The sequence below is a fragment of the Paenibacillus baekrokdamisoli genome (genome assembly GCF_003945345.1).
In the GTDB taxonomy this organism is placed as follows: Bacteria; Bacillota; Bacilli; order Paenibacillales; family Paenibacillaceae; genus Paenibacillus_Z; species Paenibacillus_Z baekrokdamisoli.
Window position 1 is genome coordinate 2,998,916 of record NZ_AP019308.1, and the last position, 230,686, is coordinate 3,229,601.

Genomic DNA, 230,686 nt, shown 5'->3' on the forward strand with positions numbered 1-230,686 from the left:
GCATAACATTTTGATAGATTTTGCCGTCTCCGCCATCAAAAATCGATTTGAGATCCTCTACGCCATCAATTTTCAGCGTACTTTTATCTGGTTGAGATACATTGACTTGGGCCGTTGTTAAGGTTTGTTTACCATAAAACCCGTGATTGGGGTCCCAACCCTGACGATCTGTATAGAATAAGCGAACTTTTCCATCCGATGTTAAGGTTGCGGAGCCTGACCATTCTTCTGCTTGAAATTTGAGAAAAGGATCATTAGGAACGAATTTATCGCTATCCTTAAATACTCTTCCAGCATTTTTCCAGCTATCAATGGAAGTATCGCCTACTTTTTGATAGAACAAGTAGACAAATGTGTCCCATCCTCTTTTAGGGTCTCCTGCTAAAGCAAAAACGATATTGTAGCCATTATAATTTGCTACTGTTCCATCAGCGTTTTGCAGCGGCCAGCTATCCCAAACATCGATATCTATCAGGTTGCCCTGCTCATCATAACCTTTTGCCGAAGGAATGTTTTTTATTGTTGATGCATCGAATTGAGGTGCTTGAAATTGTGCACTCTTTTGTTGTTCAGGTATTTTCAGCATATCAGAGCGTGTAATGTGGGAAAAACCATATTTTTCATTGTAATCCATATTGTTTTTTTCTTTCGCAAATGCTTGAGCTCCACCCCCTATTAGCATTACTGTAGTCAAGCTTACTGTTGTTGCTCGTTTAACAAATTTTTTGATGTTCATAACCTAACAACTCCTTGTCTACTTTTTGTTTTTTCTCTCCACAATTTGTAGTTTAAAGCAAAGCAAACGTTAAGAACATGTCGTATATTGATAGATTTACAGGCTTATATTGATTCAACTAGACGAGCTTATCGTCTCAAACTGGCCTTACTGGATCATTGAATTCCCAGCTTCTGGCGTTCGGGGACACTCCCTCCCAAACACAAAATAACCCTTACCGCCTTGATACTAAGCATCAGAGGCGAAAGGGTTATGAACAAAGTCAATTATTTCTGCTGAGCCTTTTTCCAGGACTTTTGGAGCTCCTGAAGCAATTGATCGCGGTTAAGCTGTTTGCCTACATAAGCTTGCATTGCATAGCCGAACTCTTCTCTTGCCCTCGAAGGAAATTTAAACCAGTTCCAGGACAACGTTTTCTTCATCTTTGTATAACGAATAATATCGTCCACGAGTGGTCCAGAACGGTCCGTCTCTATATTTTTAAACGCAGAAATAAAATGGAATTTGTCCTTCATAAACGTTTTGCCTTGTTCCGATGAAACCATCCAGTTTAAGAATTTCTTTGCTTCTTTCTTTTTCTCCGGCGAAGATTCTTTATTCACAACCCAGTTATTGGATACGCCCACCGATAAGGCATCGTTTCTGGCGTCATCATTAATCGGAATGGGCAAAAAACCGATATTCATATTCGGCGCTATTTGATCAATCTTAGATTGAGCCCAATTCCCTTGTTTAAGGATCGCCGCTTTGCCAGTTGCAAACAATGAGACTTCGGTATTATAGTCGGTCGTCAGAAAATCTTTATTGCCATATTGAACGGTCAAATCCAGCATTCGAGTCAGATCTTCGAACTTTTTGTTCCCTTCGATGGATTGCGTCCCGTCGTTCAAAGCTTGAATAAAAGCGTCCGGGTCGTCCTGCTGGGCAAAAGCAATATTCAACATGAGAATGAAAAACCAACTATCTGAATATCCGACTGCAAAAGGGGTAATACCAGCGGAATGCAGCTTTTCCGCCGCTGCCTTTAATTCGGAGAGCGTTATTGGCAGTGTATCGATACCAGCCTTTGCGAATAAATCCTTATTATAGATAAAGCCGTAGCCTTCGAAATTTACAGGCATCCCGTAAATTTTCCCGTCCATCTTCATCGGCTCAAGGGCCTCATCATACACATTTTTCACCCACGGCTGATCGGACAAATCCTCCAAATACCTTTTCCATGACTTCGCTTCTTCGTAACCGCCGTTAGGAAAGATATCGGGACCTTTATTTGCTGCAAATCTTGCTTTCAATTCGGCAAGGTAGTTTGCCCCTTCCGCCAAAGGTTAAAATATTCATCTTAACATTCGGATTTTCCTTCTCGTATTCCTTTACCATCTGCTCGAACTCCGTGGAAATTTCCACTTTGGGATTAAGCACCTCCAAAGTGATGTTCTGATCAGCACTCATTGTATCCATTTCCTTCACCGAACCATTGTCCGCCCCGCAAGAAGAAAGCGATAGGGTTAGAAACCCGGCTAAAATGCATTGAAAAACCTTGATTATCATGATTCCCCCAATTCCGTTATTTCCCGTTTTCCCTCCTCATCCCGATATTCAAGTGGCGTCATGCCAACAATTCGTTTAAACAATTTCGAAAAGTAAGTTTCATCCTGGTACCCGAGCTTTAATGCAATAGAGTACATTTTCTCGTCCGTTTGGCTTAACCACTGTTTGGCTTGTTTAATTCTTAATTGAATAACGTAGTTGGATAGGGTCATCCCTATTTCTTGCTTGAATCGTCGCGAGATATGTTCGCGGCTCAGGAAAAACCGGGTTGACAGTTTGTCCAGACTTAACTCTTGCATATAATGTTCACTTACAAAAGCAACAATGTCATGCATGCGCCTGGCATCATCCAAATCCGTTAAACGATGTATGGCTCTGAAGTTTTGCTCAGCCAATGCCCTTTGTGCAGATTGAAAAGATTGCGGGAGTTCTGTAAGCGACTTCACTGGATGGCCGCTAACCAAACGAACGGGAATATCAATGTGCTGGGTAATCCATTCCTCTATCGGGAAGAATTGGCCGTGAACAGAAAGTATCACACAGACATTAGGGTCGTTCTGAAGAGCATAGGCATTCCCCCATTCCCGAGTAACCAGCTCGTCCGTCAAATGCTGGAGGTAGGGATCCAAATGATGGGTTTGGTAAAAATAAATTAATGTAAGATCGTATGCGTCCGCTTGCGGAAGAGACAAGGCAATTTCGTCGGAATTAAAAAGTTCCCCATTACATGCTGAGGTAACCCCCCTGTTTAAGCGAAGCTTCTTAACCTCTTCATAGAAGCCCGGCTCTTTATTACAGCGTTCTTCCTCTTCTTTTTTCCAGGTTTCTACCGCTCCCGCAAGTGTTTCATTTAGCATTTCATTTTCGATAGGCTTCAACAAATAATCGAAGCTGCCGTGCTTAATCGCTTTACGCATGAAGGAATAGTCGTCAAACCCTGTAATCAAAATCACTTTTCCCGGATAGGAATTGGCATCCAACCACTCGATCAGCTCAATCCCGTTCTTTTTGGGCATTTTCACGTCTGTCATGATGATTTCTGGACTTTCCAGATCAATCAACGCTTTTGCCTCTTCACCATTTCTGGCTTCCAAAATATCGGTAATCCCATGTTTCTGCCACTGTCCCATAAAACGGATAATTTTCCGTACATTGATCTCATCATCGACGATAAGAGCTTTCATTACGTCATTCCTCCTTTAGGTAGAATGGAATCACCAGCTTCACGGAAAACCCATGTCCCTGCATCGTATCCAGTGCAATTCCCGCTGCCTTGTCATAATTAAGAACCAAGCGGTCATGAATGTTTTTCAAGCCGATATGCTCTAGCGAGTAGTTTCCTTCGTAAGCCGGCGTGTAGATTTTATCTTTTAATGCCGTCAGCTCATCATTCGTCATACTGCGGCCGTTATTTTCAACAACCAGATTCAAATATCCACCTCGTACTTCACCGTAAATACGCAAGTGGGCTTGTTCGAACCCCTCTTCATAACAGTGTTTAAAGAAGTTTTCAACGAGAGGCTGCAAAATCATACTCGGAACTGAAATACCAAGAATGTCCTTGGGTATGTCGATGGAATAGCTAAAATCGGTTTGAAAACGCTCCTCTTGAAGGTTCAAATACGCTCTTACATAATCCACTTCACTCCGAACTGTGGCCTGTTGATCCACACGAATGGAGTACCGCATCATTTTGGATAAGGAGACTACCAATTGGTATACTCGCGGAGATTCGCTAAATAGGGCAACCGCACCAATGGATTGGAGAGAGTTGTATAAAAAGTGAGGATTAATCTGGGACTTTAGCGCCCTGTGCTGGTTCTTCCTGTTCTCAATCTCCAGCTTGTACTCACGGTCGATGTGACGATTGATCCGGTTCATCATTTCCTTGATATGCCTTTCCAGATTGCCGATTTCATCTTCCCTCTTATCGTCAAACGGAGCATTCATGTTCCCTCCTTCAATGCTCAGCACTTTCCGGCTAAGCAGCTTGATCGGTCGAGTAATCTTGTATGATATTATGGCTATCATGATTAAGCCCAGAACTCCTACGATTACACCGACGATGATGTTCGTGTAGGCAGTTTTTCTCACATCATTAAATAAAAATTTGCTTGAGGTTATCTTAACAAAGTGCCATTGATTTAAAGGCTCCGACAACGTTTTGGAAAAGATAATATCGCCATTCGAAAACTGTGCGCCTGCAGCCGACTGATTGATTTTCTTTTGTAATTCTGCTGGAACGGCCTTGCCAATCATGGCTGCATCACTTGCATAGATGACATGACCGTCCGAATCGGAAAGTAATACGGATTCTTTATTTTTTTGAATAAAATGATTAGATATGCGAGCAAATTTGTCCAAATCAATGTCTATCGTGATGATACCGAGAAATTCTTTCGAAAGGGCGTCCAAGATTTTGTGATGAATCGTCAAAACCATCGTTTTGTCCGATTGGGGCATAATTGATGTATTGTTATAATTTTCAATCTGATGAGGCGGTTCGATTAAAAAGTTCGAATCAGAGTTTATTAGCTTCTGAATAGAAGCTTGTTTCAATAAATCCGGCTGCCGCTTACGGGAACTTATCATCGCGTTATAAACCGTAAACGAGTTTTTTCCTTCTTCGATGAATAACCGAACCTGCCTAATTTCGTTCCTCATAAGATAAAAGGTTGTCATGCCTTTATAGATTTCAAGCTGGTTGAAATAAAGGGACCTTTCGAAGCCTTTTTCGAAAATCATGAACAAGTCGGGATTTCGGTATAAAATATACGGAAGATTAACGATGTCATCAAAGTATTGCTCCAGGTCTTCGGACGCCTGCCCAATTTGCTCGCGGCTGTTCTCAAGCTCATGCCGTTCCACATTCTCTTTCGTTTGCCGATAAATCAACAGCATGGACAGAAAATACGGAAGGATAATAAAAACAAGCAGCATGATTAATAAACGGCTTTGAATGCTTTTCACAAAAAATACTCCTTTTATTAAAAATCACCTTGCTATTATTCTAACCTCTTAGCATTGTGATTTCTTTCGCCAATATCTGTAAAGGGATCCTCTAGTTGTTATAGTATTCGGTCTTTGATGAAAAAATCAGTCCGTAGAAATGTTCAAGCTATACCTGGCCTCTCACCGAATAATGCCGCCCCCTGATTTAGCTTTCGTATAAAATCCCAATAGAGCCCTTGTCTCTTCCCAAAAGGAAAAGAAAAGGGCTCCGCTTTATGGATGGCGAATAATAATTTAACCAAAACACACGGTCGATGACAGGTGGGCCGTAATGGCGCGGTTCATCGTGGTGAATTGGGCACGGCTGCCGACGGCGATCCCCCGGAAGTCCAAATAAATGAAGTATCTGATTTATTATCCTTACCGCTTCGCCTTATAAAACTCATGGTACAGCTTCATCAAAGCCCGCTTCTCAATCCGCGACACATACGAGCGGCTGATCCCCAGTTCCTTAGCAATCTCCCGCTGCGTCCGCTCTTCCCCGCCGGCTATCAAGCCAAATCGACCAACAACGACTTCCTTTTCACGATCATCTAATATATCAAGATTTTTATAAATCTTACTCTTCTCAATCTTAAGCTGCACGTGATCCGCAATATCGTCAGCTTCCGTACCTAAGATATCAATTAAGGTAATTTCGTTACCTTCTTTATCCGTACCAATGGGATCATGCAGCGATACATCTTTACGAGTTTTCTTCAAGGAGCGTAAATGCATAAGTATCTCGTTCTCAATACAACGAGCAGCGAAAGTAGCCAGCTTCGTGCCTTTGTTCGGCTGAAAGCTCTCAATCGCTTTAATAAGTCCGATTGTTCCTATGGAGATGAGATCCTCCAAGTCTTCACCGGTGTTGTCGAATTTCTTGACGATATGCGCTACCAAACGGAGGTTGTGCTCGATAAGCAAGTTACGCGAATGCTGGTTGCCTTCTGCCATTAGCTGCAGGTGCTTGACTTCTTCTTCCTCGTGAAGCGGCTGCGGGAAAGCGTTGTTCTTAACGTAAGAGACGAGAAGCGACAGTTGTTTAATGAATAATGCGATCGCCGTAAAAATTCCAGGCATCGTAAGGCCACCTCCATGCTGATTTGACGCAGTCGGGAAACACCTTCCCACCTTCGGCAATAAAGACTGTTCTACAGTGTATGTAGGCGGTGGCCTAGAAGTGCATGTACCCAAGAATTGTAACGGTGCTCGCTTCAATTTCCTTGTCTATATATAGCCGTTTGACTTCACGAACTCATTACTTCCGGATTATTCGTTTTTCTGCAGCTGCTTTGATCCACTGTGGAAATTCATTTAGAAGCTGATCGTAAAGTGATTCATCGGAAACGGCTGCAATATCATTCAAATGAATAAAGTTAGCGTTGTCCACGACCCTCCCTTCCATGGTATCCAGATGCTTCAGCACCTCAAAGTCAGACTCGCCAATACCAACGAACTGCCAGAATATCGGCTGAATGGAAGCTTCTATAATTACCTTTTTAATGGGTTTTACCACGCCGCCATCATTAATAAATATAATAAACACAGGTATCTCGGATTCCTCTTCGACCGTATACTTCCGTATGACATCTTCCATGACAGGCGGTTCGTTATTGCGGCCAAATTTATGGATGCTCTTATTATTCAGAATATGATTAGATACATATTGGTCGATATCACGCTCTGTCACAGCGGGTAATCGACTGAATTCATTATCATATACCCACACATCCAAAGACCCATTATCATCAAATTTACAAGCGACTGCCAATATACGCTCGACTACTTCCTGAACAGTCCCATTCTTATACAAGGTTTGCATGGACCCCGTTATATCGAGCACAATGCCTACCCTGGCTGCCACATGGTCCAACTTCTTCTTTGTCAATGTATATTGCACTATTTTCTTGCGCAAATCGATAGTGGATAGTACGACCTCTTCCACTGTCGCTGCAGCCTCAGATGCCGTTTCTTCAATTTCAAGCCCAAAGTTTGTGCATAAAGCAGCCAGCCCTCCGTCGAAACCACTGCCAATGGCATTAAACTTCCATTCCCCGTTGTGCCTATATAGCTCGCCTGCTACAATCGCCGTTTCCTTTGACAAGTCCAAGCCATATTCAAATCGATATAGCTCTTCCCCAGTCTCAGCATTTACGAGTCGCAAATACAAGTCAGCTGCATCCTTCATAGAAAACCCGTGCTTCTCCCCTTCATGAATGGTTACTGAAAAAGCTATCTTTGCAGCGCTCTCTGGCAACCTGGATAGAGAGATTTGGATGACCTCCTTATCTCCACTTTCTAATAGCGAGTGTGAGACTGCACCATTCCGATCATACGGATTTCCATAAAAAATAAAATCCTCATCACGCTCACATCGGTTCTGATCCGATAAAATAAACCCGGCAGCATCTATACTCATTGCCGCTGTCCTCGCAGTCCATCCGAAGTACAGACTAAGCTTTGCTAGATTTCTTCCTTTTGTAACCTCAACTTTCTGTCCTTTTAATAGATGCACGCGTTCATCTCCTCATTTATGACGATAGGATCTCAAATAAAAGCTAAACCTCCCCATTTCTAGGAAGGTTTTTCCGCTCAACGATATAAAATTAACTATTCCATCCGAAATACCGGCCCTTTTGGTACGAATGGCAGATGACGACCTTTAGGTAAAATATAAGCATGATCCCGTTTAACCATTACTTTGTCACAAAAGCCATCTGTAATAATTAATATAGGGCCATCTTTAGGGAAGTCCACTTCATTCTGTAGTAGATCAATTCCTGGCTGAAGCACCGTGCCGCCTCTGCCTCTTACTTTAACACTCTCTGCAATATCCTCAGGCTTCATATAACCTTGATCATAAGCAGCAGCGTCACAAAAAACCACCCTTGCTGAATGAACATCACGCGATAGGCTGTAACTAGCTATTGCACCTAATGCTTTAGCTAATAATTTCTTATCCATAGATCCGGAAGTATCCAGCACTACACCAAAGGTTCTTCCATCATCATCACCGCCTTGATACACCCATTTAGGCCTAGCAATATCCGGTGTTGATGATTGCCTTCTGCTCACTCTTGCATAAGTCCGGACCTTTTCCATAGGAGAGAAATAGCTATCGAACCATTTAGCAAGCTCAATGTCCCATTTTATCGCCGGTTGACCTAAAGCTCTAATCTCTTCAATAAGACCACTTGGGATAAACCCTCTTCCTGCATCTTCATGATAGATGAGCCCTTGCTTTAACGCATTTCTACAAAAATCATCGATCCCTGTCCCATCCCGCGGATCCCAATACCCTTGCCTACCTTTATCCAGCATATCGATACCGCCAATACCACGTAATGTTGCCAGTTTACGATAGGTTCGAATATCAGTCACGATACGATCGTAGATCGATTCTGCTGATAATCCCTTCATGGAGTCATCAAGTAAAATACCCACTTGGGGAAACTCACCAATATGCATCTCTACGAGCCAGTGATTAATCACATAATCACATGCTACATTCCACAGGTGATGATCCCTGCCTTGGCATCTTTCATGATGTCGAAGACCAGCATGAAGAAGCTCGTGCGCCATTACAAATTTGCATTCTTCCTCACTCAAACCTGCTGCCGGATTAATATAGACTTCCTTATCTTCAATATCAATTGCAGCAATAGCTATATCGTATCGATGACATACAGCTACATCTTCAATAATTTTAAACCCGGCAGCAAGAGCCCCAAGCAATGGATAATGATCAATAAACCAGTTTCGCGCTTTCTGAGCCGATGTAAGCTGATTTTCGTTTGACATAATCGTCGAGCTATATCCCGCAGCAACGCTTACCGCTTTAGCAACAGCCATAGAAAGCCCTGCGGCAAAACATCCTTCCCAATCGATCTTCCGATTCCCTCTATAATGATTATTTTCCTCTTGAAAAACCATATCCGATGCATGTTCGCCTGCAGTTCCATAATGCTTCTGTTCTTCTGGTATCCCACGCTCAAGATATTGTTCATACAACCGCTGCTCACTAGTTACAGGAACATCAACTCGATATCCGAATGACTCTGGTCTTTTGCCAAGCTTCATATCATAGAGAAATTTAGAAATATACACATCACATGCCGTATTCCAAAGTCTGGGGTTATCTTTTTTTTGAAAATGGCCAAAGCCAAGATGTAAGAGGCAGTGGGCGAGCACATATATCCATTCATCAACTTCCCCGCGCCGTGTGGGATGAACATGAATAGATCCATCTATGGTAATAACGGCCCATCCCTCTTCCGGACATAATTGATATCTATCTTTTTCCCTGCGAAACCAAGCATGGCTGGCTAGGGGAGAGAACATCGGGTGGGACTCAATATACTCTTCTGCTCGCGTATAATTTAGAGTAGCTGGATCAAGTGAGCTCTTTGATTTACCTCTCATCTTATTTATCCTTTGCTGCCAGGCGTGGTAAATCCCGAACAATCTCGACTGTGAACCAGTTCGGAAGTGTTTGACCCTCCCCATGGTCAGCTACTACAAGCTGAGCCATTTCAAGGCTGATCTCACTTAATTCTTTGAGAAGCGCTTTAACTCTATGAGCAAAACTTCTATGTTCCTCTTTTATGGATTCCTTATTCTCCGGCAGTGTCTTGATGATCTGAGCACGGAACGATAGCGACAAGAAATAAAGTAAATCTCGATTACTTGCTTCCGAAGGGAATCTGGCATCGCCATTAATAATTTTATTCAATTGATATTTACCATTTAAGTTTTTATGGAACGCTTTAAACTGCAAAGCATGATCTGGCGTGAGACAACCTCTAGCGAGAATTTCAACCTTTTCACTTGAAAGCTCTTCTTTGAATTCATTAAGAGCATCACTTAGCATATGCCACGAGCGTGGGGTTGAGAAAGGTTCTTCCGTTTTCGGTGGCTGTGTCCAGAGATGATCCGGACGCGCCTGCAGATATTCAATTACGTAAGGATGAATGCCACTGCTATAGGCCCAATCAAACCATTCCTTTGCCTGCACCTTCAACTGTACGTGAAACATCCGATTGATTAACGCAGAGGACATTGGCTTAACAATTGCACTATCCTGTGCACGATTGCCGGCACCGATAACAATTGAACCTTGGGGCAAGCGGTACTCACCAATACGTCGCTCGTGAATAAGACTATAAAACGCTTTTTGTACTTCTTGCGAACATGCATTTAATTCATCCAGAAATAAACAATAAGGTTCATTTCGGGCGATCATTTTCGGAGGACAAAATTCACTCACGCCATCTTTAATTTGTGGTACACCAATAATATCTTCAGGAGCCAATTGACTGCCAAGCAGCGATACACATGCTAATCCTAGTTCATCTGCAAACTGTTCGACAAGCGAAGATTTCCCGATACCGGGAGGACCCCAAATGAATATCGGCCTTACAACAGCCACATTCAAAAGAATATCCTTCAGTTCTTTTTGAGAAACAGAAATACCTATGTTCATTATTACAATTCTCCTTATGAATAAATAAGAACTTCATCATTTAATGATAATCATTCTACTCATAGGGTAACATAGTTTTGATAAGCTATAGGTTATTTTCATAAAAAACCTCCTGATAACTGAATATCAGAAGGATTTACTAATCATTTCATATGATCTACAGCTCAACCAACGCCTTGATCACTTTCGATTCTGGCATCAACCAACGATCGAACTCACTAATCATCATCTCAAAAGGAACCCGATGAGTTACATACTGCTCTACATCTATTTTACTGTTTTTCATCAACATGAGAACATTATCAAAGTCCTCTCTTGTTGCATTTCGACTGGCCATTAACGTCAATTCACGCTTGTGGAACTCAGGGTCATGAAACGAAATATCCGCCTTTACTAATCCAACGTACACAAGCACGCCGCCATGAGCTGCATATTGAAAAGCATCCATCATCGAACGAGCATTCCCAGTTGCATCGAACACGACTGTCGGCAATTCACCATCCTGTATAGCGGCAAGCTGTTCCTTTGGTCCATGGAGCGCATTGATTGTATGATCCACATTAGCCCATTGTCGGCAAAAGTCTAACCTCTCGTCCTTCATATCCATCACGATAACTTTAGCTCCACTTTGCTTCGCGAATGCCATAACGCCAAGGCCAATAGGCCCTGCTCCAATAACCAGCACGGTTTCTCCCTTTTGCAGACCTGATCGCCTAACGGCATGCGCACCAATACTTAGCGGTTCTAATACAGCCGTTTGATCGAGCGTGAGCCCATTTGTCAGGATCAAATGACTTGTTGGGACCGAGATCAGCTCCCTCATCCCGCCATCCACATGAACACCCAGAACCTTCATATCAGTACAGCAGTTTGTTTTTCCTCTAAGGCAAGCAATGCAGCTCCCACAATGCATATATGGGATGATACTAACCTGATCTCCTACCTGCAGACCAGCTTCATTCTCCCCTACCTGCTCAATAATACCGGCCAGCTCATGTCCTAGTACACGCGGATAAGTAAAAAAAGGTTGATTCCCTTTGTAAGCATGCAGATCTGTCCCACAAATACCGATTCGCTTGATACGTACAATAGCTTCTCCTTTAACGTAAGTGGGTTCCAACATTTCAATGTATTGAAATTGGTCGATTTGTTCACATACAATACCCTTCATCTCAACAAACCTCCCTTTTTCAGTCAGGAAACTCATCATATCCGTATTGCATCTCTACCGCCCCTCTCTTATAGAATCACATAATTACGCCATCTTTAAAGATAGCAATCTCGCGAAATCCATTCTTCTCGTTCTTCGTCTGCGATTCTCCCGATGCAATACTTAAGATTTGCGTCCAAATCTCATCTGTTAGCTCGTTCATGCTTTTATTCCCCAGCAATTGTCCCGCATTAAAATCAATCCAATTCTTTTTCCGCTCGGCTAATCCATTGTTCGTAGCAATCTTCACGGTTGGAACCGGCCCACCAAAAGGTGTGCCTCGGCCTGTCGTGAACAGAACAATATGTGCCCCGCTTGCGGAAAGCGCAGTAACCGAGACAAGATCATTACCTGGTGCTTCAAGCAGATTCAGGCCTGCCTTGGTTACTCGTTCCCCATAAGCAATGACATCCGTGACAATCGCTTGACCACCCTTCTGTGTGCAGCCAAGTGACTTCTCCTCCAGTGTGCTAATGCCCCCAGCTTTGTTGCCTGGGGATGGATTCTCATAAATCTCCTGATTATGCCTGATGAAGTACTGCTTAAAGTTATTAATTAATGCAACGATTCCATCAAAAACCTGTTCATCTGCAGCCCGGCTCATCAGTATCGTCTCAGCACCAAACAACTCTGGCACCTCAGTGAGAATGGCTGTCCCACCTGCTTCAATAAGCCGATCTGAGACGCTTCCCACAAGCGGATTTGCTGTAACGCCTGACAATCCATCAGAGCCTCCGCATTTCAGCCCGATCTTAAGCTTCGACACCGGTACTGGTTCTCTTACATGTTGCGCCGCATTTTCTACAAGCTCTTCAACCAGCTCTAACCCGATCTCAAGCTCATCTTCAACCTCTTGCGATTTCATAAACTTCACCCGACTAGGATCATAGGCACCGATGGCTTGCTTGAAAGAATCGATCTGGTTATTCTCACAGCCGAGACCAACAACGAGTACACCAGCTGCATTTGGATGATTGACTAGGGATGCTAGCAGCTTTTGAGTGTGCTTCAAGTCATCCCCCAATTGCGAGCATCCGAAAGGATGAGCGAAATGATATACGCCATCAATGCGGCTGCCATGCAGTGAATCTGCTCGCTTGGCAATTGTCTCACATGTTTTGTTAATACAGCCCACCGTGTTAATGATCCATATTTCGTTGCGTATACCGACATCTCCATTACGACGAACAAAGCCTTGAAACATCTGCTCCGATTGAGCATTGACCGAATGCTGCAGCGCTACCGATTCATAGGTGTATTCCAAAAAACCTTTCAATCCCGTTTCGAGATTATGCGTATGCACCCAGCTTCCAGCAATAAGATCTTCTTTGGCTATGCCAATAGAGTAGCCGAACTTCAACACATCCTCTCCTTTGCGGATAGGGCATGTCACTATTTTATGACCTTCGGGTACATCATCAACAACGATGAGCTCTTCATTCTTCTCAAGAAGAAGAGTCTCCCCTTTGGAAATCTCTTTCAAAGCAACAATGACATGGTCTTTCTCAGCGAGTCTGATCCAACTATTCATACGTTATCATTCTCCAATCCCATCAATTGGACATTAATCGATTCGGCCAGCTCAGGCCATAACGATAGATCATCACCCCATAGCTCGGTAAGTCCCAGCAAGAGCTTTACTGTATGAATCGTTTGATACTCCCCACGCTCAGCTTCCAACCAAATGGACGCCAACTGCTCCAATACCTTTACATCATCTCGCACCTTATAGGACGAACCACCGAATGTCATACCTTCATAGCCATCACCGTCAACGTTTTGCTTCACCTTGTAGTAGCGAAGGAGTCCAGCGAATCCATGAACAAGCCTTTCCGGCAGCGGTAAACTGTTATCCCGATAATAAGCCAAAGTAGGCAGCAGCCTAGCTTTGAATTTACTGATGCTGTTCATTGCAATGTCCGATAGACGATGCAAGATGAACGGATTCAGATACCGTTCGAACACGGTATTCGCATAATCCTTCATCTCCTCCACCCCGTATGGAAGCGTAGGAAGAATTTCGTTCTCCACTGCTTCCCGAATGAATATTCCTAAATCAGGATGCTCCATCAATTCCCGCACATAACTAACACCATGCAAGATTCCAAGCGGAGTCATCAAGGTATGGGCTCCATTCAAAATCCTTACCTTCCTCAACTGAAAAGGTTTCAAATCTTGGACCCAATGAACATTAAGGCCGGCTTGTTTCAATGGCAGCTTTTGCTCTAATTCTGACTCTCCCTCAATCGCCCATAGATGATAAAGCTCTGCTGTACTAAGCATTTTATCTGTATAACCCCATTTATCAAACCATTCACCGGCCTGCTCATCTCCCGGATATCCTGTAACAATACGATCCACGAGTGAGTTCATAAAACGATTATGCTCTACGATCCATGCCATAAATGCCGTCGGAAGTCCCCAATCTTCTGCAAAACGCAGCACGCAATCTCGAAGTCTATCTCCATTATTTTCTAATAACTCACAGGGTAGAAAAATCAATCCAAGGTCATCTGCACCTTCAAACGCTTTATACCGCTCGTATAATAATAGAGTCATTTTACCCGAAAAAGACAAAATGGGCTGCTTCTCAACGTACGCCTCAGGCTGATAGACCAATCCTGCTTCGGTCGTATTAGATACCACGAATTGCAAATCCCTACTAACTGCGAGAGCCAAAAAAGCATCCCAGTCTGAATAAGGATCAAAAATCTCCGCGAATACGTTTACAATTTCATCCCTCTCAACTGGTTCTCCGTCCTCCAAACCTCGAATAACCAATGTGAACAGACCATCCTGCTCCTTAAGCTTTGCTATATTCGCTGCTCCTGAGGGACGAGGCTGCATGACCGAGATACGTCCATCATATAAACCCTGTTTATGACATTCATTAATCATCCAGTCAAAAAATCCGCGAATGAAATTCCCTTCCCCAATTTGTAAAATCGTGATGGGACTAGCGTTGAAATCATCGTTTTCTTGCTGCCCTTGCTTATTCAGAACAGCTCGACTCAACAGGTTCAACATTTATAAAACGCCTTTGCATTTAAACCAAAGAGTCTCTCTTTATCTTGGTCCGTCCAGCTATCAGGTATCGCTGCAACTAACACATTCACAACCTCATCATAGCTTGCCGCAAGTAGACAGACAGGCCAATCACTGCCAAACATAACTCTATTCGGACCAAACGCTTCAAGCACAAGACGAATATAAGAAGTAAAGTCGCTCAGCTTCCACTCTTTATGGTCAGCCTCCGTCACCATACCCGATAGCTTGCAATACAAATTGGGATGCTTTGCAATCTCTTTCATTTGGCTGGCCCATGGCTCTATTACTGCATCAGCAATACGAGGCTTGGCAATATGATCAATGACCCCACGTAAGTCTGGTACTTCTTTTAATAACTCAACAAGAAACTCTAATTGATGGGATATAACCAATAAATCAATAGGTACCTCTCTCTGCGCAAACCATTTTAAAGCATCAACAAAATGCGGCTCTAAGATCGCACTCGCATTCGTCATTTCTTGAATCATTACACGGAATCCAAGAAACTTAGGATGAGCCTGGAAACGCTCATAATGCTGAGCATAATCTGGAGCATTCAAGTCAAGCCAACCAACAACACCTAAGATCGAATCCGTCGTTTCTGCTAATTTCAGCAAATAATCCGTTTCCTCTAGCGTCTGTGCAGCCTGAACTACAATCGTGCCATCCACCATTTGCTCCTTCAAATGTGGAAGCAGATCATGAGGCAAAAAGTCGCGATAAAGTTGTGGAAGCTCAGGGGTTAACCAATCATAATCACCTCGATCGATCTTCCAATAGTGTTGATGGGCATCAATTCGCATACTTGACGATCACTCCTTATTCACTGTCTATATGTATTATAACAATACAGAAAATATATAAAATATCTTATAATTGCTTAAATGTACTCTTTTTTGATATGTTATTCCTATAGAAGAAGATAGAGGTGAGAAAGTATAAATCCGTTTCGAAAACAATTCACCACCGATAAGCAATTTCCCTTTGATCTGGTATATAAGGATAGAAAAAGTCCACAGGATGAACTGCCCGATCATCTCCATGATTGGTACGAGATCGTTTATGTCTATAAAGGTAAGGGCATATTTTTCATTGATCAGACCTTCTACGATATGAAAGCCGGCGATGTATTCCTCATACCAGGAAATACAATTCATAGAGCCTTTCCAGAATCAATAGATCCCGTTACTTCCACTGCATTGTTTTTTATGCCCATAATGCTGCAGCATTTTGACCTCGGTGATGCCTACTCAAACCTTCGTTGCTTTGAGCATGCCAAGAAGATTAAGAGCTATAAGCTTGAAATTCAAGAGCAGGAGCGCATCCGAATTGAAAAGTTATTAGAGGTGATTAACGATGAGCAGAAACAACAATTTCTTGGTTATCGACAAGCGGTTATATATCATTTACAGCAACTATTACTTGTCCTAAATCGATTGATCATACCGGAGCCAACTCGAAATAAGGGCGATTCCAGTGTAGAACCAAGATGGATGCGAAAAATATTGAACTATATTGACCTGCACCTCGATGGTGAATTAAGCTTGTCAGCCCTTTCCCAAAATGTTTCTATCAGTCCTGCACACTTCTCTAGGGTCTTCAAGCAGCTAACAGCTATGAATGTTACAGACTACGTTACTGCCAAAAGGATTGTATTCGCGAAGGAACTTTTACTCCAGACCGATGATAATATTAGTTATATAGCAGAGAAAAGTGGATTTGAAAGTCTACCTCACTTCTACAGAATGTTTAAGAAAGCCACAGGGATTACACCGGCAAGATACAAGCAATTACAGAGGAATGACTAATGAGGAATGAGAATGAATCAAAGGAGGGGTAAATCAAAGGAGGGATAAATCAAAGAAACAACAAAAAACCGACTGCATGACTGCAGTCGGTTGATCGTGCTTGGCGACGTCCTACTCTCCCAGGACCCTGCGGTCCAAGTACCATCGGCGCTGAAGGGCTTAACGGTCGTGTTCGAGATGGGAACGCGTGGGTCCCCTTCGCCATCGCCACCAAACGTGATCTTGATTACTCAAGAATCGGTGTACAGAGCTTACGCCCTGAAAACTGGATACGAACATTTGCGAAATGTTGTCTTAGCCTATGTTACCTGTTACACGTAAGTCCCGAAGCCTTGCTCTCACCTGAGGTGAGAAGCGGTAGGATAAGCCCTCGACCGATTAGTATTCGTCAGCTGCATGCATTGCTGCACTTCCACCTCGAACCTATCAACCTAGTCGTCTTCTAGGGGTCTTACGAATTGGGAAATCTCATCTTGAGGGGGGCTTCACGCTTAGATGCTTTCAGCGCTTATCCCGTCCGCACGTAGCTACCCAGCTATGCTCCTGGCGGAACAACTGGTACACCAGCGGTGCGTCCATCCCGGTCCTCTCGTACTAAGGACAGCTCCTCTCAAATTTCCTGCGCCCACGACAGATAGGGACCGAACTGTCTCACGACGTTCTGAACCCAGCTCGCGTACCGCTTTAATGGGCGAACAGCCCAACCCTTGGGACCTACTTCAGCCCCAGGATGCGATGAGCCGACATCGAGGTGCCAAACCTCCCCGTCGATGTGGACTCTTGGGGGAGATAAGCCTGTTATCCCCAGGGTAGCTTTTATCCGTTGAGCGATGGCCCTTCCATGCGGTACCACCGGATCACTAAGCCCGACTTTCGTCCCTGCTCGACTTGTAGGTCTCGCAGTCAAGCTCCCTTATGCCTTTACACGCTACGAATGATTTCCAACCATTCTGAGGGAACCTTTGGGCGCCTCCGTTACTCTTTAGGAGGCGACCGCCCCAGTCAAACTGCCCACCTGACACGGTCCCTGTACCGGATTACGGTACCAGGTTAGAACTCCGATACGATCAGGGTGGTATCCCAACGGTGCCTCCACCGAAGCTGGCGCTCCGGTTTCTTAGGCTCCCACCTATCCTGTACAGATCGTACCAAAGTCCAATATCAAGCTGCAGTAAAGCTCCATGGGGTCTTTCCGTCTTGTCGCGGGTAACCTGCATCTTCACAGGTATTAAAATTTCACCGGATCTCTCGTTGAGACAGCGCCCAAGTCGTTACGCCATTCGTGCGGGTCAGAATTTACCTGACAAGGAATTTCGCTACCTTAGGACCGTTATAGTTACGGCCGCCGTTTACTGGGGCTTCAGTTCATAGCTTCGCCTTGCGGCTAACCACTCCCCTTAACCTTCCAGCACCGGGCAGGCGTCAGCCCGTATACTTCGCCTTACGGCTTCGCACAGACCTGTGTTTTTGCTAAACAGTCGCTTGGGCCTTTTCACTGCGGCCCCCTCGGGCTATTCACCCTACCGAGGCACCTCTTCTCCCGAAGTTACGAGGTCATTTTGCCGAGTTCCTTAACGAGAGTTCTTCCGAGCGCCTTAGCATACTCTGCTCGCCTACCTGTGTCGGTTTGCGGTACGGGCACCTTCACCTGGCTAGAGGCTTTTCTTGGCAGCGGGAACACATGACCTTCGGTACTATAATTTTCCCTCCCCATCACAGCTCAGCCTTGTAGTGTGCGGATTTGCCTACACACAAGCCTTACTGCTTGGACGAGCTATTCCATCAGCTCGCGTCACTATCCTTCTGCGTCACCCCATTGCTCATAACGGCTTACGGTGGTACAGGAATATCAACCTGTTGTCCTTCGACTACGCCTTTCGGCCTCGCCTTAGGTCCCGACTTACCCTGAGCGGACGAGCCTTCCTCAGGAACCCTTAGGCTTTCGGCGGACAAGATTCTCACTTGTCTTTTCGTTACTCATACCGGCATTCTCACTTGAATGCGCTCCACCAGTCCTTACGGTCTGACTTCAACGTACATTCAACGCTCCCCTACCACTGATACCAAAGGTATCAATCCATAGCTTCGGTGGTGTGTTTAGCCCCGTTACATTTTCGGCGCAGAGTCACTCGACCAGTGAGCTATTACGCACTCTTTAAATGGTGGCTGCTTCTAAGCCAACATCCTGGTTGTCTGTGCAACTCCACATCCTTTCCCACTTAACACACACTTGGGGACCTTAGCTGATGGTCTGGGCTGTTTCCCTCTTGACAATGGATCTTAGCACTCACTGTCTGACTCCCGGATATAAGTACATGGCATTCGGAGTTTGGCTGGACTTGGTAACCCTTGGCGGGCCCCGCACCCAATCAGTGCTCTACCTCCATGACTCTAAATTCCGAGGCTAGCCCTAAAGCTATTTCGGGGAGAACCAGCTATCTCCGAGTTCGATTGGAATTTCTCCGCTACCCCCACCTCATCCCCGCATTTTTCAACATGCGTGGGTTCGGGCCTCCAGTGCGTGTTACCGCACCTTCACCCTGGACAGGGGTAGATCACACGGTTTCGGGTCTACGTCCACATACTATGTCGCCCTATTCAGACTCGCTTTCGCTGCGGCTCCGGCTCTTCACCTTAACCTTGCATGGGAACGTAACTCGCCGGTTCATTCTACAAAAGGCACGCCATCACCCCTATAACGGGCTCTGACTTTTTGTAAGCGCACGGTTTCAGGTTCTTTTTCACTCCGCTTCCGCGGTGCTTTTCACCTTTCCCTCACGGTACTGCTTCACTATCGGTCGCTAGGGAGTATTTAGCCTTGGCAGATGGTCCTGCCGGATTCCCACGAGGTTTCACGTGTCTCGCGGTACTCGGGATCCGTCTCGGAGAGTGTCGACTTTCAACTACAGGGCTTTTACCTTCTTTGGCGGGCCTTTCCAGACCTCTTCGTTTAACCGGCACCTTTGTAACTCCACGTGAGACGTCCCACAACCCCAAGGAGCAAGCTCCTTGGTTTGGGCTAATCCGCGTTCGCTCGCCGCTACTGACGGAATCACTATTGTTTTCTCTTCCTCAGGGTACTTAGATGTTTCAGTTCCCCTGGTATGCCTCTGTATCACCTATGTATTCAGTGATAAGTAACTGTGCATTACCACAGCTGGGTTTCCCCATTCGGACATCCCCGGATCAAAGCCTGCTTACGGCTCCCCGAGGCATTTCGTTGTTCGCCACGTCCTTCATCGGCTCCTAGCGCCTAGGCATCCTCCGTGCGCTCTTATTAGCTTAACCAAATGCTCCGGTTTTGGCCTTTGTGCTCCCGTGGTACTGCGTACCAAAGTCGCTCAAACGCTCAAAACCTACGCTGCAATAAACATTGTTAGTTTGAATGTCACTCAAAACGAAGTTTTAAGTTCAAAACCAACTACAAGTACTTATTGCTAGTTAACTCAGCTAAGAGTTTATTTCGCAAATTTCATATCCAGTTTTCAAGGTGCAATCACCTGTAAAGATTACAATTGAGAATCCAATTGTGTCTGAACAAGAAGATAGATATAGTGCTTTCGCACCGCTTGGCGACGTCCTACTCTCCCAGGACCCTGCGGTCCAAGTACCATCGGCGCTGGAGGGCTTAACGGTCGTGTTCGAGATGGGAACGTGTGGTTCCCCTCCGCCATCGCCACCAAACGGATGTTTGCGGATGATTCCCTTCCTGAATCGCTTCAGCAAAGTGACATCTGTCAAACAACAGAAAGAGACTTGCTCTTTCAAAACTGAACATGAGCGATACCTGTCAAGTATCTAACCCTCTACGGGGCTAGGTAATTCCTTAGAAAGGAGGTGATCCAGCCGCACCTTCCGATACGGCTACCTTGTTACGACTTCACCCCAATCATCTACCCCACCTTCGGCGGCTGGCTCCCTTGCGGGTTACCCCACCGACTTCGGGTGTTGTAAACTCTCGTGGTGTGACGGGCGGTGTGTACAAGACCCGGGAACGTATTCACCGCGGCATGCTGATCCGCGATTACTAGCAATTCCGACTTCATGCAGGCGAGTTGCAGCCTGCAATCCGAACTGAGACCGGCTTTTAAGGATTCGCTCCACCTCGCGGTATCGCTGCCCGTTGTACCGGCCATTGTAGTACGTGTGTAGCCCAGCTCATAAGGGGCATGATGATTTGACGTCATCCCCACCTTCCTCCGGTTTGTCACCGGCAGTCACCTTAGAGTGCCCAGCTTAACCTGCTGGCAACTAAGATCAAGGGTTGCGCTCGTTGCGGGACTTAACCCAACATCTCACGACACGAGCTGACGACAACCATGCACCACCTGTCTCCGATGCTCCGAAGAGGGGCACTATCTCTAATGCTTACATCGGGATGTCAAGAGCTGGTAAGGTTCTTCGCGTTGCTTCGAATTAAACCACATACTCCACTGCTTGTGCGGGTCCCCGTCAATTCCTTTGAGTTTCACTCTTGCGAGCGTACTCCCCAGGCGGAATGCTTAATGTGTTAACTTCGGCACCAAGGGTATTGAAACCCCTAACACCTAGCATTCATCGTTTACGGCGTGGACTACCAGGGTATCTAATCCTGTTTGCTCCCCACGCTTTCGCGCCTCAGCGTCAGTTACAGCCCAGAAAGTCGCCTTCGCCACTGGTGTTCCTCCACATCTCTACGCATTTCACCGCTACACGTGGAATTCCACTTTCCTCTTCTGTACTCAAGCTTTGCAGTTTCCAGTGCGAATCGGAGTTGAGCTCCGAGATTAAACACTAGACTTACAAGGCCGCCTGCGCGCGCTTTACGCCCAATAATTCCGGACAACGCTTGCCCCCTACGTATTACCGCGGCTGCTGGCACGTAGTTAGCCGGGGCTTTCTTCTCAGGTACCGTCACACGAGGAGCAGTTACTCTCCTCGCTGTTCTTCCCTGGCAACAGAGCTTTACGATCCGAGAACCTTCATCACTCACGCGGCGTTGCTCCGTCAGACTTTCGTCCATTGCGGAAGATTCCCTACTGCTGCCTCCCGTAGGAGTCTGGGCCGTGTCTCAGTCCCAGTGTGGCCGATCACCCTCTCAGGTCGGCTACGCATCGTCGCCTTGGTGAGCCGTTACCTCACCAACTAGCTAATGCGCCGCAGGCCCATCTACAAGCGGCAGATTGCTCCGCCTTTCCCAATTCGGCCATGCAGCCAAATTGTGTATCCGGTATTAGCATTCGTTTCCGAATGTTATCCCGATCTTGTAGGCAGGTTGCCTACGTGTTACTCACCCGTCCGCCGCTAATTTAATCGGAAGCAAGCTTCCTCTTAAATCCGCTCGACTTGCATGTATTAGGCACGCCGCCAGCGTTCGTCCTGAGCCAGGATCAAACTCTCCATAATAGAAGTTCTTCGTCACCGAGGTGACTGAAACTCCAGTGCTTCCATCCCGAAGGATTTCAGCGTTACAGAAGCTTAATTGCTCAAGCTTTTGCTAGCTTTTAAAACCTTTATGACAGGTCGCTCATTGTTCAGTTTTCAAAGAACAAATACTTTGTCGGTTTCACAACCGGAATTACATTGTAGCATATTTCTAATACCAAATGCAAATTATTTTTTTGTGTGAATCTTAATATTCCGTCGCTGTTGTATCATATATTCGCTTGTTCTTGCGGCGGATTTACAATATATCATGTTGATTTTAATTATGCAACTGTTAAAATAATACATTACTGTTGGATCAACTCAAATACTTTCTCTGAATGGAATAGATAAATTGCTCATCATCGAGAGTTTCTTTATTCAATATGTAAATATCTTTCGAATCAGCACCTCGGATTCCAGAGGAATGTTTATGCTTATGCCAGTTGTCATTCAAGGTAATGTGCAACAGCTGTGTGTTAGGCCATTTGCAGGATTAAATATTGATCTTTAGAAGAGTACTATAATGTAGATAAGTTTTAAGTCACTATAAAGAATTAATAATTTGTTCAGCTTCACTCTGCTCACAATAAACAAGCACTGAAAATTTGCTTATAAATATTTGTTTCCCCCCGTTTCAATCCCCTTCTATTTGTGCTAGAATGAAAGCGCTAACAATTTCATCTTTATTGAGGGGGATCATTACATGATGAATGTTGCAACGGGAGAGGTTCGGAACTTGTACGAAAACTTTGAGGTGGAGAAGGATATTTTTTACTTTAAAGTCGGTGCATTAGGCCTGATAAGCTTTCACGGTAGGAACTATAATATTAAGAAAAGCTTATCTGACGAGCAGTTAAAGGCGTACATCAAGAGTGGTCAGTTTATCAAGGTAAGCGGAAGCTGTTATGTCAATGCAACAAAAATCATGTCCTTCGCTGACGGTAGAATTAGCTTTGATCAGCTCGGATCTGAAACCAAACAGGTACCTGTCTCCAAATGGAGACAGAACCAGATAAAAACCTTACTTTCCGCTCGCAAGCCGATTGCTATGTAATAAACCCAATGAAGCCCTGTCTTGGATGACGTCGTCATCTTAAGATAGGGCTTCATTTGTGCAGCAGCTTCAATCCTCAAAGATAGATGACTATAACTATCCTATGATAAATGAATGACTTGTCCTCAAAAAGTCAGAATGTTTTCTAACAGTGAACAATTCTGAATAAAATAGTTAATCTTTCTCTTTCACTGCATCCATATTGGAAATGACTTGATTGAAAAGTCTCGTTAATTCTCTTATATCATCAGACGATAGCCCAGTAAACATCATTTCCATGATGGCGGTTCTTTTCACTTTAAGACGCTCTACCAGCTTCTGCCCAATGTCAGTAAGAACCAAATAGACGACACGGCGGTCTTCGACATCCCGCTCACGCTCAAGATATTGTAAATCAATAAGCTTATCAGCAATCCCTGTTATAGCACCTGCTGTAATTTGTAGTTTCTCAGCAATTGCTGAGGCTTTTTGAGGGCCTTCCTCGAATAATCTAACCAGAATTCTTGCCTGCATGGCATTAATACCTATATCTTTCTCTCTTGCCCACTCCGCATCCATACGGCGTTTAACCTGTGCGAACGTATGCTCGAGTTGAGCGAAATCTTGTTGACGTTGTACATCCATAGCATGAAACCTCCTTGATTACTTTCTCTAAACCTAGCTTAATCGATAATGTTTTACTTGTAAAGTATTTAGGAATAAAACAAATCATGTGTTTATTAATGATTTCCTAATCAGCTTAAGCCGCTCTTATTCTAATAAGTAATCGTAAAACATTATGAAACCGGGGCGGGAGCTTTGAAGCTTATTTTTGAAACAGAACGACTAAAGAGCTGCGTCCATTTGCAAATGATGGTGCAGCATCTGTACAAATGTCGGCCAATGACCACACGGTAGCAAAAACTACTCTATCCCACCCCTCATCTTATACGGACGGTGCAGCTGAGGGGCTGGATCGACTTTCGACGAGATGCCGCGAACAAAGGTTATGGTTATACTTTCGCAATTATTAGTAAGAATAGCAAGCTTCTTCTCGGCTGTATAAGCTTAAATCTCTCTGAGCATCGAAGGGGCGAACTCACCTAATGGCTTGGTGTCCCCTACTGGGAGCAAGGGTATGCAAGCGAACCGGCACGGCGAGTGGATTAATTCGGGTTTGATGAGCTAAAACTCAATAATATATGGGCAGCTGCTATGACTAAAACCCTACATCATCAGCAATTATGGTGAAAATCGGGTTGAAGCCAGAGGGGGACAGTGCTGTTCGTTAAGTGAATTATCCCCTGTTAGATTTAATGACATAAATAATTGCATGTTATGCTTATTGACATAAACTAACACTAGCTATTAAACAGGTGATCCAGTTGATTAGCTGATAGGCAAAGTAAAGTCTTCTTCCTCTCATTCCCGAAGCTCCTATGGCCGTTTATACTAGTTTTTCAATGTCCGTTGTGATAGACTCAAAGGTATTGATCTTACTTTGGGAGGGACCTAAATGGCGTCAACTAAAATGCGTTCAGACATGATTAAAAAAGGATTCGACCGCGCGCCACACCGCAGCTTGCTGCGTGCCGCTGGAGTAAAAGAAGAAGATTTCAACAAACCATTTATTGCGGTTTGTAACTCGTATATTGATATTATTCCTGGTCATATGCATTTACAGGAATTTGGTAAACTAGTAAAAGAAGCAATCCGCGAAGCTGGCGGCGTGCCCTTTGAATTCAATACGATTGGTGTAGATGATGGTATTGCAATGGGTCATATCGGTATGCGCTATTCGCTAGCAAGCCGTGAGATTATTGCTGATTCCGTTGAAACGGTTGTTAATGCTCACTGGTTCGATGGAATGGTTTGTATTCCTAACTGTGACAAAATCACACCAGGAATGATTATGGGTGCTCTTCGTGTCAACATTCCAACAATGCTCGTAAGTGGCGGTCCTATGAAAGCCGGTAAAACAGCCGATGGTCGTCCGATCTCACTTTCCAGCGTTTTCGAAGGCGTTGGCGCTTTCCAAGCTGGTAAAATCGACGAAGCAAGCTTAACAGAGCTTGAACAGTATGGATGTCCGACCTGTGGTTCGTGCTCCGGTATGTTTACCGCGAACTCGATGAACTGCCTTGCTGAAGGTCTTGGCCTTGCACTTCCAGGTAACGGTACTATTCTTGCCGTTTCGCCTGAACGTAAAGAGTTCGTCAAGCAAGCTGCTCGTCAGCTAATGAAGCTGATTGAGCTTGATCTTAAGCCGCGTGATATCGTGACAAAAGATTCAATCGATAACGCGTTTGCCCTTGATATGGCAATGGGTGGTTCTACTAACACTGTATTGCATACACTTGCGATCGCACATGAAGCAGGTATTGAATACCCAATTTCACGTATCAATGAAATTGCTGCTCGCGTACCGCATCTTGCAAAAATCGCACCCGCTTCCGACTTCCATATCGAAGATGTGCATAATGCCGGCGGAGTTAGCGCAATTCTTAATGAATTATTCAAAAAAGAAGGTGCACTGCATGGCGAGGTGCTTACTGTTACGGGTAAAACCCTTCGTGAAAATGTAGCTGGACATGAAATCACTGATACCAATGTCCTGCACACAATTGATAATCCTCATAGCCAACGCGGTGGATTAGCCGTATTGTTCGGGAATCTTGCTCCTGAAGGCGCAATTATTAAAGTAGGAGCCGTTGATAAATCCGTTAATGGCTACCATAAAGGCCCAGCAATCTGCTTCGATTCACAAGATGAAGCATTAGCCGGTATCGCTAATGGCAAAGTTAAAGAAGGACATGTTGTTGTCATTCGTTATGAAGGACCTAAAGGCGGTCCTGGCATGCCTGAAATGCTTGCTCCAACCTCACAAATCGTCGGTATGGGACTTGGCGCTAAGGTTGGTCTCGTAACGGACGGCCGTTTCTCTGGCGCATCACGCGGTATCAGTATCGGTCACGTATCTCCGGAAGCTGCTGAAGGCGGACCGATCGCATTCGTGGAAGATGGCGATCTGGTTGAGCTTGACCTAGACAACCGTGAGATGAACCTGCTTATCAGTGATGAGGAATTTGCTGCACGTAAAGCAAACTGGAAGGGCTTTGAGCCTAAGATCAAAAAAGGCTATCTTGCTCGTTATTCCTATCTCGTTACAAATGCCAGTACGGGCGGCGTACTGAAATTTAATTAATTACACCGGCATTTATTTATTCCTGAATAAACTGCTGGACCACGACTCGCGGTCCAGCAGTTTTTGTGTGTCTACAACCAACAAGAGGGCAGAAAAGCAGCTATTCAGCGCTCTTCTGCCCTCTTCCATTCATTAAACCACCAAACAGCTAACCTCCAGCTTTCTTTCCCGTTTAGGACCCCGAACTACTTTCTCCACCAGCAGAAGGAGTAAGTTTAGCCGCTAATACAACATTTCCTCTAGTTGTCTATCCATGTGCATCAGTTTCTTGCGTAATCGCAATCGAATCAAATTCATCAGCTGAAAAGGTATAATAAAGCGCTCCTTTGCCGTCCTTTGTTACAAAGGTCCCTGAATTGACCGGTTGATCTCCTTTTAACAGCCATACTTGAAAGACTTCCTCGTTCTTTAATTCCGGCAACTTCTCCGCTTGGACGATAAAACACATTCCTTTACCGTCAATGACGATACTCGCAAGGCCTATGGCAATGATTCGAGCGCATATGCATCACGCAGTTCTTGTGATCCAAAATCTGCTAATCGACGTATCATCCAGACATTATTAAGTTTGGGTATTATACATAGAAAGGCGGGGACCCATAATGTGGACAAATGAAAACACCATTAAGCTTACGATAAACACAAATCTGATTGATAATCGCCTCTATGTATCACTTCGCCCGCTTGCTGAAGCGGTCGGCGCAAACGTAGTTTATAAAAAGGCTGATCATACGATCCATGTCATCACTCCAGATCAACATGCTATTTTCTGGCCAGGAAGCTCCATTATGTCCTTGAACGGAGAAAGAAAGGAAATAGGCAGCCCCATCGGTTCTCGTAATCAACAAACACAAGTACCTCTTCGCTTTATAACGGAATTACTTGGTTGGCATGTAGATTGGGAAGACAACATCCTTATATTGAGTCAAGTTGAAAAAAAACAATAGACCTCACAACTTAGAGAGCCCATTAAAAATGCCGCTAAGGAGTAAACTCCCTTGCGGCATTCTGATTTTCGTAGGCTGGTTGTGGCAAGGGAGTTCGGTTCGCTGAATTAAGTTTGCCATCAAATCCTTCGGTTTTACTCCATTGTCGATTCAATAAATGATTAGGACCATAACGATGCCAAAATTCCTCCATCGACATAGCAATAATCCGAGGTGATAACCTTGATCCTTGTTCCTTTACTCTTTGCTTCCCTGATGGATGCATCACTTGCAGCAGAAGCTTCAAATAAATACGAGTCATCTTATCAAACAAACCAGGCGGTAGATCCAGCACACTAAACCCAAATTGCTCTGCGCCTCTGTTGATCATCGAAATTCCATATAAACCACGCACATGCTCAAACTTCTTCTGTGAAGCCACAAGTGCCGCAAGCTTCGGCATTGCCCTTTCCACTTCTCGGATTAGCTTAATGGCAACATGCATCATGGAACGTGATTCGGACATCATTTTGAACAGCTTCTTGTTGTCGAGATGAAGTTCAATAATGTCATCCTTATCTTCAATCGTTCTTCCATCCAAAAGCTTGAGCGGCTTTCCCCTGTAAGGAACAACCCGCACATGAAAGATAGAATCTAATCCGCCAGGCTGTAACCGAAAGAGCCAATGAAAAATCCGCTCCCAGCCCATCCAGCAGGATATTACAATCCGTTTCATCCACCCAAGTGAGCGCCTTAATGTCTTGCTGCGATCCGTAATCTCAAGCATTTCTGAGATATGTACGAATTTAAAGCCTCTGCGCTTACCCTCAGCTAGAAAAGGCTCAAGAGCTCCAAGCATGTTAGCCGGTGCATCTCGGTCAGCTCCCAGTGTATCGCCACAATCATGAAGCAGCAGCACTTCTCCAGGACGAAGCTTCTTCATCATGCGCTTCTGCAGACGCTTTACACCTACACCTTTTCGCCAATCCCCAAATAAAGTTGACCATAGAATAATCTGTAAATACCCAAGGTTGGAAAAGTCGAACAAATTCACAATCCCCCAAGGAGGTCTGTAATACGCAGATCGAACGCCTGTCGCCTTCTTAATAATTTCTGAGGTGCGATGAATTTGGCGTTTTACAGTTCCCGGACGCATAAACCAGTTGGATTTATGCACGTAATTATGTATGCCGATGATGTGACCCTCAGCATGCATTCTTTGAAGCAATTCCGGATGCCGTTCCGCATGCATGCCAACAACAAAAAAAGTCGCTTTTGCATCGTATTGCTTCAATAAATCTAATAATAAAGGTGTGTAAATGGGATCGGGACCATCATCAAACGTCAATGCAATTTCACGTTCGGCAAGTCCACGCTTAAATACACGAAATCCAAAAGTACGGCTAATTAAACCAGGGAGAAAGGCGTAAAAGGTTAAAATATAAAAGCCCCAAAGCAAGAAATTCTCCATATTATGTTATCCACCACCCTAGTTTCGTTCCCCTCTATCCACAAACGGAAGGCGGAGCAGCTATGATGCCTCCCCTTATTGTAACATAACGTGCATGAAAACGGCTATGATTGTTGATGTATAAGAAAGGTTAGGAAACATGGAGATAATATAGTACAATCTGGTTAGTAGTAAGATACATACGAGCAAAGGAGAAAGAAAATGCTTTCCTTTTACCGAAAATATTGGCGTACCGCATTTGATATCGCTCTTATCGCACTGACGGTTTACTTGATTATGTTTACTTTCAGCTATTTGTACCGCATCGCAACTCCCATTTTTTTATCCTTTATTATTTTTATGTTTATTGAACCTCCAGCCAAATGGTTAAATCGTCTTGGCTTGAAGAAGTCTATTGCCGCAGGAATATCCGTCCTGATCTTCACACTTGTCATCGTTGGAGCTTTTGTTGGCGTAGGCTTTATTATGACTTCACAAATTACGGGTTTAGCCGGCAAGCTTCCTTACTATCAGCACTTATTTACCGAACAGTTTCAGAAAAACTCAACCATGATTCATGATAAATATTATGCTTTACCGCCAAGCGTTCTTGCTAAACTAAATGATGTCATCGGCTACATCACGGACTGGGGCCAAAAACTTGCCGCTTCCTTCCTATTATCGCTCGGCGGATATTTAAAATCCTTCTCGACCTTTATCTTTAACTTCTCCATCGGGATTATACTGGCTTACTTTCTCAGTCTGGAAATTACAGATTGGAAACAGACTGCAGCAAACAAAACACCGAAGACCTTCAAGAAGGCATTCTTCTTCCTGCGAGATAATGTATTCTCCGGCATTGGCGCTTATTTGAAGGCTCAGGGGAAACTGATCTCCATTACCTTTGGCGTAATCTTTATCTCATTATTACTTCTTGGTGTAGAGAATGCCTTTTCCATTTCATTACTATCTGCTGTCTTCGATGTACTTCCATTGCTTGGTGTAGGAACGGTCTTCGTCCCATGGATTATTTATTTATTTATCGTTGGCAAAGCGGGATTAGCCATTTGGCTCTCGGTGTTATTCTTGGCTGTCGTGCTTACAAGGCAAATTCTCGAACCAAAGATTACCGGCGACACACTGGGTGTATCGGCCTTTACAATGCTAGCATTCATGATCGTCTCTTTATCCATTTTTGGCATTGCTGGGGTTATCTTATCCCCTATTCTCATGATTCTTATAAAAGCACTTTACGATCAGCGTTACTTCCAACGCTGGATTCATTCGCCAAAGGGCGAATTCGAGCAGCAGGCCGAACCACCTGCTGAACCGTTACCATAAACACGGATCCGTATGTTCCATCGGATCGCAATTATGGGACTGTCTCAAAAGTCATTTCCGGAAAATTTAACCTTCATTTTTCACGTAATATTCAGGTAAGAAAGAACCTTCAGATCCACTTTCATAGTGGCTTGAAGGTTCTTTTGCGCATATTATGGGATTGTCTTACTCAGGTTTACCCTTTTAGGACAGCCCCATCTGTATGTTTGGCTAGTATATCCATTACACCGCGGAAAACCGCTGTAGCTTGATTGGAAGAATTGGTTGCACGATTCTCAGCTAAGACAGCAACGACATAGCGAGGTGATTGAATTGGTCCGTAACCAGTAAACCATTGGTTGTTGCGCTCAAGTCCATCTCTGAGCGTCTGGGCAGTACCTGATTTGCCTGCAACTGTCCATACCCCTTCACGGATCGGCCGTCCTGTTCCATCCGTTACAACGGCTTCCATGCCGCGCAAAAGCGTTTGCAATGTGGCCCGTGACACTCTGCCATATCGAGATGTTGCATATTGTCTCTGCAGCGCAATCATTCGCTGACCATTCGCAAAACGGATCTCACTGACAAGCCTTGGTTCAATAACCTGTCCTTCATGCAAAATAGTTAAAACGAGATTGGCAGCCTGCAGCGGCGAAATCCTGACATCACGCTGCCCGATACCCGTTTGGGCGAGCAGTCCCCCATCTCTATGCTTAGGCAGTACAGAGAACAACCGCCCTGCCTCCTCTGCCTTAAACAATCGTAGCGGTTGGCCCAGCGGCGCAATCGACTCTTCCGAGCTCCAACCAATTCTCCGTCCGATCCCAAGCTGATCGGCGGTTATCGTAAACTGCTCTGCCGTTAATCGCTCCGCTAATGTAGCAAACGCAACGTTGCAGGATTGGGCTAACGCTTCTCGTAAAGAAATTCTGCCATGCCCACCATCCTTCCAGCAATGCAGCCCGTAATGACCATAATCTCCATTACAGGTGAATATCTCTCGCTCGTCCGTTGCTTTTGCTTCCAATGCAGCTGCCTCTGTCACTAACTTAAACACAGAGCCAGGAATTGCAGAACGGATGGCATGATCAGCTAAGTCCGTCCCCCCTGACCCCCGTGTATGGGCCGCAAGCTGCGGTCTCGAGACCATCGATATAATATCGCCACTGCGAGCATCTAGCACGACAATCGCGCCTTCTTTAAGACCCTTGAGATCCATGTAATCTTCGACTTCATTCTGAATAGATAGATCGAGTGTGGTCATGATACGCAGCGGATAATAGGGGTTACTCGGACTTGTCAACCGCATGTTCAAGCCCTTCAGTGGTTTATCCGCCCCATCGGTAAAATACGATACCGACGTAGCTCCTGTTCCTCTCAACAACCGATCGAGTGACTGCTCTAGACCAGAACCGCCAATCATATCCGTTACGAGCATCTTGCCAGAAGAGAGCTCATGATGAAATTTACTGCGTAGAAGCTCTGGATGCTGACTCATGTAACCAATGATATGCTTCTCATCGAAAGAAGAAGGATAACGGTTCCGATAAGGGAGTACGCGTATCCCGTTAAGATGAAGCCCACTCATAATCTTTAGCTGTCTCTCGCTTAGCTTCTGGGGAACCATTTCACCTTTAGCCTGCCAAAATGCCGGCTCCTTCAACGCCCGCACCCACTTCTCCAGCATCTCCTTCTCAACACCAAGCTCTCTTGCAAGCTTAGCGAAGTCCGTTGAATCCATTTCACGCGAACTAGCCTGTAAAGGAAACACAGCGAGTGCCTTATAGGTCTCACCGGTTATCGCTAAACCATGTCGGTCGTAGAAATCCCCACGGCCAGAATCTAGAACTAGTCCACGTTCACGTTGAGCAACCGCTTCCCTCTTCCAGTTGAGACTGCGCGTTGAAGCAGGTGCTGCAGGCATGAGCTGCAGCCAAGCTAGTCTCATGATAAGGAGGAGCAAAATCATACTCATCCCCATTAGAACAACAAAAACACGCCGGTTCCTCCCCATCCGACGCTCATTTTTGTTCATTGGTACCTCCTAAGGAAATGTTGTGGAAGTCTGTAGCTTCCATTATCCCCCTCAGAGCTCGCATTCAACCATCATTCCTTATTACTTGAGTCCCTTATTGCTGAAGAAATCAAGCAAGAACGATTGAAACACCTTTGCTACCAGCGGCAGCTTCTCATTCGAACGATAAATAAGACCAATGGTGCGGGTCACTTTTGGCGAATGCACGCTCACCTTAACTGGCTGAAGCGGTCCTGATGCATAAAGTGCCATCTCAGGCAGCAGGCTTACACCCATTCCGGCAGCGACTAATCCTCGGATCGTATCGGTCTCTTCTCCCTCAAAACCAATATTTGGGGTAAAACCAGCTTCTTTGCAAGCTTCCCATACGATCGGTCTAAGTGAATATCCCTTACTAAACAAAACAAAGGTCTCATCCTTTAACTGTAGCAATTCAATGGTTTCTTCACCAGCAAGTCGATGATTAGGGGGTAGAATCGCGAATAATTCTTCCGTTAGTACGGTTTGTCCTGTTACATGCTCATGCTGTTCCGGACATGGGGATACGAAAGCCAGATCCACCTCACCTTTGACCACATCACCTATCAACGAAGGATACATTCCCTGCTTAAATCGAAACTTCACATTCGGATTTTGTTTACGAAAGGCAGATACGACCTCAGGTATGAGAGAAAATCCTAGACTATGAGGAAATCCAAGTCGAATCTCCCCTTTCTCGGGATCAAGAAATTCCTGAACCTCTAGAACAGAACGTTCCAAATCGGCCAGAATAACTTCTGCGCGCTTCAAAAAAAGCATCCCCACTGGCGTAAGCTGTAGATTACGTCCCTTTTGCAGGAAAAGCTTAGCTCCAAGCTCCTCTTCCAACTGGTGAATCTGCCTGCTTACTGCTGATTGTGCCACATGCAGCTCCTCAGCCGCCTTGGTTACATGTTCTCTTTTTGCCACTCTCACGAAATAGTACAACTGACGCAGCTCCATAACTTCTCCTCTTCCGTTCAAGCTGAAATTGGCGTACTAGCGTTTATCCTTGTATAGCAAGTACCTGTCATACCCATAAGCAAATACAAAACCTGCGATCAATCCGCCAACATGTGCCCAAATCCCGATGCCCGGGACAAATACAGAATATATTAACCCAAAGATCAAAATCGTGTATACGGTCTTTCTTGAACCTTCATCCAGCGTCTTCTTAAGAACAGCCAAATAGAGATACGCACCATATATACCATATATCGCTCCAGAAGCTCCAGCGCCTGCAGTAGTTGGCTCAACTACAGCACTAAGGAAATTTCCAGCAATACCACATAGCAAGTAAAAGACAGCATAGCGAACATGACCGAGCATTCTCTCCAGAGGCGGTGCAAAAACTAAAATCGCAAACATATTAAAAAACAGATGTTGGAAACCAATATGCATGAAAACTGCGGTTACGTACCGCCAAGGCTCCTCGAGTGAAAAATGATTCTGATCTGGCGTGCTGTAGAACATTCCTTTGTCGAGCAGCGAGTGATTATCACTTAATAAATCCAAAATAAATACAATAATGTTTATAGCGATAATCGCTGCTGTAACAGGGTACATCCGTAAATAACCCCGGAAGCTTTCATATCTTAAAAAAATCATCATATTCTCCTTTGCTCTCGTAATTGGACAACAGCATTTCATTATGATTATAATAAATCTGGTATTGAACATCCATTTGAAGGAGGAAAATTTTAAAATGGCACAAGAACGTACTGGCGTCGCGACCCTTAAAGGCAACCCTCTTACACTGATCGGACCTGAACTGAAGAAAGGTGATCAAGCACCTGATTTTCAATTAAACAAATCACTTGTTGACGTCGTTACATTGAAAGACTTCGCAGGTAAAGTGAAGCTTGTTAGTGTTGTTCCATCCATCGACACTGGTGTATGTGATGCGCAAACGCGTCGTTTCAACGAAGAAGCTGGTAAATTGGGTGATAATGTTGTTGTCTTGACAGTCAGCGTTGATCTACCATTCGCACAAGCTCGTTGGTGCGGCGCAGCTGGTATCGATAAAGTCGTCTTGCTTTCTGATTACAGAAACAATAATTTCGGTGAAGCTTATGGCGTCCTGATCAAAGATCTTCACTTGGACTTCCGCTCCATCTTCGTTATCGACGAAAAGGACACTATTCAGTATGTGGAAGTACTCAGCGAGATGACTGAGCACCCGAACTATGAAGAAGCTTTGAACGCTGTAAAAGCACTCGTATAAGCTACATAAACGGATTCATTATAATCCGTACCTCTAAGCATACAACAAAAGCGAGAAAAGGGACTCCTTTCCTCGCTTTTTGTTTTGTTTATACACCGCTCGTTTTGTACTGAGCCAGCTTCTTATCAAGCGTTCGGTAAATATCAATAATGACCCTATAGTTAGAACCGAGGTCTCCGAATGATCCCCGCGAAGCGGAATAAATGTCTACCGCTGCTGTTACCGGATTAACACTTATAACCGACACCGTAATATCCATCGTACGTCCACTCATCGTTCTCTTCTCAAGCACGATCTCACCAACAGATTGTACTTCATGAAGAATTTTGTAGCCTTGCATTTTCTTCAGTGTGGAGACGACTTCTTCCCACGATCTTTCCCTAGACAGCTTGTAAAAATGGGATTTAAGCATTGGATCTTTCGCTTTATCGCCAGTCAATTCATGACTGCGCAGCAACCCAATTAGGGTCCGCTTCAACAAAGGTAATCTCCCCCTCCAACTTCTATGTACACTAGAAAATATCATAACATAGTTTCTGACATAAAAAAAAGGGGTTGCCCCCTTTTCAAAATATCAGATCGTATAAAAGCATATCCTTCTCTGATATTTCTAAATGAAGAAACTCAATTCTCCGCCACCAGGGACGGTATTTGCCGCTTCTTCTTGTGTTTTAAAGTAAACCCGCCATGCCGTCCGACTTGCTTGTTTCTGAACCCGCTCTCGCAGGTGGGTGTCCGCAGAACCGCTTTTGAGATCCCTTTTCGAGGGCATGTCAGCTACGCTTCAATCTAGGTCTCCCGTAATACAGCCATTGGTTCAAAACAAGTTATAAGCCGTAACGTACATCGCAGGATGTATTCCTATTATAGCCGGAGATGAAGGAAAAGTAAACGCGGCCCGAAAGGCTATTTCTTGGCGTTATGTCCTTCTTCTGTAATAAACTCAATGCCTTCATTATCGATCTTTTCTTGAAGCGCTTCAGCCTCGGCGGCTGCCGCGGCTTTCTCAGCTTGCATTTGCAACTTCGTATAAATCCCATAGAAATTCCAAAAAGCAATAGCTGCTACGATACTGCCAGTAAAGAATGGCACTAAGAACATCAGCTTGGGTGAACTGAAGCTAATGTAAACCACAAAGCCACACATAATAGCCGTCGATAGTGAGCGAAGCGGTCTGCCAATTGTTAAAAGTACGGCATTCTTCAACAGCTGGAATGTCTTCATCTGATAGTGAACAACCATGGAGAAGAAGTTAAAGAGGGAAACAGCCAGTAAAGCCATAAGAGCAATAAACAAGTAGGAAATAATCTGCAGCGACTCAAGCTTAACCAAATAGACTCGGAAGTCAACAATAAGGATAGCAAAAATAACCACGTACAGAATACCGCCGATCATGCTTTGTTTATAGCACTCTTTGTAATTCCGGAAGAAAGTCTTCAAGAGCGGAGCATCAACTTCACCCATGACCCATTTACGTGCAACCGAGAATAAGGCGGCCGTTGCCGGAAAGAGTGTGAAAGGTGCAATAACGCTCGAGAGAATTAAACTCGTCATCAAAGCATCACTTGAATCAGCCATTAAAATGGGAAAGAGAAGAAAAATATAAGGTATAGAACAAATAATCCAGAGCAAGTTCGTAACAGATAACCGCATGATCCATTCCGATATTTTGTAAAACCCGCCCATTAAGCCTCTCATTTCCATAGTTGCGCTTTCCTCCTAAATATATCCGCTAAGCAAGCGATTACATGAATGTTATACATTCTACTATAATATAGGTTGACTTAATTAGCCAACGCCCATTTTAAATTATAATAGGCCACCGTCTAGACGACTCGGACCTAATTACACAGGATATACAGTATTCACTAAGCTAGACCTGAAACTTATGGAGGTCTCCGCTAGTGAACAACGCAAGGTTATGGAGGTCTGCTGGTTCTTCCTTGTTCTCTTCATATTGCTTATCATTATTAGCCGTTCTATTCTGTATTAATCCCATTCGCTTATAATCGTTAAAAAACCGGGGCATCCCTATCCATCCGATCACTCGGCTGAGGGATAGCCCCGGTTCTTCAATTAATTATTCGTCAGAGGATGGACGTGGAGTGCGGCGAACTTCGCTGCGGCCTTCCGTACGGCCTTTACTTTGTCCGTCGCGATCACGATTGTAAGAGCTGCCTGTGCTGCTGCTTGAGCTGCTGCGTCCACCGTAACCACCACGACTGTCGCCGCGTCCGCTGTCGCTGCGTCCACGAGGACCGCTGCTGCTGCTTCCACTGCCGCCACCCGTGCGATTACCGCCGCCGAAAGGACCGCCAGAGAAACGACGACCACTCGAACGAACATCAGGCTTACGTTTTTTAGCACGAATTGGATCTTCTGGAGTCAACTCGATACTAACATCTTTCTTCTCACCCGTAATTAATTTAATTGCTGAAGCTAACAAATTAACGGAATCGTATTGATCCAGCATTTGAATAGCAATAGCTTTAAATTCATTAATGGCATCATTCTCAACAAACTCAAGAATGCGTTCTGCTGTTACACGCTGCTTACCTTCAATCGCTTCCGCGATGCTTGGCAACGGTTTTTTAGCAATTTTTTGACGTGTAACTTTCTCGATGAAGTGCAGATGATCAATTTCACGCGGAGTGACGAATGACCAAGCAGTTCCTTCTTTACCAGCACGGCCAGTACGGCCGATACGGTGTACATAGCTTTCTGGATCTTGCGGTAAATCGAAGTTAATAACATGTGTTACGCCGGATACATCAAGTCCACGTGCTGCAACATCTGTTGCAACCAGTACATCAATGCTGCCGTCACGGAATTTACGCATAACGTTATCCCGTTGGTTCTGTGACAAGTCACCGTGCAAGCCATCTGCGGAGTATCCGCGCTTCTGGAGTGCTTCGCTGAGCTCATCAACACGACGTTTAGTACGTCCAAAAAGAATTGCAAGTTCCGGCGATTCCATATCAAGCAAACGGCTAAGCGCATCGAACTTCTGACGCTCATGAACTTCAATATACGCTTGGTCGATAAGAGGTGCGGTTACTTGCGTTGGAATTACAGACACATGCTCCGGATTTTTCAGGAATTGTTGAGCCAATTTCTGAATGTTCGTTGGCATTGTGGCCGAGAACAACATCGTGTGACGGTTTTCTGGTACAAGCTTAAGGATTGATGTAATATCCTCCATAAAGCCCATGTCCAGCATTTCGTCCGCTTCGTCCAATACTACCGTTTGTACATCATCAAGACGGATCGTTTTGCGGTTGATGTGATCAAGCAAACGTCCTGGTGTACCAATGATGATTTGCGGTTTCTTTTTCAAAGCACGAATTTGTCTTCCGATTTCTTGTCCGCCGTAAATAGGCAATGAACGTAATCCTTTGTAACGAGTAAGCTTTCCGATCTCTTCCGAAACTTGAATGGCAAGCTCGCGGGTCGGGGTCATGATCAATGCTACGATACGCTCTTCGGTTACCGGAATCTTGTTAACAAGAGGTATTCCGAAAGCAGCCGTTTTGCCCGTTCCCGTCTGAGCTTGACCAATTAAATCGGTACCGGTCAGCGCAATAGGAATGGCTTTTGATTGGATTGGAGTGGATTCTTCAAATCCGAGCTCCGTGATGGCTTGTAAAACTTTGGGTTCCAAGCCGAATTCAGCAAATGTTTTCAAACTTTTTCAATCTCCTTCTATCTGCATCCTACAGAAAATATACAGTTCATTATAGCACAGTTACCTTCGCGAATACCAGCAAGTCTAAAATAGGCATACTAAGACCAACTAAAATCTGGTCTGAGGTGATCCATTTTGAGTATGACTCGTACTGCAGGTGTCATGCTGCTAAGCTCCCTGCTTATTGCTTTTGGCTTCAACCAATTACTTATTCCGCATAAAATGATAAGCGGTGGTGTCTCGGGGATCACCATGATTATCGGTTATGCGACTGCCCTAAACATCGGCTGGCTTTATTTTATACTGAATGTGCCTATTTTAATCTGGGGCTGGCGGGTGCTTGGTGTTCGTTTTGTGGGATGGAGTATGTTTTCTGTTGTGGCTACGACCATTGCGCTGCAGCTCATACCTATAAAACCAATTGTTACTGATCTTACGCTAGGTGCAGTATTCGGAGGCGTAGTCGTCGGATTTGGCAGTGGACTTTCCTTCCGTGCCGGCTCCTCTACAGGCGGTTTCGATATCATAGCGACCATTCTAACACGCAGACGGGATCTGTCTATCGGTATGCTGATCTTTGTCATGAATGGCGCCGTTATTGTAGCCTTAGGTTTGTTAACGAAAAATTGGGATATCGCTCTATTCTCCCTCCTCTCTATATTTACTACTGGTAAAATCATTGATCTTATCCATATCCAGCATGCCAAAGTTACGGCTTTTATTGTAACTAGCCAGACTGAAGCGCTGCGTTTAGCACTACTCCCCCTGCACAGAGGAATTACCGTCATTCGAACTCGTGGAGGCTACACCGATTCGGAGTATGACATGTTAATGACTGTCACGACCCGCTTCGAGCTGACACAGCTAAGAAAAATCATTTCATCAATAGATCCAAAAGCATTTGTAAATATTGTCGAGACGGTTGGAACTATGGGTGAATTCCGCAAACCGATTATATAAGTTTAGAAACTAAACGAATTGATGTCTCTCTTTACCCGACAAACATGGATTTTTCTTCCTACCCCTAGTTTTTTTGAAAGCTACTGCTATAATATAACTATCCCGTAGTAATTGTTTCATGCCTCATGTTTTTGCCCTCCATTACGATGAAAGGGTGATGCTTCGATGGATATGGAAACGGTTAGACTGTCGCGGATTGTTGAAAAGCTGGTGCCTGAGCTAGTGCCTTTCCTCACGGAGCGGGAATTGAATCTAAATATCGTGCTGCGCGATGGACTGGCCTTACTGGAACCGGATGACGCGATGGAGATTGTACAGCACAGCATTGAGCAACAAAGAGAAATGCTTTTGCAATAGCAAGTAGAAGTGGCTGGCTTATGCAGCCTTCTAAACGATTTAGAACGAGAACGGTTTTCCGTTCTCGTTCTTTTTTTGTCGACCATAAAACGCTCCTTTATTGCTTCACAGCCGTCCATTCACGTTTAATATCCTACAAAATAACTCTGTGCCTGATCGCAAAACTGCTTTATAATTTGATGTACAGAGCGTATGAGGAGAGAGTGCAATGGACACAATATTTTCAACTTTTTTATTATTATTTCATTTATTCACAGGAAGCAGCACTATGACTGGCCAAGAGAGCACTTCTACACATCAGATGCTCACCACACTATTAACAGCAACCACAGCACAGCAACCTGCCTCGACACTGCCTGGATCGACCGTTGATTCTGGACTAGGCACCGATCCTGCTAAGCATGATCCACAGCCAAATGCACCAAAAGTGAAAGGCATCTATGTGACAGCACATAGTGCAGGCGGATCAAGGATGGAATCCTTATTGAAGCTGCTTGACGATACACCGCTGAACAGCATGGTCATCGATCTAAAGGATGATAATGGTTATATTACCTATCCCACTCAAAATGCAGAATTGCTTAAGCTTGCCAAGCCGCAAAAGTACATACGCGATATGCCTGCTTTAATGGATCGTCTCAAGAAGCATGACGTTTACCCGATCGGCCGGATCGTTGTATTCAAGGATACTATACTTGCTCAGAAGCACCCTGAGCTTTCCTTCCGTTATAAAGACGGTACAGTTTGGAAAAATGGTAAAGGCGACAGCTTCGTAAATCCATATATGAAAGAAGTATGGGATTATAACATTGCGATGGCGAAGGAAGCCGTGCAGCTCGGGTTCAAGGAAATTCAGTTCGATTACGTTCGTTTCCCTGAAGGTTTCGAGAAGAAGGCAGATTCGCTCGTATTCACCAAAAACAAAGATACACGCGTTGATACCATTTCCGGTTTCGTCAAGTATGCAAAGTCACAGCTCGAGCCACTCGGTGTTCGGGTATCGGTTGATATCTTCGGATATGCTGCCTCCGTACCAGCAGCCGAGGGGATTGGACAGGATTTCGTGAAAATCTCGAAGCATGTGGATGTTATCTCGCCTATGATCTACCCGAGCCATTACAGCACAGGCTGGTTTGGGGTCAAGGATCCCGATAAGAATCCATACGCGACGATTAAAGGTGCGATGGTTGATACGCACAAGAAGCTTGATCCTATAGGCTCCTACAAGCCGGTCATTCGACCATGGATTCAAGATTTCACCGCTAGTTGGCTAGGTAAAGGGCATTATATACCCTACGGCAAAGCAGAGGTTGAAGCGCAAATTAAAGCACTAAAGGATACGAATGTTGAAGAATATCTCCTTTGGAATGCAGGCAATAAATATTCGGCCGATACAAAATTTTAAATGACAAAAGCCCCTCAGCTGCGAGTAAGGGATGGATGATGAATCCGTCCTCTCGCTCTCGCTGAGGGGCTTTTTTTTGTTACTGTTGCGGGATGAAGTAACCTGCGCCTGGTTCTGTTCGTTTCTTCTCGACAATCGCAGCTGATGTGATAATTGGTGATTTGATGTAGTGACGAGCGACATGACTCTCTACTACCGAAAAGGCTTTCTCATCTGTTTCGGCTAGAATAATTAAATGGGCAGATGTCGTTTCCATTTCGATTTCGATTTTATATAAGAACATGAATTATTTCCCCTCCGTTTTCATACAAGAATGATGACGATGAGCGCATATACCTGCAAAATGAAAACCTTATAGGGACGATAGCGAACACTCTACGCTCTGTCCATATAAGGTTTCTTTTAAGATTTATTGAGATAACCGAAGCGCTAGATTATATAAATCCATGTTGAACGGTTTCTTTGTATTGACAACTTTGTCGATATCGGTGACAACTAATTCTCCACGGATGATACCACAGCCTTTTCCTGATTCGCCTTCCATTAGCTTCCGAACCGCAAAATCACCCAGCTGGCTTGCTAGTATCCGGTCGTTATGAGTCGGCGAACCGCCGCGCTGAATATGACCCAGTACCGTTACACGCGGTTCCATGCCGCAGCGCTGTTCAATTCCTCTTCCGATCTCTTCTCCTGTGCTTGCGCCTTCAGCAACGATAATAATACTATGGCGTTTTCCTGAAGCAAAGTTTTCCTTCATCCGGTTTGCAACCTGATCGATGTCGAATGGTACTTCCGGCACAATAATGGTCTCTGCTCCGCTTGCAAGCCCTGCATATAAGGCAATATCGCCACAGTGACGACCCATAACTTCAACAACGGACGAACGCTCATGGGAAGTCATCGTATCGCGCAGTTTGTTAATTGCATCGACTACGATGCTAACGGAAGTATCAAATCCGATTGTATAATCGGTGAACGGAATATCATTATCGATTGTCCCAGGCAAACCCATCGTCTTGATCCCAAGCTTACAAAGCTTATTAGCGCCTTGATAAGACCCATCTCCACCGATAACAATAAGACCTTCGATACCGCGTTCACGAAGTACTTCCGCACCCTTCTGCTGGCCTTCTGGCGTCATAAACTCCTTACATCTAGCGGTTTGAAGAATCGTACCTCCACGTTGGATAATATCCCCTACGCTTCGCAGATCCATTGGACGCAAATCATTATTAAGAAGACCTTGATAACCCCGCTGTACACCGTAAACCTCTACACCGTAATAAAGCGCACTTCTTACAACTGCGCGAACAGCAGCGTTCATTCCTTGTGAATCCCCACCGCTGGTCAATACGGCAATCGATTTAACTGCTGACATTCCCATCCACTCCTCTTATCATCTCTTTATTTATCTGCTATCTTCGCCTGCTTCCGTATGACAATACTGTTCACCCAAAAGAAAAGCCGAGTGAGCGGACTTTTTCTCATCAATCGTTTGGAGACGCGCTGTACATCGACTTGACCCCGTACCTTAGGGTCTGATAGATACAAAGCGAGCAGCCCTTCAATCACCATGCGGTGAAACTGCCATCCTGGAAGAGCAAGTACATCTTGACGCGCTTGCTCAACCATATCTCCAATTCTCTCAATAAGCTTGGTCTGATCCTCATAGTAGTTACAAAAATTCAGATCCCCGCCGATGCGGTCCTCTTCTTGATCAATTAAGTAGTCCAGCATTATATGAAGCCCACAAACATATGGGAAGTAAGCATCTAAGGCAATACGTGCATCTTCTTCCGTTACACCTTCTTCTGCAGCAAAAAGAAAAAGTAGAAACATCCCAAGCGTTGATCCAGTCGCAGCAGCAAACTCATTCCAGCGCAGATTAGGCACCTTGTGACGATGATTCTCCCACCACGCAAGCAGCTCCGGTTCGCGACTTTCCTTGACAATATGCTTATTAACCTGCAAATCGCCGTATAAACGGACAAGCTCAGTTACAACAGGCTTTACACTGTTATAAGAAGGGAGCTTCTTTACACAGATTTGGCAGGTAGAAACGAGCTCTTGCAAATAGCCGCCGTCATCACGTTCACTTCTAAGTGCATAATAGTCTCGAAGCGGCGACTCGGGTTCTATAGCATCCAGCATGGATTGGTGTAATAGTCGAAAATCATCAGGGTCAAGTGATGTGCTTCGGTCACATAGGTTGTCCAAATAATCACTAATCGTCTGCAGCGATACGATAAGCGGTATTAATATGTGACGCTGACGTAAGTTAGCGGCGGCGTAAACGCCACCTCCCTGACAGTGAAACTCTTTACTATCCATACTTGCGATTGCTTGTGTTCTCAATTCCTTGTCTGGAATACGCTGCGCAATGACTCTGAGCCGATTAAGTTCAGCTTTCACTCCAGGGAGCACATATTTGTAAACCCGGATCATTAAAGGAACGGGCGACTTTGGTATTTGACGAGCTGATGGCGATTTCATACTAGACGCCCTCCTCGGCCAATTCCCGTTAGGAATGGCGACGCGATTCAATCTCTTGATTGATGCGGTACCAGATATGTAGATCATTAATCCGGCTTGCAAGCTCCGCAATATCCGAGTTTATTGTACAGGAGGTTTCAAAATCCTCCTCCTCGAACAGCTCTGCTTGCTTCACATGAATCAAAAGTTCAAAAGCGAATACACGGTCAGGGATCGAGCCGCGGATAATTTCCCATTGCGTTACAATGAATGCTTGCTCCTCATTACTGAATAATTCAAAACTACGATCCAGTTCAGGAAGCGAGATACCCAGACGTTCGTTCCATAGGAAAAGATGATTCACGATCAAAAACCTCCATGCACTAATGTACCATTTCAGAGAGTACAAATCCAGCGCGAAAACATGTTCGCCATATGCTATACTGGGGTTTATGGTTACGATATCAACGGCCTCGCTGTATCCTCTGGGCAAGACAGCTTGAGCGTTTTATATGGAGTGAATGACAGCATGGGGTTATCAAATTCAAGCTCAACAACCGCAACAACAGCAGCAGGCCAATCCATCCCTTCCTCAACAACAATCAAACCGGCGGCTGCAAGAAAAGAAACAACTGCCCTTCGAACGTTTAGTTTCGCTTCTTATATGACGATGGCCATGATTGTTTCCTATTTCCCTCTCTTCTTCATGGATCGCGGCTATAGCGCCTTACAAATAGGAATTATTTACTCGACCGGTCCGTTTATATCTATCTTTGCCAATCTATTGTTTGGAGCATTAAGTGACAAATACCGAACGATCAAAAAGATCATGACAGTACTCTTATTCGGACAGTTAGTCATGATTTCATTGCTTCTCACAACCGATACTTTTCTTGTCGTGTGCTTCATTATGCTGGCATTTTACTTTTTCCAGACGCCTGTCAATCCACTTAGTGACAGTTTGATTTTGTTATCCAGTCAATATACAGGAACACCCTATGCTCTCATTCGTATATTCGGTTCACTAGGATTTGCCTTCGCTGCTTTCGCTATGGGGCAGCTTCTGAAGCTAACGGGATCATCCGCTACTCTGCTCCTTACATTAGGTACAATTGCCATAACCTGCTTGCTCACCCTTCGATTGAAGGACTATCAGGGCTCGATGAGAAAAATTGAATTCTCTGGCTTTTATAAGCTCATCCGCAAACCAAGCATCGTTAGCTTCTTCATAATCGTGCTTATCGTTTCGATTTCTCATCGGATGTATGAGGGGTTTCTAGCTGTCACAATGCGCCAGATGGGAGCAAGTGATTCACTCGTTGGTATCGCTTGGCTTACGTCCGCTTGCAGTGAAATTCCCGTTCTATTCCTCCTTGGAAAGTATGGCCACAAATTCAAGGAGCTGCCTCTGCTCGCGGTTGCCAGCTTCATGTACGCCGTTCGGTTCTGGTTAGTAAGCGAAGTCACTTCTCCCATTTGGATTATTCCGATACAAGCGATGCACAGCATAACCTTCGGCATTTATTTCGCAACCGCCTTACGTTATTTGTCCCTAATTATTCCTGATGAATATAGAGCGTCAGGGCAAGCGGTATATGCCGTCGTATTTAGCGGTTTCGCCGGCGTCATTAGCGGGATGATCGGTGGAAATGTATATGAGCATTTTGGAAAAACGACTTTCTTCCATTTAGCCATGGTCCTTGCTCTCATTGCTTCGGCCAGCTTCCTGGTCAAACACTATGTAACCAATCGTTCTTAAAAGCTAGTTGAGAAGCTTATACACACGAAGAAACGGCTAGCGCCGTCCTTGGCGGCGAAGCAAGTTTCTTCCCTCTGAAATATAAGCAAAGTATAGAGGAAACTTATACTTTCTTATATTTTGAATGGCAACGAATAACAGCCTTACAGCTTTCATCTTGAATGAAAGGTGTAAGGCTGTTATTGTCTAAAACTCAGGAAGCAATTATTCGTCTTCGCCTTCAATCTCGAAGTTTACATACACATCTTGCACATCCTCATTATCTTCAAAGGCGTCCATCATTTTTTGCAGCTTCTCGGCGTTCTCGCCTTCGGATTTGACCGAGTTTTGCGGCAGCCAGCGTACGCCTGCATTGACGAATTGATAGCCTTCGTTCTCAAGTCCATTCTTCACCTGCTCGAACTCATGCGGATGTGTCAGAACCTCGAAGCTATCTTCGTTGACGATAACGTCCTCTGCACCATTCTCTAAGGCTTGCATCATCATCGTATCTTCGTCTGTTTCAAATTGCTCCCTATCAATAACAAGTAATCCCTTATGATCGAACATATAAACAACGCAGCCGCTCTCTCCCATATTGCCGCCCCGTTTGTTAAAAATCGAGCGAACGTCTGCAGCCGTACGATTGCGATTATCCGTTAGACAACGCACCATAATGGCAACTCCCCCTGGTCCGTAGCCTTCGTACATAATTTCTTCGTACTCCACGCTGTCGGAAGCTCCCGCCGCTTTCTTAATCGCACGCTCAATGTTATCACTTGGCATCTGTTCGGCACGCGCAGCAGAAATAGCTGTCTTCAGAGCAAAGTTGGATTCCGGATTGGGTCCACCCTTGCGGGCATGTACATAAATTTCACGAGCCAATTTGACGAATTTATTATTTTTAGCCTGATCGGCCTTACCTTTACGGTCTTTAAACAACTTAAACTTCATGGCGATCTCTCCCCTTAACGTTAAATTCCATTAAACAGTTTATCATCTAGAAGCCCACTTGGTCAAAGGATTGGAAGCCATGCAGGTAAGAAACTTATGCTTTTTGAACATTAAAAAAACCCGACAATGAATGTCGGGTCTTCATGTATGCATCAACGCATGAAATGGATAGAAAGAAATTGTTCTATAACTTGATGACGTTAGCAGCTTGCGGGCCACGGTTGCCTTGCGTAATATCAAATTCAACCGACTGACCTTCATCCAGAGACTTGAATCCATCGCCTTGAATAGCAGAATAATGAACGAATACATCTTCTCCACCCTCGACTTGAATGAATCCGTAGCCCTTCTCGGCGTTAAACCACTTCACAGTTCCTTTCAAATGAACAACCTCCTAAAATGAACACCGTCTAAAACGACGGCTTCTTAATATTATATATGCGAGTGCACCCATTATCAATCATATTGATATATAAATTCCCAATTCGGAGCCTGGAATAAATGGCAGCTTGGTCTTGAAAAAGCCAGTACTTCCGCCATTTTTCTCAATATCCAAGGCAAGCTGATCGAGAAAGCTGTATGGCTTCCATTTGAGCGACATAAGCGGATAAATGCGTACACAACCACCAGGCTTACAGACACGCATCATCTCTAGAACCGCTTGCAGATGGAACGGATAATCGAACTGTTCCTCGTAGAGAAATAAAAAATGGCTGCAAAGAACGAGTGAGAACTGTCCATTGTCGAAGGGTAAATTCGGGAGACTTCCAACCTTATATCGAAGCGCACGCTGTTCCTTGTTTTCATAATGGGACGCGAATCTTTTCAAGGAAGCTTCTCTTCCTGCACGATGTTTGGTCATGTCTCCGTAATAAGATAAATCCAACTGATTGGCCAATTTCATCAGCTTGCCTGTTGAAACCTCTATCTCTTCGTCCGCATCAGCGATAAGCTGCTCTGGTTCCAAAGCATATCTGGGATCAACTGCAAATGCTTCGTACCCTTTGTGGAATGCATCTGCTGTAAACGATGAACCCCCTGCAGCGATATCAAGAATTTGACCCTCTGTCAGGTCACTTTCCTTCAAATCGAACATCTGTAAATACTCATCAAAACTTCGGCAAGTTATCGAAACACCTATCTGCTCATAACCTTGCTGCATGGCTCATCTCTCCTCTTCTCATCTCTACTCTGCTCATCTCTTCTTGACTACTTCCTGCTCTGCCGCTGCCCTCTAATTCCATGATCCTAACAGAACAGCTAACGGTTTACATAGTTTAACATATGAATTATTTGATTTCCATCCCTTATTACGGCTATGATGAAGGGTACGAGCATGTATGTTGAAAGGATGATCCTAATGTTTAAGAAAGTACAAATCTACAAAACGGACAAGTATAATATGCTGAATGTTGAAGTACAGGGAAAAACGCTCATTGTGAGGGAAATTTCCGATCAATGGGGCGAGGAATGCCACACCTTCGTTAGCCGTCCAGAGATGCTTCACTGGGCACAAAATCGCTTCAAACCGGAAGCTTTCGTCGGTCGTGAAGAAGAGTATAAAGAAATTTTTGAAGCCTTCCGTTCTGTTTAATTGAAGGAGAAGGAAAAATCATCCTGCATATCGAACATATCAGATGCGAGGGTTGCATAGGTTGTGCGGAGGGGAGAGCTTACGAAAGTGGATACAACAGCTACGATTATTTTCATCATCGCAGCCTTTTCATTGGGCATCATTATTATTTTGCAGCGAGATAAAATTCCTGCAAGCATGCGCAGAGGATTCGCTATCGCTTCAATTGTGTTTATTGCTTTTGCTTTTTTCCTAATTGTTTATAGTTTAACAACTATGGGTTCATAATGAAGCGCTCAGCAGGCTAAACTAGGGGCAAACGATTGTGGAGCGTGAGCATATGAAATGGCTGCCTATTGTATTGTCCCTTACCCTGCTGCCAGTTACTGGCACTGCCCCTTATCGTACAGCACCCGATTCAGCAGCCTCAACCACTATAAAGCATCAACCGAGGAGGATTTCGATGAGCCAATTACCTAAACGTTCTGAAACCGCGCCTGAGTACCACTGGAAGCTTACCGATTTATTTGCGGATCAATCCGCATGGGACAAGGATTATGCGAAGGCGAAGGAACAAATGAAGCAAGTCGATGCCTTTGAAGGAAAGCTATCTGATCCAAAACAGCTTAAAGCTTGCTTCGAGCTTGAAGATGAGCTATCACTTCATGTTGAGCGTCTCTATGTCTATGCCAATATGAAGCATCATGAAGACACAGCTGAGCCCACTTATATGGCGCTCTCCGATAAATCAAAAAAGCTTAGCGTTGAAACTGGAGAGGCACTCTCCTTCATTACACCAGAGGTGCTCAGTCTCTCAGATAAAGATTTAGAAGCTTTGATCAACAATCCGGAGCTTGCCAAATATCGCCACACGCTAGAAGAAATGCGTCGCCAGAAAGCGCATATCTTGTCCAAATCAGAAGAAGCACTGCTCGCACAAGTCGGTAATATTAGTCAAGCGCCAGGCACGATTTTCAGCTTGCTCAATAATGCCGATCTTAAGTTTCCAAAGGTCAAAGACGAGAATGGCGAAGAGGTAGAATTGACGCAAGGCCGTTACATACAGTTCCTCGAAAGCAAAAATCGCGAGGTTCGCGAGGCAGCCTTCAAAACGATGTACGAAACCTACGGCAAACTGAAAAACACCCTAGCAGCAACACTTAGCGCCAACGTCACTAAAAACACCTTCTATTCCCGTGCTCGTAAATACCCATCTACGTTGGAAATGTCCCTTTATGGTGATAACATTCCGAAGGAAGTTTATGAGAACCTGATTCATACGATCCATAAATATCTCCCTTTGATGCATCGCTACATGGAATTGCGGAAAAAGCTGCTTAAGGTTGATGAGCTTCACATGTATGATCTATTTGCTCCGCTTGTCGATGAATTCAAAATGGATATTACGTTTGATGAAGCAAAAGCTACCGTTAGCAAAAGCTTGAATCCACTAGGTGAAGATTACTTAAAAGTGTTGAATCAAGGCTTTACTAACGGCTGGATTGACACCTATGAGAATGAAGGCAAACGCAGCGGTGCATACAGCTGGGGCGCGTTCGGCACGCATCCCTATGTGCTGTTGAATCATAAAGATAACTTGAACAGCATGTTTACACTTACCCATGAGATGGGCCATGCGCTTCATTCTTACTACTCGGATAGCAATCAAGACTATCGAGATGCCCAGTATACGATCTTCCTGGCTGAGGTAGCATCTACACTTAACGAAGCTCTCCTTATGGATTACATGCTGAAGAAATCAACGGATCCGAAGGAAAAAATGTATCTGCTCACCTATTACGCAGATCAATTCCGGACGACCGTATTCCGTCAAACGATGTTTGCTGAGTTTGAGAAAATCATCCATGAGCAAGCCGAAGAAGGCGTATCGCTGACTCCACAAGAATTAAGCAAAATCTATTATGACCTGAACAAGCAATACTATGGAACAGGAATGGTTATTGATAAAGATATTGAAATGGAATGGGCCCGCATCCCACATTTCTACACAAGCTTCTATGTATACAAATATGCGACCGGGTTCTCCGCAGCTACAAGCTTCTCGAAACAAATTCTCGAGGAAGGCGCTCCTGCAGTTGAGCGTTATCTTGGCTTCTTGAAGAGCGGCGGCAGTGACTACTCCATCAATATTCTAAAAAAAGCTGGCGTCGATATGTCGACACCAGAGCCAATCGAGCAAGCGATGAGCGTATTCGAGAATCTCATCGAGCAAATGGAACAGCTAACAAAATAAGAAGATGTAAGGATAACAAAAAGAGCAGCGAATCCAGTAATGAGGAATCGCTGCTCTTTTTTGTGTGCTCTTCAATAAAACGCTACCCTCATGATCTGCTGGTGCTGCCGGAAATCAGAATGCCACTGCATCCAGCTCTTTTCCATAAGGATGCAAGGGATCTACGGGCTATGTTTGCGGCGCCACTTCAGGTGCAAAGAGCGCAGTCGCTTCCACAAACCCAGCAACTGCTGCGTTAAGGCGTAGAATCAGCTCTTCTTCAAGAATGAATGAGCCATCTTCCGTTTTTGTAATTTGTTTATCTACTGCATAGACACCAGCTGTAATATGTCTTGCATATAAGGCGGATAACACAGGCTTCAACGCATAATCGATGGCAAGTAAATGTGCAATCGTGCCTCCAATGAACAATGGAAGGATGACCTTTCCTTCTAGACCCTTCTGAGGAAGTAAATCCAAATAAGTTTTCAAAACGCCCGTGTAAGCTGCTTTGTAAACTGGACTAGCAATAACAATCGCATCTGCTTCTGCTACAATTCGGTTCGCTTCCACAATAGACGGGCTGTCGAAGCGGGCTAGAATCAAATCCTCAGCTGGAAGTGAGGCTACATGAAGGAATCTAACGTCCAGTCCGAGAGATACAAGTCTTTCTTCAATATGGTCTACAATGCCATTTAATCGCGAGATGGGATTGGGGCTACCTGAGATAATGACTACTTTGGGCATAATTTTCTCACTCTCCATGTTCATGTTTAATGTTGAATGTCGAAAAGAGATCTCATATTCCAGCATCTAATCTATCCTTAGTATATATTTTTAATTCCAAGCTGTAAACTATGAATTAAACATGAATAATAAGATTTAGATCTACTTATCCGGAGGATAGAGAATAATTCGGCCTTCTTCCATCTCAACATGAACTTTGTTCTTTTCTTTGAATTCATCAGCTTGCAGATAGGTTGAAGGAATCTGCAGACGCCCTGCTTTATCAATTACCGCGTACTCTACATGACTCTCCTAGGTTGTGAACGCATTACCGTTCCCTCGTTACCAGTCATTATTTTATCCGTAAAAGATTAAGCCAATAGCCCACGCCAACAAACCGGCGATGGCTGAAGATACTAGGTTCACGGCATCATTGGTCATCCATGCGCAGCCGCGTATTCGTAGGGCAGCGACACCGCAATGTTCTGCGCGCTCCATCTCGCTTCCGCAGATACTGCAGCGGTACATCGCTTGCACGGTCGCGCCGAGCAGCGAGTCAGCGTATGCGCCTGCGAAGCCAGCCACTGCGGCCGCAGCAATGAGCCCGCCAGATGTCACCCCAGCAGGAGCCAATAGCGCAGCAATTACGCCGATGAACACAGCGCCAATAAGAGCAGCGGCGCTGCCGAGCGGCGTAACGCCGCCGCTCGTGCCTGGAGCCACAGCCTTGCCGCTAAGCAGCGCACGCGGCGCGGTGCGGCTTAGCGCTCCGATCTCGGTGGCCCATGTGTCGGCATTCACTCCTCCCATGACACCAACAAAAGCATAGAGCCAGCCAGCCCCTGGCCAACATGCATGCCCTGCACACAGAACAAGACCTAAACCACCATTCGCCCATACCTGAAGGGCGTCTCTACGGCCGGTCTTCGCGTAAGTGCTTTCGGCTTTCCGCTTCGTCCGGTGATGCCGTTTCCACTTCGACCAAACGGAGGAGGAGATGAAAAAAGCGAGCAGGACACTGAACCACATAGGGTCACCAAGTGTAACATAACAGGTTCCCATAACTATCGCTGACCAAGCACCCGATAGAGATAAAGAGCGCAGCCGATAAGCCACTACAGCGATAAATGAACTCCCGATTGCGCCTATAAAAAACCTGATCCACCATTCTGTAATCCAATGCTCCATAATCATCTCTCCTTTCTCATAATTCTCTTACAAATAATCAGAAAATACCGAATTCATGCTTTGCAGCGTTCATGCTTTACTGTAGTATTAACTATAAACGACTACATAGAGGAAAAACTGTCGAACAAGGAGTGTCGTTGCCCTTATGCACAAAAAGAACGACGCAGCTTCTATACCCTCCGCTGCTGTGAATGAGCGGACACCTGAGCAGCTTCTACGCATTATCTTTGAGTATACAGCTAAGATAGGCAGCGAGCGCAGTTTGCACAGCGTTCTACTTTTAATGGCCGATATGGGCCGTGAAATGATATTGGCTGATCGCTGTACAGTATGGCTGATTGACCATACACGAGACGAACTCTTCACAACAATTGCACATGGAGTTAATGAGATTCGCATTCCGCTTGGGACCGGCTTTGTCGGCCATACGGTTGTGACTGGAGAACCTCTATTAATTGATGATGCGTATAGCGATGTCCGCCATAATGCAGAGAATGATCGTCGCACAGGGTATCGAACGAAGTCCATTATAACCGTACCTTTCGTTGGTAATGACGGTACAATTATCGGCGCTTACCAAGCTATAAATAAATTAACACCGAATGCTGTCTTTACCGAGCATGACTTAGAACAATTGAAGCTGGCTGCTTCCTATGCAGGCAAGTCGCTCGAATCCGTCATGCTGCATGAGGAAATCATGGCTACGCAGCGAGAGATTATTTTTGTTATGGGTCAGATCGGGGAGAGCCGTTCAAAGGAAACCGGCAATCATGTTAAGCGGGTTGCGGAATATTCCTACATCCTAGCTCGAGGTTATGGGCTGAGCATCCATGAAGCGGAGCAGCTGAAGATGGTTTCACCCATGCATGATATCGGCAAAGTAGCGATACCTGATGCTATTCTCAATAAGCCTGGCAAGCTGACGGAAGAAGAGTTCAATAACATGAAGACTCATACGGATATCGGATATAATCTATTGAAATCCTCTAGCCGCGAGCTTATCAAGACAGCCGCTATCGTCGCTCATCAGCATCATGAGAAATGGAATGGAACAGGTTACCCAAGAGGTATTAGCGGTGAGGACATTCATCTTTATGGCCGTATCACTGCAATTGCCGATGTATTCGATGCGCTGGGCAGTGAACGTGTATACAAAAAGGCCTGGGAGCTCGACCGTATTTTAGCACTGTTCGAAGAGGAACGCGGCCGCCATTTCGACCCTGACCTTGTCGATGTGTTTATGGACAATCTGCCTCAAATTCTAGAAGTACGTGAGAATTACGTAGATTAACAGCACCATATAGAAAGAGAATCGGCTATTCCTCAAGAGGGGATAGCCGATTCTCTTTATTCATGCAGCTCCCTCAGCGCTTGTCCGAAGCGGTCAGGATAATTCGTGCAAATTAATATCGTCGGATCAAGCTTGGTCAGTCGTTTCATCATCGCGATGTCATTAACCGTCCATGCCATGACGGTTATGTTAGCATCTTGCATGGTCTTCATCAATGCCGAAGAAATGCTGGCATATCCGATCGATAGGAAGCTGGCATCTAATCGCTGCAAATCGGTTAGAAGTGTCCATGGCGCTAAATCAGTAATCAGACCCGTTCTTATATCCTTCGACAGCTGACGAACGGTTTGCAGCGCCCCGGAATCAAATGACGTAAGTACAGAATCATGCTGCAATCCCTTCTTATAGAGCAGCTCCACGACCTTCTGCTCCAGTCCCGGATAGCGACCTCCATAGGTCTTCAGCTCGATATTGAGTCGGCAGCGCCCGATAGTCGCATCAAGTACCTCTTCTAACGATGGAATTCCCTCCGCTGGAAGCTGCTTGGAATACCAGCTCACTGCATTCAGACTTGATAATTGCTTGGCAGTGAAGTCAGCAACACGACCAGATCCGTCGGTCGTCCGCTTCAACATATCATCATGAATAACAACAGGAATACCATCAGAGGACAATTGCACATCTAGTTCAATCCACTCTACATATGGAAAAGCTAAAGCTTCACGAAATGCCTCCATTGTATTCTCAGGTGCAAGACCGGAAGCACCGCGATGAGCTACACAGGAATGGGTGATATCGCTCATTTGTCTACTCCTTCGCTTTAATAAAGCCGTTTTTATCCAGCGTTGACTGAATCGAAATACTGGATATTCGCTTCAGAAGCTGAACTGCCTGATCGCCTTCAATCGGGTTCGGCTGTGAATTAACAGCACGCATGGGATGGAACTGAAGGGAGCAATCCCCTTTTGCCGTACAAACAGCATCCAGAACCCCCGTATCCTTCGTTTTATCCGTTGCCGTCATATTAAAAATAAAATTGCCAAGGCTATACGAAATCCATTTCCCCTTATAGCGTTCAAATCCTTGCAGGACATGCGGATGACTGCCAACAATTAAATCTGCCCCAGCATCGATATAGGCATGTGCTAATTGCTTTTGGACTGCATTGGGATTATCGGATCGTTCAATGCCCCAATGCACCATCACAATAACGAGATCTGCTTGCTGCTTCGCTTCTCTGATTGCTTTCAAGGCTCTTGTCGCATCATAGGTCTCTGCAACTCCTGCACGATCCTTCTCCGCCTTCCAAGAGCCAACCGGAACCACTCTTGTCAGCCCAATATAAGCAACACTTATACCCTTCGCCTCCAGAATAACTGGCTTGAATGCTTCCGCATCATCATGTCCAGCTCCTATATTGGGCATACTCACTTTATTGAGATAATCAACGGTATCCAGCAGCCCTTCTACCCCTTGATCAAGAGTATGATTGTTGGCTAGATTAACAATATCAAATCCAGCTTCCTTGAGTGCCGGAAGAGACTTTGGCGAACCCTTGAACACAAAGGATTTATTGGTTGCAGGCACGCCGCGCTCGGTAATGGGGGTCTCCAGATTAGCCGCCATGAGATCTGGCTTCGTTAGAAAAGGCAAGGCCTTTGCATATGGATATTCGTAGCCATTCTTCTTCATCAGACTATCAACCGAAGCCGCTAACAAAATATCGCCAACAAAGGATAACGTTACCTTACTCTCACCTTCCACGGAAGGATTACCGCCATTGTTTGTATTATTGCCATTCTCTGTATCTGTGCCAGTATTCGTGCCTGTACCATTGTTGTCTGTCGGGCCATTGTTCGGGCCATTGTCCGAACCTTTGTCTGTACCCTTATCTGGGATGTTTTCGTTGCCCTTATTACTAGGATTCGACGAACCATCTTCTCCTTTATCAGCATCTTTCTTACTAGAGTCATCCTCCTTGGTAGGATTGGCTCCATTACCCGAGGGAGCATCCCCATTATCCTGCTGCTTTACGGTGCCTGATGCATCGGGTTGCTTTTTAGTTCCGTCCGTATTCATGAAAAAATAAATAATAACTAGTGCGCCAATAATAACTAGCATGGAGAGATTAATAATGACAAGCCGCTTCATTCGGCGTGACTTGCGTTTTTTATTATGCTGATGCGATTCTGAACGTGATACAAACATTGAAAGTAAGCTCCTTTAGAAACGAGTAGGATATAAAAGAAAAGAGCAGGATTCAAACACAATCCCACTCATTATACCAGCATTTACCTATCGTTGATAGGATCGATTCTCCTATAAATCATGTTCTATAAGTCATAATACCTGCTTGCTTTTCAGCCGTAATACGATCTAATCGTTCCAAATGAAAGAGATGCGCTAATGTCTCCGACATCGCGAAGCGAAATTGATGAATGTTACCGGCAATCCGCGCTCCAAACAGCTTCTCGCACATTTCGAAGCCCGTATAAGCCTTTTCTTCAAGCAGCTTCTGCATGGCATCTAACCTGCGATCATGATGCTCTATAATTTCATTAATTCGAGTTTCAAAATTTGAGAAAGGATCCCTATGGCCTGGAAAAGCAAGCTCGACATTATAGAGTCTAAGCTGCCTTAGACTATCAAGAAACTGCTGCAAAGGATCCTCTTCCTCGCCGGGAACGACGCTAATATTCGGTGTAATGTTCGGCAGCACTTGATCGCCGCAAAACATCCATCGACGTTCAGGAGAATAAAAGCATAGCTGACCTCGTGCATGACCAGGCGCAGCAATACTTTGATAACCATATCCGCCAATCATTAGGGTCTGCCCCGCTTCAATAAAGGTCACTGTCGGCTGTGGAGAAACCTTCTCTACGAAGCTCTCCAGATGTGGATCGATTTGATCCAATACAGACTTGGGCGTATCATGCTGAGCATAGAGCGATGTTAAATCGGATCCGAAAGAACGATTTTCTCCCCAAAGTCTCTGCGCATAGGCATAAGATTGTCGTGATAGAAGTACAAGAGCACCTGTACGCTCCTGAAACCAGCCAGCTAGACCATAATGGTCGGGATGCTGATGTGTTAGCAGAATGGTATGAATGCGATCCACTTCGATGTGATGATTAGTTAAAACAGCAGTCCATGTATCTAAAGCTTCGGAAGTATGCAGTCCAGGATCAATGAGTGTGTACCCCTTCTCATCCTTCACCAAATAACTATTTACCCATTTCAATGAAAAAGGCAGCGGCACTTTGACCTGCATGATCTCTCCTGGCCACCATACAGCGGTGGTTAAGCCCTGTTCGGTCAAGCAGAAACCCTCCCTACCATAATAATTCTTGGCGATCTCTCCACATCATAAGCATCGCCTTCATAATTCCCGAAAACCTGTTCAAGAGTAAGGCCGGCTTCAATAAGCGCTCCTCTAAACCAGTCTAAAGGGAGTAATTGGACACGCTCCTCATAACTGCGGGATTCCTCATTCTTACCGACTGGACCGATATTGATTTTTTTCACTACCCAGTCATTCTCTATCGCTCTAACCTCTTCAATATGTAGGCCTGACTCCTCATCGATACGTTCCGATCGAGAGACAAGATTCGCTTTCACATAAGCGCCATTCATAAAATCAATCAAAAACCGCCCGTCCTTCTGCAAAACTCGGCGTATCTCCTTTAGAACACGGGAATTATCGGACTCCTCTGGGAAATAACCAAAGGACGTGAACAGATTAACCGTTGCTTGAAACTGACCATCCTCGAAAGGCAGCTCGCGCATATCCCCTTGGACAAGCTTTTCGATTAAACCCTCTATGTTATGCTCTCTGGCCTTTTCTAGCAAGGCATTAGACAGATCAATTCCCGTCACATGAAACCCTAAATTAGCGAGCGCTAGCGCATGTCTACCCATTCCACAACCAATATCGAGAATAGATGCCCCATCTGGGAGTGCCAGCCAACTGGCCATACGCTGTACCTCAGTCTCTGCCTGCTGCCAATTCCGATGGCGATAAACAATCATATAATCAGAGCCAAAGCTCCGCTCGTACCATGCTGTCAAGTAAGTTCCTCCTTCTACTGCTCCATACCTATGATGCCTTTAATTGTACTGCAATGACGGTCATTATGGCAAAAAGCTCTTTTGAGTGGCATAATTTTCTTCCTCTTGTTCCATACTAATCCAGCTAGCTTTAAAGCCAGTTTTCCTACGGAAAACTTAAAGTTTACGCTTTCGATGCCAGTTTTCCTGCGGAAAACTTAAAGTTTACGCTTTCGAAGCCAGTTTTCCTGCGGAAAACTTAAAGTTTACGCTTTCGATGCCAGTTTTCCTACGGAAAACTTTTAGGAGGATAAGAATCATGTTGAATCGAATTGACCTATTATTCGCGCAAGCTAAAGATCTCACCACGTATCGCGTTAATAATGACAACTTCATTATTGAGGTCGCTTATATCTCAACGCTATGTGATGAAAGTAAAGTGAGCGACTATATTCTCGTTCCATTCATGAAGCATACGCAGCCATTCGATGAAATTTTGAAACAGAATCCATCCTTTAATTTACTTGAGGATCCTGCAAAATGGGGAGATACGCTTCTGCGCGGCTTCGTGCTCATTCATTTGAATGATAAGATTTACTCGCTTGATGCGGCTCGTATCATTCGTAATGTGAATCCGCAGACGACCGTAGAGACCGCTATCCTCGGCCCGCAGGTCGCGCTTAGTGAAGATTTGATCGATTCTATCAACATCATACGTAATCGTTATCCATCGCCTGAGCTTTCCATAGAAGAACAGACACTCGGTTCCATGTCCAAAACTCGCGTCCAAATCATATTTGACAGCCGCAGAGTGGATCCTAATGTGCTGAGTGCCGTCAGAGAGAAGCTGCTCTCCATCGAAATCGATTTTCTAACAGCGACCGGTCAGCTCGAACGAGAGCTTGGAGATTATTACAAGCTATTCCCGACTATGATGATCAGCGAGCGCCCCGATCGGATATGCTACCAAATACAGAAGGGTAAAGTCGTACTTATTATGCAAGGATCTATGTTTGCGCTTATTTTACCAGCGACCTTCTATGACTTCATGCATGCAGTTGATGATGATTACGACTCCTTTTGGATGACAAGATTCTTGATTTTTCTTCGATACACAGGTGTTATTCTGACGATAACGCTGCCTGCTCTTTATGTATCTATTGTCTCGTATAATCCAGAGATATTCCGCGTTCAGCTCTCGTTCTCCATTGCGGGAAGCCGAGCCGCTGTGCCATACCCGTCTTTCATTGAAGTAATGATTATGCTCTTCATGATTGAATCACTTATCGAGGCGAGCGTACGTCTGCCCAAATATATTGGCTCAACAGCTACAACAGTTGGCGGATTGATTCTCGGACAAGCCGCTCAGCAGGCCGGATTAGTCAGCAGTATCATGATTATTGTTACGTCGGTCGTAGCAATCTCAAATTTCGTCGTACCTGTTAACAATATGTCTTCCTCGATCCGTTTCTTGAAATATCCATTAATTGCAGCTGCCATTTTCTTTGGCATTACTGGAGTAACCATAGGCATATTCGTGTACATTGTGTATTTGGCGGACTTAAGAAGCTTTGGTAAGCCTTACTTTAGATTCTTCGGTAAAACGACTCATCATGTCGGTGATATTGGACAGGTGAACAAGCCATGAACCGTTATTTCTATTACAACGTATTTCTCGTCAGTCTCTTAAATTTATTGATTTTCGTCCCGCATATTCTAGTTCTTTACCGTTATGACGGGGCCATTACATCGATGGTGCTTGCTGCTGCTGTAGGAAGTACAGTTGCTATCGTATTCACCAACATCTTGCGAAAGTTTCCTGGCCAGGGATTACCGGAAATTCTAGATCAGTTCCTGCCTAGACCCTTTACCATCGCGCTCTTGATTTTCATGGCCGTCATGTGGTTGATTGCATCTTCCATTGCGCTTGTCTCCTATGCCGTGCTAATCAATCGATTCTTTAACCCGGACACAAGCCCGTTTGTTGTCCTCTTATTTATGGTGCTTGTATGTGTGTATACAGCTAGTCGCTCCTCTTTAACGGTCATGTTCGTAATCGAGATGGGATTAATCATTAATATGCCATTACTCGCCTTCCTGCTGATTAAAGCCGTTCGAAGTAATGCGATCGATTGGGATGCCATTCGCACCATCGCCAATTATTGGAGAGAATCGCCTAAGCTTCGTCCCTTTGCAGCTGCGACGTTTGTGTTCACGGGCTATATTAATATGGCCATCTACAATCGGCTCGCTCCAGCGAATTTTCGCCTTCGCCATCGTTGGATGATTCCGGCCTTTGGAACGCTTATTTTACTCATTACGTTCTTTGTACCTATTGGCTTCCATGGAACGGAAACGGTCGATGACTATTTGTACCTTTGGAGTGTAACGTCTGATTCGATGCTGATGAGTTACGGCTTCATTGAGCGGGTTATCTTCTTCTTCTTGCTGCTATATTTGAATCTAACCCTTATATACACAACCTCCGGTTGGCATCAGGCCATGGAGTTTGTTAAGAGCTGCATGCCAAAAAAACGGGATCCAAAATCTGGAAAGCATAATACGCCTTTAATAAATTGGATCGTTACAGGTGTATTCGCCATAATCACGCTGTCTTACTCCGAGCTGTTCGATGAAAAGGAGAATTTCTATATCTCGATCTACTGGCTGATCTTCCGCATGTTCATCGAGGTTGGAACAGTCATTTTCCTGTTCATCCTTATTCGGACCAAAAGGAGGAAGCCTTCCGTATGACCTATAAATCACTTCGTCTAGTTGCAGTACTCATTCTTCTGGCGAATATGATAGCTGGCTGCGGCTTTAAAGATATCGACAAACGTTTCTTTGTTGTTGCGATGGGGATTGATAAGCCCAAAAACGATGGAAAAGGGTATCTTATCACGCTTCGTCTTGCCGTTACTTCACCTAAGATTGAACCGGGTGCTGCCATTACACAAATAGAAACCATTAAAGCGCCTTCCATTGCCGAAGCAGTCAGACTAATAAAATCACATGTCGATAAAGAGCTGGATTTTGGCCATTGCAAGCTTTATTTACTTGGATATGAGTTTGCGAAGCATGACTATAATGAATTGCTAAACTGGCTAGGCAGACGCCGCGATGTACAGAATGTAGCCCACTTGGCGATCGGTACACCAGACGCAAAATCGATTATGAAAATCAATCCAAAGACCGAGCGTTACTCTGGCAATATGATCTTTCTCTTATTCGGCAAGGATGGAACGGAATCGTCTTATATCATCTCACAATTTCTTTTTGATTTTACACGCAGTGTGGGAGAAAAAGGACTGGATCCAGTGCTTCCTATTATGCGCGGCGTGCCAGAAGGCTATGTCATAACAAAGCTGGGTCTATTAAACAAATCCAAACTCGTTCTGACACTAAACCCAAATGAAACGGAACTGTTTAACCAAATTAGAAACGAGTACGCTAAATCCACCGTCACCGCGAAGATAAGGGGGAGCATTCTGGTGCTTTCAGTCGGAAATATAAAATCCAACTATAAAATCATTCAAGAAAAAGACGGCTCTCATGTCGTAAAGTTGAATCTTCGGATAAAAGGAATCTTCGAGGAAGCCCCCATGGGCGTATATGATTGGAATTGGACTAAATTAGAGGCGAGCTTCAATAAACAGGTAGCCAAAAAAGCGGAACGCCTGCTTCTCAAGATTCAAAAAGCAGGCGTTGATCCATTCGGCTTTGGACTTCGCTACCGAGCTACTCATAGAGGCAGTGAAAAAACATGGAAGGACTGGAAGTCTATCTATCCAGAACTGAAATTCGAGGTTGATGCTGTTGTTAAAATTGAAGGAACTGGGCTTATTCGTTAAGGTTACCGCTTCACTAAGCTAGCCGTTGAACGAAGCTCAGGAAGTGAGCCTGCACCGATACCAAACATCGCTGTCCGAAGCTCAAATTCGATTTGCTCCATTTGCTTTTGAAGCTCGTTAACACCATCGTTTTTCATTGCTGCGCCGGCAAGAAGTGATCGGCCATATCCCGCTAGGTCTGCACCAAGTGCGATGGCCTTAGCCGCATCGACGCCATTCCTCAGACCACCGCTTGCAATGATATACGAATCAGGAAGTGCTGCTCTTACTTCACGTACACATTCCTCTGTTGGTATACCCCAATCAGCGAAAGCTGCGGCTGCATCTGCGCGCAAGGGATCACTGGAACGGTATTTCTCAACCTGGCTCCAAGAGGTTCCGCCTGCTCCCGCCACATCAATAAAAGCAGCCCCCGCTTCTATTAAGGCAGTGGCTGTTTTGGCGTCGATTCCCCAGCCGACTTCTTTAATACCCACGGGTACACCTGCATAACGGCATACGTCACCGATCCGCGCAAGAAGTCCACGAAAATCCGTATCGCCCTCTGGCTGGAACACTTCCTGCATGCTGTTCAGATGCAGAACAAGCCCATCGGCCTCCGCAAGCTCCACTGCGCGACGGCATTGGTCAACACCATAGCCGTAATTCAGCTGTACCGCTCCTATATTTGCAATAATCGGAATTGTGGGGGCTTCTCTGCGGACAACAAATGTCTCTGCCAGTTTCTCATTCTCGATTGCTGCCCTCATGGAACCAAGGCCCATGGCCCAGCCCCGTGACTCGGCTGCCTCGGCTAACCGGCGATTAATCATGGATGCTTCACCCGTCCCGCCGGTCATGGAGCTGACAAGCAGCGGTGCATTCATTCTTTTGTCCAAAAAGGTAGTTGTCATATCCACTTCCGAATAAGCAAGCTCTGGAAGCGCACAGTGACGGAAACGATATTGATCAAATCCGGTCTCAATCCCGATGCTCTGTACCTGCTCCTGTAAGCAAATACGAATGTGTTCACCCTTACGCTTCATCGTAGTCATATACTGCTCTTCTCGCTCTTGCTCTGATGTCCGATCGTCTGCCATGGGTCTAACCCCTCCAACCTATCCTATATATGAGAAAAAATTTTTTGAATTTGTTTATTTAAGGACACTCTCAAAGATCCGCTTCGCAACGAGCTGAACGGATTGGGTCACAATTGGTGTCCTAGCTCACGAGCTAATTAACCGAATGCTACTACTATAGCGTATGTACCGCCCTCAACGCCATAAACTCCCAGCTCTATTTCAACAAACATATGTGAGCATGACGAATATTGCGGGTGCAGCATAAGGTGACAATCCTAATCGGGTAAATCAACCACACTGCTATCTTCAAAAAGGTTGCGAATTGCAGGGGCCAATCGATAAATCTTAACATAATCATCGAACCTGCGTCCAGCAGTAGCCAATGCTACACGGAAGTGCCTTGGCAGCGTTATTGAGTTATTGTGCTTGATCCGCGATAAAACCAATAGCCGACCCGATCAAGGACGCAAAGGAGCTTCCGAGCGCTCCACAGCCAGAAGCAGCGTGCGAAGTGCCTATCTATTATATTTATGACAAGCTTTTTCTTGTCATTCATATCTATCAAATGACTATTTCGATCATTTTTATGACCAAAATAATCATTTAATTGTCATTACACTCAAATTCATTTACAATTAAGATGAAACGATCGATCAGGAGGCTTCTATTATGGAAATGAAATTATTTGATACGATATCAGAGCTTGATCATTATGCTGCGCAGCTATTCGCTGCAACTTTGAATCATAAACCACACGCCACACTTGGCTTAGCTACGGGCTCGACACCGATCGGAATTTATGAAAAAATGATAGAGATGTATCGCAAGGGTAAAGTTTCCTTCAAAGAAGCGACTACGTTCAATCTAGATGAATATGTTGGACTGCCGGAGAATCACGAGCAAGGCTATGCCCATTACATGAGGCAGCATTTATTCGCTCATATTGATCTACCAAGTGAACAAGCTCATTTGCCCAATGGCAACGCTGAGAATCTTCATGAAGAATGCGAACAATATGACAGAATGCTTACCGAACAGCCTGTTGATGTGCAATTGCTTGGACTTGGCCACAATGGTCATATCGGCTTCAATGAGCCAGACGGCTCTCTCCAAGGAGGTACGCATATCGTAGAGCTTAAGGAAGAGACGCGTGTCGCAAATGCGCGCTTCTTTGATTCCTTAGACGAGGTTCCGAAACAGGCTATAACCATGGGAGTCGGTTCGATTCTGAAAGCGAACACGATCCTGCTCGTTGTTAAAGGGGCGGACAAAGCGGAGATCGTCAAGCAGGCCCTTACAGGTCCAATTACAACGGAATGCCCCGCATCCTTATTGCAAACTCACGCTAATGTCATTGTTCTGCTGGATAAAGAGGCTGGGAGGTTATTATAAATCATGCATGAGAACCCAAACAAATGGCGAATTAAGAATGTAAAAATCGTAGTGGACACAAACATCATAGAAGGTAGTCTACTCGTAGACAATGGAATCATTTCTGCTATAATCGCGGGGAATACGGATGATGCTTCCTTAGAGAACGCCATACCGACAATAGATGGAGCCGGCGGCTGGCTGCTGCCTGGCTTTATCGATATCCATGTCCATGGCGGTTACGGAGCTGACTTTATGGAGGCTACTGAAGAGGCTTATCATACCATTACGAAGTTCCACGCTTCTAATGGAACGACCCGAATGCTGGCTACAACGGTTACTGCTTCACCGGAAGATATCGATTCTGTTCTTCATGCAGCATCGGCTTATATGAATGCAAGCATGCCTTATGCTGCGCTGGAAGGCGTTCATTTGGAAGGCCCCTTCATCAGCGAGCTATGGCCTGGCGCTCAGAACCCTAATTATATATCTCCGCCTAGGTTGGATTGGGTCCAAGAATGGAATAAGCAATATCCAGGTAAGATCAAGCAGCTTACTCTCGCACCAGAGAAAGAAGGCTCTCTCGCGTTGATCCAATGGCTTGCCGAGCAAGGGATTGTAGCGGCTTGCGGACATACGGATGCTAAGTATGCAGATATTCTTGCAGCAGCGGATGCTGGGCTTACGCAAGCTGTTCATACCTATAATGCCATGCGCGGCCTGCATCATCGTGAACCAGGCACACTAGGCGCGGTCCTTACCGATGAGCGAATTTATGCAGAGCTTATTGCAGACGGACATCATGTCCATCCTGCGGCCATAAGATTGCTGCTCTCCGCCAAACCATCGGATAAAGTCATTCTCATTACGGATGCCATGGCAGCAGCAGGCTTAGGTGATGGGGAATATGAATTAGGCGGGTTGGTGGTTGATGTAGTTGCAGGTGTTGCCGCGCTTCGTGAAGGCGGTAATCTCGCAGGCAGCACATTGACAATGATCGATGCTTTCCGTTATATACTCACGAATACTTCGCTTAGCGTGCCGGAGATAAGCGTGCTAGCAAGCGCGAATCCAGCACAGCAGCTTGGCTTGAAGGAACGCACTGGAACCATTGCTGCTGGTAAGCTAGCGGATCTTGTATGGACGGATAGCAAATTCGAGACCGTCCTCTCTACATGGGTCCAAGGTCGTCAGGTGTTTGCGGCCGAGCAATAGGTTCTACCTTTAAACAACAAAGCCGACGGTTCGCTCTGAGCCCCGTCGGCTTTGTTGTTTATTTACATCATTTTAAAGCAAAAGCCCAACCACGGTAATCTTCCATGAACTAAATGTATCGATTATTTCTGCCTGACTAGCTTCGTAATTCGACCATCAATTATCCATTCCGCGACATAAACATCCCCGTGGGAATCCACACAAACGCCATGTGGCGAGCTGAATTTATCCGGTCTGTAGTATTCCTTAGGTAGGTTAGGCCATCCCTGCTGCTTATAGGCCTGTTGGTCTTCGCCCAAATGGGTAATCAAGCGATCATCCTTATCCAATATCGTAACTCGGCTGTCCAAATCCGGCAAATAGACCTCATCGCCGAAGAAATAAAAGCTACAAGGCAAATCAAGATTATGATCAACGAAGCGCTTGTGAACACCCTCCAGCGTGAATACCTGAATCCGGCTGTTGCGACGGTCCGCCACATAAATTTCCGGCTCTTCGCCGCGAAGATTAATGGATATTCCGTGCGGTTCAATAACCTGTCCAGGCTCAGACCCGTGACCACCCCAGGAACGAATATAAGTGCCTTTTGCATCGTAATGATGAATATAAGATTGGCCATAGCCATCGGATACATAAATATCTCCGTTTGGCGCAACGCATAGATCTGTAGGCACGTAACGGCGCTCTGTATCATATAAATCCGGACGGTCAGGACCGCCTATCTCGAGCAGTACCTTTCCATCTAATGTCGTCTTTACAACAAGCGCGCGATTCGTATCGGCAAAATATAAATACTCCACGCCATCAGCATCACGATGCAAATAAAAACCATGTGCTCCACCTTCAAACTCTTCTCCCCATGAGGTAATGAATGTACCTTCTCGGTCGAATACGACAACAGCGTCTTTGCTTGTATTATGTACGTACACACGGTCCTCTGCATCAACACATATTCCGTGGGTATATCCATAGGCAAGACCGCCAGGCAGCTTGCCCCAGCCTTCTTCAACTTCATACAAATGGGATGCGCTTCCAATCACTCGTTTCTCGGACACGACTCAATTCCTCCTAAATGTCAGTTACTTGTACAACCTAATGAAAGATGACAAGACGATTGTTTTTCTTCGCATTTCAAGAGCAGTATATCAAATCTGAGCCATAAAACAACCTATTTCCCTATATGTATAGCTTAATTATTAAAGAAGAACCAGCTATCGCTACTTTGATGGGTCTAATGCTTCTTCTTTAGTCACTTTGTTAGGCACAACACTTACGTTCTTTCCGGGTAGCTGATCATAGATTGAAGCTTCCAATAAAAAAAGCAATGTCCCGCTTTGGTTCATTGAACCTTGTAGGACATTGCTTATATTGAACCAAAGCCTGCTTCATCCGAATGCTGCTCTTCACGTGCAAGGAATACTTGAATGCCAAATGATTCAGCAGCAGCTGCAAGCTGCTGTGGAAGTGGCCTATCCGTAATAAAGCCCTGCAGCTCTGATAGCGGTGCAATAGAGAAAAGTGAAGTCTTCCCAATCTTCGTATTGTCGAACATCGCATAGGTGGCCTGAGAACGCCGAATCATTGCTTTGGCAATATGCGCCTCCTGCTCGGAATAGGTCGTGATGCCCCCTGTAGATGATACACCATCCACCCCAAGAAACATCTTGCCAAGATTCAACTGACCAATCATTCCTTCACCAAGTGGTCCGCACAGCTCGAAGCTGTTATGGCGCATCATACCGCCAGTAACAACAACCTGAATGTCACTTCCCGCAAGCTCCATAGCCACATTCACCGTATTCGTGACAACCGTAATGCCTCGACGGGTCTTCAGCAGCTTAGCCAAATAGTAATTCGTCGTACCACCCGATAAGCCAACAACATCGCCTTCTTCAATGAGCGCTGCAGCAGCGGCCGCGATACGCTCCTTCTCGAGAAACGATAGACCTTCCTTCTCAGCAAAGGGAAGCTCGCGAACCGTATTCATCCCGTCATACATCGCTCCGCCAATCGTCCGAATGACGGGCTCCGATTTCTCCATAAGCTCCAGATCGCGACGTGCCGTAGCCTCCGAAACATTGAACCGCTCGACAACCTCTTGAACGGTTATCCGGCCCTGTCGTTTCAGCACATTCATAACCTGCTCACGTCTGCGCTGGCCCTTAGACGACTGGGTATCTGCCATTAACGCTCAACCCACCCTTTATCGCTCAAGCGGCGCTCTACTGTGGTCCAATCGGGAAGCGCTTCCCAGTCCCCACGCATTTGAACGACGAGGGAACCATTGATGCTCCCCAATCTCACTGCTTCCACTGGACTCATGCCTTTGAGCAGGCCAGCAAGGAAGCCTGCACAGAAACCGTCACCGGCTCCGACCGTATCCACCACTTTATCGGCCGGATAGAAAGGAACTTCTGTGGCTTCCCCTCGTTCCAGCACGACCGTCGCGTCACCGATGCCTTTCACAATGCTAACGGCATTCAACTGAGCAAGCTTAGCCTTCACCTCAGTGAAATCATCTGTCTCATAAAGCAGCCTCAGTTCATCCCATCCAGGAAGGAAATAATCGGCTTGTTCCGCGAGCGGAAGCACAACACGTCTTGCTTCTTCGATCGTCCAGAGCTTAAGCCTCAGGTTCGGGTCAAAGCTAACGGTCACACCTGCTTCTTTCGCCGCAGTGACAGCCGTTAGAATCGTCTCACGGCAGCTTTCACTGAGTGCCGGTGTTATACCAGTCACATGAAGCAGCTTGCAGCTTTTTATATAAGCTAGATCAAGATCATCAGGCTGCATTTGGCTCGCTGCCGAATGCTTACGATAATAGTGCACAGCCAGCTTGCCTGCTACCATCTCACGAAACATCATACCGGTCTGTGCGCCTTGAGTAAGTCTCGCTCTGGAGACATCGACACCCTCGCCGCGTATACGCTTTAGAATAGATCTACCGAAAGGGTCATCTCCAAGTGCGCCAAACCATCCTACAGAGCAACCTAGTCTTGCCGCACCGATGGCTACGTTGCTTTCGGCACCGCCAAAGCTCTGCTCCAAAGAAGGCGCTCCTTCGATGCCACGATACTCCTGCGGCATGAATAACGCCATTGTTTCACCAAAGGTTAATAAATCCGGCGCAGTCTTTGTCACGCTTCTCTCCCCTATCAGCAGAAGTTAATCAACTATTTGTAAATCGGGAATTTCATGAAGTAAATAATTACTAAATAAATCAATAGAATAATGATGCTCAACACACGAGCCTTCGCAATATGAGAAGATGCACTTGTTCCACTTTGTATCGAAGTAGCGATTAGTTTAAGAGGTTTAGACACAATACCACCTAGTGCTGCAATAGCCAAGAAAAGTAACGTAACAACAATCATCCAAACCACTTTGTACTCACCTTGAGAAATCAAATAACCGCCAGTTAGCAGCTGTAGAACTAGGAAATACTGCGCAATGCGGTTAGCTGCGACCAATCCGTCAGCAAGACCAGCTTGTCCACTCCCATCAAGCTTCGAAGCTCGGCCAATAATAACGGGAAGCACAATATAAAACCCCATACCAGCCGCTCCAATTACGTGTAAAAACAACATGAAATTAGACATTCTTTTTTTCCTCCTAAAAGTTTTTGCGATACATCTTTGAATCGCTTCCTACGAGCAAAAACTACTTCGTAAGCATAAACCATGTTTTTGCGTTACTCGTTCGAGCTACTGAATCCTTACAAGTATACTAGAACAATCAGCCAATTTCAAAGAAAACGGGTTATTCTCCCCGATAAATGAGATTATGTTTGACCATGACCGCCTTAATTGCAAAATAATCAACATCAACGGGCAGCGCTTCTTTAATCGGCTTCAGCTTCTCCGCTCCGATCTCTGTGATCGTCTCGACGATTAATGCTTCATGCTCCATCGGGATAAAAGCATCCCAATCGATCATTTCACCTTCCTCTGCACAACGCAAGAGATGATTCTCAATGGTCACTCGCCCCATACCTCGAATCGATGCGATCTCCGTAATCGATTGTCCTTCATTAAGGAGCGCCAACGTCTGCATATGACTCGATAACCCTGCCAAGTGAGCAAGCTCAGCACCATTTCCTGAAGAAGATAACTTTGCCGCACTTTGATTAATCATATCCGTTGCAATCGTCTTCGAGTTCGCAAAAGGTACAGTTCTCTGCTCAGAATGACTGGAGCCATCACCGCGATGTTGACGTACAATGGCAATAACATCACTGCCATACTTACTAGCTTTTGCCGTACCAACACCTTTGACCTCGAGCAACTGCTCGCTGACGACAGGCTGCCGGTCCGCAATTTCTCGCAATGTAGCATCGGAAAATAACATAAATGGCGGTACATGTTCTCGAGCTGCCGCTTCTCGACGCCAATCTCTCAAAGCTTCGAAGAGCGGTGTATTCGCCGCTGATACCGCATTACCCTCACTTGTTCTCCGCTTGGCAGCCGCACTTTGTCTTCTAGTGACGGTTATTTTACCCTCGAGCACAGGTAAAGCTTCAGCAGCAAGTGAGACCGTCGGATACTCGCCTTCGCTGATTCGCAAATAGCCTTCCGCCACGAGATAATAAATTAAATCGGTAATTTCCTTCTCCACCCAGTTACGCAGCAAACCATAGGTGGATAAACGGTCTAGACCAAATTCAATAATACGTTTCTCCCTAGAGCCCTTCAGCACTTTAGCTACCAATGAGACACCGAATCTCCCTTTCAACCGTCCCACACAGGACAAGGCTTTTCGGGAATCCTCTGTTATATCCACCTTCGCGCTTTGATCCAGACAATTGCTGCATTTACCGCATGAAGGGACATCCTCTTCTCCAAAGTAACTAACAATGAACTGAAGAAGACAACGATCCGAGCGACTATAATGCATCATCGTATAAAGCTTATTTAATTGAATTGACCTGCGTTCCGCATCTGCTGTGCTCCGCTCAATCAGAAACCGCTGCACCTGAACATCCTGAGGTTCAAAAAGCAATACACATTCGCTTTCCTCCCCATCACGTCCAGCACGCCCAGCTTCCTGGTAGTAGGATTCAACATCACTGGGCATCTGCCAGTGTACGACGAAGCGTACATTCGGTTTATCTATCCCCATACCGAAGGCATTCGTTGCAACCATGACGCGATTATCATCAAATCGGAACTTCTCCTGAGTATCCGCTCTCTCCGTATCACTAAGTCCACCATGATATTTGCCCGCAGATATGCCAAGCTTAGTTAAATCCTCATAAACCTCTTCCGCTTCTTTACGTGTAGCTGTATACACAATTCCTGACTGATCTGGCCGCTGTGCCAAATAATCACGAAGAAACTTTCTTCTATCCGTTCCCGTCACGACGGATAACGATAAATTCGTCCGAGCAAATCCGGTTACGAATACATTTGGTTTACGCAGCCCAAGCATGTCGGCAATATCCTGCGAAACCTCCGGTGTAGCCGTTGCTGTAAACGCAGCAACAGGAGGACGGTTCTCTAATCGACCGATCCAACCTGCTAGCTGACGATAGCTAGGGCGGAAGTCATGCCCCCATTGAGATACACAGTGAGCCTCATCAATCGCTATAAGCGGGATGTGAAGTTGACTTGCGAGTGACTCGAACATCGTACCATCCAGGCGCTCAGGAGCGACGTAGAGCAGTTTATAGACCCCCTGAGAAGTCTTTCTGATCACGTCACGATAGGTTGCCGCATCAAGCGAGCTGTTCAAGTAGGCGGCTGAAACACCTAATCGGTTAAGAGCATCAACCTGATCCTTCATCAAGGAAATGAGCGGCGATACAACGATCGTCGTCCCAGGAAGCAGCAGTGCAGGCAGCTGATAGCAGACCGATTTACCGCCGCCAGTCGGCAGAATCGCCAGCGTATCCCGTCCCTCTAACAAGCCTCCAATAATATCTTCCTGTCCTTTGCGAAAGGAGTCAAAGCCGTACACCTGTTTGAGCATTTGCCTTGCTTGATTCATCCATAAACCTCCTTTCATGTAGGAAAAAATGAAGACCCTGACAGCAATTAGTCAGGGTCTCATGTGCTTCACGAGTTCGTTTTTGAAGAAGAAATTAGCCGTTTACAACTGCAATCACGTTGCGTACGGATACAGCTGATTTCTCAAGAGCTGCTTTTTCCCCGTCGGTAAGCTCAAGCTCGAATACTTTCTCGATTCCGTCGCCACCAAGAATTGCAGGCACACCCATGAACAAGTTATCATAGCCATATTCGCCTTCAAGAAGGGCAATTACTGGCGTAATGCGTTTTTTGTCTTTCAAAATCGCTTCCGTCATTTGCACGAGCGATGCTGCTGGCGCATAATACGCACTGCCATTGCCGAGCAAGTTAACGATTTCTCCGCCGCCAACGCGCGTACGTTGTACGATGGCTTCAATACGCTCAGCTGAGATCAGCTTCTCGATTGGAATACCGCCAACATTGGAATAACGAACAAGTGGTACCATGTCATCGCCATGGCCGCCAAGAACGAAGCCGCGAACATCTTCAACGGAAACATTCAGCTCTTCCGCGATGAATGTGCAGTAACGTGCAGTGTCAAGAACACCAGATTGACCAATGACACGGTTTTTAGGGAAGCCAAGTGCATGGAAAGCAACATAAGTCATCGCATCAACCGGATTGGACAAGATGATAACGTACGCTTCAGGGCTTGTTGCTTTAATGTTTTCGCAAACGGATTTCACGATGCCTGCATTTGTGTTAACCAAATCGTCGCGGCTCATGCCTGGTTTACGAGCAATACCAGCCGTGATAATAACAACTTGGGAATCCTTTGTATCTGCATAGTCAGAAGTACCGATGATTTTGGAGTCGATGCCTTGAACAGGTGTCGATTCCATCATATCTAGTGCTTTGCCTTTAGTCGGGTTTTCCAGCTGTGGGATATCAACGAGCACGACATCTCCAAGTTCTTTCTGAGCTAGCATCAAAGCCGTAGTCGCTCCAGTAAAACCAGCACCAACAACAGTAATTTTATGACGTTTAATTGCCATGATTAAATTACCTCCAGTAGCCTAATATTTTGATCTCGCCTGAAGAGAGTCCTATGTCTTACTAAATCTTTTAACACGCGCCTAGCGATCAAGAAAGCCGCATTAAGCGGCTCTCACGCACCAAACACGCATCAAGCGTGCCAATAACGCACTGAACAACAGTGCGTTATTGGCGTAAGCATCCCACCCAGCGGCCGTTAAGACGCATGACCATCTCCCACGTTAGTCAGAGGGATTCCAAAGGGCAAAGCCCTTGGGGTCCCCCTTCCAGGGGGATTTAGGGGGTGCAGTATTACTTTAGGTTTGCAATGATTTCATCAGCAAACGCAGAACATTTAACTTCTTTCGCGCCGTCCATCAGACGAGCAAAGTCATAAGTTACTGTTTTGTTGTTAATAGCTGTTTCCAAACCTTTGTAGATGGAATCAGCAGCTTCCTGCCAGCCAAGGTGCTCAAGCAGCATAACGCCAGACAAGATAACAGAACCTGGGTTTACAACATCGAGGTCCGCATATTTTGGAGCTGTACCATGAGTAGCTTCGAAAATAGCATGTCCTGTCAGGTAGTTGATGTTAGCGCCTGGAGCAATACCAATACCGCCAACTTGTGCTGCCAATGCATCAGACAGGTAATCACCATTCAGGTTCAACGTAGCAATAACGTCAAAATCAGTAGGACGTGTAAGTACTTGCTGCAAAGCGATATCAGCAATTGCATCTTTAACGATTAGTTTACCAGCTGCTTCTGCATCTTTTTGTGCTTTGTTTGCTGCATCCGTACCTTGTGCTTCTTTGATACGGTCGTATTCGCCCCATGTGAAGGTTTTTTCAGCGAATTCTTGCTCAGCAACTTCATAACCCCAAGTTTTGAAAGCACCCTCAGTAAATTTCATGATATTACCTTTATGAACAAGTGTTAGCGATTTGCGGCCGTGTTTCAGCGCATATTCAATCGCAGCACGTACAAGACGTTTGGAGCCTTCAGCAGATACTGGCTTAATTCCGATACCGGATGTTTCTGGGAAGCGGATTTTATTAACGCCCATTTCATTTTGAAGGAAAGAAATCACTTTTTTCACTTCTGCAGATCCTTCTTGATACTCGATACCTGCATAAATATCCTCTGTGTTTTCACGGAAAATAACCATGTCTACAAGCTCAGGACGTTTTACTGGGGAAGGTACGCCGTCAAAATAACGAACAGGACGCAAGCAAGTGTAAAGGTCAAGCTCTTGACGAAGGGCTACGTTCAGGGAGCGAATACCGCCGCCAATTGGTGTTGTAAGAGGTCCTTTAATCGCAACAATATATTCACGGATAGCAGTTAGCGTATCAGCTGGCAGCCATTCGCCGTAGTTGTTGAATGCTTTCTCGCCGGCAAATACTTCGTACCAAGCGATTTTTTTCTCGCCGCCGTAAGCTTTCTCAACTGCTGCATCAAGAACGCGTTTGGACGCTTTCCAGATGTCACGGCCAGTGCCGTCACCTTCGATGAAAGGGATGATAGGGTTATTAGGAACATTCAGAACTCCGTTATCAATCGTGATTTTGTTACCTTCAGTTGGCATTGCGAATTTTTCGAATGACATTGTAAATCTCCTTTTTTAACATTTATTTTTGGGGATGTGTGGGTAAATGACGCTAACATAGCATGACGGGAGCCAACTACACAGCTTATAAAGCCATGTATCGACACCCCGTCGCAACCACCGGCTGTTCCTGCCGCATGTGGCTGAGAAATGAATTAACGCTGAGCGATTGGTGTAACCTTTTGATCAACCGGACCTGTGTACTCGGCACGCGGACGGATCAGGCGGTTGTTATCATACTGCTCAAGAATATGTGCGGTCCATCCGGATGCACGGCTGATGGCAAAGATCGGTGTGAACAAGTCACGCGGAATTTGAAGTGTCGTATAGACAGATGCAGAGTAGAAGTCAACATTCGGCTTTAACCCTTTTTGACCCGTAACAAGCTCTTCAATTTTCACGGACATTTCGTATAGTTCCATGTTGCCTGTCAATTTTCCAAGCTCACGGGACATTTTTTGAAGATGTTTCGCACGAGGGTCGCCATTTTTGTAAACACGATGCCCAAAACCCATGATTTTCTCTTTATTAGCAAGCTTTGCGTTTATAAAAGGCTCCACATTAGCGAAAGAACCGATTTCTTCAAGCATCACCATTACAGCTTCGTTAGCTCCACCATGAAGAGGTCCCTTCAGTGCGCCGATAGCCGATGTTACGCCTGAATATATATCGGACAACGTTGCAACCGTAACGCGTGCAGCGAACGTTGAAGCATTCAATTCATGGTCAGCATGAAGGACGAGTGCTTGGTCAAGCGCCTTAACAGCAACCTGATCGGGCTCTTGTCCTGTAAGCATATATAGAAAATTGGTTGCAATGGAAACGCCTGCTTTGGGTGCTACTGGTTCTTTGCCCTCGCGAAGGCGAGCGAATGCAGCAATAAGAGTAGGAATTTGAGCCTGCAGCTTAATCGCTTTCTGAATATTAGCTTCCTTGGACATATCATTGGCAGACTCATCATACAATGCCAGACTTGAAACTGCTGTACGCAGTGCAGCCATGGAATTGGTGTTTTTCGGGTAAAGCTTCAGCTGGTCAATAACACCTGCTGGAACCGCTGCATTTTCTCCAAGCCGCTTAATCAAGCCGTCTAGCTCAGATTGTGTTGGCAGCTTTCCGTACCAGAGTAAGTAAGCAACTTCTTCAAAAGAAGCGTTCTCTGCCAAATCGTCGATATCAAAACCGCGATAAGTCAATACGCCATCGATGATGGAACTAATCGAGGATGTCGTAGCGACAATGCCTTCCAGACCTTTGGTTGCTGTCATGTTTCTCTCTCCTTTTAGCTCGTATAACTATGCGTTGATCCAATCACTGATATTCAATTGTAACTCACCGTAATGAACAATTGCCAGGGCACTTCGAGCTCAATTGTTCATGACTTCGATAACAATAAAGGGCATCCATTCCGTATCGTCGCTCTAATCATATCGGATTTTGGCAGGGAAGTGAACAAAAATGGACATAAAATTGCTTTATCGGCTTCATCAAAATTATTTTAGACCTATTTAGCACGATGTGCAACGATAGCGCGGACCAGTTACATTATTTTAATAATCATACTGTTCCATATGACACGATAAAATATGCCTAAATTCATGCTGACATGGGCAAAATGTGGGCACTAAAGGATAAGCTACGGTGATTGTTATTCCTACTTCTATTCATTGTTTCGCTACTTCTGTCTGATCTAAAAAATATAAGAAACGCCTACAAATACGCACGGCGCTTCTTCCAACTCCGTATTGCCATAGATATGCCAAATATACTGAAAACCCAAACGCCTCTCCTATCTTCCGAATTGGAAGATAAACATGTCCTTTGATCGAGCCATAGGCAGCAAGCTTATCGTTTACAACGACTTATTCAATATCAACTTTACCGGTAATTCCATCAACGGCCCCATTATCTGCATATTGAAACGCGGACCCTACAATCCATGTATTATTGTTTATCGGCTTTATTGACTCCGTATTTTCAGGGCAAAATAAAAGCACCCAGTTGGGTGCTTAATGATAAATGTAATTAAAAACTGTTTGGAGATGGCGGTTGACCAGTGACAGTTCGCTTCTGCACTGCACTTACAAATAGCATAATGGCTGTGATAATATGCAACTATATCAAGGTAATATGATTCTTGGCTACTATTTTTTTACTTTTTTTTCTCTTTCTCGACACGAACATTGATCATTCCGTAAATAACTGCCCGTTCGTATTGAAACAAACCTTTTTGCATAGCCCTTCAAATGGTAATATGTACATGATCAGAAAAATAAGTTTTTCAAACCGGAGGCTCCCCAATGATTGAACAACGCATCGGCATTATCGATATTGGCTCCAACTCTATTCGACTTGTTGTCTACGAACGTACTTCAAGCGGCGCGCATCGCGTCATTGATGGAAGTAAACGTTCAGCTAGGCTAAGTGAACAAATCGACGATAATGGCGCATTGCCGGATAAAATAATAGATGAGCTCGTTGATACAATTAACCATTTCCGCCTCATTTGTGCTCATCATCGAACAGGACTTGTTCGGGCCGTAGCAACTGCCGCCATTCGAAATGCAACCAATAAACAGCATTTGCTTCAGCGCGTAGAAACAGAGAGCGGTCTTCCAATTGAACTGATTTCCGGCGAAGAGGAGGCTAGCTATGGCTTCCTTGGTATGATTAACTCCATGGATGTTAAGGATGGCTTCCTCATCGATATTGGCGGAGGCAGCACCGAGGTATCTTTATTCAAAGACCGTACACTCGTGCAAGCTGTCTCCTTCCCATTTGGCTGTGTCAGCTTAACCCGTCGATTCTCATCCAAGGGTGCCGTATCCGATGATCAGCTCCGCGCACTCGAACAGCTTGTCGAGGAAGCAGCAGAGCGAGAAGCTTGGCTGAAATGGTCACCAGACCTTCCACTCATCGGTGTTGGCGGAACGATTCGGGCACTTGGCAAAATCCATCAGGCCCATGTGAAATATCCCTTTGAGAGTTATCACAACTATCCGATGTCCGGCTCAGCAACGGATGATTTATTTGATATGCTCCGCAAAGAGCCGCTCGATAAACGCAATAAAATTCCAGGCTTATCCAAGGACCGCATCGATATTATTGTACCCGGCATTGCCATTCTGCGAACCATATACCGAATTATTGGCGCCTCAACTTACGTCATTTGCGGTGCTGGTTTGCGTGATGGTCTATTCTTCTCCACAAGATTTCCTGAGAAGCCTAAGCTGGACGATGTTCTTACTTATAGTGTTAATAATATAGCTGCTCTCCATCCGGAAGCGCCTAAGCAGCATATGATGCAGGTTAATCGGATTGCTCTGCAGCTGTTCGACTCTTTGGAGCTGCAGCAGCTTTTCTTCCCAGAACATGCAAGACTTTGGATCGATACGGCTTCTATCCTTTACCGGATTGGAGCGAGCATTGACTATTATGATTACACGAAACATACGTTTTACTTAATGATCAATTCACATATTAATGGATTTTCCCATAAGGAAATCTTACTCTGTGCTGCTATTGCTTCTTACAAAAACAAGAATCGCGTCCGCCAGCTTGCCGCTGCCTACAGGCCGATGTTAAGCGAGGATGACGTTACGCTTATTTGTAAGCTTGGTTCCTTGCTTCAACTAGCTGTTGCACTAGACAGAAGCGAAACGCAAGCCATAGGCCGCCTCGTCATCGAGAATGCAGGCGGCAAATTGGAATTGCGGGCTATCCGAGCAGATGGCTCGCTTGCTGTTGAACGCAAGGAAGTCGATACGCTTGCCCATGATTTCAAGAAACTATGGGGCCTTATTCCGGCCCTGTATGCACCAGACTATAGATAGCTTTTCCATTGACGAATGTTTTTCGCTTCGAATTGACTTCTAAGCGGTGGCAGCTCATTCCTTACGGGTACGTAGACACCGCTTGGCTGCAGTTCACGTGATTTCATATTGTCATTGAGATTGAGCTGCAGTACATTCACAAGCATTTTTCGTAACCTGGCATCGAATACTGGACACATCAATTCAATTCTTCGTGTCAAATTCCGTGTCATCCAATCGGCGCTCGATAAATACAGCTCTTCCTCGCCGCCATTGAGGAAATAAATGATCCTCGAATGCTCCAGATAGCGATCAACGATGCTAATGACTCGAACATTTTCACTAAGACCAGGAACGCCAGGTCTTAGACAACAAACGCCGCGAATAATCAGTTCAATCTTCACCCCGGCCTGTGAGGCTTCATACAGCTTATCGATCATTTCTTGATTCGATAGGCTGTTCATTTTTGCAATAATATGGGCCGGCCTTCCAGCAATAGCATGCTCTTTCTCCCGATCAATCAGTCCAAACAACTTCTGTTTCAAATCGGTTGGCGCTACTCCAAAAGCCTTCCATTCGTAAGGCGATGAGTAACCGGTCACTTCGTTAAACAACGCCGATGCATCCGCTCCAATAACCGGATGAGACGTAAATAATCCAATATCAGTGTAAAGCTTAGCCGTATTATCATTATAATTTCCAGTACCCACGTGGACGTAACGACGAAGCATCTGCTGCTCTTTACGAACAACTAGCGTTATCTTCGCATGTGTCTTCAAGCCAACTAAGCCATATACCACATGACAGCCAGCTTTCTCTAGCTGCCGCGCCCATGCTATATTGCGTTCTTCATCAAACCTAGCCTTAAGCTCAACAACAACCGTCACCTGCTTACCAGCCTCGGCTGCCTTGGCCAGCGCTTGTACAAGAGCAGATTGTCCACTGACACGGTACAGTGTCATTTTGATAGCAAGTACATCGGGATCATGGGCCGCTTCTGTTACAAAATCATTAACCGCATCAAAGGACTCATAGGGGTGATACATGAGCACATCCTCTTGACGAAGAAGGGCAAACATATCCTCCGTTTCTTCAAGCTCTTGCGGATAGACAGGTTCAATCTTCTCATAACGAAGCGAATCAAAACCTTTCAGTGAGCCTGAAAAACGCATGAGGAATGTCAGATCGAGCGGGCCGTCAATCTCAATCATATTCTCACCCTGTTCCAGCTCCTCCTTGAGCATCTGCAGAGCATAAGGGTGCATTCCCTTACCATATTCTAGTCGCACCGGCATCCCCCAGCGACGACGACGCAGCTCCTTCTCAATCTCTTCAAGCAGATCCTCCGCGCCTTCCTCGTTCAGCGTTAAATCCGCATTACGAGTCAACCGGAATGGGCTAACATCAATCATTGTGTAGCCGTTAAATAAAGTCTTGATATTCCGCTCAATCAAATCCTCTAATAGCAGAAAATCCAGTTTTTTGCTATTGGACCGTCCATGAATGGGAACAAAACGCTGTAAAATGGAAGGAACTTGAACGATTGCAAAAAAAGGTTCTTCTTCAGGTGGCATATTCTCGCGACCGAGCAGTATGGCTAAATAGAGTTCTTTTGTATGCAGCAGAGGAAAAGGTCTGCTCTGATCAACAGCCATCGGGGTAAGAACAGGAAATACAATCTCGTTAAAATAATCATCGGCTGCTTGCAGCTGCGCTTCACTGAGCTCATCCAATGACCGGAAACAAATACCCTCTTTCGCTAATCCCCTCAAAACTTCGCGATAGGTTCGGTATTGCTCCGTAACCATCATCGATGCACGCTTCATCAAACGTTTCCACAAGCCAGCAGGGGTATAACCAGTAAAATCCTTTTTGATATAACCCGCTTTGATTTGATCTTGAATACCGGCAACTCGAACGCTCATAAATTCATCCAGGTTGCTTGCCATAATAGATAGAAATTTGGCCCGCTCTAATAATGGATTGTTCGCATCCTGGGCTTCTTCAAGTACTCTTCGGTTAAATTCCATCCAGCTTAAATCACGGTTTACATACGGGGACAAAGGTTTATTCATACGAAATCCTCCTGAATATAATCAGAGTAAGGCATCAGCAAGTAATCATTCTTTATACTCAGCAAAATCAACTGCTCTTCGGTAAAAAATGCCGATTATCTTTATTATGTAGGTTCACTGTTTGTTAAATGTTATAAGATTGTAAATGCAACGTAAAGTAAGTGAGATTCAATTGCGTATTATTGGTAAACGTCAGGCAACATGATACAATATTAGTGAAAAGAGTAAACATCAAGCTAATGCTTTCGATGCTGGTTTCACTTCGTGAAACTTAAGTTTATACTTTCGATGCTAGCTTCACTTCGTGAAGCTTAAGTTTATGCTTTCGATGCTAGCTTCACTTCGTGAAGCTTTTAGGAGGAATATCATGGATCGGGTTGTTTGGAAGCGTATCGGCCGTTCGATGCTTGTGCTCGTTGGAATTGCATTGTTAATTCTTGCTATAATTTATGTAACCCCTCTTGTTTATCCGTTTATCATCGGGTGGTTGCTTGCTTATTTTATAAATCCTGTCGTCAATATGCTTAACCGTAAATTAAAAATTCCACGCTGGTTAGGTGTCTCTTTCACCCTTCTTCTGTTCGTATCCGCCCTACTGACCATCGTCACGGCTATGGTCACGCGAATCGTCGTAGAAATCATTCATTTATCCAAATCATTAAACAGCACGATTGAATGGTGGCGAGTTCACTTTCAATCCCTTGTCGCCTCACCCAATATTCAAGATCTTATCAGTAAAGTAAACGACTTTTATCAAAACAACCCTAACTATCAAGAAACAATCAACGCTCGGATATCCAGTACAGCCAACCTATTGGCACAAACGAGTACATACGTAATCACGTTTATTCTAAATGGAGTGATCAATTTAATCTCGTCCCTGCCTAATGTGGCGACCATCATGGTCGTTGTCATGCTTGCTGCCTTCTTCATAGGGAAGGATTGGCATCGTCATTTGTTCAGAATGAAAGATTGGTTTCCGGAAGGCATTCGCAAATCAACAACAGCAGTCTGGTCTGATTTACAAAAAGCATTGTTCGGTTACTTCCGTGCACAGTTTATTATGATCTCCATCACTGCAGTTGTCGTTATTATCGGTCTTCTCATCCTGCGGGTCGATTATGCGATATCCATCGGTTTACTTATCGGGCTCGTTGACCTGCTGCCTTATTTAGGAGTGGGCGCAGCCATGGTCCCTTGGATTGCATTTACCTTCATATATGGAGATGTATCTCTTGGTATAGGATTATCGATCCTGTATGGCGTTATTCTCATCACTCGGCAAATACTTGAACCCAAAGTTCTCGCCAGCAGCGTGGGGCTTGACCCCCTTCCTACCCTGATTGCGATGTTCGTCGGCTTAAAGCTATTCGGCGTCCTAGGCCTTATTATCGGCCCCGTTTCCCTCGTTATACTGTCGGCCATCCATCGAGCAAATGTATTTAAAGACATCTACTCCTTTGTCATGCGAGGCCCCAGATAATAGGAAATTTAATTGCCATCACGACTAACAAAGCGAAGCGGACGGAATCGTTCTGAAGAAGCGATAGCGTTCGCCTTTGTCTCCTTATTTCTACCCCTTAGGGATAGAATCAAGAAATAAAGAGACAACAGCGATCGTAAGAATGATCCGTCCGCGCAGCGGCCTTCTACGCGAGCCTTTTTATTATTACCTTCTTCGGATTATGAACGATCCATTACGTAATTTCCGCTCTATAAAACGGAGCATCTGAAAGCGATAAAAGGGACGCGTAAAAGGAAGTAACAGCGTGATGCCGACTATATCCGTTAGAAAACCTGGCAGCATGAGCAATAATCCGCCAATCAGCACACATAATCCATTTAGCATGGCATGGCCAGGCGGGTGTCCGGATTGAAGCTGCTGTTGAACATCGAGGAGCGCTTTGCGACCCTCCGATCTGGCAAACTGTGCACCGGCAAAACCAGTCAGCAGGATAAGGCCAAACGTAGCCCAGCCTCCGATCAGATTCCCCATCTTGATAATTCCCCATAGTTCTACACTCGGAATAATAATAATTGCAGCAATAATCCATTTCAACATGCTATTTCTCTCCCTCTATAGGCAGCGTTCCAGCAGCTAAAGTTTTTAGACGTTCGTAAAGCTCTGGTATAGCCTTCTCCACTCTTGAAGGCTTCCATTCCGCATTAACCCACACATGATGTGTTTCACCCTTTACAAGCAGCTCTCCAGGCGGCTCCTCCCCAAGCCATGCTTTGGGTAAGCTCGTCATCTCATTGATTCGTCTTACCTCGGAGCGGAACGAAATCCGAATCGATGAGAATTGCTCAACTGTCGTACAGATGACTACCCAATCATCATATCGAGCGGGAGAACGATAACTGCAGGCTAAATCCACAACAGGCAGCAGCATCCCCGCCTTCTCGATCGCCTGATAAGACATTCCTAAGTATCTCACAAGCTCGGTCCGGCCAATCTCAAACCAAGTCAAATAGTTACCGTGAAATACGACGCCCATTTGATCAGTTTCCTGATACCTCACTCTAAGTGGATGCAAATGCCATATAACGGGCTTATCTGTATCTGTCATTCACCAGCACCACCTTTCTTTGAAGTGAATCAAATAAACGAAATCGAGTTTTTTTCTTTGGCTAAGTAGAACAAAAGCGACGGTGCCCGCGCACCATCGCTTTGTTTTGTCATTCGTCATCTTGTGAAGAAGTTTTATACTATAGAACTTTGGCTTGTCCGGAGTAAATAATGCCCACTTCCGCATATACAGTAACTTCAGAACCATCCTGCAGAAGCTCAAGCGCATTCTGAACACCTAGAATAACCGGAATACCCAGATTTAACGCAACAATTGCAGCATGGCTCGTAATTCCGCCCATCTCCGTAATTACTGCAGCTGCTTTTTGAATAGCCGGCATATACTCTTTATCCGTCGAAACGGTAACGAGAATGGAGCCTTCTGTTGTTTTGGCGATTGCTTCCTGCGGTGTACGAGCGACAACAACTTTCCCCGTTGCGCTTTGTGAACCGATCCCTTGTCCTTTGGCAATCATTTCGCCAATTGTATGGATTTTGATCAAGTTAGTTGAGCCTGAACGTCCAACTGGCACACCTGCTGTAATAATAACGGTATCGCCAAGCTTCACATTACCGGAGTCAATTCCGCCGCGAACTGCGATATCGAACATTTCGTCCGTTGTTTCAGCCGGCGTACCTTGAACAGGTATAACACCCCAAGACAGCGCTAGACGACGCATAACCGACTCAATTGGTGTAACTGCGATGATCGGTGATTTTGGACGATATTTGGAAACCATGCGTGCCGTATAGCCGCTTTCAGTGGATGTGATGATCGCTTTCGCATTCAAATCCAGCGCGGAATTCGCAACTGCTTGGCTGATTGCTTCAGTAACTGTCGTTTGCTGTGCATTCGCTTGCTTAGTAAAAATTTCACGATAATCAAGCGCCGACTCCGCACGTACTGCAATACGGGACATCGTCTGAACAGATTCAACCGGATATTTACCAGCTGCTGTTTCCCCTGAGAGCATGATCGCATCTGTGCCATCAAAGATTGCATTCGCTACGTCACTTGCTTCCGCACGTGTAGGACGCGGGTTGCGCTGCATGGAATCAAGCATTTGAGTCGCAGTAATGACCGGCTTACCGGCACGATTACATTTTTGAATCATCTCTTTTTGAACGAGCGGTACTTCTTCAGCTGGGATTTCAACGCCGAGATCCCCACGAGCGACCATCAAACCGTCAGAAACTTCAAGAATTTCATCGAGGTTATCAACACCTTGTTGGTTCTCGATTTTAGAAATAATCTGAATGTGGCTTGCATTGTGTTTCTCAAGCAGCTCACGAATTTCTAGAACGTCTGTTGCTTTACGAACGAAAGAAGCGGCGATGAAATCTACATTTTGCTCGATACCGAACACGATATCATTCGCATCCTTCTCCGTAATACCAGGAAGGGAAATATGTACGCCTGGGACGTTAACACCCTTCTTGCTCTTAACTGGACCACTATTGACAATACGGCATTTGATCTCTGTTCCTTGAATTTCTTCAACAGTCAGGCCGATCAAACCGTCATCGATAAGAATCGTTGAACCTACTTCAACGTCAGAAGGCAAGTTCGCATACGTTACCGGGATACGGTTCTGGTCGCCAACGATTTCTTCTGTTGTCAATGTAACGGTATCGCCTTGGATAAGCTCGTACTCGTCTGCCAGCTTGCCAAGACGAATTTCTGGACCTTTCGTATCCAGCAAGATAGCGACAGTGGTGCCAAGCTCTTGGCAAGCTTGACGAATGTTCTTGATCCGATTGCCGTGCTCTTCAAAATCGCCGTGGGAGAAATTAAGCCTGGCTACGTTCATACCCGCGTTGATTAGCTTCTTGGTGTTTTCCAGTGATTCGCTTGATGGTCCGATTGTACATACAATTTTCGTTTTGCGCATGTTAATTGACATCCTCCAGTTGTTACTCTGACTAAATTTGTATGATTTAAGCTTGTACGGTTACAAGCATATATCTCTATATTTGTATGGATTCTACTTGCTCTACAGGATCATCAGTCAACGTGGTTTCAGGCGACTTAAACTTACCAATCTTGCGGAATTTCTCGTAACGATCCACGATTAGCTCCTCTTTAGTAAGCTCAGACAGCTGCTGCAGATGACGCCAAACCGCATCTTTTATCGTTTCAGCCTGCATTGGCAAATCACGATGTGCTCCGCCCTGGGGCTCAGCAATGATTTCTTCTACAATGCCGAATTCAACCAAATCAGCCGCCGTAATTTTCATGACAGAAGCCGCTTCATCAGCCCGCGATGCATCCTTCCAAAGAATAGAAGCTGCACCGTTAGGTGAAATAGCGGAATAGATGGCATTCTCCAACATTAAGATCCGGTTGCCAACACTAAGCGCGAGCGCTCCGCCACTACCGCCTTCACCGATTACAACGCAGATGATCGGTACACCGAACATTGCCATCTCACGGAGATTGCGAGCAATCGCTTCCGATTGACCGCGCTCTTCTGCAGTATTGCCCGGATAGGCACCTTTCGTATCGATAAACGTTACGATTGGACGGTTGAATTTATTGGCCTGCTGCATCAAGCGAAGAGCTTTGCGGAAGCCCTCCGGGTGGGGACTGCCGAAGAAGCGAGCAATATTATCCTTCGTGTCCTTGCCTCGTTGATGACCGATAACCGTAACAGGGATCCCATTGAGGTTCGCTAGACCGCCAACAATGGCAAGATCATCGGCAAACAATCGATCGCCATGTAGCTCGATAAAATCACTAAAGATCGACTGTATATAGTCAAGTGAAGTGGGTCTGCCATGATGACGCGCGAGGTGCATCTTCTGCGCTGGAGTAAGCTCGTTATAGAGCTCCTCCTGCAGTTGGGTGCATTTCTCTTCTAGACGACCAATTTCATCGGTAAAATCAATACCCGATTCTACACCGAATTTTTTTAATTCTTCGATTTTCTTCCTCAGCTCGCTAAGCGGCTTTTCAAACGGCAGCTCACCCGCCATGGGCGATATCCCCCTTTACAGCATGCATATCAAGCAGCTTCGTCAGTAATGACTTCATCTCTTTACGATGCACGAGCTTATCAAGTTGGCCGTGCTGCAAATTAAACTCTGCGGTTTGGAAATCATCAGGAAGCTTCTGGCGAATCGTTTGCTCAATGACCACTCGGCCGGCAAAGCCAAGCAGTGCACCCGGTTCGGCCAGATTATAATCCCCCAGCATAGCAAAGCTCGCAGAGACACCGCCTGTCGTAGGGTCCGTTATAATGGAGATATAAAGACCCCCATCACCTTGAAACCTAGCCAGTGCGGCGCTCGTCTTCGCCATTTGCATCAGACTCAGAATACTTTCCTGCATTCGAGCTCCACTTGAAGTGGAGAAAATAAGCATCGGAAGCTTCTTCATATGGGCTTGTTCGATTGCACGCGTAATTTTCTCTCCAACAACCGAACCCATGCTTCCTGCAAAAAAGTCAAAACTCATGAAAGCAGCAACGACAGGAAAACCACCGATTGTTCCTTCCCCTGTTACAACAGCATCCTTAAGCCCTGTGCTTTTCTTCTGAGCCTCCAGCTTGCTGGCGTATCCCGGGAATTGAAGCGGATCCTCCGATTCCAGGTCCGCATCAAACTCTTGGATTCGTCCTTCATCAAGCGTGATGGCAATCCGTTCCCACGCATTCAAACGGAAGTGATGGCCGCAGCTGGCGCATACCTTCAAATTCTTCTCAATCTCTTTACTGAACTGAATATTGCCGCATTTAGGGCATTTGGACATGAGTCCTTCTGGAATATCCGGCTTAGTGCGCGGCTGCTGCGTTCCAGATGGAATTGTTGCGTATTTTCTTTTATGAAATAAGTCCTTGAACACAAGTGACACCTCTTTGGGGGCGCAGTAGTTTAAACTATCTATGCGTATTCAAAATATTGTTGAGCACTTCCTGCACTTCTTCGAGTTCGCCTGATGGGACCAAAATTTCGTACTGCTGTTTGGTCACGTTAATCGGTCGAATCTTAACGAGAAACCCTTCCTGGGTCAGCCGGTTTTTGATGCTCTCCGCAATTTTTGCCGTCGGCGCGATGTAAATAACCGTCCACATGAAAGGACCTCCTGAGCATATTAGAAAATCGATACGAAGCATGAGCTTTGACGTCGTTCAGCCATGCAAACTCATGCTATCTGGGCATATGATGTGATAATGATACCATATGTTCTGAATTAACCGCAACGCCGCATGACTGGAAAGAGGGGTGCAGCCCTCTTTTAGCCCAGATTTATTTAGATTTACAGGCAGCATTCAAGTCTGATCATAATGGTTGGCCTTGGGATCCTGATGCGCAATACGTGCAGAAGCGGCAGCAGCCAGTCCCGCTACGAGATCGTCAAGGAAAACATGGATATGCTTCCCCTTTTCATTCAGCTTACGGATGATGCCCGGCTTCACTTTGTCGAGATATCCGAAGCTGGTTAGCCCAATCATTCCGTACACATTGGTTATCCCAAGTGCTAACGTTTCATCTACACCAAACAAGGATTCATCCGCTTCCATAATGGCCTGAAGCGGCTCGGGAAGAAGCTTTCGTTCTGCTAGCTCATCAAGCGCAATACCTGTAAATAATACATACTGCACTTCTCGCTTGTTCAACACCGCGACGACGCTCTCTTCACATTCTTTTAAGGTCAAATCTGGATTATACGGGATTTGAAGCGAAAAGACGATTTCTGCCACGTCACCGACTGATACTCCACGTCTTTCTAACCACTTCTCCATCTCAGATGACACTGTTACACTCCCCCCGCATCAGCTTGTACGAAGTCCAGAGAAACCGGCCAAACCAACAGCCTGTCAAGTCCATACTCTCTTGTTCGTGCAAGCGGTAGAAAATTAGGTGCTCGCCTCTTGTACAATGGGCAATTGTAAGGAAGAAAGCTCCGTGTTTCCTAAATGTATGCGGACAGGGAATAACATGTGCCTGTCAAATTTTTTTTAGATCATTACCGTCGATGATTCTCATTGACATCACAATTCTATTTAACAACTGCAGCGCCCTTTCCAAAAATCGCCTCGATTTGGCTAAGTAACTGCGGCGAAGGTTTGGTTCGGTAAGTCGCGCTTAGCGCTACTGTCTTCTGTTCGCTCTCGTAGAACAGAACGGTTTCCAGCGCGCCGTTATTGCTGGCGAGCAGCGCTTTGAGCTGGTCAAGCGCCGCAGGCTGGTCGCGGCCAGCGGCGATTTTGATATACAGCCGCTGCTGCCGCTTGCCTGCGGCGGCAGTGGCTGGCGGCGCAGCAGCCGCGCGGCTTTGCCGCGGCGCTGGCGCTGCATGCGCCTTCGGCGGCAGCGCCGCGGCGGCTGCGCCTGGCGCTTGCGGCGCTGCCGCCGGCGCGGCGGCCGGCACGGCAGGCCGCGATGCGGACACGCTGCCGCTGCCGCTGCCGTTGCCGCTGCCGTTGCCGTTGCCGCTGCCGCGGCGCTGTGCGGCAGCCTGCGCCGCAGGCGCCAAGCCAGCGGCGGCGCGCGACGTACGCATGCGCGCCTGCTGCTCAAGCCGCCGGACCTGCTCCGCAAGGTCCAGGTCCGGGCGGTCAAGCGGAACGACGTCTTCAACGATTAGCTTGAAGTCGTCGTCCTGATGCTGCACCGCAGCCAGCATAATAACCAAGCTGCCAGGGTTCAGCAGTGCCGCGTGCCGCTTCCATACCGTAGGGAATACGACGGCCTCTACCCGCATAATGCGATCCTCGATCTCGAGGAATCCCATCGCCTGTCCTTTCTTCGTCGTAAATGGCTTCAGCGATACGACCATTCCTGCGATCAGGGCAATCCCCCCCTCGGGGGCATCGGCAAGATCCACAAGCCGATCCAGCGGCAGCGTTCCGAGCATCGTTTCGTAATCATCGAGTGGATGACCGGATAGATACAAACCGATCAATTCTCGTTCTAGAGCGAGCAATTGCCCCGTAGTAAAAGGCTGAACGTTAGGCATCTCAACATCCCAATTCCGAACTTCATCGAAGCCGAACAGCTCGATCTGCAGCTCTTCCCGCTCCTTGCGCCACTTCAGCGCAGCGTCAACCGTCTCATCAAGTACAGCTACAAGCTGTGCTCGGTGAGCAGCAAGGCTATCACAGGCTCCCGCTTGCACCAGCGACTCTAACACCCGTTTATTAACGACGCGTAAATCGACACGTCGACATAAATCAAGAAGGCTGTCGAATGGCCGCTCCGCTCTTTCCTTCAGTAAGGATTCAATAGCCTGCGTTCCGACATTCTTAATCGTGGCAAGACCGAACCGTACCGCCTCGCCAACCGGCGTGAAGGTTACTTCACTTTCATTCACATCCGGAGAAAGCACTTGAATCCCCATCCGTCTGCATTCATCCACATATTCCGCTGTCTTACGCTGGTTGCCGGTCACGGATGCGAGCATCGAAGCCATGAACGGAACGGGATGGTTCGCCTTCAGCCAAGCTGTCTGAAAAGCTAGAACCCCATAAGCTGCCGCATGAGCACGTGGGAATCCATAATCAGCGAAGCGAACGATCATATCATAAACAAGATTGGCTTCCTCTGCTGTGTAACCCTGCTCTAAACTACCTTGCACGAAATGCGCACGCTGTTCATCAAGCACTTCACGTTTCTTCTTGGACACTGCTCTTCGCAGCAGATCCGCTTCTCCAAGGGAAAAGCCAGCCATTGCTGAAGCGATCTGCATGATTTGCTCCTGATAGACGATAATCCCATAAGTATCTGCAAGAATAGGCTCTAGCGATGGATGAGGATATTCCACTTCCACCACGCCATGCTTGCCTTGAATATACTTCGGAATAAACTCCATCGGTCCTGGACGGTAGAGCGCAAGCACTGAGACAATATCCTCAAATCCAGTGGGCTTCAGATCTCGCAGCACACGGCGAACTCCCGCGGACTCCAACTGAAAGATCCCCGTCGTCTCACCGCGTGTCAGCATCTCGTAAGTCGCTTTATCATCATCTGGAATAAAACGAAAATCAACTGTAATCCCATGCTGACGCTTCACCCAATTCAATGCCCGCTCCAAAATCGACAGCGTTCGCAGTCCGAGAAAATCCATCTTCAGCAGTCCAACCGCTTCCAAATGCTCCATTGAATATTGGGTCAGCACGGTATGTTCGCCACCAGCCTGCAGCGGCACATACTGGGTTAGCGGCTCGCCCGAGATAACAACTCCAGCCGCATGAGTAGAAGCGTGGCGAGCCATCCCCTCCACCTTCATGGCCATCCTCAGCAGCTCGTTTGTCTTCGGCTGTCGTTCCGTTGCTTCGCGAAGCTCCGCACTCATTCGGAGCGCTTCCTCAAGTGTGATGCCAAGCTGATTCGGAATCAGCTTGGCGGCTCGATCAACTTCGCCGAATGGAACAGCCATTGCGCGTCCGACATCGCGAACCGCAGCCTTAGCCGCCATCGTGCCGAACGTAATAATCTGCGCGACATGCTCCTCGCCATACTTGGCCGAGACGTAGCGAATCACCTCGTCACGTCGTTCGTCATTGAAATCGATATCGATATCCGGCATCGATATCCGTTCCGGATTGAGGAATCGTTCGAACAATAATTTATATTTGATCGGATCCACATCGGTGATATTCAAGGTATAAGCGACCAAGCTGCCAGCTGAAGAGCCCCGCCCAGGTCCTGTTCGAATGCCCTGCTCATGAGCAAAACGGATAAAATCCCAGACAATAAGAAAATAATCACTGAATCCCATCTTCTCAATAACGGATAATTCATAGGCAAGTCGCTCTGCTGCCTGTGCTTGCAAGGAAGGGTCTACTTCCCATTCTGGACTTCCAGCATAGCGTGCTTCTAGTCCTTCCTCACACAAGGTTACCAGATAAGAGGCAGAGGTCTTCCCAGTTGGGATTGGCCCAAAGGAAGGGAGCAGGGCACGGCCAAATACGAGCTCCAAGCTGCATTTTGCCGCAATCTCGGTGGTTCTGGACACAGCTTCCGGGGCTTGTCGGAAGAGAAGCTCCATCTCCTCCCCACTCTTGAGATACATCTGATCGCTCATCATCTTCATTCGGCCGTCATCTTCTATCGTTGTTCCCGTACCAATACTGATTAACACGTCTTGAACGGCGGAATCGGTCGGCTGCAAATAGTGGACATCATTCGTCGCTACAAGCGGAATACCCGTCTCACGCGAGAGTGCAATCGTGCCTTGCAGCACTTTCTTCTGCTCAAGCAAACCGTGGTCCTGAAGCTCCAGGTAAAAGTCATCGCCAAACATCCCCTGATAACGAAGAGCAGAGGTGCGTGCCTCTTCGTATCTGTCGTGCAGCAGATGCTGCGCAATCTCGCTTCCAAGACAAGAGCTCAGACAGATGATCCCTTCCGCATACTGGGCCAGCACCTCTAAGTCGATACGGGGCTTATAATGAAAGCCCTCTAGATGCCCAATTGAGCTTAGCTTCATCAGATTGCGGTAACCGATTTCATTCTTAGCTAGCAAGATAAGGTGGTAGGTCGGGTTATCTTTACGTGCGCCTTTGTCAAACCGGGAACCTGTCGTCAAATAAACTTCACAGCCAATGATCGGCTGAATACCCCGTTCACGGCAAGCTTTATAGAAAGGAACGGCGCCGTACATGACTCCGTGATCCGTCAGTGCGAGCGCCTTCATTCCAAGCTCAGCAGCCCGGGCGACCAGATCTCGGATCCGTATCGCACCATCAAGCAGGCTGAATTCGCTATGAACGTGTAAATGTACAAACTCTTGTTTGCCGCTCATCGCAATCTATTCCTTCTTTCAGTCGTTGCATCATTTTCTACTAGTTTATCATATTGCTACCCCGGAAGCCCATAGAATGGAGTAGAGGAGAAGACAAGCTTCTCTCCCCAATCTGAGGGCAGGTGATCATGAAGATGGATACTTTTTTCTCAAAAGCAATTTTAGACTTCTGTATTGCATTCGGCGTTGTATTTGGCGGTTCGATGCTTGCCGGTATAGGCTCTGTATTCGTGTTTGCGCCTCCGGCCGCTATGATGATTGATACGGCTTCAAGGCTGAAAATTTGGGCGCTTGTCGCAGCAGTTGGCGGAACAATTGACCCTATGAGAGTGATCGAAAGCAACATGATCGAAGGTCACTTCTCACCAGTCGCCCAGCAAATTGGATTCATGATCTGCGCCTTTCTTGGCGCCCATATGGGCACGGAGCTTATCAGATGGCTGTGTAAAGGAGCGGTTTGAATCATGCGTGTTCCTCCTTTCGAACGTTTTGCCAAATTTACGCAGGCCGTCGCTTTCATCGTAGTCGGTGCGATTATTGGAGCCATGGCCTATCATTCTGTCTATGTGATGAATTTCAACGCGCTTATCAATACGAATAGAGGGCTTGAGGACAGGCTGGTTGACTACGAAGAACGCATTCAGAAGCTGAATCAATTCAAGGATCAGCATACGGTTATTAAAAGCATCTCAGCGACCCTGCTGGATAATAGAGAAAAAAAAGAGGAACATGATGCAATGGGCGAACTGACAAAGTCGGAGCTGAAGCGCCGGATTAAAAAAGAACTCAGCGTCTTCATCGGTACAAGCATATACAAGATCGACTACAATGCAGAGATGGCAAGACTCCTCCTCGACGGCAAGGTTTATACCGATGTGAACGGAAAGGATTACACCGTAGAAATCAAAACAATGCTTATTGTAGATAATATCCTTCAGGTGTGGTTTAAAGCATCGATTTATACACGCCCGCTTGGTTAATCAGTCCTTTCGCCTATCACTTGCAACATGGTACAATAGGGGCTGAAACTTTCCATGACAAAGGAGCTGCAACGAGAACCATGTTAGTATTACATTGGACTTTGGTCACACTTATCTGTGTCGTATCCTTGCTTTCAGTAGTCTTCAGCTTCAAATCGCGCCGCTCGACTGACGTTCGAGCTCGAGGTATTTATGGTGCCCGGATGAATATATGTATGGGGGCCATGCTCATGCTGATTTCTCTCTTTATGATGCTCGCCTTCAGCGGTTCTACAGTAAAAGTTATTATTGGTACGCTGTTATTTGTCCTCGGATTGTTCAACCTATTCGCAGGCTTCCGCAACCATAGTGCTTATACCGCAATGAAGCAGCAGTAAAAGCGCAGCAGCTTCTTAAGCCACGATCTCCAAAGGTTCATCCGGTTATCAGAATGGATCGATGAGCTGCACTGTAAGCATTGCTTTTGCAGCCAGGCCGTTTGGATCCTCCAGCTCGATTTCGAGCTTGGCGCTTTTGCGGCTCATTTCAAGCAGCTTCGGGAGTATCGAGACCGCGCTCTCAAGCTGTACCGGATGGACAAAATACGTCGTCATGCTTTCAATGACATGATCGCGCTTGCCAAACTCCCGTATTAAACCACGTGCCGCCTGCGTCATAAGGGTTACCAAAATACCCTCCGAGACAATACCGAACGTACCCGACATCTGTGGCGTAATTCGGCCCTTGTACATCCATTCACTGCCTTGATCCGCTGTTTTCTTCTCGAACCCTGCGCTTATTAAATCATCGAAGGTCTCTCCGCTTTCCTGCTGTTTACCTGCATATCGAAGTGCTTCAAGAACCTCACTGCGGCTAATGGCTGCCAGCAGCTTTCGGTTCTTATCGACGATTGGCAGGAAATCTATACCTTCAGCAGCCATCGTATGCGCTGCTGAAGCGATGGGAATATTCAGCGCTGCCGTAATCGGATTTCGCGTCATCAGCTTGTCTATGAGCTGCGTATCTGCAGAGCCTGCCGCATCCTTCGTCGTCATCATTCCAACAACTCGTCCACGATCGTCCAGCACGGGGAAGACAGATCCGCCAACACGCTTCGAGAGATTTTGAAAATCAGCAAGCGTTTCGCCTAGGCGCATCGTCTCAACGGGCCGACTGTATGTAACGATATCCTCTACCAGCATTATCTTTTGCCTAATTAATCGGTCGAACATCGCTCTATTAATCATCGACGCTACCGTAAAGGTATCATGCTTGGATGAAATGATTGGCAGTGCTCGTTCATCAGCGAGCCGTCTGACATCCTCATTCGTACCAAAGCCCCCCGTTATCAGAACACCCGCACCCTGCTCTAACGCACATCTGTGCGCTCCTTGTCTATTCCCTACAATGAGCAGACTTCCGGCATCAATATAGCGAACCATGGCCTCGAGCTCCATGGCACCAATGACGAATTTATGCAGCGTTTTATCTAATCCGGCAGCACCGCCAATGACGTTCCCTTCCACGATATCAGCCACTTCACCAAAGGTGAGACGATCCAGCGATACTCTCTTCTTCCGCTCAATCCGGACCGTTCCGATACGCTCCTTCGTATTGACAAGCCCTTGTGTCTCGGATTCCTTGATCGCCTTGTAAGCTGTTCCCTCGCTTACACCAAGCTCTTCGGCCATTGATCGTACTGACAGCTTCGTGCCAATCTTCAATTGCTGAATATAGTTCATGAGGCGCTCATGTTTCGTTAAGGCTTCAAGCTCTTTTCCATCCAATGTCACCATAGTCACCCCTAATCCGCTCAATCGTCACTATCTCATTCTACCTATTCTAACAAAAAAGCCGTGCCAAGCCATTAAGTCAGCAAATAAATAAACGGCCTTCCTCCGCATGAAGCGAATAAGACCGTTCTTTCGTATAGGCTAGGAATCCATTATTCCATGATTGTTTTAAGCGATTCCGTTACAATCTTCGTTACATCGTCAAAAATGATGCTAAACCGTCTCTCCGCATCAAAGGTACGATTAAGCAGCGGATTCAAAGTAACAACCTCATAAAGCTTATTCATCATCTCCATCTCTTCCTGAGAAGGCTGCTCGCCTTCCATCATTTTCTGCTGGAGCACGGTCTGTTTATCGCGAAAATCCTCCATCATCCGTTTCGCCTCAGGATCATTACGCGCCGCTGTGAGCGCAGCCTTCAGCTCCTGCGCTTCCTCTGTTTCCTGAAGCGCCTTCGTTAATTCATAAGCTTTATCATATACATTCATATCTCTATCTCCCTTTTATTAGAGTTCGTCTAGTTCTAGCCAAATCGTCCGAAAATCAAGCAGTACTTGGCAAGAACTGATTTCATAGACTTTTGGGTAGTCGTACGCCCAAATTCAGCTGCTCTAAACGTGGATTAACCAGTATTTGTTTTCATTTTGGCTTGTTCTTACAGCAAATCAGCCGTGTCCGCTAATCACCAAGGAATAGATGTCCTCATATGATGAGGTAATTCGTGTTAATAATCAAGAAGCAACAAGCGACACGTCGTCATCCTCCAGCTTGGAAGGAGATTCGTCGATGCTGAAATCGAAAGTCGCCGTTCAGGTGATTAGCTCAGGCATGCTGCCGGATGATGCGATCATGCTCGGCGAGGCTTATTTGAAGCAATGGAAAATTCCGCAAGGACAGCCGATTAATCTCAAATTCGGCGCGCTTCGCCAGTCCATCAAGGTGGTGCCTGTTGAAAGGTTCGACGGTATGCGGATCGGGCAAAGCTTAGCGAGAAGAATGGGAATATTCGCCAACACCTCTCTTCGCATCCAATACCGAAGCGATACCTCCACACTTGCACTAGGTCCTTTGATTGGTGTACTCATTAGCCGAGATGATCCGAACATGAAGGAGCGACCGTTTGGTTCGATCACCATGTTCTGCAAGGAGCTCGTCGACGCTTGCGCAGCACAAGGCGCTCATGTTTACTTTTTCACTCCTGATCACATCACTAGCAGCAGCAATACGGTTGAAGGCTGGGTATACTCCGGGGGCTGGCGCAAGACGGCTGTACCCGCTCCGGACGTTGTGAACAATCGGCTTACTTCACGTAAGCTCGAGAATAAACCCAGCGTACAACATTTCATCAAAGAAGTAAAATCCCGCTATAACACTGCCGTTTACAATGAAAAATTTCTAGATAAACCAGAAGTCTTCGACGCATTAGTCAAGGATCCCGCGCTTGTTAAATACTTGCCCGAGTCACATGTGCTGCGAAGTTTTGCAATGCTGAGGTCGATGTGCTCCAAGTACGGCAACGTTTTCCTGAAGCCAGTTCGCGGAAGTCTTGGAAAAGGAATTATCCGTGTATCTCGTTCTGATAATGATTCCTATCAGGCTTTATACACGACGCTCGGCGGAACACGAAGGCAGCATTTCCCAAACTTGCTGAAGGTGTTCGCCTCTATTTCCGGCAAAATGAAAACCGTGCGCTATCAAATTCAGCAGGGTCTGCATCTGATCGATATTGGCGGAAAACCCGTTGATTTCCGAGCTCTTGTGCAAAAAAACGAAACGGGCAAATGGGCGATTACTTCGATTGTCGCACGAACGGCAGGCGGCAACCATTTCGTATCTAATCTCGCTCGTGGAGGAACGCTTAGTACCGTTCGTGAAGCAGTAGCCAAGTCGAATTTATCCAGTATTTCCGCAGGCGATACCTCCAGTAGGCTTCAACGTGCAGCCATAGAAATTGCCAAAGGTGTCGATACATTCATTCCAGCACATTTCGGCGAGCTTGGCATAGATTTGGCTGTAGATATCAGCGGGCGGGTGTGGCTGCTCGAGGTAAATTCCAAACCATCAAAGAATGATAACACACCGCTTCCGGATCAAAAGATAAGGCCTTCCGTTCGCAATATGATTCAATATTCCCGGCATTTAGCCGGATTTTAATGCAAAGGGGGAAGCGCCGATGGCTGTGTCTCAATTTCGCTTCATACTTGGCATTATGATTAGCGAGCAACCAACCCGCAGCGCCGAGTATGCAGAGGCTCCTCTTGCAATGCCTGAAGACGCGTTCTGCCGCGGACTATGCCAGCTCGGACGGACATTAGGAATATTGGTCTTCTTATTTGATACTACCAGCAGCTTTAATGCAGCCCAAATAACCGGTTACTCGCTGCGAAAAGGAGTTTGGTCACGGGGCAGCTTCCCGCTGCCTGACGTTGTCTATGATCGCTCCCTACATCGGAGCTCTGCTCAATATAGTCGCCACCGTAAGATGCTTGATGAATTGAAAGAAGTGCATTCCTTCTTTCCCTTCAGCAGCACATTGCCAGGAAAATGGGAGGTCTACACCGCTATTCGGGATAATGAACAGTTAGCAGCTTCGCTTCCACCAACGTATCTGTATGAAGATGAAGATCAGCTTGCTCTACTTGAGCTGCAGCATCCGACAGGATTATTCCTCAAGCCTTCAGCGGGTACGCATGGAAAAGGTGCGATTCGTTTGCGCCGTTATCCCGGAGGGTGGGAGATTGACGGCAGAAGCCGCAGCAATGAGCTCATTCATGAGCAATTCACGAATTGGAATACAGCTGCACGATTCCTTGCACGTTTTGTTCACACTTCCACCTCGATCATTCAGCCTTATTTACAGCTTACCGACATGAACGGTAATGCTTTTGATATCAGGGCACTCATTCAAAAGGATGACCGCAGCCGATGGCTCTTCACGGGTGCAGCGCTCCGCGAAGGCTCGCAAGGAAGCGTCACATCCAATCTTTCTGGGGGTGGCCATGCCGAAGCGGCCCTAGAAGCACTCACTGAACGTTTCGGCTTCGACGTCGCAAGCCGTCTGTTAGCTAAAGTTCGGCGAATCAGCGAGAAAGTTGCCCCCCTTTTGGAGCAGCATTTCGGCAGACTTGCTGAGCTTGGTTTAGACTTTGGCGTTGAGCCAAGCGGTAAGCTTTGGCTGCTAGAGGCCAATGCCAAACCAGGACGATTATCGATGAATACGGATAAACGTGCTGCCCGTCTGGCCCTCCTTCGCCCTCTTCAATATGCGACCTTACTCGCCGCTCGTCGCAGCCCAATGTTGTTCAACAATGATTCAAGCTTGCTTCAGCACCGCGACGCCGCCAAAGCTGCAAAACGAATCCAAAGGAGATACGTCCAGGAGGTTCATCCATGAGTTTGAAATCATGTCATGTGCATTTCTCACCGCAAAGTGAACGAGTCGTTTATTTGTCAGCTTCGCTTCTAAAAACGTTAGAGCTAGCAGGTAAAAAAACGATTCAAGTAAAGCTTGGCAAAGAAACAATTGTAGCGACTGTAAAGCCGATTGAAAGACAAGGCAATCACCTTTACCTATCCGCTGGTGTCCGTCAGATGATACGCGTTCCCAAGGCAGGGAGCATCTCACTTTACCAAAGCAGTGATAATGAAGTCCAGATCGGTCCTCTAATCGGTGTTCTGACCGAATCCGGTTTGAACTCAAGTGATAGTCCATTTGGGAACCGTACCGGGTATATCAAACAGCTGCTTCGCATGGGAGAGAAAAAGGCTTACTTCTTCGCCTTCACCCCACGGGATATTAATTGGCAGCAAGAAACAATTAATGGATACTTCCTTAACAGCAGCAACAGCTGGTACCGTAAAATCGTACCGCTGCCGGATGTCGTTTATAACCGTCTACCCAGCCGACGTGCAGAAACTACCGCTACCATCATGTCCCTGAGGGAACGCTTCATTCGCAAGGAGGTACCTTTTTTCAACTGGAGCTTCTTTAATAAGTCGGATGTTTATAAATTGCTCGATCAAGATATTGAGGCTCTTAAGCATCTCCCGGAGTCCGCAAACAATCCTCGCCCGGATAAAATAAAGGCCATGTTAGAAGATCATCAATTCATCTACTATAAGCCGACTGCCGGAAGTCTGGGTATCGGTATTTACAGGCTTACCTATCATCCTAAACGCGGCTATTTTGCCCGTTACCGCAGAGGCAGTACGAACGTACTGCTTCGATTCACGAATTTCAATAGCCTGATGCGCATGCTGCAAATCAGACACGGAAATGCCCTTGGCCAATATGTAAGCCAACAGGGCGTGCGATTAATAGAAATTGACGGATGTCCGATCGACTTCCGCTTTCATATGCATAAGAATGGAAATAACGATTGGGTGCCCGTCGGCATCGGCGCGAAGAAAGCCGGTCGCGGCAGTGTAACCACCCATATTAAGAACGGCGGAACGCTATTAACACCTGAGCAAGCGCTAGGCCGAACGTTCGGTGATCGAGCAGATGAAATGCTTGTGAAAGCCAAGGAAGTATCCGTAAAGCTCTCCGAAGCAATTGAGCGTAACTTCCCTCATACACTTGGCGAGCTTGGTCTTGATATCGGCATTGATAAAGATGGCGATGTTTGGATGTTCGAGGCTAATGCAAAGCCAGGACGCTCTATCTTTAGTCATCCTGCACTTCGGGCGCAAGGACGCGAATCTCTATCCCATATCCTGGAGCATTGCATGTATCTTAGCAGGTTCCAAGGGGGAACCACTTAATGGGAATCGTACTCCAGGCAGCTTCTGAAGTTGGAGAAATCCAAAGCAAACGTCCAGTCCTCGCCATTCTCACGATTGAGGACGACATCCAGTTGTTTCGGGGTAATCGCAGTAACTTCACTGACCTCATTCAAACCGGTACCGAGCATGGATTTATTGTTTATGTCGTAACGGTAAAGCAGCTCAAGCTGAGGCGCAATCAGCTTGACGGCTTTACCTTTAATACAGCGACCGGAAGCTGGGAACTGAAAAGGTTCCCATTTCCAAATCTGATTTACAACCGTATTCCACTTCGAGAGGATGAACGACTCCCAGGAGTAAAGCAAAAGATTGCAGAATGTATGAGAGATCCACGGGTCATGCTGTTTAACCCCGCCTTCTTCAATAAGTGGACTTTGTTCAAATGGCTGCGTCAATCCAAGACAACACAACCCTTCATCCCGACAACCCGCCGCATGCTGACCCAAGACGGGCTCGGTAAAATGATGATTAAACATAACTATTTATATTTGAAGCCGGTCAGTGGAAAAGCGGGCAAAGGCATTATGACCATTCATCTTCAACCAGAGAAGCCCTTACCTTATCGGCTCAAAATCCAAGCAGACAAAAAAAGCATTACCTATAATTGCGGCTCGATCACAAAGCTTTGGACCCGAATCAAAAAAGAAAGCACCGGGGAGCGTTATATCGCTCAACAAGGCATTCATCTAGCTTCCTTTAATGATCGGTCGTTCGATCTTCGTGTTCTCGTACAAAAAAACCAGCGCGGACAATGGGAGATCTCAGGTATTGGAGCACGTGTCGCAGGAACGCTCAGCATAACGACTCACGTTCCTCGTGGAGGAAGCATCGATGACCCAGAGAGACTGCTCATCTGTGTATTCGGTCAAGATGAAGCGCATAAACTACTAGTAAAGACGCGTGATACGGCATTGATGATTGCTAGGCAGATCGAGCGGGGTTCTGGTCGCAGCCTTGTGGAGATGTCCATGGATCTGGGTATCGATCAAGAAGGAAGTATATGGTTCTTCGAGGCGAATGCCAAACCGATGAAGTTCGATGAGCCGGACATCCGCAAACGTTCACTTGATCGCGTATTTCAGTATGGCCAGTATTTATTGCGTAAGAAGGCAGGGATACGGGGAGACGATTAGAATGAAGGTTAAGCTGCTATCTCCAGCCGAATGGGCGATTGCAAAAGAAAAGCTAATTGCCTTCTTTATTCGGTTTGGCGATAGCCGCATAACTGCGGTTGGAATTAAAGCACTGCAAGAGCTCTCGCCCGCTTCGCTTAGCAGTACCGAAGCAGGATCTGCCGTAGTGGTAGCAATAGAAGACGGTAAACTTGCTGCATGCGCAGTTGCCGTAGACGCAGGCGAGCAAGCTTGTCTCATCGTCGTTCGCTCCGAAATGCGCGGCAAGGGCTTTGCCACGCTCCTGCTACGCGCCCTAAAAAGTCATTGTGGCCGCTTGACCTGTAACGTTGCCACAGACAATTCAGCTAGTATGCAAGCATGCTTCCGCTCCGGGATGAAAGCTGTCAGCTTGCATCAAGGTCCGACCGGCAAATCTACACTTCGATTCGAAAGCTAGGAGGACTTCGCATGGGCCAACCTGTGCTTGGTATCATGACCCTTTATTTAAATGATAACGGCTTGCTCGAGGAGAAGCCGATTTACCAAAAAATGACGATCGCAGGTAAAAAAATGGGACTCGACATCTACGTCTTTACACCTCGTGATGTCAATTATAAGCAGAATCGAATCAACGCGCTGATGTTTGACCCAGTCACTAAAAGCTGGACGCGCAAATGGCGTTCTTTTCCCCATATGATCTTCGATCGATGTCGGATACAGCGTAGTCAAAGATTCGTAGAACTAGGTAAATTCCGTAAACAGTATGGACATCTAACCTTTCTTAACCACATGCTGCGTAATAAATGGATCATTTATCGGACTATGCGCAAAGACCCACGCTTTATTCCGCATTTGCCTCTTACAAAAATGTATGAGAGTCCCTCTGATTTGACCGATATGATCCGCAAATATCCACTTATTTACTTAAAACCGATTAATGGAACTGGTGGTCGCGGAATTCTTCGGATCCAGAAGCAGCAAGGCGGAATCTATCTCATTCAAGGACGTGATCAGTCCAGACGTATCATCCATCCGCAGCGCGTTCCGCTATCCGAGCTTCATGGGCGCCTAGAAGGCTGGAATCTAAAAGAAAACCATTATTTAGTTCAGCAAGGGATACAGCTCAAGCTGCCAAATGGACGTGTTCATGATTATCGGATGCTCGTCCAGAAGAACGGAAGCGGCCTCTGGGAAGTAACCGGCTGTGCAGGGCGTATTGGGGCTTCCGGCAGCATTACATCCAATCTTCATGGAGGTGGTGAAGCCGTTACGATGCAATCGCTGCTCAAGAGGTTTATCAAAAATGATGAAACCGTAGAAGCAGCCAAGCTACAAGCTGAAGAGCTTAGTATACAAATGGCCATCTTCCTCGAACAAACCTACGGTCGATTATGCGAATTGGCACTTGATCTAGCCATCGATCAAAAAGGGCATATTTGGCTGCTCGAAGTTAATCCCAAGCCTGCCCGTGAGGTATTCATTCAAGCAGGGGAAAAAGAAACGTACCGACGTGCAATTGTAAGACCACTGGAATACGCCATTTGGCTCCATGAACAAAAAAAGCGGCGTAAAGAAAAAATACAACCACTGGAAGAAAAAATACAACCACTGGAAGAAAAATTCCCGACACCTGAATAACTGGTGCCGGGAATTTTTCTATCGGTTCGATTCTTCAGAGCTATCGCTGGCTGTTTCCCCATTACTTAGCGTAAGGAGCTCGCGAAAATCACTAATTAATGCATCTGCACCTGCCAATTCTTCTTTACGACCATAGACTGCATAAGCGCAGCCAACAACTGCCAGTCCATTCCCTTTACCTGCCTCTACATCAGATGAGCGATCACCAATCATCCAGGCTGATTCAATCGCATGATCCTTCAGCAGTCGGGCAACTAAATCTACCTTTGTTGCGGTTTCGTACTCTCCAGCGCTGTACAAACCATCAAACAAAGGTTTAATTCCTTTATGCTGTGCAACTCCCTTTACATAATGCTCTAAACCATTACTAGCTACGAACAGCTTCATTCCTTGTGCTTTTAAAGTCTTAAGGGTTGCTTCCACATGTGGATAAAGTGAACCCTCTCCTGCTTCCAATCCCTCTAACTCATACTGCAGCATTAACTCATCCGCACGATCTCTAGCAGCTTTGGAACTATCAGGCATGACCTGATTCCAAATATCATGCAGCAGCATGCCTAAACAGCCTAACAGCTTCTCAACTGGAGGCGTGGGTTCCATGTATAGCTTCTCTTCCCGAAGCGTTGCAAAAATACGTTCATGTACACCAATCAAGAGCGTATCTGTCTCAAATAAGGTTCCGTCCATATCAAAAATCATCGCTTGAGGCGCTTTTAAATGCATGTGATTGGTCAGGTTGCTCTCCCCTTTTTCCTTCATTGTGTCTTCATGATAACTGAAAAGAGAGGACAAGAGCAAGATGGTTATAAATCGGATTGCTTTCAACATTCTTATCGGGTATAGTAGTTTCTAATGTAACTTAATAAGTAAGGTTTCTAGGGTTCCGCAGTATAACTTACTGGTCTGGTCCGAGGGAGGCCCACGGATATTATTCCGTGAACACACGGAGGGAAAAAAGCCCGGGAGGTATCGTTTAACGATATGTCCCGGGCTTTTTTCTGTTAAAAGAGGAGGATATTCATGGATTTTATTTTGCAAAACAAATGGTTTATCTTATTGACTCTTGAGGTGCTTGCATGGTTAGCGACCTTTTTTATGATGTATGCACGCTACCGACTTGGTTCAACAGCATTATTCAGAGCAGGAGCAATCCTGACCGTCTTAACAGGCGTTATCCCTCAGGTCGTTCTAGGCATCATTAATTTGATAGTTGAACATACATTCGATCTGTTCACGTTCATCATTATTCTCTTCATTATTTATGGTTTGACATTGGGGCGCAAACAAATTAAAAAGCTTGATGTATGGGCTCAGCGCAAATTATCAAAAAAGAATGCGGTCTAGCTTACCATTTGGAAGCATCAATATCCTGTGGTCGCAGTCCTTTCCATACATTAGGCATATCAACAAGCTCCGGATGCTCAAAGACAAGGAAAGCGGTCGGTAAATACCGGCCCTCCGGGCTTTTGGTTGACGGTTTATTCAGCACTGCTCCGTCCTTGACTAGCACTGTTGATGAACCACCATCCAAATTAGCCGCTATGACCGCACCATGATCAAGCATAATTTGCTGCACATCATACAGATTCGCACCTATGCTATGTCCAGGCTGGCGACCATCAATAACGACAAAAAGAATAGCTCCATCTGCTCGCTGTCCCATCGCTGTCCGCGGTGCAATTCCCCATCCATCCGCAGCATTCTTAATTAAACCTTTTCCATTAACGATAAGTCGAGGCTGGAACGTAACAGCTTCCTGAACACCCATATCTTGAATTTCATTAAGGGAATAACGCCCCGCTATCATCTTTCCTTCCTTATCCAGTCCAACGATTTGCGTTGATTTCTTTTTACCTAAATCATCATAGTAGATTTTACCTTGGGACATTACAATACCAATAGGCTGAAAACCATTACCCTGCCAATTAGGGTCGGAGAATCCGCCACCATTAACACCAGCAATTGCTCCCGTGCGCTTAACCATACTGGAAACGCGCTCGCCCCGACCAGGTTTGCTAGGAACTCCTAGCCTTATTTTCGTCGGATCTTTAACCGTCATCACATATCCGGAGTAACCCGTTCCTGAGATCGGTTCAATTTGAACTAAATCCTTTTCAGACTCTACATTGGACCCCAAACCAAGTCGTTGAATCGTATGAGTATCACGCTCATCTCCCATCGCATTGAAGTGGTCCTGGTATTCCTTGACTCGACTGTCGAGCGCTTCTTGACCGATAATATATTTAGCCCACTGCCGATGCTGGGTCGTAATGAGCGTATCTGCCATCAAATAACGGAAGTTATTTCCAGAAGGCGTTAAGAATAACCAGCCTATCGCAGTAACGCCAAGCAATACAGCAAAAGTCATTATATACATAAATAAACGAAAAAATCGTCCTTTACGTTTTTTGGTTTGTTTCGGTTTCTTCTTCGACACCGTTCGTGGAGCTATCGGCTGATCCATTGATGAAGCCCTCACAACTTTCGTTTCCATTTGCCTCTTCGCCTCCTTCTATTGCTATCCTCGTCCTTCCTACTAAACGCATAACACCCCCTAAAAGTTTCAGCATAGGATGTCATCCGACAAAACTAGTGCTTGTTCGTCAATAAAATACTCACTTAAACATCCATTTTTATACATAAAAAGCACAAAAAAACCCGGTCTCAATGACCAGGCATCCCTCTTTTTCTATTAGAAAAGCTTTGCAAACTAATATACTTTTTTCGTATCCCGATCGGCTTTAATAATTTCTACCGCTTCCTTAAAACGCATGGCATGAACAATTTCGCGCTGACGCAAAAACTTTAAGCTATCCTGCAAATCCACATCATCTGTCATATCAATAATCCATTGATACGTAGCTCGCGCCTTCTCTTCTGCTGCAATGTCCTCGTAAAGATCAGCTAACGGATCACCCTTAGCTGCGATGTAAGCAGCCGTCCATGGCACACCCGACGCATTATTATAATAGAGCGCGCTATCATGGTTCGCGTAGTGTGGCCCTAACCCAGCGGCTTCCAGCTGCTGAGGAGTAGCATCCTTAGTGAGCTTATAAATCATCGTGGCAATCATTTCCAGATGAGCAAATTCTTCAGTTCCAATATCTGTGAGTAAGCCGACGACCTTATCAGGAATCGAATAGCGCTGATTCATATATCGCAGTGCCGCAGAAAGCTCTCCATCCGCTCCGCCATATTGCTCCACAAGATATCTCGCTACCCTTGGGTCACATTTGCTGACACGAACGGGGTACTGCAGCTTTTTCTCATAAATAAACATTGTATTCTATCCCTCCTAGAAGTCGTTCATCAAGGCTCAGCTGCCTGATGTTATCCTCAATCACATCATATCTATCGTTATACCTGCCACGGCCAAGGTGTTTCAGACCATTGCCAAGGATACTTGGAAAAACTGTTCCCAAATTGAAGGAGCGGCCCATACTGCATCTCAAATTCATGTGCACAATGCTGACGCTGCTGTGCAAGCTGATTAAACTGCTGGAGTGCCTGCAAGTCATTGGGATGTGTATCTAAGTATAAGGTTAACTCAACAAGTGCAAAATCAAGCTGCTGCAGCTCAAGCAGCTTCCGATAGTACTGTTCATCGAGTTTAGTCATCATTTACCTTATCCCTTCTTTTCGCATTTAGATTCGTAAGGGCTGAACAAAGCAGGCCATAACGTGCCATAGCGAAGCGCATCCTGCAATGAGAATTGTGGCAGATTCATTGGCTGAAAGGGGATGAATTGGTTAGGCGGCATCGAGTATGTTTTCACATACTTCGGTGGACAAGGATCGAAGGGTCCAATAAAGGGATACCATTCTCGGGTTGGCTTATTGACGTTCACTTTAACGCCTCCTAATTTTTTTACATGGCATTGCACAGAGTTTCCAATTATATGGAAGCTCTTGATGAAGCTGATATCGTCAGCATCCACATTGTATTTACAGCCAGCTTTGCCTGACGCGCTGCCTGAACATGGTCTTCCTATAGCTATCATATGAAATGAGCCTAGCTGTTTTTCTCACTGTCTTTAATTTTTTATTTCTGATTTCCCGGGGAATATTACAACTTGTTCCAAGACCAGACCAGAAGAAATGATTGAAGGACTTCTATTCAATTGTCGCATGATACAAAAAGACTACCACCCCAGCAGTTCATGCTGCTGAGGCGGTAGTCCGATCTTGTGACTTATTAGCTATACTTATAGCTCTAACCTATAATCAGTGCTTGTCATCACGACTAACAAAGCGAAGCGGACGGAATCGTTCTGAAGAAGCGATAGCGTTCGCCTTTGTCTCACGATTTCTACCCCTAAGGGATAGAATCAGGAAATAGGGAGACAACAGCGATCGTAAGAATGATCCGTCTGCAAAGCGGGCAGTATTGAGCCAATACTTATGTATTCCACCTATGTATTTTCACTTATGAATGTATATCTTAGGTGCTTATTTCTTCTGTTTCATCGCTTTTCAACTTAAAGATATTTACCCGAAGCACGCGAATGCGCTCACTTTCAGCTACCTCAAAGACGTAGCCTTCATGCTCGATTTTCTTGCCTTTGACTGGGTTACCCTCCAAACGAGTGAACAACCAGCCTCCAATAGAATCAACATCGTCATCTTCTATTGTTAGGTTAAACATATCATTCACATCTTCAATGAGCATACGACCATCAACTGAGGTCACATCTCCCTTGACGATGATGCTTGGCTGCACATTATCAAATTCATCATGAATCTCACCTACAATTTCCTCGAGAATGGATTCTGTCGTTAGCATACCAGCTGTTCCGCCATATTCATCAACGACAATGGCAATCTGTGAATGTCTCTTCTGCATAAGCTTCAAAACATGACTGATTTCCATCGATTCTGGGACGTTAAGGATCGGACGAAGAAATTTAGTTAACGTTTGATCCTCATCAGGATCGGCAGTGAGCAGATCCGTAATATGAACAAATCCGATCAACTGATCTTTATCCTCCACACATACCGGATAGCGTGTATGCTTCGTGGAATAGACAATTTTCATATTCTCTTGAAAGGACAAGTCTTCGTACAAGCAGTCCATGTCTGTACGAGGAAGCATAATTTCACGCGCCAATCGATCTGAAAACTCGAAAATATTATCAAATAAAGTAAGCTCATCCTTATCGATAATGCCACTCTTCGCACTCTGATTCATCAAAATACGTATTTCTTCTTCCGTGTGGGCCGAATCATGCTCGCTTGCCGGCTTAACGCCAAAAAGTCGAAGCAGCCGGTTTGCTGAACCATTCAGGAGCCAAATGACAGGGAGAAAGAGGCGATAAAAGTACAGCAATGGCATCGATAACCACAATGAAGTCGCCTCCGACTTCTGAATCGCGAGCGTCTTTGGTGCAAGCTCACCCAAAACAATATGTAAGAACGTAATGACTAAAAAGCCGATTAGAACAGAAACAGTTGTAATTACTGTACCATCCTCCATCCCGAATTTATGAAGAATAGGTTCTACGATTAGATGCGATATCGCAGGCTCACCTACCCAACCCAATCCGAGTGAAGCAAGCGTAATGCCAAGCTGGGTTGCTGATAAATAGGAATCCAGCCTTTTATTTACAGTAAGCGCATATTTTGCTCGTTTATGGCCTTCATTGGAAAGCTGCATTAAACGCGATTGCCTTACTTTTACAAGCGAGAACTCCGCTGCAACGAAGAAACCGTTAAGCAATACAAGAATGATTACAACTAATAAATTCCAAAAAATGCTGCTTGTATCAAAATGTTCCAACCGGATTGTTCGCTCCTCTCATCCACTCTTATAAGATCATCTCTCTTGGATCGCTTCACGAACTGTAAAATCAACGTCTCGATAATACATGTCTTTGACAAGAAGATTGGGACCGCAGCAGCCCACAGCTGGACAATGACAATCAACACTCTTAGCCAGAGGATGATCAATCCAACGCTCGAACAATGCATCAAGACGATCTGAGCTAATATTGCCGAAGGCAGGAATATCTGAAAAATCCGTAACGAATACTTCACCAGTGAACAAGTTAACATTTAAGCGATTGCGACCATCAGGATCATTCCGTACCGTTACATTCGGTTCTTTAGCTAACCTACGCAGCAAAGTGCGATCTTCTGAATCCTCACTACAATGAAAGAAAGGAAGTGTTCCAAACAACATCCATACTGAAGGATCACGGTTGTCCAGCAGGCTTGCGATCGAATCACGCATCTCCTTCTTATTTATAACCGGTAAATCAACTGCGAATGCACTTGGATACATAGGATGTACTTCATGACGCTTACAGCCCATCTCAACGATTAGTTTGTGAATGTCTGCCATCTTCGTATGCGTCCGAAAATTAATCATCGACTCGGCTGAAACATATAGACCGCCAGCACTTAGCCGTTTAGTATTACCAATCATTCTTTCATATAACCGAGCAGCTGCCTCATAAGAAACGGAATGCCCACTCTTTGCAAAGCCAACTTGATGGAAATCAGCAGCCTCCGTGTAGTTAAATGAAATATGCATCACATCTAGATACGGAGCTATCGCTTCATAACGATTGTAATCCAATGTCACATTGGAGTTAATTTGGGAGCGCACACCGCGACTCCTTGCATATTTTAGAAGCGGAATGATATATTCCTTTACCGTTTTATCGGAAAAAGTGGGCTCGCCGCCTGTTATGCTTATCGTCTGCAAATGCTCGACTTCATCAAGTCGACTTAACATGGAGTCTAAGGGCAGCTTGGCAGGCTCAGCCATGACCAACGTATCACCAACTGCGCAGTGTTCGCAGCGCATATTACATAAATTCGAAATGGTCATCTCTACACTGGTCAGCTGATGACGGCCAAATTGACGAAGCGAACTAATGGGGTCCCATGGATCATCGGACGGAGAAAAAGATGGAAAAATAGGTTTCTGGGTTAATGATATGGCGTTTTGCATATATTCAGCACCTGACTTTAGACATAAGAATAAGTCGTATTTCTATTATTGTAATATCAAGGGGATGTTCGTTGCAAATCACTTACGTAAATATTGTAACACTCTTTTATGCGACTATGAAAAAAGAAAACAGGCAAGACCCGCATTGGCGGCGGTATTTTGTTGTATTATCCTTAAGGAATAGAAGAAAAAGGTAGATATGGAACTTGTGCCCTCATTAAGTTCAAAAAAGAAGCCTATTCGGCTCCTTAGTATACCAATATTCTATGAAATTCGCTATGCACCAGATGTTCCTGCAAGAGAAGGCTCTTCATTCACAGCTATAATCATGGTTGTCAAATTAGTGGACAAATCAATCTCATATGGCACTTTAAGCTCTTCACCCGTCTCGCCATAAAGAACTCGGATAACAGGCCGATGCGCACAAGAAGAATTGATATCCATAACTACACCAGACTCTCCCGTATGCAGCTTCACGGTTATTCCAAGTGGATAAATAGCAACTTTATCTCGAAATAGTTGGAGCATCCTCTGCTCGTAGAGCGTACCAGAGCCTGCATATAATGATTCCACAGCTTGATGAGGAAGCATTGGGCTTCGGTAAATTCGCGTCGTCGTCATGGCGTCATAAGAGTCGACAAGCCCAATCCACTTCGCATATTCATGAATTTCATTGCCATTAATGCCACGTGGATACCCGCTGCCATCCAAACGTTCATGATGCTGATAAGCGCAATGAGCGGCCAGCAATGGAATATTCGGCTCATCCTTGAGCAAATAATATCCGCGCTCTGCATGCCGCTTCATTTCTTCATACTCATCATGAGTGAGTGATCCCGTTTTCTTTAGGACATTTGTATTAATTTGTGTTTTGCCCACATCATGCAGCATAGCACCCAATCCGAGAGTCATTAGCTCCTCTCGTGAATAACCGCTGGCAATGCCAAGAATACTCGAGTATATACAAACGTTTAATGAATGATTAAATAAATAATTATCCACAATTCCCATATTCATTAACATGACCATGGCATCTTTCTGAGCGGTTAAATCATCAAGAACCATATTCATAACATGTCGAAACGACTTTCCAATATAGGGGTAGGATACGCCAGTTTTGCTCTTAGGACGGTCCATCATGTCACGAAAGTTAGAACGAATTTCCATGAGTGCTCGATGTCTCGTCTCTTCGCTAATAAGATCAGGAATAATGATATCCGAAGTTCTCGGATCTTCAATGTATACGAAACTAATCCCGCATTCTGACAAGCGACTAATGAGCTTAGTGGTAAGCTCCATTCGTTCACTGAGCAGCACGAGGCCTTCTTCGGAATATATTTTTTTAGCTAGCTTCATACCAGGCTGGCACATATGAATGGGTAATAATCGCATTGTCTCGACCCCTGAATTGCGTCTATTTTCCTATTATAGAGGCTAGATTAACACCTCGTAATGTTAATGTAAGGGATTTTCAAAAAAAGAGCAAGGAAAAAATTCGTCAATAATCGACAATTCTTTCAATTCATCTATAATAATTTTGTTGTATTTTTTATAATTGGTAACTAGGCGCTGTACCTTTCATACGTGAACACAGTAACAAAAAGATTATTCATCAGCTGTCACTCCAGCACATAGTGAAGCAGGAGCTCTGTTAGCAGTCGTTTCTTCTCGAAACAGCTGAGTCCAGGTCTCCTGCTTTAGGTAGTACTCTTTTATCCATGAAGTAAAAATCACACTTATTTTTTCATTAATTTAAAATCATCAATTGCTGCCCAATTGCCTGCAAGCGCATTGGAGTAAGCACCAATGGTTAAACGTATTATTCGCACCTTAGATTAAGGTACTAAACAAAGTCTTGTTTATTTGGCTGTTTTTTGTTTCCATGCATCAAGCTGCTTTTGAACTTCTGCAACCACTTTCTCAATACCTGCTTTTTTGCGCTGTTCAATATACTGCGCTAGTTTCTGATCGGAACTTGCTGCTCCTGTATTCAGAGGGGGGCCATATTCATCATTAACCGCTTGAATATTAGCAATTTCACTTTGGACAGGCTCTGGATCAAAGGTGAATCCGAGGATTGGAGAAGATTTCGCTTCACTATTTTCCTTTAGAGTCAGATCTCGGACTTCTTGATTTTGACCTTCTTGCATATCAGCTAGGAAACCATTGCCAAATACCCAGGTTTGGTTCGGATTATAACCGCTGTTTTCCGTTAACTTGATGGTATCGGCAGTGAGACGCGTATAATGCTTCCCTTCAATACCATAACAAACCAAGTTCAGCAGCTCTTTGTCCGTATTCAGAAGGTTGAGGAACATCAGAGCACGCTCAGGGTTCTTGGAGGTCTTACTAATAGCCTGCATCGACTGGATGATTGTATTGGTACCAACAAAAGGCTCAGAAGTGGGTACAATAATGATGTCTTGACCGCCTGAGGCATTTTTCTCTTCCACTTCCCGGCCTGGCTTCAGTACGTTATGGAAGGTAACAGCAAGCTGTCCTGCCTTTTTACGATCATCAAGCGCCTTTACAGTAGGTGCATCTTTGTTAATTAATCCTTTTTTATACCAGCTATTCATAAGATCCAGATATTCCTTGTATTCAGGTGTTTGAATAACATCGACGACTTTGGTGGTCGAATCTCCGCGATAAATGCCGACTATGGCCTCATTCGAGATAAATTCCAGATTATTATAAGTCGTTTTCATATTTTCAAAGTTACCGCCGCGTGTCATTGCAAAAGGAATGATGTCCGGTTCATTTTCTTTAATTTTGACTAAGAAAGGTTCGATGTCTTTGATGGACTTGATTTTACTCGTATCCAGACTATATTTATCGGCAAACCGTTTTTGGATGAGGAAGCCTTCTTTATTGGTTATTGTTTGGTAGTTAAGAATGGCATAAGTCTTTCCATCCACCTTAAGGGCATCCCAAACAAGGTCAGGCATACTCTTTTTTAATTCAGGAGCATCCTTCTTCAATAGATCATCGATCTGGGCAAACGCTCCGCGGCGCGCATTTTGCGCATAGTTAAACATCCAGAAGGAAGTCCAGGCAATATCAAAATCTTCATTAGCTGCTACCATCGTATTTAGTTTCTGCTCATAGCTGCCGCCATCTGTAGGCATTAATTTAATTTTGACATTAAGCTTTTCTGAAGTGATCTTATTAATAGCTTCCTCGACAGATTTGGTATCTGGCTGTGTACTCCACTGCGGGTAATACCAAGTAAGCTCTACGGGATCCAGCTTGCTGCCTGTTTCTTTACCCGTATTTCCTGAAGCGGCTGTATTACCGTTCCCCTCCTTACTTGTGCTGCCTTTCTCTGTCTGATTGCTCCCTCCTCCGCAAGCGGAAAGAATCAACGACATGCTCATCAAAACGGTTAGCCCCAATTGAATTCCTTTTTTCTTATTCGTTAACATGGAAGTGACCTCCTAATAGAATCTATGGAAAACGATTATTGAAGGTATGATATCCAACAATAACCGTTTACTCCTGTTGTTCATTCTCTTATTCTTTTAATGAACCGACTGTAAGACCTTTAACAAAATAGCGTTGAAAGAATGGGAATATAAACAGCATGGGCCCTGCTCCAAGAACAGCCAAAGCCATTCTCGTGGTTAGACTGGGGAATTGGGAGATATCGACATTCCCGCTTAAGTATTGTGAATTAGTGGCATAGAACTCAATGGAATTCATGGTCCTGTACAACAAGAGCTGCAAAGGAACGAGCTTCTCATTATCAACAAACAAGAGACCCAGCCACCAATCATTCCAGTAGACAAATGAAATAAATAAGCCGACAGTTGCTAAGGCGGGTGTGGAAAGCGGCAGTACAATCGTAAAGAACGACCGATACTCGCCTGCACCATCCATTTTGGCAGATTCAATAATTTCTGTCGGCATTCGATCGAGGAAACCCTTCATGATCATGACATAAAAGGGATTAATTAAATATGGAAGAATCAATACCCACATGGTGTCCTTCATATGCAGATATTTCACAATAAGAATGTAGAAGGGAACTAAGCCGCCATTGAACAGCATGGTGAATACCACGAAGAACGTAGTCGCCTTTCTATACCGATAATCTTTACGGGACATAACATAGGCTACCATGGCTGTGAATAGCAAGCTTACTAATGTGCCAGCAATTGTGACTATTAAAGTGATACTATAAGCACTAACTAGAATACCTGGATTATGAAACACCACTTGATAGCCCTTCAAGCTAAATTGTTCAGGAATAAATCGATATCCATATTTGACCACTGCATTTTCATCGGACAAGGAAACCGCTACTACCAGCAAAAGCGGGAGCAGCATAGCAAGAGCCACGAGTCCAAAAAGAACATGAACGATACTAATAGCTATGGACCCATTCTTCAATTTCATAGTAACGCTCCTTACCATAATGCATTATCCGAGTTGATTTTCTTAATAATCCAGTTAGCTGTAACGACAAGAATGAAGCCGACTACGGATTGATACAGCCCAACTGCGGCAGACATCCCTACATCTCCAACCGTTCGCAAGGCTCGGAAAACATACGTATCAATAACATCCGTTGTGGAGTATAAAAAGCTAGCATTATTCGGAATAAAATAGAACAGACCGAAATCTGCGCGGAATATACCACCAATTGCCACAATAAACAAAACAATGATTAACGGTGTCAGTAATGGCAGTGTAATTCTGCGAACCATCTGAATCTTACTTGCTCCGTCTATCTTAGCTGCTTCGTAATAGGTGGGGCTGATCCCAATGATCCCTGCGTAATAGACAAGCGTGGAGAATCCGACAGTTTTCCATAAATTAACACCATTTAGAATATAGGGCCAACGACTAGCTTCCTGATACCAGCTCACTGGCTCTTGCCCGAATAATTTCCAGAGCTGATCCAACAAGCCACGGTCTTGTTCCAAAAAGGCAAGTGCGATATAACCAACCACTACCCATGAGAGGAAGTAAGGAAGGAACAGCGCAGTTTGATAGATTTTAACAGCCTTACTGGACAATTCATTCAGCAGCACAGCCAAAATCAGCGCACATACCATAGTGATCGCTATAAACCCCATATTGTAAAGCACCGTATTTCGTGTAATTCTCCAGGCATTGTCAGATACGAAGAAGAAGCGAAAATTATCGAATCCATTCCACGAACTTCCGAATATCCCTCCGTCAAATCGGAACTTCTTAAAGGCGACAATAAGTCCAATAAGGGGCAAGTAACTAAAAATGAGTTTAAAAATCAGAGCTGGCAAGCTAAGAATGAATAGCTCTTTGTTACGTTTGAAATGATTCCACTTCCCTGCCATTCCCTCACGGGCTGCTTGTGCTTTCATTTAGCATTCACCTCCCTCAGCTGTCCTATCGTTTGCATGCGATTTCATACCTTCATCTTGTCAGATAGCACCCGCCCTTTACTACTCAACAAATTGTACTTTACTCCATTTGAGCAGTCCGATTCGGATACTTTACTCATCATCAATGAGCGCTTTACCAAGAAGAAACGGCTAACGCCGTCCTTGGCGGCGAAGCAAGTTTCTTCCCTCTGAAATATAAGCAAAGGTTGGAGATAACTTTATACTTTCTTATAATTTGAAAAAGGCCTCGAATCTCAACTTCCGTTGAACATCCGAGGCCTTCCTTCATATTCTTTCTGCCATAATCACTTTTCTTAATCGATAATCTTTTGGTGTGGTGCCATATTGGGCCTTAAATAATTTGAAAAAATAACTCTGAGATCGGTAACCCACGCGTTCCATGACTTCATTAATGGTCATATTTTGGGCTTCCAATAACTCAAGGGCGTTACTAAGACGTATCTTATTGATGTACTCTGTTACTGCCATCCCTGTCCCTTGTTTAAATACACGACCGATATACGCAGAAGACATTTTTAGCAGCTGTGCAATGTTCTGCAAGCTGAAATCAGGATCATTACTATTCTCAGCAATAATCTCCTTCATCGTATGACACAGAATTTCTGTCTTTTCATTCTCGCCTTGGTTTGTCTCACTCGATAGCTGTGTAATCAGGGAATGGAACAGCGCTTCAATCCCGCCTACCGTTTCTTGTTCCAGCACCTCTTGGTAAAAATGTCGTAGATCAATGGCTATCGGTCTTGAACGATTCTCGTTCATCTCACTGATGGTTTTGGTCACGGTTACCGTCATATGTAAGACAGAGTGCATGAATTGGGTATAGGTCAGTGTTGCTGCATATGCGAAGAAATGATGGAAGTTGCTTGTTAATCCCTCACTGCTGCCCCGGCGCAAATGCTCGATGATCTGTTTTTCTATACAAGCTGCCTGCTGAATATCCTCATGACGCTCGTTCACCTTTACACGATCGGATGTTATAAGAGTGGAATGACCCAATAGCATGCGATACATCATTAATTCTTGAGCTTCACTATAGGCCTCAGCCATCTTCATATAATTATCAAATGGGGATACAATCGATATCGTTGTCGAGAGCTGATAATACCTATGTATGACTTGCTGCATTTCTTCTATTGAAGCCTCGAATGAAGGAAGTGCAAAGGATTCCTTATCCAACAGGGACGCTAGAAAGACAAAATGATTATCTCCCATCTCGATCCAGATGAGCTTACACCAAGGTGCGAGCATTTCCTCTGCTATATTCCCTAGAGCGAACCGATATAGTTTCTGCTCATTAGGGCTGACTTGCAGCATTCTTAGATCAAAATCATCAATTTTACACACGCCGATAATAAAGGGCCCTTCCGGTTCTATAGCAAGGTCATGTTCGGACAGTAAGTGAAGAAATTTATCCTTTGTCAGGCTGCCGCTCTTCGTCAGTAGATTACGTATGTGAAAGCCCTCGACAATTTGCCGATTTCTAGAGTGGTGAAGCTCGGCGATATTCGCTTTATCGATGATAGAGGCATAGGCATCTGAGAGATAGGACCACTCATCCTTTCCCTTCGTCTGCTTTGCTTCTGGAAGTGTTCCTCTAAGCTGCATGAGCATCATCTCAACAGGTCGATATAAACGCTTAGAAATGACATAAGCAATGACAGCAGATAATAAGAAGAACAATAACGTCGAGATTATAAGCATATTGCGAATACTCTTAAGTTCGCTTAATGCATAATCATAGGATTGAATGCTGACGGCCTTCCAGTGATAAACACCGAGTGACATCACAGTAACAATTGATTTATCTTTACCTTTTCCATAGGTAAAAGATTCAAAATCAGCATGACTAGCCTGTATTCGCTCAGAGACATCAGTGGGCAGGAAATTCGCTGAACGATTCTCATTGGTATACAACAACCCCTGTCCGTCCATCAGCAGAACGGAACTGCTTTTGTCATAGGCCAGATCATTGATCACTTTAATATTATTGAACAGCCATTCCGGTTTCACGTTTAAAATCAGCTTACTTTGCTTCTTAGTTGCCTGTTCCTGGTTCCCATACATGACATACGAGAAAAAATCGACAGCTGTAAGAGGATCCTGCGATATTTTGATAGGAACCAATTTCATCTTTTGCAGCTTCTGCTGGTTATCTAATTGCTCTTCAAATCGCCCAATCTCACCATTCAAATTATCTTGGAACTTCCTGTTCGTCGATAGATAGGTATTCGTGTAGTTGTTATACAAAATAATAGAATGCAAGTAGGTCGATGAATCTGCTACCTTATCAAGCTTCGCCAATTTAATCGCAATATTCTCATAGCTAAAGGTTTTGCCATACAGAATAGGAATGACTTCATTATCAAAATAAAGCGACATCATTAAATTCTTCAATATTTCATCCATGTACTCGACATTATATTTGACTTGGGCGAGCACCTTACGGTTCGCTTCTGTTTGAATATGAAGCGTGGTGCTTTTCATTTTCCAATATAACGTGAGCGCAAAAACACAAAGAACAACAACGACGAAGACGATCAGGGACAATAAAATACGCTGCAAATATTTGCGGGAACGAAATTTAGCCAGCATTCTCATTTCGACTCCTTTTGTACGATTCCTTCTGGCAGCCTTGAACAACATAGGACTGCCCCATTAATAGGACAGCCCTTATACAACTGATATTAGTTAAGCGCGTTTCCAACGGTACGTTGCTGCGGTTTTCGGAGGAAGAGCCGCATGAATTTGCTCACGATCAGCGACAATTCGGAAGGGCTGCTCCTCGTCTGTCTGGTTAATGACAACAACAACTAAGGTGTTATCAGGATTTAGAAAAGCAACATTCGTTACGGTAGATGAAGATCCATAATTGCTTTCTACTCTGCGTGCCCCCCGCTGAATGAATTTGGAAAATTGTCCAGTTAAGAAAAATTCCGGAGTCATCCAGTATTCATCTCGATGGTTGGCATCCTGCACAATTAAGGTGGGGTCGGGGATTCCCACCCATTGATGCGTACCAATGTTACTATCTAGCATAGTCACCCAGGCATTGTAGCTCGAAGCCCAGTTGCGAAAGTATTGCGCAATTCGGTCTGCTGCAGCAACGCCCCATATCGAACGTTCTGTCAGATGAATGGTTTTGTCCGGGTAAGCCCCCTTAATCTCCGACATAATGGCTGGTTCTCCATCATAATCGTGAAAAGCAATCCCATCCGTTGCTTCATAGCCTTCTTTATCATTGAGAATGGGACAAACGTACATCCAGCCATCACTGAAATTGTGATCAAAGATCCAAATCTTCGTGTGAAGCTGATAGGCATCCAGCTCTTTTTTCAAGGCGATTATTAATTCACGCTGACGCTCGGGACTCATATAGCAGCTCGGATAATCAATTTCCAGTAAAGGCTCATTTTGAAGTGTAATGGCATAGAGCTCAATGCCCTGTTCTTGGTAGGCTTGAATGGCTTTCCGATAATATTCAGCGAGTACCTCTATATACGCATTTCCTTCTTTGAGCTGTCCTTTCTTCAAGCTTCCAGAGGTTTTCATCCAAGCTGGCGGAGACCAAGAAGAAGCAAATATTTGCATATCAGGTGAAATCTCAAGCATCCGCTTAAGCGTACTCACAATTCCCAAATCAATATCCTTTTGTATCGAGAAGCGCGCTAGAGAGAAATCCGTCTCTCCCTCTTCTAGATCATTATAGGAATAAAAGGTCTGAGCGGTGAAATCTGAAGTGCCTAGTGTTATTCGCATCAGGTTAAATCCAACCCCGCTGCTGGGATCGAGCAGCCAAGCATAGATCTCTTCCTGTTTATCCGCTGTCATTTGCGACAAATTATAGATGGTGCTTTCTTCCACAGAAGTGCCTATTCCAAGAATTTCTTGAAATGAAAGATCCGGAAATACAGTAATCGTTGGGATGTCGATCGCACTGGGAGCAGTGAAGATCAAGCTCTCTCTAGTTTCAAGCTTATGTTTAATCGGCATTGAATGATCAAACCAAGCTCGATCTCTTGGATTCTGCTCAGTGCTCCACCAAACCTCAGCTTCTTTGTACGCTTGATTTTCTTGAATAGATGTCATAGTAGTCTCCTCTTCTAAATAACAGAAATAATCAGCCGTTTAATGCCATGTACGGAAAGAGTTCCTTTCTCTAGCATGACAGAAGGAGACTTCACTTTGCTACTGATTAATCTGTACATTACTCCACTATGACCCTGCACAATTTGCACAATATGAATTTTGGATATATTCAAGGTGCAATCACTCTGATTTGATTGTCTTCATTCTAAGTAAGTGGCGTTCAGCAAGTCAACTAATTACGAATAAGCCTAGTCCGTTGTATGGCACTCCGGATTAGGCTTATTCGAGCAGCTAGGGAATAGGTAGGAATTTAATGCAGGGACTTAACGCATAACAAAAATCCAAAACAACGCTGCAAGTATAAATCTGTAGACTGCAAAATAGGATAATTTCACTTTTTGGATATATTTTAGGAATAACACAATAACGATCCAGGCTACGACGAATGAAACAAGGAAGCCCACGATGAAGAACATTAAATTATCGCCTTTAATATATTTATAATTATCCAGCAGTTCATATCCTGAAGCGGCCATCATAATCGGAATCGCCATCAAAAAGGAGAAGTCGGCTGCTGCTTTATAACTCGTACCAACCAGCATACCGCCTGCAATGGTCGATCCTGAACGAGAGAAGCCCGGCCATAAGGATAAGCATTGCAGCAATCCAATTGAAAGTGCTTGTTTGTATGTAATATCATCCATAGATTCCGATACGGTGCGAATACGTCCTGATTTTACAAGCCGTTCGGCCACAATCATATAGATACCGCCAACGACAAGTGAGATCAATACAGGCGTTTGGTTGAAGCCTTCGCCTTTAATAATATCTCGAAGGAAGAAAGCAAGCAGCAAGGCCGGTACAATTCCAAGTGCCACATGGATGAGATTGAGCTTCCTTCTTGACCGCTTCCCTAATGGCGATAGGGTTCCAACGGTTTCCGTTTGGCGGGACAAGCCGAACAGGCTTGCGATACGTGCTCTATAAACGAGCGCAATCGCCAAGATCGCTGCTAATTGAATGATGATTTCGAACGTGATCATCTTTTGATCGTCGGGTAAAACACCAATGAGCTTGTTCGTCAGAATCATATGACCAGAAGAGGACACCGGCAAAAATTCCGTTAAGCCTTCCACAATTCCTAAAATGACAGCATTGATTAAATCTCCCACAGTTTCTCCACTCTCTCTCCATTAATAATCTATCGTATCGTCATCGGCTCTGGGTGTCCGATGCCATCCAACGAATACGCTGGCAATCTGACAACGCGCTGCTTTCCTGAAGTTCTCTCTCCAGCACATCTCGAATAAACCCTGGTAAATAATACCTGACATCCGTGCCACTTTTGATTGTCTCATAACCTACGCCGAACGTAAACATGTCAATCGTCCCGACTACGTAGTCACACTCATCCTCAAGTGACTGCCCATTGATCAGGATTGAAGTGATCTTGTTCAATGGTTCAGCTTCCTCATTCCAGCGAATTTCAATGCCATCCACGGCTAACGTGCCAAGTACGATTCCACGGAAACCAAACCCTCGGATCGGCTTATTCTTATACTCGACTAGCAGCGATTCCTCCAGCGCCTGTCGAAGGGCCCTGCCGCGCAGTCTCATGCGGCAAGGATTAATCGGTGACGGGCATAGGGCATGGATATCGCCCGCCGTCACATCGCCTGCGGCGAGGCCGCCGAGCAATTGCCCTGCGTTGACGATGCCAATCTCGGCATCCGTCCAGCGCCGTAGGCCGGCGGCGAGCAAATTGCCGAGCGGTGATTCTCGCTCGGCAATGGCGGGCAGCGGCGCACTCAGCCGGGCAATGACCCGGCTGAGGCGGCGCTGGCCCGCAGCCCTGAAGCGGCCGATAATCGCGGCCGCTTCGGGCTGCTCTTCGAGCGCGGCCATCGGCACGCACTCCGCGCGAAAAGTCGGTCGCTTCGTGATCGGATCCATCCCGATCACCACGCGACCGATGTAATCGCCGAACTTACCGGCTGCGCATAGGTAAGTTTGGCCAATAAGCTCCGGCTCCTCCAGCAGATGATGCGTATGCCCGCCGAGAACAAGATCAAGCCCTTTAATTTCCTCTGCCATTCGCCGATCCATTGGCAAACCAAGATGAGACATGACGATAAGCACGTCCACTTTGTCTCTCAAGAAAGCGGCTTGCTCGGCAATTGCCTTTAACGGATCGCTGACATCCCATCCCAGCAGCTTATAGAACTCTGCAAAGGCAGCAGTAGCGCCGATCAACCCAATTCGATAGGGACCTTTATTAATAATGGCATAAGGTGCTAGCCAGGATGGTCTTTCGCCATTTGAGCTGTAGTGAAAATTAGCACAGATCGTTTGGAACTTTGCACGCTCACCATACGCTTCTGCGAGATGCTCTGGTGTAAAAGTAAGCCCTTCATTGTTGCCAATCGTAACGACTTCATAACCAGATGCGTTGAGCAGAGCGATGTTAACAAGACCGTCGCTGCCTTCTGTCTCCACCCGCATGCGGTCCATATGATCGCCGATGTCAACTGTCAATACATGATCACTGCCATACCTACGACGCTCCTCTTCAATATAAGAGGCCATCTTGGCAGCTAGCTCTAACCGGCTGTGAATATCATTGCTATGCAGCAATACAACTTCTAAAGCATCAATCGATGTTTCTCTCATGCTTGCCTCCCGATCAGTGAGGGATTAACGTTGTTTGCGGAGATCATCCGGAGAAAAGCTGCTTTTGAAACCATAGGAGACCTCTCCGCGATGGGCTTCCTCATGGATAAAGTGACAAGCAACAACATGTTTTACATTTAAGCATTCACTCGACCCGTTTGGAACATAGAGTCGAATCGGGCCCATAGGAAGATGCTCGCCATCGATGGCATATTGAACGGCTGCATCTTTTAGCTGTTCCCAAGGAATAAGCGCTTCAAAGGCATCAGCCGCTTCCACTTTCAGGTGAGTAGGTATGGCTGCGCTCTCTTCTATACCGTGCCTACTTCGCCATGCGCCATACCAGCTTGCAAAGTCAAAAGCTTCCCCTACGGCTCCCGCAACTCGATCAGCTAGCGGAAATACCGATTGGGCTAAGGCAGTCATATCTTCTGGTGAGGTCTCAAACGGCTCCTGACCGAAATGATGAATGACAATTGTGCGATCCGACCTAGGCAGCATGACATAGAACCCCTTTCATCATCCACCAATCTGCGACATCCGTCTTGCTGTCGGCTCATGGCTTAAATTTTCATCTAATAGCTTCGCAGCCATTTCATGATTCAGCGGCTTAATGTCCATTGCTCGCAGGTAGAGCTCACGAAGAGCGGTTGGATTGCCAAGTGCCGACTTAACGCTCAATTCGTCTACCCAATACAAGCAAGGCTTAATATTGCCGTCAGCTGTCAGCCGAAGTCGGTTGCAATTCTTACAGAAATTATCGCTTATTGGATGAATAAGTCCAAATGAGCCTTTTCCACCTCTAATTTGATAATCTTCCGACGGCCCATTGCCAAGCATATCTTCTATTCTTTCCACTTCAAGCCGCTGTTCTTGAGCGATCTCAAGGACATGTGATAGCGGCAAATAATGAGCCTTCCAGTTATCATCTGCATGGCCGATTGGCATATATTCGATAAAACGGACATGAAGCGGCTGCTCATAGGCCATCCGCAAAAAATCAGCAATTTCATCCTCATTAACACCTTTAAGAAGCACACAGTTGAGCTTGATTGGTCCAAAGCCGACTCGGGCAGAGGCTTCAATACCTGCCATTACTCGCTTCAGATCCCCTCGCCTTGCTATAAACTTGAATCGTGAAGGATCCAAGGTATCTAAGCTTATATTAACACGATTAACGCCCGCGTCACGTAATGCCTCAGCTTGATCGGCAAGGAGAACCCCGTTGGTAGTCAGAGAAATGTCGCGAATGCCTGGAATAGCTGCAAGTCTGCGAACGAGTCCATCCAAACCGGGACGAACAAGCGGCTCTCCGCCTGTTATCCGCAGCTTTGAAATTCCAAGCTCAGCCCCAGCTTTCACAACTTCAACAATTTGACCATAGCTAAGCAGGTCAGATGAAGGCGCGAATTCCATGCCTTCCTCAGGCATGCAATAAAGACAGCGTAAGTTACAGCGATCCGTAACCGAAATACGCAAATAATCATGCTCCCGACCGAATCGATCCGTCAATTTAGTCATGGTACGCACTCCTTTCTAACTCCTCCTAGCATAACATTATTGGGTTAATTATGGTATGCTTACGAGATCATAAGCGAGAGGTTTGTTACGATGACAAAGATGATAAAATGGACCATTCACCTATTCGCTGGTCTTGCCGATAGGTTCGGCCAACCAACGATTTTCTTAGATCTTGATCACTCCGAGCTCACTGTATTAGAGCTGAAGCAAGCGTTAATTGCTGCGTATCCCAATCACGAACCGCTCATAAATATTTCCTTTCTTGCCTCTAATCAGGCTTACGCTGCAGAGGATGACCGCGTAGCAGCTCATGATGAACTCGCCCTTCTTCCGCCCGTATCCGGAGGTGAGGAGTCAGCTGTGGAGGACGACTCAATCACAAAGCCCCTTCGCTATGTGATTACCTCCGAACCACTCTCTGTTGAAGCTTTAACCAGCCAAGTAATTACAGCTTCACATGGCGCAACGCTGACCTTTACAGGTACGACTAGAGAATGGACGCAAGGGCAGCGTACCGTCCGATTAGAATATGAAGCCTATGTTCCGATGGCCCTCAAAACATTGCAGCAGATTGGCGATGAAATTGATGCGCGTTGGCCTGGTACTAGGTGTGCGATTGCACACCGCATAGGTATCGTTGGTATCGCGGAAATCAGTGTCATTATTGCTGTATCAGCTCCTCACCGAGATGCGTGCTATGAAGCAAGCCGTTATGCGATTGAACGATTGAAGCAAATCGTCCCTATATGGAAACGCGAGATATGGGAGGACGGATCAGAGTGGAAGGGCCACCAGCAGGGACCTTGGAATCCAGCAGCCCCGCTTTAAATGGCGTCACTCATATTACTTACAGGAGGTCTTCTAAGTGACTGACCGTTATTCTCGCCAGAGCCGTTTCGCTCCAATCGGACAAGAAGGTCAGCGACTTCTCAGCAATAGTCGCGCAGTCGTGGTTGGCATGGGTGCTTTAGGCTCGGTAGCCGCACAGCATCTTGTCCGTTCCGGTGTTGGTTATGTCCGAATCATTGACCGCGATATTCTCGAGCTAAGCAATCTTCAGCGGCAGGTGCTATACAACGAGGAAGATGTTCATCGTTTATTACCAAAGGCTGAAGCCGCAGCAGGACATCTAAGAAGCATCAATAGTGAAGTCATCATTTCCCCAGTTATTACCGATCTCACAGCTTACAATGCGGAATCACTCCTTGGGGATGTTGATCTTATCATAGATGGTTCGGATAACTTTACTGTCCGTTACCTCCTTAATGACATTAGTCAAAAGCTAGCCATTCCCTGGATATATGGCGGTGTGGTAGGTGCATCTGGTATGACGATGACATTCCTACCTGGTCAGACACCATGCTTTAGCTGCCTTTTCCCGAATGAGCCCCCTGCTGGTTCAGTTGATACATGTGAAACTGCCGGCGTCCTTTCCACTGCGGTAGACATAATTGCCTCTATACAAGCTACAGAAGCATTAAAGTGGTTAAGTGGTAATCGCGATGAACTGCATGGGACCCTGTTTCAAGTCGACTTATGGCATCACCGCTTTATGCCTCTAAACGTCTCAGGCTCACGTCGAACAGATTGTCCATCCTGTCAATTAAGACAGTTCACACGCTTGGATCATAACGCTTCAGAACCTACAGCAGCAGCATTATGCGGGCGTAATACGATCCAAATTACACATGGAAGAAGTGCTTTCGTTGATCTTGAAGTTCTTGCAAAACGATTAGCTCGAGTAGGTACGATAGAGCGTAATCCTTTCCTTCTGCGCTATCGGCGTGATGAGACGTTTACAGCTGTCTTATTCTCGGATGGCCGTGCACTCATACAAGGAACAGAAGATCCAATTATTGCAAAACGCATTTACAGTGAAATTTATGGACTCTAATAATAGCCAACGTTATAAGCAATATCAAGACCTAAGAACTATACACACCTCTTGTTAACTATTACCAAATACCTACTATTCGTGAATTTAACAAGCATTATGACTAATTTCATATGCTTTTATTGCCATATCTACATTTTGTTGCTACCATAGTCTTATCTTGATCATTCCTAGATACTAGTAGTTTGAGGTGGAGCATGCGAACACATGTAGCAGAGCTAAAAGAAGGCGACAAGATTAGTAATGATATTTTCAATTCCTATGGGTTACATGTACTATCCAAAGGCACCGATTTGTCAGCAAGAGATATTTCCAAGTTATTTCAACATCAAGTTGATTATGTAGATATAGAAGCAAGAATAATTGAAACGATGCCCCTTCGAACACTTGAATCCGGCATTAGTCCTAAATGGCTGCCAACCATGGAGCCGATTTACCAAGAGGCTGTAAGTGGATGCGAGCAGTTATTTCTAGAAGCTCTTCAGAATGGCAAGATTTTCGAGGAGGATGTCGTACAAACCTTCCAGCCACTCGTAGAAAACTTCAGATTGGAACGAGATGTCGTCTCCATGCTGCTGCTGCTTAATACAAAAGATGACTACACCTACCAGCACTCTGTACAAGTTGGTATGCTCGCTTACTATTTAGCCTCATGGCTCGGATATGACGAGAAGCAATCTGTCAAAATTGGGCAGGCTGGATTTCTTCATGACATCGGCAAATGTAAGATTGAGGATAGCATCCTTAACAAACCAGACCGATTATCGGAAGAAGAATATGAGTTGATCAAACAGCATACCGTATTTGGCCATGCAATAATTCAACAGTCCTTTGGGGAAACCTTGCACGCTCTAGTTGCTCTGGAGCATCATGAACGTATGGACGGAACTGGATATCCGAACCGAATCAGCGGTGATCAAATGCATCCGGTTTCCAAAATCGTAGCTGTCGCGGATGTATATAGTGCCATGATATCCTCTAGAGTGTATCAGAAGAAACGCGATTTATTATTTGTACTGAAGGAATTGTATCGCATGAGCTTTTCGGAGTTAGATGCCTTCACGACGCATACGTTCATTAAGCATATGATACCGAATTTTATCGGGAAACGTGTGGAGATGCTAACAGGTGAAACCGGAACGATAATTATGACTCATCCTTCTGAGTTTTTTCGTCCTCTCATTCAGATTGAGGATGAATTCATCGATATGACCATCGATCGTACCCTAGAAATTAAACATGTTTATATGTAGAATTCTATATTCTAACAAAAAAAAACTCCGGAACTCAGCTTCATGCTAAGTTCCGGAGTTTTTTGTTTATCTTAACCACTGATTGGATTAACCAATCGAGCCTTCCATCTCGAACTTGATGAGACGGTTCATTTCGACTGCATATTCCATCGGCAATTCTTTCGTAAACGGTTCGATGAAGCCCATTACTATCATTTGCGTTGCTTCCGCATCTGTAAGGCCACGGCTCATCAAGTAGAAGAGTTGATCCTCAGATACTTTGGAAACCGTTGCTTCATGCTCAAGTGTAATGTTGTCGTTCATGATTTCGTTATACGGAATCGTGTCTGACGTGGATTCATTATCGAGAATAAGTGTATCGCATTTAATGTTCGATTTGGAGCCTTCGGAGTTACGGCCAAAGGATGCTAGACCACGATAAGTGACTTTACCACCATGCTTACTAATCGACTTAGATACGATCGTTGAAGTCGTGTCAGGTGCAAGGTGAGTCATCTTCGCTCCTGCATCTTGATGCTGGCCTTTACCGGCTACAGCGATGGAAAGAACCATCCCTTTAGCGCCACGGCCTTTAAGAACGACAGCAGGGTATTTCATTGTCAGCTTGGAGCCGATATTACCGTCTACCCATTCCATTGTTGCATTCTCTTCAGCAACAGCACGCTTCGTAACGAGGTTATAGATGTTCGGTGCCCAGTTTTGAATCGTTGTATAACGAACACGAGCGTTCTTCATACAAAGAATTTCAACTACGGCGCTATGCAAGGAATTCGTGCTGTATATTGGAGCTGTACAGCCTTCAACATAGTGTACTGTGCTATCTTCGTCCGCAAGAATAAGCGTCCGTTCAAACTGGCCCATATTCTCGGAGTTAATACGGAAATATGCTTGCAGAGGAACTTCACATTTCACGCCTTTTGGCACATAAATGAAGCTGCCTCCGGACCATACCGCACTATTCAATGCAGCGAATTTATTGTCTTCGGGAGGAATAATCGTACCGAAGAATTTCCTGAAGAGCTCTGGATGCTCACGCAGTGCAGTATCGGTATCGGTAAAGATAACGCCTTGCTTCTCCAGGTCCTCCTGCATGCTGTGATAAACAACCTCAGATTCGTATTGAGCGGAAACACCGGCAAGAAACTTTTGTTCCGCTTCAGGAATACCTAGCTTGTCAAAGGTTTCTTTGATTTCTGTAGGCACTTCTTCCCAAGTCTTTCCTTGACCCTCAGAAGGTTTAACATAATATTGGATGTCATTGAAATCCAGATCATCCATGTTGCCGCCCCATTTTGGCATTGGCATTTTGTTGAACTGTTCCAACGATTTCAGACGAAATTCGAGCATCCATTCGGGTTCATTCTTCATTTCTGAGATTGTACGTACAATCTCAGGTGTTAGACCTTTACCGGATTGAAAGATCGATTTGTGCTCGTCACGAAAACCATATTTGTAATCTTCTATTTCGGGCATTTGCTTCGCCATAATGAAAGCCTCCCATTTCCTACGCTTAATTCGCGTTTATTGCAACTTATGTTGTTCAATACCTTTACGCAGTGCATTCCAAGAAAGGGTCGCACATTTGATACGGGCTGGGAATTTACTAACGCCTGATAGTGCTTCAATATCTTCGAGTTCGTCGAACTCTGCATCTCCACCCTTTATGAAGGTAGAGAATTTGTCAGCCAACGCTAAAGCTTCTTCAACAGTCTTGCCTTTAACAGCTTCCGTCATCATGGATGCGGAGGACATGCTGATGGAGCAGCCTTCGCCTGTATATTTCGCTTGCTTGACGATTCCCTCTTCAACCTGCAGTTGAAGCGAGATTCGGTCGCCACACGTCGGATTGTTGAGGTTAATGGTTAAGGCCTCATCACTCAACGTACCGCGGTTACGTGGATTTTTATAATGATCCATAATGACTCTGCGATACAAATCATCCAATTGCATAACCGAAGAACTCCTTTGTCTGTTGGAGGCCGTCAATTAACCGATCAACGTCCTCTTCGGTGTTGTATATATAAAAGCTTGCTCTAGCTGTTGCCGAAACTTCTAACCAGCGCATAAGCGGCTGACAGCAATGATGCCCAGCTCTTACCGCGATCCCCTTCGTATCCAGAACAGTTGCTACATCATGAGGATGAACATCATCCAAGTTGAAGGTTACAAGTCCTGTACGACCCTCTTCAGGGCCATAAATCGTAATCCCGTTAATTGTACTTAAACGGTCATACACATATGCAGCCAGCTTGTGTTCATGCTTCTCGATTGCATCCAGTCCTACCTCATTAAGGAAATCAATGGCAGCCCCAAGTCCTACTGCACCAGCGATAATTGGAGTGCCTCCTTCGAATTTCCAAGGAAGCTCTTTCCACGTCGATTCGTATAAATCAACGAAATCGATCATTTCACCGCCGAACTCAATTGGCTCCATCGCTTCAAGCAGCGCTTTCTTCCCGTAAAGAGCACCAATTCCAGTCGGTCCGCACATTTTGTGACCAGAGAAAGCATAGAAATCACAATCTAAATCCTGCACATCCACTTTCATATGCGGGGTGCTTTGTGCACCATCCACTACTAATTTGGCACCATGCTGATGCGCAATTGCCGCAATTTCCTTAATGGGATTGACGACACCTAGCACGTTGGAAACATAAGTTATAGCGACAACCTTGGTGTGATCGGTAATCGTAGCACGGACATCTTCGAGGCTGATGGAACCATCTTCTTGAAGCGGAATATATTTAAGAGTTGCTCCTGTAGCCTTTGCAACCTGCTGCCAAGGAATCAGGTTCGAATGATGCTCCATCGGTGTGAGGACGATTTCGTCGCCTTCACCGCAAGCTTCGCGTGCATAGCTTGTTGCCACGAGATTGAGAGCTGTTGTCGTTCCACGCGTGAAAATGATCTCCTGCGTACTAGCTGCATTGAGAAACGAAGCAATCTTCTCGCGTGCGCCTTCATAAGCATCGGTTGCACGAGATCCAAGCGTGTGAACGCCACGGTGAACATTCGCATTATCCATCTCATAATACCGATTAACAGCATCAATTACAGAACGCGGCTTCTGTGAAGTCGCCGCGCTGTCAAGATAAACGAGGTGGTGCCCGTTTATCTCCTGATGCAGAATCGGGAACTGCTCCCGAATCGCTTTTATGTTCATCCTTCCAGCTTCCTTTCAAGCAAATGCTGAAGCTGCTCCCGTACCGCCTCGATCGGAATTTCCGACACGACTGGTGCCAAGAAACCGTGAATGATTAAACGCTCTGCGTTCTTTTTAGTAATTCCGCGGGACATCAAATAATACACCTGCTCCACGTTCACTTGTCCAACGCTTGCCGCATGTCCTGCTTTAACATCATCTTCATCTATGAGAAGGATTGGATTGGCATCACCACGAGCTTTTGGACTAAGCATAAGAACTTTCTCTGTCTGCACGCCATTGGCTTTAGTAGCACCTTTCTCAATCTTCGTAATTCCGTTGATGATCGCGGTAGCCTTATCTTTCATAACGGCACGCGTAACCATGTTGCTCTCTGAGCTGCGACCGATATGAACAGCGCCAGTCGTCAAGCTCATTTGCTGCGCATTCCTGCCCACGGTGATTGCTTTTGCATCGGAAGAAGATCCTTTGCCTCTAAGAATGGATTGTGTATCGGATAAAACGTGACCATCATTCAAGTCGCCCACGATCCACTCCACACGAGCATCATTCTCAACAACAGCGCGGCGAATGGTAAGGTCAATAATATTGTCAGCCATGTTATGAATCGTTGCGTAACGCACATGTGCACCAGGCTTCACAAAAACTTCGACAACCATTTGTTTAGCTAATGGCTGACCTGCCTCTGTATAAGCAGTCGTCACATTATCTACATACGTAACGCGGCTATGATTATCAGCAATTAATAGCACATGAGGTGCAAAAGTCGCTGTTGAATCATCGTTATACATTAAAGCCTGCAAAGGCAGTTCAACTTCTACATTTTTAGGGACATATAGGAATATGCCGCCATTCCATAATGCAGAATGAAGTGCAATCAGCTTGTTCTCGTCCTGTGCAACCGCTTGGAACAAATGCTTCTCAACCAAGTCGGAATGCTCACGCGCTGCTGTCTCTAAATCTGTAAATATAACACCTTTAGCCTGAAGCTCAGGTGACAGCTGCTTCAAAATATTGCTTGAATTCCGTTGGACCAAAAGTCCAGCAGATGCATTACCTAATAGCTCGCGAACCGATTCTGGCAGCTCGTCTACCGATGCAATGGCATCCTCTTGCTTGTAATTGCCAAGAGCCGTCAAATTCCAACGGTCAATTCTAATTTTTTCCGGTTTCGGCCATTCCAGCGTCTCCGCCAGCTCAGCGCCTTTAGCCCGCAGCGCTTCGAGCCAAGCTGGCTCGCCTTTGCTATGGGACAACGCTTCAACAGATTGGCGATTTACCGGAGTCGATAGTTGTGTACTCATTTTCGGTGCTCCTCCTCCGCTCAAACCTGTCCGACCGTTTCATCTTCAATACCAAGCTCTTCTTTAACCCAATCATAGCCTTCGTTCTCCAGACGCTCAGCAAGCTCTGGTCCGCCAGACTTCACTATACGACCTTGCATCATAACATGGACATAATCCGGTGTGATGTAGTCAAGCAGACGTTGATAGTGAGTAATGATCAGGAAACCGCGATCTTCCGAACGCATGCTGTTCACACCGTTAGCTACGATTTTCAAGGCATCAATATCAAGACCCGAGTCAATCTCATCAAGGATGACGATTTTCGGCTCGATCATCATCATTTGAAGAATTTCGTTCCGTTTCTTCTCACCGCCGGAGAAGCCTTCGTTCAAGTAGCGATGAGCGAACTCAGCGTTCATGTCCAGCTCTTTCATTTTGCTTTCCATGAGACGGATAAACTTGATTAGGGAAATCTCTTTGCCCTCTTCACGGCGAGCGTTAATCGCACTGCGAAGAAAGTCTGAATTTGTTACACCTGTAATTTCACTCGGGTACTGCATGGCAAGGAATAGACCTGCACGCGCACGCTCATCAACAGCCATATCCAGAACGTCTTCTCCGTCCAGCTGAACCTGGCCGTCTGTTACTTCATATTTAGGATGCCCCATTAGAGCCGATGCAAGCGTACTTTTACCTGTTCCGTTCGGGCCCATGATGGCATGAATTTCGCCACCTTTTATGTCGAGGTTGATTCCTTTTAGAATTTCTTTACCTTCAATTGAAGCCTTTAAGCCATCAATTTTGAATTGTGTAGCCATGTCTGAACTGCTCCCTCCAACTATTCGGTTACCTCAAATTGAGATATCCCTCTTTATAATCATTCTAATATGATTCTCATTGATTCTCAATACTTATTTTAGTATAAGTCTCTTTATAAAGCAATCAATCGAGCTCAGCAGGCCTTATCCTTATTGGCTTAGAGCGCTAGTAACCGCTTGATTTCTGCTACTTGCTCATTGAAAGCGATATCGTCTAACACCTCTGCTGCAGCTTGTTCCGATATATCTTCTTCAATTGCCACCCATGATTTACAACCTGTGTAAGCAGGTCGGACGGGGATATGGACAGGCTGTTCCAGAACACTAACGCGCAAAAGCAGCAAATGAAGCGGTTTGGACCGTTTCCATTTGAGGCGTTCTTCAGCAAATTCATCTGTCCAAATATGATATTCCCGAATGCGATCAAGTGATTCTTGATCGCGAATCTCCATATCCTCAACCACCTTCGCAAAGGCACGAATTTCAATTTCGTCTGATTCCGGCTGCCATTCTTCCATTATTTGCTTAATCTGCGGTTGATAAACTTCCTTCAGCAGTTCAGGCTTTTGATGCTCATAGGCTGGTAGAAGAAAGAAAGCGGGGCTGACAAGCTCAAAATCACGCGTTTCCTCAGAAATGCCACCCTTGCGCAGCACTAATATTTGTGTTCCCTCTATTAATGCTTTAACCGTAACCGCCCATTCCTTAAGCGCAACAGGTCGTCCATCACTTGAGAAACCTAATGATTTCATATGTTGTACCTCCTTCGGAACAAGATCATAAAATAAAATGCCAAAACTTATTTATAACTATTATAACAAAGGAAGGTATTCCAACGCGAAATAATATTCGGTATACTTATTCAAGGTCCAGATGAAATAGCTCGCCTTCCTATAACAACTAGCGGCGTTGTTCGTTTCTTCCACAATAGATTATGATTTAGAGCCTTATTTATTTGCTGTTATTGAAACGAATCAAACCAATATCAAATACCGGAGGTGGACAAGCTATGTCTGCTTATCATCCATTAAACGAAAAAGAAGCCATTGAAATTGCCCTTACCCTTGAAGGCGTTTTTGCACCTGGAGCTAAGCTGGTTAGCCGCGAAATCGGCGACGGCAATCTGAATCTCGTGTTCCACATTTCAGATACTCAGAGCAGCCAAAGCATTATTTTGAAACAAGCACTGCCTTATGCCAAAGTCGTTGGCGAATCATGGCCCCTTACGCTTGATCGTGCTCGTATTGAAAGCGAGGCACTTATCCTTGAAGGCGAGCTTGCCCCTGGATTAGTCCCGAAAGTCTATAAGTATGATGCAGAGCTGGCACTGACTGTCATGGAAGATCTGAGCGACCATGTCATCATGAGACAGGGACTGATTAGTAACAACCGCTATCCGCTCTTTGCGGAGCATATCTCCACCTTCCTAGCGCAAACTTTATTCTTCACCTCTGATCTTGGAATGAATCAGCAATCTAAAAAGCTGCGCGTTAGAGATTTCATCAATCCTGAGCTGTGCAAAATAACAGAAGATCTCATCTTCGATGATCCTTACAAAGATGCGGAAACGAATAACTTTGAAGAAGTGATTCGCGATGAAGCTCAAGCCCTATGGGGTGACGGCTCCCTTCACTTTGAGGTTGCTCTACTTCGCGAGAAATTCTTGACCCACGCGCAAGCATTGCTGCATGGTGACCTGCATACTGGCAGTATATTTATTAAGTCCGATTCTACAAAGATTATCGATCCTGAATTTGCCTACTACGGACCGATGGGTTTTGATATTGGAGCTATTATCGCGAACCTGCTGCTTAATTATTCCAGCCGGGAACATTGGAACTCCGATGCAGCTTCCACTGATGAATACCGTACTTATCTACTGGAAACCATTCGGGATATATGGACTAAATTCGAAGCTAAGTTTCGTGTCCTGTGGGCGGAACACTGTGAGGATTCTCTTGCCAAGTCGGCTCCTGGTTATCTGGATGATTATCTGCGCCGTGTCCTTCAGGATACAATTGGGTTCGCGGGCTGCAAAATGGTACGCCGAATTGTGGGTCTTGCACATGTTGCGGATATTGATAAAATCACAGATGCCTCTACCCGCGAGCAAGCACAACGGCTTGCGCTTTCTATCGGTAAATCGCTTATTCGGCTCAACCGCCGTGCTGCCTCTATAGAGGAGCTTATAGAAAAGGCTCAATCCAGTATTTCAGTACTGAAGGCCTAATAGAAAAGGAGCAATAACAACATGGAAACGAAACAAGCTGCGCTCCAATCCGTTATTTGGGCAACGGATCATCTTGACTTGCTCGATCAGCGCTTGCTGCCCGAAGAGATTGTCTATCTTCCTCTTCAAACTTCAGAGGATGTATGGGAGGCTATCCGCCACCTTAAAGTACGCGGTGCACCAGCAATCGGCATCGCTGCCGCATACGGTGTTTTCTTAGGCAGCCGCAATTCGAATGATGGTGTAGAACAATGGCTTCAAGCTGTAAAAGATACAAGTGATTATTTAGCAACCTCGCGTCCAACGGCAGTCAATTTATTCTGGGCATTAGATCGCATGAAAGCAAAGGCGGAGGAGCTCACTTCTTCGAATATTAACCATTCGCTCGAGGAATGTAAGCAATTCCTGCTTCAAGAAGCAATAGCTATCCAAAGCGAGGACGAAGAGACCTGCAGACTGATCGGGGTACATGCACTGACCTTATTCGAGGAAGACATGGGTGTTCTTACACATTGTAACGCTGGTGGTCTGGCAACAGCCAAGTATGGTACAGCCCTAGCTCCATTCTATCTGGCTCAAGAACAAGGTATGAAGCTTCGCGTGTTTGCTGATGAGACGAGACCTGTCCTGCAAGGTGCACGTCTCACCGCTTTTGAACTCCATCAAGCCGGGGTGGATGTTACACTAATTTGCGACAATATGGCAGGCATGGTTATGAGCAAAGGCTGGATTGATGCTGTCATCGTTGGAACGGATCGTGTAGCAGCCAATGGTGATGTAGCTAACAAAATCGGCACTTATAGCGTTGCCGTTCTTGCGAAGGCACATAACATTCCATTCTATGTCGCATGTCCGCTTTCAACCATTGACTTGAGCACGCCTTCGGGCGACCTCATACCGATCGAGGAACGCAATGCGGAAGAAATTACAGAAGGTTTCGGCAAACGAACTGCTCCGCGAGGCGTTAAAGTATTTAATCCAGCTTTCGATGTCACCCCACACGACTATGTAACGGCAATCATTACGGAGAAAGGGATTATCCGTCCTCCGTTTGATGTCAATTTAAAGAAGCTATTTGAACAATAATAAGCTGCACTAAGAAGAAACGGCTGACACCGTCCTCTGACAGCGACGCAAGTTTCTTTCATACTTTCTGATATTTTAAAAATAGGACGGTTACGAGCATGGCAAATGCCAAGTGCTCGTAACCGTCCTTTTATTATTAATCGTTCAAACATGAGTTCTATACCATCAGTCGGAGCGCATCCACGCCTTTCATCCCAGTCGAAATGCCAAGTACCTCAGCTGCTCCCGTAACCGATTCAAGCGGAGCTTCCATCAGCTCCTCAAGTGTACGCACTCCAACTGCACGGCCTGCGATAATACCTCTATCCTTTAATCGATCATTAAGAAGTGCTACATCCAGCGCTCCACACATGATATACCCCTTATCAGTCGTCACCGCAATTAAAGTTGTTTTGGGCAGCTTCACCTCAACGCCAAGTACGGTTATTCCCCCATCCAATGTGATAGGAACCATGCGCATCATCGAAAACCACCTCCTCCCATTGTTCCAAGCAACCAAATGCGATCTAAACGCCATCTGACCACTCCTCCACTATATGCGGTACAAATACCGTCGGTGTTGGACGGATGCCTAAGTGACAATACGATTAATTCTTACTTTTTCAACATAATTCGCGTTTATTCGACTACAATACTTAGGACTTTAGTGGTATAGTTAATCTATTCATTATAGCAATGGAGGCATAGATTTACAGACAATGAAATTAACCGATAAAGCCAACAATGAGCAGAATGCTTATTTGTTTAATGTCGATTTGTTAGTGCAGGACGAGTCAAATGCACGTGCAATGGAGCGTCTCATTCAATTACTTAATCAATGTGGATTTGATGATTATCGTATCAAATCCGGTATTGAGCTAGGTCAGCTTATAGAAGCTTTAGAAGCAAAGAAAGCAATCGCTGGAAGCAATTTGAACCCATCTGGACTATCACCCAAGGTTGAGATCCCTACTTCTAATCATTCGTCAGTAAATATACAAGCATCAAAGTCCAATCTCACTGAAACACAGGCTTGCTTAACGCTTGTGACGGAGCGTATTCAAGCTTCCATTGCTGAAAATCGTCTTATTCGTTTGATGATCAATAAAGGGTTTGGTGTTAAATTAAATATTCCTTGTCGAATTATTAACTTTGATATCACAACTCAAATGCTTACCGTTTATCACGTCGATGAGAAGCAGGTCTACTCCTTTACTTTGAATGAAATCGATGATTTCGTTATATAAAAAAGTCATAGAAAAAGGTTGAGCCCGTAACCCAGCTCAACCTTTTTCTATGACTCTAAATAGCTGCTCAATGCTTCCATACACCTTGCAGCATTTCAGCAATCTGTTGGCCCCGCACAGGCGGGCTCCAGAAATAGCCCTGTATTTCATCACAATGATGTTTCTTTAAAAACTGCATCTGGGCCTCATTCTCAACCCCTTCAGCAATCACTTGGAGATTAAGATTATGTCCCATAGAAATAATAGCAGCAACGATTGCGGCGTCGCCAGCTTCCTGTTCAATGTCTCTCACAAAGGAGCGATCAATTTTGAGCCTGCCAATAGGAAGACTTTTCAAATAATTAAAAGAACTGTAGCCGGTACCGAAATCATCCATGCTTATATTCACACCAAGACTAGTCAATTCCAATAGACAACGGGAAGCACGTTCTATATCCATTGTCATGCTCTCCGTAATCTCCAAATCGAGATATTTGGCTTGCAGCCCTGTATCCTTAAGAATTTGTGAGACCTTATCTGTTAGATTCTGTTGAAGAAATTGCCGAATCGATAAATTCACGGATACTGGAATAGACGTAAGTCCCTCATCCTGCCAAGCTTTATTCTGGCGACAAGCTTCCTGCAGCACCCAATCCCCAATCTGAACAATCATGCCACTCTCTTCAGCTAACGGAATGAATTGATTAGGTGGCACAAGACCTCGCTCCGGATGCTGCCAGCGTATTAATGCCTCAACACCGACCATATTGCCATTACATAAGTTATATTGCGGTTGATAGTGCAGAACAAATTCGCCTTTAGATAAAGCCTGCTTCAGATCATGCTGCAGCTTAAGACGCTCCAGTGAGCTATTCTCCCAAGTATCCGAATAGAGCAGGCAATTATTTTTGCCGCTTTCTTTCACTTTGGCGAGTGCCATCTCTGCTTTCTTCATCAATAAGCTTGCATCGTCATTCTTTAGCTTGTTCCATGCAATCCCAATACTCGCCGTCACGTGGAGAGGGAAGCCTTGCAATTCAAAGGGCTCTTCAAGAGAGATCAGAAGCTCCTTTACTTTACCAAGCAGCTCTAGCTCCCCGCCTGCATCCCCATACATAATGGCAAATTCATCACCATCCATCCGCGCGGCTACATCTTGATCCGTTAAGTTACGAGTTAGACGCTCTGCCACTTGCATTAGAAGCATATCTCCAAATTCACGTCCAAAGGAGGCATTAATCAGTTTAAATCGGTCTAGGTCCAAATAAATGATAGCAATTCTGTTGTCTCGCTCGCTCTTACTCGTTAAACGTTCGGTGAATTGCATCATAAATAAACGGCGATTAGGCAGCCCAGTCATATCATCGTAATAAGCCATATAACGAATTCGCTCTATGTTACGGTTATGATCACTAATATCATGGCTGAAAACAATAGCGCCAATGCTCTCTCCCCTTACCGTAAGCGGCGCGGTTATTATGTTGATGCCAAATCGATAGCCGGTACGATGAATGACGTTAATCGATGCGTCCTGCGGGTAGGTTAAAAGATCTTTTTGAAACCGTTGAAAATAATCCTGTCGGTTATCAGAAGCAATAAGAGGTAAAAACGACCGACCCACCAGCTCATCTCTTTCGTAACCAAGCAGTTGGCTTGATGACTCATTCACTTCTATGAATTTCCCTGATGGGCTAATTACCGCTAAAGCTACTGGACTATGCTTCAAAATGGATTCAACGATTGGAGTATGAAGAGAATGATGGGCGTGGCCTTGATTTCGTAGAATAATTGGAATATGTATAACAATGATATAGAGAATAGCTATCGATGTAAAAATGGTAGTACTCCACCAATATTGAGAGTAGGAAAGCCACCTATGGCCCGTTACCGCCCACACTAAAGCGGTTAGACTTAAAAGAGTTGTCGATGCCCAGGATATGCTAGCGCTTACATTGGTTTGTTGAACAAGTTGTCTGGGAGTTCTCCCTGCATCACTAGACACGAATTATTTTCCTCCCTTTTTGGCATGATTTCTCTATCCCACTATTATAAACCGATACGTTGGAAGATGGATATACATAATCCACAGAATTCATAGTACAAAATAACCATATCTATGCGATACTTGTTCTATACCGTCAAAATAAAGAGATGATCATGATAGAAAGGCCCTTACGCTTCCCACATTTGATCATCTCTTCCATATCTCTTTCTTTACGCTCCAGATCGCACTCAAGCTCTATTAATCATTACGTTTCGATTTCCAGATGGCATTGGCTGCCAAACCCCAGGCGATGATAAAAGCCACTCCGCCAAAGGGGGTAATAATGCCCAGCCATTTGAATTTGATCAGACTTAGTACATAAAGGCTTCCCGAGAACAAGAAAATTCCTGCGTGCATCAGACGTCCCGCCCAGCGAATCCCCTTGCTCTCTCCAATTCGATCAGCAGCCAAGGCAATCAGAAACAATCCAATGCCATGGTACATATGGTAACGAACACCGGTTTCAAAAACAGCTAGCATATCCGCGCTAAGCCGTTCCTTCAATCCGTGCGCAGCGAACGCGCCAAGCACAACAGCCAGCAATGCATGTAAAGCTCCAATAGCGCCATACTTTTTAAACATTTCTCTCTTCATCCTTTCCAACCACTTACAAATCAGTTAAAATGTACGTTAGCTAATGACAACGCAAAAAGGAGAATAGACAATGAACGAGAAGGAAAATCAACAGGAAACAAGCTCTGACAACGAAAGCATCTATTCGCAAAACAGCTTTAATCCATTTTCACCCCTCGAAGAAGAGCCAAAGAAAAGACAGTCTAGACTTGGCATTACATCCTTCATCATCGGGCTCATCAGCATTGTCATTTTTGTCATCGGTATTATCGTAATGACAACATTTATTATGAACCAGAATTTCGCCGACGGCAACAGTCTTCAACTAGAAATTGAGAACAGTATAAAAAACAATGACTACACCGCGTATGCTCCAATTCTAATCGGTATCATTTTATTATTTACCTCAGCTGGATTGGGCCTTATCGGTCTTATATTCGGTATTGTAGGCGCATGCATAAAAAATACACGTAAAGCGTTCTCTGTTATTGGAATTATACTTAACGCTCTTCTCCCAGTCGGTTTAGCGGTATTGTTCTTAGTTGGCATCCTGTTAGGATCTACATCCTAGAGAACCCCACAACAGATCAAAAATCTCGCTTTAGATGATTCCATAAAAAAAGCCTACTTTAGTTGAGTAGGCTTTTTCCCTTTGATAATCCTATAGCTTGGTTACTTGTCCTTCAAATAGATTATAACCAAAATCGTTCGCTCTCGATCGCTTTAATCAAACGATGAATATCTGCTAAATGGACATCACCGATATTGCCAATTCGAAAAGTAGACGCAGCTGTTATTTTCCCTGGATAAAGTACAAACCCCTGCTGCTTCATCCGGTCGTAAAACTGTTCAAAGCTGAATTGCAATGAATCCGGATAATAAAAGGAAGTTATAATCGGTGAATGCAACGCAGTCGGCAGTAAGGTTTGGAAGCCAAGTCGCTTCATACCCTCTACTAGAACGCGTTGATTCTCTTCATAACGAAGTTGGCGTTGTTTAATACCGCCTTCCTCTTCCAGCTCTAACAGTGCTTCATAGAAAGCGTGTACAACATGAGTAGGTGAAGTGAAGCGCCATTTGCCATTGCTCTTCTCCATCGTTTCCCACTGATCAACTAGATCTAGAGACAAAGAACGAGCATAGCCCTTACAAATTTCCAACTGCTCCGTCCTAGCTAAAATAAAGCCAAAACCAGGCACGCCTTGCAGACATTTATTGCAGCTGCTAATTAAAAAATCGATACCAAGCTCATGGATATCCATTTCAATACCGCCAAACGTACTCATCGCATCAACAATCAATACTTTTCCATGTTTATTCACGGTTTTTGCGATGTCTGCGATAGGGTTCAACATACCGGTAGTCGTTTCCCCATGAACAAAGGCTACATGGGTTATGGAAGGCTCCTCTGCCAATAAAGCTTCTAGCTGCTCAGCGCGGACAGGCTCTGTCTCACCTGCATCAAGCACGATTACTTCAATAGCCAGAATGCGGGCAATTTGTGCAATCCGTTGACCGTAAGCACCATTGGCCAGCACAGCCAATTTTCCCGTCTTAGGAATAACGGAGCCGATCACTGCCTCGACGCAATAGGTCCCGCTCCCTTGAAGAAGAACACTTGTATAAGCCTCATGATGTGCTGTTGCCAGTCTTACAAGTCGTGCACGTATCTCTTGCACGAAGTCATTATATTCCTTATCCCACGTACACCAATCCTGCTGCATGGCTGCTTTTACACGTTTAGATGTACTTAGTGGCCCTGGCGTAAGTAGAAGATAAGGATTTTGCGGTAGGGTCATCGTTGTTCTCCCCTTTCTAAGCGTCTCAATAGAAATATTATATAGCTCAATTGTTAATTCTTCGTTAACCACAGGTAAATAAATTGTTTTATAGTTGTTTTAATTGGTTTGTGTTGGTTTTAATCACCTTGAAAGACGATGCAGCTCTTTACGATTACCTGCTTGAATCGAATATCGGCATTGCTCTGCCAGCTTGTGAATCTCTTTGGCTACTACCATAATCCCTTTTCCATGCGTACTAAAATCCTTCGACGTACGTTTCTTCTGAACGAGTCCTAGAGAAAGTTAGTACTATGTTTCCTGTCAATCCTGACTATACTAAAGAGTAGTAAGAACAAAGGGGTGTCATGATGAGCAGAAGATGGCTTGAACAGGAAGGACGTTCATGGTCCGAGAAGGGCATCATAACAAGTGACCAATATAAACGTATTCTAGACTTATATCCGGAGCAAAAACGGGCTATAGGGCTCATTCCTCTACTGGGGAGTATCCTCGTAGGACTTGGTATTCTTAGTTTTGTCGCTGCCAATTGGCAGGTAATCCCGCAGTTACTGCGTTTGTCGATCATTATCCTTGCGATGATCGCCTTTTATATAACAGGTGATCGATTGCTGAAGAAAGACCACCATAACCTAGGCATTGCCTTGATCAGTTTGGGTCTTATCACCTTCGGCGCTGGTATCATTCTCATTGCCCAGATGTTCCATCTGACCGCATATGATGCCACCTCAATCATTGTCTGGGGAAGTGCCGGACTGCTGCTGACCTATTTGTATACAAGTCGATACTTATTCCTACTCACACTGCTTGTATTCACGGGGTCACAGCTATACAGTACGACAGAGTTTAATCATTTCAGTTATGTTTCCTTTGTAATTATGGGTGTTGGATTAGGCTTCTATTGGTGGAACAATAAAAATGAGACGATCGGCTGGGGCTTGGCCTTAAGCGTAACTTTACAATTTCTGCTGCTCGTCACATCCAATGCATGGCCGTTCACCTGGTTCTTCATTCCAGTTTGGCTGTTATATGCAGGGGTGGACTGGCTGAAGGATCGGAGGACAGTATATCCATTTCAAGCGGTTACCCTTATTGCCGCATTTGTCTTTAATTTGTTCATCATTCTGTTCTGGTCAAACGATGACATTTCGAGCTTCCATCATGGTCTTGCGGCGAATTCACTTATCTACTGCTCGCTTCTTATCTTGTTGCTTGGCTTGTCACTAACAGGTAAAGCAAGAAATAACCGATTATCCTCAAGCTTAGATTGGGTGCTTGCCATTCCGTTCTTCTATCTCAACAATGGTATTGATGTCTTGTATTTACTTACTTTATTCACTTTTTCCTTGTACCTATTATGGCGGGGTTATGCAGAAGAATGGCGGCTCAAAATTAACCTTGGCACTCTCTTGTTCCTATGCAGTACGATGACCGCTTATGGGAAGCTCGCTTGGGGTTTTATGGACAAATCCATCTTTTTCATCCTCGGCGGTCTGATTTTACTAGCTCTGAGCTGGTTCTTGAACCGTCGTAAGAAACAATTTCTGGCGGATGTTGAGGAGGATAACGATCATGAACATAAGTAATTTACAGCGTTATCGCAGACCATTCCTCATCGCGCTTGTGGTGTCACAAGTTCTATTCTTACTAGGCATCGTTAGTCTGCATTATGCAGCTTACCAGTATGGCAAGGAGATTCGCTTACAAACCGTGCCCGTTGATCCTAGAGATCTATTTTACGGTGATTATGTTCGATTGCAGTATGAAATTAACCAAATTAATTACAAGCTCTGGAAGGGTGCTGAAGCTCCTCGAACAGGGGACATTATTTATGTCGTCGTGCGAAAGCAGCCAAGCAAAAACGTATACGATGCTATAGCCGCTTACCCCCATAAACCGAAGGTTACTGAGCAGGAGACCATCCTCAAGGGGCGCGTACAATATGTTGATAACAATCATATAATCTCCGTTCAATACGGCCTAGAGAAATACTATGTTGCGGAGGATACAGGAAAGGCGCTCGAAAAGCAGGCGAGTCATCTCATCGTGAAGATCAAAGCACCCTCATGGGGAAGCCCGCAAATTGAGGGGATCGAGCTGGAGAAGTAAAGAATGAAGGCTCTCCAACAAATCACATAAACAGCTTTATGGGGAATATAATGATATATCTAGATTTCCCAATAAACTTGCAAAGGGTGATTGCCATGACCCATGCTTCATTCATCATATCCCAAGAGGATTGGTCTCTGCATCGGAAAGGCCATCAGGATCAATCTCGTCACCAACAAAAAGTCCGCGATGCCATCAAGCAAAATTTGCCGGATCTCGTCTCGGAGGAAAACATTATCATGTCCGATGGCAAAAAGGTCATCAAAGTGCCGATTCGAAGTCTCGATGAATTTCGTTTCGTCTATAACTTCAACAAGAATAAGCATGTCGGTCAAGGCGATGGCGAAAGTCAGGTAGGCGATGTGCTAGGTGTCGATCCTGCCTCCGCTCAAAAGGGCGGAAAGGGTGAGGGCCCCGGCGATCAGCCTGGTGATGATATTATAGAAGCCGAGATCAGCTTATCCGAGCTGGAGACGATGCTCTTCGAAGAGCTCGAGCTCCCCTTCTTGAAGCAGAAGGATAAGGAGCAGCTAGAAACGAAGGAAGTCCGTTTCAACGATATTCGCAAGAAAGGGATCATGTCCAACATCGATAAGAAACGGACGATTCTTGAGAATTTGAAACGAAATGCAACAAGTGGTGATCCGGGTATTCACGGTATCTCCCCCGACGATCTTCGTTACAAGACCTGGGAGGAAGTCATTAAGCCTCAATCTAACGCGGTTATTATCGCAATGATGGATACATCAGGCTCGATGGGCAGCTTCGAAAAATATTGTGCCCGTTCCTTCTTCTTCTGGATGTCCCGCTTCCTACGCCGCCAATACGAGAAAGTAGACATCGTCTTTATTGCGCACCATACCGAAGCGAAGGAAGTTACGGAAGAAGAATTCTTCACCCGAGGCGAGAGCGGCGGTACAATCTGCTCATCGGCTTATATTAAAGCTTTGGAGATCATCGACAGCCGCTATCCGCCGTCCATGTATAATATTTATCCGTTTCACTTCTCCGACGGGGACAACCTGACAAGTGACAACGAGCGATGCGTTCGTCTCATTAAAGAGCTGCTGGAACGCTCGAACATCTTCGGCTATGGGGAAGTGAATCAATATAATCGGAGCAGCACGCTAATGTCTGCTTATAAGCATCTGGATCATCCGCAATTTCTGTATTATGTGATTAAGGAGAAGGGCGAAATTTATAAGGCATTGAAGACCTTCTTTCGGAAACGGGAAAGTACTGGATAACAAAATCCCGCTGTGATTGCACGCAATGTGCATCAAGCGGGATTATTTCCTTTATGACTTCGAATCAGGAAAATGGCTTTTTTTCCTTTTTACAATTTAACCTTTGACAGAACCCGCAGTCATACCGGAAATTATTTTCCCATTAAATATCAGATAGAATACCAGTGGCGGTATCGAAACGAGAATGACATCCGCAAAAACTAAATTCCAGTCGCTATTATATTTGCCGAAGAAATAATAGATAGTGAGCTGTATTGTCGTATTCTTCATCCCATTCAGAAAATACAGCGGGATCATAAAATCATTAAAAATATTTATGCCCGTTATGATCATAATTGTGACGGTTACCGGCTTTAGAAGGGGAAAAATAATGCTAGCAAACATTCTGAACCTGCTGCATCCATCTACAATGGCCGCTTCGTCTAGCTCCCTTGGGATACTGGAGTAAAAACTCTTATAAATGATTGTCGCGAAAGAGAATTGCAGCGTTGCTTGGATCAAAATGACCGATAATAAGGTGTTATTAATATGGAGACGCTGAAGCATCCATAAGGTTGGTACGACCGCTGGTGGCACGATAAGACCAGCAAGGACGAAGAAATCGATGATTTTAGACGCCTTGCCCTTTCTTCTCTGGAGAACGAAAGCAGCCATCGATGAAATAATGATAAGGATGGATATCGCGAAAAAACTGATAATAACACTGTTGGTAAACGATTGAAGAATGCGACCTTCCTTAATGACAATCTTAAAATTATCTAAAATATGAAAGCGACTCGGGAAATCGATCTGCATAGCAGCAGCTTCAGCGCTGCTCTTGAAAGAGTTAATAAGAGCAAAATAAAAAGGAACAAGTATAGCGACAACTGCTAGTATCAAGGCAATTCCTTCTAGCGTTAGCTTTCGGATCGTATTTGCCATCTTAATATTCAACCTCCCGTTTGGTCAGATAAGTATAGAGAGGGAATACAATTAAAGTAGCAGCCGCGAACAATAGGACATTCCCCGCTGTGGCAAGTCCGTAATACCCCTCAGCAAACTGCTTGTATATAACAGTTGATAGAAGATCGGAAGCATAACCAGGGCCGCCTTGCGTCATGACATACACAATTTCGAAGCTTCTAATGCCGCCAATAAGCGATAAGATAATGACCGAATTCAATGCAGGTCTAATCAGCGGCAATGTAATATACCTGAATTTCTCAAACCTGTTAGCACCATCGATACTGATGGCTTCGTAGTAATGCTTAGGGATCGCTTGCAAACCCGCTATAAAAATGACAATACATATCCCGAGGTACTTCCAAACCTCGACGAAGGATACCGAATAAATGACAATGCTCGGATCCGTAAGCCAGTTTCGCGCTAAGCCATCAAGACCGATCGCTCTTAGTGTATTGTTAATTAATCCGGTGGTTGGATACATCAATGCATTGAAGATTAGTCCAATCGCCACGGAGCTAATAATCGACGGGAAGAAAAATACGGCTCTAAGAAAGGACTGGGTTTTCAAGCCCTTGTTTAGTAGCATCGCAAGTCCAAGGCCAAGCACAACCTTGAAAAAAACCGACACAACCGTATAAATGACAGTATTCTTAAACCCAATAGCAAGACTTTCTTCTTTAAATAGCTGCACAAAATTATCAAGCCCGATAAATTCAAAATCAAACAGGGTCCACCGAGTTAAACTGAAATAGAAGGAAGAGAATGTCGGCACAATAAACAGTACAATGTATAAGACTGCTGCAGGTAATATGAAGTAATACGAGTAAAGTTTCTTCTGCGTTGTTGACATGTGTACCTCCTTGCGAACAGAAACGGCCTCGTAATAAATTACGAGGCCTATTAAGGTTCAAATCTTCAATAGTTTGTCGTTAACCGTTAGCCGTTAATTATTACCATCCAGCTAGCTTTTGTAATTTGGCGTATTTCTCGTTCTCAGCATCCGTCATCTTAACACCTTCCAACGGAGTCTTGAATCCCGCCGCAACTAGAATCGTAATTTTCTCAAAGGAAGTCGGTTTGATCGGGCTTTCGAACTCCAGTGCCGCATTCGCTGCACCATTGTCAATATACTGAACGGCGTCCTTCACAGCCGGCAGAACGTCATCTGGCAATGTGATTCCTTTAACTAGGAACGGACCAGCTGGCTTCTGCTTGGACATAAACGCGTCTGTACCTTCTTTAGAAACATAGAAATCAAGGAATTTTCTTACGCTATCTTTGTTTTCAGACTGCTTGGACATCATAAGTCCCTCCGGCATCCAGAGCGTGATTCCATTAACGCTTGCATCGTCTGAAGGCTGAACGAAGGAACCAATGTCTTTGGCTTGGTCCGGATACTTCTCAACTAGAGCATCTAACATCCAACTGCCCATTGGGAATTGAACACCTGTACCTTCAGCAAGCATTTTGAGTGCGGTGTCATAAGACATGGACAGTGCATCTTTGCTGATATAGCCTTTAGTGAATACCTCTTGAAGCTTTTCCCAGCTTCTTACGTACTCCGGTACATCCTGAAGCTTAACCTTGTTAGCGGTAAGATCAGCTGCCAATGTCGGTACGCTATGTTTGACGTTGTAATGATCTGCGAGAACGATCAACTGCGAAGTCCACGCATCTTTATAAGGAGCTATTATAGCCGTCTTCCCTGCCGCTTTGATTTTCTCGCTATTGTCCATCAGTTCTGCCCATGTTTTGGGTGCCTTCAGGGATAGCTCGTCATAAACCTTTTTATTATAGAACCAGACTCCGAATTGCGCAGGAGAACCGGGAATGCCGTACACCTTACCGTTCAAGGACATAACCGACTTGAAAGACTCATCCACATTCGACATGAACGCTTCAGCGGACAGATCTTCAAAATTTTGTTCAGGTGCCACATCATTTAACTTAGCCCCGGACAACCATTGGAAAATATCAGGTGCCTCACCCGTGGCAAGTCTTGTTTTCATAATATTGTCCGTCTCATTTCCGCCTGGTAGCACTTCAACTTCGACGGTAATCCCTGTTCCTTTAGCATTAAACGCATCTACAATTGCTTGTGTACCTAACGTCCAATGATCCTTATTCGCAAGAAGTGATAATGTAACTGCCTTCTGAGGTTCTCCTGACGCACTCGCAGACTGACTATCAGCAGGCTCCGTACTACCCGCCACATTTTTATTCGTATCGGATTTAGAACCACAGGCTGCTACTAGCATAGTCACAAGGAACAAAGTCAAGAGCATTGCAGTAATACGATAATAGTTTCTTTTCATTCTGACATCCCCTTAAGTATCTGTTGTAGAAGCGCTTCCATAACAAATATTATCAGCCTTTATTGTTCTAATAAATGGATAGGTCAGCATCTGGAGGTGGATAAATCAGTCCGAGTCCGAATCCGAATCCGAATCAATCATTATAAGCTGAAGGCGATGAACCCGTAACGGATTTAAATATTCTACTGAAGTAATGAGAATCCTTATAACCGACAATAGAAGCCACATCTTTAAGCAACATCTCGGGATGTTCAGCCATAAGGCGTTTCGCTTCTTGAATTCGGGCATAGGTGACATATTCGTTAAACGTCAGGTTTTTGGATTTCCGAAAAAGCCTGCTCAGATAGGTTTGCGAAACGTCCATGAGATAACAGACACTTTGCAATGTAATAGGCTCCGCTAAATTTTTGTGTACGTAAACTTCAATCCTCGATAAAATTTCCCCAGCATTCAGCTTGTAAGTGGGTTGATCGATGTCTAGTGCGGACATAAGCTCCACGATCATATCAAGAATAGCTTTCAACAAACTTTCGTAACCATTTGCATAAAATAGCGCCTCATCAAGCTGTCTTTCCCTATCCAGACTTAGCTTTGGGGTCTGGTAACCTGTATGTTTCTCGACGAGTTGGAGTATCTGTCTCAGTATTTTTTCGAGGCTGATTTGCGTATATTGTTGAATGTTCCAATCCGCAAACATTTTTGATAGTTCGCTTTTCAAGTAGCTAACTTGCCTATTACTTATAAAGAATGCTAGTTTATTTTCCATAGTATCTTCCAAGACTAGCATCTCTCTTCTATTAGCTGACAACATGTCCTCCAGGTCAAGCGCCTGATTTCTACCTAAAACACAATTCTCATTCAGAACCCCGATCATCCGATTGGTAACACCCGCTAAATCAGTTAGGCTTATTGACTTGGAAGAGTAAACAACGGTTCCATACCCGCGTAGCTTTGAGACGAAAGCATTTAATTGTTCTGCCATAGATTTGGAGTGAAACCTCTGGTTGCCATCCATAGCTATAATGAAGAAGGATTCAAACTCATCCCGACCTGATTGAAGCCATATTTTACACCCCGTATGCCTTCTACTTAGCTCCTCAAGATCCAATTGCGCCCAACCACCTAATTCGTTAAATCCAAGCTGCATATTGAAGAAGCGAGCAGGTAGTGAGCCGCCTCTTGCGAGAATGACATGGAATTGCTCGTAATTGAGATACTTCTGGCAAATCTGTTCTTCTACAGATCTGTTTCCAATGATCTGATCTAATAAAGTAGCAGCGCGTTCATGATAGATGCCATCCAGCCGAACTGCAAGCATGTCTAACAAGGGCTTCAGCTGCTCCGGACTCACTGGCTTAAGTAAGTAATCCAAAGCCCCCCACTTCAAGGATTCCCTCGCATACTCAAAATCCTGGTATCCGCTAATGACGACTGTTAACAGCTGCGGGTGTTCCGTTCTAAGGTGCTTAACAAACTCAACACCGTTCATTCTCGGCATTCTCACATCCGTCAATATAACGTCAGGTCGTAGAGCTTCTATCTTCTCAAGTGCCTCCATACCATCCTCGGCAACACTACAAATCATGAATCGATCCGTCACCGATTCCACTATGCTTTTAAGGTATCTGACAATAGGCGGTTCATCTTCTACGATCATGATTCTGTACAACAATATTACCTCCCTTGTACTCCTGCACCCGGCTTCCCCCAATGCTAATACATGCCCCGATAGTGTCATTATTACTTAGCTCAAAACGTAGCTCCTCACCGTAAAACAACCTTAATCTCGCAAAAGTACTTATTATGCCCATGCCGCCAATCGATAGGCCTGCCATATCCTCATGATCAAGTAGCTGCTTAGAATAATGTTCGATCCGTGTTTCCAAATCCATGAGGATATCTTCACTGAATCCAGAGCCATTGTCGCTAATATCGATCTTCCAGTCATTTCCTGAAATAAACCCTTTAATAACGATGCTCATCGTTCCAGAACGGTTTTCAAACCCGTGCGTAATGGCATTCTCAACGAGGGGCTGCAGCACAATCTTAGGTATTTCAATATCCAACATGGCTTCATCCACATCAATGGAGAATTCCAATTTATGTTCAAACCGCTTTTTCATTAAATAAAAATAGTTGTCGACATGATCCACTTCATCCCTTATTGCTGTTCTACGCTTGTCTGTCGAGGTTGAGTATCTGAGCATTGCAGATATTCTTCTGCAAGTATCCGCGACGTCAGCAGCACCTGCTTCCATTCCCATATTAGCCAGAACGTTCAACATATTGTGCATAAAATGAGGGTTGATCTGCGCCTGGAGCGAATCGAAATGCGCCCGCAGCTGCATGGATCGAAGCTTAAACTCATGATTAATGGAATCACTTAGTCTCATTCTCATATCCTGAAAAGATTGATTTAAGGCCTCAATCTCATTATTCTCATGCTTAACGACCATTTTTCTGGGGAGATTCTCGATCCGAACTTTCTCCATTGTGTTTTTTAGCTTTCTAAGGGGCTTAGTCAACCGATTGGAAAACACATAGAAGAAAATAAATGTAAACAGGGTTACCCCCGCACCAATAAATGCCGTCATTTGTTTCAACACACCTAACGGTTTCAAGATGGAAGCCTTCTCCTGGATTAATATCAGTGTCCAGCCTGTAAAGCTTGATGCGACATGATAGACTACCTCGGGGGCACCACTGACTGGATTGTTAGGGTGAGATCCGTTCTCTGTAATTGAGAGGTAATGCTGCAAGGATTGCATGTCCACGTCCTTATTTCTATAAACCACTTCATCGTTATCGTTAACAAGAAGAACCGTTATCTCTTTATCAACACCCACACTTAATACACTGGATAGTTCCTTCGTTTCATTCTGTACCTCGATAAAGCCAACCTCGTTTCCTGGATCCTTGATCATCCGAACCAAGGAAAAAGTACTCTCAGAGCTTCCGGTTGACCACACTTGGTCCGAGGGCGGTACGATGTATTTTTTCCCATCCTTCGCTCTCGCTTGATTAAGCCACTTAAGATCTGTTATTTCATTTGCCAGAACGTCAATGTCCTGTACATCCCGGCTGTTTGTAAAGAAATCCCCTTTTTCATTGAAAATATTGATTGTATAGCCTTCTTTTTTGACTAACGTCTTCATAGCTAGCGAATTCAATGTACGGTAAGATTCCTGCAAATCACGAGAATACTCCGAACGACCTTTATCTTTCTCCAATAAATTGCGCAGGGCATCGATCATCTCTGACCTTGATATTAAATCTAACGAAACATAATCCATTGGCTGAATAAGGTTATCTAGCTGTTGGGACATCTTGATTGTAAGTTCATTTAATCTAGCATAAGCATCTTTCTCGAAGATGAAGGAATTGTAAGCATAGAACCCGGTACCCATTGTAAACATTAACACAGCAATAAAAAAGGTATAGGTAATGGCAAGCTTAGACCGAAAGCTCATGATAGCTCTTCCTTTACGTGTGGGTTGAAAATCTTATAGTAGCAATCGAATTTACAAAAATTCAAGAAAGAGCCTGCCCGTTAAGCAGACTCCTCTAGATTACTTCTGCGATAAGAAAAGGATGTCCGTCATAAAATAGGCATGAAATCCGTCTCATCACGGCAATCGATAACCACGCGTCTCATCAATACTAAGCTTTATCGGCATTTCGGTTGGTGTTATCCATAGGACCTTCCGATCAGTCGGAATACGATACAACTTTCCATTCTGTCGCCTGTACTAACGACAGATTAACAGTTTCCTTGTGATATTTCATCTAAAATTATAAAATGGATCCCGAGAAATTAACAACGATTTTCTAAGAAGACCTTACAGGCTATTGAGGCGCAGCACGCTAATGTCTGCTTATAAGCTGTGGGATGAAGTAACGCTCATGATTTAAAAGCTATAATTATTCGCACCAAACGGAGCAAACGACCTCCCTCTGATGACTTGCGTACAGTCCAACGTGACGATTGTCGAGAATCAACCGTTCCATCGTAATAAATAACTAGCCTCCATCCCCACCGTGTAGAGTGGTTATGGAGGCTTAGTTGTTCAGGTTTTCACAAAAACCAGTGTACCAAATAAATCTACAGCATGATTTACGGACAAGAACCACTTAATGACAACAGCTGTTTCCGCCCTGATTGACCGATTCTGCGGAACAAACTTATTTTGATGCCCTACTTTTTACAAGCACCTACGCTCACTGTATGACAGGCATACGTATCACCGGCGATTATATTGAGCTTCTGTCGTTAGACCCAACTAATGACTGCGTGAACCATTAAAGATTGCAGCGTTAGTAAGTAATCATCACAACAGGGAACAGTACCTATTGCATTTCCATTACTCGCTCTTCTGTGCCAGCACTTTCAACAGAACCGTTACAGCCTCTGCTCTGGTGGTTTTGTCGTTAGGATCGAATTCGTTCTTGCCTTTACCCACTACAAGGTCAAGTTTCTTCATAATCGCCACTGCACCTTTCGCCCACACCGGAATGTCCTTGTCATCTGCGAAGCCGGTTGCGGCATTCACATCGATAGACTGACCCAAAGCGTTTGCGATCATCACCGCCATTTCAGCGCGAGTAATTTCTGCATCCGGTCGGAAACTGCCGTCCTTGTAGCCTTTAATAATGCCTGCTTGAAACGCTTGCGCGACCGCATTCTGCGCCCAAGCTCCGATCTTCGCGCTATCTGTGAAAGTCAGCTCTGCCCCTGCTTCTTGCGGCTTCAGCGCATTCATCAACATCACTACAAACTCCGCGCGTGTCACGGTCTTACCCGGCTTAAACGTTCCGTCCGTATAACCTTTGACGATGCCGCCACTCACCGCTTGCATGATACTGCTCTCCGCCCAATGTCCAGCAATATCGCTAAATTGAACTTTCGCTGGGGTATCTGTTGGCTGATCGATAGCTGGTACATCTGTCACTTGGTTTACTGCGAAAACCGCATATTTCGTGAAGTGATTAACTTCCACTGTAATGTGATTTCCGTTAACCTTGCCACCGACTACTTCCACCCATTCCTTCTTCGCTTCGTCATAATAAAATACAACTGGTATTTGATTGTTCTTCAAGCTTGCTGGATTGTAAGAGAAAGTCAGTGTTACCGGTTTACTGAAGTTCTCCGAGAAGTTTTTCAATATCTCAAATACTGGACTGGCTAGAACCTCTTTATTCGTTAGAAGCTTTTGAGTATCCAGCACGCTTTCAATTGTTAATTTTAATTCTTTGTCTGTAGCACCTGCCGGAATAGAGATCGTGATCGCATCTTTCCAACTAACCTCACCCGTTTTACCTGCGGGAAGCGTTAAATTACCATTGTTAGAGGTAACCTTCTCATCGCTTGGAGTTGTTGAACCACCGCCACCACCACTGGATGGTGCTGCATTCACAGTTACGGTATACGTTACCTTTGTTATGCCATTCTGCGCTGTAACAATGACCTTCTTGCCTGTTGCCAAAGTTGAAGCTATGGTTATTCCGTCTGCATCGTAGACTTCAAACGTTGCATTCACTGCTGGCGTGATCGCTGCCTTAAACGCTGTTAACGTTGTTGCGTTTGGAATGTTCGTAATGGTTTCATTCGCTGTTCCGCCTGTGCTTACTGTTCCTATTGTGGATGTTAACGTTGTAGCAGATACATCTGCAGGTGTAGACGACGGAAGAGCATATAATCGGCCTTCACCAGCGGCAAACGTGGATGACAACTGCCCTGTGGTCGAATTGTAATTCGTGCTTACCTCTGCTCCAGTCGTCTTTGATACTTCTATCACGTTGCTTGGTTTAGTCGAGAGATCGAAGGTCACGGTTCGGGAATTGGCAACATCCCGGTTCACAACCATCATATATTCCCGACCGGTGTTATCCTTAAAATATCCGAATACAAGTGGTTGTGTCATATCTGTAGGCTTCCAGAAGTAATTGGACGGCAGTACTGTCGTAGAAGTTGGAATTGTGCTTCCGGTATGATAGACAGCCTCCGATTTCAATCCCAGCAGCTTCGGCCCAAGCTTAAGCACGTCAGCGTTTATATTTGCTGCGTAATCATATAGAGCCGTTTTAGTTAAATCATAATTAATAATTCCATCATGGAACGGGGTGCCGGGATAGTCGGGAGTCAGATAAAGGAAATAGTTAATCCCTTTGGCGCCATAAGCAAGACTTGTAAATACTTGATATCTCATATCGCCTTCAGATGGGGATCTCAACGAGCCTGTAATTCCAACAGACTGAATATAGGTCCAGAAATCCACCTTATTTTTTAGGCTCTGACGTCGAATGATCTCCATATCCGAATAATAGCTAGTGCTTAAACCCCCATTTTCAAGAAAAGGATAATGATCATACATTAAAACATCAGGATTCTTGCTCGCCCACTGATAGACATAGTCCTCATAACTGAAGGCTACTATATTTTGATTAATGGTAAACCAATAATCCGCATCGACCGGGACCCCATTGTCATAAGCAGTTCCGTCCTTTTCCCAGTCGAAACCATTGGGTGATCGGACAACCCAACCAACGTGATTCTCTTCTACTCCTCCCTGCGATAGCTCCCAATAATAACTTGTGTTAGCGCTTACATCTACATTGAATGTGAATTGAGGATATATGGTAGCTGAACTGTAAAGCGTATCTTGACCCAAAAGTGTCGTTTTGTCTTTGGAATCCCACAGCTTTAGTGTGATGGTGGCCGTGTTGCTCCAATTCTCTATTACAACATACAATTGAATGGTTGAAATAAAGGTTGTATTCGAGCTCGTCTCGAATGTCTGTCCTACTGATCTGCTTGGAGACACAACACCTATACCGGTATTTTTGAAGCCAATTTGTTGTTCTTGCGTTGCATAGGAAGGCAATAAATTCACTAAGGATAAATGGTTAGGATCTCGCTGCTTGAAAGCTTTTGCAGCAGCCTGCAAGCGTGTCATTTTGTTAGATGAAGGCTCATCTATCAGATTATATCCAAGCAGCGAAGGATTCGTTTTATAATGATCTGCAATGTTATTTATATCAGAAACAGAAGGATGACTCGTTCCATTGTACATCGATTCCAATGCATCCATTTTAAAACAAAAATCAAAACTGCTGTCCGCAGTCCCATTCTGATAAGCCATTCCGCCCTCATACACATCAGACGCCGCGCTTAGCCAGTCTATAGGAGTAGAAGAATTGCTGGTAAGCTCCATATAATAGGTTGTATTTGGGGAAAAGAAGCTTCCAATATAAAATACAGGGTAGTTATCGATAACTGGGCCTGTCATTGGAGTACTTCTAATTAGGTTTGTTTTGCTAGGATTATCATATATGCTTAAAGTAAGTATTACATCACTTGCCCAATTTTGATTGTCAATGTTGAGTTTAATCGTATCAATGATATAACCCGAAGTACCCGCAGGGACTGTAAATGTCTGCCCAATAGCATTCGTATTAGAAACAGCATGACTCCCCCCTTCACTAATTTGATTTATTGGAATACTATTAAACATTAAACGCGGATCAGATACTATAACCTTCAAACCATTAGCTGCAGCTTGAGTTAATGCTGCATCATTTTCCTTGAATGTATTAAGGCCACTGGTCATCAGATAGGTGACATTCATATTTTTAATTTCCTTATATTTAGCAAATGTAGTGTCATTAAAACCAGGGGAATTAAATATTCCGATTGGAAAAGGGGCAGCGGTTGCGACAGCTGCATTTGCTGGAGTCGCTGTACTGAGGCTCATGAGAGTCATCATACTAGCAAAAAGTATAGATAAAAAAATGACTTTACTAGATTTCATCAAAATCACTCCTTCGTTTTTTAACAGAGCCTCTGCGGACGAGGACATCCGCAGAGGCTCCTTATTTTTTTATTAATCGAATCGGCAGTATGTTTTTTCATTTGTTCCCTCTGCAGAGTAAGCTTATTTCACCTCAAGATCCGGAACTGTCTTTAAATTATTCGTTCTTTCCTCGGATATCTCGTCATACCCTAACTTTCTTTCCGTCTCCTGCCATTTCGCAATAATCTGCTTGATATCATCTTCCGTTTTAGCCATCACACCCGATACAACCATATCTTTCCATCTTGTTACATAACCTGCTCCCTTTTTCATTTCAATAGGACCAGGAAGGACATAAGGTGCTTTGTCGGTAATATAGGAATACACCTCATCACCTTGAACATAGCCCATGTTTTTTAATGTTTCAATAACATCGGGCCTTTTATCATACGCGGTTGGAGCATCGTATTTCACTTTAAGATCATAGTTTGGAGTTGGGCTGTAATACCAGATTCCTTCGGGAATTTTTGCTCCAAGATTTCCTTTGAATTTATCTGCGGCTTCCTGTGTCTCCACAATTTTATTATCAGCATCGTACTTCCAGTCTTTTCCTTCCTGACCGAAGTTAGTCAGTTTCCACCCTTCTTCCCCCATCGTATATTCCATATACTTGATGAAAGCGTTCAGCTGCTCTTCACTAATGCTCTTCTTGATGATCCAATAAGAGTTAACCCCTAACAAGGCCTTTTTAGTAAATGTTGGGTCTAACGTTGGATTCGTCTTACTATCGAAAACTGTAGTACCGACAAATAAAGCCTTAGGATCAACAGTTGCCAAGGTATCATTGACAGTCATTACATGAGTACCCCAAGTACCAAATACCCCTACTCTGCCACTAGATACCTTCTCTAAGTATTGTCCATACTTCAACGTAAAGCTTTCCTTGTCGAGCAAGCCCTCTTTGTAGAGAGAGTTATAATAAGCTAAGAACTCATACACATTGTCTGAGAATTCCATATCATGCCTTTTGACTTTACCGTCCTTCTTATCTGTGAACCAATCATTCAGTCCGACTGTAATGTTGCCGGAGCCTGCATAAGAGTATTCCGGATTATTAAACATATACTTATTGGTCCAGAACATTTCACCGAAATCAACCGACGGAATAACCTTTTGACCGTCTGGCAGCTTAATTTTATCCCTGAAAGCAATCAATGTATTCCGCAGTTCATCCGTTGTCTTAGGCACAGGAAGGCCAAGCTGATCGAGCCAATCCTTCCGGATTAGAGGGTTGGCAGCAGGCTTGGTCCCCTTCGGTGATTCGAAGTTCTGGGGCACACGGAACTGCTTGCCGCTCTCTACATCCGTACTTATCGGCAGGAGCTGGCTAACCTGAGCTTTGTAAGTTGGCATACGATCCAGAATTTCATTCCAGTCGAGTAGAACTCCGTTTCGCCCTAGAGAATCTATCGTTTGCGCTGCAAGGGTCGAGCTTGTTGTCATCAAAATATCGGGCATATCTGCTGCTTTCGTAGCCGCCCAGAGCTGAAGCTTCTTGTCCGCTTCATCGGAACTTCCCGCCTTCAGCACGTTCAACTTCACTTTAAAACCCAGCGCTTTCTCAAGCTCTGGCCCGATTCTGTCCTGAGCTTCATCAACGGTCGGCCATCCCCAGTTGAACGAGGAAACGATAAGCTCTGAAGGAAGCGCTTCCTTCACAGGCTCAGTCGTACCTGCTGCCTCCTGTCCGGTCGAAGGTGCCGGAGGTGTCGTTTCATTAACCACGTTGTTTGACTTGGCACAGCCGGCCAGCAGACTAGAAATCATCAGAAGTACGACTAACGGAGCTACAATCTTTCTTCTCTTTTTCATGTTAACCTCTCCCTATGATCTAATTATATATAAATACCTGAAGGTACTCATACCAAACGGATAGCTAGCCTTTGACCGAACCAAGCATCATGCCTTTGACAAAATACTTCTGAAGGAACGGATAGACAACAATAACTGGAATTGTTGTGAGAACAAGCATCGCCATTTTGACCGATTCTGCTGTAACAGTTGCCTTTAAGCCCGAGTCCATCTTGGAAATATAAGCAATATTGGAAGCTTCATTCGTTTGAATGATCTTCAACAGCACATTCTGTGCGGTCCAAAGGTTCTCACTTGTCATATAGGTAAAACCGGTAAACCAATCATTCCAATGGAATACACCGATAAACAAAGCAATCGTCGCCAAAACTGGTGTACTTAAAGGAATGATGATCTTCCAATAAACCGCGACGTCACCCGCACCATCTATGACAGCCGACTCTTCCAACGACGGCGGCAATTCACTTAGAAAGGTTCGCATGATCAGGATATGGAAGGTCGCGAGCAGATGAGGCAGAACATAGATCATGATATTGTTGACCAGTCCAAGCATGTCCATAACGACATAGGTAGGAATGATCCCGCCTGAGAAATACATAGGAATCAGCATCCACCAAGTCAGAAACTTTCTAAATACAAAATGCTTCTTGGTCAGCGCGTATGCAAACATCGAAGTAAGGACCAAATGTAATAGAGAACCGACAACAACTCTGAATATCGTAATTTGATAAGCGTTTAGCAGCTCCGCCGTTTTGAAGATCGCTTTATAATTTTCTATCGAGAAGGACCGAATAAAAAGATAGATGCCTCCTCGCTGCGCATCCAATGGATCGTTAAGAGAGATAATAATCACATAGTAGAAAGGGTATATACAGACGAAAATGAATAATAGCATCAGGGCACTGTTGCATATAACAAACAAGTCAATCTTTTTTGCTTTCATTGATGTACCTCCGCACTTAAATAATCGAATCGCTCTTCGCTGCTCTTGCTAAGTAATTACAGGAGATAAATAGGGCAAGGCCAACAAAAGCTTGAAAGATCCCCATAGCCGTTCCAATCGAATAACCCATCATCCCCATATCCTTCAAGTATCTAAGGACAAGCGTATCTAGAATCTCGGCTTTATTCTGAATCGTGACATTTGACATCGTCCACATCTGATCTTGGCCGGCTCTCATTAATCCGGAGACACTGAGTATGAACATCAGTACGATCGTATTTTTAATGCCGGGCAGCGAGATATGCCAGATCTGCCTGAACCTGCTTGCTCCATCTACCTTTGCTGCTTCGTATAATTGCATATCAATCGACGACAAGGCTGCAATGAAGATAATTGCACTGAACCCCATGCTTTTCCAAGCCTCGGTAAATAGAATAAGCGGATAAAAAGCGTTCTGATCAGCGACAAAGTAAAAGGGTTCCTTGATGATATGAAGAGACATCAACACATCATTCACTACTCCGCCGTCAATAGACAGTAGCTTATACCAAATCCCAGCAGCGATGACCCAGGATACAAAGTAGGGCAGATAAGAGGTTGTTTGAATGAACTTCTTGAACCAACCCGTGCTAATCTCATTGATTAGCAGGGCAATGATAATCGTAGTCGGAAAAATAATGATCAATTTCAGCAAACTGATAATAATCGTATTCTTGAGGGCATTGGTAAAGTCAGGCATATTGAACAGGGTGCGGAAATTATCAAAGCCTATAAACCGACTGTGAAAGATCCCGTTGAACACGTCGTAGTCCTGAAAGGAAATAATAACTCCATACATGGGAAAATAGGAAAACACGAGAAAGAATATAAATCCAGGTAAAGTGAATGCGATAAGCCATCTTTGAAGGTAAACCTTGTTCATGATGATCACCTGCTTCGAGGAATAATGGACGAACAATAATAATGTAAGCGCTTACTTTTTTGGTAATATCAATAGTTTCTTCTGTTCTTACTATTTTGTTATCTTAGCTGCTCTCTTCACCACCGTTTGTTAAACTAGCATTCCTGCATTGCTTATACTCTTACTTTACGTTAAAGGACATGGATGAATATAGTAAAAATCTTACGTCTTTTTTGGACTTTTTTTACTCCTTGACCGCGCTTCACTCGGTGTCATCTCCGTCGTTTTCTTGAATACCCGGTTAAAATATTGCTGATCGGAGAAACCCAATCCATGAGCGATATCCGCAATTTCCATGCTGCTGTTCTCAAGAAGCTCCAGTGCCTTGACAATCTTAAGACCCGTTACATACTTAACGAAGCCTTGTTCAGTAGCTGCTTTGAAGACCCTCGATAAATAAGAAGGGTTAATAGCAAACTTCTCAGAGATCATCTGGAGAGTGATCTCTTCATTAATATTTCTGTTGATATAGAGAATGATATTGTCCACAACCGAAGAATGAAGCGCTCTGTTATGCTGAAGATATTCGCCATCTGCATGGAGAGGATTGTTAAAGATATTATCCAACGTTGTCCCGATGAGTTTCACAATAGCCCTATTGTCATCAAGGCCTTCTAGCGTCTTTCCGGATATCACATTCGGCTCGATTTTATCGAGGAATTCAATATTGTTCTTCAAGCAGAAGCGGATAATGATATTCAGATATTCGTTAAAGAGGTAGTCTATGGAAGTTTCTCCAAGATAATCAGCAATGCGATCGATGAATAATTCCTCCGCGAATTGTCGAAGGATCCCTATACTCTTCAGCATGCTTTTACTTTCCAAGCTTTTCTCTACAAGCTTTACCTTAAATATAAAGGATTGTAAGGCTCTATCCTTGTGAAATACATTTGAACTGTAAACATAGATGCTGCCCACACCATACAAAAACCGGCTTTTCAGTGCCGTAATACCATTCTGATAGGCTGCTCTCAAGTCGCTGCATGCATTGCTAATTCCCATCGTGGCCGCTACCTGATATTCCTCACGAAGCAGCTTATGAAGCAATTTCGTCTCCCTTACCGCGGTTACGACGATATCTTCGCCATCCTTTCCGCCGAATATAAGAATGAAGGTATCTTTACCGAAAGTGTTCTCCAACATCCAGATGTGATCTGATTTCTCGCCAAAATGCTGCTGCATTTTAGTGTAAATATAGCGTTGGGCCTGCTGCTGATCCGGATGGAGTTTAATCGCGGAAACGATATATACTTGATGGCTTAGGATACCGCTATTCTTGTCCAAACCAATTCTCAAGCTGTGATCACCCTGATGATCATTCAGCATCTGATAGAGCATCTTCTCAATAAACATTCGCTTATTCTCATCTTTTACCGACTCCGTCTGTTGCATCGCTTCCTTCTCCAGCTGGACCTTTACAATCTCATCCCGCATCTGCTCAACAACAACAATAAGCTCATGTTCCTTAACAGGTTTTAGTACATAATTGGTTACACCGTACTGCATAGCTTTGACAGCATACTCGAATTCAGCATATCCGCTTATGACAATGAATCGGACCTGGGAATGCAAGCTTCTTACTCTCTCGATTAGCTCCAAACCATTCATGACAGGCATTCTGACATCGGATAAGATAATGTCTGGAATATGACCCGCTGCGATTAGGTTAAGTGCATCATGACCATTGCCCGCACACAGGATGGATTCAAACTCTATAGCGCTCTTTTTTAGTAAATATACGATTTTATCCAAAATTAGCTCTTCATCATCTACGACTAATACCTTTATCATGAGCGCACCTCACTTCAGGATTTGACTGGTAATGATAACTTTCGTTCCTTCGCCATTTTCACTTTTAATCACTATTCCATACGCGTCTCCAAATGTGAGCTTAAACCGCAAATTCACATTTCTAAGGCCTACGCCCCCATTGCCACCGTGATCCAGCGCTTGTCTTTCCCCATTAATATAGCTCATGATCGTACTCAAGCGGCTTTCCTCCATACCAATCCCATTGTCCGACACTTCGAGGAAGACGGCTTCCTGGTCAGAATAGGCTTTAATGTCGATTACACAATTAAGATACATTTCATTAAAAGCATGCTGGACACAGTTCTCAACAACAGGCTGCAGCATGAATCGGATTGTTTTACAATCCAGCACTTCCTCATCGATATCATAGTTAACTTTCAATCTAGTGCCGTAACGGAGCGTAATGATTTCAAGATAGTTTTTCACATGCTGAATTTCCGTCCCGATATTTACAAGGTTATTGCTTTCGATATTCATGTTGTAGCGATAGAAATCAGCAAGCTTCTCAATGGTTTGGTTAATCTTGACATGATCCTGCTTAATGGCCAGCGAACTGATTGTATCCAGCGTATTATATAGAAAATGCGGATTAATCTGATCCTGAAGGCTTTTGATTTCCGCTTCTTTTCTCAACACCTGATTTTCCAGAACATTTTTGACCATCGAATTAAAGCTGCGGCTTAAATCACCGATTTCGTCATTTCTATTAATCTCACTCCTGCTTTGGAAGTTGTCCTTCTCTATATTTTTCATCATTTTGGATAACCTTTTCAAATCCCTGGTACTCCTCGTAACATACAAATTTACAGCGATAATAAGAATGAGGATTACGGTAATTCCTATATAAATAATTGTCATTTTGGAGTCATATATTTGCTTGTCGATCTTATTCTTGTTAATCAAAGAAATGACGTACCAGTCCGTTGAAGCGGAATTGTTAAGGGTGGCATAATAGCTGACTCCGTTTAAATGGAGCGTTTCGAAAGCGCTTAAGCTGCCTATATCTTTATCTTTGAACTCTGAATACACCGATACGTCGGAATTCAGGCTGAAGATAACTTGGCCCGCTGCGGTCGTGATCAAGATATCATCGAAAGCTTTGTTATTAACACCCGCTAGGAAATTCGCGAATAGATTCTTATCAGCACTAAGCACCATGAAGTCTTTCTCTCCGGGAAGATTGCCCCACAGCTTAATCGCTTGTGAGAATAAAATATTGTTATCTTTATACGGCAGCAGTGAAAATTCAGGAAGTAAGATCATCGATTGCTCGGAATCCGTAATTTCTTTATACGTGTTATCGTTCAATGCTTGATGCAAATATTTGTAGTCATGACCATCTGTTAAATCCGTCGTTAGTATTTCTTGCTTATCGTATAAAATAACCGACAATGACTTGTAGCCTTTGAAGAAAATCAGCGATCGTATATTATCATAAAACTTGCTGTACGCCTGATAGCTTTCATAGGTTCCGATAAATTTTTTATCTGCTATGATGGGAAGATTCGAATCCTCCGAGAGCATCATCAGCACCTTCTGCATATCGTCGACATACAAATCGATGCTGTTGCTTATTTGTACATTAAGGCTCATTACGTATTGATTTATATTTTCCATCGTATATTTCTCCATGTATTGCGACAGCAATGCGCTTAGCACAGTAATAAATACCACACCAACGAGGGAATTAAAAAAAATGAATTTTTTGCTCATGCCAAAAAAAAAGTCGCTGCATGCCCTTTATTGGGATCTGGATTTTTATCATAGATGTCAAATAACCCCTCTCACGAAAGCTGCTGTTCGCAGGAAAGAAAAAAAGACGCTCTTGTCGGGACGCTGAGCCTGTCCGTTGATAATCATAAGAGTCGTCATATTGAGCAATGGAACGCACGCTTGTTTAGGTATGCGTTCCTAGGATTATAGCATAACCATTTCGACAACAGGGATTTAGAAGTGCAAATCTCCTGAAAGCGCTTACCATTCGGGGTTATACGCCGTCTATCACTATAAATATAGGATAGATTTCTACTTTAAATATAGTAATAATCTTACGTATTTTTTGGACTTTTTTGACTGTTTATAGCTTGAAGCGAGTCGGCTGTATTCTGATATAATAGAGATGAATGCAACTCCCTAAGAAATGGTGTGAACCTCATCAATCCTGTTACTACGCTCAGGTCAGACCTGATCTTCACCGATCATATTCCTTTCTTTATCAACCAATACGCATACGATAACTATGACGAGCTCGAGCTGCATGTTCACGATTTTATCGAAATTGTGTACGTTTGCCGAGGCAAAGGGCTGCACAGAGTCCGAGACCGCCTGATTCCCGTTACCGAAGGGGATCTCTTCATCATCAATTACGATACGCCCCATTGCTTCTATCCTTATGACCGGACCAATACAGACGGGCTCCTCGTATATAATTGCATGTTTCTGCCCGCTTTTATCGAGCACCTGCATATCGAGCTGCCCATCATGCGCGGAATTACCAGCTTATTCTTAGTGAATGGATTGTATCCAGAGGAAACGGGGAATATGCCAGACCTGATGCTGGGTACAGCCCCTCGCAAGGCATTCGCCCAACTTTTCGACAATATGCTCCAGGAGTACCAGGCCAAACAAGAAGGATACTTGGACATTCTGAAGATGCAGCTCTGCGAGCTCCTCATCAAAACGTACAGAACCTACAAGGATTTGTACCGCGAAGGTCCTCATCCCTATAACTACAAACTCGAGCTCATCCAGAAATCGATTCAATATATGCGTGACAAATTCTCAAGCCCCATCCAACTCAACCAATTGTCTCAACAAGCCTTGCTCAGCAAAAGTTATTTCTCCAGTATCTTCAAGAGTGTGACAGGAATCAGCGTGCTCGACTATTTGCAGAAGGTGCGAATCGAGGAAGCCTGCCGGCTGCTGGTGGAAGACACAAAAACGATAATCGTTATATCCGAGTCCGTAGGATATAACGATTATCGCTTCTTCAACAAAACATTTCGCAAAATTACCGGAATGACCGCCTCAGCCTACCGTAAGCAGTTCAGCACTGCTAAGGGCAATTATCGAGATGCCTGAAGGTGCCTGAATGACGGAATACACGGAGCCGTCCTCCAGCTTGTTATGCCTCACGTGAATCACACCAAGCGGCGTCGGAAATCCACCTTCTGCCCAATCCAGGTCACCCAGATTTGGTTCGACCCGCACTACCTTGCAGCCAGCCTCCATAATTTCGATCCCAAGCACATGGCGCGTCAGCCATGCGGTCGGACCGGATGCCCATCCGTGACAGAGGCTGTGTCTGTAGCCTTGATAACAATAGTTACCATAGGTTCCGTGAACATCTACCTTCCCTTCAGGTGTTAATTCATCAATCCTGGCAGCATCCTTCATCCAGGAAAGATCGAAGTCCTCCCAGAAGGTGGTTGCGCCAAGCTTAAGCATCGCTCCCCAGTATTCGCGGATACAGTCGAGGCTTCCTTGAATATCTCCGGCCTTCGCGCGAGCTTCCAGCATGTAATAGCCGTAGAAAGTGGACACACCCTTCGAACCGTCAACGGCGATCACCTCCTCGTTGGCTTCCTGCGCGCTCCATAGATCGGCAAGCGCCAATAGTGCCGCCGCCTGCTTGCTTCCTGCATGATGAGGTACGTGGCGCCTAAGCTTTTGCTCGGTCAGCCCGCATCTATATGCGACAGCCTCGTCTCCTAGTATGAGACAAAGCTCAGCTCCGCGTTTCATCGCCAGTACGAACAACGCATGCACACCGGCCTTAACGCCTTCTAGATTTTCGCTCGACGGCCAATCCAGGAATGGGTTTGGGGCATTGTTCGTCCCGTCCTCATTGATCTGCTTGGCGATCAAATCCAACAAGTCGACGAGATATTCTCGCTGCTCTGCCAGATAAGCTAAGTCCCCGTTTTGAATATACCAATCGTAATGGATGAGCAACCACCATACGGAATAGCTAGGGAACGACATCCAACCGGGAAGGGGCGTACGATCCCGGATAAAATCCAAGCTAGCCGGCACGATCTCGTGGCTGCCGAACACCGCTTGCAAAGTTGAGGTCTCTGGATGCATATCCCCGATCCATACCAAGCGATCCCTTTTGATACCGTCCCACAAATAGTCCTGCATATTTAGATGCACGGTATAAGCGCCGGTATCCCAAATTTGATCCAACAGTGGATCACTGCTTCGGAAGCTTCCCTTATATTCTAGGTCACGGTATAGAAAAACGGCGCGCACACTTTTCAATTCAATGAAACTGTTCTCTTCCACCAGATCGATGCGTACGAAGCGAAAACCAGTATTGCCGAATTCCGTGGCCCCAAGGAACGATACATCAATGATCTGATCGCGAATGGCATGATCGTTAGTCGCATTCCCCTCTCCGCCGATATCGCTCATCGCTTCCATGGCTGACTCCCCGAAGCGCACCCTGAGCTTGGCTGTGCGCTCGTTCCCGCCCATAAACCAGGCGGCAATCTGTACCCCGCCATGCAACTCCTTGCCGAAGTCCAGCAAGATGCTTGCTGGATATCCATTATTTCTGAGCACACAGGGGTTATCTGATTGAAGCGTTGACTGGCTATCTCGTCCATCCAGCAAGCTTGCAGCGTTCTCTACCGCTGACTTACCATCATCCGACGTCCATAAGATTCTGCTTGGATTCACATATTCCCGAACTCTTGGATCCCTTATTGACCCTTTACCGTTAGACATTTTAGCGCCCTCCACTCTTTCATTTGACTCATTATAGAAGTCAGGAAGGCTTCGCGGCTATACACGCAAAGCAAATGTTAGTGGGGGGATCCTACTTTTCTTGAAAAACGTATTAGCTCCTTTCACCATCTTATCAATGAGTGACTCGTATTGGCTGCTCACATAATCCGTCTCGACTTTCTCTTTCGCTTCGTTGAAGGTTTCGTATCCTCCATTTTGTTTTTCCACACACTTCACAATGAATAACGTGTTGCCGATTTCTATAATTCCGCTTGTTTGGCCGGCTCCCAGCTTTGATACCTCTTTAAGAAGCTCTGGGTAGTATTTACGATCGGTTCGTGCTGAGGAGCTGTCAAAGATCTGTGCACCATGGCTTTTCTTTTCCTCGTCGGTCTCGTTGTACGCCTCGGCCAGTTCTCCGAAGCTTTCCCCTTTCTCAAGCCTTTCCTTCGCCTTCTGCATGATGAGCTTGGCTTCCTTTTTGCGGGACTCCATCACTTTGCCGTCCTGATCGACATAAGTGACAGCTATCTTTTCGATTGTTATACGAGCCTCTTTGGCGTACTTAGCTTTGGTTGCTTCATAATATTGCCTAAGATCTTCTGACGTGTAAGCAATTTCCTTGCCTTTTAATTTATCCTTCAATTGCGATTGCATGTTGGAAAATACATATTCGAAGTAAGTCTCCTCCGAATACTGAACAGGTCCGTAAATAACCTCCTTCGCTTTTATTGCCGCCTTTCTGCGATTGTTCTCATGGTTAAATTGTTTAAGGAAGGCGGCATATGAAATGTCCTGAACCAAGCCCTTGTCCCGGGCAAGCAGCTGTTGAAGTTTAATACGAATGCATTCATCCAAGGCTTCCTTCTTCAGCATTTCGAGTGGAACTTCGCCATCAAAGCTGGATGTCCAAAATTCAGGTGTCTCCTGCGCTCCGTATTGGGTTTGAAAATGTAGAAGTATGCGGGTACGGTTCATCCGCATTCTTTGATTAAACTCGTAGACGGAAATCGGCTCTCCGTTTACGGTCGCGACGGGGGAATCGGTTTGTTCCCGCGGATAAATGAGCATGAGGCTCACCCAACAAGCCGCTGCCGCTATGATCACGCCAATCCCAATGATTAAATGCTTCTTGGTGGCGATCTTGTTAAATTTAATATTTCCCCTCAGCATTCGTTCAGCCCCCAGTACATTCAAGAGGGCAATCCATCGCTGGTTGCCCCTCTTAACAGGATTAAAAATTCCGACTGCTCATCGTACTTGTTCGTTAGTTATACGTAATAACAGGGTCCCAATTCACATTATCGCCATAGTCGTTGACCGCGTTCGAATTTACCCGGAAGTCGATGTTATCTCCTGCCGCAACAGTTGTGATCACACTATGGGTATATCCAATGGAATCATCCCATGCTATCGTTTGATTTCCCCATATCGTCGTTAAGTTTTTCAATATCGAAACAACAACACCGTCACCCATATTCACATTGTCTTTCTTTACCGTTCCCGTTATCGTAATCGTTCCCGCCTTCGGTGCAACCCAAGTCCGAACGGAGTCAAGTCCAGTTTGGGCATGCTGCGACGTGCTCATAATGGTGGAATAGTTCACGTTGCCTACCCACCAGCCTTTAGCGGCATCCCAAGTTTTGTACGTATAGGTGCTGCCGTTCCACTGCCTATAGAACCACCGGTCCTGACCTTGCGTTTCGCTGAATCCTTCCGAGGCTTTCCATACTTTGCGATCCCCCCAAGTAATCGTTGGATCCCAGTTCAGAGTGTCACAATAGTCATTAAGTGAATTTTTGTTAATGCCAAAATAAATAATATCGCCTGCTGTAACCGTCGTCGTTTGGTAAAGGTTGTATCCCAGCGCATCGTTATACGCAACGAGCTGGGGCCCCCATATAGCGGTCGAGTTCTGCAAAATCGAAGCAACCGCTCCATCCCCGCAGGTCACGTTTGATTTCCTTACCACCCCGGATATCGTAATCGTTCCCGAAGCCGGCGCGACCCAGGCTCTCACGGAATCGTTGGCTGCATCAGGTGCTGTCAGATTTTTGGTAATGATCGCATAGTACTGGGAGCCTGCCCACCACTGGTTTGCGGCATTCCATGTATCATTCGTATACGTACCGTAAAATAGATTCTTCTGCTTGTAGTACCATTGATCTTGGCCTTGAATGCCGCTGAATTGAAGGGATGCCTTCCAGGTTGTCCCGATGGGCGGCGTCGGCGGCGTTGTAGGCGGAGTTCCCTGATATTCGAACGCCCCCCGGTCCGTTGCGCCTCCCGCATACGGTACGCTATTGCCCCAATAGTCTTTGCCGCCGCTGTTCGCGATCGTTATTCCTGTATTGATGGCTGGAGAGTCAGGCCTTAGCTTGTAGCCATCGACCGTATTTCTGCCGTTGCCTCCGGATCCCGGATTAACAAACTTCGGATCGGCCGTCGACTTATGCGAGTCCCCTGGTTCACTGCTATGATGATTGCCGAAGAAGGTATTGTAATCAAAAGATCTCGGGGTATATCCACGTGTACAATCACTGCAATTAAATAACAAAATCCCCGTATTATAGATGATGTTATTCCTAAAATTCAGCATAGAGTCGCTTGTAGTCGGATCAGCATAGTCCCATACAAACAGGATGTTGCCTGCAGCACTCGTGAATAAGGTGTTATTATAAATGTTTGCGTTGACGTTTCGCCCGCAGTTAGCAAAGAGACGATTCCTATCATTTTGACTGATATTGTATCGAACAACGACGTTATCATTGAACGCCGAAGCTCCTTCATAGTTACAAATGTCCATGAATCCGCCTTCATTATCGTGGCTGTAATTATATTGATACATGGATCTATGAGAATTCCCATCTGCATCGAAACCAAGTCCGTCTTTGCCGTTCGGATTGCGAGTCAGGTAGGCCTCATTATATTGAAATAAGGCATCGTCGGTATTCATATTCCATATCGCCGTATGGGATCCGCTCATCCTCCGGTCGACGTTAGAGGCAACGTTGTATTCCACAAGAGGCGCAATACTCTCGCAAATAACAATCCCGTCTCCGCCGATATCGTTAAGCGAATTGTTTCGGACGACAACATTGGTGGAGCCCGCCCAGGGGCCGGCCCCGCCTGACATAGCCCCGCGATTCATCCAGACACTTCGTACGAATATCCCTGTACTGTCGACTGCTGTTATCGTATTGCCTTGAATCAGCACATCGTTAAAGATGGTGGAGACGGCTCCGCCAGTTACACGCACAATAATACCGCCTCCATCCAAATCCCAATCGCCGATGATGCTGTTGACATCGTGGATGTCAAGATTAAGCAGTTGAATGTGATTCATCACCCCGAAATCACTGGCTTCTATCCAGACGGCTCTTCTCAGCGCTCTTGTCGCGCCCAGATTGGTAATTTCCAGGTTGCTGATTTCCCAATACTGCTGGTTGTATAACCGTACCGTTTCCGCAACCGTCCCTGCTCCATTAATGACAGGCTTGCTTCCGGTTCCATACTTATCTACGAGTATCGGATTGCCGCTTGCTCCTGAGCCTTTGGGCCACAACTGACCTGTATAACTCGTACCCGCCTTAAACAGTATTTTGTCTCCCGCTCCAAACGTCGTTGCGTTGACTTTGGCCAATGTCTGCCAAGCCGCGCCCGTACTGGTCCCTGAATTGCTGTCATTACCACCTACCGCATCCACATAGTAGGTTGTATTCGCAGCAAATACAGTCTCCGGTTTGAACGTGACAGTTACTAGGATATAGGCGGTTATTAGCAGAATACCCATAAGAACGGACCCAATCACCGAGCTTCTCACCTGAACGATTTTCATTCCTCATACACCTCCGATTTTTTTTGACACAAAATTATTTATGCTCGAACACCCGCTCCCCACCTCCTTTCCGCATCTCAACATTTCAAATCAGAGAAAAGCGCCCCTCTCTTGACACGAATAGTTAAACTCATTCAGTGGATTTCCAAGAGTGGGGCGCTTCCGTCATACAGCTAATCGGCAGCTATTGATTTAATTATCATCAAGCAATATGGGATGAAAACTCGAGGAGCTCCAAACCGCTCCAACACCCCAGCCATAAAATCCTGTCTTACCGTGATAGGTTCTGAAGAAGTACCCTTGCAGCGCCTTGGTAATGGAAAGATCAACATTGATGCTGTCAAAAGGAATAACTTGAACGGATATCCAACGGTCTGTTCCTTTCTTCGTGTAAGCTTCCCATAGCCCGTTGTAGGCGCTGTTCGCGGTTGGCCCGCTGTATTCCACCTTCAATGCTTTCGAGTTATTGAAAAATCCGTAATAAGTCGCGGCCGCCGGATGGCCCGTTATAAACGTCTCGTTATCGTCATCGGCCCCGCTTGCCCACCACTCGCTAGGAGCAGCATCACTGGTTATCATCGCCGACGGGTTGTCGTCGAAGTTCTCATAACCGACATACAGATTCTTATCGTCCCATAACAATCGAACTTTAGTCTGTACGGGAGCAGGATTTTTCGAGTTCATCTCGTAAAACTCCGAAACCGCTTTTGCATCTGCCCATGGCCCTTGACTGAAATCGGTCACGTTGACGATATCAGCTTTGCTTGCGGTCGTTTTGGAAGCGTGCACCTCCAGGTAGGGGATCTCACTAAGCTCGAGCACCATCTTTTCGAAGGTCGTTTTGATCGGTTCGATTCTCGCCTTTGCTTTGTCGTCTGCCAATGCCCAAGCCTCATTCAAAGCTTTCTGAGCCGCATCCTTAATTCCCGCTTTGATGATATACTTCCCGATGTACGTATTGGTGCTCGTATTGTAGCCGATTGGATCGTTATACTTATTCCAGCCTTGCTCAATGAGATCATAGTACTCTCTCATCTTCGCTGCGGCGGCCCCATAAGCTTTCCGAATATAGTCGGACTTCAATTGCTCAAGATCAGCATCCGGATTCCACATTAGCTTCTGGAACAACCAAAATTGCAGCGCGTTAATGGACCAATTCGGAATTCTCGCATCCATAATACTTTCGGGCAATACCCCGGTTATTCCCATATCCCGGTAATACTTCATATCCGCCTGAACCTTCTGTGCAATCGGTCTTTCGTAAGTGTCAGACAGGAAAGAACCGTAATAATTATACATGACCACGTTTTTCGTATTCTTCAGCCATCCCTCTAACTTGAGCCTGTGACCATAGTTCCCGCTGTTTACATCACTGGTATTGAAGGGAACTCGGTCATCCCCGGTTAACGGTGCCAGGACGACGACTATGTTATCCTCCAGCTTTACCCTTGGCGGCGTATCCGTGAAGAAGTAGGCGAATGTGACGATTTTGGCATTCGGATTCGTCACTTTCACTTTGGCCGCAATCTTATTCAGGAACGAATAGAATACGGTCGATTTATAATCCGCTTCATCGGGCTGAATCACGATGTTGTCAACCGTGGTAAACGGTGAACGGCTCAGCTCGCCTTGTTGAAAATAATGGGTATCGTTGATGCCGATTCCGACGTATTCGATCGGGTGCTCGCTTAAAAACTGCTTAACTCGGCCAGCAATAACCCCAGGTACATCGGGATTGTAGAAGTTGATTTGTGTATCGTCGGCTACCGGGATATAGTGCTCCCCGCTAATATCCGTGTTGTAATATTCCGGATGAGCTGCGAAATAATCCTCATTGGGCAGCCAGTAACCCAGATTATGACCGAGGGTAAACGACTTTACACCTACGCTTTCATGTCTCTCCCAGAGAGGCTGGTTAGCAAATTCGGCCAACTTGGCATTCATTTTATTGCGGGCTATCATCGTTTCCGTGCCAGGATCCTCGTGATACTCCCCGTTTGCTCCGAAGCCGGTAAGATTAAATCCACGTAGTTGAAACGGCGATTTCTCGCGATAATTCACTTTATTGGCAACGATCGATGGGAGTGGGTCATACAGCGTGCCGATGTCCGTGGTACTGGAGCGAGTCCATAATACCCCTGCATTTTTCTCCAGGAAATCATAGACGCCGTTTAACACGCCCTTAGGCTCCGTGCCGATAATATAAATCCGGTTACCTGCTTTCCTGACCGCAAATCCGTCAGAGTGGCTTAAATAAGCCATGTCGTCCCCGAATAGTTGAGTTAGATTTGGATAAGAGTCCGGTGTTCCCAAAATAATCTGAAACCGATCCTCATCGGCCCCACTGTCCGCGCTCAGAATAGAAACCTCTGGTGACTTCACTGAAGTCTGCAGCGCGATTTGAGATTCCTCGGCATCTTGTGAGTTTACCGTGTTCTGCTGCTGGCTAGCGGTCTTCGTCAGCGTAACATCGTCGATCCACAGATGATCCGTTCCCGCGACAATATAAAAGAAAATCCAGTTATACTCGAATGTATTGGTTTGGCTCGGCGTGTATTTCAACTCCACCTGTGTCCATTGATCCGTTATGTTCGTTACCTGTTGGCCCGAGCCGTCTTGTATTCCCCCGTCTTTATCCACTTCCGTGAACTGCATGATGATCTTTTGGCCCGTAGGGGCGCTACCCTTCACCCAAGCCTTCAGAGTATACTCGCTACCTCGTTCCAGCATGAGATGCTGCTCGGTGGTCGCGTTTATATACTCGTGCTGCCCAAGATCGATCCGAAGGGAGCTCGTTCCGCTGTGTGCCACTTGATTGTCCCACGCACCTGATGGCACAATCCAGCCTACAGGATGCAGCCCGTCGGTTGTGGCGGTTTCAAACCCAGCGTTGCTGATCAAGTTCGGCGTCGGTTCTGGTTCTGGTGCCGGCGTTTCTCCAGTTTCCATTACCGTTACATCGTCGATCCACAAATGATCCGTTCCTTTAACGGCATAGAAATAAACCCAGTTATAATCGAATGTATGGGTTTTGCTAGGCGTGTATTTCAACTCCACCAGTGTCCATTGATCAGTAATGTTCGTTACCTGTTGACCCGAGCCGTCTTGATATCCCCCATCATTTTTCATTTCCATGAACTGCGTGACGATCTTTTGACCTGTTGGGGCGCTGCCCTTTACCCAAGCCTTCAGGACATACTCGCGACCTCGTTCAAGTATAAGATGAGGCTTAGTAGTCGCGTTAATATAGTCGTTCTGCCCAAGGTCGATCCGAAGGGAGCTCGTTCCGCTATGTGCGACTTGATTGTCCCGCGCACCTGATGGCACAATCCAGTCTTCGGGTAGGTTACCGCCAATAGCAGCCTTTTCGAATCCCCCGTTCTTGATCAAATTCCGATCCAGATTTACCTTTAAGGTCAGGACGGTAATTGGAGAATCATCAGTGCTAACCTGCAGAGAAATGACATGCGTCCCTTCCGTAATGTCGGCTGGAATAGTAAAGGTACCTTCAACCGTCTGACTTTGTTTTACCTTCAATATCATGTCAGTTCCCATATTCGTGGTAATCGGCCCGCTATCCGTCTGAGTCAAGTTAATGCGAACAGAACGGCTGCTGTTATTAATGAGCGAGATCCGAATCGGGTACGTACCTACTTTATTGATGTCCATCTCGTTATCCCACAGCTGCGCGCTTACGGTATCTCCATCCATTTGTCCTTTATAGATCGGGAGTTCCGCTTCGCTGACCTTTTTTATCGTGCTCTGAAGCTCTTCTGCCGCAAGCATCTCCATCTTACTGGCTAGAGGGCTTACTAGAATATCCGCTTTGGGTAATCTCTCTTTGACAAGCGTCGCTGGCGTTGCGGGTGGTTCTGGTGTCGTGGTTGATCCACCGTTAGTAGGCATCTCGGTTTCTTGCCCCTCTTCCTTATCCGGCTTACGTTCGAATGTCGTTCCTTTTCCCTTCTGTCCATAAATCGCTCTTTCGATTTTCCCTTGCCCGAGCACCTTGATCATCTCATTCAGGAACAGGGAAACGATTGACGACTCATTATCAATAACAACCGTAGAGCCCGCTCCAAGCACGGGGGAAATAATCATCTCAATGACCGTAGTCTTTCCTTCTAGAACGACTCGGACGCCACCTGATGTCTTCTCAATTCGAACGATATTTAGTTCCGAGTTATTGAAGTGAACGCTGCTTGCGCCCCCTCCCTTCACCGTTGTCGTACCCTTCACCGTTACGTTGTCGAGAAAGGCATCGCCTTCCCCGACACCTTCGGCCACTAGCAGGTTGCCGGAGATGGTCATGTTCCGGAGAGTGACACCGGGGACATTAATGATTACATCCCCTTTGATAACCTTGGTTCCGACAGCGGGTCCATATGTACCGGCTTTCTCGAATGTCGAAATATTCTCAGCCATTACCCGATCCAACACGACGACCATTTCCGCCCGCGTGATCAAAGATTTGGGCTTGAAGCTGCCGTCCGTATATCCCTTCATCAGTTTCCCAGCTGATGCAGCCCCTATCGCGCCTTTGCTCCAGGCAGCAATCTGGTCAGCGTCCGTGTAGGCTTCAGCTGTCACAGCATTCAGCGTCAAATCCAATTGAAGCAATCGAGCGATAACGACTGCTGCCTCCTGCCTGGAGACCGCAATTCCGGCTCCGATCCCGCCATTTCCGTAGCCTTGCAAATATCCAGCTTTAACCGCGATGGTCATATCACGATAAGCCCAGTTTTCCTTCGTCATATCAGTAAAGCTTACCGAATCTGCCGCCTCGAAACCGAAGGCGCGATTAATAAGAGCGGCCAGCTCTCCTCTTGTGATTGACTGATCCGGCCGTAATGATCCGTCAGGAAACCCGCGAATCATCCCCTTATCCAGCCACTCGGTTAATTGACGCTCGGCCCAATGACCCGCAATATCGTTGGCAGCGGCTTTATGATCTTGGGAATTGGCCGCTCCAAACGCTGGTTGATAAGAAGAAAACAATAAGCATAGCATCGTAATAAGTGCCGTACATTGTCTCATTCTGAAAATTCCGCTCTTTTTCTTTCCGAATCTCTTCATGAAAGCGCCTCCAAGAATAATTAATAGATTCATGTCTAACGAGCAAAAACGCCATCAAATACGAGTACAGAATTGTAAATGTCTAAAACGGGTTGAACCAACTCTTCGATTTCCCAAAGCCTATTTCGCACAGCTTGCCACTGTGTACGTGCTTCCGAAGCCTCACCACCGTATAAAAGCTCCAATGCCTGTGTCATCATAAACCAAATGTCTTTATGGTGGTTTACATAGCTCCAAGAGACGGCATGGCAGCGATTCGGAATAAGAAGATTTCTTTCAATAATCGGCTCGAATTGACGGATAAGCGTATAAATGCTCTCAAAAACACTTTTATCCACCTGATCCCGATCAGCAGCCTTCTCCAAATCAAGATTATCGTAAAGCTGCGATAGAGTTGTCATATAATTCCGACAATTTAGCCCATCTTTTCCATAGGCGCTGATAAAATAATCCCCTGTTATTTGCTCAAAGCTCAAATTCCGATTCCACAATGTTCTTCCCATGACTGTAAGGCCAAGGCCGTTCGGGAAAAAAGACCTCTGAACCTGGCAGCTCATATAGCCGCGCAAACCGATTTGATGCAAATGCTTGATATCCTCGTGCAGAATTCTCGTAATGCTGACTTGACCGGGGTCTTTCTGATGGGCCCACATAAAGTGATAATCGAAATCAAAGCCATCCCCGGAAAAAACATGCTGCCAATCCTCTAAGTAAGATACGTTTTCTTCAATGGATAGAGGAAAGTCAATTTTATTTCTTTCAAATGGGGGAATACTTGGCGAATTCCCAGCCTCCGCAAAGGATTTGCGGTATGTACGTGTAATAGGCGCAAACATAAGGACGAAACGATCCGAATTTCTAAACCTTTCGTGAAGCGGCGCCCATAGTAATTCTTGATAGAGCAAGAATACGATACGAATACCCATATCCCGGGCCGTTAATGCTTCATCCAACTCATTCATCATGAGGACATACCAATCGGAGGGAGAAGCACGTACACAGTTTTCGCATTCACACTGATTGTTATGGCCATCCGACAACCAAACGTGAAGCATATCAATCTCCGGATGATCGGCTGTATATCGTATGATTTCCCCGATCATTCGACTTCTTGCTTCCGCATTGGAATAACACAGCTCCGTATCCATTGGAACTCCCTGCCACAATTCGCGTTTTCCGTTTATCTGGGCGAGATAAGGCGTGATATCCGGATCCGCCTCCCATTCCACTTTTCCCCATCCTAACGCCGGTATGCCAAACGCCGTGGAAGTCCAGCCGTGGCCGACAGCATGATATTCCAAGCCTCTTCTTTTGATCTCCGCAACCGCTGCTTCTACATTGAATAATGCCGAAGCCACTTCAAGCTTATCGTCCGATTGCTTGAGCGGATTGCTCAGATGGTTATACCAACGTTCAAAGAACACATAAGCTTCACGGAACTGTATGAAATACCCGTTAAACCCCATTTTAGGCATCCAATCGATCATATCAGTCACGTTCTCCAAACTAACAGCACCTTCGATACAAATCCCTCTATACCGGTAAGAAGCAGCCTCCATCAATTTGACCACTTTAGTCAAGTAGTCAATTTGGGGTATATACTCGCCGTCCTGGCCCGGTCTCACCCACCTGCAGCCAACCTCAGTTAAATATCGGTAGACGGAGAGCAGGACGCTCCTTGGGTTTGATCCAGCAAGGATTCCCTGCCCGCACTCAACATCAATCCAGACCGCGTCGTCTTCCTCTGTACCTTGCCCGGGCCACTCGGTTTGCGGGACTTCGGGAAAGTCTGTCCTTAGTCCAACCCAGATTCCTGGCTGTTCCTCATAGTATCGATCCGAGTGATGCAGAACGATTTCCCTTCCGGATAAAGCAATTAAATATTTCCTCAATTCCTCAGCCGCGAATGATAGAGGTTCATATCCACGGCTGATTACATAAATGCCATTCATCTTCTGAGCCTTGTTATACATGTCACCCTCCGGTTTCATATCCCTAACAGCCCCCATTGTTCTCTGTACTCCTGAGGAGTTACACGATTTTGTTTTTTGAAAAACCGGATAAACGCATGCGAGGAATTATAGCCCAATTGGGCTGCGATCTCATGCACTTTTAGATTGCTTTTTTTGAGCATCTCTTTCGCCTTGCGATCACGGTATTCGGTCAGATAATCCGATAACCCGTTCCCGGTAATTTGCTTATACAGTCGGGACAGGTAGGACGGATTAAGGTTCACATGATCTGCCAGATGAATAAGAGAGATATCCGCAGATATATGACTTTCTATAAAGTCATGTACTTTCCTTATGACATCATGGGTGCTTTTTTCTTGCTCTTCCATATTCCGGCCAATAATGAGGGAAGCCAGATGCAGAAAATAAACATTCCATTCCTTCCAAGAAACTTGATCGTCGAATAGAACAAGCTTGCTCCATTCAATTTGTTCTCCAAGCTCGTTTTCCAGATCATATTTATTCACGAAGGTCAAAAACACGTAAGACAACGCATGATATAGCTCGGTCTTCTGAAGCTTAGAAACGCTATCATCCATAAAAATGGGCGATATTTCCTCAAATAGCCGATAAAACTCCTCCTCGCTGCCGTTTTCCAGGCTGTTTAGCAATAACGGTACCTTACTCTGAAGCTGGTAATTTCCTTTTCTCGGTCCGAGCCCAGCAGCTTTATGGGTACCCACCTCTACCTCTGACCGATTTACATCCGTTAGCAGCGTGCCTTTTCGACTTCCTAGTCCGCGTACGAACAGAAATTTCAGAGCATGGAACTTGTCGGCTAACTCCGGCCAAGCTGCCTCCTTGCTGCCAAGCACGAAAGAAACAGATAGTTTCAATAGGCCCAAGCATTTGCTCTGAATCATTTCAAGCATTCCGTTGATAAAATGGGAAGTTTTTGCCCATTCGCCGGTTTCGCTAGATTGTGGCTGCACAATCCAAATAATTTTCGAAGATTCATAGACTAACGAGATCAACTGGGTGGATTCTGACAATAACTCCTCGACGATATTCTGAACCGCATAGATAATTAATGCCTTATCGGGCGCTTTCGTTATTTCGTTCCAGTCGTCCACGCGGCAAATTAATAAGAACACAGGGTCATCAGCACGAAACGGCAGCTGGATGTTGGCGAAGTGTTCGGCAAGCAGTACCGGCTCCACTTTTTTCCCCTGGAGCATCGACCATAAATAATCTTTTTGCAGCGTCGGTATGGCCAGCTTCATATGCGCCTCTGCTTTTTCTATCAGCCTTCTAGCATCATGTTCCTTGTTAAGGGCAATGATAGCCTTCTCCACTGCCTGTATGATTATATCGTCGTTCTCCGTCTTCAGGATATATTCCAATCCACCGAGGGAAAGCGCCTTTTGCACATAATTGAAATCACTATGGCTGGTTAGCAGGATCACTTTGGAGGCTGGCCAGTTGTCGCGAATTTCCCGCAATAGCTCTATTCCATCCATTCCAGGCATCAAAATATCCGAAAGCACGATATCGATACGGTGCTTCTTCAAGAGATCCAGCGCTTCAAAGCCGGAGTAAGCCTTATACACTTCTAATTGTAAATGCTGCTCCTTCTGAAATAGCTCTGCAAGTCCATCTGTTATGATCGGCAAGTCGTCCACAATTAATAGTCTATACATGCGTCACTCCTCCCCTTCCATTAAGGATAACCGGATTTCAACCCGAAGTCCGCCCAGCTTCGATCTGGACATCGTAAGTCCGTAATCGGGACCGTACATAATTTGAATGCGTCGATGCACATTAATGATTCCCGTCGTATCCTCGATGTGGTGCGCCGACATGCTCAACCTATGATTCAAGAGCTCTAGATCCATCGCCGTCAAGCTATTCCCGCTGTCTTCCATATAGACGGTCAAGTCCTCACGGTTTTGCTCCATATGGATCCATATCTTACCGCCATTTACCATTTTCACTACCGCGTGCTTATAAATGTTCTCAACAATCGGTTGAAAGATTAATCGTGGTACCCTAAACTTCTCAATAGCCGAATCCAACGTATCAAATTCAACCTGAATTCTTCCCCCGTAGCATACTTTCTGAATATCTACGTATGTCCGGGCATGCTTGATTTCCGTCTCAAGCGATACCTGATCGGAATCATCCCGGGTTATGAATTGAAAATAATCGCCGACATACTGGCAGAATCGATAAGCAAGCTCCAAATCCTCGGATTTGATTAAACGACATAGGACAAAAAAACAGTTATACAGGAAATGCGGATTAATTTGCGATTGCAGCCTTTTTAATTCGGAGCGCTGGCTGTGAATTTTCCGTTCGTAATTTTCCTGTATCAGCGTCTTTAAATGAATCGCGGTATCATTATATGCCTTGTATAAATAACCGAATTCATCATGTCTTTGCTGCGCATGCGCGATTGGCATAATATCGCCTGTCCGCATTCGTTTGAAGGCCCCGATCAACACCTTCAGCGGGCGATGAATCATGCGGAATATAGACATCGAGAAGAATAGAATAATAAATACCGATAAAACGGATACGCCCAATATCCAATATTGATATTTACTGATCGGGCCGGTGACATGGCTTTCCGGCACGTAGCTCACTAGATAAGACTCCAACTGCTTGGAATAGGTATAGGAGACAAGGTAAGGTACGTTATCGAAGTCAAGCGTATCGTAGCCCGCATGAAGCCCCTGTTTCATCTTAGCGGCCAAATGGCTGCGGAGAGCCGGTATAATCGATCCATTCTTTTCGCTTGAGATCGTCCAATTCTGGGTCAAATTCAAGATTGCCGCATTGCCTTGCGGAATGCTAATCACTTCACTTAACGTATTCATCAGCTTCTCGACCGATATTTCCACGCCAACCACGAACAGTGCCCTGCGGTTTACAATCGCTGGATATTGCATGCTGACGAATAGCCGCCCCTCCCAATAGATCAAAGGACTTTCAAGTATATTGTTTTTGAGCTGAAGCGCTTCGAACTCATCCTTATTAATATCCGTCTCAAACTTCGAGCTTAGGATCGTTCTCTGAAGCAGTGGAATATAAGCCCTTACTTCCTTAATGTAGATACTGTTATATTTAATCAGGTTTATGCGTCGCTGAATGGCTCTAATGTTGTCTATTTTCTCGTAATCACTCATGCTGTTTCCAGTTGTGCTCAAGGCCATCAGATCGTTGTCCGCAACATATTCCGGAAGTATATGCACAACCCGTTCGATTTCCATTTCCAACATGGTTAAATAAAAATCGTTGCGACTGGCGATTGATTGTGAAATTTCCTTACGTATGCTCTGTGAGCCTCTATTATTGATTACAAGTGTAAGCAAATATAAGGGCGCCAAAACAGCAATGAAGGTTAGCATTAATTTAACGAAAATCGTTGGACGATTCCACTTCGAGTTGTTCAGGATTTCCATGACTTTCCCCCTGCTTCGATTATGTGTTCACTTGACGTATAAACACTTTATCATATAAGCCAGAGAGGTAGGCTTTTAAAAATTATACTCATTACTCTTTAACACTTCCGAGCACAATGCCTTTAATGAAGAATCGCTGCAGAAAAGGATAGACGATCAGGATGGGAGCGGAAGCTACGAAAATTTGTGCCGCGGCACTCGTTCTGTCCGAGATCAGTTTAAGCAGTTCCACGTTCTCCGCACTTATGAATCTCATATCCTTCTGAATGACGATCGTTTGCAGAAAGGATTGCAGCGGATAATGCTCTGGGCGATTCATCAGTACCAGCCCGTCAAACCAGCTGTTCCAGTGCGCAACCATTGTAAACAATCCAACTGTCGCTAAGGCAGGCTTCGACAATGGTACGATAATGCTCCATAAAACCCGAAAGTGACCTGCTCCGTCCATCCTTGCCGATTCATCCAGTTCCTTTGGCAACCCTCGATAAAAGTTGAGCAGAAGAATCACATTGAATACCGAAAGCGCCCCAGGCAGCACAAGCGCCCATATCGTGTCCATTAGTCCAAGCTTCTGGATCGTCATAAACCAAGGAATTAGTCCGCCACTGAACAAAATCGTAAATACAAAAAACCAGGCGTACCAAGTTCTAAATTGAAAAGCAGTATTCTCCTTGGATAACGGATACGCGGTAATAATGGTAAGCATTAAGCTGATGAGGGTACCAAGCACAAGCCTCTGCACGGAAATCCCAAATGCGGTCAAGTATTCGGGTTTGTTTACTATATTCCGATAAGCAGCTGTATTGAATTCAACCGGCCATAGAGTAACTTTGCCTGCGGCAGCCGCACCACCAGAACTGAAAGATAGAGCCAGCATATGAATGAGAGGGAACATACACAATAAAGAAAGAAGGGCCAAGAAGATGTAATTAAAAATAACAAACGCTCTTCTGCCCGTTGAAATTCGTAAATTCAAAGTAAAATCTCCTTTCAAGTGAAACAGGTCTGATCATCTCAGAAGATGCGATATCCCGCGAAACGGTAAGCCATTGAATAAGACATCGATAGAAGAACGAAAGATACGACTGACTTCAATAAACCTACAGACGTAGCCAAGCCATAGTGAACCTGAACGAAACCCATCCGGTAAACGAAGGTATCGATGATATCGCCGCTCTCATAAACTGCCGGTCCGTACAAGTTGAAAATTTGCTCAAACCCTGCATTCAATATGTTTCCGACGCTTAATGTCGCCATAAGAACGATGATCGGCAGCATTCCGGGCAGTGTAACATGCCAAGTCTGCTTCCAACGGCCAGCGCCGTCCATTTCAGCAGCTTCATACAAGGAAGGGTTAATGCTAGTAAGCGCCGCCAAATATACGATTGTGCTGAACCCGAATTCTTTCCAGATGTCTGAGATGACGAGCGTATAGGGAAACCATGCATTACTTCCAAGAAAGAATATCGGTTTGAAGCCAAACCATCCGAGAAGTTGATTGATTATTCCGGAAGTCGGTGACAAAATATCGATCAGAATGCCGCCAAGCAGTACCCAGGATAAAAAATGAGGCAAGTAAACGAGTGTCTGAACGGTCCGTTTAAATACCTCTTTGCGTATTTCATTCAGCAGGATGGCAACGGTGATTGGTACCATAAGTCCGCCAATAATTTTCATGATCGCGATGTAGAGCGTATTAAACATAATCCGGCCCATGCCGGGATATTCCATCATGTATTTGAAATTATCCCACCCGACCCATTGGGATTTGAATATTCCTTTAGTCGGAATGAATTTCTCGAATGCAATCGCTATCCCCGCCATAGGGACATAACTGAATATTAAGGCAATAACGATACCGGGCAGCAATAACATATGCAGGGGCCATTCCTTGGTAAACCTCTTGATGATCATGTATACGTTACCTCCTAAAAAAAATCGGAAGGGGATATCCGCCGTTTGCAGTTCCCCTTCCTCCATTCCATCTTACTTGGAAGCAGCGGCAAACCATGCGTTAACTTCCGCTGTGATCTCATCTCCTCCAAGCTTTTTCCATTCTTCGACGAATTTATCGAATTCATCGATCGATACCTGATTCATGATAATTTTAATGAAAATCTCGCTCATTTTAGCGTCGAGCACGGGTTTCTTTTCCAACATCGCGGTTCCTTGAGCCCCGTAGAACTCATTGAAATGGTAGAGATCTTTTTGCAAATAATCGTACATGATGGAGAAAGCGCCGTTTGGTCCGGAAATCGGATATTCCGCCCACTCGCCTGTGTCACCGCCCAAATATTTCATTATTTTCCCGTATCGGTTAGGCGCTTCCAAACCCGTTAGCGTTGAAGGATCTTTCGCCAATACCGCTTTAGGCACCACATCTCCAAGTGTTATCGTTTCCGTCTGAGAGAATACCCGAATAGGGCTCAACTTATAGTAGCTTGCTGCTTCATTGTTTTGCAGGAAGTACACTTTATCCGTATCTGTTGGTTTTGTATACGCCTGAACCCATTTGTTCAGCAATTTGATAGCCGCTTCCGGATGTTTTGCCTTTTTGGATACAACGTAATATTTTTGAACGCCCAATTCGATTTGCGACAACGCAGGTTTATCGTCAATCGATGCGATCGGGTACGGCCACCAATCTTGAACGAGCTTCCCATCCTTCACCGCGTTGCCAAACAACGGATAGGCACTCAGCCAGAATGGCCCATAGACGACTCCCACTTTGTTCGAAGCCAGGAGCTCATTCTCCTTAACCAGATCCTTAACCGCAAACTCCGGATCGATCTGACCGTCCTTGTACATATCCTGCAGTTGCTTCAAGGCTTGCTTCATTTCCGGCTGGATGTCTCCGCTAACGAGCTTACCGGAACTATCCTTGATCCATTGTGTTGGATAAGCATGGTAGCTGTTAAAGAATCCTCTAATATCGAATGTAACGTCCTTGAGGAAATCCTTCGTAAGCGGCAAACCGTAGGATTTGCCAGTTCCGCCTGGATCCTTCTTGGCGAATGCCGCCGAGATGGCCAGAACGTCCTGCATCGTTTTCGGTTCCGGCAGGTTTAACTTCTTGAGCCAGTCCCTTCTGATCCATACTTGCGTGGAAGCGCCGTAAGGTCCATTCGTTTGCGGGATAGCCATTAGCTTTCCTTCGTGTTTCGCCGAATCCATCTGTTTGCCGCCATCTCCGGTCAGATAGGCCTTTGTCTCAGGGGTGGCGTCCTTCTCATAGAGATCGGTAAGATCCATAATCATATCCGCCTCGGTTAGCTGCTGCAGCTGCGGCATCGTTACGGCCATCAAATCAGGAATATCATTCGATGAGATGCTCATTTGCACCTTTTGCTCATATTGCGCGGTCTCCGCGACCCATACGTTCTTGATCGTGATACCTGTATCTCTCACAATCGCATCGGAAACCGAGTTTTTGTCGATCGTTTCGCCCGCAAGGTATTTTACGTCCGCTTCGCTCTCGCGAGCCATCGTAATTTCTACGGGTCCGGTACTTTCGACTACGTCTGGTTCAGCCGGAGTGGTACTCCCAGTGGGCGGGCTTACTGCTTCCTTGTTCGTATTACTGCCTCCACAACCCGATAATACCGCCAAAACGATTACCAAAATACAGGATAACGCTAATCTGCTCATGCGCTTCATTCTGAAATCCCCCTTTTTCATTTTCGCTGTGCATTGCATTGCGTTTGCAATCTTTGTAAGAATGAGGCGATATGTAATATCACACATTAAGTTAGATTACATATCAAGCATCTCTCATATTTACATTATAGAGGCTACTTATTGCCATCTCTATACACTAGACTTTACATTCATGTACAGTTGTTTACTTTAGAAGTCCAGTGATTAGATTTGTCTGTGTAGAACTTTCAAGGTTAGTGCAGGAAAATGAGACTTAACGACCGTCCGGTGTTCGGAGCTTCGCAAAGCAATTGGTTGTCCCATTGGTTCAAAGCGGCTAAATAACGTCCAGTTATCATCTGTCAGATCTGCACCGGCAAGCTCGATACCGTCAATGTCATCCATTGAATTATTGACTATCGCTATTGATTGTTGAGTGGCTGATCGAAACTCGTATACAGCCGCATGAGGAGAATAGCTGGTAATCATTAACGTCTCCTCGGTTCCCATTGCAGTTATTGTTTCCTGAAGCACTGCACATCGTATCGGATTAAGTGTTCCCTCCTGGCCATCTTGCCCGTATGGCAATATAAAGATCCGCCCATTAACGACTGTCATCCCCGGGCAAATAGCTTCGCTTTGAACGCTTAGAATTTCCGAAATCACGTCTGCGGAGCCTTGTTCATATTGGATGTCCAAATAGCGGCCTATGCTAAGGTACGGTCTCATTCGTCCTTCCTTAATTCCGGAATATACATGACCATTCACGATTTGTTCAATAGTCTGCACTTCACGCCACACTGCTTGTGATACTCCGCACAATGAACCAAGCCCCATTGTATAAAGAGTATAAACGGCTTCTCCGTCCAACAAAACGAAATTCGCCTTAAACAGCTCTCTAATCTGAGCTTCATCGTAATTACGCAGAATTTGCCCTGATAACGCTAGCACGCCTTCTCGTTTGGGCCATTCAACCGCATATTCGTTAGCTACGCCGTAAGCAGAAAGCAAGCTGGTCCACCATGTTTCCCGAGGATAGAGCGCTTCCATTGTTGATTGTTCTGTGGTGTGCAAGTGGTAAGAGGAGTGTTCGCTCACAAGCACCTGCACCCCCTTTGAATATTGAACATGGAGATCCAGGGAAGCAATGGAATTTAAGAAGTCCTTCTCCTCGGCTAACCAACGTTCAGACTGTTCTTCTGGATATAGGCCATTCCCGATCATGTCTATCATATTCAAGGTTATTCCTCGGCTGCCAAGCAGTAATGCGGTTTCCAACTGATACTTCTGAAAGCTCTTTGATTTGGAGTATGAAGTGTAAGGGACATTCTCCAGTTCCGGGAACGCCTCCGTGTGGTCCGGAATGAGAGCAGCCGTCAATCGCGACACGGCATTAAATGCCCACGAATAATGAATGCCGCTAGTTTCCATATAGGCTGGGAGATTAGGACGAATGATAGCCCGCTGATTGCCATCGAATGCTTTCATAATACCGTGCCAATCCCGACCTTCAGCAGCATGTACGCTTGGATCACTCGTCATCAAGCCAATCCGGGTTTCGGGCGACACGTGATGTACCGCTTCACCGATGGCCTCTGCCAATTCCACCATCGTTTGCCGACAGGAGTCCAACCATATACGTCTATATTCATGAGGTTCACCGCTCGCTAGCACGCCTTGGACAAAATCCTCTCTATTGATAGAAGCCACACCAGCTTCACGTGCAAACGCACGCATATGGTCCTCGCAGAAACAACCGCCCCACTGGAGAGGACTATGATTATGGAAACGAAAATCATCCTCCACCCACAACGAATTGGGCTGCAGCGTAGCATAGTAAGCATATAATTCAATGATATAGCTGCGCCATTCGGGGCAAAGCGGACATACCGCAGTGGTAGATTGATTCCCGTTTGGGTCCACCATTAATCGGAAGTTTTGACCTTCGAGCAAGGTGTTGTTTGCTGAATCATGCAGCAGCGTATTTAAGGGATTAATCGAGGTGGTCACCCCAATCCGTTCCAACAAACCTTTCGCCCGCCCGATCATATCCATCCAAGGCTTGGTTTCTTCCCTTGTGATATGACGGAGATTTAAAGGCGCTATAAAAAACATAACGTCATCGATTTTTCCTTTGCGGCAAAAATCAATTAATGCTTCAAGCCGTTCCTCTTCCCAATGACCCGGCTGCAAAGTGAAACGTAACATATAAGCATATTTCGACATGCTGATCACCCTATTTCCTTATATAATTTTCACGCCATAGAACGCTAGCATCGGCATATGCGTGCCCGTATCCAGGATGGGAAACGCCGTAGGATTAGCTTCGTAAGCCCCATGAACGACGGCATCACCTTCGATTGGACGAGGGAGGATAAGCTCAACCTGGTTATTATTCACGATTCGCCAATGGGCAATTGCCTCTAGCCCTTTCTCATCGTCGATAGCAAACACACTCTCTCCTGGTCCGATGGCGAATAATTCACCCGTCACATTCTCAAATTCCAGCACGACCGTTTGATTCCCCTCCGAAGTACGGGAACCCAACTCCGCTTTTATTACATTTGGCGCACGATGCGACACTAGCTTTCCATAAAGTTCTGCCAGTGCTGCTCTTGCCAATCGCCCGCCGATAAGTAAATTGCCTGCAGGACTGTTATGAATAATATCCGAAAGCGGACTATCGAGCGAAGGCACGACGTACACATGTTTGATCTGCATAGCCGCCAGCCGTTGAGCTTCCCGAACCTTCCCCCAGCAGCGGTTACCTTCTTCCCCGTCCGCATAACCTGCATATCGGTTTAACTGCACGGTTAGTACGGGCAGCTCATCATTCTCCATGTCCTTACGCCAATGATCAACCATACTAGCAAATCTATCATAATAGGTAGGAGCGTTAAGAGTATCGCAATCACTGCATCCCTGATACCATAACATCCCTTTTACTTTTCCCCCGGAGGATTGAATGACATCCATCATATTCCGGTATAAATCCCCAATCTCACCCGGATTCCATCTTTCCAGCGGTGAACCGCCAAGAGCAGTTTGAAGAAGGCCAATCGGAGTGCCCGTCTCACTCTTAATCAGCTTGGCAAAAGCCAAGTAAGGTGAATGTCCAGGATTTACAGGCTCGCCATTCAACATTTGAACAGATTGCGTGGATTCATTAAAAGGATGCGTCGCCAAATCCCATTTTCCGTTATGCCTCAACAGATGAACACCCATCTCAGGCGGATCATAGACCGCTCCTCTACCATACCCCGTCGCGTTACTTTGTCCCCCAATGACCCATATATCACCGACGGCAAGGTGATGAACCATATCCCCTCGCGTTGCCAATTCCATCGGTTGCTGCTCATCCAGACGAAGACAAGTTTCAATCCGGTACAATCCACCTGTTGGAATTCCCTTCATACTCATGCTCCACGTATCGGCATCCCCCATGGCACATCGCATCCAAGGGATGACAGCGCCACTTCCGTCCTCCTTGACAACGCGTGCGTAGATGCACGCCTGATCGGCGATTACGTCAGTTAATGAAGACCATGTTCCCGATAAGTTGATTGTCCCGAAGCCTTGCTGCTGCTGCAAGATCGCCCAATGCTGAAGCCCTTGAATGATTTGTACGCCGAATGGTTTGACCGTCACGTTCATCCCTCCGTTACATCCGAACGTATACTCTGCAAAGGATAATCCTACCTCTGAAATATCGTTCTCGTGAATTATATATGGGAAACGTATGACTCATCTATACACTTGTTTTTACATTCAGGTACATCTGTTTACAATTGCTCTTGTCTAGGCGATCCTTAAGAATGATCCGTCCGCGCAGCGGGCGCCATATTGTCATTAATAAAACTTTCCTGTAAAATAGTGTCTTATTCAAATAAGAAAAGGCGGCATACACAACAATGGTAACTCGTCCAGAGCTTCGCGCACGAGCAAGAGCAAGTTTGCAGGGTAATTGGGGAAGGGCTATCCTGATTCTGATTGTTATGGGACTAATGACATTTATACCAGACTTAATCCTTACCCGTATTCATCCCTATGCTCAGTATGTATTTATTTTTATCGTCTCAGGTCCACTTGGATATGGAGCGGCAGCGGCTTTCCTTTCATTGGCTAGAAACAATCGCCCCTCTGTCTCCTTATTGTTCGAGGGCTTTGAACATTTCACCAAGACATTCCTTTTATACTTACTCTTGTCGGTCTTCACATTTCTATGGATGCTGCTCCTCATTGTACCGGGCATTATTGCAACGTATAGGTATTCACAAGCCTATTATATCCTGCGTGATAACCCCGAGATAAGCGCCCTTGAAGCCATTCAACGCAGCAAAGAAATGATGGTTGGGCACAAATGGCGATTATTCGTTCTACACCTATCCTTTATTGGATGGATGCTGCTTGCAATCTTGACATGTGGGATCGGCTTCCTTTGGTTGAATTCATACTTTTTGACCACTATGGCGCATTTCTATCTCGATCTTAAAGGAAATTCAGCGAGCTACGATACCCAAACACCGCCGCCAGCTTATAATAGCTGAACTTAGTACTTACTTCTTTCTTTCCTTTGTCGGGAGACTATAATAAGCAAAAGCCCGTGACTATAAAGTCGCGGGCTTTGTTTTGGTTTTCCAAGCATATACAACGAATGAAAGTAATCCAATCCAGCCGAAAAATGAAGCACCATACAACAGATCAGCTACCGGAACCACTCCCGACATGTACGTGCTTAAAAGTGGACCTATCGTCCCACGGATGCCGAAGAGCATCAGATGAAGTCCGAATACTACAGCTTCCCTTCCTGGTGCTAAACGGAATACATAAGCGAGGAAGCCGATATCCCACACCGCATCCCCAATACCCTGCACACCACTCCCAATAAGAACACCTGGATAATTACCAAAGATAGCATAGAGAAGCGGAACGATAGAGAAAGCAGCCAATCCGAAAGCGACCGTATGCTTGGCGGATAATCGATCAATGACTCCACCTACTACGAAGTAGGCAACTAGAAGACAAGTGAAATAGGTGACCCGAGCATAGCCAATCTCCGTATTCGTAAGCTGTAAGTGAGTAACTTGTATGATTTGATAGAGCGGTTGAGCCAATATATTGCCGAAGCCTGTAAAGGTGCACGCTAGAAAAAACATAGCCATTTCTCGATTTTGCTTGATAAGCTGCAGCTGTTCTCTAAGTGAAGATCGTTTACCCGTGAGCGATTTAAGTGGAGCTTCCTTCTTGGCTCTGATTCGCGTGAATATGAGAATAGAGATTACTCCGGTAACAGCAGCGACCAGCAATGGCCCTTTAGGGCCTGCTGCATCCGTCCAGCTTCCTATAAAGAAGGCGAGAGGGATCATTAGAACCCCCATAGCAACCCGGACGTTAGCCATTAATTTACCACGATGCTCCGGCGGATACATACGAATAATAAGAGAAGCATAGGCAGGTGCCTGAATCCCCATCAGCATTTGAAAAAGTAGGGCAACAACAACATATACAATAGGAACTCCAAAGAAAGCAGGAAGAATAATCAAGGCCCTGCCAATTAGATTCGGTATCATCATATAGGGCTTCGGATTAGATCGCTCAATCCACCCCGCCCATATAGGCGAGAATAACAAGCCGATCGCAGGTGCTGCTGACAGCAGCCCCACCTGAATATTGGATGCCCCTTCTTGAATCGCCATCGGAATGTAGAATTGATTAAATACGACATTAAAGAAGCTGAATAATACAGATGCTCCAGCATCAATGCGAAAGTTATGCCAAGCTCTAGGTCCTAGCTGGAGTTTGAGACTAGTGAAGAAATGGCTGATGGCTCCCATTATGTTTTCGAACCCCTCGAGTGTAGTGGAAGATTATATCCAACGTCATTCTCTCCCACTTGTAGGATAGAGCAATCAATCGGATACACGTATTATATCATCGATCGATCCCCAGCATCACACATAGATTTGGAATTTTCCGCATGAAAAAAAGATCAATCAATCCAATAAAAGGATGATCAATCTCATTATTGCCATTCCTCTTCTACAAGAAGCGATTCTACAGCAAGCTGTATATACAGCCGCGCACCGATCAAAAGTGCGCTTTCGTCCAGATCAAACTCAGGATGATGAAGTGGGAAGGTGATGCCCCGCTGCTCATTACGAATACCGATTAACAGCATGGCTCCTGGAGCTTTGTCCAGGAAATAAGCGAAATCCTCACCCGCGAGGCTCGGTGTATCCAGAACAGCGATCTGCTCAGCGCCAAGCACTTTTGTTCCGGCTTCTACCGCCATCTGAACGGCAGAATCGGTGTTAATAAGTGCTTTGCCCATCCGGAACCAAGCAGTGGATGTCCCACCATAGAGGCTGGCGGAAGATTCGGCACAGCGTTCAAGAATGGCTCTTATTCGCAGGACCGTTTCCGGTTCATAAGCACGATAGGTTCCTGATACTTCACCCGATTCGGCGATTGCGTTAATAACTGTACCTGCCTGAATCGAGCCAAATGACAAAACTGCCGGCTCAAGTGGATTGACAGCCGATGCAATGGCTGCCTTAGCATCCATAACGAATTGAGCTGCCATCATTAACGCGTCCGCAGCCAGATGGGGGGCACCATGATGTCCAGAAATTCCTTGGAACGATACGCGAAAATGAGTAGATGCCGCCATAGCACGATTGCGGTGAACGGCCATGCGGCCAACAGACAGGTCCGGCCATACATGAAAAGCAAAGGCGGCAGACACATCATCCGCCACCCCGCTCTCCACTAAATCGCGACCACCGCTGCGCAGCTCACCGTCAATCGGACTATTCACTGCACCTTCTTCAGCAGGCTGAAATACAAATTTAATCGTTCCAGCAAGCTGATCTCTGGCCTGACTTAATCCAAATGCAGCTGCTAGCAGCATCGTCATATGCGCATCATGTCCACAGGCATGCATCTTCCCATCTACCTCGGACCGATATTCCGTCTCATTCCGCTCCATAATAGGCAAGGCATCCATATCTGAGCGCAGCAGAATCGTTTTACCGGGAAAAGCTCCGTGCAGAATCCCAACAACACCTTTACCGAAATGGTTGCCAACATTCCGATGAACCTCCAACCCGAAACGCTCGAGTTGATCTGCGACTTGGGCAGCTGTCCAATCCACGTCATACATTAACTCCGGATGACGATGAAATTCCCTGCGCAAAGCAATCCATTCATCCGCCCGTTCCTCAAGTAAGGCAAAGATCGATTCCGTATCCATCCTCTTAGCCGGTTACTTCAGCGACAGCATAACGATTCGCTGGAATCGGAATACCTAAATTGCCGCGAAGCGTATCAGACTCATAATCGGTACGGTAAATACCGCGCTCCTGTAGAATAGGAACAACAAGATTAACGAAATCATGAAGGCCACTTGGAAGCGAGGAATGAATAATGAAGCCATCTGCAGCGCCCTCTTCATGCCATTGTTGAATGAGATCAGCTATTTTCTCCGGCGTTCCAATGAATGCACTGCGCGGCGTTGCCGAACTGAGCGCGACTTGGCGAAGCGTTAGATTCTGCTCTTTAGCGACTTTCTTGATTTTGTCCGTACCGCTCCGGAAACTGTTGCTGCCCAGATCACCAAGCTCAGGGAATGGCTCATCAAGCGGATATTGGGAGAAGTCATGATGCTCGAAAAATCTGCCCAAATAATCAAGCGCGTTCTCGATCGTAACCAGGTTAGCAATCTCTTGATATTTCTGTTCAGCTTCCTCTTCTGTGCGTCCGATAATCGGCCCAATACCCGGAAGGATCGCAATGTCATCGGCTGAACGTCCATAAGCTACTGTACGATCCTTAACATCCTTATAGAAGCTCTTCGCATCCTCAATGTTCTCATGTCCGGTAAATACGGCATCTGCACTTTTTGCTGCCAGCTTTTTGCCGCTCTCCGAGGAGCCAGCTTGGAATACAACGGGGTGTCCTTGCTTCGATCGAGCCACGTTCAATGGACCTTGTACGGAGAAATACTTCCCTTTATGGTCTAGGCGATGCAGCTTAGATGGATCAAAGAAAACACCTGTTTCCTTATTCCGCACAAACGCATCATCTTCCCATGAATCCCAGAGACCTCTAGTTACTTCCAGATACTCCTCAGCAATCTGATACCGCTCATCATGCGTAGGATGGTCAGTTTTGCTGTAATTCTTGGCTGAGCCTTCAAGTGGAGAAGTTACCACATTCCAGCCTGCACGGCCTCCGCTAATTTGATCTAGAGAGCCGAATTGTCTAGCAACCGTGAATGGCTCACTGTAGGAGCTTGAGAGTGTTCCGACTAGACCGATCTTCGAAGTAACGGCTGCCAATGCAGACAGGATCGTAATCGGTTCGAAGCGGTTCAAGAAATGCGGGATAGATTTCTCATTGATGTATAGTCCATCCGCGATAAAGACAAGATCGAATTTCCCCGCTTCCGCCGTTTGCGCTTGCGTCTTGTAAAATTCAAAATTCACGCTTGCATCAGCAGGAACCTCAGGATGCCGCCATGCCGATACGTTGCCGCCCACTCCATGAATCAAAGCGCCAAATTTAATTTGTTTACGGTTTGCCATGTTCGATTCCTCCTTAGGGAATATTGCTGGAATTAGCCATATAAATTCAGCTAATAAGTTGATCAAGTTACTTTCGCTGCGCGAGCAGATCATTCTTACGATCGCTGTTGCAGCCGGATTCTTTGATTGTATGAACCACATATAGGTAAGAATCCGGCTGCAAAGGCGAACACTAACGTTTCTCCAGAACGATTCTGCTCGCTCCGCTGCTGCTGTGTTCAACCTACCCCTAAGGGATAGAATCAAGAAATAGGGAGACAACAGCGACCCTTAAGAATGATCCGTCTGCGTAGCGGGCTTCTACGCACAATACTTCAAATTTATCAAGCACTTATTTTAGTGTTGAGCCATAAAGATTAATAAAGCTTTCACAATGCTTAAACCTGTAACAGAGCTGCTTCCTTCAGATGAAGGCGGTAGCTCTTGACTACGACATCACCGTTCATCAAATCCTTGTCAAAGGCTCGCTCAAAACCAAGGTGCTCATAGAGCTTAACCGCAGATGCCATCATGTCTGATGTATGAAGATGCAGGAGCTCTGCTCCCCACTCGAGTGAAAGCTTAGCGCTTGCTCGAATTAATTCAGTGGCAACTCCGAGGCCTCGAGCCTTTTGAGAGACCGCTAGCAGTCGAATTATCGGGTTCTCAATACCGAGCTCCGGAAGTCCATATGCCAGTACCGAGGAATCAAATATAAATATGCTGCCTATTACTTCATCATTTCTTACAGCAACAAGTCGCGCTCTCGTCTCTGCACTGTCTACCGCCAGCAGAATACTTTCCTTATAAGCCGCCCAACGATCTTCCGATAGTGTGAACTCATATTGTTGATACGCATCCAGTAGTACTTCTCTGATCGCAGCTTGATCGGATTGAACAGCTTCACGAATAATAATGGACGAATCGGTCATGGCATCCACCTGCTTTCTGTTTGTGTACTTGGTTTTCCAGCAGCTTGAGACTAGAGCGCACAACTAGAGTTCTGTGATCCCGTCTCTCCCTGTTTGATTCTCTCAATTTGCGCTAAATGGACTTGAACATGAGCTATAAAAGCTGGGACAATGGCCGCTATTGTGACCTTCTCACCTTTAAAATTAATACCCGCTTTATTCCAATCCTCCGCTGTCAGACGGCGAAACAGCAAAGTGTTATAGGTAAGCAAAGCCCGGAATGCAGCCAGAATATTTGATGCATGACCTGCATTTGCATATTGCCCTGCCACCCACGGATCTTGATTGAAAATAGGCAGCTGTACGGTGGAACCGGCCAAAATATCGCGAATGCGAAAACTTACAACAATGTTATGATCGGCTAGATGGGCGAGAACTTCCGTTACGCTCCATTGCTCTGGTGCTGCTTTCCACTTGAGCTGTTCCTCGGAAAGTCCCTCAATTGCTTGCTGCAGCTGATCTTCGGTATGCAAATAAGCTTCAATATCAACAGGTAATTGACTCATGAGAGCTCCTCCTTATAGGACCGTTAGTCGGTTTTATGTTATAGCAGCGAATCGTGATAGAGAGAATAATCGAAGATCCTGCTCAGATTTACCTTTCTCTACTAAATCCGCTAAGATCTCTCCCACCACACTGGAAAATTTAAAGCCATGTCCGGAGAAACCTCCTGCTAACAGTACATTAGCATGCTCCGGGTGGGAATCTATTATAAAGTTGTCATCAGGTGTATGCTCATATTTGCAAACTGCACTTCTCAGCAGTTTCCCTGCTGCGCCAGGCATGAAGGCTTCTAATACACTGCGCAGATCATCTTCATCCTCTGGAAAAGCACCGAACGGAGCCAGCTCATCACCAGGCTGCCAGTGTTCACCCGTATCATGTCGTCCGATCTTTAGACCAGCCCCTCTGATGCTGGGGAATCCGTAATAGCCGCCATTCTGAGTTCCTAGTGTAAAGCCTGGGAATACCTCGGAATTGAAGGAAGAGTCCGCTGGTTCGAACCAGCCAACGACTTTACGAATGGTACGAATCGGCAGAGAAATGAAGGGCTCTAACGTTTTGAACCACGCTCCTGCACTCAATATGACATGCCCCGCAGCGAACGATTCATGATTGGTCTGGACGGTGACACCTCCTTGCTCTGCTTTAATACCGGTAACGAAGGTATTGGGCAGAAGCTCAGCACCAGCTTCCAGCGCCAATCTTTTGTATGCTTCGATGCATTTCTCACTGAACAAATAACCTGCATTCGGTTCATACATGCCGCGATAATGCTCAGGCAATTTGATGTTTGGCCAGCGCCGATTAATATCAGCAGCATCCAGCCATTCCACATGAACATCTAAGGCAGAAGCATCGTCGCGCCTTGCCTCGTAGGAATATACAGCTGTATCCGCCATATTCAACACACCTGCTCGATCCAGCAGTTTCTCACCTGTGCGTTCTTCTATCTCCACCCATTTCTCATCCGCGCGAAGCGCCATACGTACATAAGCTTCTCCGCCAGCATAAGCGTGTCTGATAAGACGAGGCTCTCCATGATGGCTGCCCATTATATGCGGAGGGTTAAAAGCATCGATCAGCAATGTCTTCAGACCACGGCGCGCAAGCTCATAACCAGCACTCATGCCCATAGAGCCGGCACCAACGACGATGACATCATAAGATTTGCGGTTAGTGATACTTTCCCCTCCCTAATGAGGCTGATTGGATAATTTATTTATGGCGTCAATCGCAAGCGTGGCGAAGAATGAAGCCCCTATTGGCAAAGCTTGCTCATCCACATCAAAAGCAGGGTGATGCCATTCCTCAGGACCTGATGTACCTAGAAAAACAAAGACCCCAGGGACCTCCTTCAAGTAGAAAGCAAAGTCCTCCCCTGCCGGTGATGGAGCTGGCTGAACCACCTGCAGCTCTACAGCTTCGGCAGAATGCCTAGCTACCTCAGCCCACCCTTGATCGTTAACAACTGCAGGCGGACCCTGAAGCCAGCTTACCTTTGCTTTTGTTCCAAAGGCCGCGGCTACGCCAGCAACAACCTGTTCGAACCTTGCAATTACCTTCGTACGAACTTCACTGCTAAAGGTACGTAAGGTACCGTCAAATGTAGCTTTGTCTGCTATTACATTCCACGCCGTTCCGCTATGAAGACGAGTTACGCTAATAACAGCACTGTCCAATGCACTTACATTACGGCTCACGATAGACTGCAAGGCTGTAATGATATGGGCAGAGGTCACAATCGGGTCAATACCCGCTTCGGGAACAGCTGCATGCGTTCCAAGTCCTTCAACCTCTACAACAAAACCATCTGCTGCTGCCATAATCGGACCAGATTTAATCCCTATTGTGCCTACAGGCAGGTCCGGCTTGTTATGCATGCCGAAAACCGCTTGCACGCCTTCAAGCGCACCACTTTCGATAAGCTTAATAGCACCCTTAGCTTTCTCTTCAGCCGGTTGGAATAGGAACCGTACCGTTCCCTGCAGCTCATGCTCTTTGTTCTTCAAGAGGAGCGCAGTACCAAGAATAGCAGCAGTGTGAAAATCATGTCCGCATGCATGCATTTTTCCAGGATTACGAGAAGCGAAGTGCAGCCCGGTCTCTTCTTGAATAGGCAGTGCATCGATGTCCGCGCGAACGGCGACAATCGGGCCGCCGTGCAGACCACCAACCTCAGCGATGACACCCGTCTCGAGCGAATAATCCACGATGGTGATGCCTGCTTCTGTTAGCCATTTGCGAATGAAAGCCGTTGTCTCGAATTCCTCATGAGAGAGCTCCGGATGTTCATGCAAGTGACGCCGGATGGCTACTAATTGTTCTACGAACGGCTCAGCTGCCAATAGACTCATTTCTTTCCCCTCCTAAAAGTTTTGCTTAAGCATAAACTTAAGATTCACTTGAGCAAAACCGCTAAACTTTTAATAAGTGGTTGGTAAAATCGCATTCTTGTGCGAAAAAGCCCGCTGCGCGGACGGATCATTCTTAAGGGTCGCTGTTGTCTCCCTATTTCTTTGATTCTATCCCAAAGGGGTAGAAATCGGGAGACAAAGGCGAACGCTTTCGCTTCTTCAGAATGATTCCGTCCGCTCCGCTCTATTTTGAGTATGGATTCTTTAAAACTTAGAGCGAGCCGCAAACTCCTCATTATTTTATCCTTGAACGGGCAGCTCAGAGAAGGCTTCCTTCAACAGCTCGAAGGAACGAACTCGTTTATTAAAATCAGGTATGATTGTCGTGAAGATTAATTCATCCACCCCGAAAGTCTCTTTTAATTCCAATAACCGCTTGCGAACCGTTTCCTTCGTGCCTTTAGTAATCTCCGCATCGCGTACCTCGGCCGTAAAGGTCTCACCCGCTTGCTTGGCAAATTCCTCCGCCTGCTCAAGCGAGCCGACATTTACAGTTTTGCCGCTTGCTAGGGTGACACGAACGCTCTTGAAGCTGCCAGCGAGCTCAATCGCTTCTTCATCTGTATCCGCTGCGATGACTGATAAAGCTAGAATCGATCTAGGTTCGCCGCCACGCTCTTTATTAAACCCGTTGCGGTAAGCTTCGAATGCTTTGTGAGCTGTTTCCGGATCATTATTTATGAATAAAGCGAAAGCATAAGGATAGCCGCGTTCAGCCGCAAGCTCTGCACTGTTGATACTCGTACCCAGCAAATAAATATCAGCTGGCTGTACAGGCAGCGGGTTTGCCTGTAATCCCTCAATAGGCTGTCCTTCTCCAGATGAACCTTGAAGAAAATGCTCCAATTCAATAAGCTTCTCGGCCAATGATGGCGAATCCACTACACCTTTCTGCAAAGCTTTAGTCGAACGAGGAAGACCACCTGGTGCACGACCAATTCCTAGTTCAACACGTCCAGGCGCTAAGGATGCCAATAGGTTGAAATTCTCTGCAACCTTATAGGGACTATAATGCTGAAGCATTACGCCTCCAGATCCAATTTTGATTTTCTCCGTGCGAGCCAGCAAATGGGAGATGAGCACCTCAGGTGAGGACCCCGCCATACCTGCGGAGTCATGATGCTCAGATACCCAGAAACGCTCGAAGCCAAGCTTTTCTGCCAATTGGACCAGCTTGATTGTATTGTTCAATGCTTCAGCAGGTGTCTGTCCGGGAAATACGATGCTTTGGTCGAGAATACCAAGCTTAAGAGTCATAATAATCGCTCCATTCGGTTTAAATAGAATAAACACCCTCTGGTGTAATGCGTTTCAGGAACTGTTTGGTACGTTCTTCTTTGGGTGAGTTAAAAATATCATTAGGCCTGCCTTCCTCCACAATTACGCCACCGTCCATGAAGACAACGTGGCTTGCAACATCTTGGGCAAAGCTCATTTCATGCGTAACGATGATCATGGTAATGCCTTCCTTGGCAATCTTGCGAATAACGGCAAGCACTTCGCCAACTAGCTCAGGATCGAGCGCCGAGGTTGGCTCATCGAACAAGATTACTTCTGGATTCAGAGCAAGTGCACGTGCGATACCTACCCGCTGCTGCTGACCGCCTGATAGCTGACTTGGATAAGCATCAAGCTTCGCCCCAAGCCCAACCTTCTCAAGCAGCTCGATGCTTCGCTTACGCGCATCTTCCTTGGTAAGCTTCTTAACGATAACCAAGCCTTCCATTACATTCTCAAGTGCTGTTTTGTGCCGGAATAAATTGTATTGCTGAAACACCATCGCCGTTTTCTGGCGAAGTGTGTGGATGTCTTTTTTATGAGGTTTTTTGCAGTTTACGGTGAAATCATCAACCGTAATCTCGCCATCGTTTGGTCTCTCCAAGTAGTTTATGCAGCGCAGAAGGGTTGTCTTTCCTGAGCCGCTTGGGCCCAAAATCGCAACAACCTCCCCTTTTTGGACGGTGAGATCAATTCCTTTCAGCACTTGATTCTTGCCAAAGGTCTTCTTGATTTGTGTCAATTTAATCATGCCACTCCACCTCGGTTGTAAAGGTTTATACGCTGCTCAATCCATGCTGTAATGCGCTCAATAAGAATCGTTAATCCCCAGAAGATAAGAGCCGCTGCAATATAGGAATCGAAGAATTTCCAATTCGTAGAAGCAACAATTTGAGCCTTTGCATTAATTTCAACAACAGATACAGTAAAAGCAAGTGTAGATCCATGAAGCATACCAATCAAACTATTAGATAAATGAGGCAAGCTCGCTGCTAGGGCTTGTGGAAAAACGATACGACGCAAAGCCTGCGACGTAGTCATTCCAACCGCATAGGCAGCTTCAATCTGCCCCCGGTCCACTGCGAGTAAACCAGACCGTATAATCTCAGCCATATAAGCACTGGCTGTAATAGAAAATGAAATATAGGCAAATCCAATATAAGGTATCGATGCAGAATGAAAATTCCACCCATAATGGGCTGCTAGACCATCAATTATTAAAGGAAGACTGAAATAAATGAGGAGCAGATGCGTCAGCATAGGTGTTCCTCGGATGAAGGATACGTAAGCAGCAGCAAGCTGTTCAAGCACCGGTACTTTGAAGATCCGGATTAAAGCGACTAAGGTACCAATCAGAAAACCACATAAGACGGATACGAACGTGATTTCCAAGGTTGTCGGTAGTGCGCCTAGCAATTGTACAAATGCGGTCCAAATGAAGGCTGGATCCAGTTTCATAGCCCCGCACCTCCTTTGCTAATTTCCAAATCTCCGCCGAGCTTCTGATAAGAGCGTTTCTTCCACAGCCTAATGTTCCATTTGCTAGATGCTGTTACTCGCTGTTCATGTCTTAGCAGCCGTCTCTCGAGTCGAATGAATAACTTCTCAAGAATAAAGCTGATCATATAATAAGCAAGGGCTAACGCAAGATAGGACTCAACGAAATGCTGATCAAGACTGCCAAGCGATTGTGCTTTTCCGGTCATTTCCATAATACCCAAGGAAAAAGCCAATGAAGTATCTTTTAAATTAGCAATAACCAGATTGGCGAATACCGGAATCGAGATAGCCAAAGCCTGCGGCAAAATGATTCTTGCGAAGGCTTGCCTTCCTGTCATTCCCACCGCATACGCAGCCTCCACTTGCCCGCGATCGACAGCGGCTACAGCACCACGTATCGTCTCAGACATGAATGCGCCGCTGTGCAAAGTATAAGTCAGAATAACAAAATACAAGGATGGCACCTTCGAAACATCAATATGAATAAGCTTTAGAATCTCCGGCAGACCATAGTAAAACAAAAAAAGCTGAATTAATATCGGAGTCCCTCGAAAAAAAGAAACATAGACCTGCGAGAAACGCTTAAGCACCGGGATGTTATAAAGACGAGGGAGGGCGACGATAAAGCCGACGCCCAGTCCAAGCAGAATGGAGCTTGCCACAATCAGAAGAGTGATCTTCAACGTTGGCAGTATTTTAATGAAATAATCAAAAACATAGGTGATATCGAAACTAGCTCCCATACCACGATCTCACCTTTCGCTTGAAAGTAGTAGTGTTCTATTCAGCCGTGAAATCCTGACCAAGCCATTGTTTGCTTAGTTTACCAAGGGTTCCATCTGCTTTAAGCTCTTTAACGGCTCCGTCAACCGCATCTGCCAGCTCCTGTTCTGCTGGATCGTCTTTGCGAAGTACGAAAAGAATATCCGCTTCACTTAGCTCTTTCCCGACTGTTTTCAGCTTGCCTTCTGGATCGATCAATGACAAGGAGAAGTCAGCGCCAACCGTTGCATCTACGCGTCCAGTCGTCAACTGGGATACTGTATCGTTTGCTCCGCCGTTTTGATAAATGATTTTCAAGGCGTTGTCATGCTCTTTATTGTAATTTTCGAGAATTTGCGCTTCTGCGCTAGTTGCGGAAGTCAGAACTTTCTTCCCTTTCAGATCCTCAATTGAATTTACTGAGCTGTTATCCTTTGCTACGATGATTTTGTTTTTCCAGTGTGCATACGGCTCTTTGTTGAACAGATACTTTTGCTCACGTTCAGGATTCTTCTCCATCTCATGGGCAACTAAATCAATTTTCTTCGTTTCTAGGCTAAGCAGCAGGTTGGTGAATTCCATGGTTTGAATATCAAATTCGTAATTTGGAAGACGCTTATCGATTTCTCTTATAAGCTCAACATCAAAGCCAGTGAGTTTGCCGTCCTTATCAATGAAGCAAACCTGCGGGAATTGCGTCCCTGTTCCGATAACGACTTTCTTCACTTCTTTTGATGCTGCCGCTGTATTGTCCCCTTTAGCATCATTCTTCGTGGTGTTCGTAGAATCAGTAGATGCCCCTGTCGTATTCGTTTCGTTCTTATTGCCGCAGCCTGCTGCAGTTAGTACAGTTACAAGTGCAAACGACATAATCAACCATTTTCTCATCTTTAGTTCCTCCCATTTTTACACTCTGTAATTAAACTTATAATTCCTACCTGTTAAGTATGAATTAGCGATGAGATAACTTTACCATCCGACTAATTAACCGTCAATGGCTCCGTTAATAGAGATATTCTATATATGCATATAACTTTTCAATAGCCAATTTCTCTATATCACTTTAAGAATTTGCCTTCGGATGGATAACTCTTTACTAACTTCCAATATCGCATCAATAAATAGTGCATGCTCCCCATGATTGGAGATGATATTCGTCTGCAGCGATATTCCTTCTGCTTCCGGTACATGAATGGGGAAAAGAAGACCATCGCTAGTTTCCTGCTGCACACATAATCCAGGCAGAAAACTAATCCCCACTTTTTGCACGACCAGTTTTTTTGCCATTTCTGAATTATCTGTTTGAATTTGAATATTTGGCGGCACATCCAGGTTCCTAAATATGCGATGGATCCTCAGCCAGTCCAATGCTCCGCATTCGAAGAAGACGAAGGGCTGTGCAGCAATGGCTTCTATCGTCAGATGCTCATCTGTGATGAACGGATGCCCCTCATAGGCATATAAGGAGATCGGATCCTCATAGAACTTAATTGATTGAAGATTAGGATGATTAACGTTCCGAACGAAGCCCATATCCACCTCCTTATTCAGAACCTTATTCACGATATCCTCTGTAATACCCGTTACCAATTTATAATGAGTGTTCGGAAATTTACGTTTTAAATAGGGCAGTATCTTCGGAATAATGTAATTGGCTACTGAGACTGTACAGCCGATTTTCATTTCTTCTGGAAGTGACTTTTTCTTATTGATGTGTAATTTTCCCTTTTGGTACGTCAGAAGAAGCTGCTGGGCATAGGGCAAAAAGCGTTTGCCTTCCTCCGTAATTTGCACCTGCTTGCCTAATCGATTGAAAAGCTTGCAGTCCAGTTCCCGTTCAAGTGACTGAATCCGTGCCGTTACAGAGGGTTGGGATAAATATAACGCTTCTGCCGCTTTATTAAAGCTGCCACAATGAATAACGAATACAAAAGCCTCAATATTCTCAATATTCATTGGCGAGTCACCTCCAAACAATTATTTACTTTTCCTATAGGATATATCGGAATAATAAATATGTAAAGGGATTTGGTTGTTCTTTCGGAGAATATGGTGCAAACCTTTTTGACATCAGACACTCCGAGTAGCATAATTAATGATATGTACCTTTTGTAAACTATAGGGCTGCTCGCTTAAGCGAAACCTACTTCGTTATGATCTTCTTACTAGCAGCGAAAGGAATGTTGCATCAATGTCTATGCTTGACCCCCGGCGGCTGTTACATATGAAGCCGTTTGTTTTTTTTACGCTTATATTACTAATAAAAAGTACCTTGGCTTATTTTGTTATTTTTGATGGTGGACCTTCATGGACCATTCTCGTCACGGAAATCCCCTTTGTTTGGCTGCTGTTCTGTGTCATTGAATGGTTTGCTACAAAGAAGAAGCTTGCTCTGTATATGGTCGTGAATTTCATCGTGACCGCCATCCTCTTTGCAGCTATTATGTACTACAAATATTTTGGTATTATCGTTACGTACCATGCACTCGAGCAGGTCAATCAGGTAACAGCGGTAAAGGATAGTGTTTTCTCACTGCTGGCCCCGTACTACTTGTTTATCTTTCTAGATATCTTCATTATCGGCTTCGTACTCTTCAGGAAAAAAAGAGCTCAGGTCTGGAAGACCATGAGTATGAAGAAGCTGAATATGAAGGTGGTCACCTCTTTATTTGTTCTTTCATTAGCACTGATCTTAATTAGTATTTTGCCAAATCGAGCAAGTATGAACGAAATTGTTAAAGCGGAAGAAATGGGCATCCTAAATTACGAGTTATATACGATATTTGCGCGTGAGGAAATCCCTTATATTGCTCCCAAAGACATCAACCAGCAAGCCATTAATACGTTAAAAGGCATTCAAGAGCCTGTCGTATCTCAGTATTGGGATGCTGCCAAAGGGAAAAATGTCATCATTCTGCAATTGGAGGCCTTCCAAAATTTCCTTATTGGACTAAGTATCGATGGCCATGAAGTCACACCAAATATGAATAAACTCGCCAAAGAAAATTTCTACTTTCCGCATTTCTATCAGCAGGTCGGTCAGGGTAATACCTCTGATGCTGAGTTTGTCGTTAACACCTCTTTCTATACGCCACCGAGGGGTGCTGCAACCGTAGTTTATGCAAACAAGCAACTGCCTAGTCTGCCTAAGCTTATGAGTCAGAATGGCTATAAGACGGCAACCTTTCACACAAATTTCGTGAACTTCTGGAATCGCGACCAGCTCTATAAAGCACTTGGCTTTGACCGATATTATGATCAGGAGTTCTTTGGTCAGGAAGATACCGTATTCTTCGGACCTTCTGATGAGCAGCTATATAAAAAGACATCTGCAGAGCTTGAGAAGATCAGCCAGTCTGGTCAGCCTTTTTACTCACAACTGATCTCGATGACCGCTCACCACCCTTTCAGCATACCTGAGAGCAAGTACAAAATGACTTTGCCAGACCGTTATGAAGGTACTTTCGTCGGTGATTATATTCGTGCTCAGAACTATGCCGATTATGCAATTGGACTCTTTATCAAAGATCTTCAGGAGCGCGGCTTATGGGATAAAAGTGTCATTCTTATTTATGGGGATCATCTGGGCCTTCCGATCTATTCACTAACTAGTGATGATAAAGCATTAATGGAGGAAATATACGGACATGAGTATGGATTTACCGATATGATTAATATACCGCTGATCATTGCCTCGCCTGGCATAACATCGTCGAAGGTATTCGAACAAATTGGTGCACAGACTGATATACTGCCAACCATTGCGAACCTTACTGGCGTATCGCTCAAGGATCATATTCATTTCGGTCAAGATTTATTGAACCAGACCTCTAATCTGCTGCCCGAGCGCTATTATTTGCCATCAGGCTCCATTATTACCGATAACGAGCTGTTCATTCCAGGAACGGGATTCCAAGATGGCACCCATTATCCATTAGATCGAAAGCTAGAAGAGAACTCCGTAGCTACCTCGGACCAATATAACCGGGCGCTTGAGCTGCTGAATTACTCAGACAGCTACGTCAAGCAGCTGCCAGATCGCAAATAAATAAACGTCTAACCATTCATAATTAAATTACGTCTAACCTGTCAAAACACCGTTAAATCTGGGGTCACTTCCCCTAAATTTAATGGTGTTTTTCCCTGTGTAGAGAGTAGAAATACAGTCCTTTCCCTCTTTTTAAAAAAATATTATTAGAAAAAAAGTGAAATACTGGTTTTAATTTAGACAATTTTTTGCTATTATTCTAGAATAATATTAATCATACTAAATGAATGGGGCCAATTAACCGTGCAAGCATTACAAAAAAGCAAGTATCTCTTCCAAATTTTATTACTAAGCTTTATGATTGTTATTCTTCCAGTCTCAGCTTTTGCTGAAGGAGAGAACAGCAATTCAACAACGACAACCGAGAATTCATTACAATGGATTGATGGTACGGGGCAGACGATTGAACTAGGTGATGGGCTGGCTCAGCTGAAGTTACCTAAGGGTTATAGTTTCTTAGATAAAGAAAATACGAAAGCCTACGAACAACAAAACGGCAGTATTCCTACCGGCGATGAATTAGGAGCGATTTTTCCATACAATGATAACGAGGAAGAGAACTGGGTTGTCTATTTCGATTATTTGGAGCCCGGGCATGTATCTGATGATGAGAAGGTATCCATCGACGCCGATGACCTTTTGCAAAGCTATAAGGACGGCACAGAAGAGAATAACAAAAAGCAAGATGAGAAGAACTGGCTTTATGTAGATGCTTGGGATGTAGCTCCCTTTTATGATGAGAAGCTTAAGAGCTTATCGTGGTCATTGCTATTGCATGATGCAGCTGGCAACAAGCTGTTGAACTATAATGTTCGGATACTAACTAGAGAGGGCTATATTTCTGCCATTCTCGTCTCCGATCCTGAGCATCTAGCGGCAGACCGCAAAACCTTCGTGAACTCGGTTCTTCCCGCTCTCACCTTGAAGGAAGGCAAACGTTATGAGGATTATGTTAAGGGCACCGACAAAGCCTCCAAATATGGTTTGACCGCACTTATATTAGGCGGAGGTGGACTTATAGTTGCTAAGAAGGTCGGCCTTATCGCATTGATTGTACTGTTCGCCAAAAAGTTTGGGATTATCGTCATCGCTGGAGGCGCTGCCTTATGGAGATGGTTGCGTGGTCGATCCGCGAAGAAAGCTGCTGTAAGAGAGCAAGCAGAAGCTTTGGACCAACAATATGCGCCAGTAGCAGCAGCGAGCGAAGTCATAGAGGAAACCGCAGTTACTAAACCCGATTTGATCAAACACCCGGACAACGTCAAGAAGTAGTAGAATGAATTAGAGGCCTACATAGCCTATAATAGGAAACCTCCGAATGCCCGGCATTCGGAGGTTCTTTGTTTATTTCAGCTTGTTTAACCAGCTGTTCATCGCCTTCACCAGCTGATCCTGCTGCTCTTTCTCCGAAATAGATGGACGTTTATCACCTCGGTGCTTATCGTAGGAGGCGAATTGAGCATGATTACCACCCTCAATGGATACATATTCCGCCTCTGCAGGCAAGTTCTTCTTGTCTTTCTCCCAGGATGTCCAGTCTAATATCCCATCTTTACTTGCCGTAAGCTGAAGGACTGGAAGTCCCTTCTGGTTTAGTTTGCCCTTCGAATCAGCATAAGAGGCAAGAAAGAAGACTCCTTTCAGCTTATCTGCATGCTCTGCTGCGTAACGAGCTGCTATTGCGCCACCCAAAGAATGTCCACCTATGACGAAGGTCTTCCCAGGATGCTCATCTATGATACGATCTGCCCGATTCTTGCCAAGAACAGCCAAATCAAGCGGCATCTTGATGATGTATACCGTATGACCAGACTCCGCAAGCTTTGCTGCCCATGCAGAATAGCTCGCTGGTTCTACTAAAGCACCTGGATAGATGATTACGGAAGGACCTATCGCCTTACCATTTGGCTGAAAGGTCAGTCTATCTTCTTGCTCGATGAATCTTATCTTGGCGTTTGTATGCATAGCTGCCTGCGCATTTGCATTCGGATTATAAATAAGGCGATAATAGACAACTAAACCAATTATGAAGAACACGACCAACAGACCTATTATCCATAATGCGATACGTTTTCTCCGTCCTGCTTTTCTTCGCGTCGTGCTGAAGATTCTTCTCTCCGTTCTTCTCACCACATAGCCTCCTCTTCATCTCTTACCATTTTCTCCAGCTTTTTCGCATTCAACCCTTAGTCGAACTGCATCGCTCGTTGATATTGTAGTAGAAAAATGAACATATCAATCTTTCTCTCCCCATACATATAGGTATGAAGCATAAAACCAATTTCTTTACCAAGGGGGACGCCTCCATTGCGCCAGGATGAAGTAAAAGCATTGGAATATGCGATTGATGAGATAACAGAAATCGCTGCAGGGTTCGGTCTTGATTTCTACCCGATGAGGTATGAAATTTGTCCGGCGGACATTATTTACACTTTCGGTGCCTATGGAATGCCAACACGCTTCAGCCACTGGAGCTTCGGCAAAACATTTAACAAGATGAAAATGCAGTATGATTTTGGACTTAGTAAAATTTATGAGCTCGTCATTAACTCCAATCCCTGCTATGCCTTTCTGCTTGATGGCAACTCCCTAATTCAGAACAAGCTAATCGTTGCTCACGTCCTTGCACACTGTGATTTCTTCAAGAACAATGCCCGTTTCGGCAACACAAACCGTAACATGGTGGAGAGTATGTCGGCCACTGCTGAGCGCGTAAGCCAGTACGAGATACTATACGGAACAGAAGCTGTCGAGAAGTTCATTGATGCGATTCTGGCTATTCAAGAGCATGTTGATCCTACATTAATTAAACCCTATCAGCTCGACAAATCGCATTATATTGAAATGCTGAGCAAGGATAAATTAAACAGTACACCACCCTTGAATACCGGTTACGAGGATCTGTGGACGCTTGAGGCAAGCGATCAGTTGAATAAATCCAATGACACTGATTCGAAAAAATTCCCACCCAAGCCGGAGAAGGATCTCCTCTGGTTCATTGAGGAATATTCACCCCAGCTGCAGGATTGGCAGCGTGATATTCTGACCATGCTTCGCGATGAAATGCTCTATTTCTGGCCGCAGATCGAGACCAAAATCATGAACGAAGGCTGGGCTTCGTATTGGCATCAACGCATTATCCGAGAGCTAGATCTCACAAGCGAAGAAACAATTGAATTCGCGATGCTTAACTCGTCCGTCGTGCAGCCATCCCGGCACGGCCTGAATCCTTATTATCTAGGCGTCAAAATCTTCGAGGATATCGAAAAGCGCTACGATAATCCGACGAAAGAAGAGCAGGACCGCTTAGGACGCAAGCCCGGCCTTGGCCGTGAGAAAATGTTCGAGGTGCGTGAGTTTGACTCTGACATCTCGTTTCTTCGCAATTACTTGACCAAGAAGCTCGTTGAGGATCTGGACTTATATGTCTTCGAGAAGAAAGGCGCCGAGTGGAAGATTACAGACAAAACGTGGGAGTCAGTTCGTGACCAGCTTGTCTATTCCAAGGTCAACGGCGGCTTCCCGAATATTGTCGTCACCGATGGTGATTTCAACCGGGTCGGAGAATTGTTCCTCCATCACCAATACGAAGGCGTAGAGCTGGATCTCAAATATGTCGAACGCACCTTGCCTCACGTTGTTGCCCTATGGGGAAAATCGGTTCATCTCGAGACCATTGTCGAGGATAAACGCATTGTGTTCAGCTGCGATGGCAAGAAGACGAGCCGCAAGTTTATTTAAGCGTAAGGTCTATACATGCTCGACCATCTGTTCAGCTTGACCGAGCGTCATACCATAGCAGAAAGAGCAATCAACCGCATGAAAATGCGAATGACTGCTCTTTTTTTCATTTGCTTGGGTCAAATGAGCCTGTTGAGAATTGTTATCCCCGACTTGTTGTTCTTGTTATTCCAGACTGAACAGACTGTTCATTGGCACCTGTAAATCTTTAAATACGATGGATTGGATTGTTTCCTGCTCCGTATACAAATGCCGTATTGTGTATCTGCCATCCTGCAGCGCATACACATGAACCGTCCGATTGCCAGGATCGATAATCCAATATTCTTGCACCCCATATTTCTGATAAAGGTTGAATTTCTCATTGAAGTCATTCAAAGCGGTGGATGGGGACAGCACTTCAATGATCAATACAGGTGAACCATGATATCCATTCTTTGATATTTGATCCTTAGAGCAAACAACCGAGAGATCGGGCTGCGTGATATGATCGGGTGATTCGTAATCTTTATCTTCACTGAAAAACACATCAAATGGAGCCACAAACACATAGCAATTCCGGTTCTGGAAGAACGTCCCTAGAGCGAAGTTAATTTCACCTACTATAAATTGATGCAATGAGGTTGGAGCAGGAGACATATTATAGGCTTTACCGTTAATTAACTCCCAAGTTCCGTCCCAGGTCAGCCAATCTTGATAGGTATGAATTTTCTTCCCATCCGGATTTAACACTGTTTTCGACCTCCTTCTGATTTTGCTTATGATAATTATCTAATTGTACAATGATCAAGCAGTTCGTTGCTAAACATTACTCGCTCATTAAGATCAGTATTTAATCGATTAATAATGCTTTTCTCCCAAAAATTCTGATAGAGGGTCCAACAATGACAACCTTGAAGTTGAAGGATTAAACAAGCATCCAAAGGCAAAGCTTCATTGCGCTAAGCTGCTTGAGACTTATCAATTCGCGTGTTAGGAGACAGCTATTGTGGTAAAATGGTTACAAAGAGGATGGTGATTCGCATGTCCCTATCAAAAGATACATTTGAACAAAGCTTAAGGAATAAATCTGTAGTTGAGCTCGAGGATCTTATACATCTGATCGAGGATCACTTCGGATATCAAGTTCAATTAACCCGAAAAGACGAAGAGTCATCTCTGTCAAACGAACAAAAGAAAAAGCTAACCTCCATTATATTCAAAGATCCTGACGTCTTCAATCAGCTTTCACAAGCGGAAAAGGACCGGCAGGAAGGCATCTCAACCTATAGCGACAGCGAGGAAGAATTCGTCCAATTTCTGGATGAGATCAAGCATGATAAGTAAACATTACAAAGTTCTCTGGTCGAGTTACGCGCGTGTTGCTCTCGCTCACATGCAGCCTTTCAAAGTGGATGCGATGAGCATATTCCGACGATCCAAATCGGTATTATCCTCTGCCCCTCATGAAAAAGCATATGGCATTTCGGATTTTCCTGGATTTGCGTTTAATGGCTATTCATGGACTCTTATTGGTAATACTATCGTGATTTACAAAGTCGATCATGCCCTGCGAGAAGTGTATGTGGATGCCTGTTATTTTGCCAATACCGGTACTGCACATCACATATTTTGGGGAATTGATCCGGATGAAGAATAAAGCCAAGAAACATACAGCGCGATCTGACTTTCTTGGTATTTTCCTGAATATTGTCGTCACGGCCGGAGATTTCAACCAGGTAAAATCATAACAAAATGAGCAGTCAACCGCATGGAAGTGCGAATGACTGCTCTTTTTTCATTTTCCGTGTTTAACCCCTCTACCTTTTTCAAATCAACAGTGACCTCAAGGCTCACCTCAAGAATGAGACGCCTGCTCGAAGTCAGCACTGCCTCCTTGCCAATCGCCTACAAAATGATACCCGCTCAAATATCGGCAAGGGACGCCGTTGGTAGTCAAAAGGGATCGTCCGCTCTAGTGGTTCGGATTGATTCTGAGCATATAAAGTGAACGTGATACCTTCTTCTAGTATTCGCTGCTGCATCGTTGTATGTCTCGCAGCGAGCTCCGGGGGCTTCATGCGGGCGAATGCTCGATGTACACCCTCATAATGAGAGCGAACAGTTAAATCTTTCTCGATCATCTCGACGTAAAACGAATGTGAATCGTAAGGATTTGACGCAATCTATGCCGTCTCTCCTCATTTTCCCATGTAAATATGTGGCTACGCTTTCAATTTCTTCAGATCATCCGCAACCTTCTCAATCGTCAGCACAAACGCTGCAAGCTCCTCCGAACGTGCCGCTTGCTCTCTTGCTTGAACAGCTGTCTGCTCCGACTCCTTGCTGACATTTGATACTTTCCGTTCAATCTCTTCCAGCCGCTCTTCGATTGTCCCCATGGCTGTTTTTGAAGATGCCGCCAGCTTACGCACTTCATTAGCTACTACCTCAAAGCCTCGGCCTTGGTCACCCGCACGTGCAGCTTCAATAGCCGCATTCAAGCCTAGTAGATGGGTCTGGTCGGAAATCCCCCGAATAAGTGTCCCTACCTCACCGATGTTATCTACATCCTCTTGCAGAGCGCTTAGAAGGCGATGGGAATTATCTTGTAATTCAGCCGTTGAAATCGCAGAATCAGCTATAGATTGCGTACTAGCTTCAAGCTCAACAATCATACCGACTAGACTCTCTACCGCTTCAGTAACCGATAACAATACATGCTGTCTCTCGTCGGCCAAGTCTTGAATATGCTCTTGTTCCTTAAGCATATAAGCTTCAAGGACAAGCTGGGAATCCAAATTAAACATCTTGGATAATGAATGAATAACTTTTGTCCACCCATGTGGTAGAACATCACGGAATATTTGGGTGGATATATCCAAATAAATCATGTATGCACCCAAATACCAGTTTGTCGTAAGCCCAATACGCGAATGAACCTTACCGATCCGAACCCGATTGTCGATGAATGGTTCATCAATTCGCCCATCAGCAAGCGACATCCAATACACACGCATCGATTCCTTCAATTGATCAATCGCACTGAACTGCTTCACAATCGCATTCAACTCCGGCTGCTGCTGAACATGAACATAGAAACGATCCACTACTTCATTAACGACACTCTGAAAGATATCGCGATGGTTGGATAGAAGCGTCAGATCTTCTTCACTTATCCCCATAAAATCTAACTGTTTCTTTCTACTCTCTGTAACATTAATCAAGCTTTCCCTCTCCCTTATGCAAAATTCCAAAGTTGGATACCTAGTAATATTATATCTTTTTGGATATCTAACACTACTATATCTTTATCGGTTAGAAGGGGCTAGTGCCTTAACTAAATGAATCTAAATCGGCAACCTTTATCCGGCTATCGCTTTGTACTCGGCAAAAGTCTCATTCGATTCACGGATAAGGTACTTCAGTTTGCTCGCGTTGGCAGCGGAGACCGTTGCCCAGAGCTTCTGCCCATCTGACAGCTCAGCATCCAAGTAAATCTTACGGTCCTCCGGATCATAGTATGTAGCTTTATTGAGATTCACGATCGCATTACGATCCACCTGTAAGTAGCCGAAGCGTTCAAATTGAGTATTCAGCTGTGAAGCCGTTTGCGGAAACCGAAACTTTCCCTGCTCTGTTACAAACTCAGGACCATTCTTCGTGGGAATGATCAAACAAATTTCATCCATAGTAATGAAGCTGGACTTTCCTTGCTCGTTAAGCATCAGCATTTTCACTCGGACATACCTCCAATGAAATAGGAACTTATGTTCTTATTTTACCATGTTGTATACGTTTATTCACTACAGTTTCCACATTTATTTTGTTAGCTTATTATGCAGCAGCTTCCTCCCCATACAAAAAGCCGCAGTGCGCACAAGCACACTACGGCCTCTAATCATTCATCATTCATCATTCATCATTCATCATTCATCATTCATCATTCATCATTCATCATTTAACGATTTAACAAACTTCCCACATACCGCAGCAGTTCATTGGCACAGACTGGGCAATAGCTGTGGTCATCGATAAGCCGCTTCGTCACCTCGTTTATCCGCTTCAGCTGTCTCTCGTCTGGCGTTTTTGTAGAGGTCGTAATCTTCACAATATCCTTCAAATCGGTGAACAGCTTTTTCTCAATTGCTTCCCGAAGCCGATCATGACTGTAGTAATCAAACTTCTTCCCTTTGCGCGAATAGGAGGAGATACGGATGAGAATCTCTTCACGGAATGCTTTCTTGGCATTCTCGGATACGCCGATCTGCTCCTCAATGGAACGCATGAGGCGCTCATCCGGATCCATTTCCTCGCCCGTTAACGGATCTTTGATTTTGGACCAATTACAATACGATTCAATATTATCGAGATAATTCTCGAACAATGTCTTGGCAGATTCCTCATAGGAATAGACAAACGCCTTTTGAATCTCCTTTTTGGCTAGGTTGTCGTATTCTTTTCTAGCGATAGAGATGAAATTCAAATACCGTTCCCGTTCCTCCTTCGTAATGGAAGGATGCTGATCGAGTCCTTCTTTGAGCGCCCGCAGGACATCAAGCGCATTAATACACTGCACATCATGCTTGATAAGCGCACTGGATATGCGGTTAATGACATAACGTGGGTCAATGCCCGACATGCCCTCTTCGATGAACTCATTTTGCATTTCTTTCAGATCGGCTTCTTTATAGCCTTCGATTTCTTCTCCATCGTACATGCGCATTTTCTTAACCAAATCCATGCCTTGCTTCTTTGTTTCTTTAAGACGGGTAAGTATAGAGAAGATTGCAGCCGCACGCAGCGTATGAGGCGCAATATGAATATGCTTCATATCACTTTGATCGATCAGCTTCTTATAGATCTTCTCTTCCTCAGACACCTTCAGATTATAAGGAATCGGCATAACAATCATCCGGGATTGAAGCGCCTCGTTCTTCTTGTTGGCAATAAACGATTTGTACTCCGTTTCATTCGTGTGCGCGATGATGAGCTCATCCGCTGAGATCAAGGCGAATCTGCCGGCCTTGAAATTCCCTTCCTGCGTTAAGGAAAGCAAGTTCCACAGAAATTTCTCATCGCACTTGAGCATCTCCTGGAACTCCATCAACCCACGATTGGCTTTATTGAGTTCCCCATCAAATCGATAGGCACGCGGATCCGATTCCGAGCCGAACTCCGTAATGGTAGAGAAATCAATACTGCCTGTAAGATCGGCAATATCTTGAGATTTGGGATCGGACGGACTGAAAGTACCTATACCGATACGGTTCTCCTCCGAAATGAATACCCGCTCCACCATGACATTCTCTATATCGCCCCCAAATTCCGTTCTAAGGCGCATTTGACAGGAAGGACATAGATTACCTTCTATTCTCACGCCAAGCTCACGCTCAACCTCTGGGCGCAGCTCATGGGGAATAAGATGCAGTGGATCCTCATGCATGGGGCATCCCTTTACCGCGTATACCGCGCCACGTTCTGTCCGAGAGAATTTCTCCAGTCCTTTCTTGAGCATGGTTACAATGGTAGACTTCCCACCGCTAACTGGCCCCATTAGAAGTAAGATCCGTTTACGTACATCCAGCCGACGCGCTGCCGAATGAAAATATTCCTCCACCAAATTCTCAACCGCACGGTCCAGGCCGAATATCTCTTGCTCAAAAAATTTGTACTTCTTCTTTGAGCCACCATCTTCTACAACCCCAAACGATTCAATCATCTCATAGACACGAGCATGTGCTGTCATGGCAGGAGTTGGATCCTGCTTAAGCAACTCGAGGTATTCCTTAAACGTCCCCGTCCACGCGAGCTTCTCGCTTTCCGCTTTGTACGCTGATATCCGTTTTAAAATATCCATGCCGTACCTCCTCTCGTCCACTCAGATGCTGCCTGCTACTCTTTTCGGGTGCGGGTCACCATTTATCAGTACTAAAGCTGCCCGGCTTTTTTGTTGAAGTAATACAATCCTATGCACTTGCGTAAGGGAAGTTGCCCTATATTTTTAATGACATTCCGTCATAATTCGCGCTTCTTATCCCTGAGAGTCAGAATTCGATACTAGAAGGTAAGTAGGTTTCTACTAAAAACAATAGCTCGATTCGTCTTTTCCCCACATTGTACGCAAGCGATTACAGAACCATCGTATCCAAATCGTTTGTCGAAGCGAGCTGGATTCGACAAGAATCCCGACAATATGACAGTCTACTGAATCTGCTCATAGATTTACAGCGTCTACGGCTCAACAGCTGCTTATAATGTGATATAATCTGGGGCAGACACTGGAAAGGGGCGCTTCTTATGGCCGTCAGCCATGAAACGGAATTGTACAAGCCCATTAAAGCTTACTTCGAGGCACAAGGCTATGAAGTAAAAAGTGAAATTATGCACTGTGACTTAGTAGCCATCCATCCTCAAAGCGGCGCGACGATTCTCGTTGAAATGAAAAAAACATTCAATCTTGCCTTACTGCTGCAAGGCATTGAACGACTGCGTCTTGGCGGAGACGTCATATTAGCTATCGAACGCAATCGCAAGAAGAACGGCGCGCACAATCAGCGATTCGGCGACCTAACGGAATTATGCCGAATGTTGGGCATCGGGTTGATGACCGTCACCTTCTTCAAAACGAAAGCTCCCGTGCTTGATATCCTCTGTGAGCCTGGAGATCCCCCTGTGCGAGGGCAGCGCCGGCTGCGTCAAACCCGGCTGCTTAATGAATTCCGCGAACGCAGCGGGGACTATAACACAGGTGGCAGCACTGGACGCAAGCTTATGACTGCTTTTCGGGAGAAGGCGTTACGAGTCGCCTGGGCTCTTCATGAGCACGGTCAGCTGCCTCCACGCAAAGCCGCAGAGCTTACTCAGGTTGTGAAAGCCAGCCACATTCTTCAGAAGGACTACTACGGTTGGTTTGAACGGGTTGAGCGCGGCGTGTATCGTCTCAAACCAGATGGCACAGCCGCCGTTATCGAGCACAGGAAAATTATCGAGGTCTGGCTTAAAGGAAAAGAACCACAACCCACACACAATAGAGAGGATGTTAATGAATGAGTCAGCTATCTGATTTGGCATACAATGGAGAATATCGCTTGATTGGCAGGGTGGAGGATTATCCTCTATTACCTGCTGCTGTAACGGTAGACAATGATCCCTTCTTTATCGTTCATGCCAATGTACGTGCTAAAGACGAACCGCCCCTCTACAAGCTTGTATCTGCTATTTGTCCACATGCAGGCGGTACTGTTCGTCCACTCGAAGGTGAACTCATTTGTCCACTTCACTATTGGTCATTCGATGCATCGACAGGCGCTTCAACTAATGTCCCAGGCGAACAGCTTGCATGTTCACCCTTAGTGGTACACGAAGGACAATTTGCCTTGCAAAATATAGGTAAATGAAAGACAGACAAAGGCCCATATTCCTGAGGAATATGGGCCTTTGTCTGTTCGTTTAGGTACACTAACTTTAGTCATAACAACATTAAGCAAACTAACTTTAGTTAGTTTCACCTAGCAATGTATAATTGCAGGTTGACCAATTAAATTTATAAATATTAGCAGCGTGCAAGAAATTCATTGAGCGCTTCCGCGAACCCTTTAATGCCAAGTGCCATTCGCTCACCCTGCGTATAGGTGAAATTCAATCGTGCAGTATTCCGCTGCGGCTCCTCCGCATAGAAGGCTGCACCTGGAACAAAAGCGACATTTTTTGTAACTGCACAGCGCAGAAGCGCTTCCGCATCCAGACCTTCCGGAAGCTCGACCCACAGGAACATCCCTCCCTTAGGCTCCACCCACGTTACATCGCGCAGATTCTGCTGACACAGCAGCGCCTGCATATGCTGCATTCGCTCCCCATAAGCATCAGCGATTGTACGGATATGTGCATCCAGTGCGAAATGCTCCAATAGGTGGCTTAGTGTCTGCTGATCTAAAGAACTGGAGTGTAAATCTGCGGCTTGCTTCGCTTTTGCCATCATTTGAATGACTTTTTGATTACCCATTGCCCAGCCTGTACGGAGTGCAGGGGCAACAGTCTTCGAGAAGGTGCTTGTATATAAGACACAGCCGCCCTCTGAATTCCCCTCTAAAGAGTACAGGGTTGGGTAAATAGCTGTCGCATCAAATTTAATATCTCCATAAGGATCATCCTCAAGAATAGCAACTCCATGCTGGTGACAAATCTCAAGTAAGCCTAAACGGCGTTCCAAGCTCCACACTCGTCCGGTTGGATTACCGAATGTAGGTACAACATAAACGAGTCTTGGTTGATGCTGCTTCATAAGCCGCTGCAAGTCTTCCATAATCATCCCATCTTTATCACTAGCAACAGGAATAACACGAAGACCACTTAGATTAAATACTTGCAAGCTCGCCAGATAAGTTGGATTTTCGACTAACACCACATCACCCGGCTCCAATAGCACCCGAGCAATGAGATCTATGGCCTGCTGCGATCCTGTTGTGATTATCATTTGCTCAGGCTGAATATTCATTCCCTTTTGCAGCATTCGTTTACAAATTTGTTCACGAAGTGGCAGATAACCCTCTGTAAGTCCATACTGCAGCGAACCATTACCGGTCGTAAATACGCGATCTGCCGCTTCCCGAATGGCTTCAAGCGGGAAAAGTTCCTCGGCCGGCAGACCTCCCGCAAACGAAATCATTTCCTTTCCTTGCGTTAGCTTCAAAATATCCCGAACCGCAGATGACTGCAGCCGCTCCACATTTCTCGAAAACCGATAATCCACGTTTATTCGCCTCCTTAGTTCCTTATTCTATATTTTACGCATCATTCCGTAATTGGGCAACTGAACGACAAGTATTGACTGCTTCGTTGAGTATTGACAAGTTTTGTTCACAACTTTGAAGATTTTCTTTTCACTCAACTTTGGGTATAATAAAGTACGTATATGAGGAGGTGTCCAGAATGACGATTAATTTTCTTATTGTCACGACTGTATTTGTGTTATTCTTGGTAGCCATGCTTACAGCGTCATATAATGACGACAAGACTAAAGGCATTTAAATGAAAACAAGAAGAAACTTGCTTCACCGTCCTTGGCGGTAAAGCAAGTTTCTTCCCTCTGAAATATAAGCAAAGTATGGAGAAAACATATACTTTCTTATATTTTAAAAAAGAAGCTTCGGTAATTGAACTAGTTCAATGCTTGAAGCTTCTTTTTTATTGGCCTCAAGTAAACGACCGGACCCTTAGAAGGGTGCCGCTCGGTTCACTTGGGGCTTATTGTCTTTGGCATATGAACTTAGGTGTGACGAAGCCCATTCATCTCAGTGATACAAACTCCACATAAGGAACGATCTTTAAATTCCCGTACTTCTTCCATTGATCCACAAAATACGCAGCGAGGACGATAACGCTCCAAAATAATATGGTCACCCTGGACTAAAATCTCCACAGGATCGCCTTCGTTCATTTGATATCTTTTACGCAGCGACTTAGGCAGCACAATACGCCCCAATTGATCGACTTTGCGCACAACACCAGCTGGTTTCATACGATTTCACCTTCTCTACAGTCTGAATTTGTAAGCAATCATAGTATCTTTTGCACCCTATAAGGTTCGAGAAAAGAGGTCATATTCCTTCTCCGCATTATATTTACTTAATATTCTGCAAGAAAAGGTCGATAAAGCTACTTCTTTATTCCATTCCTGCAAAATCCATCTGCCGCAAGGCCTCAAATACGACAATCGCAGCGGAGTTCGACAGATTCAGTGACCGCACCTTGTCCGTCATCGGAATACGCATGCAAGTATCAGCATGTGCTTCCAAGATTGACTCCGGCAGACCCTTGGTTTCCTTCCCAAATACAAAGAAGTCCCCATCTCTAAACTCATAATCGGTATATCGTTTTGATACTTTCGTACTCGCACAAAAATAGCGCTGATCTGGATACTTCTCCTGCAGCTCTTGAAAAGAATCATAATAATGCACATTAACGGCGTACCAATAATCTAAGCCCGCCCGCTTAAGCGTTCTATCATCCGTATCAAAGCCTAACGGTCGCACCAAATGAAGATGAGTTCCAGTCGCCGCGCATGTACGCGCAATATTTCCCGTATTCGCCGGAATCTCCGGTTCAACCAACACAATATGCAAAGGCATGCTTTCAACTCCTAAAAGTTATTACGAAACGTCCTGATTTACTTCCTGCGAGAAAAAACTACTTCGAAAGCATACGCTTAAGTTTTTACGAAACGTCCTGAATTACTTCCTGCGAGAAAAAACTACTTCGAAAGCTTACGCTTTTATCAAAATTCATACATTTCCTTAATAATTTAACATAGGTTTAACGATCCCTTAATCTTTAGACAAATGTACACTGCCATAATGACAATAGAATCGTAAAAAAAGGAGAACATGAACGATGAAGAAGAAAATATTAATCGTCGATGACGAGCCTTCCATCTCCATGTTAATAGAGTTCAATTTAAAATTAGCCGGATATGAAGTGCGCTGCGTGCAGGATGGCGAAGCCGTATTCGATATGTTAAAGCCATTCAGACCTGATCTCATTGTTCTAGATCTCATGCTTCCCAAGATGGATGGCATTCAAGTATGCCGCGAGCTGCGCAAACAGAACAATGCAGTACCAATTATTATGCTGACTGCGCTGCAGGATGTAACCGATAGGATTGCCGGCCTTGATAATGGTGCTGATGACTACATGACCAAGCCCTTCTCACCGCAAGAGCTTCTTTCCCGGATACAAGCCATATTTCGCAGAACGCAATCTCTACCAGGATCGAGTGAAACAGTTGTCCACGATATTGGCCGGTTGTCCGTTCTAACCGAGGAGCGTGAGGTTCAAGTTGAAGGCAAGCCTGTTGAATTAACGCCAAAAGAATTCGAGCTGCTGCTTTTCTTATGCCGTCACCGCGGCAAGGTACTCAGTCGCCAGCAGCTATTGCATGGCGTATGGGACTATCATTTCCTTGGCGACACTCGAATCGTTGACGTTCATATTAGTCACTTACGTGATAAAATCGAGAAAAACGCCCGCACACCTGAGTATATTATGACCGTTCGTAATGTTGGTTATAAACTTACTGGTCCCAATAGCGTCGAATCTTTAGCCTAATGATATCTTCGATCTAGCCTTTATGCAGAAGACCGCCGTCCTTCATATACCCTGAAGGACGGCGGTCTTTAATTTACAGCGAAGAATCACGACCAATAATCGCTTATTAACCGTTACGCTTCTGGAAATCCTGCATGAATTCAGCAAGCGCCTTACAGCTTTCAAGCGTAACCGCATTATATGTTGATGCACGTAAACCGCCAACACTGCGATGACCCTTTAGACCGATGAATCCGTGCTGCTCCGATTCCTTAGCGAACTGATTCTCGAGCTCTTCAGTTTGAATACGGAACGTAATATTCATGAGCGAACGGCTTGAAGGATCAGCAAACCCGCGATAGAAGCCGCCACTTTGATCGATCGTATCATAAATTAGTTTGGTTTTGTCACGGTTATATTGCTCAGTAGCCGCAACACCGCCTCTTTCTTGTACCCATTTAAGCATCAAGCCCATCAGATAGACGGAGAAAGATGGCGGTGTATTATAGAGTGAATTATTACTAGCATGCGTATCATATCGAAGCATAGTAGCAATGGATTTCGGACTTTGCTCGATTAAGTCTTCACGAACAATTACGACAGTAACACCAGAAGGACCAAGGTTCTTCTGCGCACCTGCATAAATCATACCGAACTTGCTAACATCTACAGGCCGGCTAAGAATATCGCTGGACATATCTGCAATCAGCGTTACATCGCCAGTCTCAGGGAATGCGGAGTATTGCGTCCCCTCGATCGTTTCATTAGAAGTCACATGTAAGTAGGCCGCGTTATCTGGAATTTGAAGGTCACTTAAATCAGGTATACGGTTGAATTTATCAGCAGCCGAGGAAGCAGCTACTGCTGTTTGTCCAAACAATTTCGCTTCTTTAATCGCTTTATCCGCCCAGCTTCCAGTCATGACAAAGGCAGCGACCTTATCGGGTGTTAGGAGATTCATTGGGATCATGGCAAACTGTGTACTCGCTCCGCCTTGTAGAAAAAGCACTTTATAATTGCTCGGAATTCCGAACAATTCACGCAGTAAGGCTTGTGCATCATTATGCACCTGTTCATAGATTGCACTGCGATGTGACATTTCCATGATAGACATACCTGCACCAGCGAAATCAACAAATTCCTCTTGTGCTTGCTTTAATACTTCAAGCGGCAATGCCGCAGGTCCAGCATTAAAATTATAAGCGCGTTTTGTCACTATTCCTCACTCCAGTCTCTTTCTTTTATATCGTTTATGATAGCAAGTTTGAGGGCTTGCATCAAGTGCAAAAGTCGAACGTAACCGCCTTCACCCAAAGAAAACATTCGGATTTAACAGAAACGTAAAAACAAGCCTCCCAATTGGGAGACTTGTCGAAAAAACATATGATTCCGTGAATATTAGCAATCGAAGTATAGGCTGAACTCGTGCGGATGAACGCGAATCGCAACAGCTTTTGCTTCAGAGCGTTTCAAAGCAACATAGTTGTCGATGAAGTCCTTCGTGAACACGCCACTTTCAGTCAAGAACTCGGAATCTGCTTCCAAAGCGTCAAGCGCTTCGTCCAGCGAACCTGGTACAGAACGGATTTCTTTCTTGTCTTCTTCAGGAAGCTCGTAGATGTTTTTATCAAAAGGACCATATCCAAGTGCAACTGGATCAAGTTTACGTTTGATACCATCAAGACCTGCAAGAAGCATCGCTGCGAATGAAAGGTAAGGGTTAGCTGTGGAGTCCGGTGTACGGAACTCGATGCGACAGCCTTTCGGTGTTACAGCAGCAACCGGAATACGGATTGCAGCGGAACGGTTACCTTTGGAGAATACCAGGTTGACCGGTGCTTCGTAACCAGGCACGAGACGTTTGAACGAGTTCGTGGACGGGTTAGTCAAAGCGATCAAAGCTGGAGCATGGTGAAGGATACCACCGATGTAATGCATAGCCATTTGGCTTAGATTAGCATAAGCACCTTTCTCGTAGAACAAAGGTGAATCGCCGTCAAAGATCGAGGAGTGAACGTGCATACCGCTACCATTGTCGCCGAAAAGCGGCTTAGGCATGAATGTAGCAACTTTACCCCATTGACGAGCAACGTTATTGATGATGTATTTGTATTTCATAAGGTTGTCAGCTGTTTTAGTTAGTGTATCAAAACGGAAGTTGATTTCAGCTTGACCCGCTGTAGCAACCTCGTGGTGATGACGTTCAACGCGAAGGCCGGATTCTTGCATAAGACGAACCATTTCGCTGCGGATATCTTGTTGGGAATCAACAGGAGCAACCGGAACATAACCGCCTTTTACAGGGATTTTGAAACCAAGGTTACCGCCTTCTTCTTGTTTAGCAGAGTTCCAGCCAGCTTCAGCGGAATCAACAGAGTAGAAAGAAGTGTTCATTTTGCTTTCAAAACGAACATCATCAAAGATGAAAAATTCGGATTCAGGAGCAAAGTATGCAGTAGTACCTACGCCGGATTTCTTAAGAAACTCTTCGGCTTTTTGAGCGATGCCACGTGGGTCACGCTCATAACGCTCGCCATCAGGCGTATGAATGTTACACATAATGTTTAATGTTGGGTGATCTGTGAAAGCATCGATGAATACGGATTCTGTGTCCGGCATCATTACCATATCGGACTCTTCAATACCGCGGAAGCCTGCAATCGATGAACCATCAAAAGCTACACCATTCACAAAAGTATCAGCGTCTACCTCTGTGGAAGGAAGTGTGATATGGTGCGCATGGCCAATAAGATCCACAAAGCGGAAATCGACAAACATGATGTTGTTTTCTTGAATCGTGTTCAAAACATTTTGAACTGACATTAGGTATTTCCTCCATTTCCGAACATTAGCGATGTGTTGAACAGTTATTGTTCAAGTTTTTGCACTAAACTTATGACGTAATTATAGAATTTAGCTTCATCCTTCGTCAATACTTATGTAAGGTATTTTTTAAACGGTTGTTAGGTTACTTCACATAATTGTTAAAATGCAATGTTCTTCCATGGATTATAGAAAAAAGAAGCTATCTGCTCTCGTGTTTCGAGTTAGCAGAAGCTTCCAATTATAGATCCAATATGTGTAACCTTTAGTTTATTTTATCCAATCTGTGAAGTATTCTGCCGTCTCTTTAGGTGTGTCGAATCGCCGTCCTACAAGCTTTCCGAGCTGTTCAAGCTCCTTCAGAAGGTTCGCAAATTGATCCGGGAAAAGCGACTGAACGCCATCACCTGTCATTGAATTATCAGGGTCGGTATGCATCTCAATAATAAGTCCATTCGCTCCAGCAGCCACAGATGCTTTGGACATGGGCTCGACCAGCTCACGACGTCCTGTACCATGACTTGGATCAGAGATAACCGGAAGATGACTAAGGGACTGAAGAACTGGAATAGCCGCCAAATCTAGCGTATTCCGTGTGTAGGTTTCAAATGTTCGGATTCCACGTTCACAAAGCATAACGTTCGGATTTCCGCCTGCTAGAATATATTCCGCTGCATTTAAGAATTCATCATAAGTTGCACTGAATCCACGTTTGAGAAGAACGGGTGTCTGGATTGTTCCGAGTTTACGTAGCAGGTCAAAGTTCTGCATATTGCGAGTGCCCACCTGGAGGATATCCGCATATTCAGCACAAACGTCAACATATTCTGGCGTCATGACCTCTGTAATCGTAAGAAGTCCGTGCTTTTTACCCGCTTCCGCCATCATCGCAAGCCCTTCTACGCCAATACCTTGAAAGCTGTAAGGACCTGTCCGCGGCTTAAAGGCTCCTCCTCGAAGCACCTGACCTCCTGCTGCCTTAACAAGCCTTGCGATTTCATCGATCTGCTCTGGCGTTTCCACCGCGCATGGACCACCCATAACAACTAGATGCTCTCCGCCCATTTTGACACCTTTTATTTCAATGACCGTATCATCCGGATGGAAATCACGGCTAGCTAGCTTGTAGGATTTCGATATTTTGATAACATTCTCGACGCCTTTCATTTGACGCAAATGTTCAGCGAGCGTTGGCTCAGCCTTGCCAATAATACCGATAACGGTGCGATCTGTACCTCTAGAAACATGAGCTTGAACGCCCGATTGCTCAATAAGCTGAACAATTTCTCCAATTCTCTCTTCTGTAACCTTACTGTTCGTAATAACGATCATATAAGAACAACTCCCTTTTTAGTTTATTACTTCGACGCGTGTTCGCTTCTATGCTTCGTAGCTTTTATGCTTCTACGCTTTTAATCACTAAAGTAAATATATATTAAAAAACCGATCTCGTCAAGAGACCGGTTTAATCTTATTCCACAATGGACTTCGCTTCCACATCAACTTCCCCTATACGACGAAGCTTCCGCTTTTCTTTACGTTTGTTAGCAACATACTGAATCATTAATTTAACTGGGAAATAGAAGAGCGCTCCTAAAATAAAACCGACAACAATACCGCCAATAATCAATCTAAGATTCATAAGTAGAATATGGTCGAGCCAATGAGGTGCGAGCGGTACATGGAACTTCATTCTATGGGGCAGAAACATTGCACCAACTCTGCTATTTATGAAGGCCACTGGGATATAGATAATTTTGCCCACTACAAAACCGATAAGCGCACCAGCAAGACTAGCGCGAAGCCAGTAGATTAGAGGGAAGATTAGAAAGAATGCCAAACCATAAGTAGGTAAAGTAAACATTTCTACGAATATGCCGATGCCAAAACCAAGGGCAACAAACGATGCTCCACCTGGCGCTCTCATCAGCTGAGTATACTTATACTTCATCCAGCGTTTTATTGAGCGCGGTTTTCTTGGAGTACTCATATTCAGTTGCGCTCCTTTCTCAATCAAACCGTTGATTTCACACGAATTGTAGGCAGCAGCTTATTCATGTTGACCGTACGCTGCACTTCCCATGTCGCAGGATCAGCATCATCGAATTGCTCCAAGTAAGTGACAACTTCCTTGGTAAGCGGTGTTGGCGTTGAAGCTCCTGATGTAACCGCGACACGCTTCTTACCCTTCAACCACTCCAGTTGAATCTCAGACACATCTGATACCCGATAAGCCTTAACACCCGCAATTTCCTCTGAGACTTGTGCAAGTCTATTGGAATTGTTACTCCTCGGATCTCCAACTACGATGCATAGCTCCGCTTCCCCGGCCTGCTCTGCTACCGCTTCTTGTCGAACCTGTGTGGCCAAACAAATCTCGTTATGAATTTCAGCATTCGGGAACGCTGCAATCAATCTGCTTATTAAATGTTTAATATCCCATTGGGACATTGTGGTTTGATTGGTTATAATAATCCGGTCTGATTGCAAGTTCAGAAGACTGATCTCTTCTTCCTTCTCAATCAAGTGAACATGCTCGGGAGCAATTCCAATGGCACCCTCCGGTTCAGGATGTCCTTTCTTCCCGATATAAATAACCTCGTAGCCATCATTTACTTTATCGCGAATCAGAACATGTGTCTTCGTTACGTCAGGACAGGTTGCATCAACAATCGTTAGTCCCCTGTCACGTGCACGAACGCGAACCTCTGGTGAGACCCCATGCGCCGTGAAAATGACTGTTCCGCTATCGATTTGTTCTAATATTTCAAGGCGATTATCACCATCGAGCGTAATAATGCCTTCCTGCTTGAACGCTTCCGTCACATGACTGTTATGAACAATCATACCCAATATATATATGGGACGTGGGAGATCCAGGTTCTTTGCTGTTTGTAGAGCAAGAACCATGGCATCTACGACACCATAACAATAACCGCGCGGTGATATTTTTACGATTTCCATCCTGCACCTGCTTTCTAGAGCCGAATACGAATAGGACAAGTACCAAACGTCCTGTTAATTCCATTATACCTGATAGGAGTTGTCGAGGAAAGTAATTGGAAGCCATACTATGAATGTCGTTCCCTCTCCTTCTCGCGTCGAGACTTCGACAGATCCTTCATGCTCGTCAATTATCCATTTAGCAATCGACAAGCCAAGACCTGTACCACTCGTCTGTCCTCGAGACTCATCCGCCCGGTAGAACCGTTCAAATATATGTGGAATTTCATCATTGTTCATACCAATTCCTGTATCTTTAATGACAATTCCTGCTTGGTTAGCTGAACGAATGGCTCTCATCTCAACTGATCCATTAGGTGTGTATTTGAATGCATTCTCTACAAAAATAAAGAATAACTGTCTCAGAAAATCAGCATGTGCATTTACCTGTACCCCTTCAAGGGCACTTAAATCGCCAATTATCCACTCAGCCGTACGCGGAAGCAGCTGTGCTCTGCGCGCTACGTCTTCAACTAACGTAACCAACTGTTGAGGTGTCTTCTCCATCTCATACCCGGCATCGGCACGGGCAAGCGAGAGCAGATCATTAACAAGGCCTGACATACGCTTGGCTTCACCGGCAATATCCTGCATGGCCTCACGAGTGAATTGAGCCTGCTGCGCTTGTTTAGATAACGTATGACTAGAAAGACTACTATTCTGATCCAACTGCTCTTGATATTGGGGAGATTCCAATAAAGGAAGCCACATTTTCTCGAGCAGCTCAATATTGCCGCGTATCGTTGTAAGCGGCGTACGCAGTTCATGAGAAGCGTCGGATACGAATCGCCGCTGTGCTTTGTAGGCATCATCCAGTTCATTATATGTCGTTTCAATGCGTCCGAGCATCCCGTTCAATGTATCGGCTAACCGACCCATCTCGTCATTCGGCGGCCCTTCTCGCGGAATACGCATACTAAGATCAGAGCCATGCTGAATGAGATCACTAGCTCGGATGACATTTTCAATGGGTCGCAATGCTTGCCGAGCAAGGAAAAGACCTATCGTAAATGCAATCAGGACCACAACAATCAAAGAAAAGATCAACGTGTTCCGAAGCTCGTCTAGAAATTTATCTTCGCGTCCTGAGAAAGCGGCGACCTGCAATAACCCAATGACTCCTGTCTTGTCCCTGATGGCATGCTGGTACACAATAAAAGGATAATTCCCTGCGATAACGTGAGCATAGTTATCTTTACGTAAATCAGGGCTCGTTGGTTTCGGATAAGGGATCATAATATCATTTTCAATTAAATTGGATGTGCTTTGGATCGATCCCTTCTTATAATTAACGATCTGAATGAACATTTCCTCATCCAAAGCGGAAGTAGGCATCACACGAAAGTCATAATCAAGCGTAGAACCGATACGAATTTGACTGGCTTGCACCCTTACACGATCTTTCATCTCTTTGTACGTGTTAAAATTCACGAATAAGTAGATCGCTACACCAAAGGCCACAAGCGTGGCTGCCAGAACAACCGAATACCAAAGTGTAAGCTTCAGCCGAATAGACATCTCACTTAGCCTCCTTCGCCTCTCATCACGTAGCCTGTGCCTCGTACGGTTTGAATTAGTCTTTTGTCCGTGCCATCCTCCGTTTTTTGCCTGATCATGGCAATATAAACCTCAAGCACATTGGATTCTCCGCTATAATCATAGCCCCATATTTTGTCCATAATCGAATCACGTGTCAGAACACGGCGCGGATTCTGCATGAATAATTGCAGCAGATCGAACTCTTTGGCCGTTAAATCAATTCTTCTCCCTGACCGGATGGCTTCTCGCGAATCCAGATCCAGCGTTAAATCTTCATATTGAAGGCGACTTGTCGACTCTTCGATTTTATCTGATTTGCGGCGAAGCAATGCCCGTACTCTAGCTAGCAGCTCCTCCAATGCGAAGGGCTTCACCAAATAATCATCGGCACCAAGGTCGAGCCCTTTTACACGATCCGTGATATCATCCTTGGCCGTTAGCATTAGAATAGGGACCGAACTGCCCCCTTCACGGACCCGTCTGCACACTTCCCAACCGTCCACCTGCGGCATCATGACATCGAGAATAAGCAAGTCCGGATCGCTTGTCAGCATAAGCTTCAAGCCTTCCCCTCCATTAGAAGCTACGGAGATCTCATAACCTTCAAAAGCAAGGCTTCGGCGAAGCAGCGCAATTATTTTCTCATCATCATCTACTACTAGTATATGCGGTCTCATCGTTATCCCCCATTGGCATTACACCTAGTTATTATTCCATTATGTTAAGTATATCGTATTATCGTGGCTAAACGAAAAGGAACTTAAACTAATTCTTTCCACAAAAACAAGCGCAAGCAGCCCGATCGACTACCTGCGCATGTTCAGTTAGATTCAGATCTTATATTATTGAGTAGCCGTTAAATCATTTTTATTGCCTACTTTAACCTTGAGATCCATCTTTTGACCATTACGAATAATATTGAGTGTTAAGTTGTCACCGACGGTTTTGGTCTGGATGAAGGCTATCAAATCTTCCCTTGTTTTATACCCTTTACCGTCTATCCCAGTTATGACATCATACTGTCTAAGATCAGCCATATAAGCTGGGGATTTATAAAGCACATTTTGCACGATAGAACCATCTTTGCTTGATAAACCTAGCTGTTTAGCAATATCATCTGTTATCGCGGCAAGGGTTGCACCAATATACGGAACTGGTTTTTTCGGAATTGTTTTGTTTGCTTTCAAGTTCTCAAGCACATCTTGAATCGTACTCGAAGGGATTGCAAAACCAATTCCTTGTGCCTGCGAGCTAACAGCTGTATTAATACCAACAACCTCACCATTCAGATTGAGAAGCGGACCACCTGAATTACCAGGGTTGATGGAAGCATCTGTTTGCAGCAAGTGCTCATATTGACGAGTACCTTGCGTATCCGGAATCGTAATTGGACGATCCTTAGCACTTAGAACACCAACAGTTACCGTGTGATCAAACCCGTAAGGATTGCCGATCGCAACGACCCAGTCGCCGATGTTGATTTTGTCAGAGCTGCCGATTGGAAGCGTCGGGAAATTAGCACCCTCGACTTTTAGAACAGCAAGATCCAGGTTATAATCAGCGCCCAGCTTTTTGGCAACGAGCGGTTTGTTGTAGCCTTGAACCGTTACTTCAATCTTGTCTGCATCGCCTACAACATGCTGATTCGTGAGAATGTAGCCCGTAGAATCAAAGAAGAATCCCGTACCGATGCCTTCTGGAGTCAGCTGGCTGCTGTTTTGATCTGATCCGCTGCCTTGATCCTGACTATTGTCTTGGCTACCAGACTGATCACCAAAAAACTGACTGAAGAAATCGTTGCTATTACTTCTAGTGGAAGTCTGCTGTTTCACAAACGTTTCGATTTTAACGACAGCAGGACTTGCCTTCTCAAAGATTTGAGCAATATTATTCGGTCTTACGACATCAGCTGCAGTAGATACCTTACCATTATCGCCTGACCTGCCCACTGCCGAGGAAGCGGTATTCGACACTTGTGCCAAAGCTTGATCCGCCGAGAACCAGTTCCCTCTGTCAGCTGCAAACATCAATGAACCGACGGCAAGTACACCAACCATGAATGAAGCGAAGATCGCCTTGAACGAGGTATGGCGAGGGTCCTTCACCTGCCATCCACTCTTTGCTGGCTGCGTCGGAGCGAAAGAACGAGCCTGCTGTGGAGGAGTAACTTCCACTTCTTCGCTGAGGGAACCTTCTCCGTCATGCTTAGTCAAGTCCGTACTCGACTGATCTGTCGGCTTGAAAGGCCCGTAGGAGTAGTAGTACGATGACTTGGATGTATGCTCGCTATTTGCATCACCGGTCTCGTAACCTTGTTCACGCTGCTCATTTTGTGACGCTTTATGATTCTCGCCGTTTTCCTCACCTTGATTAGTTTGAAAAAAATCGTCGAAAGGATTTTTTTTGTTCTGATCGTCCATCTGTAATTCCTCCTCAGAAATGATAAAAAATAAGTATTTTATTTCTTCGCTCTAGCAAGCTGTCTCTTAACAACTTTTGCTGATATTCTTATTTTGCACAATCTAGCTTAAATCAAACTTAAAATTGGTTTAAAGCAACATAAAAAATCCGCATTTGACTATACATTCATAGCCGAAGCGGATTATTTTTAATTTAATAGTCTATTAATTCATAAAAAGAGGTTCGACCTTGCTCAGAATTCCCTTTGCTTTATCCACCCATTTGGATTCTATCTCCGCATCGGGATCAAGTGGATCCTGAAATTGGTTCACTAGACTGCCAACCGTTCGCGGCTGAGCATCCGAATCAAGGCCCTCATTATAGACATGTTTCAGAACAAAAGGCTGGCCGAGTTTGATCTTGGCATCGGTATCGAAGGACTCACTATCTACATTGCCGCTTATCACGTCAAAGGGTACCCGTAGCCAAACCTTATGCGCTTCATCCAAATAACGATCAAATGAGCCGTGGTTGTAATCCCAGCTGCCGCCTAAAGCAAATTCATGCTCCTCCAGCGTATCTTTCATATCAGCAAAATGCTGTTCGCTTGATGCAAGTTTGGAAGAAAGGGGGATCATATCTTGGCATTCTCCTTACTGTCGGTTTTTATGCCATTAGAATGTCCTTGGTCAATGGATATTATCCCGTCTTTACCCAACCTTTTCGATGCGCAAATACCGCTAGCTGCGTTCGATCCTCAAGCTCGCATTTCATAAGCAGGTTACTGACATGCGTCTTCACCGTTTTGATACTAATATGCAGCTCATCGGCAATTTCCTTATTAGCTCGACCTTCAGCAATCAATAAAAGAACTTCCTTCTCCCGCTCCGTCAAACCTTCGTTCGTTCCCTGAGTCGTCCGTTGACGCAAGCCTCGCGTCAGCGCTTGTGATACATCTGATGTCATGACAGGCATTCCTTTGGCTGCCCCATTAAGCGCGTAGATCAGCTCTTCTGCGGAAACCGTCTTAAGCACATAACTGACCGCACCCGCTTCAATAGCAGCTACAACCTTCTCATCCTCGAGGAAGCTAGTAAGCATGACGATTTTCAAATGAGGAAACTCCTTCATTATTATTCTCGTTGCTTCTACCCCATCCATTTGGGGCATCATTAAATCCATCAATATAAGATTTGGGGCGCCTCCATCTATGCCTTCACGCAGCATACGAACCGCTTCTTCACCATCGGAAGCCTCTGCTACTACGTCAAATTTGGGTTCAAGCATCAAATACGTACGAAGTCCTGCACGCACCATATCATGATCATCAACAATCATGATTCGCCATTGATTAACTCCACTCATTGCTGCGGTTCAGCTCCCTTGTTCATATAATTTGGCAATGTGACTCGAATTCGAGTACCGCTGCCCGGTTTACTAATAATAGAAGTATCACCGCCAAGCTTATTCGCCCGCTCCCGCATGGTGGATAGACCATAAGAGCCTCGTTTAACCTGATCTGCTCGAAAGCCAGCTCCGTTATCCTGCAAGGTCATTAGAATTTGTCGTTCCGTTTGGGTAATTGTCAGCAGTGCGGTTTGCGCCCCAGCGTGCTTGACAATGTTCGCCATGGCCTCTTGGATAATTAGAAATAACTGATGCTCCTTCGCTTCCGACAACTTCTCCTTGACTCCCCAATCCAGTACACCCTGCAAACCGTTCTGCCTACAGTAGTCTGGAAACCATTTGTCCAATGCCTCCTGAAGCGATCTCCCTTCGAGCTCGAGTGGACGCAAATGAGCGATATAGCCTCGCATCTGCTTCTGAGCGAGCGAGGACATCGAGATCAGCTGCTCCATAACGGAGGCTGCTCGCTCTTGATTCAACTCCAGCAGCTTAGGAAGCGAGGATGCTGACATATGAATGGCGAATAGCTGTTGACTGACCGTGTCATGCAAATCACGTGCTAGTCGTTTGCGTTCCTCTAGCACGGCTGCTTCATTAGAAGCATTCTCTCGCATAACTTGCTCCTCACCAGATAGCTGAACCCACTGCATTCGTTGATCTAATAATTCCATCATGTCGTTATATTCTTGATAGACGGCCGTGAAGGAACGAGCGCCTTCTTGCGGCAGCCTTGATGCATAATTGCCATGGGTGGCTTGCTTAAGACCTAAGTAAAGCACATCAATTTGCCTTTGTGTGCGTTGTGCTGTCCAATATCCAAACGCAGCACTTACAATGATTACAACGGCGGCAATGCCGATCCAAAGGTCGTTGATCCCACCATTTGAATCGACATATCTAGAGCCTAATGTCCATATAAGTACGGATAAAGCGGAGGAAGCTGTGAACAAGAGAATCATTTCCCACTTGCTATTGCGGAAAAGTCTGACCATCATTACGCGATCAACCTACCTTCGTCACACGCACATCGCCGATAAACGTACTTACGACTAGCGTCACTTTTTTATCCGTTTCTTTATAATACGGGGTCTCAATGTTCATGTTTTTGAATATCCCACCTTCTTTATGATCAAGCACGGCGACATCTCCGATAAAAGCGCTGGATATGACATGGATGCCGACCTCAAAATCGTTAGGCAGGAATACCTTCACATCACCGATAAAAGAGGAAATATGAACACGAGTTTCTCCCGGTAAGATTTGTGCTTTCGTTAAATCGAGCACGGTGTCTCCAATGAAATGAGAGATATTCATCGGCTTAAGCTCCCAATAATCATGCCCTACATAAATATCGCCGATAAAGCCGGATCGTGTCTGGGCATTCGGATCGTGGTTCCACCACTCCATACGGTCGTGATGACGATGTCCTCTGCGTTCCATCCTTTCGCGAAACCGTTCCGTACGTCTTGCCCACTTTTGCATTTTGGGATGCATGTATGGAGGATAGGACGTTCCAGAAGGGTTATGATAAGGAGAGTAATTCCCGTTACCAATGCCGGTATTATGGCCATTAGCCTCTCTACCATTTGAATTGGGCGGCAAATTAGAAGGAGTAGGCACTGCCTGCTCGGAGTCATCGTTCTTCTTTAAATTCACAGGCTGCTTCGTAGGATCCGGATGCAGCGGAGGAGCCGGTGGAACTTGCTGCTCTGTGGGCCCATAAGGATAGGCCTTCCAGTCCTCATCAGGCAAATTTTCTTTTTTATTTCGTCTGGGCCTAATTATCATCCCGATACCAAACAATATAATGATGAAGGGGCCCGCAAATTTGATAAGTTCACCGATAGACCAGGAGAACCAGTCCAGATTACGACCAAGAAAAACGAAACCAACAATCATTAATATCGATGAGCCAATTATTGAGCCTTTGCCGCTAACCAGAGTTTGAAGCAAATTCTGAAAGCCTAGAAACAGAGGGAACAACGGCCACAGCTTAGAGATTAAGTCACCAATATCAAAATCAATGGCACCGCCCTGTCTAAGCATGAGCACGACGCCAATTACGATAATGAATAATCCCCACGTAAGTCGCCTTATAAAGTTACCATTCATTGCAATCACCAACTCCCAATTGTTCTTCCAAGGTTTGTACTCTCAGTATACCCGATGCCTCAGGAGCCATAAAGGGTCTGACGATTGAAACCACTCTAAGTCTAGAGACTGAGAAAGGGACAATCTCTTCCAATATTATGATGTCAACTGTGTTCACTCTGTACGTTGACATCGCTTACGCAGCACTTATATAATGATGATCGGATTAGCATTTGGGATGAAACCTGACATGAGATTAGGAAGACAGGAGGATAAATGTGATGGATATGGATATAGCCACACTTTCTAAAGGGCTAGATACGATATGGGTCGTACTTACAGCAGCCATGATTTTGCTTATGGAGGGTGGCTTTGCGCTGCTCGAAGCAGGGTTTGTACGGCAAAAAAATGCAGTAAGCATCATTATGAAAGTATTCGTAGATATTACATTCGGTGCACTTATTTTTTACTTCTTCGGCTTTGGTCTCATGCACGGCAAGGACGCAGGCGGCCTAATCGGCACAACCGGCTTTATGCTAAGCGGAGACTTATCAAACATTCACCTCAATATCTCTCATGACACGTTCTGGCTTTTTCAATGTGCCTTTGTCATTGCTGTTATCTCTATCGTCTCTGGGGCAGTTGCAGAGCGTATTCACTTTAGAGCTTACATTCTATATACCATCGCAATGACCGGAATGATCTATCCACTTGCGGGACACTGGGTCTGGTCAACTGGCGGCTGGCTGCAGAAGCTTGGAATGATTGATTTTGCAGGTTCTGCCGTCATTCATGCACTTGGCGGTTTCTCTGCACTCGCTGCAGCTATCTTCATCGGACCACGAATCGGGAAGTTCACAGCAGATGGAAAAAGCAATATCGTTCCGCCCTCTAATCTACCGCTTGCATCGGTCGGCGCCTTTATTCTATGGTTCGGTTGGTTTGGCTTCAACTCCGGTAGTACGCTAAGCGCAACGAATGGTTCAATCGGTCACATCGCCGTCACAACCATGCTCTCTGCTTCGGCTGGCGGTGCTGCTTGTATTCTATTTACTATGTTCCGCTACAAGAAAGCAGACCCGCCCATGGTTATTAACGGCTCCCTCGCGGGTTTGGTCGGCATCACGGCAGGCTGCTCCTTCGTATCAGATGGTGCGGCCATCTTCATCGGTGTCCTTTGTGGAATTGCAATGGTACTGGCAACGGAGATCCTGGAGAGTAAGGGAGTCGATGATCCTG

192 protein-coding genes, 4 rRNA genes, 1 other RNA gene, 2 pseudogenes and 1 riboswitch (2 of these 200 cut by a window edge) are annotated in these 230,686 nt (G+C 45.2%); of the genes and pseudogenes, 52 read left to right on the plus strand and 147 right to left on the minus strand.

The features are described from left to right. The 14 genes and pseudogenes from EKN16_RS13575 to EKN16_RS13630 form a co-directional block, all read right to left on the minus strand. Positions 1-736 carry the beginning of a glycoside hydrolase family 68 protein gene (locus EKN16_RS13575; RefSeq protein ID WP_125657893.1) on the minus strand. 746 nt of this gene lie to the left of the window's left edge, so the window shows 736 of its 1,482 coding nt (coding positions 1-736); it begins with the start codon at positions 734-736; its stop codon lies off the left edge, out of view. A gap of 266 nt (positions 737-1,002) precedes the next feature. Beyond that, positions 1,003-2,028 (minus strand): ABC transporter substrate-binding protein, encoded by a 1,026-nt coding sequence (locus EKN16_RS13580; RefSeq protein WP_232016407.1) that lies wholly within the window; start codon positions 2,026-2,028, stop codon positions 1,003-1,005. Beyond that, positions 2,003-2,284: a hypothetical protein gene (locus tag EKN16_RS32990; RefSeq protein ID WP_232016408.1), complete on the minus strand. Its 282-nt coding sequence runs from the start codon at positions 2,282-2,284 to the stop codon at positions 2,003-2,005. Before EKN16_RS32990 ends, EKN16_RS13580 begins: the two co-directional genes overlap by 26 nt. Beyond that, positions 2,281-3,468 carry a response regulator transcription factor gene (locus EKN16_RS13585; protein WP_125657896.1) on the minus strand — a complete coding sequence of 396 codons (1,188 nt, stop codon included), beginning with the start codon at positions 3,466-3,468 and terminating at the stop codon, positions 2,281-2,283. The genes EKN16_RS32990 and EKN16_RS13585 overlap by 4 nt, the downstream gene beginning before the upstream one ends. A 4-nt stretch (positions 3,469-3,472) precedes the next feature. Beyond that, a complete protein-coding gene (locus tag EKN16_RS13590) occupies positions 3,473-5,254 on the minus strand; it encodes a cache domain-containing sensor histidine kinase (RefSeq protein ID WP_125657900.1) in 1,782 nt (593 codons plus the stop codon). Positions 5,255-5,656: 402 nt separating this feature from the next. After that, positions 5,657-6,358, minus strand: coding sequence for an RNA polymerase sporulation sigma factor SigK (gene sigK / locus EKN16_RS13595; protein ID WP_125657903.1), 702 nt, complete (start codon positions 6,356-6,358; stop codon positions 5,657-5,659). Between the two features lie 178 nt (positions 6,359-6,536). Then, a complete protein-coding gene (locus EKN16_RS32995) occupies positions 6,537-7,223 on the minus strand; it encodes a vWA domain-containing protein (RefSeq protein WP_232016532.1) in 687 nt (228 codons plus the stop codon). Positions 7,224-7,277: 54 nt separating this feature from the next. Next, a pseudogene (locus tag EKN16_RS33000) lies at positions 7,278-7,793 on the minus strand (TerD family protein); the annotation flags it as partial. Between the two features lie 95 nt (positions 7,794-7,888). After that, complete coding sequence (locus EKN16_RS13605; RefSeq protein ID WP_125657908.1) at positions 7,889-9,700, minus strand: vWA domain-containing protein; 1,812 nt, start codon at positions 9,698-9,700, stop codon at positions 7,889-7,891. Position 9,701: 1 nt separating this feature from the next. Continuing rightward, positions 9,702-10,760, minus strand: a complete 1,059-nt coding sequence (locus tag EKN16_RS13610; RefSeq protein WP_125657911.1) for an AAA family ATPase — start codon at positions 10,758-10,760, stop codon at positions 9,702-9,704. A 157-nt stretch (positions 10,761-10,917) separates the two neighbouring features. Then, the gene (locus EKN16_RS13615) at positions 10,918-11,931 is read right to left on the minus strand and encodes a zinc-binding alcohol dehydrogenase family protein (protein ID WP_125657914.1); all 1,014 of its coding nucleotides are present in this window, start codon (positions 11,929-11,931) and stop codon (positions 10,918-10,920) included. 76 nt (positions 11,932-12,007) lie between these two features. Then, entirely contained in the window at positions 12,008-13,501 is a 1,494-nt protein-coding gene (locus EKN16_RS13620; protein WP_125657917.1) for a UxaA family hydrolase, read from the minus strand. Next, entirely contained in the window at positions 13,498-14,997 is a 1,500-nt protein-coding gene (locus EKN16_RS13625) for a tagaturonate reductase (protein WP_125657920.1), read from the minus strand. The genes EKN16_RS13620 and EKN16_RS13625 overlap by 4 nt, the downstream gene beginning before the upstream one ends. Further along, a complete protein-coding gene (locus tag EKN16_RS13630; protein WP_125657922.1) occupies positions 14,991-15,821 on the minus strand; it encodes an amidohydrolase family protein in 831 nt (276 codons plus the stop codon). Before EKN16_RS13630 ends, EKN16_RS13625 begins: the two co-directional genes overlap by 7 nt. 186 nt (positions 15,822-16,007) lie before the next feature. On the opposite strand from EKN16_RS13630, the gene EKN16_RS32705 reads away from it, so the two are divergent. Further along, the gene (locus EKN16_RS32705) at positions 16,008-16,826 is read left to right on the plus strand and encodes a helix-turn-helix domain-containing protein (protein ID WP_260182647.1); all 819 of its coding nucleotides are present in this window, start codon (positions 16,008-16,010) and stop codon (positions 16,824-16,826) included. Between the two features lie 98 nt (positions 16,827-16,924). Here EKN16_RS32705 and rrf (EKN16_RS13640) read toward each other — a convergent pair. The 4 genes from rrf (EKN16_RS13640) to EKN16_RS13655 all read right to left on the minus strand — a co-directional run bounded on the left by rrf (EKN16_RS13640) (position 16,925) and on the right by EKN16_RS13655 (position 22,211). Then, a 5S ribosomal RNA gene (rrf, locus tag EKN16_RS13640) occupies positions 16,925-17,041 on the minus strand. A gap of 143 nt (positions 17,042-17,184) precedes the next feature. Beyond that, positions 17,185-20,114, minus strand: a 23S ribosomal RNA gene (locus tag EKN16_RS13645). A 279-nt stretch (positions 20,115-20,393) separates the two neighbouring features. Beyond that, positions 20,394-20,510 (minus strand): 5S ribosomal RNA (rrf, locus tag EKN16_RS13650). A gap of 146 nt (positions 20,511-20,656) precedes the next feature. Then, a 16S ribosomal RNA gene (locus tag EKN16_RS13655) occupies positions 20,657-22,211 on the minus strand. Together the 16S, 23S and 5S rRNA genes form the textbook arrangement of a ribosomal RNA operon. A gap of 724 nt (positions 22,212-22,935) precedes the next feature. Here EKN16_RS13655 and EKN16_RS13660 point away from each other — a divergent pair. Then, positions 22,936-23,286, plus strand: a complete 351-nt coding sequence (locus EKN16_RS13660) for a hypothetical protein (RefSeq protein ID WP_125657925.1) — start codon at positions 22,936-22,938, stop codon at positions 23,284-23,286. Positions 23,287-23,460: 174 nt separating this feature from the next. Here EKN16_RS13660 and EKN16_RS13665 read toward each other — a convergent pair whose 3' ends face one another. Continuing rightward, on the minus strand, positions 23,461-23,910 hold the full coding sequence (locus tag EKN16_RS13665; protein ID WP_125657928.1) for a MarR family winged helix-turn-helix transcriptional regulator: 450 nt from the start codon (positions 23,908-23,910) through the stop codon (positions 23,461-23,463). Positions 23,911-24,781: 871 nt separating this feature from the next. Here EKN16_RS13665 and ilvD point away from each other — a divergent pair. Further along, positions 24,782-26,470 carry a dihydroxy-acid dehydratase gene (gene ilvD / locus EKN16_RS13670; RefSeq protein ID WP_125657931.1) on the plus strand — a complete coding sequence of 563 codons (1,689 nt, stop codon included), beginning with the start codon at positions 24,782-24,784 and terminating at the stop codon, positions 26,468-26,470. A 247-nt stretch (positions 26,471-26,717) separates the two neighbouring features. Here ilvD and EKN16_RS13675 read toward each other — a convergent pair whose 3' ends face one another. Continuing rightward, on the minus strand, positions 26,718-26,975 hold the full coding sequence (locus tag EKN16_RS13675) for an anti-sigma factor domain-containing protein (RefSeq protein ID WP_311547325.1): 258 nt from the start codon (positions 26,973-26,975) through the stop codon (positions 26,718-26,720). Positions 26,976-27,072: 97 nt separating this feature from the next. Between EKN16_RS13675 and EKN16_RS13680 the strand changes: the two genes are divergently transcribed. Further along, a complete protein-coding gene (locus EKN16_RS13680; protein WP_125657937.1) occupies positions 27,073-27,417 on the plus strand; it encodes a copper amine oxidase N-terminal domain-containing protein in 345 nt (114 codons plus the stop codon). Positions 27,418-27,451: 34 nt separating this feature from the next. On the opposite strand, the gene EKN16_RS13685 is transcribed toward EKN16_RS13680, so the two are convergent. Then, positions 27,452-28,867 (minus strand): polysaccharide deacetylase family protein, encoded by a 1,416-nt coding sequence (locus EKN16_RS13685; RefSeq protein WP_125657940.1) that lies wholly within the window; start codon positions 28,865-28,867, stop codon positions 27,452-27,454. A 201-nt stretch (positions 28,868-29,068) separates the two neighbouring features. On the opposite strand from EKN16_RS13685, the gene EKN16_RS13690 reads away from it, so the two are divergent. Continuing rightward, positions 29,069-30,187: an AI-2E family transporter gene (locus EKN16_RS13690; protein WP_125657943.1), complete on the plus strand. Its 1,119-nt coding sequence runs from the start codon at positions 29,069-29,071 to the stop codon at positions 30,185-30,187. Between the two features lie 175 nt (positions 30,188-30,362). On the opposite strand, the gene EKN16_RS13695 is transcribed toward EKN16_RS13690, so the two are convergent. The 3 genes from EKN16_RS13695 to EKN16_RS32645 all read right to left on the minus strand — a co-directional run bounded on the left by EKN16_RS13695 (position 30,363) and on the right by EKN16_RS32645 (position 33,827). Continuing rightward, a complete protein-coding gene (locus EKN16_RS13695; RefSeq protein WP_232016410.1) occupies positions 30,363-32,201 on the minus strand; it encodes a peptidoglycan D,D-transpeptidase FtsI family protein in 1,839 nt (612 codons plus the stop codon). Positions 32,202-32,282: 81 nt separating this feature from the next. Continuing rightward, on the minus strand, positions 32,283-33,182 hold the full coding sequence (locus EKN16_RS32640; protein WP_179955623.1) for a glutamate biosynthesis transcriptional regulator GltC: 900 nt from the start codon (positions 33,180-33,182) through the stop codon (positions 32,283-32,285). Between the two features lie 36 nt (positions 33,183-33,218). Next, the gene (locus EKN16_RS32645; RefSeq protein ID WP_179955624.1) at positions 33,219-33,827 is read right to left on the minus strand and encodes a rhomboid family intramembrane serine protease; all 609 of its coding nucleotides are present in this window, start codon (positions 33,825-33,827) and stop codon (positions 33,219-33,221) included. A gap of 97 nt (positions 33,828-33,924) precedes the next feature. On the opposite strand from EKN16_RS32645, the gene tpx reads away from it, so the two are divergent. Beyond that, positions 33,925-34,443: a thiol peroxidase gene (gene tpx / locus EKN16_RS13705; RefSeq protein WP_125657946.1), complete on the plus strand. Its 519-nt coding sequence runs from the start codon at positions 33,925-33,927 to the stop codon at positions 34,441-34,443. An 88-nt stretch (positions 34,444-34,531) separates the two neighbouring features. Here the strand turns inward: tpx and EKN16_RS13710 are convergent, their stop codons facing one another. From EKN16_RS13710 to EKN16_RS13725, 4 genes are all read right to left on the minus strand, one after another. Further along, positions 34,532-34,924: a DUF1499 domain-containing protein gene (locus tag EKN16_RS13710; RefSeq protein WP_125657949.1), complete on the minus strand. Its 393-nt coding sequence runs from the start codon at positions 34,922-34,924 to the stop codon at positions 34,532-34,534. A 194-nt stretch (positions 34,925-35,118) separates the two neighbouring features. After that, positions 35,119-35,301, minus strand: a non-coding RNA gene (gene ssrS / locus EKN16_RS13715) — 6S RNA. A gap of 48 nt (positions 35,302-35,349) precedes the next feature. Continuing rightward, entirely contained in the window at positions 35,350-36,147 is a 798-nt protein-coding gene (locus EKN16_RS13720; RefSeq protein ID WP_125657952.1) for a YesL family protein, read from the minus strand. 376 nt (positions 36,148-36,523) lie between these two features. Further along, positions 36,524-38,128, minus strand: a complete 1,605-nt coding sequence (locus EKN16_RS13725; protein ID WP_125657955.1) for a degradosome RNA helicase CshA — start codon at positions 38,126-38,128, stop codon at positions 36,524-36,526. Between the two features lie 141 nt (positions 38,129-38,269). Here EKN16_RS13725 and EKN16_RS13730 point away from each other — a divergent pair, with 141 nt between their 5' ends. The 3 genes from EKN16_RS13730 to EKN16_RS13740 all read left to right on the plus strand — a co-directional run bounded on the left by EKN16_RS13730 (position 38,270) and on the right by EKN16_RS13740 (position 40,850). Continuing rightward, positions 38,270-39,088 (plus strand): YitT family protein, encoded by an 819-nt coding sequence (locus tag EKN16_RS13730; protein WP_125666235.1) that lies wholly within the window; start codon positions 38,270-38,272, stop codon positions 39,086-39,088. Between the two features lie 171 nt (positions 39,089-39,259). Beyond that, complete coding sequence (locus EKN16_RS13735; RefSeq protein ID WP_408636389.1) at positions 39,260-39,445, plus strand: hypothetical protein; 186 nt, start codon at positions 39,260-39,262, stop codon at positions 39,443-39,445. Positions 39,446-39,653: 208 nt separating this feature from the next. Beyond that, a complete protein-coding gene (locus EKN16_RS13740) occupies positions 39,654-40,850 on the plus strand; it encodes a putative glycoside hydrolase (protein WP_125657961.1) in 1,197 nt (398 codons plus the stop codon). Between the two features lie 79 nt (positions 40,851-40,929). On the opposite strand, the gene EKN16_RS13745 is transcribed toward EKN16_RS13740, so the two are convergent. The 4 genes from EKN16_RS13745 to EKN16_RS13760 form a co-directional block, all read right to left on the minus strand. Beyond that, complete coding sequence (locus EKN16_RS13745; RefSeq protein ID WP_125657964.1) at positions 40,930-41,133, minus strand: DUF3906 family protein; 204 nt, start codon at positions 41,131-41,133, stop codon at positions 40,930-40,932. 126 nt (positions 41,134-41,259) lie between these two features. Then, positions 41,260-42,228, minus strand: coding sequence for a 6-phosphofructokinase (pfkA, locus tag EKN16_RS13750; protein WP_125657967.1), 969 nt, complete (start codon positions 42,226-42,228; stop codon positions 41,260-41,262). Between the two features lie 26 nt (positions 42,229-42,254). Continuing rightward, on the minus strand, positions 42,255-43,343 hold the full coding sequence (locus EKN16_RS13755; RefSeq protein ID WP_232016412.1) for a tetraprenyl-beta-curcumene synthase family protein: 1,089 nt from the start codon (positions 43,341-43,343) through the stop codon (positions 42,255-42,257). A 28-nt stretch (positions 43,344-43,371) separates the two neighbouring features. Then, positions 43,372-43,686 (minus strand): hypothetical protein, encoded by a 315-nt coding sequence (locus EKN16_RS13760; RefSeq protein ID WP_125657970.1) that lies wholly within the window; start codon positions 43,684-43,686, stop codon positions 43,372-43,374. Positions 43,687-43,851: 165 nt separating this feature from the next. Here EKN16_RS13760 and EKN16_RS13765 point away from each other — a divergent pair, with 165 nt between their 5' ends. Further along, on the plus strand, positions 43,852-45,081 hold the full coding sequence (locus tag EKN16_RS13765) for an MFS transporter (RefSeq protein WP_125657973.1): 1,230 nt from the start codon (positions 43,852-43,854) through the stop codon (positions 45,079-45,081). A 204-nt stretch (positions 45,082-45,285) separates the two neighbouring features. On the opposite strand, the gene EKN16_RS13770 is transcribed toward EKN16_RS13765, so the two are convergent. From EKN16_RS13770 to EKN16_RS13780, 3 genes are all read right to left on the minus strand, one after another. Further along, positions 45,286-46,014, minus strand: coding sequence for a YebC/PmpR family DNA-binding transcriptional regulator (locus EKN16_RS13770; RefSeq protein WP_125657976.1), 729 nt, complete (start codon positions 46,012-46,014; stop codon positions 45,286-45,288). Positions 46,015-46,198: 184 nt separating this feature from the next. Continuing rightward, a complete protein-coding gene (locus tag EKN16_RS13775) occupies positions 46,199-46,396 on the minus strand; it encodes a cold shock domain-containing protein (protein WP_125657979.1) in 198 nt (65 codons plus the stop codon). Positions 46,397-46,474: 78 nt separating this feature from the next. After that, positions 46,475-47,176 (minus strand): class I SAM-dependent methyltransferase, encoded by a 702-nt coding sequence (locus EKN16_RS13780; protein WP_125657982.1) that lies wholly within the window; start codon positions 47,174-47,176, stop codon positions 46,475-46,477. 198 nt (positions 47,177-47,374) lie between these two features. Here EKN16_RS13780 and EKN16_RS13785 point away from each other — a divergent pair, with 198 nt between their 5' ends. The 3 genes from EKN16_RS13785 (at position 47,375) to pepF (ending at position 49,841) form a co-directional block, all read left to right on the plus strand. Beyond that, positions 47,375-47,608, plus strand: a complete 234-nt coding sequence (locus EKN16_RS13785) for a hypothetical protein (RefSeq protein ID WP_125657985.1) — start codon at positions 47,375-47,377, stop codon at positions 47,606-47,608. An 87-nt stretch (positions 47,609-47,695) separates the two neighbouring features. After that, entirely contained in the window at positions 47,696-47,875 is a 180-nt protein-coding gene (locus EKN16_RS13790; protein WP_125657988.1) for a hypothetical protein, read from the plus strand. Positions 47,876-48,050: 175 nt separating this feature from the next. Next, positions 48,051-49,841: an oligoendopeptidase F gene (pepF, locus tag EKN16_RS13795; protein WP_125666239.1), complete on the plus strand. Its 1,791-nt coding sequence runs from the start codon at positions 48,051-48,053 to the stop codon at positions 49,839-49,841. 168 nt (positions 49,842-50,009) lie between these two features. On the opposite strand, the gene ssuE is transcribed toward pepF, so the two are convergent. Next, a complete protein-coding gene (gene ssuE, locus EKN16_RS13800; RefSeq protein ID WP_125666241.1) occupies positions 50,010-50,567 on the minus strand; it encodes an NADPH-dependent FMN reductase in 558 nt (185 codons plus the stop codon). Positions 50,568-50,903: 336 nt separating this feature from the next. Further along, a complete protein-coding gene (locus tag EKN16_RS13810) occupies positions 50,904-51,734 on the minus strand; it encodes a DUF92 domain-containing protein (RefSeq protein WP_125657991.1) in 831 nt (276 codons plus the stop codon). Positions 51,735-51,879: 145 nt separating this feature from the next. On the opposite strand from EKN16_RS13810, the gene EKN16_RS13815 reads away from it, so the two are divergent. Further along, on the plus strand, positions 51,880-53,025 hold the full coding sequence (locus EKN16_RS13815; protein WP_125657994.1) for an HD domain-containing phosphohydrolase: 1,146 nt from the start codon (positions 51,880-51,882) through the stop codon (positions 53,023-53,025). 56 nt (positions 53,026-53,081) lie between these two features. Here EKN16_RS13815 and EKN16_RS13820 read toward each other — a convergent pair whose 3' ends face one another. The 4 genes from EKN16_RS13820 to EKN16_RS13835 form a co-directional block, all read right to left on the minus strand. Further along, positions 53,082-53,828 (minus strand): glycerophosphodiester phosphodiesterase, encoded by a 747-nt coding sequence (locus EKN16_RS13820; RefSeq protein ID WP_221226769.1) that lies wholly within the window; start codon positions 53,826-53,828, stop codon positions 53,082-53,084. Positions 53,829-53,832: 4 nt separating this feature from the next. Beyond that, the gene (locus tag EKN16_RS13825; RefSeq protein ID WP_125657997.1) at positions 53,833-55,233 is read right to left on the minus strand and encodes a CapA family protein; all 1,401 of its coding nucleotides are present in this window, start codon (positions 55,231-55,233) and stop codon (positions 53,833-53,835) included. A 118-nt stretch (positions 55,234-55,351) separates the two neighbouring features. After that, positions 55,352-56,344 (minus strand): MBL fold metallo-hydrolase, encoded by a 993-nt coding sequence (locus EKN16_RS13830; RefSeq protein WP_232016414.1) that lies wholly within the window; start codon positions 56,342-56,344, stop codon positions 55,352-55,354. After that, positions 56,341-57,093 (minus strand): class I SAM-dependent methyltransferase, encoded by a 753-nt coding sequence (locus EKN16_RS13835; RefSeq protein WP_232016416.1) that lies wholly within the window; start codon positions 57,091-57,093, stop codon positions 56,341-56,343. Before EKN16_RS13835 ends, EKN16_RS13830 begins: the two co-directional genes overlap by 4 nt. A 298-nt stretch (positions 57,094-57,391) precedes the next feature. On the opposite strand from EKN16_RS13835, the gene EKN16_RS13840 reads away from it, so the two are divergent. The 3 genes from EKN16_RS13840 to EKN16_RS13850 are packed head-to-tail and all read left to right on the plus strand — an operon-like array spanning position 57,392 to position 60,923. After that, complete coding sequence (locus EKN16_RS13840; RefSeq protein WP_125657999.1) at positions 57,392-58,720, plus strand: spore germination protein; 1,329 nt, start codon at positions 57,392-57,394, stop codon at positions 58,718-58,720. Then, on the plus strand, positions 58,717-59,826 hold the full coding sequence (locus tag EKN16_RS13845) for a GerAB/ArcD/ProY family transporter (RefSeq protein WP_125658002.1): 1,110 nt from the start codon (positions 58,717-58,719) through the stop codon (positions 59,824-59,826). The genes EKN16_RS13840 and EKN16_RS13845 overlap by 4 nt, the downstream gene beginning before the upstream one ends. Continuing rightward, positions 59,823-60,923: a Ger(x)C family spore germination protein gene (locus tag EKN16_RS13850; protein WP_125658005.1), complete on the plus strand. Its 1,101-nt coding sequence runs from the start codon at positions 59,823-59,825 to the stop codon at positions 60,921-60,923. Before EKN16_RS13845 ends, EKN16_RS13850 begins: the two co-directional genes overlap by 4 nt. 2 nt (positions 60,924-60,925) lie before the next feature. Here EKN16_RS13850 and fni read toward each other — a convergent pair whose 3' ends face one another. Then, complete coding sequence (gene fni / locus EKN16_RS13855; protein ID WP_125658008.1) at positions 60,926-62,002, minus strand: type 2 isopentenyl-diphosphate Delta-isomerase; 1,077 nt, start codon at positions 62,000-62,002, stop codon at positions 60,926-60,928. A 651-nt stretch (positions 62,003-62,653) separates the two neighbouring features. Between fni and nagB the strand changes: the two genes are divergently transcribed. Together nagB and nagA are read left to right on the plus strand one after the other, a co-directional pair. Beyond that, positions 62,654-63,376, plus strand: coding sequence for a glucosamine-6-phosphate deaminase (gene nagB, locus EKN16_RS13860; RefSeq protein WP_125658011.1), 723 nt, complete (start codon positions 62,654-62,656; stop codon positions 63,374-63,376). A 3-nt stretch (positions 63,377-63,379) separates the two neighbouring features. Further along, the gene (gene nagA, locus EKN16_RS13865) at positions 63,380-64,570 is read left to right on the plus strand and encodes an N-acetylglucosamine-6-phosphate deacetylase (protein ID WP_125658014.1); all 1,191 of its coding nucleotides are present in this window, start codon (positions 63,380-63,382) and stop codon (positions 64,568-64,570) included. A 122-nt stretch (positions 64,571-64,692) separates the two neighbouring features. Here nagA and EKN16_RS13870 read toward each other — a convergent pair whose 3' ends face one another. The 8 genes from EKN16_RS13870 to citZ all read right to left on the minus strand — a co-directional run bounded on the left by EKN16_RS13870 (position 64,693) and on the right by citZ (position 74,447). Beyond that, positions 64,693-65,625 carry an NHL repeat-containing protein gene (locus EKN16_RS13870; RefSeq protein WP_125658017.1) on the minus strand — a complete coding sequence of 311 codons (933 nt, stop codon included), beginning with the start codon at positions 65,623-65,625 and terminating at the stop codon, positions 64,693-64,695. 308 nt (positions 65,626-65,933) lie between these two features. Then, on the minus strand, positions 65,934-66,755 hold the full coding sequence (locus tag EKN16_RS13875) for a DeoR/GlpR family DNA-binding transcription regulator (RefSeq protein WP_125658020.1): 822 nt from the start codon (positions 66,753-66,755) through the stop codon (positions 65,934-65,936). Then, positions 66,755-67,711, minus strand: a complete 957-nt coding sequence (locus tag EKN16_RS13880) for a sugar kinase (protein WP_125658022.1) — start codon at positions 67,709-67,711, stop codon at positions 66,755-66,757. The genes EKN16_RS13875 and EKN16_RS13880 overlap by 1 nt, the downstream gene beginning before the upstream one ends. Before the next feature lie 32 nt (positions 67,712-67,743). Then, positions 67,744-68,169 (minus strand): hypothetical protein, encoded by a 426-nt coding sequence (locus EKN16_RS13885; RefSeq protein WP_125658027.1) that lies wholly within the window; start codon positions 68,167-68,169, stop codon positions 67,744-67,746. Between the two features lie 160 nt (positions 68,170-68,329). Beyond that, on the minus strand, positions 68,330-70,555 hold the full coding sequence (gene recQ / locus EKN16_RS13890; RefSeq protein ID WP_125658030.1) for a DNA helicase RecQ: 2,226 nt from the start codon (positions 70,553-70,555) through the stop codon (positions 68,330-68,332). Between the two features lie 94 nt (positions 70,556-70,649). Beyond that, entirely contained in the window at positions 70,650-71,591 is a 942-nt protein-coding gene (mdh, locus tag EKN16_RS13895) for a malate dehydrogenase (RefSeq protein ID WP_125658033.1), read from the minus strand. A 292-nt stretch (positions 71,592-71,883) separates the two neighbouring features. Continuing rightward, positions 71,884-73,179 (minus strand): NADP-dependent isocitrate dehydrogenase, encoded by a 1,296-nt coding sequence (icd, locus tag EKN16_RS13900; protein ID WP_125658036.1) that lies wholly within the window; start codon positions 73,177-73,179, stop codon positions 71,884-71,886. 155 nt (positions 73,180-73,334) lie between these two features. Continuing rightward, a complete protein-coding gene (citZ, locus tag EKN16_RS13905; RefSeq protein WP_125658039.1) occupies positions 73,335-74,447 on the minus strand; it encodes a citrate synthase in 1,113 nt (370 codons plus the stop codon). Positions 74,448-75,479: 1,032 nt separating this feature from the next. On the opposite strand from citZ, the gene EKN16_RS13910 reads away from it, so the two are divergent. Continuing rightward, positions 75,480-77,012 (plus strand): Ppx/GppA phosphatase family protein, encoded by a 1,533-nt coding sequence (locus tag EKN16_RS13910; protein ID WP_125658042.1) that lies wholly within the window; start codon positions 75,480-75,482, stop codon positions 77,010-77,012. Here EKN16_RS13910 and ppk1 read toward each other — a convergent pair. Further along, on the minus strand, positions 77,003-79,066 hold the full coding sequence (gene ppk1, locus EKN16_RS13915; protein WP_125658045.1) for a polyphosphate kinase 1: 2,064 nt from the start codon (positions 79,064-79,066) through the stop codon (positions 77,003-77,005). The genes EKN16_RS13910 and ppk1 overlap by 10 nt on opposite strands. 367 nt (positions 79,067-79,433) lie before the next feature. Between ppk1 and ytvI the strand changes: the two genes are divergently transcribed. After that, on the plus strand, positions 79,434-80,549 hold the full coding sequence (ytvI, locus tag EKN16_RS13920) for a sporulation integral membrane protein YtvI (protein WP_125658048.1): 1,116 nt from the start codon (positions 79,434-79,436) through the stop codon (positions 80,547-80,549). A 186-nt stretch (positions 80,550-80,735) separates the two neighbouring features. On the opposite strand, the gene EKN16_RS13925 is transcribed toward ytvI, so the two are convergent. From EKN16_RS13925 to EKN16_RS13960, 8 genes are all read right to left on the minus strand, one after another. Continuing rightward, a complete protein-coding gene (locus EKN16_RS13925) occupies positions 80,736-81,128 on the minus strand; it encodes an FxsA family protein (protein WP_125658051.1) in 393 nt (130 codons plus the stop codon). Between the two features lies 1 nt (position 81,129). Next, positions 81,130-81,636, minus strand: coding sequence for an acyl-CoA thioesterase (locus tag EKN16_RS13930; protein WP_125658055.1), 507 nt, complete (start codon positions 81,634-81,636; stop codon positions 81,130-81,132). A 139-nt stretch (positions 81,637-81,775) separates the two neighbouring features. Further along, positions 81,776-83,527: a pyruvate kinase gene (pyk, locus tag EKN16_RS13935; protein ID WP_125658058.1), complete on the minus strand. Its 1,752-nt coding sequence runs from the start codon at positions 83,525-83,527 to the stop codon at positions 81,776-81,778. 76 nt (positions 83,528-83,603) lie between these two features. Next, positions 83,604-84,611: an acetyl-CoA carboxylase carboxyltransferase subunit alpha gene (locus EKN16_RS13940; protein ID WP_125658061.1), complete on the minus strand. Its 1,008-nt coding sequence runs from the start codon at positions 84,609-84,611 to the stop codon at positions 83,604-83,606. Further along, on the minus strand, positions 84,601-85,479 hold the full coding sequence (gene accD / locus EKN16_RS13945) for an acetyl-CoA carboxylase, carboxyltransferase subunit beta (protein ID WP_125658064.1): 879 nt from the start codon (positions 85,477-85,479) through the stop codon (positions 84,601-84,603). Before accD ends, EKN16_RS13940 begins: the two co-directional genes overlap by 11 nt. Before the next feature lie 34 nt (positions 85,480-85,513). Continuing rightward, on the minus strand, positions 85,514-85,708 hold the full coding sequence (locus EKN16_RS13950; RefSeq protein WP_125658067.1) for a glutamate decarboxylase: 195 nt from the start codon (positions 85,706-85,708) through the stop codon (positions 85,514-85,516). A 198-nt stretch (positions 85,709-85,906) separates the two neighbouring features. Then, entirely contained in the window at positions 85,907-86,380 is a 474-nt protein-coding gene (locus tag EKN16_RS13955) for a phosphatidylglycerophosphatase A family protein (RefSeq protein WP_125666250.1), read from the minus strand. Positions 86,381-86,637: 257 nt separating this feature from the next. Further along, complete coding sequence (locus tag EKN16_RS13960; protein WP_125658070.1) at positions 86,638-90,384, minus strand: DNA polymerase III subunit alpha; 3,747 nt, start codon at positions 90,382-90,384, stop codon at positions 86,638-86,640. Positions 90,385-90,518: 134 nt separating this feature from the next. Here EKN16_RS13960 and EKN16_RS13965 point away from each other — a divergent pair, with 134 nt between their 5' ends. From EKN16_RS13965 to EKN16_RS13975, 3 genes are all read left to right on the plus strand, one after another. Then, complete coding sequence (locus EKN16_RS13965; RefSeq protein WP_125658073.1) at positions 90,519-90,845, plus strand: YtrH family sporulation protein; 327 nt, start codon at positions 90,519-90,521, stop codon at positions 90,843-90,845. A gap of 3 nt (positions 90,846-90,848) precedes the next feature. Continuing rightward, positions 90,849-91,364 carry a sporulation membrane protein YtrI gene (locus tag EKN16_RS13970; protein ID WP_125658076.1) on the plus strand — a complete coding sequence of 172 codons (516 nt, stop codon included), beginning with the start codon at positions 90,849-90,851 and terminating at the stop codon, positions 91,362-91,364. Positions 91,365-91,444: 80 nt separating this feature from the next. After that, positions 91,445-91,741, plus strand: a complete 297-nt coding sequence (locus EKN16_RS13975; protein ID WP_125658079.1) for a YtpI family protein — start codon at positions 91,445-91,447, stop codon at positions 91,739-91,741. Between the two features lie 48 nt (positions 91,742-91,789). Here EKN16_RS13975 and EKN16_RS13980 read toward each other — a convergent pair whose 3' ends face one another. Continuing rightward, entirely contained in the window at positions 91,790-93,139 is a 1,350-nt protein-coding gene (locus EKN16_RS13980; protein ID WP_179955609.1) for a DRTGG domain-containing protein, read from the minus strand. Between the two features lie 149 nt (positions 93,140-93,288). Continuing rightward, positions 93,289-93,624 (minus strand): YlbF family regulator, encoded by a 336-nt coding sequence (locus EKN16_RS13985; RefSeq protein WP_125658082.1) that lies wholly within the window; start codon positions 93,622-93,624, stop codon positions 93,289-93,291. Between the two features lie 298 nt (positions 93,625-93,922). On the opposite strand from EKN16_RS13985, the gene EKN16_RS13990 reads away from it, so the two are divergent. The 6 genes from EKN16_RS13990 to EKN16_RS14015 are packed head-to-tail and all read left to right on the plus strand — an operon-like array spanning position 93,923 to position 100,674. Further along, positions 93,923-95,290 carry a YheC/YheD family endospore coat-associated protein gene (locus EKN16_RS13990; RefSeq protein WP_125658085.1) on the plus strand — a complete coding sequence of 456 codons (1,368 nt, stop codon included), beginning with the start codon at positions 93,923-93,925 and terminating at the stop codon, positions 95,288-95,290. Positions 95,291-95,309: 19 nt separating this feature from the next. After that, positions 95,310-96,530 (plus strand): YheC/YheD family endospore coat-associated protein, encoded by a 1,221-nt coding sequence (locus EKN16_RS13995; RefSeq protein WP_125658087.1) that lies wholly within the window; start codon positions 95,310-95,312, stop codon positions 96,528-96,530. Further along, entirely contained in the window at positions 96,527-97,900 is a 1,374-nt protein-coding gene (locus EKN16_RS14000) for a YheC/YheD family endospore coat-associated protein (RefSeq protein ID WP_125658090.1), read from the plus strand. The genes EKN16_RS13995 and EKN16_RS14000 overlap by 4 nt, the downstream gene beginning before the upstream one ends. Continuing rightward, positions 97,900-99,054 carry a YheC/YheD family endospore coat-associated protein gene (locus tag EKN16_RS14005; RefSeq protein WP_125658093.1) on the plus strand — a complete coding sequence of 385 codons (1,155 nt, stop codon included), beginning with the start codon at positions 97,900-97,902 and terminating at the stop codon, positions 99,052-99,054. The genes EKN16_RS14000 and EKN16_RS14005 overlap by 1 nt, the downstream gene beginning before the upstream one ends. A 1-nt stretch (position 99,055) precedes the next feature. Next, positions 99,056-99,493, plus strand: coding sequence for a GNAT family N-acetyltransferase (locus tag EKN16_RS14010; RefSeq protein WP_164522792.1), 438 nt, complete (start codon positions 99,056-99,058; stop codon positions 99,491-99,493). Between the two features lie 11 nt (positions 99,494-99,504). Beyond that, positions 99,505-100,674, plus strand: a complete 1,170-nt coding sequence (locus EKN16_RS14015; protein WP_125658099.1) for a YheC/YheD family endospore coat-associated protein — start codon at positions 99,505-99,507, stop codon at positions 100,672-100,674. An 18-nt stretch (positions 100,675-100,692) separates the two neighbouring features. Here EKN16_RS14015 and EKN16_RS14020 read toward each other — a convergent pair whose 3' ends face one another. After that, positions 100,693-101,397 (minus strand): HAD family hydrolase, encoded by a 705-nt coding sequence (locus tag EKN16_RS14020; RefSeq protein WP_232016417.1) that lies wholly within the window; start codon positions 101,395-101,397, stop codon positions 100,693-100,695. Positions 101,398-101,538: 141 nt separating this feature from the next. Then, a riboswitch (guanidine-I (ykkC/yxkD leader) is annotated at positions 101,539-101,642 on the plus strand. Between the two features lie 52 nt (positions 101,643-101,694). Between EKN16_RS14020 and EKN16_RS14025 the strand changes: the two genes are divergently transcribed. Further along, positions 101,695-102,018 carry a hypothetical protein gene (locus EKN16_RS14025; protein ID WP_125658102.1) on the plus strand — a complete coding sequence of 108 codons (324 nt, stop codon included), beginning with the start codon at positions 101,695-101,697 and terminating at the stop codon, positions 102,016-102,018. Between the two features lies 1 nt (position 102,019). Here EKN16_RS14025 and EKN16_RS14030 read toward each other — a convergent pair whose 3' ends face one another. The 17 genes from EKN16_RS14030 to moaA form a co-directional block, all read right to left on the minus strand. After that, complete coding sequence (locus tag EKN16_RS14030) at positions 102,020-103,168, minus strand: phosphodiester glycosidase family protein (protein WP_232016418.1); 1,149 nt, start codon at positions 103,166-103,168, stop codon at positions 102,020-102,022. Between the two features lie 216 nt (positions 103,169-103,384). After that, entirely contained in the window at positions 103,385-103,954 is a 570-nt protein-coding gene (locus EKN16_RS14035) for a manganese catalase family protein (RefSeq protein WP_125658105.1), read from the minus strand. Between the two features lie 77 nt (positions 103,955-104,031). Beyond that, positions 104,032-104,295, minus strand: a complete 264-nt coding sequence (locus EKN16_RS14040; protein WP_125658107.1) for a spore coat protein CotJB — start codon at positions 104,293-104,295, stop codon at positions 104,032-104,034. Positions 104,296-104,300: 5 nt separating this feature from the next. Next, positions 104,301-104,522 carry a spore coat associated protein CotJA gene (locus EKN16_RS33005; RefSeq protein WP_232016419.1) on the minus strand — a complete coding sequence of 74 codons (222 nt, stop codon included), beginning with the start codon at positions 104,520-104,522 and terminating at the stop codon, positions 104,301-104,303. Between the two features lie 593 nt (positions 104,523-105,115). Beyond that, a complete protein-coding gene (locus EKN16_RS14050; protein ID WP_125658113.1) occupies positions 105,116-106,450 on the minus strand; it encodes a hemolysin family protein in 1,335 nt (444 codons plus the stop codon). A gap of 36 nt (positions 106,451-106,486) precedes the next feature. Beyond that, complete coding sequence (gene yfkAB / locus EKN16_RS14055) at positions 106,487-107,629, minus strand: radical SAM/CxCxxxxC motif protein YfkAB (protein WP_125658116.1); 1,143 nt, start codon at positions 107,627-107,629, stop codon at positions 106,487-106,489. Between the two features lie 276 nt (positions 107,630-107,905). After that, positions 107,906-109,021: an HD-GYP domain-containing protein gene (locus EKN16_RS14060; RefSeq protein WP_125658119.1), complete on the minus strand. Its 1,116-nt coding sequence runs from the start codon at positions 109,019-109,021 to the stop codon at positions 107,906-107,908. A 467-nt stretch (positions 109,022-109,488) separates the two neighbouring features. Next, positions 109,489-111,054, minus strand: a complete 1,566-nt coding sequence (locus EKN16_RS14065; RefSeq protein ID WP_125658122.1) for an ABC transporter substrate-binding protein — start codon at positions 111,052-111,054, stop codon at positions 109,489-109,491. Between the two features lie 88 nt (positions 111,055-111,142). Next, entirely contained in the window at positions 111,143-112,027 is an 885-nt protein-coding gene (locus tag EKN16_RS14070; RefSeq protein ID WP_125658125.1) for a carbohydrate ABC transporter permease, read from the minus strand. Positions 112,028-112,038: 11 nt separating this feature from the next. Beyond that, positions 112,039-112,977, minus strand: a complete 939-nt coding sequence (locus EKN16_RS14075) for an ABC transporter permease (RefSeq protein WP_232016420.1) — start codon at positions 112,975-112,977, stop codon at positions 112,039-112,041. Between the two features lie 306 nt (positions 112,978-113,283). Next, complete coding sequence (locus tag EKN16_RS14080; protein ID WP_164522793.1) at positions 113,284-115,611, minus strand: helix-turn-helix domain-containing protein; 2,328 nt, start codon at positions 115,609-115,611, stop codon at positions 113,284-113,286. A 96-nt stretch (positions 115,612-115,707) separates the two neighbouring features. Further along, on the minus strand, positions 115,708-117,105 hold the full coding sequence (locus tag EKN16_RS14085; protein WP_125658132.1) for a glycoside hydrolase family 30 protein: 1,398 nt from the start codon (positions 117,103-117,105) through the stop codon (positions 115,708-115,710). Between the two features lie 14 nt (positions 117,106-117,119). Then, on the minus strand, positions 117,120-117,278 hold the full coding sequence (locus EKN16_RS33010; protein ID WP_232016422.1) for a hypothetical protein: 159 nt from the start codon (positions 117,276-117,278) through the stop codon (positions 117,120-117,122). A gap of 150 nt (positions 117,279-117,428) precedes the next feature. Then, entirely contained in the window at positions 117,429-118,277 is an 849-nt protein-coding gene (locus EKN16_RS14090) for an undecaprenyl-diphosphate phosphatase (protein ID WP_125658135.1), read from the minus strand. Between the two features lie 40 nt (positions 118,278-118,317). After that, positions 118,318-119,775 (minus strand): bifunctional metallophosphatase/5'-nucleotidase, encoded by a 1,458-nt coding sequence (locus tag EKN16_RS14095; protein WP_125658138.1) that lies wholly within the window; start codon positions 119,773-119,775, stop codon positions 118,318-118,320. A gap of 24 nt (positions 119,776-119,799) precedes the next feature. Beyond that, positions 119,800-120,276 (minus strand): hypothetical protein, encoded by a 477-nt coding sequence (locus EKN16_RS14100; protein ID WP_125658141.1) that lies wholly within the window; start codon positions 120,274-120,276, stop codon positions 119,800-119,802. 18 nt (positions 120,277-120,294) lie between these two features. After that, positions 120,295-121,296 (minus strand): GTP 3',8-cyclase MoaA, encoded by a 1,002-nt coding sequence (gene moaA / locus EKN16_RS14105; protein ID WP_125658144.1) that lies wholly within the window; start codon positions 121,294-121,296, stop codon positions 120,295-120,297. Positions 121,297-121,386: 90 nt separating this feature from the next. Between moaA and EKN16_RS14110 the strand changes: the two genes are divergently transcribed. From EKN16_RS14110 to EKN16_RS14120, 3 genes are all read left to right on the plus strand, one after another. After that, positions 121,387-122,124, plus strand: a complete 738-nt coding sequence (locus tag EKN16_RS14110) for a molybdenum cofactor biosynthesis protein (RefSeq protein WP_179955610.1) — start codon at positions 121,387-121,389, stop codon at positions 122,122-122,124. 37 nt (positions 122,125-122,161) lie between these two features. Beyond that, a complete protein-coding gene (locus tag EKN16_RS14115) occupies positions 122,162-123,190 on the plus strand; it encodes a ThiF family adenylyltransferase (protein WP_125658147.1) in 1,029 nt (342 codons plus the stop codon). A gap of 197 nt (positions 123,191-123,387) precedes the next feature. Then, positions 123,388-124,443: an HD-GYP domain-containing protein gene (locus tag EKN16_RS14120; protein WP_125658150.1), complete on the plus strand. Its 1,056-nt coding sequence runs from the start codon at positions 123,388-123,390 to the stop codon at positions 124,441-124,443. An 87-nt stretch (positions 124,444-124,530) separates the two neighbouring features. Here the strand turns inward: EKN16_RS14120 and sufB are convergent, their stop codons facing one another. The 6 genes from sufB to EKN16_RS14150 all read right to left on the minus strand — a co-directional run bounded on the left by sufB (position 124,531) and on the right by EKN16_RS14150 (position 130,462). Further along, positions 124,531-125,928, minus strand: a complete 1,398-nt coding sequence (sufB, locus tag EKN16_RS14125) for a Fe-S cluster assembly protein SufB (protein WP_125658153.1) — start codon at positions 125,926-125,928, stop codon at positions 124,531-124,533. Positions 125,929-125,964: 36 nt separating this feature from the next. Further along, complete coding sequence (gene sufU, locus EKN16_RS14130; RefSeq protein WP_125658156.1) at positions 125,965-126,393, minus strand: Fe-S cluster assembly sulfur transfer protein SufU; 429 nt, start codon at positions 126,391-126,393, stop codon at positions 125,965-125,967. After that, complete coding sequence (locus EKN16_RS14135; RefSeq protein ID WP_125658159.1) at positions 126,380-127,606, minus strand: cysteine desulfurase; 1,227 nt, start codon at positions 127,604-127,606, stop codon at positions 126,380-126,382. Before EKN16_RS14135 ends, sufU begins: the two co-directional genes overlap by 14 nt. After that, positions 127,603-128,910: a Fe-S cluster assembly protein SufD gene (gene sufD / locus EKN16_RS14140; protein ID WP_125658162.1), complete on the minus strand. Its 1,308-nt coding sequence runs from the start codon at positions 128,908-128,910 to the stop codon at positions 127,603-127,605. The genes EKN16_RS14135 and sufD overlap by 4 nt, the downstream gene beginning before the upstream one ends. A gap of 20 nt (positions 128,911-128,930) precedes the next feature. Further along, positions 128,931-129,710: a Fe-S cluster assembly ATPase SufC gene (gene sufC / locus EKN16_RS14145; RefSeq protein ID WP_125658165.1), complete on the minus strand. Its 780-nt coding sequence runs from the start codon at positions 129,708-129,710 to the stop codon at positions 128,931-128,933. A 158-nt stretch (positions 129,711-129,868) separates the two neighbouring features. After that, positions 129,869-130,462 (minus strand): DUF1802 family protein, encoded by a 594-nt coding sequence (locus EKN16_RS14150; protein WP_125658168.1) that lies wholly within the window; start codon positions 130,460-130,462, stop codon positions 129,869-129,871. A gap of 257 nt (positions 130,463-130,719) precedes the next feature. Between EKN16_RS14150 and mtnK the strand changes: the two genes are divergently transcribed. Further along, positions 130,720-131,940 carry an S-methyl-5-thioribose kinase gene (gene mtnK / locus EKN16_RS14155; RefSeq protein ID WP_125658171.1) on the plus strand — a complete coding sequence of 407 codons (1,221 nt, stop codon included), beginning with the start codon at positions 130,720-130,722 and terminating at the stop codon, positions 131,938-131,940. A 21-nt stretch (positions 131,941-131,961) separates the two neighbouring features. After that, positions 131,962-133,026 carry an S-methyl-5-thioribose-1-phosphate isomerase gene (gene mtnA / locus EKN16_RS14160; protein ID WP_125658174.1) on the plus strand — a complete coding sequence of 355 codons (1,065 nt, stop codon included), beginning with the start codon at positions 131,962-131,964 and terminating at the stop codon, positions 133,024-133,026. A 157-nt stretch (positions 133,027-133,183) separates the two neighbouring features. On the opposite strand, the gene EKN16_RS14165 is transcribed toward mtnA, so the two are convergent. Beyond that, on the minus strand, positions 133,184-133,489 hold the full coding sequence (locus EKN16_RS14165; RefSeq protein WP_125658176.1) for a YunC family protein: 306 nt from the start codon (positions 133,487-133,489) through the stop codon (positions 133,184-133,186). Positions 133,490-133,724: 235 nt separating this feature from the next. Between EKN16_RS14165 and EKN16_RS14170 the strand changes: the two genes are divergently transcribed. Beyond that, positions 133,725-134,252, plus strand: a complete 528-nt coding sequence (locus EKN16_RS14170) for a hypothetical protein (RefSeq protein ID WP_125658178.1) — start codon at positions 133,725-133,727, stop codon at positions 134,250-134,252. Between the two features lie 67 nt (positions 134,253-134,319). On the opposite strand, the gene EKN16_RS14175 is transcribed toward EKN16_RS14170, so the two are convergent. Then, positions 134,320-136,233 carry a putative bifunctional diguanylate cyclase/phosphodiesterase gene (locus EKN16_RS14175; RefSeq protein ID WP_232016424.1) on the minus strand — a complete coding sequence of 638 codons (1,914 nt, stop codon included), beginning with the start codon at positions 136,231-136,233 and terminating at the stop codon, positions 134,320-134,322. A 240-nt stretch (positions 136,234-136,473) separates the two neighbouring features. Next, positions 136,474-136,857: a DUF423 domain-containing protein gene (locus tag EKN16_RS14180; protein ID WP_125658180.1), complete on the minus strand. Its 384-nt coding sequence runs from the start codon at positions 136,855-136,857 to the stop codon at positions 136,474-136,476. 82 nt (positions 136,858-136,939) lie between these two features. On the opposite strand from EKN16_RS14180, the gene EKN16_RS14185 reads away from it, so the two are divergent. After that, entirely contained in the window at positions 136,940-137,419 is a 480-nt protein-coding gene (locus tag EKN16_RS14185; protein WP_125658182.1) for a hypothetical protein, read from the plus strand. A 121-nt stretch (positions 137,420-137,540) separates the two neighbouring features. Here EKN16_RS14185 and phnW read toward each other — a convergent pair whose 3' ends face one another. Next, positions 137,541-138,647: a 2-aminoethylphosphonate--pyruvate transaminase gene (phnW, locus tag EKN16_RS14190; protein ID WP_125658184.1), complete on the minus strand. Its 1,107-nt coding sequence runs from the start codon at positions 138,645-138,647 to the stop codon at positions 137,541-137,543. Between the two features lie 347 nt (positions 138,648-138,994). Here phnW and EKN16_RS14195 point away from each other — a divergent pair, with 347 nt between their 5' ends. The 3 genes from EKN16_RS14195 (at position 138,995) to yhbH (ending at position 142,003) form a co-directional block, all read left to right on the plus strand. Next, a complete protein-coding gene (locus EKN16_RS14195; protein ID WP_232016426.1) occupies positions 138,995-140,233 on the plus strand; it encodes a DUF2157 domain-containing protein in 1,239 nt (412 codons plus the stop codon). Beyond that, positions 140,220-140,756, plus strand: coding sequence for a GDYXXLXY domain-containing protein (locus EKN16_RS14200; protein ID WP_164522794.1), 537 nt, complete (start codon positions 140,220-140,222; stop codon positions 140,754-140,756). The genes EKN16_RS14195 and EKN16_RS14200 overlap by 14 nt, the downstream gene beginning before the upstream one ends. 95 nt (positions 140,757-140,851) lie before the next feature. Continuing rightward, complete coding sequence (yhbH, locus tag EKN16_RS14205; protein WP_125666266.1) at positions 140,852-142,003, plus strand: sporulation protein YhbH; 1,152 nt, start codon at positions 140,852-140,854, stop codon at positions 142,001-142,003. Positions 142,004-142,099: 96 nt separating this feature from the next. Here the strand turns inward: yhbH and EKN16_RS14210 are convergent, their stop codons facing one another. The 11 genes from EKN16_RS14210 to EKN16_RS14260 all read right to left on the minus strand — a co-directional run bounded on the left by EKN16_RS14210 (position 142,100) and on the right by EKN16_RS14260 (position 160,354). Then, positions 142,100-142,924: a carbohydrate ABC transporter permease gene (locus EKN16_RS14210; protein WP_125658190.1), complete on the minus strand. Its 825-nt coding sequence runs from the start codon at positions 142,922-142,924 to the stop codon at positions 142,100-142,102. 1 nt (position 142,925) lies between these two features. Further along, a complete protein-coding gene (locus EKN16_RS14215) occupies positions 142,926-143,798 on the minus strand; it encodes a carbohydrate ABC transporter permease (protein ID WP_125658193.1) in 873 nt (290 codons plus the stop codon). A gap of 100 nt (positions 143,799-143,898) precedes the next feature. Next, a complete protein-coding gene (locus EKN16_RS14220) occupies positions 143,899-145,263 on the minus strand; it encodes an ABC transporter substrate-binding protein (RefSeq protein ID WP_125658196.1) in 1,365 nt (454 codons plus the stop codon). Between the two features lie 133 nt (positions 145,264-145,396). After that, positions 145,397-146,932, minus strand: a complete 1,536-nt coding sequence (locus EKN16_RS14225) for a response regulator transcription factor (protein WP_164522795.1) — start codon at positions 146,930-146,932, stop codon at positions 145,397-145,399. Further along, a complete protein-coding gene (locus EKN16_RS14230; RefSeq protein ID WP_125658202.1) occupies positions 146,904-148,733 on the minus strand; it encodes a sensor histidine kinase in 1,830 nt (609 codons plus the stop codon). Before EKN16_RS14230 ends, EKN16_RS14225 begins: the two co-directional genes overlap by 29 nt. Positions 148,734-149,624: 891 nt before the next feature. Then, the gene (locus tag EKN16_RS14235) at positions 149,625-153,071 is read right to left on the minus strand and encodes an S-layer homology domain-containing protein (protein ID WP_164522796.1); all 3,447 of its coding nucleotides are present in this window, start codon (positions 153,069-153,071) and stop codon (positions 149,625-149,627) included. Positions 153,072-153,194: 123 nt separating this feature from the next. Beyond that, positions 153,195-154,925, minus strand: coding sequence for a type 2 periplasmic-binding domain-containing protein (locus EKN16_RS14240; protein ID WP_125658208.1), 1,731 nt, complete (start codon positions 154,923-154,925; stop codon positions 153,195-153,197). A 64-nt stretch (positions 154,926-154,989) separates the two neighbouring features. Further along, positions 154,990-155,868, minus strand: a complete 879-nt coding sequence (locus EKN16_RS14245; RefSeq protein ID WP_125658211.1) for a carbohydrate ABC transporter permease — start codon at positions 155,866-155,868, stop codon at positions 154,990-154,992. 16 nt (positions 155,869-155,884) lie between these two features. Beyond that, positions 155,885-156,790, minus strand: a complete 906-nt coding sequence (locus EKN16_RS14250) for an ABC transporter permease (protein WP_125658214.1) — start codon at positions 156,788-156,790, stop codon at positions 155,885-155,887. 201 nt (positions 156,791-156,991) lie between these two features. After that, positions 156,992-158,620 (minus strand): response regulator, encoded by a 1,629-nt coding sequence (locus EKN16_RS14255; protein ID WP_125658217.1) that lies wholly within the window; start codon positions 158,618-158,620, stop codon positions 156,992-156,994. 9 nt (positions 158,621-158,629) lie between these two features. Continuing rightward, complete coding sequence (locus tag EKN16_RS14260; protein WP_125658220.1) at positions 158,630-160,354, minus strand: sensor histidine kinase; 1,725 nt, start codon at positions 160,352-160,354, stop codon at positions 158,630-158,632. 432 nt (positions 160,355-160,786) lie between these two features. Here EKN16_RS14260 and EKN16_RS14265 point away from each other — a divergent pair, with 432 nt between their 5' ends. Beyond that, complete coding sequence (locus EKN16_RS14265; RefSeq protein WP_125658223.1) at positions 160,787-161,722, plus strand: AraC family transcriptional regulator; 936 nt, start codon at positions 160,787-160,789, stop codon at positions 161,720-161,722. Here the strand turns inward: EKN16_RS14265 and EKN16_RS14270 are convergent. The 12 genes from EKN16_RS14270 to EKN16_RS14325 form a co-directional block, all read right to left on the minus strand. Then, complete coding sequence (locus EKN16_RS14270; protein WP_125658226.1) at positions 161,669-163,372, minus strand: alpha-L-rhamnosidase-related protein; 1,704 nt, start codon at positions 163,370-163,372, stop codon at positions 161,669-161,671. The genes EKN16_RS14265 and EKN16_RS14270 overlap by 54 nt on opposite strands. Before the next feature lie 57 nt (positions 163,373-163,429). Beyond that, positions 163,430-164,545, minus strand: a complete 1,116-nt coding sequence (locus EKN16_RS14275; RefSeq protein ID WP_125658229.1) for a peptidyl-prolyl cis-trans isomerase — start codon at positions 164,543-164,545, stop codon at positions 163,430-163,432. Between the two features lie 94 nt (positions 164,546-164,639). After that, a complete protein-coding gene (locus tag EKN16_RS14280) occupies positions 164,640-167,210 on the minus strand; it encodes a hypothetical protein (protein ID WP_125658232.1) in 2,571 nt (856 codons plus the stop codon). A 192-nt stretch (positions 167,211-167,402) separates the two neighbouring features. Further along, complete coding sequence (locus tag EKN16_RS14285; RefSeq protein ID WP_164522797.1) at positions 167,403-172,286, minus strand: DUF4838 domain-containing protein; 4,884 nt, start codon at positions 172,284-172,286, stop codon at positions 167,403-167,405. 35 nt (positions 172,287-172,321) lie between these two features. Further along, positions 172,322-174,295 (minus strand): DUF4838 domain-containing protein, encoded by a 1,974-nt coding sequence (locus tag EKN16_RS14290; RefSeq protein ID WP_125658237.1) that lies wholly within the window; start codon positions 174,293-174,295, stop codon positions 172,322-172,324. Continuing rightward, positions 174,274-175,938: a response regulator gene (locus EKN16_RS14295; protein WP_125658240.1), complete on the minus strand. Its 1,665-nt coding sequence runs from the start codon at positions 175,936-175,938 to the stop codon at positions 174,274-174,276. Before EKN16_RS14295 ends, EKN16_RS14290 begins: the two co-directional genes overlap by 22 nt. Before the next feature lie 3 nt (positions 175,939-175,941). Beyond that, positions 175,942-177,702: a sensor histidine kinase gene (locus EKN16_RS14300; protein ID WP_125658243.1), complete on the minus strand. Its 1,761-nt coding sequence runs from the start codon at positions 177,700-177,702 to the stop codon at positions 175,942-175,944. Positions 177,703-177,793: 91 nt separating this feature from the next. After that, on the minus strand, positions 177,794-178,678 hold the full coding sequence (locus EKN16_RS14305) for a carbohydrate ABC transporter permease (RefSeq protein WP_125658246.1): 885 nt from the start codon (positions 178,676-178,678) through the stop codon (positions 177,794-177,796). Positions 178,679-178,716: 38 nt separating this feature from the next. Continuing rightward, complete coding sequence (locus EKN16_RS14310) at positions 178,717-179,616, minus strand: ABC transporter permease (protein WP_232016429.1); 900 nt, start codon at positions 179,614-179,616, stop codon at positions 178,717-178,719. Between the two features lie 72 nt (positions 179,617-179,688). Continuing rightward, a complete protein-coding gene (locus EKN16_RS14315; protein ID WP_125658249.1) occupies positions 179,689-181,359 on the minus strand; it encodes an extracellular solute-binding protein in 1,671 nt (556 codons plus the stop codon). Positions 181,360-181,563: 204 nt separating this feature from the next. Further along, positions 181,564-183,564 carry a hypothetical protein gene (locus EKN16_RS14320; protein ID WP_125658252.1) on the minus strand — a complete coding sequence of 667 codons (2,001 nt, stop codon included), beginning with the start codon at positions 183,562-183,564 and terminating at the stop codon, positions 181,564-181,566. An 18-nt stretch (positions 183,565-183,582) separates the two neighbouring features. Next, entirely contained in the window at positions 183,583-184,986 is a 1,404-nt protein-coding gene (locus tag EKN16_RS14325) for a sialate O-acetylesterase (protein ID WP_164522798.1), read from the minus strand. A 263-nt stretch (positions 184,987-185,249) separates the two neighbouring features. Between EKN16_RS14325 and EKN16_RS14330 the strand changes: the two genes are divergently transcribed. Then, positions 185,250-185,885, plus strand: coding sequence for a DUF975 family protein (locus EKN16_RS14330; RefSeq protein ID WP_125658258.1), 636 nt, complete (start codon positions 185,250-185,252; stop codon positions 185,883-185,885). A 60-nt stretch (positions 185,886-185,945) separates the two neighbouring features. On the opposite strand, the gene EKN16_RS14335 is transcribed toward EKN16_RS14330, so the two are convergent. The 13 genes from EKN16_RS14335 to EKN16_RS14395 form a co-directional block, all read right to left on the minus strand. Next, positions 185,946-187,172, minus strand: coding sequence for an MFS transporter (locus EKN16_RS14335; RefSeq protein WP_125658261.1), 1,227 nt, complete (start codon positions 187,170-187,172; stop codon positions 185,946-185,948). Positions 187,173-187,360: 188 nt separating this feature from the next. Then, the gene (locus EKN16_RS14340; RefSeq protein ID WP_125658264.1) at positions 187,361-188,590 is read right to left on the minus strand and encodes a M20 metallopeptidase family protein; all 1,230 of its coding nucleotides are present in this window, start codon (positions 188,588-188,590) and stop codon (positions 187,361-187,363) included. A gap of 4 nt (positions 188,591-188,594) precedes the next feature. Further along, positions 188,595-189,923 carry an LLM class flavin-dependent oxidoreductase gene (locus tag EKN16_RS14345; RefSeq protein WP_125658268.1) on the minus strand — a complete coding sequence of 443 codons (1,329 nt, stop codon included), beginning with the start codon at positions 189,921-189,923 and terminating at the stop codon, positions 188,595-188,597. A gap of 377 nt (positions 189,924-190,300) precedes the next feature. Next, a complete protein-coding gene (locus EKN16_RS14350; RefSeq protein ID WP_125658271.1) occupies positions 190,301-190,834 on the minus strand; it encodes a GNAT family N-acetyltransferase in 534 nt (177 codons plus the stop codon). A 50-nt stretch (positions 190,835-190,884) separates the two neighbouring features. Continuing rightward, positions 190,885-191,379, minus strand: coding sequence for a DinB family protein (locus EKN16_RS14355; protein WP_125658274.1), 495 nt, complete (start codon positions 191,377-191,379; stop codon positions 190,885-190,887). A 33-nt stretch (positions 191,380-191,412) separates the two neighbouring features. Continuing rightward, complete coding sequence (gene solA, locus EKN16_RS14360) at positions 191,413-192,558, minus strand: N-methyl-L-tryptophan oxidase (protein ID WP_125658277.1); 1,146 nt, start codon at positions 192,556-192,558, stop codon at positions 191,413-191,415. A 12-nt stretch (positions 192,559-192,570) separates the two neighbouring features. Then, the gene (locus tag EKN16_RS14365; RefSeq protein WP_125658280.1) at positions 192,571-193,731 is read right to left on the minus strand and encodes an amidohydrolase; all 1,161 of its coding nucleotides are present in this window, start codon (positions 193,729-193,731) and stop codon (positions 192,571-192,573) included. A 300-nt stretch (positions 193,732-194,031) separates the two neighbouring features. Continuing rightward, entirely contained in the window at positions 194,032-195,048 is a 1,017-nt protein-coding gene (locus EKN16_RS14370; RefSeq protein ID WP_125658283.1) for an LLM class flavin-dependent oxidoreductase, read from the minus strand. A gap of 19 nt (positions 195,049-195,067) precedes the next feature. Next, entirely contained in the window at positions 195,068-195,820 is a 753-nt protein-coding gene (locus tag EKN16_RS14375; protein ID WP_125658286.1) for an amino acid ABC transporter ATP-binding protein, read from the minus strand. Next, positions 195,817-196,527 (minus strand): amino acid ABC transporter permease, encoded by a 711-nt coding sequence (locus EKN16_RS14380; protein ID WP_125658289.1) that lies wholly within the window; start codon positions 196,525-196,527, stop codon positions 195,817-195,819. Before EKN16_RS14380 ends, EKN16_RS14375 begins: the two co-directional genes overlap by 4 nt. After that, positions 196,524-197,312, minus strand: coding sequence for an amino acid ABC transporter permease (locus EKN16_RS14385; RefSeq protein WP_125658292.1), 789 nt, complete (start codon positions 197,310-197,312; stop codon positions 196,524-196,526). Before EKN16_RS14385 ends, EKN16_RS14380 begins: the two co-directional genes overlap by 4 nt. A gap of 37 nt (positions 197,313-197,349) precedes the next feature. Next, the gene (locus EKN16_RS14390) at positions 197,350-198,219 is read right to left on the minus strand and encodes a transporter substrate-binding domain-containing protein (RefSeq protein WP_125658295.1); all 870 of its coding nucleotides are present in this window, start codon (positions 198,217-198,219) and stop codon (positions 197,350-197,352) included. 165 nt (positions 198,220-198,384) lie between these two features. Continuing rightward, entirely contained in the window at positions 198,385-199,287 is a 903-nt protein-coding gene (locus EKN16_RS14395) for a LysR family transcriptional regulator (RefSeq protein ID WP_125658298.1), read from the minus strand. Positions 199,288-199,522: 235 nt separating this feature from the next. Between EKN16_RS14395 and EKN16_RS14400 the strand changes: the two genes are divergently transcribed. After that, complete coding sequence (locus EKN16_RS14400) at positions 199,523-201,379, plus strand: LTA synthase family protein (protein ID WP_125658301.1); 1,857 nt, start codon at positions 199,523-199,525, stop codon at positions 201,377-201,379. Positions 201,380-201,622: 243 nt separating this feature from the next. Next, entirely contained in the window at positions 201,623-202,651 is a 1,029-nt protein-coding gene (locus EKN16_RS14405) for a DUF2167 domain-containing protein (RefSeq protein ID WP_125658304.1), read from the plus strand. A 72-nt stretch (positions 202,652-202,723) separates the two neighbouring features. On the opposite strand, the gene EKN16_RS14410 is transcribed toward EKN16_RS14405, so the two are convergent. Further along, positions 202,724-203,509 carry an alpha/beta fold hydrolase gene (locus tag EKN16_RS14410; RefSeq protein WP_125658307.1) on the minus strand — a complete coding sequence of 262 codons (786 nt, stop codon included), beginning with the start codon at positions 203,507-203,509 and terminating at the stop codon, positions 202,724-202,726. 177 nt (positions 203,510-203,686) lie between these two features. Here EKN16_RS14410 and EKN16_RS14415 point away from each other — a divergent pair, with 177 nt between their 5' ends. Then, the gene (locus EKN16_RS14415; RefSeq protein ID WP_125658310.1) at positions 203,687-205,120 is read left to right on the plus strand and encodes a SpoVR family protein; all 1,434 of its coding nucleotides are present in this window, start codon (positions 203,687-203,689) and stop codon (positions 205,118-205,120) included. Between the two features lie 165 nt (positions 205,121-205,285). Here EKN16_RS14415 and EKN16_RS14420 read toward each other — a convergent pair whose 3' ends face one another. Next, entirely contained in the window at positions 205,286-205,852 is a 567-nt protein-coding gene (locus EKN16_RS14420; RefSeq protein WP_125658314.1) for a Uma2 family endonuclease, read from the minus strand. Between the two features lie 291 nt (positions 205,853-206,143). On the opposite strand from EKN16_RS14420, the gene EKN16_RS14425 reads away from it, so the two are divergent. Both EKN16_RS14425 and EKN16_RS14430 read left to right on the plus strand, forming a co-directional pair. Further along, positions 206,144-206,446: a hypothetical protein gene (locus EKN16_RS14425; protein ID WP_125658317.1), complete on the plus strand. Its 303-nt coding sequence runs from the start codon at positions 206,144-206,146 to the stop codon at positions 206,444-206,446. Continuing rightward, positions 206,436-206,759 (plus strand): hypothetical protein, encoded by a 324-nt coding sequence (locus EKN16_RS14430; protein ID WP_125658320.1) that lies wholly within the window; start codon positions 206,436-206,438, stop codon positions 206,757-206,759. The genes EKN16_RS14425 and EKN16_RS14430 overlap by 11 nt, the downstream gene beginning before the upstream one ends. Positions 206,760-206,830: 71 nt before the next feature. Here the strand turns inward: EKN16_RS14430 and EKN16_RS33475 are convergent, their stop codons facing one another. The 5 genes and pseudogenes from EKN16_RS33475 to EKN16_RS14450 all read right to left on the minus strand — a co-directional run bounded on the left by EKN16_RS33475 (position 206,831) and on the right by EKN16_RS14450 (position 210,959). Next, positions 206,831-206,956 (minus strand): hypothetical protein, encoded by a 126-nt coding sequence (locus tag EKN16_RS33475; protein WP_269462724.1) that lies wholly within the window; start codon positions 206,954-206,956, stop codon positions 206,831-206,833. 368 nt (positions 206,957-207,324) lie between these two features. Then, the gene (locus EKN16_RS33725) at positions 207,325-207,870 is read right to left on the minus strand and encodes a methyl-accepting chemotaxis protein (protein ID WP_375782079.1); all 546 of its coding nucleotides are present in this window, start codon (positions 207,868-207,870) and stop codon (positions 207,325-207,327) included. After that, positions 207,868-208,356 (minus strand): annotated as a pseudogene (locus EKN16_RS33730) (protoglobin domain-containing protein); the annotation flags it as partial. The pseudogene EKN16_RS33730 and the gene EKN16_RS33725, both read right to left, overlap by 3 nt. Before the next feature lie 108 nt (positions 208,357-208,464). Then, positions 208,465-208,833, minus strand: coding sequence for a LytTR family DNA-binding domain-containing protein (locus tag EKN16_RS14445; protein WP_232016534.1), 369 nt, complete (start codon positions 208,831-208,833; stop codon positions 208,465-208,467). Positions 208,834-209,060: 227 nt separating this feature from the next. Continuing rightward, positions 209,061-210,959: a PrkA family serine protein kinase gene (locus tag EKN16_RS14450; protein ID WP_125658329.1), complete on the minus strand. Its 1,899-nt coding sequence runs from the start codon at positions 210,957-210,959 to the stop codon at positions 209,061-209,063. 440 nt (positions 210,960-211,399) lie between these two features. On the opposite strand from EKN16_RS14450, the gene EKN16_RS14455 reads away from it, so the two are divergent. Both EKN16_RS14455 and EKN16_RS14460 read left to right on the plus strand, forming a co-directional pair. Next, a complete protein-coding gene (locus EKN16_RS14455) occupies positions 211,400-212,152 on the plus strand; it encodes a DUF2161 family putative PD-(D/E)XK-type phosphodiesterase (protein ID WP_125658332.1) in 753 nt (250 codons plus the stop codon). Next, positions 212,149-212,499, plus strand: coding sequence for a Rieske (2Fe-2S) protein (locus tag EKN16_RS14460; protein ID WP_125658335.1), 351 nt, complete (start codon positions 212,149-212,151; stop codon positions 212,497-212,499). Before EKN16_RS14455 ends, EKN16_RS14460 begins: the two co-directional genes overlap by 4 nt. A 155-nt stretch (positions 212,500-212,654) precedes the next feature. On the opposite strand, the gene EKN16_RS14465 is transcribed toward EKN16_RS14460, so the two are convergent. The 3 genes from EKN16_RS14465 to trmL form a co-directional block, all read right to left on the minus strand. Further along, entirely contained in the window at positions 212,655-213,851 is a 1,197-nt protein-coding gene (locus tag EKN16_RS14465) for an aminotransferase-like domain-containing protein (RefSeq protein ID WP_125658338.1), read from the minus strand. Between the two features lie 516 nt (positions 213,852-214,367). After that, the gene (locus EKN16_RS14470) at positions 214,368-214,619 is read right to left on the minus strand and encodes an AbrB/MazE/SpoVT family DNA-binding domain-containing protein (protein WP_125658341.1); all 252 of its coding nucleotides are present in this window, start codon (positions 214,617-214,619) and stop codon (positions 214,368-214,370) included. 145 nt (positions 214,620-214,764) lie between these two features. Next, positions 214,765-215,229 (minus strand): tRNA (uridine(34)/cytosine(34)/5-carboxymethylaminomethyluridine(34)-2'-O)-methyltransferase TrmL, encoded by a 465-nt coding sequence (gene trmL / locus EKN16_RS14475; RefSeq protein WP_125658344.1) that lies wholly within the window; start codon positions 215,227-215,229, stop codon positions 214,765-214,767. A 262-nt stretch (positions 215,230-215,491) separates the two neighbouring features. Between trmL and EKN16_RS14480 the strand changes: the two genes are divergently transcribed. Further along, positions 215,492-216,205, plus strand: a complete 714-nt coding sequence (locus tag EKN16_RS14480) for a response regulator transcription factor (protein ID WP_125658347.1) — start codon at positions 215,492-215,494, stop codon at positions 216,203-216,205. 106 nt (positions 216,206-216,311) lie between these two features. On the opposite strand, the gene serC is transcribed toward EKN16_RS14480, so the two are convergent. The 12 genes from serC to liaF form a co-directional block, all read right to left on the minus strand. After that, positions 216,312-217,400: a 3-phosphoserine/phosphohydroxythreonine transaminase gene (gene serC, locus EKN16_RS14485; protein WP_125658350.1), complete on the minus strand. Its 1,089-nt coding sequence runs from the start codon at positions 217,398-217,400 to the stop codon at positions 216,312-216,314. Positions 217,401-217,582: 182 nt separating this feature from the next. Next, positions 217,583-219,007, minus strand: a complete 1,425-nt coding sequence (glnA, locus tag EKN16_RS14490; protein ID WP_125658353.1) for a type I glutamate--ammonia ligase — start codon at positions 219,005-219,007, stop codon at positions 217,583-217,585. Positions 219,008-219,277: 270 nt separating this feature from the next. Beyond that, positions 219,278-220,339, minus strand: coding sequence for a 3-deoxy-7-phosphoheptulonate synthase (gene aroF, locus EKN16_RS14495; RefSeq protein WP_125658356.1), 1,062 nt, complete (start codon positions 220,337-220,339; stop codon positions 219,278-219,280). 139 nt (positions 220,340-220,478) lie between these two features. Next, positions 220,479-220,997 (minus strand): DUF2062 domain-containing protein, encoded by a 519-nt coding sequence (locus tag EKN16_RS14500; protein WP_232016431.1) that lies wholly within the window; start codon positions 220,995-220,997, stop codon positions 220,479-220,481. Between the two features lie 23 nt (positions 220,998-221,020). Then, a complete protein-coding gene (locus EKN16_RS14505) occupies positions 221,021-221,971 on the minus strand; it encodes a 4-hydroxy-3-methylbut-2-enyl diphosphate reductase (RefSeq protein WP_125658359.1) in 951 nt (316 codons plus the stop codon). 63 nt (positions 221,972-222,034) lie between these two features. After that, complete coding sequence (locus EKN16_RS14510; RefSeq protein WP_125658362.1) at positions 222,035-223,528, minus strand: sensor histidine kinase; 1,494 nt, start codon at positions 223,526-223,528, stop codon at positions 222,035-222,037. 5 nt (positions 223,529-223,533) lie between these two features. Further along, complete coding sequence (locus EKN16_RS14515) at positions 223,534-224,226, minus strand: response regulator transcription factor (protein WP_125658365.1); 693 nt, start codon at positions 224,224-224,226, stop codon at positions 223,534-223,536. Between the two features lie 165 nt (positions 224,227-224,391). Next, positions 224,392-225,969: a S1C family serine protease gene (locus tag EKN16_RS14520; protein ID WP_125658368.1), complete on the minus strand. Its 1,578-nt coding sequence runs from the start codon at positions 225,967-225,969 to the stop codon at positions 224,392-224,394. A gap of 204 nt (positions 225,970-226,173) precedes the next feature. Further along, positions 226,174-226,587 carry a YugN family protein gene (locus EKN16_RS14525; RefSeq protein WP_125658371.1) on the minus strand — a complete coding sequence of 138 codons (414 nt, stop codon included), beginning with the start codon at positions 226,585-226,587 and terminating at the stop codon, positions 226,174-226,176. 61 nt (positions 226,588-226,648) lie between these two features. Continuing rightward, entirely contained in the window at positions 226,649-227,314 is a 666-nt protein-coding gene (locus EKN16_RS14530) for a response regulator (protein ID WP_125658374.1), read from the minus strand. Continuing rightward, positions 227,311-228,351: a sensor histidine kinase gene (locus EKN16_RS14535; protein ID WP_125658377.1), complete on the minus strand. Its 1,041-nt coding sequence runs from the start codon at positions 228,349-228,351 to the stop codon at positions 227,311-227,313. Before EKN16_RS14535 ends, EKN16_RS14530 begins: the two co-directional genes overlap by 4 nt. Positions 228,352-228,358: 7 nt before the next feature. Then, a complete protein-coding gene (gene liaF / locus EKN16_RS14540; RefSeq protein WP_221226772.1) occupies positions 228,359-229,468 on the minus strand; it encodes a cell wall-active antibiotics response protein LiaF in 1,110 nt (369 codons plus the stop codon). Between the two features lie 266 nt (positions 229,469-229,734). Between liaF and EKN16_RS14545 the strand changes: the two genes are divergently transcribed. Further along, positions 229,735-230,686 carry the 5' portion of an ammonium transporter gene (locus EKN16_RS14545; RefSeq protein ID WP_125666274.1) on the plus strand. It continues 350 nt past the right edge of the window, so only the first 952 of its 1,302 coding nucleotides appear in the window; its start codon is at positions 229,735-229,737; the stop codon falls past the right edge of the window.

What these genes read in the sequence shown, in the direction of transcription:
- EKN16_RS14085 (WP_125658132.1), bottom strand. Translation starts at nt 117,105, where the DNA reads ATGACATCTATTCAAGAAAATCAAGCGTACAAAGAAGCTGAGGTTTGG.
- EKN16_RS14245 (WP_125658211.1), bottom strand. Translation starts at nt 155,868, where the DNA reads ATGAAAGCAAAAAAGATTGACTTGTTTGTTATATGCAACAGTGCCCTG.
- sufB (WP_125658153.1), bottom strand. Translation starts at nt 125,928, where the DNA reads ATGGCGAAGCAAATGCCCGAAATAGAAGATTACAAATATGGTTTTCGT.
- EKN16_RS14340 (WP_125658264.1), bottom strand. Translation starts at nt 188,590, where the DNA reads ATGGATACGGAATCGATCTTTGCCTTACTTGAGGAACGGGCGGATGAA.
- EKN16_RS14210 (WP_125658190.1), bottom strand. Translation starts at nt 142,924, where the DNA reads ATGGCAAATACGATCCGAAAGCTAACGCTAGAAGGAATTGCCTTGATA.
- icd (WP_125658036.1), bottom strand. Translation starts at nt 73,179, where the DNA reads ATGTCATTCGAAAAATTCGCAATGCCAACTGAAGGTAACAAAATCACG.
- moaA (WP_125658144.1), bottom strand. Translation starts at nt 121,296, where the DNA reads ATGACTAAATTGACGGATCGATTCGGTCGGGAGCATGATTATTTGCGT.
- EKN16_RS14515 (WP_125658365.1), bottom strand. Translation starts at nt 224,226, where the DNA reads ATGAGACCGCATATACTAGTAGTAGATGATGATGAGAAAATAATTGCG.
- EKN16_RS14255 (WP_125658217.1), bottom strand. Translation starts at nt 158,620, where the DNA reads ATGATAAAGGTATTAGTCGTAGATGATGAAGAGCTAATTTTGGATAAA.
- EKN16_RS14215 (WP_125658193.1), bottom strand. Translation starts at nt 143,798, where the DNA reads ATGTCAACAACGCAGAAGAAACTTTACTCGTATTACTTCATATTACCT.
- EKN16_RS13840 (WP_125657999.1), top strand. Translation starts at nt 57,392, where the DNA reads ATGTTGAATCGAATTGACCTATTATTCGCGCAAGCTAAAGATCTCACC.
- EKN16_RS14030 (WP_232016418.1), bottom strand. Translation starts at nt 103,168, where the DNA reads ATGGAAACGAAAGTTGTGAGGGCTTCATCAATGGATCAGCCGATAGCT.
- EKN16_RS13745 (WP_125657964.1), bottom strand. Translation starts at nt 41,133, where the DNA reads ATGTTCTTATATAAAATCGAAATCGAAATGGAAACGACATCTGCCCAT.
- EKN16_RS14080 (WP_164522793.1), bottom strand. Translation starts at nt 115,611, where the DNA reads ATGCTGGCTAAATTTCGTTCCCGCAAATATTTGCAGCGTATTTTATTG.
- EKN16_RS13955 (WP_125666250.1), bottom strand. Translation starts at nt 86,380, where the DNA reads ATGGAGAAGTGGTTAGAAAGACGTGGAGTATCAGTCGGTGACGTGGCA.
- EKN16_RS14120 (WP_125658150.1), top strand. Translation starts at nt 123,388, where the DNA reads ATGCGAACACATGTAGCAGAGCTAAAAGAAGGCGACAAGATTAGTAAT.
- EKN16_RS14375 (WP_125658286.1), bottom strand. Translation starts at nt 195,820, where the DNA reads ATGATTAAATTGACACAAATCAAGAAGACCTTTGGCAAGAATCAAGTG.
- EKN16_RS13740 (WP_125657961.1), top strand. Translation starts at nt 39,654, where the DNA reads ATGGACACAATATTTTCAACTTTTTTATTATTATTTCATTTATTCACA.
- EKN16_RS14150 (WP_125658168.1), bottom strand. Translation starts at nt 130,462, where the DNA reads ATGAAATCATTAGGTTTCTCAAGTGATGGACGACCTGTTGCGCTTAAG.
- EKN16_RS14005 (WP_125658093.1), top strand. Translation starts at nt 97,900, where the DNA reads ATGGGAATCGTACTCCAGGCAGCTTCTGAAGTTGGAGAAATCCAAAGC.
- EKN16_RS13680 (WP_125657937.1), top strand. Translation starts at nt 27,073, where the DNA reads ATGTGGACAAATGAAAACACCATTAAGCTTACGATAAACACAAATCTG.
- EKN16_RS14280 (WP_125658232.1), bottom strand. Translation starts at nt 167,210, where the DNA reads ATGAAAATCGTTCAGGTGAGAAGCTCGGTGATTGGGTCCGTTCTTATG.
- sufU (WP_125658156.1), bottom strand. Translation starts at nt 126,393, where the DNA reads ATGCAATTGGATGATTTGTATCGCAGAGTCATTATGGATCATTATAAA.
- EKN16_RS32645 (WP_179955624.1), bottom strand. Translation starts at nt 33,827, where the DNA reads ATGATTTTTTTAAGATATGAAAGCTTCCGGGGTTATTTACGGATGTAC.
- EKN16_RS14510 (WP_125658362.1), bottom strand. Translation starts at nt 223,528, where the DNA reads ATGTCTATTCGGCTGAAGCTTACACTTTGGTATTCGGTTGTTCTGGCA.
- EKN16_RS13990 (WP_125658085.1), top strand. Translation starts at nt 93,923, where the DNA reads ATGCTGAAATCGAAAGTCGCCGTTCAGGTGATTAGCTCAGGCATGCTG.
- citZ (WP_125658039.1), bottom strand. Translation starts at nt 74,447, where the DNA reads ATGACAGCAACCAAAGGTCTGGAAGGCATTGTCGCTACGACATCCTCG.
- EKN16_RS13940 (WP_125658061.1), bottom strand. Translation starts at nt 84,611, where the DNA reads ATGGCGGGTGAGCTGCCGTTTGAAAAGCCGCTTAGCGAGCTGAGGAAG.
- EKN16_RS13765 (WP_125657973.1), top strand. Translation starts at nt 43,852, where the DNA reads ATGGGGTTATCAAATTCAAGCTCAACAACCGCAACAACAGCAGCAGGC.
- EKN16_RS13585 (WP_125657896.1), bottom strand. Translation starts at nt 3,468, where the DNA reads ATGAAAGCTCTTATCGTCGATGATGAGATCAATGTACGGAAAATTATC.
- EKN16_RS13950 (WP_125658067.1), bottom strand. Translation starts at nt 85,708, where the DNA reads ATGTGGACGGTTATTTACATCGCGCCGACGGCAAAAATTGCGGAGAGC.
- EKN16_RS13995 (WP_125658087.1), top strand. Translation starts at nt 95,310, where the DNA reads ATGGCTGTGTCTCAATTTCGCTTCATACTTGGCATTATGATTAGCGAG.
- EKN16_RS13685 (WP_125657940.1), bottom strand. Translation starts at nt 28,867, where the DNA reads ATGGAGAATTTCTTGCTTTGGGGCTTTTATATTTTAACCTTTTACGCC.
- EKN16_RS14390 (WP_125658295.1), bottom strand. Translation starts at nt 198,219, where the DNA reads ATGAGAAAATGGTTGATTATGTCGTTTGCACTTGTAACTGTACTAACT.
- yhbH (WP_125666266.1), top strand. Translation starts at nt 140,852, where the DNA reads ATGACCCATGCTTCATTCATCATATCCCAAGAGGATTGGTCTCTGCAT.
- EKN16_RS13620 (WP_125657917.1), bottom strand. Translation starts at nt 13,501, where the DNA reads ATGAATAGTTGGATCAGACTCGCTGAGAAAGACCATGTCATTGTTGCT.
- EKN16_RS14250 (WP_125658214.1), bottom strand. Translation starts at nt 156,790, where the DNA reads ATGAACAAGGTTTACCTTCAAAGATGGCTTATCGCATTCACTTTACCT.
- EKN16_RS14275 (WP_125658229.1), bottom strand. Translation starts at nt 164,545, where the DNA reads ATGCTGAGGGGAAATATTAAATTTAACAAGATCGCCACCAAGAAGCAT.
- EKN16_RS13985 (WP_125658082.1), bottom strand. Translation starts at nt 93,624, where the DNA reads ATGAATGTATATGATAAAGCTTATGAATTAACGAAGGCGCTTCAGGAA.
- EKN16_RS14310 (WP_232016429.1), bottom strand. Translation starts at nt 179,616, where the DNA reads ATGATCATCAAGAGGTTTACCAAGGAATGGCCCCTGCATATGTTATTG.
- EKN16_RS14400 (WP_125658301.1), top strand. Translation starts at nt 199,523, where the DNA reads ATGTCTATGCTTGACCCCCGGCGGCTGTTACATATGAAGCCGTTTGTT.
- EKN16_RS32640 (WP_179955623.1), bottom strand. Translation starts at nt 33,182, where the DNA reads ATGGAGCTGCGTCAGTTGTACTATTTCGTGAGAGTGGCAAAAAGAGAA.
- EKN16_RS14260 (WP_125658220.1), bottom strand. Translation starts at nt 160,354, where the DNA reads ATGAGCAAAAAATTCATTTTTTTTAATTCCCTCGTTGGTGTGGTATTT.
- EKN16_RS14185 (WP_125658182.1), top strand. Translation starts at nt 136,940, where the DNA reads ATGAACGAGAAGGAAAATCAACAGGAAACAAGCTCTGACAACGAAAGC.
- EKN16_RS14455 (WP_125658332.1), top strand. Translation starts at nt 211,400, where the DNA reads ATGGCCGTCAGCCATGAAACGGAATTGTACAAGCCCATTAAAGCTTAC.
- EKN16_RS13825 (WP_125657997.1), bottom strand. Translation starts at nt 55,233, where the DNA reads ATGTTTGTATCACGTTCAGAATCGCATCAGCATAATAAAAAACGCAAG.
- EKN16_RS14065 (WP_125658122.1), bottom strand. Translation starts at nt 111,054, where the DNA reads ATGTTAACGAATAAGAAAAAAGGAATTCAATTGGGGCTAACCGTTTTG.
- EKN16_RS14345 (WP_125658268.1), bottom strand. Translation starts at nt 189,923, where the DNA reads ATGGCAAACCGTAAACAAATTAAATTTGGCGCTTTGATTCATGGAGTG.
- EKN16_RS14035 (WP_125658105.1), bottom strand. Translation starts at nt 103,954, where the DNA reads ATGTTTATTTATGAGAAAAAGCTGCAGTACCCCGTTCGTGTCAGCAAA.
- ssuE (WP_125666241.1), bottom strand. Translation starts at nt 50,567, where the DNA reads ATGCCCAAAGTAGTCATTATCTCAGGTAGCCCCAATCCCATCTCGCGA.
- pepF (WP_125666239.1), top strand. Translation starts at nt 48,051, where the DNA reads ATGAGCCAATTACCTAAACGTTCTGAAACCGCGCCTGAGTACCACTGG.
- EKN16_RS13845 (WP_125658002.1), top strand. Translation starts at nt 58,717, where the DNA reads ATGAACCGTTATTTCTATTACAACGTATTTCTCGTCAGTCTCTTAAAT.
- EKN16_RS14355 (WP_125658274.1), bottom strand. Translation starts at nt 191,379, where the DNA reads ATGAGTCAATTACCTGTTGATATTGAAGCTTATTTGCATACCGAAGAT.
- EKN16_RS33725 (WP_375782079.1), bottom strand. Translation starts at nt 207,870, where the DNA reads ATGCTTAAGGAACAAGAGCATATTCAAGACTTGGCCGACGAGAGACAG.
- EKN16_RS13820 (WP_221226769.1), bottom strand. Translation starts at nt 53,828, where the DNA reads ATGAGCGATATCACCCATTCCTGTGTAGCTCATCGCGGTGCTTCCGGT.
- EKN16_RS14235 (WP_164522796.1), bottom strand. Translation starts at nt 153,071, where the DNA reads ATGAAATCTAGTAAAGTCATTTTTTTATCTATACTTTTTGCTAGTATG.
- EKN16_RS13970 (WP_125658076.1), top strand. Translation starts at nt 90,849, where the DNA reads ATGCGTGTTCCTCCTTTCGAACGTTTTGCCAAATTTACGCAGGCCGTC.
- EKN16_RS14040 (WP_125658107.1), bottom strand. Translation starts at nt 104,295, where the DNA reads ATGATGACTAAACTCGATGAACAGTACTATCGGAAGCTGCTTGAGCTG.
- EKN16_RS13780 (WP_125657982.1), bottom strand. Translation starts at nt 47,176, where the DNA reads ATGCAGCAAGGTTATGAGCAGATAGGTGTTTCGATAACTTGCCGAAGT.
- EKN16_RS14320 (WP_125658252.1), bottom strand. Translation starts at nt 183,564, where the DNA reads ATGTCGAAATATGCTTATATGTTACGTTTCACTTTGCAGCCGGGTCAT.
- EKN16_RS14170 (WP_125658178.1), top strand. Translation starts at nt 133,725, where the DNA reads ATGAAATTAACCGATAAAGCCAACAATGAGCAGAATGCTTATTTGTTT.
- yfkAB (WP_125658116.1), bottom strand. Translation starts at nt 107,629, where the DNA reads ATGCAAAACGCCATATCATTAACCCAGAAACCTATTTTTCCATCTTTT.
- EKN16_RS13875 (WP_125658020.1), bottom strand. Translation starts at nt 66,755, where the DNA reads ATGGCAGATACCCAGTCGTCTAAGGGCCAGCGCAGACGTGAGCAGGTT.
- sufD (WP_125658162.1), bottom strand. Translation starts at nt 128,910, where the DNA reads ATGAGTACACAACTATCGACTCCGGTAAATCGCCAATCTGTTGAAGCG.
- aroF (WP_125658356.1), bottom strand. Translation starts at nt 220,339, where the DNA reads ATGATCGTTATTACGAACAGTAAGGTTACAGAAGAGAGAATTGGAGAA.
- EKN16_RS13755 (WP_232016412.1), bottom strand. Translation starts at nt 43,343, where the DNA reads ATGAAATCGCCATCAGCTCGTCAAATACCAAAGTCGCCCGTTCCTTTA.
- EKN16_RS14470 (WP_125658341.1), bottom strand. Translation starts at nt 214,619, where the DNA reads ATGAAACCAGCTGGTGTTGTGCGCAAAGTCGATCAATTGGGGCGTATT.
- EKN16_RS14075 (WP_232016420.1), bottom strand. Translation starts at nt 112,977, where the DNA reads ATGAAAGCACAAGCAGCCCGTGAGGGAATGGCAGGGAAGTGGAATCAT.
- EKN16_RS13925 (WP_125658051.1), bottom strand. Translation starts at nt 81,128, where the DNA reads ATGTTGAAATGGATTATTGCTGCAATTATTATTATTCCGAGTGTAGAA.
- glnA (WP_125658353.1), bottom strand. Translation starts at nt 219,007, where the DNA reads ATGTCAGTTCAAAATGTTTTGAACACGATTCAAGAAAACAACATCATG.
- ppk1 (WP_125658045.1), bottom strand. Translation starts at nt 79,066, where the DNA reads ATGAATAAACCTTTGTCCCCGTATGTAAACCGTGATTTAAGCTGGATG.
- EKN16_RS14025 (WP_125658102.1), top strand. Translation starts at nt 101,695, where the DNA reads ATGGATTTTATTTTGCAAAACAAATGGTTTATCTTATTGACTCTTGAG.
- EKN16_RS14180 (WP_125658180.1), bottom strand. Translation starts at nt 136,857, where the DNA reads ATGTTTAAAAAGTATGGCGCTATTGGAGCTTTACATGCATTGCTGGCT.
- mtnA (WP_125658174.1), top strand. Translation starts at nt 131,962, where the DNA reads ATGGAAACGAAACAAGCTGCGCTCCAATCCGTTATTTGGGCAACGGAT.
- phnW (WP_125658184.1), bottom strand. Translation starts at nt 138,647, where the DNA reads ATGACCCTACCGCAAAATCCTTATCTTCTACTTACGCCAGGGCCACTA.
- EKN16_RS13665 (WP_125657928.1), bottom strand. Translation starts at nt 23,910, where the DNA reads ATGGATGTACAACGTCAACAAGATTTCGCTCAACTCGAGCATACGTTC.
- EKN16_RS14100 (WP_125658141.1), bottom strand. Translation starts at nt 120,276, where the DNA reads ATGCTGCCTAGGTCGGATCGCACAATTGTCATTCATCATTTCGGTCAG.
- EKN16_RS14500 (WP_232016431.1), bottom strand. Translation starts at nt 220,997, where the DNA reads ATGAGTACTCCAAGAAAACCGCGCTCAATAAAACGCTGGATGAAGTAT.
- EKN16_RS14070 (WP_125658125.1), bottom strand. Translation starts at nt 112,027, where the DNA reads ATGAAATTGAAGAATGGGTCCATAGCTATTAGTATCGTTCATGTTCTT.
- EKN16_RS14425 (WP_125658317.1), top strand. Translation starts at nt 206,144, where the DNA reads ATGTCCCTATCAAAAGATACATTTGAACAAAGCTTAAGGAATAAATCT.
- EKN16_RS14395 (WP_125658298.1), bottom strand. Translation starts at nt 199,287, where the DNA reads ATGAATATTGAGAATATTGAGGCTTTTGTATTCGTTATTCATTGTGGC.
- EKN16_RS14450 (WP_125658329.1), bottom strand. Translation starts at nt 210,959, where the DNA reads ATGGATATTTTAAAACGGATATCAGCGTACAAAGCGGAAAGCGAGAAG.
- EKN16_RS14240 (WP_125658208.1), bottom strand. Translation starts at nt 154,925, where the DNA reads ATGAAAAAGAGAAGAAAGATTGTAGCTCCGTTAGTCGTACTTCTGATG.
- EKN16_RS14000 (WP_125658090.1), top strand. Translation starts at nt 96,527, where the DNA reads ATGAGTTTGAAATCATGTCATGTGCATTTCTCACCGCAAAGTGAACGA.
- EKN16_RS13615 (WP_125657914.1), bottom strand. Translation starts at nt 11,931, where the DNA reads ATGAAGGGTATTGTATGTGAACAAATCGACCAATTTCAATACATTGAA.
- EKN16_RS14520 (WP_125658368.1), bottom strand. Translation starts at nt 225,969, where the DNA reads ATGGACGATCAGAACAAAAAAAATCCTTTCGACGATTTTTTTCAAACT.
- EKN16_RS14460 (WP_125658335.1), top strand. Translation starts at nt 212,149, where the DNA reads ATGAGTCAGCTATCTGATTTGGCATACAATGGAGAATATCGCTTGATT.
- EKN16_RS14270 (WP_125658226.1), bottom strand. Translation starts at nt 163,372, where the DNA reads ATGTCTAACGGTAAAGGGTCAATAAGGGATCCAAGAGTTCGGGAATAT.
- EKN16_RS14535 (WP_125658377.1), bottom strand. Translation starts at nt 228,351, where the DNA reads ATGATGGTCAGACTTTTCCGCAATAGCAAGTGGGAAATGATTCTCTTG.
- EKN16_RS13610 (WP_125657911.1), bottom strand. Translation starts at nt 10,760, where the DNA reads ATGAACATAGGTATTTCTGTTTCTCAAAAAGAACTGAAGGATATTCTT.
- nagA (WP_125658014.1), top strand. Translation starts at nt 63,380, where the DNA reads ATGCATGAGAACCCAAACAAATGGCGAATTAAGAATGTAAAAATCGTA.
- EKN16_RS13930 (WP_125658055.1), bottom strand. Translation starts at nt 81,636, where the DNA reads ATGACAGATACAGATAAGCCCGTTATATGGCATTTGCATCCACTTAGA.
- EKN16_RS14370 (WP_125658283.1), bottom strand. Translation starts at nt 195,048, where the DNA reads ATGACTCTTAAGCTTGGTATTCTCGACCAAAGCATCGTATTTCCCGGA.
- sufC (WP_125658165.1), bottom strand. Translation starts at nt 129,710, where the DNA reads ATGGCTACACAATTCAAAATTGATGGCTTAAAGGCTTCAATTGAAGGT.
- EKN16_RS13605 (WP_125657908.1), bottom strand. Translation starts at nt 9,700, where the DNA reads ATGAGAGGTAAATCAAAGAGCTCACTTGATCCAGCTACTCTAAATTAT.
- EKN16_RS14220 (WP_125658196.1), bottom strand. Translation starts at nt 145,263, where the DNA reads ATGAAAAGAAACTATTATCGTATTACTGCAATGCTCTTGACTTTGTTC.
- EKN16_RS13885 (WP_125658027.1), bottom strand. Translation starts at nt 68,169, where the DNA reads ATGTCTAATTTCATGTTGTTTTTACACGTAATTGGAGCGGCTGGTATG.
- sigK (WP_125657903.1), bottom strand. Translation starts at nt 6,358, where the DNA reads ATGCCTGGAATTTTTACGGCGATCGCATTATTCATTAAACAACTGTCG.
- EKN16_RS14020 (WP_232016417.1), bottom strand. Translation starts at nt 101,397, where the DNA reads ATGCATTTAAAAGCGCCTCAAGCGATGATTTTTGATATGGACGGAACC.
- EKN16_RS14505 (WP_125658359.1), bottom strand. Translation starts at nt 221,971, where the DNA reads ATGGAAATCGTAAAAATATCACCGCGCGGTTATTGTTATGGTGTCGTA.
- EKN16_RS13960 (WP_125658070.1), bottom strand. Translation starts at nt 90,384, where the DNA reads ATGAGCGGCAAACAAGAGTTTGTACATTTACACGTTCATAGCGAATTC.
- EKN16_RS13770 (WP_125657976.1), bottom strand. Translation starts at nt 46,014, where the DNA reads ATGAAGTTTAAGTTGTTTAAAGACCGTAAAGGTAAGGCCGATCAGGCT.
- ytvI (WP_125658048.1), top strand. Translation starts at nt 79,434, where the DNA reads ATGGATCGGGTTGTTTGGAAGCGTATCGGCCGTTCGATGCTTGTGCTC.
- tpx (WP_125657946.1), top strand. Translation starts at nt 33,925, where the DNA reads ATGGCACAAGAACGTACTGGCGTCGCGACCCTTAAAGGCAACCCTCTT.
- pfkA (WP_125657967.1), bottom strand. Translation starts at nt 42,228, where the DNA reads ATGTCAGCAGTTAAATCGATTGCCGTATTGACCAGCGGTGGGGATTCA.
- mtnK (WP_125658171.1), top strand. Translation starts at nt 130,720, where the DNA reads ATGTCTGCTTATCATCCATTAAACGAAAAAGAAGCCATTGAAATTGCC.
- EKN16_RS14300 (WP_125658243.1), bottom strand. Translation starts at nt 177,702, where the DNA reads ATGGAAATCCTGAACAACTCGAAGTGGAATCGTCCAACGATTTTCGTT.
- EKN16_RS14060 (WP_125658119.1), bottom strand. Translation starts at nt 109,021, where the DNA reads ATGCGATTATTACCCATTCATATGTGCCAGCCTGGTATGAAGCTAGCT.
- EKN16_RS13815 (WP_125657994.1), top strand. Translation starts at nt 51,880, where the DNA reads ATGCACAAAAAGAACGACGCAGCTTCTATACCCTCCGCTGCTGTGAAT.
- EKN16_RS14165 (WP_125658176.1), bottom strand. Translation starts at nt 133,489, where the DNA reads ATGATGCGCATGGTTCCTATCACATTGGATGGGGGAATAACCGTACTT.
- fni (WP_125658008.1), bottom strand. Translation starts at nt 62,002, where the DNA reads ATGGCAGACGATCGGACATCAGAGCAAGAGCGAGAAGAGCAGTATATG.
- EKN16_RS14480 (WP_125658347.1), top strand. Translation starts at nt 215,492, where the DNA reads ATGAAGAAGAAAATATTAATCGTCGATGACGAGCCTTCCATCTCCATG.
- EKN16_RS32990 (WP_232016408.1), bottom strand. Translation starts at nt 2,284, where the DNA reads ATGATAATCAAGGTTTTTCAATGCATTTTAGCCGGGTTTCTAACCCTA.
- EKN16_RS14525 (WP_125658371.1), bottom strand. Translation starts at nt 226,587, where the DNA reads ATGATCCCCCTTTCTTCCAAACTTGCATCAAGCGAACAGCATTTTGCT.
- EKN16_RS14385 (WP_125658292.1), bottom strand. Translation starts at nt 197,312, where the DNA reads ATGGGAGCTAGTTTCGATATCACCTATGTTTTTGATTATTTCATTAAA.
- EKN16_RS14380 (WP_125658289.1), bottom strand. Translation starts at nt 196,527, where the DNA reads ATGAAACTGGATCCAGCCTTCATTTGGACCGCATTTGTACAATTGCTA.
- EKN16_RS13630 (WP_125657922.1), bottom strand. Translation starts at nt 15,821, where the DNA reads ATGCGAATTGATGCCCATCAACACTATTGGAAGATCGATCGAGGTGAT.
- EKN16_RS13980 (WP_179955609.1), bottom strand. Translation starts at nt 93,139, where the DNA reads ATGGTGACATTGGATGGAAAAGAGCTTGAAGCCTTAACGAAACATGAG.
- EKN16_RS13730 (WP_125666235.1), top strand. Translation starts at nt 38,270, where the DNA reads ATGACTCGTACTGCAGGTGTCATGCTGCTAAGCTCCCTGCTTATTGCT.
- EKN16_RS14230 (WP_125658202.1), bottom strand. Translation starts at nt 148,733, where the DNA reads ATGAGCTTTCGGTCTAAGCTTGCCATTACCTATACCTTTTTTATTGCT.
- EKN16_RS14330 (WP_125658258.1), top strand. Translation starts at nt 185,250, where the DNA reads ATGGTAACTCGTCCAGAGCTTCGCGCACGAGCAAGAGCAAGTTTGCAG.
- EKN16_RS14290 (WP_125658237.1), bottom strand. Translation starts at nt 174,295, where the DNA reads ATGGGGGCTGTTAGGGATATGAAACCGGAGGGTGACATGTATAACAAG.
- trmL (WP_125658344.1), bottom strand. Translation starts at nt 215,229, where the DNA reads ATGCCTTTGCATATTGTGTTGGTTGAACCGGAGATTCCGGCGAATACG.
- EKN16_RS13910 (WP_125658042.1), top strand. Translation starts at nt 75,480, where the DNA reads ATGATTGAACAACGCATCGGCATTATCGATATTGGCTCCAACTCTATT.
- EKN16_RS14015 (WP_125658099.1), top strand. Translation starts at nt 99,505, where the DNA reads ATGGGCCAACCTGTGCTTGGTATCATGACCCTTTATTTAAATGATAAC.
- EKN16_RS13965 (WP_125658073.1), top strand. Translation starts at nt 90,519, where the DNA reads ATGGATACTTTTTTCTCAAAAGCAATTTTAGACTTCTGTATTGCATTC.
- EKN16_RS13695 (WP_232016410.1), bottom strand. Translation starts at nt 32,201, where the DNA reads ATGAACAAAAATGAGCGTCGGATGGGGAGGAACCGGCGTGTTTTTGTT.
- recQ (WP_125658030.1), bottom strand. Translation starts at nt 70,555, where the DNA reads ATGAATCAAGCAAGGCAAATGCTCAAACAGGTGTACGGCTTTGACTCC.
- mdh (WP_125658033.1), bottom strand. Translation starts at nt 71,591, where the DNA reads ATGGCAATTAAACGTCATAAAATTACTGTTGTTGGTGCTGGTTTTACT.
- EKN16_RS14430 (WP_125658320.1), top strand. Translation starts at nt 206,436, where the DNA reads ATGATAAGTAAACATTACAAAGTTCTCTGGTCGAGTTACGCGCGTGTT.
- EKN16_RS13735 (WP_408636389.1), top strand. Translation starts at nt 39,260, where the DNA reads ATGGAAACGGTTAGACTGTCGCGGATTGTTGAAAAGCTGGTGCCTGAG.
- EKN16_RS13785 (WP_125657985.1), top strand. Translation starts at nt 47,375, where the DNA reads ATGTTTAAGAAAGTACAAATCTACAAAACGGACAAGTATAATATGCTG.
- EKN16_RS13720 (WP_125657952.1), bottom strand. Translation starts at nt 36,147, where the DNA reads ATGGAAATGAGAGGCTTAATGGGCGGGTTTTACAAAATATCGGAATGG.
- ilvD (WP_125657931.1), top strand. Translation starts at nt 24,782, where the DNA reads ATGGCGTCAACTAAAATGCGTTCAGACATGATTAAAAAAGGATTCGAC.
- nagB (WP_125658011.1), top strand. Translation starts at nt 62,654, where the DNA reads ATGGAAATGAAATTATTTGATACGATATCAGAGCTTGATCATTATGCT.
- EKN16_RS14285 (WP_164522797.1), bottom strand. Translation starts at nt 172,286, where the DNA reads ATGAAGAGATTCGGAAAGAAAAAGAGCGGAATTTTCAGAATGAGACAA.
- EKN16_RS13975 (WP_125658079.1), top strand. Translation starts at nt 91,445, where the DNA reads ATGTTAGTATTACATTGGACTTTGGTCACACTTATCTGTGTCGTATCC.
- EKN16_RS14295 (WP_125658240.1), bottom strand. Translation starts at nt 175,938, where the DNA reads ATGTATAGACTATTAATTGTGGACGACTTGCCGATCATAACAGATGGA.
- EKN16_RS14350 (WP_125658271.1), bottom strand. Translation starts at nt 190,834, where the DNA reads ATGACCGATTCGTCCATTATTATTCGTGAAGCTGTTCAATCCGATCAA.
- pyk (WP_125658058.1), bottom strand. Translation starts at nt 83,527, where the DNA reads ATGCGCAAAACGAAAATTGTATGTACAATCGGACCATCAAGCGAATCA.
- EKN16_RS14110 (WP_179955610.1), top strand. Translation starts at nt 121,387, where the DNA reads ATGACAAAGATGATAAAATGGACCATTCACCTATTCGCTGGTCTTGCC.
- EKN16_RS14445 (WP_232016534.1), bottom strand. Translation starts at nt 208,833, where the DNA reads ATGCTGATGCTTAACGAGCAAGGAAAGTCCAGCTTCATTACTATGGAT.
- liaF (WP_221226772.1), bottom strand. Translation starts at nt 229,468, where the DNA reads ATGAATGGTAACTTTATAAGGCGACTTACGTGGGGATTATTCATTATC.
- EKN16_RS14200 (WP_164522794.1), top strand. Translation starts at nt 140,220, where the DNA reads ATGAACATAAGTAATTTACAGCGTTATCGCAGACCATTCCTCATCGCG.
- EKN16_RS14095 (WP_125658138.1), bottom strand. Translation starts at nt 119,775, where the DNA reads ATGAGAGAAACATCGATTGATGCTTTAGAAGTTGTATTGCTGCATAGC.
- EKN16_RS14335 (WP_125658261.1), bottom strand. Translation starts at nt 187,172, where the DNA reads ATGGGAGCCATCAGCCATTTCTTCACTAGTCTCAAACTCCAGCTAGGA.
- EKN16_RS13660 (WP_125657925.1), top strand. Translation starts at nt 22,936, where the DNA reads ATGATGAATGTTGCAACGGGAGAGGTTCGGAACTTGTACGAAAACTTT.
- EKN16_RS14315 (WP_125658249.1), bottom strand. Translation starts at nt 181,359, where the DNA reads ATGAAGCGCATGAGCAGATTAGCGTTATCCTGTATTTTGGTAATCGTT.
- EKN16_RS14135 (WP_125658159.1), bottom strand. Translation starts at nt 127,606, where the DNA reads ATGAACATAAAAGCGATTCGGGAGCAGTTCCCGATTCTGCATCAGGAG.
- EKN16_RS14530 (WP_125658374.1), bottom strand. Translation starts at nt 227,314, where the DNA reads ATGAGTGGAGTTAATCAATGGCGAATCATGATTGTTGATGATCATGAT.
- EKN16_RS14010 (WP_164522792.1), top strand. Translation starts at nt 99,056, where the DNA reads ATGAAGGTTAAGCTGCTATCTCCAGCCGAATGGGCGATTGCAAAAGAA.
- EKN16_RS14195 (WP_232016426.1), top strand. Translation starts at nt 138,995, where the DNA reads ATGATGAGCAGAAGATGGCTTGAACAGGAAGGACGTTCATGGTCCGAG.
- EKN16_RS13690 (WP_125657943.1), top strand. Translation starts at nt 29,069, where the DNA reads ATGCTTTCCTTTTACCGAAAATATTGGCGTACCGCATTTGATATCGCT.
- EKN16_RS13625 (WP_125657920.1), bottom strand. Translation starts at nt 14,997, where the DNA reads ATGTTGAACCTGTTGAGTCGAGCTGTTCTGAATAAGCAAGGGCAGCAA.
- EKN16_RS13810 (WP_125657991.1), bottom strand. Translation starts at nt 51,734, where the DNA reads ATGGAGCATTGGATTACAGAATGGTGGATCAGGTTTTTTATAGGCGCA.
- EKN16_RS14365 (WP_125658280.1), bottom strand. Translation starts at nt 193,731, where the DNA reads ATGAGTCTATTGGCAGCTGAGCCGTTCGTAGAACAATTAGTAGCCATC.
- EKN16_RS13850 (WP_125658005.1), top strand. Translation starts at nt 59,823, where the DNA reads ATGACCTATAAATCACTTCGTCTAGTTGCAGTACTCATTCTTCTGGCG.